Source organism: Pseudomonas sp. AFG_SD02_1510_Pfu_092 (assembly GCF_003331055.1).
Classification (GTDB): Bacteria; Pseudomonadota; Gammaproteobacteria; order Pseudomonadales; family Pseudomonadaceae; genus Aquipseudomonas.
The window spans coordinates 55,663-247,125 of sequence record NZ_PUQD01000001.1 but is presented as its reverse complement, the minus strand read 5'-3'; the positions used below and the strand labels follow the sequence as shown (position 1 = coordinate 247,125).

Genomic DNA, 191,463 nt, shown 5'->3' with positions numbered 1-191,463 from the left:
TGCCCGTGGATGGGGGGCCAATAATACGGCTATTCTAACCCCCTTAAATCTTTATTTTAAACAAACCTTAATATCGCTAAAAAACAAGGCGGGGAGCCCGGAGGGCCTCCCCGCTTTTCATCGAAACCGCACGCCTTCAAAGCACGCCAGCATGACGTAGCCGTTGCACCTCGTCGGCATCCAGCCCCAACACATCCTCCAGCACCGCCTCGGTGTGCTCACCCAGCAGCGGCGGCGCGCGACGGTACTCCACCGGTGTCTCCGACAACCGAATCGGGCTGGCCACCTGCGGCACGCTCCCGGCCAGCGGATGCGGAATGCTCACCGCCAATCCACGCGCCAACACCTGCGGGTCCTGGAACATCTGCGCCAAGTCATTGATAGGCCCGCACGGCACCCCAGCGGCTTCCAGCTGAGTCACCCACTCGGCCGTGGTCTTGAACACCGTCGCCTGGCGGATCAACGGGATCAGCTCGGCCCGGTTGGCCACCCGCAGCTTGTTGGTCACGAAGCGCGGATCGTCCGCCCACTGTGGCTGCCCGGCCACCTCAGCGAACTTGCGGAACTGGCTGTCGTTACCCACCGTAAGAATGAAATCGCCATCTGCCGTGGGAAAATCCTGATAAGGCACGATATTGGGATGCGCATTACCCAGGCGGCGAGGTGGGTTGCCCGTGGTGAGGTAATTCATCGCCTGGTTTGCCAGGCAAGCCACCTGAACATCGAGCAACGCCATGTCGACATGCTGGCCGACCCCGGTCTGATCCCGATGAGCAAGGGCAGCCAGAATCGCTACCGTGGAATACAGGCCGGTAAGGATGTCGGTCAACGCCACCCCCACCTTGACCGGGCCCGCACCTTCTTCACCCTCCGGGCGACCGGTCAGGCTCATCAGCCCGCCCAACCCTTGGATCATGAAGTCATAACCCGCGCGCTTGGCATAAGGCCCGGTCTGGCCGAAGCCGGTGATGGAGCAATAGATAAGCCGTGGGTTCAGCGCTTTCAGGCTCTGGTAGTCGAGGCCATAGGCAGCCAGCCCGCCCACCTTGAAGTTCTCGATGACGATATCGGACCTCGCCGCCAGCTCTCGCACCAGGCGCTGGCCTTCGGCCTGCGTGAAGTCGATGGTCACCGAGCGCTTGTTGCGGTTGGCGGACAGGTAATAGGCTGCCTCGCTGGTGTTTTCGCCCTCGGCATCCCTGAGGAACGGCGGCCCCCACGAGCGGGTGTCGTCACCACTGCCAGGGCGCTCGACCTTGATCACGTCAGCACCAAGGTCAGCGAGGATCTGGCCCGACCATGGGCCGGCCAGCACGCGCGAAAGGTCCAGCACCCGCAGATGTGATAACGCGCCCATGGGCTGGCTCCTTATTAATAGAAGGCCTGGATACCGGTCTGCGCACGCCCCAGGATCAGGGCATGCACATCGTGAGTACCTTCATAGGTATTGACCACCTCCAGGTTGACCAGATGACGGGCCACGCCGAACTCGTCGGAGATACCATTGCCGCCCAGCATGTCACGCGCCATGCGGGCAATGTCCAACGCCTTGCCGCAGGAGTTGCGCTTCATGATCGAAGTGATCTCCACCGCAGCCGTGCCCTCGTCCTTCATCCGCCCCAGGCGCAGGCAGCCCTGCAGCGCCAGGGTGATCTCGGTCTGCATATCGGCCAGCTTCTTCTGGATCAACTGGTTGGCCGCCAGCGGGCGACCGAACTGCTGACGGTCCAGGGTGTACTGGCGCGCGGTATGCCAGCAGGCTTCGGCGGCACCCAGCGCCCCCCAGGAAATGCCATAGCGAGCCGAATTCAGGCAGGTGAACGGGCCTTTGAGGCCGCGCACATCGGGGAAAATGTTTTCTTCCGGCACGAACACGTTGTCCATGACGATTTCACCGGTGATCGACGCGCGCAGGCCGACCTTGCCATGAATCGCCGGTGCGCTGAGGCCTTCCCAGCCCTTTTCCAGAACGAAGCCGCGGATATCACCGGCATCATCCTTGGCCCATACCACGAATACATCGGCGATCGGGCTGTTGGTGATCCACATCTTGCTGCCGGTCAGACGGTAGCCGCCGTCGACCTTGCGGGCACGGGTAATCATCGAGCCCGGGTCGGAGCCATGGTTAGGCTCGGTCAGGCCGAAGCACCCGATCCACTCGCCACTGGCCAGCTTGGGCAGGTACTTCTGCTTTTGAGCTTCGGTACCGAATTCATTGATAGGCACCATCACCAGCGACGACTGCACGCTCATCATCGAGCGATAACCCGAGTCGATACGCTCCACCTCGCGAGCAATCAGCCCGTAGCACACGTAGTTCAGGCCACTGCCGCCGTATTGCTCGGGGATGGTGGCGCCCAGCAACCCGACCTCACCCATTTCGCGGAAGATCGCAGGGTCGGTCTGCTCATGACGGAAGGCCTCGAGCACCCGCGGAGCCAGCTTGTCCTGGGCGAACTGATAAGCGCTGTCACGCACCATGCGCTCTTCTTCAGTGAGCTGCTGATCGAGCAGCAGCGGGTCGATCCAGTTGAAGCTTGCTTTACCGGCCATGAGCGAATCCTCGAAATAAGGGGCTGTTTCTAGTGCCTTTGAGCCTAGGCCTGATCGGCCGTCGGGACAAACGAGTATTGCGCACCACTAAGTGATAATTTCTCACTCCGTAAACCACTAAAACGCCATATAGATAGCCTTACGAGTGAGGTTGACGTACATGCGCCGCAAGATTCCCAGTACTGCCGCCCTGGTCTGCTTCGAGGCGGCGGCGCGCCACGAAAGCTTTACCAAGGCCGCCCAGGAACTCGCCCTGACCCAAGGTGCCGTCTGTCGGCAGATCGCTGGCCTGGAGGCCTTCCTTAATGTGGAACTGTTCCGCCGCTCGCGCCGTGGCGTGAAGCTGACCGAAGCCGGCCTGTCCTACAGCCGCCAGGTGGCCGCGCAACTGGACGCGGTAGAGCGCGATACCTTGTCGGTGATGCGCCAGCAGGGCGCCAACGTGATCGAGCTGGCGGTAGTGCCCACCTTTGGCACCCAGTGGCTGCTGCCACGGCTCAAGGACTTCCAGCAGCGACACCCGGAAGTCACGGTCAACCTCACCAACCGCACACGGCCATTCCTGTTTGCCGACACGGCCTTCGACGCAGCCATCTACTTCGGCGATGCCGACTGGTCGGGTACCCAGTCGCACCGGCTGATGGGGGAGAACCCGGTACCTGTGTGCAGCCCGACGCTGCTCGGCGGGCAGAGCCTGCTCGACGCACAGCGCATTGCACAGCTGCCATTGCTGCAACAAAGCACGCGCCCCTATGCCTGGCGGCAGTGGTTTGGCAGCGGCGGCATGGCTGTCGAGCGCGACATGACAGGCCCGCGCTATGAACTATTCTCGATGCTCGCCCAAGCGGCCATGCATGAAATGGGCATCGCGCTGATTCCGCCGTTCCTGATCCAGCGGGAGTTGGAGGAGGGTAGGTTGGTGGTCGCTAACAGGCATGCCCTGAGCAGTGACAAGGCCTACTATCTGATGATTCCGGAGCGCAAGGTCGAATCGGCTTCACTGCGCGCCTTCCGTGACTGGCTGGTGAGCCAGGCCCAGGCATACACCTCGAGAGTCTGATCAAGCGAAGAAACTGACTTCGTAGTCAATTATTTTAAACACCTACAGATATATGTATTTGTCGCATCTATGCAAACTGTTATGCAAAGATAAAATCCGCCTCCACCCTGCTTACGGCGCGGCTTTGCGGGCTATTTTGCGACATTCACAAAACCATGGACGAACTGAGCGAAAAAAATTTGTTTTTTTCTTCTGATCTGCGAATACCCTGTGTTTGACAGGTCGCAGCCTGCCCGTTGCGACATACGGTCACAGGGTGACTTGTAGTTTTGACTTCGTTTCGCTCCAGAACGGGTTGAAGGCCCCTGGCTTCGTCTGCAAAATGCTTCGCCCGCTCGGGATTCGGCGGGTCGGCGCTCCACAGCCGCCCCAGCACACCATCCGAAGTGTGCTGGCTTTTACAAAGACAAAAGGTCACCGCAGGAGAAATAGTCGTGCACATTGGTGTTCCTCTCGAGACGCAGACCGGTGAGACAAGGGTCGCTGCGACCCCGGAAACGATCAAGAAACTGATTGGCCAGGGCCATCAGGTCACCGTCCAACGGGGGGCAGGGCTGAACGCCAGCATTCCGGACAGTGCCTACGAGGCCGTGGGCGCTTCCCTGGGAAGCGCAGCCGATGCCTATGGCGCCCAATTGGTGCTCAAAGTGGTCGCCCCCAACGACCAGGAACTGGCCCTGATCAACAGTGGCAGCCTCCTGGTCGGCATGCTCAACCCCTTCAACAGCGAGCTGATCGGCAAGATGGCCGAGCGCGGCATTACCGCGTTCGCCCTCGAAGCCGCGCCGCGCACCTCGCGGGCTCAAAGCCTGGATGTGCTGTCGTCGCAAGCCAACATCGCCGGTTACAAGGCGGTGTTGCTGGCTGCCCATCACTACCCACGCTTCATGCCCATGCTGATGACCGCTGCCGGTACGGTGAAAGCCGCACGCGTGCTGATTCTGGGCGCAGGGGTTGCCGGCCTGCAGGCCATTGCCACGGCCAAACGCCTGGGCGCAGTGATCGAGGCGTCCGACGTACGCCCGGCCGTGAAGGAGCAGATCGAGTCGCTGGGCGCCAAGTTCATCGATGTGCCCTACGAAACCGATGAAGAACGCGAATGCGCCGAAGGCGTGGGCGGTTACGCCCGGCCGATGCCGGCCAGCTGGATGCAACGCCAGGCCCAGGCCGTGCACGAGCGCGCCAAACAGGCGGATATCGTCATCACCACTGCGCTGATCCCAGGGCGCAAGGCACCGACTTTGCTCAGCGCCGAAACCGTCGCGCAGATGAAGCCCGGCTCGGTGGTCATCGACCTTGCGGCAGCCCAGGGCGGCAACTGCCCGCTGACCGTCGCCGACCAGGTGGTGCAGGAGAACGGGGTGATCATCGTCGGCCCGACCAACCTGCCGGCCCAGGTAGGCGCCGATGCCTCGGCACTGTACGCACGCAACCTGCTGGACTTCATGAAGCTGCTGTTCGACAAGGACGGCGCGCTGGTCATCAACCTCGAAGACGACATCGTCGCGGCCTGCCTGATGTGCCGTGATGGCCAGGTCGTCCGCAAGAACGGCTAAGGAGCACGACAATGGAAGACATGCTGATTTCCCATGGCATCTACAACCTGATCATCTTCGTGCTGGCCATCTATGTGGGCTACCACGTGGTGTGGAACGTCACCCCGGCGCTGCACACGCCACTGATGGCTGTAACCAACGCCATCTCCGCCATCGTCATCGTCGGCGCCATGCTGGCTGCGGCCCTGACCGTGACCCCGGCCGGCAAGGTGATGGGCACCCTGGCGGTGGCGCTGGCCGCGGTCAACGTGTTCGGTGGCTTCCTGGTCACCCGCCGCATGCTTGAGATGTTCAAGAAGAAAACCAAGAACGAGGCGCAGAAGTAAGCATGAGCATGAATCTGGTAACGCTCCTCTACCTCGTCGCCTCGGTGTGCTTCATCCAGGCGCTCAAGGGCCTGTCGCACCCGACCACTTCGCGGCGCGGCAACCTGTTCGGCATGATCGGCATGGGGCTCGCGATCCTCACCACGGTCGGCCTCATCTACAAGCTCGGAGCTGAGCTGGCTACCGCCGGCATCGGCTATGTGATTGTCGGCCTGCTGGTCGGTGGCAGCGCCGGCTCGATCATGGCCAAGCGCGTCGAGATGACCAAGATGCCGGAGCTGGTCGCCTTCATGCACAGCATGATCGGCCTGGCTGCGGTGTTCATCGCCATTGCCGCAGTCCTCGAACCGCAATCGATGGGCATCGTGGCCGCCATGAGCGACCCGATCCCCACCGGCAACCGCCTGGAGCTGTTCCTCGGTGCGGCCATCGGTGCCATCACCTTCTCCGGTTCGGTGATCGCCTTCGGCAAGCTGTCGGGCAAGTACAAGTTCCGCCTGTTCCAGGGCGCACCGGTACAGTTCGCCGGTCAGCACAAGCTGAACCTAATCCTCGGCCTGACCACCATCGCCCTGGGCCTGCTGTTCACCTTCACTGGCCACTACAGTGCCTTCACCCTGATGCTGGTCCTGGCCTTCATCATGGGCGTGCTGATCATTATTCCGATCGGCGGCGCCGACATGCCGGTGGTGGTGTCGATGCTCAACAGCTACTCGGGCTGGGCTGCGGCCGGTATCGGTTTCTCGCTGAACAACTCGATGCTGATCATTGCGGGCTCGCTGGTCGGCTCGTCCGGCGCCATTCTCTCGTACATCATGTGCAAGGCGATGAACCGTTCGTTCTTCAACGTCATCCTCGGTGGCTTCGGTGGCGATACGGATGCCGGCGCGGCGCAAGGCTCGAAAGAGCAGCGCCCGGTTAAATCCGGCTCGGCCGACGACGCGACCTTCCTGCTCAGCAACGCTGATAGCGTCATCATCGTCCCGGGCTATGGCCTGGCGGTGGCTCGCGCCCAGCACGCGTTGAAGGAACTGACCGAGAAGCTGACCCACAACGGCGTGACCGTGAAGTACGCGATCCACCCGGTGGCGGGGCGCATGCCCGGGCACATGAACGTGCTGCTGGCCGAGGCCGAGGTGCCTTACGACCAGGTGTTCGAGATGGAGGACATCAACGCCGAGTTCGGCCAGGCCGATGTGGTACTGGTACTGGGTGCCAACGATGTGGTCAACCCGGCCGCGAAGAACGACCCCAAGTCGCCAATCGCCGGCATGCCGATTCTCGAAGCGTTCAAGGCCAAGACCATCATCGTCAACAAGCGCTCCATGGCCAGCGGCTATGCCGGCCTGGACAACGAACTGTTCTACCTGGACAAGACCATGATGGTGTTCGGCGACGCCAAGAAGGTCATCGAAGACATGGTCAAAGCAGTGGAATGACGGCCGTCGCTATAAACAAGCAGATATAAAGGAAGCCCCGGTCAGAATCTGCCGGGGCTTTTCTTTTATTGATCCGGATCAACGGCTCTATTCCAAGGCTTCTCATACGACCATGGTCGCGGGACGGCAACGGGTGAAGTCTCTAGACTGCGCTGCAGTAGTTTCAGTAGCCCGAGATAACAATCCATGTACCGTGATCGTATCCGCTTGTCCTCCCTGCACAGCAAGGTAATGAGTGCGGCTGATGCCGCTGGTCTGATCGAGGACGGCATGACCGTTGGCATGAGCGGTTTCACCCGCGCCGGCGAAGCCAAGGCCGTACCACATGCACTGGCCGAACGTGCCAAGCAATCGCCGCTGAAAATCAGCCTGATGACCGGTGCCAGCCTGGGCAACGACCTGGACAAGCAACTGACCGAGGCCGGTGTGCTGGCGCGCCGCATGCCGTTCCAGGTCGACAGTACCCTGCGCAAGGCCATCAACGACGGCCAGGTGATGTTCATCGACCAGCACCTGTCGGAAACCGTCGAGCAACTGCGCAACCAGCAGCTGAAGCTGCCGGACATCGCGGTCATCGAAGCCGTGGCCATCACCGAGCAAGGCCACATCGTGCCAACCACCTCGGTGGGCAACTCGGCCAGCTTCGCGATCTTCGCCAAGCAGGTGATTGTCGAGATCAACCTCTCGCACAACACCAACCTCGAAGGCCTGCACGACATCTATATCCCGACCTACCGCCCGACCCGCACGCCAATCCCGCTGGTCAAGGTCGACGACCGTATCGGCAGTACCGCCATCCCGATCGACCCAGCCAAGATCGTCGGCATCGTCATCAGCGACCAGCCAGACTCGCCGTCCACCGTGCTGCCGCCAGATGACGAAACCCAGGGCATCGCCGACCACCTGATCAACTTCCTCAAGAAAGAAGTCGAAGCTGGCCGCATGACCAACAGGCTCGGCCCGCTGCAGGCCGGTATCGGCAGCATCGCCAATGCGGTGATGTGCGGCCTGATCGAGTCGCCGTTCGAAGACCTGACCATGTATTCCGAAGTCCTGCAGGACTCCACCTTCGACTTGATCGACGCCGGCAAGCTGAGCTTTGCTTCGGGCAGCTCGATCACCTTGTCGACCCGTCGCAACGCCGACGTGTTCGGCAACCTGGAGCGTTACAAGGACAAGCTGGTGCTGCGCCCGCAGGAAATTTCCAACCACCCGGAAGTAGTGCGTCGCCTGGGCATCATCGGTATCAATACCGCGCTGGAGTTCGACATCTACGGCAACGTCAACTCCACCCATGTCTGCGGCACCCGGATGATGAACGGCATCGGCGGCTCAGGTGACTTTGCCCGCAACGCTCACCTGGCGGTGTTCGTCACCAAGTCGATCGCCAAAGGTGGCGCGATTTCCAGCGTGGTGCCGATGGTCAGCCATGTCGACCACACCGAGCACGATGTGGACATCCTGGTCACCGAGCAAGGCCTGGCCGACCTGCGTGGCCTGGCGCCGCGCGAGCGGGCGCGGGCGATCATCGACAACTGCGTGCACCCGGACTACCGCGCGGCGCTGAACGACTACTTCGATCGCGCCTGCCAGCGTGGCGGCCACACCCCGCACATCCTGCGTGAAGCCCTGAGCTGGCACGAGAACCTGGAAGAAACCGGTCGCATGCTGGCTGGCTGATCCAGCGGCGACACGGAACGGCGGCCCTGCTTCCGCCGTTCCGGCCTCTTCGCGGCGTCCCGCTCCCCCTACGTAGACCTTGAGAACTGCACAAAACCTGTGGGAGCGGGCAAGCCCGCGAAAGGGCCCTAACAGTCAAACCCTGCTATCCCGATACCTCGCAGTTTACGGCGAAAAAATTGTACTACTGTACCGGTTATTTCACATCCTCACGCTTGGCCAAACCTTGCACCAAAGCCAAATTGCACCAAATAGGTGCGGACCGGTACAGTTTCGCCTATTTCGAGTGCAACAGTAGGGTTACACAGTTAACTGAGCCATCGTCTTTCCACTGAACTGTATCTACTGTTATGGACGACAGAGGAGGATCATTGGCATCAGTTAAATCACTACCTAATCCCGCCATAAGCGGAAGGATGAAGCATCATGGAACGTACCCTCAGTTCCGGTCTGGTTTTCGAAAGCAACGCCCAGCAGTCCAACACTTCGCTGCCGCTGCGCGCCCTGTCTACCCTGCTGCTGTGGCAGCGCCGCATGGCCAGCCGCCGTCAACTGGCTCGCCTGGATGCCCGCCTGCTGGCCGACGCCGGTATCAGCGAGTCGCAGCGTTACGAAGAGCTGAGCAAGCCATTCTGGCGCTAAGCTCCGGCTTGCCGGCTTCGGCCGGCACCGCGAATTTCCGAAACCCGTCGCAGGTAACTGCGACGGGTTTTTTGTTTGGATGCCGCATGGCAGAGGGGTTGGCCGAGCAACAGGTACAGTTTTAACATTATCTAAAAGCTACCATAACAGTTGCGCGGCGCACTGTTCATTAACATCCAGAAACACCGGCGCGTGATACGCTTGGCTTAACAGTCTGGTAGAACCGCTGTTGAAAAGTACCGCGACGAGCTGTGCGAGCGTCCGATAAAGCAGAACCACCCGACCCTAGTCCAAGAGTCCACCATCATGTCTCGTAAATACCTGATCGGCGCCGCCTTGATGCTGAGCCTGGCCGGCACCGCAAACGCCACCAGCTTCGTTGTCACCACTGACGCGGTCGTTGGCGCGGTGGCCGCGTCCACTGATGCCACCTCTGACATTTCCTCTTCGTTCCGTGATGACAAGATCGTCCAGGCCGCCCGTGACGACGCCGCCAGCTTCGTTGGTAGCCAGGGCGATATCCGCGGCGCCAAGCTGGAAAGCGCTTTGCGGCACATCCGCGCGCAGATGCCAGCCCTGCAAGCCAGCGATGCGCAACTGGCCCAGGCCATCCTGGCGATCTGACCGCCGCTGAACCGTTCAGCTGTGCTGGTCACCACCAGCACAGCGGTGCCGACGTTTGCCGTCCATGTTTCCAGCTGTCGTAGAGCCCATGCGTTATCTGTTGCCGTTACTGTTTGCCGTTGTTGGCATGGCCAGCGCCCATGCCATGGATACCACCACCCAAGGCCTGGTCATCACCGGCTATGTCACCAGCCAGGTCACCAGCGCACCGTTCGACCGCAAACTGGTCCGCCAGGCCCGCGACGACGCCGCTGCCTTCGTCGCCAGCGACGGGCAGATCCGCGGTGCGCGGCTGGAAGCAGCGCTGGAATCATTACGCCACACTTGCGCACGGCATAGCGTCGGCGACCTGGAACTGGCGCAGGCAATTCTCGTCCAATAACTACACCCGACTCCCTGTATTTTTCGGAGATGCTCCATGCGTAAACCGCTGATTGCCGCTACCCTCGGCATGCTGCTACTGGCCGACCTGGCCCAGGCACAGACCCTGGTGGCCACCAGCAACATCATCGTGCGGGCCTTTGGCCGTTCGATCGATTTCACCTCTGACACCACCACTTCGATCCGTGATTCCAAAGTGGTCCGCGAAGCCCACGATGACGCCGCCAGTTTCGTCGCCAGTAACGGTGACATCCGCGGCGCCCAGCTCGAGGCAGCGTTCACCACCCTGCGCGAGCGCGTACCGCAAGCGCGCGACGCCAGCGATCAGGTACTGGCCGAAGCCATCCTCGCACTGTGAACCGCGTGCGCGCCTGGCTGCTCGGCTGCGCCCTGACGCTGCTCGGCACGCCTGCCTTGGCCGACCTGCAGCTCGAACTGCAGGCATCCGGCCTTGACGGGCAACAGGCCCAAGCTACCCAGGCCTTGCTTGACGAGGCCCTGGGCAAGCTGCCCCCCCGCTTCAAGCAACAGCTGAACCGCCGCGTACGGGTCAGCTGGAGCGACAGCATGCCGGCCGACGCCTATGGCCAGGCATCGCTGGTGTCCACCCTCGAGCTCAACCGCCGGCTGCTGCCCAGCCTCACCGATGGCAGCGCCGCTACCGAGCGCACCCAGCGCCCGCATGGCACGGTACGTGAAGAACTGCTTGCCACCGTGCTGCACGAGCTTACCCATATTTACGACCGCGCCCGGCTTTGGCCGAGCGCCGAAAACGCATTGATTGCCCGCTGCAAGCGCCAGCAAGGCACGTTGGGCAAGGTGGGGCTCCCGGAGGCATGCCGTGGCCAGGCCGAGCGTCGCTTCACCCTCAGCGACGACCCGCGCCTGCTCGACCTGGCCGGCTGGCCACAGTACGTGGGCCGGCGCGGCGAGCGCGAGCAGCACAACCGCCAGTTCGTGCGCAGCCCCGACAGCTATGAACTCAGCAGCCCGAAGGAGTACATCGCGGTCAACATGGAGTATTTCCTCCTGGACCCAAGCTACGGTTGCCGCCGCCCGGCGCTGAACCAGTATCTGCGTGAGCACTTCGGCTGGGCGCCGCAGCAGGACAGATGCGCCAACGGCCTGCCATTCATCAATGCTGGCAGCGACTTCGCCCGCCAGCCGCTCGGCGAAATCGACCCCGAGCGGGTCTATGAAGTGGATTACCTGTTGGCCGAAGCCAACCAGAACCTGGTCAGCCGCTGGGGCCACAGCATGCTGCGCCTGGTGATCTGCAAGCCGGGCCGCCCACGCGGGCCGGATTGCCGGCTGGACCTAGACCAGAGCCTGGTGCTGTCCTACCGCGCCTTCGTCAACGACGTTCAGCTTTCCAGCTGGGACGGCCTGGTCGGTGCTTACCCGTCGAGGCTGTTCGTACTGCCACTGGGCCAGGTAATCGACGAATACACCAAGACCGAGCTGCGCAGCCTGGCCTCGGTGCCCTTGCGGCTCAGCCGCGAGGAAATCGAGAACCTGGTGCGCCAGGCCGTGGAAATGCACTGGAGTTACGATGGCAATTACTGGTTCCTGTCCAACAACTGCGCAGTGGAATCGTTGAAACTGCTGCGCAGCGGTACCGCCAACCCGCACCTGAACGACCTCGACAGCATCATGCCCAATGGGCTGCTGGCAGTGCTCAAGGGCAGGGGGCTGGCTGATACCAGCGTGCTCGACGACCCAAAGGAGGCGCTGCGCCTCGGTTATCGCTTCGACTCCTACCGCGACCGCTACCAGGCCATGTTCGAAGTGTTAAGGAAACAGCTGCCGATCAAGCAGGACAAGGTCGAAGACTGGCTGGCGCTGGACGCCGAGCAGCGGCGCGGCTGGTTCGCCCAGGCCGACCTGCGCACCAGCGCTGCCTTGCTGCTGCTGGAGCAGGCCAGCTTGCGCCGGCAACTGTTGCTGGCCCAGGATGAAGTCAAGCAGCGCTACCTGAACGCCGCCGCCCTGAACGATGGCAGCGTCAGCAAGGCCGATGCCACGCTCAGGCAGATGCTCGCCAACAGCGGTTTCCTCAGCCGCCCGGCCGAGTTGCTCGATGCCAAGGGCTACGGGCTGCCGCAGCCGCAGGAGCGCAAGCACCTGGAGCAGGTGAGCAGTGAGCGCCAGGCGCAACTGTTGCGCTTGAGCACCAGCCTGGACAAAGAGGTGAGGGCGCTGCTGGAACCCTCGCGGGCCAGGGAAATCGCTGCCGTCGAGGCCAATGTGAAGCAGATCGGCGAGCATTTGCGTGCGCTGCACAAGGCTGCCGGTGGTCTGCAGTTGTGATGCTGGCTGCACCGGCCCTATCGCCAGCAAGCCAGCTCCCACAGGTATCCCCCCACCTTCAAGCCTGTGGTGATCCTGTGGGAGCTGGCTTGCCGGCGATAGGGCCAGCAGCGCCAACAGTCCCCTACAGGCTTTCCCCATCCTCTTCTGGCAAATCCTCATCCAGATGCAACCAGGGCAACCGGCTGCCTACCCAGATATGCCGGTCGGCCCGCACCTGCTCCGGGTGGTCCAGCGTCGCCACTGTCACATCCACTGTGTCGGGGCTGTGCGTGGTCACCAGCGCCACATGCGCCCCACAATGCCCGCAGAAGTACCGGCTGCAACTGCTCGGCGCCACATAGCAGCGCGGCTCGCCCGCCAGCCAGCGAAACCCAGCGCGCGGCAGGGTGAGCCAGGTCACCACCAGCCCGCCGCTGACCCGCCGGCAGATCGAACAATGGCAGTGCGCAACGTCGCCAAGGTCGCCCACCAGTTGATAACGCAAGGCGCCGCAATGGCAGCCGCCTTCGGTCACATCCTGCATCACCTACCTCTCGTCGCCTTTGCTTCGGCGAAAGCTGGCTGAAAGCTTGCCCTCATAGGATAGCCCCCACTACCGGCACAAGACCGGTCAGCCAGGGCACCCGGTTACCACCGCGCCCGGCCCAATCAACAACAACAATGGTGATTCTGATGTATTCCTGTGCCCGCCTTTTCGTAACCCCACTCCGCATGCTCCCCGCGCAGCGCCAAACGCGCTGATCCGCCCGAATCGACTTTCCTTTCGCCGCGCCACGCCTGGAGTATTGCCATGCTGACCTTCCTCGGCTTTGCCATGGTCATCACCTTCATGTACCTGATCATGACCAAGCGCCTGTCGGCCTTGATCGCGCTGATCCTGGTACCGATCCTGTTCGCCCTGTTCGGCGGTTTTTCCGCCAAGATCGGCCCGATGATGCTCGAGGGCATCAGCAAGCTCGCGCCTACCGGCGTGATGCTGATGTTCGCCATCCTCTACTTCGCCCTGATGATCGACTCCGGCCTGTTCGACCCGGCCGTGCGCAAGATCCTCAAGCTGGTCAAGGGCGACCCGCTGAAAGTCTCCGTCGGCACCGCAGTACTGGCCCTGGTGGTTTCGCTCGACGGTGACGGCGCCACCACCTACATGATCTGCTGCGCGGCCATGCTGCCGATGTACAGCCGCCTGGGCATGAGCCCGCGGATCATGGCCGGCCTGATCATCCTCGCCGGCGGGGTGATGAACATGACCCCTTGGGGCGGCCCGACCGCCCGCGCCGCCAGCGCCCTGCATGTGGACCCGTCGGACATCTTCGTGCCGATGATCCCGGCCATGCTGTTCGGCGTGCTGGCGATCCTGGCCATCGCCTATCTGTACGGCAAGCGCGAGCGTGCCCGCCTGGGCGAGCTGCACCTGCCGACCGACGACATCGACCACAGCGAAATCACTGTTTCGCAGTACCCGGACGCCCGCCGGCCAAAGCTGCTGTACTTCAACGGCGCCCTGACCGCTGCCTTGATGGCCGCGCTGATTGCCGGGGTTCTGCCGCTGCCGGTGCTGTTCATGATCGCCTTCAGCATCGCCATGATCGTCAACTACCCATGCCTGCAACAGCAGAAGGACCGCATCGCCGCCCACGCCGGCAGCGTGCTGGCGGTAACGGGGCTGATCTTCGCCGCCGGCATCTTCACCGGCATCCTGTCGGGCACCGGCATGGTCGACGCCATGTCCAAGAGCCTGCTGGCGGTCATCCCCGAGGCGCTGGGCCCGTACCTGGCGGTGATCACCGCGATCGTGAGCATGCCGTTCACCTTCTTCATGTCCAACGACGCCTTCTACTACGGGGTCCTGCCGGTGCTGGCCGAGGCTGCCAGCCACTACGGCATCAGCCCGGTGGAAATGGCCCGGGCGTCGATCGTCGGGCAGCCGATACACCTGCTCAGCCCCTTGGTACCCTCCACCTACCTGCTGGTGGCCCTGGCCGGCATCGAGTTCGGCGATCATCAGCGCTTCACCTTGAAGTGGGCAGTGCTGGTGTGCCTGTGCATAATGCTCGCCGCACTGCTGATGGGCATTTTCCCGCTGTTCAGTAGTCTTTAATTTACGCGTGTTAACAACGCGACGCGCCCAACCCAGGGCGCGTCGCCTTTACCGTTCGAAGGAAAACACATGGAATGGCTGACCAGCCCGGAAATCTGGGTTGCCTTTTTTACCCTCACTGCGCTTGAGATCGTTCTCGGTATCGACAACATCATCATGATCTCGATTCTGGTCAGCCGCATGCCCAAGCACATGCAGCCGCGCACCCGGATCTTCGGCCTAGCCCTGGCCATGGTCACCCGTATCATGCTGTTGCTGTCGATCACATGGGTCATGCGCCTGACCGCCGACCTGTTCGTGGTGCTCGGCCAGGGCATCTCCGGGCGTGACCTGATCCTGTTCTTCGGTGGCCTGTTCCTGTTGTGGAAAAGCTCGCAGGAGATCTACCACGGCCTGGAAGGCGAGGACGAAAACGCCGATGAGCCGAAAGGTGCCGGGGGCAAGTTCTTCTACACCATCATCCAGATCGCCATCATCGACATCGTGTTCTCGCTGGATTCGGTGATCACCGCGGTGGGCATGGTTTCCCACGTGCCGGTGATGATCGCCGCCATCGTCGTGGCCGTGCTGGTGATGATGCTGTGCGCCGGCGCCATCAGCAATTTCATCGACAAGCACCCGTCGCTGAAGATGCTTGCGCTGTCGTTCCTGATCGTGGTCGGTACCGTGCTGATCGCCGAATCCTTCGATGTGCATGTGCCGAAGGGCTACGTCTACTTCGCCATGGCGTTCTCGCTGGCGGTGGAAGCCATCAACATCCGCATGCGCACGGCGCTGGCCCGCAAGGAAGGCAAAGAGCATGAGCCGGTGAAACTGCGCAAGGATATTCCGGGTCAATAAGATCAGGAAGTGCAGGACACCAAGGGCCCTTCGCAGGGCCCTTTTTCATTTTTGAATGACTGGAATGCAGCTTTTACTGTGCCTGCCTCTTCGCGGGTAAACCCGCTTCCCGCAGCTCCTGAGGCTGTAGTGATCCTGTGGGAGCGGGTTTACCCGCGAAAAGGCCAGCACAGAAATCATTCATTTCCGATGTGTTTCAAATAAATGGCAGCCATGCGAAGCTGGCGACAGCTGCGCAAAACAACTAAAGCTTTGAGTGAGCACTGAAAATTCTTCGAACGCTCACGCTTCGTCTCTTGGTCCGCTGGGGCCACTGCAACAGGGGGCCGTCACCATGCTGACCCTGCTCAACCTGCTCTCGGCCGTTACGCTTCTGGTCTGGGGCACCCACATCGTACGTACCGGCATCCTCCGCGTATTCGGCTCGAGCCTGCGGCGTATCATCGGCCAGAACATGAACAAGCGGCCGTTGGCGTTCGTCGCCGGCATTCTGGTCACGGCCATGGTGCAAAGCAGCAACGCCACCGCCATGCTGGTCACTTCGTTCGTCGGCCAGGGCCTGATGGCCATGACCCCGGCACTGGCGATCATGCTCGGCGCCGATGTGGGTACGGCGCTGATGGCCCGGGTACTGACCCTGGACCTGTCCTGGCTATCGCCGCTGCTGATCTTCCTCGGTGTGATCTTCTTCCTTTCGCGCAAACAGACGCGGGCCGGTCAGCTGGGCAGGGTAGGCATCGGGCTTGGCCTGATCATCCTGGCACTTGAGCTGATCGTGCAGGCAGCTACGCCGATCACCCACGCCCAAGGCGTGAAAGTGCTGTTTGCTTCGCTGACCGGCGACATCCTGCTCGACGCCCTGGTCGGTGCGTTGTTCGCCATGATTTCCTATTCCAGCCTGGCCGCCGTACTGCTCACCGCGACACTGGCCGGGGCCGAAGTGATCAGCCTGCCGGTGGCCATCGGCCTGGTGGTTGGCGCCAATATCGGCAGCGGGCTGCTGGCTTTCATCAGCACCAGCATGCAGAACGCCGCCGGGCGTCGGGTGGCCCTGGGCAGCCTGCTGTACAAGCTGATCGGCCTGTTGCTGATCATCCCGGTATTGCACCCGCTGGTGGGCTGGATGGACTCGCTGAGCTTCAGCGCCCAGGAACTGGTCATCGGCTTCCACCTGCTTTACAACACGCTGCGTTGCCTGATCATGCTGCCCACGGTCAAACCGATGGGCCGGCTATGCAACACGCTGTTGCCCGAACGGGAAAACGGCAACGGCCAGATACGCCCACGCCACCTCGACACCTCGGCGCTGGAAACCCCCAGCCTGGCGCTGGCCAACGCATCGCGCGAGACCTTGCGCCTGGGCGATATCGTCGACAGTTTGCTCGAAGCCATGCTCGCAGCCCTGCGCGGCACCCAGGCCGCCCTGCCGCAGCAGGTGCGCGCCTTGGGCGAGGACGCCGAAGCCCTGTATAGCGCGATCAAGCTGTACCTGGCGCAGATGACGCGCGAAGACCTCAGCGAACAGGACAACCGCCGCTGGGCAGAAATCATCGAACTGGCGATCAACCTGAAGCTGGCCTGCGACCTGATCGAGCGCATGCTGCGCAAGGTCCAGCAGCAAAAGACCAGCCAGCGCCGGGAGTTTTCCCAGGTGGGCCTGGACGAGCTGACCGGCCTGCAGGAGCAGCTGCTGGCCAACCTGCGCCTTGGCCTGTCGGTGTTTCTCAGTGCCGACCCGCAAAGCGCGCGCTTGCTACTGCGGGAAAAACGCCGCTTCCGCGCCCAGGAACGGCGCCTTGCCCACGCCCATGTCAGCCGCCTGCAGCGCAAGGTGGTGCAAAGTATCGAGACCAGTTCGCTACACTTGGAGCTGATCGCCGACATGAAACGGTTGAACTCTTTGTTCTGTAGCAGTGCCTATGTGGTACTGGGCGGCTCGGACACCGGCGGGCTGATGCTCGACAGCGTGCCGGACGAAGCCCGTCTGCCGTGATTTAGCCTATCTGAGGACCCAAGCTCGCCCATGCGTTGCCTGATGTTCGTTTGCCTGCTGATCTGCAGCCTGCCCTCATTCGCCCTCGACCGCTCGCGGGTTGAAGGTTACCTGTTGCCCAATGGTCTGCAGGTCATCCTGAAAAACGGCTATGAGCGTGACCATGTGGCCATTCGCCTGGTGGTCGGCGTCGGCCTGGATGACTTCGATTGCGAGCAGAAAGAACTGCCGCACCTGCTTGAACACCTGCTGTTCAGCGGTATCGACGAAACCGGCGAGGGCGGCCTCGAGGAGCGCCTGCAATCGCTGGGCGGCGAGTGGAATGCCTACACCAGCAGTGCCGACACCACCTTCGTCATCGAAGCGCCGGCGCGCAACCAGCGCAAGATCCTCGACCTGTTGCTGGCAGTGATCCGCGATACCCCCATCGATGCCAAAGCCCTGGCCACCGCCAAGCGCATCATCGAGCGCGAGGATGGCGGCCACTATGGCCACCTGCAGCGCTGGCTGGACCGCCAGGACATCGGCCACCCCGCCAGCGACCAGCTGGCCACCGAACTGGGCCTGAAGTGCCCCGAGCGCTCCAACCTCGACGACATGACGCTGGAGCAGGTGCAAACCTTGCGTGACAAATGGTACGCGGCCAACAACATGACCCTGATCGCGGTCGGCGGGCTCGACCGCCTGTTGCCGGCCTATCTGGAGCGCACCTTCGGTGAATTGCCCGCCACGGAACCGGAAGAACGGCGCAACCTGGCCAGTATCAGCCAGCCTGCCGAGCAGCGTCGCGACCTGACCCGCGGCTGGCTGGGCGATAGTGTCAAACTGCACTGGCTGTTCGTCGAGCCCGTGCTCGACAACGACCACCAGGCCACCCTCGACCTGCTTTCACACTATCTGGACTGGGCGCTGTACGACCAGCTGCGCCTGCGCAACGGGCTGTCCTACGGGCCTTCGGTGCAACGCGAAAGCTTTGGCGACACCGGCCTGCTCAGCCTCAACGCCGACCTCGAGCGCGAAGACATCGATCAGGCGGTCGAGGTGATGCAAGCGCTGTTCGACCACCTGCGCAAGGAAGGCCTCGACCCGGACACCTTCGAACGTATCAAGTACGCCAGCGTTGCCAAGGAAAGCTGGAGCACCCAGGGCAACAGCGCCTTGGCCGACTACTATTGGGGTGCACTCAACGATTACAGCGACGGGCGTTTTGCCAACCCGGTGCGCAAGCTGCGCCAGGTCAGCCTGGCCCAGGCCAACGGGGCGCTCAAGCAGTTGCTCAAGGAACAGGGTTACCTGCGCATCGAGAAGCCATTGCTTGGCTATGATGAGCTCTACGGGCTGGCGGCCTTGCTGTTGGGGCTGATCCTGGCGGCAGGGCTGTTGCGCTGGCGTCGGCATGGGCCGAAAAAACCGGGCAGTGCTACACGCTAGCGGTAGATCGGCGGTATCCTTTTGCCAGTACCGGCCCTTTCGCGGGCAGGCCCGCTCCCACAGGATTAGCGCAATGTCTGAAAATTGCCCTCCATCCTATTACTCCCTGTTGTAGCCCCCATGCCCCACATCCCGCATATCGTTCAGCGCATCATCGAACTGCTAAAACGCTACCCCGGCATCATCGCGCTCGGCGGTTTCCTCTCCGGCATCGGCAGCTTCATCCTGGTCGATCGCCAGGCTGGCCTGGCCAGTTGGGTTGCCGTGCTCATGCTGGTCAGCTGGATCTGGCTGATGCTGGAAAACACCCTCACCGGCCTGTTTGCGCGCACCTTCAACCGTGAAATCCCGCAACCGCTGTTGCGCTACGCGACGCAGATGATCCACCAGGAATCGCTGTTCTTCGTGTTGCCGTTCTTCTTCATCACCACCACCTGGAACAGCGGCCAACTGGTGTTCACCGGCCTGCTCGCTGCCGCCGGCCTGATTTCGATCATCGATCCGCTGTATTACCGATGGCTGGCGCCGCGACGCTGGCTGTTCCTGGCCTTGCATACCCTGACCCTGTTCGCCGCACTGCTGACCGCACTGCCGATCATCCTGCACCTGACCACCGCGCAAAGCTTCAAACTGGCGCTGATCATCGCCATGGCCCTGTCATTCCCCAGCCTGGCCAGCAGCTTCCCGATCAACAACTGGCGCCGCGCCGTCGCTCTGGTGCTGGTCACCCTGTCGGTCGGCGGCGGCGGTTGGCTGGTGCGCTCATGGGTGCCGCCGGCGACCTTGTGGATGACCGACGTCGCCGTCAGCACTGAAGTGCAGAATCGCCAGCCAGGTGCTTCGCTGAAGGAAATCGCAGCCAGCCGTATCAGCAGCAGTGGCCTCTACGCCTACACCGCAATCAATGCCCCACGCGGCCTGAACGAGCGGATCTACCATGTGTGGCAGAAGGACGGCCAGGAGGTCGACCGCATTGCCCTGGATATCCATGGCGGGCGCAAGGAAGGCTACCGGGCCTGGACCCACAAGCAGAACTTCCCGCCGAATCCGGTGGGCAAGTGGCAGGTGCGCGTGCTGACCGAGGATGGGCAGATGATCGGCGTGCTGCGCTTCGAGGTGGTCGACGATACAGCGAAGTGAAAGGGCAGGGCAGCAAGGCGGCCGCCGCCCTTACAGACAGCACATAATGACCAAACAGCCCATGCCCGCTGCGCTATGATCAGCGCCTAAGCCTTAGCGCCGAGTCAGTAGCATGGAGCCGATGACCACCCCCAGTGCCACCCTGGACACCAGTAGCCAACCGGCTTGCCTGCGCATCACCGGTGACTGGACCCTGGCGCACTACGCCAGCCTCAAGCGTGAAAGCGAGCGCCTGCGCGCGCAGTACGCCAGCGACACCGTCGCTGATCTCAGCCAGCTGGGCCGCCTGGACACTGCCGGCGCCTCGCTGCTGGCAGAACTGCTCGGCTCCGAACGCCTGTCGCACTGCACCCAGGATCTGCCCGAAGCCAGCCGCGCACTGCTGAAGAACGTGTATTGCTCGGTGCAGGACTATTGCATCCCGGTCAAGGAACCCGAGCGCAACGTGCTGCTGTTGCTGCTGGAGCGCATCGGCTGCGCTGTCGGCACGTTGTGGCAAGACAGCCTGCAGTTGCTCGGCTTTGTCGGCGTAATCCTCGAAACCCTGCTGCGACGCGCCCTGCAACCGCACCGCTGGCGTTTTACCCCGGTCGTGGCGCACATCGAACAGACCGGCCTGGACGCGGCGCCCATCGTCGCCTTGCTGACCTTCCTGGTGGGCGCGGTGGTGGCTTTTCTCGGCGCCACGGTGCTGGCTGATTTCGGCGCGACCATCTTTACCGTCGACCTGGTGGCCTTCTCGTTCCTGCGCGAATTCGCCGTGCTGCTGACGGCCATTCTCATGGCAGGTCGCACTGCCAGCGCGTTCACCGCGCAAATCGGCTCGATGAAGGCCAACGAGGAAATCGACGCCATCCGCACCCTTGGCCTGAACCCCATGGAACTGCTGGTGCTGCCACGCGTCCTGGCGCTGCTGATTTCGCTGCCCTTGCTGACCTTCATCGCGATGATCTGTGGCATCGTCGGCGGCGCGGTGGTGTGTGCGCTGTCGCTGGGCATCTCGCCCGCCATGTTCCTGTCGCTGCTGCAAAGCGACATCGGCGTGCAGCACTTTCTGGTCGGCCTGGCCAAGGCACCGTTCTTCGCCTTCCTGATCGCTGCCATCGGCTGCCTGGAAGGCTTCAAGGTCAGCGGCAGCGCCGAATCGGTGGGCGCCCACACCACCTCGGCGGTGGTGCAATCGATATTCGTGGTCATCGTGCTGGACGCGGTGGCCGCCCTGTTCTTCATGGAGATGGGCTGGTGAGTGGCCAGGAACGCGTCATCGAGGCTCGCGGCATCTGCAACCGCTTCGGCCGCCAGAGCGTGCACGAAAACCTCGACCTCGACTTATACCGCGGCGAGATCCTCGCCGTGGTCGGTGGCTCGGGCAGCGGCAAGTCGGTGCTGTTGCGCAGCATCATCGGCCTGCGCCGGCCCAACGAAGGGCAGATCAAGGTGTTCGGCCAGGACCTGGCCGGCCTGCGCGAAGAGCAGCGCTCGCTGGTCGAGCGACGCTTCGGCGTACTGTTCCAGAAGGGCGCGCTGTTCTCTTCGCTGACCGTCACCGAAAATGTGGCGTTGCCGCTGATCGAGCACGCCGGCCTATCCCGTGCCGACGCCGAGCACCTGGCGGGGGTGAAGCTGGCCTTGGCCGGGCTGCCGATCTCCGCCGCCGACAAGTATCCGGCCTCGCTGTCCGGGGGCATGATCAAGCGCGCGGCGCTGGCCCGGGCCCTGGCGCTGGACCCGGACATCCTGTTCCTCGATGAACCCACCGCCGGCCTGGACCCGATCGGCGCTGCCGCCTTCGACCAGTTGATCCTGACCCTGCGTGACGCCCTGGGCCTGTCGGTGTTCCTCATCACCCACGATCTCGACACCCTGTACACCATCACCGACCGCATCGCCGTGCTGTCGCAGAAGAAAGTCCTGGTGGCCGGCCCGCTGGCGGAGGTCGAACAGACCAACGACGCCTGGATTCAAGAATATTTTCACGGCCCACGTGGGCGCGCCGCCGAACAGGCGGCCACCCGTATCGGCCAGGAGCGCTGAGCAATGGAAACCCGAGCCCATCACGTTCTTATCGGCCTGGTCACCGTCCTGGTGGTGGCCGGCGCCATGCTGTTCGGCCTGTGGCTGACCAAGTCCAGCGTCGACGATGCCTTCAAGGACTACGAAGTGATCTTCAACGAAGCCGTTTCCGGCCTGTCGCGCGGCAGCCCGGTGCAGTACAACGGCATCAAGGTGGGCGATGTGTCCACCCTGCGCCTGGACCCGAAAGACCCACGCCGAGTGCTGGCACGGGTACGCCTGAGTGCCGACACCCCGGTCAAGGAGGATACCCAGGCCAAGCTGACCCTGGCCGGGGTAACCGGCAACTCGTTCATCCAGCTCAGCGGCGGTACCCCGCAAAGCCCCGAACTGAAAGGCAAGGATGGCAAGCTGCCGGTGATCATCGCCTCACCGTCGCCAATCTCGCGCCTGCTCAATGACAGCAGCGACCTGGTGACCAACATCAACCTGCTGCTGCACAACGCCAACCAGATGTTCTCCGATGACAACATCGGCCACCTCAGCAACACCCTGGCCAACCTCGACAAGACCACGGGCGCCTTCGCCGGCCAGCACGGCAGCATCGCCCAGGCCATCGAGCAGCTGGTGCAGGTGGGCAAGCAGGCCAGCGCCACCCTGGCCGAAACCCAGGCGCTGATGCGCAATGCCAACGGCCTGCTGGGCAGCGAGGGCAAGCAGGCGATCGGCAGCGCCGAACAGGCCATGCAGTCGCTGGCCGAGAGCACTGCCACCATCAACCGCCTGCTCGAAGACAACCATGAAGCCATCGGCGATGGCGCCCAGGGCCTGAACCAGCTGACCCCGGCCATTCGCGAGCTGCGCGAAACCCTCAATGCGCTCAAAGGCATTTCCCGGCAACTGGAGGCCGACCCCAGCGGCTACCTGCTCGGCCGCGACAACAACAAGGAGTTCCAGCCATGAAACCGTCGCTGCGCCTGTTGGCCCTGGTGGCCGCGCTGAGCCTGGCCAGTGCCTGCTCGATCCTGCCGCAGAGCGAACCCGTCGACCTCTACCGCCTGCCGGTGAGCCAACAAAGCCGCACGGTGCCGGCGCTGGACTGGTCGTTGCGCCTGAACAAGCCGCTGGCCAGCGAAGTGCTGGCAGGGCCACGGATTGCCGTCATCCCCCAAGGTAATGTGGTCAGCAGCTACAAGGGCGCGCGCTGGAGCGATGCCGTACCGGTGCTGGTCCGCAACCGCTTGCTCGATGGTTTCCAGCGTGACGGCCAGGTTCAGCGCCTGAGCGCCGATGACAGCAACCTGCAGGCCGACTACGAGCTGGCAGGCGAGCTGCAGGCTTTCCAGACGGAGTACCGCGCAGACGGGACGGCGGAAGTGGTGATTCGCTATGACGCGCGCCTGGTCCAGGGGCGCACGCAACGCATCCTTGCCAGCAAACGCTTCGAGGCCCGCCAGCCGCTGGCTGACAAACAGGTGTCGGCGGTAGTCGCCGGGTTTGGTCAGGCTTGCGATCAGCTGACGGGGCAGGTGGTGGCCTGGACGATTGCCCAGGCTGGCAGAGCTACCCCCCTTGAACGCCTGCCCGCCGCAGTAGGAGCGCGTCAGGCGAAGAACCAGTAGCAGACGAAAATCGCCGCGACCACACCGGAGAACTCAGCCAGCAGGGCACACCCCACCGCATGACGCACACGCTGGATGCCCACCGCGCCAAAGTACACCGCCAGCACGTAGAACGTGGTTTCGGTACTGCCCTGAATCGTCGCCGCCACCAGCGCCGGGAAGCTGTCCACCCCTTGGCTCTGCATGGTCTCGATCAGCATCGCCCGCGCCGCACTGCCGGAGAACGGCTTGACCAGTGCCGTGGGCAGCCCCTCGACGAAGCGGGTGTCCAGGCCCAGCCAGGTCACCGCATGGCGGATACCATCCAGCGCCAGCTCCAAGGCGCCTGAAGCCCGCAGTACACCGACCGCCACCAGCATCGCCACCAGGTAAGGCAACAGGCCCTTGGCCACATCGAAGCCTTCCTTGGCACCGTCGACAAAGGCTTCATACACCTTCACCCGCTTCAGGGCGCCGATTACCAGGAACAGGATGATCACACCAAACAACGTGAGGTTGCCCAGGATCGACGACAGGCTGGCCAGCGCGGCCGCCGACAAGGTCCCGAGAAACGCCATGAAGCCACCCAGCAGCAAGGCACCCGGGATCAGGTAAGCGAGCACCACAGGGTCCCACAGGCGCAAGCGCTGCATCACCGCCACCGACAGCAGGCCGACCAGGGTCGAGACGCTGGTGGCCAGCAAAATCGGCAAAAACACCATGGTCGGGTCCGGCGCACCTTGCTGTGCCCGGTACATGAAGATGGTCACCGGCAGCAGGGTCAGCGACGAAGCGTTGAGCACCAGAAACAGGATCTGCGCATTGCTTGCCGTGGTGCTGCTGGGGTTCAGTTCCTGCAGCGCACGCATGGCTTTCAGGCCGATCGGCGTGGCGGCGTTGTCCAGGCCCAGGCCGTTGGCGGCGAAGTTCATGGTGATCAGGCCCAGGGCAGGGTGGCCTGGCGGTACTTCCGGCATCAGGCGGGCGAACAGCGGGCCGAGCATTCTGGCCAGCCATTCGACGATGCCAGCCTGCTCGGCGATCTTGAGAAAGCCCAGCCACAGGGTCAGCGTGCCGAACAGCAGCACCATCACCTCGACCGACAGCTTGGCCATGGCGAAGATGCTCTCGACCATCGCCGCGAAGATGGCAGCATTGCCGCCCACCAGCCATTGGGCCAGGGCAGACACCGCCGCCACCAGGAAAAAGCCGAGCCAAAGGCCGTTGAGCATCCGTGTATTCCCCCTGAAAAATGCCCGAATGATAGCGTATCGGGGCGTAAGGCTGGAGACTGCAGACCTGACACAGGCCCCTGTGGGAGCGGGTTCACCCGCGAACACCGGCAAAGCCGGTGCCATACACCGTGTTGCCTGATTCGCGGTGAACCCGCTCCCACAATGGCCACTGCTCGGCCCCCAGGATCTCACAGGCAACAAAAAGCCCCGACAGGTCGGGGCTCTTTGTCATGCAGCGGTCAGGTTCAGCGCTTGGCGGCTTCGCCGACCACTGCGGCTTCCTGCTTGTCGGCCATCAGCGAGGCGTAGTACTTCTCGCCCTTGGCGGCATCGTACATGCCTTCCCAACGCGCGATGACCAGCGCTGCCAGGGCGTTGCCCACCACGTTCAAGGCGGTACGGGCCATGTCCATGATGCGATCGACACCGGCGATGAAGGCCAGGCCTTCCAGCGGGATGCCCACGCTACCCAAGGTAGCCAGCAGGACCACGAAGGAAACGCCCGGTACGCCAGCGATACCTTTGGAGGTGACCATCAGGGTCAGTACCAGCAGCAGCTGCTGGCTCCACGACAGGTCGATACCATACAGCTGGGCAATGAAAATGGCCGCGATGCTCTGGTACAGGGTCGAACCATCAAGGTTGAACGAGTAGCCGGTCGGCACCACGAACGAGCAGATCGACTTCGGCGCGCCGTACTTTTCCATCTTCTCGATTACCCGTGGCAGCACGGTTTCCGAGCTGGAGGTGGAGTAGGCGAGGATCAGTTCATCTTTCATGATGCGCATGATCTTGATCACCGAGAAGCCGAACAGGCGGGCAACCAGGCCCAGCACCATGAAGGCGAAGAAGGCGATGGCGAAGTACACCAGCAGCACCAGCTTGGCCAGCGGCAGCAGCGAGCTGAAACCGAAGTTGGCGACGGTCACGGCGATCAGGGCGAACACGCCGATAGGGGCGTAGTTCATGATCATGTGGGTGACCTTGAACATGGTCTCGGAAACTGCCTGGAAGGTACGCACCAGAGGGTCGCGCAGCTCTGCCTGCAGGCTCGACAGGCCCAGACCGAACATGACCGAGAAGAAGATGATCGGCAGCATTTCGCCACGCATCAGCGCTGCGAAGATGTTCGACGGGATCAGGTTCAGCAGGGTTTCGATGAACGCATGCTCATGCTGCACCTCGGCCGCAGTGGCCTGGTACTTCGAGATATCGACGGTACCCAGGGTGCTCATGTCGATGCCGGCGCCCGGGTGGAACAGGTTGGCCAACACCAGGCCGACGACAATGGCGATGGTGGTCACCACTTCGAAGTAAATGATGGTCTTCAGGCCGATGCTGCCCAGTTTCTTCGCGTCGCCAACCCCGGCGATACCCACGATCAGCGACGAAATCACGATCGGGACGACGATCATCTTGATCAGGCGAATGAAGATGTCACCAGCGGGCTGGAGGACGTTGCTGATCCACCATGCCTTTTCTGCACTGAAATGATTCAGTAGCGCGCCGATTGCAACACCCAGCACCAGACCAATGACGATCTGCCAGGCGAGGCTCAGTTTTGCCTTCTTCATGTCTTTACCCTTTGTTCTAGTGGTCATGGGCACCCAACGGAAACGCGCATAACAGAGCCGTTGGCTAGGTCACGGGCAGTAGATGCTTCCGTCCGGCGACTTCATGTAAGGACACCGCAGGCGAGCGACAGGGCGCTCGGGCCAGCGAAAAGGCGGCAACTATTGCGATGGGAAAGGGGGAAATCTAATGCCGGAAGCGCATGACCCATACCGTTTGCGCATACTGTTTTTGACCAGCACGGGAGGTTCGCAAGTGCTTGATTTACAACGTTCGGAATCCCGAACAAGACCAAAGCGCCATATTTAGGCAGATTTGACTGAGAGAAAAGCGGAGGGACGATGGCGTGTTCGACAAACCGAATGGCTGGAATGCCGCTTGAACCGGCGCCAGGCTGATCGAAAAAAAATGGATGTACGGTCGAGACAAAATGTGTCTCGAGGAACAAAACGCGCAGGAAGGGGTGTTTCCTACATGGCTCCTCGGAAGTCAGGTCTGGCCAAGTGCCCCTGTGGCACCGCCGACCTGATACTTCCGATTTTGCCTTTCCTGACCCGGCCCATTGCTGGAGGCACTCCCTGTACCCCTAGGCCACTCCGATCCTGCAACAATCAGAACGGCCCGGCCCCTTGGTCATGCGCTGCCCCTCCTCGGGGCTGCGCATCATAGAAGGCTGAAATGATAAGGACGTTCAGCTTCTATTACGTGACAGTGCATGACCTTTTCATGCGTACCGGCTGCAACGGCTCAGTACCAGTTCGGGTCACGCTTGAGCTGCTCTTGCAGCATCGCCTTCATGCCGTCGTCCGGTTTGCCCAGCCAGCGGTACTGCGCATGGCGAGTGGGCGACTTGTCCTTCGGCAAACCTTCGGGTACCTCCACGAGCATCCCGTAGGCGTCGTCCTTGTCCCAGCTGAACGCCACGATCAGGCGCTTGTAGGTGCAGTTGTCCTGGCTTTCGCACAACGGGCCGACCAGGTACTGGTCGCCGTCTTCGGTCACGGCAGACATCTGCTGCTGGGCACTGCCGGTCAAATTGACCACCCAATCGGGCAGGCGTTCCTCGCCTTTGATCGCGTCCTGCCAGGTTTCCCGGTATTCAGGGTCCGAGCCGAGCAACTGGTCGACCCGGACCTGGCCGTCATTGGCCGCCATCGCCGCCGCGCTGCCACCCATCAACAGGGCGGCAGCCAGGGCTGTCCAATGCTTCCTGCCCATCTTCAACCTCGTCCACGACCAAAGAAGAAGGAGGCTACGAACAGCACCAGGAAGACAATGAACAGAATCTTCGCGATACCGGTGGCAGCGCCCGCGATACCACCGAAGCCCAGTACGGCGGCGACAATGGCGATGATGAGGAAAGTGATAGCCCAGCTCAGCATGGTGGTTCTCCTTTCTTTTTCGGAATCGGTACGGCCGGCGGGTCAGAACACCCAGCGGTCCTGGGGTACGACAGTTTCCAGCGTGGCCGGCGAGGCAGTGGCCTGGCCGGCTGGCCGTGGAACAGTGGCCTTGACCAAGGTGTTGGCACGGGTTGCCTGAATCTGCGTCAACAGGGCGGTCTGCGCCGCCACTTGCTCGGCTAGGCGCGCGGTCTGCCAGCTGTAGTAGAAGAGGCCAGCGGCCAAGGTCAGCAGCAGCGCCATGCCAAGAAACAGCATCTGGCGCAGGGGCAGTGCGGCGTTCTGCGAGCGTTTGACGGTTTGGCGGTTCATGCCGGCTCCTCCTGCTGTAATTCTTGTTCAACCTGAACAGGTAATTGCAGCCTGCATGCCAGCCTTCAACTACAGAATAAATCCTTATAATTCAGACAGTTACGGATATACCGCATAGGCGACAAGGCAGCATCCTGCACGATAGGGCTACACGGCTCGTGCGAATTGCACGATCAGCCCTCGACCTTGGTCGCCACCTTGAGCAGATCGGCATCCACCCCGCGCACGCCGACGATCTGCCGGGCGATTTCCACGGCAATGGTCTTCTGCTCGCTGCTGACCACTTCGCCCGACAGCCGCACCAGGCCCTCTTCGCTGGCCACTTCAAGGTTCAGGCCATCGAGGTTGCGGCTGAAGCGGTAGCTGTTCTGAATCTTGTCAATGATCCAGCTGTCGCTCGGCTGCGGGCCGCTCGCGGCACCCACCGGGGCTTTGCGGGCCTCGGCCATGGCCGCAGAATCGAGGCTGACCAGGTTGTTGACCAGATACACACCTTCGGTAGTACGCGCCACCACGCCGGCCTGCTCCTTGGCTTCGGCACTGTCGACCTTGCCGCGCAGGGTCACCACGCCTTCGCTGCTCTGTACCTCTATCGGCGCCTTTTCGGTGGTGCGGCTCCATAGCAGCCGCGCGCGGATCACCGCCGCCAAGGTGGCATCTTCCAGGCGCCGGGCGTAGGCACGCAGCTCCAGCGGGCGCTCCACCAGCTGGGCATTGACCCGCAGCTGGTTGTTCACCTGTTCAATGCCACGAGTAGCCAGGGCGACGTCCTCGGCCAGCCGGCGCTCGACCTCGTTCTCTACTTCACCGGAAAGCCGCGCCTGCTTGCCGTCCACCTCGACCTCGATGCGGAACGGGTCGAGCATGCGGTTCAGCGACAGGGCAGTTTGCAAGGCCCCTTCCAGGCGGGCGTCCTGCAGCGGGTCTGCGAATACCGGGCTGAAAACCGGCAGTAAAGTGGCCGCCAACACGGCGGTGCGGAGGGAAAAGGACATGGCAGAGCCTCCTTTTGTAGGCAAAAGCTGAAAATCCTCGCAACCAATGTGCCACCGCCGACCTCTAAGGAAATCATCGGAAAATCGCCGCCTTCAGCTGATGGTTGGCTATTGGCTAGCATGCAAAGGACAGGTTCCTTCACAATTGACCATGCAACTTGCCCGATTTTTCCCACACTAAATGAAGATCTTTCTTTAAGGAGCGCAGGACATGGAATCAGCCCAGGACAACCAAGGCCGCATTCTGCTGGTGGATGACGAGTCTGCGATCCTGCGCACCTTCCGCTACTGCCTGGAGGACGAAGGCTACAGCGTGGCCACGGCCAACAGCGCTGCCCAGGCCGAAACCCTGTTGCAACGCCAGGTATTCGACCTGTGCTTCCTCGATCTGCGTCTTGGCGAAGACAACGGCCTCGATGTGCTGGCGCAGATGCGTATCCAGGCCCCCTGGATGCGGGTGGTGATCGTCACCGCGCACTCGGCGATCGACACGGCGGTGGACGCGATCCAGGCCGGTGCCGCCGATTACCTGGTCAAACCGTGCAGCCCTGACCAGCTGCGCCTGGCCACCGCCAAACAGCTGGAGGTGCGCCAGCTGTCTGCACGCCTGGAAGCCCTGGAAGGCGAGGTGCGCAAACCCAAGGATGGCCTCGACTCGCACAGCCCGGCCATGATGGCGGTACTGGAAACCGCCCGCCAGGTCGCCACCACCGATGCCAACATCCTCATCCTGGGCGAGTCGGGGACGGGTAAAGGCGAGCTGGCCCGGGCCATCCACGGCTGGAGCAAGCGCGCGCGCAAGGCCTGCGTGACCATCAACTGCCCGTCGCTGAACGCCGAGCTGATGGAAAGCGAGTTGTTCGGCCACACCCGCGGCGCCTTCACCGGCGCCAGCGAAAGCACCCTGGGGCGGGTCAGCCAGGCTGATGGCGGCACCCTGTTCCTCGACGAGATCGGCGATTTCCCACTGACATTGCAGCCGAAATTGCTGCGTTTCATTCAGGACAAGGAATACGAGCGCGTCGGCGACCCGGTCACCCGCCGCGCCGATGTGCGCATCCTCGCCGCCACCAACCTCAACCTCGAAGAGATGGTGCGCGAAAGCCGCTTCCGCGAAGACCTGCTGTACCGCCTGAATGTCATCACCCTGCACCTGCCGCCCCTGCGCGAGCGCAGCGAAGACATCCTGACCCTGGCCGACCGCTTCCTCGCCCGCTTCGTCAAGGAATACTCCCGCCCGGCCCGTGGCTTCAGTGACGAAGCCCGCGCGGCGCTGCTCAACTACCGCTGGCCCGGCAACATTCGCGAACTGCGCAACGTGGTCGAACGGGCCAGCATCATCTGCCCGCAGGAACGGGTGGAAATCAGCCACTTGGGCATGGGCGAGCAGCCCACCGGCAACGCCCCGCGCATTGGTGCCGCACTGAGCCTGGATGAACTGGAACGTGCGCACATCGGCGCAGTACTGGCCGCCAGCGACACCCTGGACCAGGCCGCCAAGACCTTGGGCATCGATGCTTCCACCCTGTACCGCAAACGCAAGCAGTACAACCTATGAAGTGGCCGCCCATGAAGCTGCGCACGCGGCTTTTCCTCAGCATCTCGGCGCTGGTCACCGTGGCCCTGCTCGGGTTGCTGCTCGGCCTGGTCAGCGTGCTGCAGATGGCCACAGTGCAGCAGCGGCTGGTTCGCGACACCACGCATACCCTGGAGGTAGGGCTCAAGCTGCGCCAGAACCTGGGTGAACAGTTGACCCTGATCCTCGATGAAGAGACCGCTCCAGAGAGCCTGCGGTTGCTGCAGGAGAACTTCCAGAGCCTGCTCAATCAGGGGCTGGAGCTGGGCGGCGAGCGCACGGGCTTCAGCAAGGCCAGCAGCAACTACCAGGCATTCCTCCAGGCCTACCGGGACAGCCCGCTGCCCGCACGCAGCATGGGCGTGGATCAACCACTGGGCGCCGCCTTCAACCAGGTCCGCACCGACCTGATCGATTCGCACAAACAGGCCCTCGAGCACATCACCCGCAGCGAGGAACACACCCGCGACCACGCCCTGCTGGTCAGCGGCGCACTGGGCCTGATGGGCCTGATCGTGCTGGTATTGGGCTTCGTTACCGCGCACAACATCGCCCGCCGCTTCGGCCAGCCGATCGAAGCCTTGGCCAAGGCAGCCGACCAGCTCGGCGAGGGCAATTTCGACGTCACCTTGCCGGTCACCCAGGCCACCGAGCTGAACCTGCTCACCCGCCGCTTCGGCCTGATGGCAGATGCCTTGCGCAAGCACCAGGCCACCAACGTCGATGAGCTGCTGGCCGGCCAACAACGCTTGCAGGCGGTACTGGACAGCATTGACGATGGCCTGCTGATCATCGACCGCCAGGGCTGCCTGGAGCACCTCAACCCGGTGGCGCAGCGCCAGCTGGGCTGGACCGACAGCCGCGTGGGCAGCAGCCTGGCCGAAGCCCTGCAGCGCCCGGAGCTGGAGCAGCAACTGCGCCAGGTGCTGCGCGGCGGCAGCCTCGACCGCCCGCCGGACGACCTGAACATCGACGTCGATGACGAAACACGCCTGCTCGCCTACAGCCTGACCCCGGTCAGCCACCCGCAAGGGCCGATCCTGGGTGCGGTGATGGTGCTGCACGACGTAACCGAGCAGCGGGCTTTCGAACGGGTGCGCAGCGAGTTCGTGCTGCGCGCCTCCCATGAGCTGCGCACACCGGTGACCGGCATGCACATGGCCTTCGGCCTGTTGCGCGAGCGGCTCAAGTTCCCGCCCGAAGCACGCGAGCACGATCTGCTGGAAACCATCGGCGAAGAAATGCAGCGCCTGACCCAGCTGATCAATGACCTGCTCAACTTTTCCCGTTATCAGAGCGGGATGCAGAAGCTCGACCTGGCGCCGTGCGCCATCGACGAACTGCTGGAACGTGCACAGGCACGCTTTGCCGAGCCGGCGGCGCGCAAGCAGATCGAGTTGGTCAAGGCGCTGGAGCCACCGCTACCGCGCATCCACGCCGACGCTGCACAGCTCGACCGGGTGCTGGACAACCTGCTGCACAACGCCATCCGCCATACCGCCAGCGGCGGGCGTATCCGCCTGCATGCGCGACGGCATGCCGAGCGGGTGATCATCAGTGTCGAGGATAACGGCGAGGGCATTGCCTATGGGCAGCAGGGGCGCATCTTCGAACCCTTCGTGCAGGTAGGGCGCAAGAAAGGCGGCGCGGGGCTGGGGCTGGCCTTGTGCAAAGAGATCGTGCAGCTGCACGGCGGGCGCATGGGCGTGTTTTCCCGGCCCGGCCAAGGCACCCAGTTCTACATGGCGCTGCCAGTCTGAGCATCGCCGCTACCGGCTCACTCATTGCTCGACCCGACGCGGCAACCGCCCGCGGGTCACCAGTTCGGCAAAATGGCGGGCATTCAGCGGCCGGGCAAACAGCCAACCCTGCCCATAGTTGACGCCCTCGCTGTTCAGCAGCACGGCCTGGTCTTCACACTCGATGCCTTCGGCAATCACCCGCAGGTGCAGGTCATGGGCCATGCGGATGATATGCGGCGCCACACCACTGCTGGCAGCGTCATGCCCCAGGGCGTCGATGAACGCCTTGTCGATCTTCAGGCAGTCCACCGGCAGGGTCTGCAGATAGGCCAGGCTGCAATAGCCTGTACCAAAGTCATCGATCAGCACCTGATGGCCCACCGCGCGCAGCGCCTGCAGGTTATCGCGGGCCACCACCACGTCGATCAGGCCACGCTCGGTCACCTCGAAGGCAATCTGCCTGGCCGCCACCCGGTGCAGGGCCAGCAGGCGTGCCGCCACCCGGCCAATGCGCGGCACCATCACATCGCAGGCTGCCAGGTTCACGGAGATGTACAAGTTGGGGTGCGAGCGCAGCAGTTGCCCCAACTGTTCCAGCACACGCTGCAGGACAAAGTCGGTGATCTGGCGAATCTGCCCGGTGTTTTCCGCCAGCGGGATGAACAGGTCCGGGCTGGTCAGGCTGCCGTCCGGGCGACGCCAGCGCACCAGGGCCTCGGCGCCCACACAGCGCCGGCTGTCGAGTTCGAAGATCGGCTGGTAAAGCACCTGCAGCTCGCCACGGCGCAAGGCATGCTGCAATTCCGAGCTCATCGACCGCCGTTGCAGAATCAGCTGCAGCACCAGCCAGCCGATGCAGCAGGCTGCCAGCACACTGCCGGGGAACAGCAGCCAGAGCATGCCGTTCATCCTCAGCGGCAAGCTTGCCCGCGGGGCAATCAGCACCAGTTGGTAGTCCGGCGACTTGGTCGGCATGCGGTAGATCAGCCGGTCGCTGAGTTCGAGCAACGACTTGTGGCTGGTCTGCCAGGCCGAGGGCGGAGGCCATACCTGCGGCGGGCCCAGTACCGGTATGGCCCGTGCGCCGTTGTCCAGCACCACCACCAGGCTGCCGCCGGGGGGCAGGTCGACCACATCGGTCAGGTGCCCACGGGAGGTGGAAACCACGAACTTGCCGCGCCCCAGCATCAGCGCGGCCAGGTTCTCGTTCGGCTCGGTCGTGGTGTTCAGCCAGTAGCTGTAGGTCGGCCCCTGGATGTCGGGTGCCCGCAAGGGTTCGAACGCCCGCTCATCACCGCGGTTCGAGCAGGCGACATCGCCATCGACGTAGGCAGCTTCATAAATGAAGCGTGAACTGAGGCCGACCTGCTGCAACGCGGCCAGCATCGCCGGGCTGCAGCCGCGCAAGGGCTGCGCCTGCAGCAGATCGACCCCCTCGCGCAACTGGCCGAACACCTGCTCGAGACGCTCCAGAAAGCGCTCACCCTGGGCGTTCATCTGGGCGCTCTCGCTTTGCTTCATCTGTTGCAGGGCGATACCGATACTGGCAGAGAGCAACAGTGCGGCGCTGGCCAGCGCTGCCAAAGTGGCCAGCATCCAGGGACGGTAAAAAATTTGGCGCAGCAAGGCGATGAGCGCTGACATCGACGGCATCCAGTTGATAACTAAGGTATAGCAACTGAATCGAGAATCACCCTCGCCGTTGGGCGCTTCGCCGGAACTTGCGCAGGCTGTTTGCCGACGCGGCTCAACGCATGCGGTTGAGCACCTGCAGCATCGCCGCCGTCTGCGCATCCGGCATGCCATCGAAGCGCTGCGGACGGAAGCGCATCTGGAACGCGGCGATGGTGTGGCGGGTGGCGACATCCAGTACCCCGGTCTGCTCGATGGCATAGCCGAACCGCGCCAGTTCCTGCTGATACCAACCGATGCTCGGCGGGTTGACGCTGAAATAGGCCTGCTGGCGGGCCACGGCATTAGCCTCCGGCCAGATACCCAACCCGGCGTCGGCCAAGCGCTTCCATGGGAACAACGGCCCCGGGTCGAGCTTGCGCAGCGGCGCAATATCGCTGTGCCCGATGATGTGCCGTGGTTCGATGTTGTTACGTTTGACGATGTCCTTGAGCAGCGCGATCAGCGCTTGCACCTGCGCTTCGCTGTAAGGGTGCCAGACCCGGCCGTTCGGCGTGTCGGTGAAGCCCGGGTTGACGATTTCGATACCAATCGACGAAGAGTTCAGCCACGTTCGCCCCTGCCACTGACTGTCGCCGGCATGCCAGGCGCGACGGTTTTCATCCACCAGCTGGTACACCGTGGCCGGGCCATCCCCGATCAGGTAATGGCTGCTGACTTCGCCATGGGTCAGCAGCGCCAGGGAGCGCTCCAGCGAAGCATTGGTGTAGTGCAGGACAACGAACTGGATGCGGTTGTCCTGATTGACCGAAGGGTGGCTACGATCGATGCGCAGGCCTGTCGAGCACCCGGCGGCAGACAACAGCAGCAAGCAGATCAGGGTTTTTCTAAGCGTGGAAAGCACGTCAGTGGCCTCAGCATATGAGCGCTACAGTATAACGTGCTCCCCACGGGCCGTGCTTGCCGCGAGTCAGCGGTTGCCCGCTACGCCTGCTCGACGCGGTTGCGCCCCAACTCCTTGGCCCGGTACAGCGCCGCGTCGGCGCGCTTGAGCACCTGGTCGCCGCGTTCGCCGGGGCGAAATGCACCCAGTCCGATGGAAGTGGTGATCACTACCCGTTCGCCTTTGAAGTGGAAGGGGCACGCCTCTACCGTGGCCCGCAGCAGTTCGGCCATCTGGCTGGCGGCTGCCGGTGAAGTCTGCGGCAGCAGCAGGACAAACTCCTCGCCGCCGAAACGGGCAATGAAGTCATGGCCGCGCAGGCGCTTGCGCAATTGATCGGCGACGATTTTCAGCACCTTGTCGCCGGCCAGATGCCCGTAGCTGTCGTTGATGCGCTTGAAATGGTCCAGGTCGAGGATCGCCATCGCCAGATGGCCGCCGCTTTCCTGCCACTCGATCAGTTCGCGCTCGACTCGCTCGCTCCAGGCTGCACGGTTGGGCAGCCCGGTAAGCGGGTCGAGCAAAGCCTTTTGCCGCTGCTCCTCGAGGTGCTCGCGGTAGCCAAGCGCCTCCTGCTCCATGCTGGCCACGCGCTCCGACAGGCCCAGCAGGCGCCCCGCCAGCTCCTGCTCACGCCGATCGCGTTCGTGCTTGTGTTCGTCCATGGTCACCAGCAGGCCTTCCAGGCGGTTATCCAGGATGTGCTTGAGGCTGTCGACATCGGCGGCCCCTTGCATACTGTTCTGCAGCCCATCGACATGCTCACGCAGCTGGGTATCCAGGTCCCGGGCGGCGGAGCTGTTGTCGGCGTGGCCGGCACTGGCCTCGTGCAGATGGCTCTGGAAGCTTTCCAGCCGCTCGTTGAGTTGCTGCAGGTAGGTTTCGAATTCGTGCTGGCCGCTGTCGGTGATCGCCAGCATGAGCACCGCCAGGTCATCCAGCACCGGGATCAGCTCATACCAGTTCAAGCCGCGGGCAACCCGCTCACGCATTTCCAGTGCCTGGGCCTTGTGCCGTTCGGGCAGGCTGAGGTCATCGAGCAGGCCGATCAGGGTTTGCTCGATGTGCGCCGCCACCTGGCTGTAGGGGGGCTCCACTGCGTCGGGCAGGGCATACGGGCCTTCTTCGCCGAAGCTGTCCTCCAGCGGCTGTAGCGGTTCCACGACAACGCTTGGCTCGCTGGCCGCTGCTTGCGGTACGGGCACATCGTCCGCCTGCGGCAGCGGGGCTGGCAGAACTTCGGCGGTCTCGATCAGCGCCGGGCCAGCCACCTCAAGCTCGGGTTCAGGGGCCAGGGGCGTCTCGGCCACAGGATCGGCAGGGCTTGCCAGCGGCTGCAACGCGTCCACATCGTCGGGCTGCGCGGCCTCGACACCGCCCGGTCCCGGCCGTGGGTGGGGCTGGGGCTGGGCAACTGGCAGCGCCACCGACGCAGGCGTCGGCTCGTCGTGCATGTCGTCATCGCGGCTGCCGAACAGACGCTGCAGGAACCCGGGCCGGGTATCTTCCCCGGGCTTGCTCAGGGCGGATAACGCACGGTCTTGCAGGCCGCTCAACTCACCCAGCAATGGCGGCAAGTCACGCGACTGGGCAATGCCGCCATCCAGCTTCTTCGCCAGTTTTTTCAACGGCCGCGACACATCGCTTGGCAGCGGCAGGCCTTGCAGCTGGGTGACCAGCGCAGTCAGTGCATCGCTGACCTGGTTCATGCGCGTTTCCCGGCGCTGTTCGGAATCCAGCACCGCTTTCTCAAGGCGCGGGATCAGCCCGGCCAGGCCCGCGTCCATGTTGTCGCTGCGGATGACCTCGCGCATTTCCTTCATGCACTGGTCCACCACCTTGTCACTGCCTTCGGCAGCCAGCGAGCTACGGACCAGGCCGCGGCGCAGCAGGTCGAGACGGGCATTCCAGCGGCGCTCGAGCTTTTCCTGCTGCTCGATGCTTTTCAGGTATTTTTCTTTCCAGCGCTCAGCGTCTTCAGTCATGCCCGGGTCCGCAAACGGTGATGGCAATTAGCTCAGGACCGGCAGCGTATCCACAGTCAATGCATCAGGCAATCGAATCTCGACAGCAACGGGAAGGTGATCGGAAATTGGCTGCGCCAGCACCTCGACACGCTCCAGTGTCAGGCTCGAACTCAGCAGGATGTGATCCAGGCAACGCTTGGGGCGCCAGCTGGGGAAGGTGGCCTCGACTTGCGGGGCAACCAGGCCCAGGTCGCGCAGCGGCGAATGCTCCAGCAGGTCGGTGGCATGGGTATTCATGTCGCCCATCAGCACCTGGTGGCGGTAGCCGCCAATCAATTCGCGGATATAGCCCAGCTGCAGGGCGCGGGTCTTGGCCCCCAGGGCCAGGTGCATCATGACCACGATCAGCGCGTCTGCGCCCTCGCCAAAACGCACCAGGATCGCACCACGCCCGGCTGGGCCAGGCAACGGGTGATCCTCGAGCAATTGCGGCTTCAGCCGGCTGAGCACGCCGTTGCTGTGCTGGGCAAAGCGCCCGAGGTTGCGGTTGAGCTGCTGGTACCAGTAGGGGAAGGCGCCCAGGTGCGCCAGGTGCTCGACCTGGTTGACGTAGCCCGAGCGCAGGCTGCCGCCATCGACCTCCTGCAAGGCCACCAGGTCGAAGTCGCCGAGCAACTGGCCGATCTTCTGCAAGTTGCCGGCGCGCCCGTTGTGCGGCAGCAGGTGCTGCCAGCTACGGGTCAGGTAATGCCGGTAGCGCTCAGTGCTGATGCCTACCTGAATGTTGAAACTGAGCAGCCGCAGGCGACCATCCTCAGGCAGGCCTGGGGCCTGCAAGTGATGCTCGTTGACCTGCGGCTGGTGCAGGCCAATGCCACGCGCGGGTCCGGAGCGGCGCATGGATTACACCGCCTACTTGGCGGCGCGCTCCTTGGCGATCAGCTGGTCGGCAACGTTCAGCACGCCTTCCGGCCCGCCAGCAGTACCCAGGTCGAAGCGGTACTTGCCGTTGACCACCATGCTCGGTACGCCGGTGATTTCATACTTCTTCGCCAGCTCCTTGGCCTGGTTGACCTGGCCCTTGATGGCGAACGAGTCGAAGGTGGCGAGGAACTTGTCCTTGTCGACGCCCTGAGTGGCGAGGAAATCGGCCATGTCGTTCTTGTCGGTCAGGCGCTTGCGCTGGTTCTGGATGGCATCGAATACCGCAGCATGCACCTTCTGCTCGACGCCCATGGCTTCGAGGGTGAGGAACATCTGGCCGTGCGCATCCCACGCGCCGCCGAACATGGCCGGTACGCGCTTGAAGTTGACGTCCTTCGGCAGTTTTTCGACCCATGGGTTGATGGTTGGCTCGAAGTGGTAGCAGTGGGGGCAGCCGTACCAGAACAGCTCGACCACCTCGATCTTGCCGGGCACGGAAACCGGAACAGGGTTGCTCAGCTCGAGGTATTCCTTGCCGACGACCGGCTCGGCGGCCTGGACGGCGGTCATACCAAATACGCTGGCGGCGACCAGCGCAGCGCTGAGAATCAGTTTACGCATGCTTTACTCCTGAGCATTCATGGGTCGCCACGACGCGACCTGGATTGAGACAGGCCGGGAAGGGCTCGAGTTCTGTAGTGTAACGGCAGCGAACAGAAAAAAGGGCGGTCCGGCCGCCCTTTCATCATTGGCTTGCAACATTAACCGAAAGTTAATGCCCCACCTGGAAGGGTCTCAGTGCAGACCCTGGATGTAGCTGGCCAACGCCTCGATGTCGTGGTTGCTCAGCTTGCCGGCGATGGTACGCATGGTCATGGCATCGCCATCGTTGGTGCGGTTGCCCTCGCGGAAATCGGTGAGCTGCTTGGTCACGTACTGCGCATGCTGGCCGCCCAGATGCGGGAAGCCGGCCAGGGCGATGCCCGCGCCGTTAGGCGAGTGGCAGCCGGTGCAGGCCGGCATGCCTTTTTCCAGGTCGCCGCCGTTGAACAGCGCACGGCCACGTTCGACCAGCTTCGGATCGGCGGCACCCACGCTGCCTTTCTGACTGGCGAAATAGGCGGCGATGTCGGCCAGGTCCTGGTCGCTGAACGCAGTCAGCATGCCGGTCATCTCCAGCACGGTGCGCTTGCCCGATTTGATATCGTGCAGCTGTTTTTCGAGGTAGCGCTGGCCTTGGCCGGCCAGTTTCGGGAAGTTCGGTGCCAGGCTGTTGCCGTCGGGGTTGTGGCAAGCACCACAGACGGCCGTCTTGGCCTGGCCAGCAGCGGCATCGCCTTTGACGGGTTGTGCAGCAGTGGCCGCACCAGCGACACCCAGGGTCAACAGCAGACTCACGACTAGTTTGTTCATCAGCTAATCCAACACGGCTAAGGGTGAAATGTTATGTATCGGGACTGCCACTCATCCAAAGGATGACCAAACGGTAGTCCTCGGCACTGCAGTCCATGCACAATCCACGCGGCGGCATAGCCTTGAAACCCTGGGTCACGTGCTTCACCAGTACCTCCATGCCTTGCGCCAGCCTGGGCTCCCACGCTGCCCGGTCACCCTGTCTGGGTGCCTGTGGCAACTGCCCGGTGTGACAGGCCGCACACGTGCGGTTGTACAACACCTCGGGATCCTGTGTAGCCTGTGCGCTGAAAAACGGCAGGAACATACCGACAGCAAGCAGCCATTTCGCCATGCGGAACGACCTTCAGGGTTGGGGGCCGCGCTGCGTTCTGTTGCGCGAGCTATTGTTCGACACCCCATGCCCGTTCTCCTTCGCCGGGAGAATGAGCACACAAAAACTGGGGCATTATATACTTCCGCCATCCAAACGGAAACGACACCGCTTGCCAGGCTCGAGCCTAAAGAGTCAGGCAACACCCACATCGGATATCCCATGCAAGTCAAGAACCCCATCCTCGGCCTCTGCCAGAAAGCCAAATTCGCCCTCAGCGCTGCCAAGGTCGAACAATGCCCGGACGACCAGGGTTACGAGGTGGCTTTTGCCGGCCGCTCCAACGCCGGCAAGTCCAGCGCCCTCAACACCCTGACTCATGCCAGCCTGGCGCGCACCTCGAAGACCCCCGGGCGCACCCAGCTGTTGAATTTCTTCAGTCTGGACGATGAACGGCGTTTGGTCGACCTGCCGGGCTACGGTTATGCAAAAGTGCCGATTCCGCTCAAGCAGCACTGGCAAAAACACCTGGAAGCCTACTTGGGCAGCCGTGAGTGCCTGCGTGGCGTGATCCTGATGATGGATGTGCGCCACCCGATGACCGACTTCGACAAGATGATGCTCGACTGGGCCAAGGCCAGCAGCATGCCGATGCACATCCTGCTGACCAAGGCCGACAAGCTGACCCATGGCGCGGGCAAGAACACCCTGCTCAAGGTGCAGTCGGAAATCCGCAAGGGCTGGGGCGATGGCGTGACCATCCAGCTGTTCTCGGCGCCCAAGCGGCTGGGCGTGGAAGACGCCTACCGGGTGCTGGCGGACTGGATGGAGCTGGAAGACCGCCCGGTGGCCTGAAGGCAAGAGAGCACCCTGTGGGAGCGGGCGTGCCCGCGAAGCATCCTGCGCCGAGCATGGCCTGGGCGTCGCCCAGGTTCGCGGGCGCGCTCGCTCCAACAGGGTTTCTCATCAGGCTCAGGTCAAATTCCGGGCAAAAAAAACCCCGGACTTCGTATGGGGAGGGGGAAGTTCGGGGTCCAAGTCCGGACCGCTAGGGCGGGGTCCAGATATCTGCCAACACTTAACACAACATAGGAGCATCGAAAGGCTTCACCAGCCATTCAGGTACTCTGAGTTCCGCTTCACCGGTTTAGTTCCGAGGCCCTGAAAACTATTTGCGATAGTTTCATGAACGCTCAGTACCGACGGCGCTGAGCGCCGCCGCGATCCGCGTCCCTACGTCACCGATCCTACACAGCTTTGCCTGCCCGATCAGTGAGCTTCATCCCAATTCGCACCAATTCCTGCCTCGACCAGCAGCGGCACATCCAGCTGCGCGGCCTGGCTCATGTGCTGGCGAATTTCATCTTTCACCTGCTCCACCAGGTCCTCGCGCACTTCCAGCACCAGTTCATCGTGTACCTGCAGGATCACCCGCGCATCCAGCCCGCTCCCGCCGAGCCAGTTGTCCACATTGACCATGGCCCGCTTGATGATGTCGGCCGCGGTGCCCTGCATGGGGGCGTTGATCGCCGTACGCTCGGCGCCTTTGCGCAGGGCCGGGTTCTTGGCGTTGATGTCCGGCAGGTACAGGCGGCGACCGAACAGGGTTTCGACGAAGCCTTGCTCCGCCGCCTGGGCGCGGGTGCGCTCCATGTAGGCGAGCACGCCCGGGTAACGCGCGAAGTAGCGGTCGATGTAGTCCTGCGACTGCTTGCGGTCGACACCGATCTGCTTGGCCAGGCCAAAGGCGCTCATGCCGTAGATCAGCCCGAAGTTGATGGCCTTGGCTTTGCGCCGCTGGTCGTTGCTGACATCTTCCAGGGCCACGCCGAACACCTCGGCCGCCGTGGCGCGGTGCACATCCAGGTCGTTGCGGAAGGCATGCAGCAAGCCCTCGTCCTTGGCCAGATGGGCCATGATGCGCAACTCGATCTGCGAGTAGTCCGCCGCCAGCAGCTTGTAGCCGGGGCTGGCAATGAAGGCCTGGCGGATGCGCCGCCCTTCGGCGGTACGGATCGGAATGTTCTGCAGGTTCGGGTCGCTCGACGACAGCCGGCCGGTGGCCGCCACCGCCTGCTGGTACGAGGTGTGGATACGCCCGGTACGCGGGTTGATCTGCCCCGGCAGCTTGTCGGTGTAGGTGCTCTTGAGCTTGCTCAGGCTGCGGTACTGCATCAGTACCTCGGGCAGCGGGTAGCCTTGCTCGGCCAGTTCGTCGAGCACCGCCTCGGCGGTGGAAGGCTGGCCCTTGGTGGTCTTGCTCAGCACCGGCATGCCCAGCTTGTCATAGAGGATCGCCCCCAGCTGCTTGGGCGAGCCCAGGTTGAATGCTTCGCCTGCCAGCTCATAGGCGCGCTGCTCCAGCTCGGCCATCTTCAACCCAAGCTCGCCACTCTGCACCTGCAGCAGCGCGGCATCGACCAGCGCGCCCTGGCGCTCGATCCGGGCCAGCACCGGCACCAACGGCATCTCGATGCCCATCAGCACCGGCTGCACGCTTGGCGTCTGGGCCAGACGCGCCTGCAGCGCCTGGTGCAGGCGCAGGGTGATGTCGGCATCTTCGGCGGCGTAGGGGCCGGCCTTGTCCAGGTGGATCTGGTTGAAGGTGAGCTGCTTGGCACCCTTGCCGGCGATGTCCTCGAAGGCGATGGTGGTGTGGTCGAGGTACTTCTGCGCCAGGCTGTCCATGTCGTGCCGGGTGGCAGTGGAGTTCAGCACGTACGATTCGAGCATGGTGTCGTAGGCCACGCCACGCATGTCGATGGCGGGCGAGCTGTTGGCGAGGATGTTGATGTCGTACTTGGCGTTCTGCCCGACCTTGGCCTTGGCCGGGTCTTCCAGCAGCGGCTTCAGCGCCAGCAGTACGGCCTCGCGGTCCAGCTGGGCCGGTGCGCCTTCGTAGTCGTGAGCCAGCGGCACATAGGCGGCTTCATGCGGCTCGACCGCGAACGACAGGCCGACCAGCTGCGCCTGTTGGGCATCCAGGCTGGTGGTTTCGGTGTCGAAGGCGAACAGCGGGGCCTGGCGCAGCTTCTCCAGCCAGTAATCGAAACGGGCCTGGTCGAGGATGGTTTCGTAGGTGGGTTCGACCTTGGCTGCCGGCTCCGCAATCGGCGCGATGTCGTCACCGGCCTTGGCCGCGTCACGCTGCACCTCGGCGACCCAGCTCTTGAACTCCATCTCGGTGTACAGCGCCAGCAACGCTTCGCGGTCAGGCTCGCCGCAGACCAGGGCATCGACTTCGATATCCAGCGGCACATCGACCTTGATGGTGGCCAGCTCGTAGGACAGGAATGCCGCGTCGCGGTGCTCTTGCAGCTTGGCCGGCAGGGTCTTGGCGCCGCGAATGGCCAGGGCCGGGACCTTGTCCAGGTTGGCATACAGGTCGGCGAGGCCGCCGCCGATGCCGGTCAGCAGGCCCACCGCCGTTTTTTCGCCCACGCCCGGCACGCCAGGGATGTTGTCGACCTTGTCGCCCATCAGCGCCAGGAAGTCGATGATATGTTCCGGGCCGACGCCGAATTTCTCGTGCACGCCAGCCACATCCAGCACGCTACCGGTCATGGTGTTGACCAAGGTAATGTGCCCGTCGACCAGTTGCGCCATGTCCTTGTCACCGGTCGAGATGATTACCGGGCGGCCCAGCGCGGCACTGCTGCGTGCCAGGGTACCGATCACATCGTCCGCTTCGACCCCCTCCACGCACAGCAGCGGGTAGCCCAACGCCTTGACGCTGGCATGCAGCGGCTCGATCTGCACCCTCAGGTCGTCCGGCATGCTCGGGCGGTTGGCCTTGTATTCAGCGAACATGGCATCGCGGAAGGTGCCGCCCTTGGCGTCGAACACCACCGCGAACAGGCTGTCGGGGTATTGCTTGCGCAGGCTCTTGAGCATGTTCAGCACACCCTTCACCGCACCGGTCGGCATGCCCTTGGAGGTGGTCAGCGGCGGCAGCGCGTGGAAGGCGCGGTACAGGTAGGAGGAACCGTCCACCAGGACGAGGGGCGCTTGGCTCATGAGCAGAATCAACCTTTTCGACGGGTCCGGCGCTAGAATAGCCAGAATCAATGACGACAAAGGGACAAGGTTATCATGCGTACACTCAATCGCCTGTTACTGCTCGGTCTGTTGGCAACCATGCCTGTCGTCACCCTGGCGGCGGACGACGCCCCCTCGGCCGATCCCGAGGTGACCATTCGCACGGAAGGCGACAAGACCATCCAGGAGTACCGCCAGAACGGCTTCCTGTATGCAATCAAGATCACGCCGAAAAACGGCAAGCCTTATTTCCTGGTACGCGCCGATGGCTCTGATGGCAATTTCATTCGATCCGACCAGCCGGACATGCTGATTCCGTCCTGGAAGATCTTCGAGTGGTAATCTGACGCGCACCGTTCACATCAACCCGGCACTTCCCGGCGGAAGTGCCCGTATGGGCAATCTTTCATCATGTCAGTCTTCACCCCCGTGACCCGGCCTGAGCTGGAAACCTTTCTGGCGCCGTACGAGCTGGGTCGTCTGCTCGATTTCCAGGGCATCGCCGCCGGCACCGAGAACAGCAATTTCTTCGTCAGCCTCGAACAGGGGGAGTTCGTCCTGACGCTGATCGAGCGCGGGCCCAGCGAGGACATGCCGTTCTTCATCGAACTGCTCGACACCCTGCACGCCGCCGACATGCCGGTGCCCTATGCGGTCCGCGACCGCGACGGCAACGGCCTGCGCGAACTGTGCGGCAAGCCGGCCCTGCTGCAGCCAAGGCTGTCAGGCAAGCACATCAAGGCACCCAACGCTCAGCACTGCGCCCAGGTAGGCGAGTTGCTGGCGCACATTCACCTGGCCACCCGCGAGCACATCATCGAGCGCCGCACCGACCGTGGCCTGGACTGGATGCTGGCCTCGGGCGCCGAACTGCTGCCGCGCCTGAGCGCCGAACAAGCCGCGCTGCTGCAGCCGGCACTGGCTGAAATCAGCGCGCACAAGGCGCAGATCCTAGCGCTGCCACGCGCCAACCTGCATGCCGACCTGTTCCGCGACAACGTGATGTTCGAAGGCACCCACCTGACCGGCGTGATCGACTTCTACAACGCCTGTTCCGGGCCGATGCTGTATGACATCGCCATCACCGTGAACGACTGGTGCCTGGACGAGCACGGCGCGATCGACGTGCCGCGCGCCCAGGCGCTGCTGGCCGCCTATGCGGCATTGCGGCCCTTCACGGCGGCCGAGGCCGAGCTGTGGCCGGAGATGCTGCGGGTCGGCTGCGTCCGCTTCTGGCTGTCGCGCCTGATCGCTGCGGAATCGTTTGCCGGTATGGATGTGATGATCCATGACCCGAGCGAGTTCGAAGTGCGTCTGGCGCAGCGTCAGCAGGTGGCTTTGCACCTGCCTTTCGCCCTGTAGACCGCGTCTGCTTCTTCGCGGGTAAACCCGCTCCCACAGGTATGGTGACAGGCTCGAAATTTGTGCTGTCCTTGTGGGAGCGGGTTCACCCGCGAAGAGGCCGGCACAGGCTTACAGCTGTTCCAGGCACCCCGCCAGGTCGCCACCCAGTTTCTCCAGCAAGCGTTCATAGCCCTTGCCATCCACCGCGTCGGTACCGCCCAGCGCATCCAGCTCGGCCAGGCGCACCGGCAGCCCGGCCGTCAGGGTCTCGGCCAGGCGCGGTCGCAGTGGCGGTTCGCTGAACACGCAGGTCTTGCCCACTTCCTGCAGGCGCTTGCGCATCGCCGCCACATGCTGCGCCCCCGGCTGCACCTCGGCTGCGACACTGAACACCCCAGTGTGCTTGAGGCCATACTCGGCCTCGAAATAGTCGAACGCTTCGTGGAACACGAAATACGGCTTGCCGGCAATGCCGGCCACCCGCGCCTTGATCCGCCCGTCCAGTGCATCCAGGCGGCCCTCGAAAGCTTTCAGGTTGCTTTGGTAGCGGGCCGCATTGGCCGGGTCGACCTGAGCCAGGTCAGCGGCCATTTTGCCTGCAATTACCCGCGCGTTGACCGACGATAACCACAGATGCGCATCGAGGCTGCCTGGCCGGTGGTCATGATCATGGTCATCGTGGTCCGCTTCCTCGTGGGAATGGCTGTCCTCGCCGAAGTGGCGCAGCTTCATGCCCGGCAGCGACTGCACCGACACCGTAGCCTTGCTGCGGCTACCCAGCACCCGGGGCAGGAAGCCCTCCATGTCCGGGCCGATCCAGTACAGCAGGTCGGCATCAGCCACCCGCCGTACGTCGGACGGGCGCAGCGCGTAGTGGTGCGGCGAAGCCCCCGGCGGCAGCAATACCTCCGGGCTGCCGACACCGTCCTGCACGGCGGCGGCAATCTGCTGCAAGGGTTTGATACTGGTCAGCACCCGTACATCGGCCTGAGCGGAACATGCGATGAAAGCGACAAAAAGGGCTAGGAATCGGGACACGGTGAATACTCGGGTCGTGAGAAACAGGTAACATAATAACGTCTCCATCCAGAACCGTCGCTGCCCATGTCCATCACGCCGCTGGCTAACCGTCCTCACGATCACTCCCATTGCGTACACAGCGCACTGGCCGAAGCCGACGCCTTGTGCACCCGCCAGGGCCTGCGCCTGACTGCGCTGCGCCGCCGTGTGCTGGAGCTGGTCTGGCAAAGCCACAAGCCGTTGGGTGCCTACGACATCCTCGCCGTGCTCAGCGAGCAGGACGGCCGCCGCGCCGCGCCGCCCACGGTGTATCGCGCGCTGGATTTCCTGCTGGAAAACGGCCTGGTGCACCGCATCGCCTCGCTCAATGCTTTCATCGGCTGCAGCCACCCGGAGCATGTGCATCAGGGCCAGTTCCTGATCTGCCGCGCCTGCCACGTGGCGGTCGAGCTGGAGCAGGACAGCATCAGCGAAGCCATCATCAGCAGCGCCAGAAACGTCGGTTTCACGGTCGAAACGCAGACCGTGGAAGTGGTCGGGCTGTGCGGCAACTGCCGGGGCGCAGCATGAGCGATGCACTGATCCGCCTGGAGCAGGTCGGTGTCAGCTTTGGCGGCGAGGCGGTGCTGGACAGCATCGACCTGTCGGTAGCACCCGGCCAGATCGTCACCCTGATCGGCCCGAACGGGGCAGGCAAGACCACTTTGGTGCGCGCCGTGCTCGGCCTGCTCAAGCCGCACCGCGGCAAGGTCTGGCGCAAACCGAAACTGCGTATTGGTTACATGCCGCAAAAAATTCAGGTCGATGCCACGCTGCCGCTGTCGGTGCTGCGCTTCTTGCGCCTGGTGCCGGGCGTAGACCGCGCGGCAGCCCTGTCAGCGCTGCAGGAAGTGGGCGCCGAGCAGGTCATCGACAGCCCGATCCAGACCATTTCCGGCGGTGAAATGCAGCGCGTGCTGCTGGCCCGCGCCCTGCTGCGCGAACCCCAGTTGCTGGTGCTCGACGAGCCGGTGCAGGGCGTCGATGTGGTCGGCCAGAGCGAGCTGTACAACCTCATTACCCGCCTGCGCGACCGCCACGGCTGCGGCGTGCTGATGGTTTCCCACGACCTGCACCTGGTCATGAGCGCCACCGACCAGGTGGTGTGCCTGAACCGCCATGTATGCTGCTCCGGCCATCCCGAGCAAGTCAGCGGCGACCCGGCGTTCGTCGAGCTGTTCGGCCAGGCCGCCGCACCCAGCCTGGCTGTCTACCATCACCATCACGACCACAGCCACGACCTGCACGGCTCGGTGGTAACCCCTGGCCCCCATGTTCACGGAGCGCACTGCAAGCATGGCTGATTTTCTTCTCTACGCCCTGCTTGCCGGTTTGTCCCTGGCGCTGGTGGCCGGCCCGCTGGGCTCCTTCGTGGTGTGGCGGCGCATGGCCTATTTTGGCGACACCCTGTCTCACGCCGCCCTGCTCGGCGTGGCCCTGGGCTTTGCTCTGGACGTCAGCCCGACGCTGGCGGTAACCGTGGGCTGCCTGCTGCTGGCGCTGCTGCTGGTGACCCTGCAGCAACGCCAGGCGCTGGCCTCGGACACACTGCTGGGCATCCTCGCGCCCAGTACCTTGTCCCTGGGCCTGGTGGTGCTGAGCTTCATGCACGATGTGCGCATCGACCTGATGGCCTACCTGTTCGGTGACCTGCTGGCCATCAGCACCACCGATCTCGCGTGGATCCTCGGCGGCAGCGCGCTGGTCCTGCTATTGCTCGCTGCGCTGTGGCGGCCGTTGCTGGCAGTGACCGTGCACGAAGAGCTGGCGATGGTCGAAGGCCTGCCGGTGGCGGGCTTGCGCCTGGCGCTGATGCTGCTGATCGCGGTGGTGATTGCCGTGGCCATGAAGATCGTGGGAGTCCTGCTGATCACCTCGCTGTTGATCATTCCTGCTGCTGCGGCGCAGCGTCACGCCCGCTCGCCCGAGCAGATGGCCGTGGGCGCCAGCCTGCTCGGCGTGACCGCGGTTTGCGGCGGCCTGGCCCTGTCCTGGTTCAAGGACACCCCGGCCGGCCCGTCGATCGTGGTATGCGCGGCGGTGCTATTCTTGCTGAGCCTGGCCCTGCCGAAACGCTGAAAAACCGGGCGTGCGAAGGCGCGCCCTGCAACCTTTTCGCACGTAAAGGGTCTGTAAGACTTGTTTTCGAGCGTGCGCACCTGGGTGTAGACTTGCTCGCTTTTTGCGCAAATAGAGAGTCGCAGGAATGAAGCCGTTCGCCTCCCGTTGTCTGCTTGTTGCCGTGTTTTCCCTGTTCCTGGCTGGCTGTTCCAGCGCGCCGGTCGAACAGGCGGCCGCACCTGCCCAAGCCGATGCCTGGCAGCAGTTGCAACAGAACATCGCCAGCAACGAGCTGGCCACCGCCGAAGACCAGCTGGCGACCCTGCAGGCGCAGGCGCCCGATGACGCACGCCTGGAGCAATTCCAGCGCCAGCTCGCCGAAGCCTACCTGCAGCGCAGCCAGATCTACCTGCAAAAGGGTGATGTGAACGCGGCGGCCACCGCCCTGGCCCGTGCCCGCGCGCTGATGCCGCAGGCCCCGGCGGTTACCGGTGGCGATGCCGTGACCCAGGCGCGCAAGGCCGAACTGGAAAAGGCCGAAGCAGCCTTGAAAGCCGCCGAAGCCAAGCCGAAGGCGCGCATCATCGACCCGGCCGCGCCGAGCACTGTGGTGGCCTTGAAAACCACTGACAGCCGCGCCATGCGCCGCCAGCTGGATGACATTGCCGCCGATGTGGTGAGTTACCAGTGTGAAGTGGTGTTCCAGGTGCCGCGCACCGAGGATGCACCCTGGCTGAAGAGCCTGCTGGAAAAGCGCGTGCGCAAGATCGACAGCGGGTTTGAGCTGAAGCAGAAGCATGAAATTCAGCGTTCGCTTCCGGCGCAGGTGGTATTAGTACCGCACCAGCAGTAAAAAGCTTCGAGGCTAAACCCTGCGCAGTACCTCTGGGAGCGGGCGCGCCCGCTCCCACAATGGCCGCGTTATCGCTGCCCTCTGTGGGAGCGGGTTTACCCGCGAAGCGGCCCTGTCAGGCGGGAACAGATTCCGCAGCAGCCTCCCGCTCCCAAACCCGATGCCCCTCGACCGCTTTGACAAAGGCATCTACCGCCTGTTGGTCATCACCCAGCAGCAATCCTTTGTCTTCCTTCAGCCCCAGCGTGCCCAATAGTTCCTGAGTCAACACCAGCGCCTTGAGGTGCTTGTAGCCCTCCAGCAAGAAGTGCTTGGCCAAGCCGCTGGCCGCAAGCGCATCGGTCGCAGCCTTGCCAGCCGGCACGACGATCCCGTCGAACATGATCGAAGGCATACCCTCCATCGAAGCTGCCACCGGCAACTGCGTGCCATCCGCCGCTTTCACCGGCGCCGAGGTCGGCCCCAGCAGCAGCGGCCGGGCACTGTGCGCCTCGAGTGCCTTGACCAGCTTGTCTACGCTCGCCGCTTCCACGCCGTCCGCCACCAGCACAGCGATCTTGCGCCCCTTGATGCCTACCACGCCTGGGTGATTCATCTGGCTCAGGGCGGGCGATTGCTGCAACTGGCTGCCTTTGACCTGCACGGTGCCCGCCGTAGGCGCAGGCAAGCCCAGGTTGGTAGCCACCGCAGCGGCCAGCTTGAGGTCGATGTTGGCGAGAATCTCGTTCACTTCCCGCACCCGAATCGCCTCCCGTTCCACCTTGCCCAGCTCGAAGCTGTAAGCCTTGATGATGTGCTGTTGCTCGGTCGGGCTCATGCTCTGGAAGAACAGCCGCGCCTGCGAGAAGTGGTCACCGAACGACTCGCTGCGCTGGCGAATCTTGTGCGCGTCGATGCGCTCCTGGTAACTCTCGAAACCGCCGTCCTGCGCGGCAGGCGGGGTTTCTTTCGGCCAGCCGCCATCGATCGAGTTGGGCTCGTAGGAAGCGCGGCCTTTATGCACCAGGTGCTGGTGCAGGGCGTCGCGCTGGTTGTTATGGTTCGGCGCCACCGGCCGGTTGATCGGGATCTGGTGGAAGTTCGGCCCACCCAGGCGACTTAGCTGGGTATCGGTATACGAGAACAGCCGGCCCTGCAGCAGCGGGTCGTTGCTGAAGTCGATACCCGGCACGATATGGCCTGGGCAGAACGCCACCTGTTCCACTTCGGCAAAGAAGTTGTCCGGGTTGCGGTTGAGCACCATCTTGCCCAGCGGCGTGACCGGCACCAGTTCTTCCGGGATGATCTTGGTCGGGTCCAGCAGGTCGAAGTCGAACTTGTGCTCGTCGGCTTCCGGCACGATCTGCACGCCCAGTTCCCATTCCGGGTAATCACCCGTCTCGATGGCTTCCCACAAGTCGCGACGCTGGAAGTCGGTGTCCTTGCCGGCCAGCTTCTGCGCTTCGTCCCACAGCAGGGAATGCACGCCCTGGCGCGGCTTCCAGTGGAACTTGACGAAACTGGCCACACCCTGGGCGTTGATCAGGCGGAAGGTGTGCACGCCGAAGCCTTCCATCATGCGCAGGCTGCGCGGGATGGCGCGGTCCGACATCGCCCACATGACCATGTGCGCCGACTCCGGTACCAGCGAGACGAAATCCCAGAAGGTGTCATGGGCCGAAGCGCCAGTCGGAATCTCGTTGTGCGGCTCGGGCTTCACGGCATGAACGAAATCGGGAAACTTGATCGCATCCTGGATGAAGAACACCGGCATGTTGTTGCCGACCAGGTCGAAGTTGCCTTCATCGGTATAGAACTTGACCGCGAAGCCGCGAACGTCGCGCACGGTATCCGCCGAACCCCGGGGGCCCTGAACAGTAGAAAAGCGCACGAACACCGGGGTGATCTTCTCCGGGTCCTGCAGGAAGCCGGCCTTGGTCAGCTCGGCGTGGTTGCCGTAGCTCTGGAAGTAGCCATGCGCGCCCGTGCCCCGGGCATGCACGATGCGCTCGGGAATACGCTCGTGGTCGAAGTGGGTGATCTTCTCGCGCATGATGAAGTCTTCGAGCAGCGAGGGGCCCCGATCGCCCGCCTTCAAGGTGTTCTGATTATCGGCGATGCGTACGCCCTGGTTGGTGCGCAATGCCTGGCCGGTGGCATCGCTGCGTACGCTTTCCAGGCTTTGAATCTTGGCGTTGGTATTCGCCCGATCAGGCGTGTCGGTACCGGCGAGCTGGCTCTGCTTTGGCGAATCCGGCTTCTTGCTGGGCATCGGGGCTCTCCTCATCAGTCTTCAGGCTGCCCTTGGGGGCATGTTCAAGTAGTGACCGGAGGCGGCTTCGTTGCGTTCAATTCACTTTACCGGTTGTCGCGATATGCCCGATGGATTGGTGCAATACGAAATAAATGCTAAGAACAGCTAAGGGAAAAGGCTAAAATACGCGACCCCAGCTAACCGCTGACCCAAATTCCATGCGCCCCACAAGGTTCGCTACGTGATCGAGTTCCAACAGGTACATAAAACCTACCGCGTTGCCGGTAGGGAAATCCCCGCACTGAATCCGACCAGCCTGACCATCGAAGATGGCCAGGTGTTCGGCCTGATCGGCCATTCCGGCGCCGGCAAGAGCACCATGCTGCGCCTGATCAACCGCCTCGAAGAGCCTTCCGGCGGCACGATCATCGTCGATGGTGAAGACGTCACCGCGTTCAACGCCAGCCAGCTGCGCGGCTTCCGCCAGCAGGTCGGGATGATTTTCCAGCATTTCAACCTGCTGGCCTCCAAGACCGTCGCCGACAACGTCGCCCTGCCGCTGACCCTGGCCGGCGAGCTGTCGCGCAGCGAAATCGACAAGCGCGTCACCGAGCTGCTGGCCCGCGTGGGCCTGTCCGACCATGCCCGCAAGTACCCGGCGCAATTGTCCGGCGGCCAGAAGCAGCGCGTCGGCATTGCCCGCGCCCTGTCCACCAACCCGAAAATCCTGCTGTGCGACGAGGCCACCAGCGCGCTCGACCCGCAGACCACGGCCTCGGTCCTGCAATTGCTGGCCGAGATCAACCGTGAGCTGAAGCTGACCATCGTGCTGATCACCCACGAAATGGACGTGATCCGCCGGGTCTGCGACCGCGTGGCGGTGATGGACGCGGGCCGGATCGTCGAGCAGGGCTCGGTGGCCGAGGTGTTCCTGCACCCGCAGCACCCCACCACCAAGCGCTTCGTCCAGGAAGACGAGCAGGTCGACGAAGGCGAGCAGCGCGACGACTTCGCCCACGTGCCAGGGCGCATTGTGCGCCTGACCTTCCAGGGCGACGCTACCTATGCGCCGCTGCTGGGCACCGTGGCCCGCGAAACCGGTGTGGACTACAGCATCCTCGCCGGGCGTATCGACCGCATCAAGGATGTTCCGTATGGCCAGCTCACCCTCGCCCTGATCGGCGGTGACATGGAAGCGGCGTTCACCCGCTTCAAGGCAGCTGACGTACATATGGAGGTACTGCGTTGATGGACGCCCTGAATTTCTTCGCCAACGTCGACTGGGCCGAAATCTGGCTGGCCAGCGTCGATACCATGATCATGCTGTTCGGCTCGTTGTTCTTCACCGTGCTGCTGGGCCTGCCGCTGGGCGTGCTGCTATTCCTTTGCGGGCCGAAGCAGATGTTCGAGCAGAAAGGCGTGTACGCGCTGCTGTCGCTGGTGGTCAACATCCTGCGCTCGCTGCCGTTCATCATCCTGCTGATCGTGATGATCCCGTTCACCGTGCTTATCACCGGCACCTCGCTGGGCGTCGCCGGGGCCATTCCGCCATTGGTGGTGGGTGCCACGCCGTTCTTCGCGCGCCTGGTGGAAACCGCCCTGCGTGAAGTGGACCGCGGCATCATCGAAGCCACCCAGTCGATGGGCGCAACCACGCGCCAGATCATCACCAGCGCATTGCTGCCGGAAGCCCGCCCAGGCATCTTCGCGGCCATCACCGTCACCGCCATCACCCTGGTCTCGTACACTGCAATGGCCGGTGTGGTCGGCGCCGGCGGCCTTGGCGACCTGGCCATCCGCTTCGGCTACCAGCGTTTCCAGACCGATGTGATGGTGGTCACCGTGGTGCTGTTGCTGGTACTGGTTCAAGTCCTGCAGAGCGTGGGCGACAAACTGGTCGTGCATTTTTCCCGTAAGTAACCCCAATGGGGTCGGCCTGGCCGACCCGTTCGGGGGCCGTCGCGGCCCTCACAAGGAGTGATCAATGAAGAAGCTGCTTGCTGTTGTCGCCGCTGTCGCGGCCTTCTCGGCCCACGCCGAATCCTTGACTGTCGCTGCCACCCCGGTGCCACACGCCGAGATCCTCAACTTCGTCAAACCTGCACTGGCGAAACAGGGCGTGGAGCTGAAGGTCAAGGAATTCACCGACTACATCCAGCCGAACGTACAGGTGGCGGAAAAGCGCCTGGACGCCAACTTCTTCCAGCACCAGCCTTACCTGGATGAGTTCAACAAGGCCAAGGGCACCCAGCTGGTGAGCGTCACCGGCGTGCACATCGAGCCATTGGGCGTGTACTCGACCAAGATCAAGAAGCTGGACGAGCTGTCCTCCGGCGCCACCGTGGTCATCCCCAACGACGCCACCAACGGCGGCCGCGCCTTGCTGCTGCTGGACAAGGCCGGTGTGATCAAGCTGAAGGACAACAAGAACATCCTGTCCACCGTGAAGGATGTTGCCGAGAACCCGAAAAGCCTGAAATTCCGTGAGCTGGAAGCGGCCACCATCCCGCGCGTGCTGACCCAGGTCGATGCGGCCCTGATCAACACCAACTACGCGCTGGAAGCCAAGCTGAACCCGGAAAAAGACGCCCTGGCCATCGAAGGCAGCGACTCGCCGTACGTGAACATTCTGGTTGCCCGCCCGGACAACAAGGATGCGGATGCGATGAAGAAACTGGCCGCAGCACTGCACTCGCCTGAGGTGAAGCAGTTCATCAACGAGAAGTACAAAGGCGCTGTGGTTCCGGCGTTTTAAGTAAACCTATCGCGCTGGATTCTTCGCGGGTAAACCCGCTCCCACAGATACATCGCTAGCCTCAGGCCTTGTGATATCTCTGTGGGAGCGGGTTTACCCGCGAAGCTTTTGCGGCCTATTCAGTCCCGCTTCACCAGCCCCGGCAATTGCGCCACCAGCTTCTGGTTATTGAACGGCGCCCGAATGAACCCCCGCTGACGCCCATCCGGCCCCACAACCGCCAGGTTGCCGCTGTGATCCACGGTATACCCCGGCTTGCTGATATCGGCCGGAATGAACGGAATGCTCAAGGCATTGGCCAGCTTCTGGGTATCTTCGATCGACCCCGCCACGCCGACGAAATCCTTGTCGAAATAACCCAGGTACTGCTTCAGCTGGTTCGGCGTATCGCGGTTCGGGTCCACGCTCACCAGCACCACCTGCAGGCGGTCGAGGGCTTCCCTGGGCAGCTCACTCTTCACCTGGCGCAGCTGGGCCAGGGTGGTCGGGCAGATGTCCGGGCAATAGGTGTAGCCAAAGAACAGCAGCGACCATTTGCCCTTCAGGTCATCCATTTGCACCGGCTGGCCGTCCTGGTTGGTCATGGTCACATCGGCCACGGTACGGCTCTGCGGCAACAGGATGATGCCGGCATCGATCAGCTCGGTGGGGTTGGGCTGGTCGCGGCCACTGAGCACCTTGTTGACGGTCAGGCCCAGGATCAAGGCGACCAGGGCAACGAGGATGAAGACGGTTTTCTGGGTTCGGGTCATAAGCTCGGCAGCAGGTAGTGGTCGAGGAGCAACGCGATGAACAGCGCGAACAGGTAGCCGATAGAGTACTTGAAGGTACCGATCGCCGCGTGCGGCCGGCTGCCACGGTACAACACCCAGGCCCATTGCAGGAAGCGCAGGCCCAGCACGACGGCACAAGCCAGGTACAGCAGGCCACTCATGTGGATGACATAGGGCAGCAGGGTGATCGCCAGCAATATCAGCGTGTAGAGCAGGATGTGCAGCTTGGTGTAGCGCTCGCCGTGGGTGACCGGCAGCATCGGGATGTCGGCCTTGGCATATTCGGCTTTGCGGTGAATGGCCAAGGCCCAGAAGTGCGGCGGGGTCCAGGCGAAGATGATCAGCACCAGCAACAAGGGTTCGGCGCTGATGTGCCCGGTGACCGCTACCCAGCCAAGCAGCGGCGGGGCAGCCCCGGCCAGGCCGCCGATGACAATGTTCTGCGGCGTGGCACGCTTGAGAAAGCCGGTATAGATCACGGCGTAACCGATCAGCGAGGCGAGGGTCAGCCAGGCGGTGAGGGCGTTGGTGAATAGCAGCAGCACCGCCATGCCCGACAGCGCCAGGCCGAGGGCGAACAGCAAGGCCGGCAGCGGTTCGACACGGCCCTGAGCGAGTGGGCGCTTGTGGGTGCGAGCCATCAGCGCATCGATACGACGATCGACCACGTGGTTGACCACCGCCGCCCCGCCGGCACACAGGCCGATGCCCAGGTTGCCGAACACCAGCACCTGCCACGCCACCCCCGCGCGCGAGGCCAGCAACATGCCCACCAGCGAGGTGATCAACATCAGCACCACCACTTTGGGCTTGGTCAGTTCCAGGTAGTCGCGCCAGCCGGCACGCTGTCCCTGTGCTTTCAGAAGCGTCGCCACAGTGCATTCCTCGGGTGTGGGGCGACGCCCGCGCCGGCCATCGGCGTCAGGCGCCAGCCTTGGCTGATATGAATTTGGTCAGCCACCCGAATGCGGTAGTTCAGGAAAACCATGGTCAGCAACAACAGAGCACCGCCGGCATTGTGTGCCACCGCCACGGCCAACGGCAGATGCAACAGCACGTTGGCCAGCCCCAGGCTTACTTGCACAGCCAGCGCCAACAGTACCAGCCGCGCCAGGCCATCGAGGCGGTTGCGGTGCAGCTTCCAGCTGAGCAGCAACAGCACCAGTGTCACCGCCAGCGCGCCCAGCCGATGGCTGATATGAATGGCCGTGCGCGCATCGCTGTCGAGCTGGCCGCCCAGGTAGTTCGGGCCGACGTGCTGGGTCAGATGAAAACCGTTGCTGAAGTCCGCTGCCGGCCACCACTCGCCGTGGCAGGTTGGCAGGTCGATGCAGGCCACGGCGGCGTAATTGGCGCTGACCCAACCACCCAGGGCGATCTGGCCGACCACCACCAGCAGGGCCAGCGCGGCGATCCGGCGCAGGCTCAGCGGCAATTTCGGCAAGGGCGCAAAGGCGCGGGACAGACGCAGGGACAACAGGAACAGCAGGCTCACCGTGGTGAAGCCGCCCAGCAGGTGCGCAGTGACCACCTGCGGCCAGAGTTGAAGCGTGACGGTCCACATGCCGAACGCGGCCTGGGCCAGTACCACGCCCAGCAGCAGCACCGGCAGGCGATACGGTTGGCCATCGCGGGCATGCCGGCGCACGGCCTGCAGGGCGAGCAGGGCAATCACCACGGCCAGGCTCCCGGCGAAATAGCGGTGGACCATCTCGGCCCAGCCTTTGGCGGCTTCTACCGGGTGTTCGGGGAAATGCAGCTCGGCATGGGCCAGCTGTGCTTCGCTCTTGGGCACGCTGATGAAGCCGTAACAGCCAGGCCAGTCGGGGCAACCCAGGCCGGCGTGGGTCAGGCGGGTATAGGCACCGAGCAGGACGACCAGCAATGCCAACAGGGTGGCGAACACAGCAAGGCGGAATCCGGGTCTGGCCATGGCAGGCTCCTAGCCGATGTTGGACAGCTTGAGCAGGTGGCGCAGGTCGTCCAGCACATGCTTGCCGTTGACCTTGGCGTCGTAGCGCAGCACCAGGTTGCCGTGCGGGTCGACGATCCATAGCTGCGGGCCGGCCTCGCCAACCTTTTCCAGGTAGCGTTGCGTATCCAGCGGGTACCGCTGCAGCTGCGGATATTCACGGCCGAGCAGCACCTGGTAGTCGGCACTCAGCGGTTGCGCGGCCGCCAGCGCGTGGCTGGCACGGCTGGCATCGCGCCCCAGGCCAACCTGAATCTGCCGGGCCAGGTACACCAGCCGCTGGCAATCCTCGGCACAGGCCTGGGGTGCGCTGACCAACAGCTGCCAGCGCTGATCCTGGCCGGCCACGCCAAGGTCGGCCCGGCTCTCGCCGTTGCCGATCATCATGCCGTGGTAGCTGCGGCCTTCCGGCACCCAGAACTTGAGCTTGTACATGCTGGTGGCGAGGATCATCGGCCCAAGCACTACCAGCAGGATCAAGAGCAGCTGCAAACGCCCGCGAACCCTGGGTTTGCTGTGTTCAGGCACTTCCAGTGGAGTGGCGGTGGCCATGGCGTTTCTCCTTGTTTTGGTGCCAACCGAAATAGAGGTAGAGCAGTACCAAAGCGCTGGCCAGGGCAAACCACTGCACGGCGTACCCCAGGTGTTTTTCCGGGCCCATGGCGACGATTGGCCAGTCCAGGCGATAGGCTGCCGGGCCGGGTTCCAGGCGCAGCTCCTGGGCGAAGCCTTCGCGCTCGAGCCGTTGCCAGAGGCGTACGGTATCCACGGCAGTGAGCAGCTGCGGCCATTCGCCGCCGGCAGGGTCGGGATGCAGCTGGAATGTGTTGCCGGGCGCGACATAGACCGAAGCGTCCAGCGCCAACGCCTGGGCCGGGGTGTCGAAATGCACCGGCACACGGCGATCCGGCCAAGGCAGCCAGCCACGGTTGACCAGCAGCCACAGGCCGCTGGCCTGGTCATGGAAGGGTTGCAGCAGCTCGACACCGGCCCGGCCATCGCGCATGCGGTTGTCCAGCAGCAGGCTGTGCGCGGCATCGAAGCGGCCATAGAGGTGCACGCGGCGGAAGGCATTGTCTTCGTGGGCCAGAAGCTGGACCGTGGCCAGTGGCGCCTCGGCCCGTCGTTCGGCATAGGTCGCCAGCAACACGCGCTTCTCTGCGGCGCGGCCGAGTTGCCAGCAGCCAAGCGCGATCAACCCCGGCAGCAGCGCAAGCACCACCAGGGTAGGTATCCAGCCCGGGCGAAACGCCTTCATCGCCGCCTCGCCAGGCCGATCGCTATACTTATCCACATCACCGCATCCCCCCGGAGTAGCGCCATGCTCAAGGCCGCGATTGTCCTGATGCTGTTGGCCACGATTGCCAGCCTGTTCAGTGGCCTGGTGTTTCTGGTCAAGGACGATGAAAACTCGACCCGTTTGCTGAAAGCGCTGACCGTGCGGGTGACCCTCGCGGCGCTGACCATCGGCCTGGTCGCCTGGGGCTTCATCAGTGGTCAGCTCGTATCTCACGCCCCTTTCTGAAGTTTTCACCTGACCCTGTGGGAGCGGGCATGCCCGCGAATGCGATGTTGAATGTACCGACGCATTCGCGGGCGCGCCCGCTCCCACAGGGTTCTCTATTCACAGCACATAGACAAAGATGAACAACCCCACCCACACCACATCGACGAAGTGCCAGTACCAGCTGGCCGCCTCGAAGCCGAAGTGTTTCTCCGGGTTGAAATGCCCGCGCAGAATGCGCACGAACATCACGATCAGGATGATCGTGCCCAAGGTCACGTGCGCACCGTGGAAGCCGGTGAGCATGAAGAACGTCGCGCCATAGATCCCCGATCCCAGCGTCAGCCCCAGCTTGGTGTAGGCCTCGTGATACTCGAACGCCTGCAGCGCGATAAAGCTGATGCCAAGGGCAATGGTCACGGCCATCCACAGCTTCAGCGGACCACGGTGATCACGGCGCAGGGCATGGTGGGCGAGGGTAATGGTCACGCTGGAACTGACCAGCAAGATGGTGTTGATCAGCGGCAGGTGCCACGGGTCGATCACTTCCTTGGGCGGCGGGAACAGTTTCGGGTCGGGAGTGTGCAGCAAAGGCCAGGTGAACTCGAAGGTCGGCCACAGCATGTGCGCCACCCCTTTGGCCCCTTCACCGCCCAGCCACGGCCCGGCCAGCACACGCACGTAGAACAGCGCACCGAAGAACGCCAGGAAGAACATCACCTCGGAGAAGATGAACCAGCTCATGCCCCAGCGGAACGAGCGATCCAGCTGCGCGCTGTACAGCCCCGCGCGGCTCTCGCGCACCACCGCACCGAACCAGCCGAACAGCATGTAGGCCAGGAACAACGCACCAACGAAGAAAATCAGCGGCCCGTGCGACTCCGGGTGGCCGGCCTTCAGGTCGTTGAACCACGTGCCCAGGCCGAACACCGTGATGAACATGCCGATGGTGGCGATGATCGGCCACTTGCTCTGCGCCGGGACGTAGTAGTGCTCATGACTTGCCATTGCTGTTCTCCTTCCCTCAACGGGCGCCCTGGACGCCCTGGGCCGCGACATGTGCGACCGGCGGGTGGCGAGCGGTGATGTCGAACAAGGTGTAAGCCAGTGTCAGGTGCTTCACGCTGGCCGGCAGGTCGCGGTCGACGATGAAGCGCACCGGCATCTCGATGCGTTCGCCGGGCTGCAGCACCTGCTGGGTAAAGCAGAAGCACTCGGTCTTGTGGAAATACGCCGCCGCCTCGGCCGGGGTAATGCTGGGGATGGCTTGCGCGCTCATCGGCCGGTCGGTCGGGTTGTGGGCAATGAAGATCATCTGGTTGACTGCCCCCGGGTTGACCTCCAGCTGGTCGGCGGTGGAGTAGAAGTCCCAGACCATGTCGCTGGCGTTGGTCGACATGAACTGCACCCGCACCGACCGCGTCGGGTCGCTGACCTGGCTGCCTGCGTACTGCCCGCCAGTCTTGCCATTGATACCGAAGGCCTTGCACATCACGTCGTAGATCGGCACCAGGGCGAAGCCGAAGGCGAACATCACCACCGTCAGCATCAGCAGGCGCAGCACCAGGCGTTTCAGCGACAGGCCGTTCATGGCAGGGTCCCTATTTCACTTCCGGTGGGGTCTGGAAGGTGTGGTAGGGCGCCGGCGAAGGGATCGACCATTCCAGGCCCTCGGCGCCATCCCAGGGCTTGGCCGGTGCCGGCGCGCCGCCGCGGATACACTTGATGACGATGAACAGGAAGAAGATCTGCGTGGCACCGAACATGAACGCGCCGATCGACGAGACCATGTTGAAGTCGGCGAATTGCAGGTTGTAGTCGGGAATCCGCCGCGGCATGCCAGCCAGCCCCACGAAGTGCATGGGGAAGAAGGCCATGTTCATGCCGACGAACGACAGCCAGAAGTGCAGCTTGCCGAGGGTTTCGTCGTACATGTGGCCGGTCCATTTCGGTAACCAGTAGTAGGCCGAAGCGAAGATGCCGAAGATGGCCCCCGGCACCAGCACATAGTGGAAGTGCGCGACCACGAAATAGGTGTCGTGGTACTGGAAGTCGGCCGGCGCAATGGCCAGCATCAACCCGCTGAAGCCGCCGATGGTGAACAGGATGACGAAGGCGATGGCGAACAGCATCGGTGTCTCGAAGGTGAGCGAGCCTTCCCACATGGTGCTGACCCAGTTGAACACCTTCACCCCGGTGGGCACGGCGATCAGCATGGTGGCGTACATGAAGAACAGCTCGCCGACCACCGGGATGCCGACCACGAACATGTGGTGGGCCCAGACGATGAAGGACAGGAAGGCGATGGCACCGGTGGCGTAGACCATGGAGGTGTAGCCGAACAGCGGCTTGCGCGAGAACGCCGGGATGATCGAACTGACCGCACCGAAAGCCGGCAGGATCATGATGTACACCTCGGGGTGGCCGAAGAACCAGAACACGTGCTGGAACAGCACCGGGTCACCGCCACCGGCGGCACTGAAGAAGCTGGTGCCGAAATGGATGTCCATCAGCATCATGGTCACCACGCCGGCCAGCACCGGCATTACCGCGATCAGCAGAAACGCGGTGATCAGCCAGGTCCAGACGAACAGGGGCATTTTCATCAGGGTCATGCCCGGGGCACGCAGGTTGAGGATGGTGGCGATCACGTTGATCGCACCCATGATCGAGCTGACACCCATCAGGTGGATGGCGAAGATGAAGAAGGTGACGCTGGCCGGGGCGTAGGTGGTGGACAGCGGGGCGTAGAAGGTCCAGCCGAAATTCGGCCCGCCACCCGGGCTGAACAAGGTCGAGACCAGCAGCAGGAAGGCCGCCGGTAGCAGCCAGAAGCTGAAGTTGTTCATCCGCGGCAGGGCCATGTCGGGGGCGCCGATCATCAGCGGGATCATCCAGTTGGCCAGGCCGACGAAGGCCGGCATCACCGCGCCGAACACCATGATCAGGCCGTGCATGGTGGTCATCTGGTTGAAGAACGCCGGCTCGACGATCTGCAGCCCGGGCTGGAACAGCTCGGCACGGATGACCATGGCGAACGAGCCGCCGAGCAGGAACATGATGAAGCTGAACCACAGGTACATCGTGCCGATGTCCTTGTGGTTGGTGGTCAGCACCCAGCGCATCAAGCCCTTGGCCGGCCCGTGTGCATGCTCATGGCCGTGGGCGTGGTCGTCGATCACTGCACTCATGTCCTGTCTCCTGCAATCTGCTGATTGCCGCGAGTAACCCGGTTCATTGCGCTTCTGCCTGCTTCAGCGCCAGCACGTCCTTCGGCGTGACCATGTCACCCTTGTTGTTGCCCCAGGCGTTGCGCTCGTAGGTCACCACGGCGGCGATATCCACTTCCGAAAGTTGCTTGCCGAACGCGGCCATGGCTGTGCCGGGCTTGCCGTGGAAGACGATGCCCAGGTGGGCTTCCTTGGGCCCGGTGGCAATCTTCGAGCCCTTGAGCGCCGGGAACATCGGTGGCAGCCCTTGGCCCTCGGCCTGGTGACAGGCGACGCAGGTGGTGTGGTAGACCTTGTCGCCACGCGCCACCAGCTCTTCCAGGGTCCATTCCTTGCTGGTCAGCTCCTTGAGCTTGGCCGCTTCCGCCTTGCGTTCGCCGAGCCAGGTGTCGTAATCGGCCTTCGACTTGACCTCGACCACCACCGGCATGAAGCCGTGGTCCTTGCCGCACAATTCGGTGCACTGGCCGCGGTAGATGCCGGGCTTGTCGATACGGGTCCAGGCTTCGTTGACGAAGCCGGGGATGGCGTCACGCTTGACCGCGAACGCCGGCACCCACCAGGAGTGGATGACGTCGGCGGCGGTGACCAGGAAGCGCACCTTGGCGCCAACCGGCAGCACCAGCGGCTGATCGACTTCGAGCAGGTAGTGCTCGTCCTTGGGTGCCTTGTTGTGGATCTGGTCGGCGGGGGTGGCCAGGTTGCTGAAGAACTCCACATCCTGGCCCAGGTATTTGTAATGCCATTTCCACTGGTAACCGGTCACCTGGATGTCGATGTCCGACTCGCTGGCATCGTAGATGTCGATCAGGGTCTTGGTGGCCGGGATGGCCATCGCCACCAGAATCAGGAAGGGCACCACCGTCCAGAGGATTTCCACCCAGGTATGTTCGTGGAAATGCGCAGCCTGTTGGCCGGTGGAGCGGCGGTGGATCACCATCGACCAGAACATCGCAGCAAACACGACGACGCCGATGATCACGCAGATCCAGAAGATGGTCATGTGCAGGTCGAAGACGGCGTTGGAGACTTCCGTCGCCCCCGGGTGCATGTTCACGGTCCAGGCGGCGTTGGCCTGACCAAAAACCGACCACAACAGGAGGCCCATCCAGACATGTGGATGTCGCATCATTGCGGGTTCCCCTTCTCGTTCTTGTAGTCCCGGAGGCGTGGCCTGCGGCAAGAGGGAACGGCGGTCAAGACTGCCTGGCTTCGACGACCGAGCCCCTGCTAAAAGCAGTCGGGCCTCATCAGCGAATCACGTTCACCGGGAGTATAGCCAGCGACCAACGGCACGCAACGAAGGCCGTGAAATGAACTGAATGAATTGGCTGAAAGCGTTGAAACCCGCGTGTTTGACAGGGAATGGCATAATAATGTCATTTCGATATGCCCGAGCCTGCACACGTTTGCGCGACTTATAACAAATACGTCTTAGGTATTCTGTATACCGAGCTAATTTAGTGTCTTCCGTTTGAAACGTAATGTCCCTGGAGTTGTCATGAACATCGCTGCTGTACGCGAGCAGGTAAGCCAAGCCCATCAACACGAAGGCCAGACCGGCCAATTGAAAGCGCGTCTCGAGCTGCAACTGCCCCATCTGCACCCCTCGATCCAACTGCCTGAGCAGGACGCCCAGGGTACTTTGGTGCGTTTCGTCAGCGCCTACATCGACCAGGTTCCGGAATTGCTCGAGGCCGCTCACGAAGCCGCCCGCGAGGCCGGGATCGAATCCCAGATCAAACCGGTACTGAAAATCGCCGAGGCCTACTTCCTGCAGCCGCCCAGCGTGATGCAAGGGCATGTCGGCCTGGACTGTCTGCTGGATGAAGCCTACCTGGCGCACCGCCTGGTGGAAGAGGTGAACGACCTGTACATCCGCCACTTCCAGCAGCCGCTGATCCCGGTCGACACCACCGTTGCCAACCTGATTGCCCACCAGTTGATTGGCGAGAGCTTTGCCAACCAGCTGGACGAAGTGGTGCATCACTCGGTGGACGAGATGCTCAATGATGAGAGCTTTGCGGTGGAATCGGTGGAAGCCTACCGCGAAAAGCTGAGCAGCCCGGAAACCGGCGCGGCCTGGAAGCGCTGGCCGTGCCTGTCGCGGCAGCTGGGGGTCGAGCTGGGGCAGCCGGCCTGACCCATTTGTTGTTCCGGCCTCTTCGCGGGTAAACCCGCTCCCACAGGTACTGCACAGGGTTCAAAGCCTGCGCAGTACCTGTGGGAGCGGGTTTACCCGCGAAGAGGCCAGTTCAGGCGATACAGGCTTTCAGCTTCAGACTCCGACCCCCGCCGTAGTCCGCAACCGCCCCTCGATCCGCCGTTTCAACCGCCGCTGCTCGATCAACAACCGCGACCCATTGGCCGAATTGCTGCGGCTCCAGTCTTCAAGCAACTCAAGGCAGGAGTGGTCGATATAGCTGAGGTTGCCGAGCGGCACATGCAGGGTGGTCCCCGCCGGCACGGTGCCGAGCACCTGGGTCAGCGCCGGCACCTTGAGGAAGGTGGCCGCGCCGCTCAGCCGCAGTTCCATGTGCCCAGCCTGCTCCAGGCTGACCAGGTTGATCTTCAACCGCGCCGCCTTGAACGCCAGCTTCAGCAAGGTCAGGGCAAAGCCCAGCAGCACGCCGGTCAGCAGGTCGGTAAAGATGATCGCCAAGGCCGTCGCGGCGTAGGTGAACATCGGCATCCGGCCATAGCGGCCCAGGCCGCGAAATGCCTTGAAGTCCACCAGCTTGATCCCGGTGAACACCAGCACACCCGCCAGGCTGGCCACCGGGATCTGCTGCAGCACGCTGCTCAGCGCCACCACGAACGCCAGCAGCCACAAGCCATGGAAGATCGCCGAAGCCCGGGTCTGCGCGCCGGCCTGGACGTTGGCCGAGCTACGCACGATCACCCCGGTCATCGGCAACGCGCCCAGTATCCCGCACAGCATGTTGCCGATGCCCTGGGCCGACAGCTCGCGGTCGAAATCCGAGCGCTGGCCGCTGTGCATGCGGTCAACCGCTGCCGCTGACAACAAGGTTTCGGCACTGGCGATGAAAGCCAGGGCAAACGCGGCGACCAGCAGGGCAGGGTCGGCCAGTTGCATCAGGTCAGCCGGGCGAATCCAGTCGATCGCCTCGGACAGGTCCGCCGGCACCTGCACGCGGTTTACCGGCAAGGCCAGCCACATGCTCACAGCCGTCATCGTCGCCACCCCCAGCAGGGCGCCCGGGACGAAACGCAAGCGCTGCGGGCGCAGGCGCTCCCAAAGCCACATGATGGCAATGGTGCCCAGGCCCAGCGCACCCGCCTGCCAACCCGAACCCGTGCTTTCCTGCGGCAGGGCCGCCATCACCGTGCCGGGGAATTCCAGCAGGTTCTGCAGGCCGGACGGCTGCGGCGCGGTGTCGAACATCACGTGCACCTGGGACAACACGATCAAAACACCTATCCCCGCCAGCATGCCGTACACCACTGCCGGCGCGGTAACCCGGAACCAGCAGCCCAGGCGCATGCGCCCGGCCAACAACTGCAGCAGGCCGGCCAACAGCAGGATCGGCCCGAGCATGGCCATGCCATGCTGGCGCACCAGTTCGAACACCAGTACCGCCAGGCCGGCGGCCGGGCCGCTGACCTGCAACGGCGAACCGGCGAGGAAACCCACGACGACGCCGCCGATAATGCCGGTAATCAGGCCTTTGGCCGGCGGCATGCCCGAGGCGATCGCAATGCCCATGCACAACGGCAGGGCCACCAGAAAGACCACTACCGACGCCAGCAACTCGCGCGGCAGGGCCGCTTTCAACTGTGTAATGTTCACCGTGTTTCTCCTTTCTTAGTCACACAGCCATTCCTCTGGCCATGGGCACGTTTGACCCCGACGAGCGCGCAGGCGCGGGCCGCCAGCGGGCGCGCCGGCAGGCAGTCAGGGAATTCAGGGCAGCCGAAGGCCGCGCCACACCCCTACAGGGTGCAGCCGGCTATCAAGGTTTCAGCGGGTGGACGGGTCGCTTAGTAGCGGCCTCTCGGAGTGGCGCAGGGAACGGGTTCGCCAGCGGCCAGGGGCAGGAAGCTGTCGCTGGCGGCGTCGTAGGCTTCGATCTTGCTGGTCTCGATGTCGTAGACCCAGCCATGAATGAACAGCTCACCGGCTGCCAGGCGCGAAGCCACCGAAGGGTGGGTGCGCAAGTGATGCAGCTGGGCGATGACGTTTTCCTTGGTCAGCACCTGCATCGTTTCGTGCTCGCTACCGCACGAGCAGTTGTTCTCGACCACCGTGCGGGCCACTTCGGCGTGGCGCAACCAGGCGGAAACGGTCGGCATCTTGGTCAGCGATTGCGGGTTGAGCACCGCACGCATGGCGCCGCAGTCGGAGTGGCCGCAGACGATGATGTGATGCACTTTCAACGCCAGCACGGCGTACTCGATGGCGCTGGAAACGCCGCCGTTCATCTGGCCATACGGCGGTACCACGTTACCGACGTTACGGGTGACGAACAGGTCGCCCGGCGAGCTCTGGGTGATCAGCTCGGGGACGATGCGCGAGTCGGCGCAGGTAATGAACATGGCACGCGGGGTTTGCGCGGTGGCGAGCTTCTTGAACAGCTGTTGCTGCTCGGGGAAAACGTCATGGTGAAAACGCAGGAAGCCGTCGACGATGTGCTTCAGGGCGGCATCGGCGCTCTCCGCGGGGACCTGCGGTACGACCTTGGATGGGTCCTTGACGGGCATGATTCATCCTCTTGACGGTGTGTTGGTAAATCCATTTTACCGGTGAAAGATTCTGGCTATGCAGGGTTTTAGATGACGCGCACGGGCCATAGATCACAGTCTTCGTGGACTGGTTGCCTACGCTAGCGGGGAAAACTTAACTGAAACTTAATTCGAAGGCTCTAGAACGCATGTTCCAGATGGGGAAGGCGGGAACTGGATAATAGCAAAAAAACATCAATTGCCAATATGTATTAGCGTGATTATTGGCTGTCATTAGTTGTGTTGTTAGCAGAGCATAGCCCCGTGGGAGCGGGCATGCCCGCTCCCACAAGAGCCGCGTCACCATTACGCGATCAGAACAACGCCATCTGCCCACCCGGTGGGCAGAATGCCGAGCAATCCAGCGCCTGCGCTTCCCTTCCTTCGAAGTCCAGCCGCTTCATGGCCTTGGCAAACCGCTGCGCCAGCAACTCGGCAAACACCCCTTCACCGCGCATGCGCGCGCCGAAGCGGCTGTCATACAGTTCACCACCGCGGCTCTGGCGGATCAGGCTCAACACATGCGCGGCCCGCTGCGGGTAATGGTCGTGCAGCCATTGCTCGAACAACGGCGCCACTTCCAGCGGCAGGCGCAGCATCATGTAGGCCGCGCTTTGCGCACCCGCCTCCCTGGCCGCCTGCAGCAGGTGCTCCAGTTCACTGTCGTTGATCATCGGAATCATCGGCGCACACAACACCCCGACCGGCACCCCTGCCTCGCGCAGCACGCGGATCGCCCGCAAGCGCGCCTTGGGCGACGCCGCACGCGGCTCCAGCACCCGTTTCAGGTCATCGTCCAGCGTGGTCAGGCTGATCATCACCCGCGCCAGGCGCTGGCGCGCCATTTCGGCCAGCAGGTCGAGGTCGCGCAACACCAGCGAGCCCTTGGTGACGATGGTCACCGGGTGGCGAAAGCGCAGCAGCACTTCAAGCAGGCGCCGGGTCAGCAGTTGCTCACGCTCGATCGGCTGGTAAGGGTCGGTATTGGCGCCGAGATTGATCGGCGCGCAGACGTAGCCGGGTTTGCTCAGTTGCTCAGCCAGCACTTCGGCGGCGTTGGTCTTGGCGATCAGTTTGGTCTCGAAGTCCAGGCCTGGGGAAAGGTCCCAGTAGGCGTGGGATGGCCGGGCGTAGCAGTAGATGCAGCCATGCTCGCAGCCACGGTAGGGGTTGATCGAACGGTCGAAGGGCAGGTCGGGCGAGGTGTTGCGGCTGATCACCGACTTGGCCGTCTCGGCCCGCACCTCGGTGCCCTGGGTTTGCGGCACTTCCTGGTACCAGCCGTCATCCTCGGCCAGCGAATGGTTGGCGGCGAAGCGATTGTGCGGATTGTGCGCCGTGCCACGGCCCTTTTGCGGTGCTGGAGGAATCATGAGCCACCCGTATACTGTATTCATATACAGTATCGCGCGTTCGATGATCTTTCCAGCACCTCCGGTCAGCGTGCCTTCACTTCAAGCCATGCCAGTGCAGGTAGGGCGCCTGGCTCGGCTGCCGGCCAAGGAACGCTTCCATGCCTTGGTGCAACGGGCGCGATGCCCCTGGGGCAAACAACGTTTCTTGCAACGCCCGGCCAGTGCCCCGGTTCAACAAGCCTTCAGCCGCGAAGCGGGTGAACAGGTCGAAGGCGTATACATCCGACCACAGGTAGGCGTAATAGCCGGCATCGTATCCGTTCACCAGGTGGTCGAAGGCATGCGCCGGGTGCTCGAAATCGGCCAGCGGCCAGTAGCCACAGCGCTCACGGGCATCACTCAGGCGCTGCTCCAGGGACCGGCCATCGTCCGGCGAGCCATGCAGGTCGAGGTCGAACAACGCCAGGCTCAGATCGCGCGCGGCTTCCTCTACGCTTTGCTGGCGCAAGCGGCGCAGGCACTCATCGGCCCGTGCCCGGGTCAGCTGGCTGCCATCGCGCTGCTGCGCCGAAATCGCCACCAGGTAATCTGCGTCCCAGACCCAACGTTCGAACAGCTTACCGACCAATTCCACGCCATCGGTGCCCAGCTCGGTAACGTTGGACGCCACATGGTTGGTGGTGCGCACCAGCAAATGGTGCAGGGCATGGCCAAACTCATGAAACAGTTTGCGCAGTGCCAGGTGGTCCAGTAACGGCTGGTCACCTGGCAGCACTGGCGGCACATCGCTGTAAATCACCACCGAAGCAGCCTGGTAGATCCCTTCGGCATCGACCCGGCGGTTGCGCATGTAGGTGGTGAACACCGACTCAGGCTGTTTGCCGTCATGCTGGACCGCGTCCAGGTACAGAAAACCAATGAAGGCATTGTCCTGCCACACTTCGAAAGGCTGCACGCTCGCGTGCCAGACAGGCAGCGGCCTGGCCCGCAACTCCAGCCCCAGCAGCTGTTCCGCCAACTGCTGCAACGCGATGACCACAGCATTCAGCGGGAAGTACTCGCGCAACGCTTCGGTGGAAATCCCGGTGCTCGTTGCCGCCTGCAGATAGGCGATATCCCAGGGTTGCACCTTGCCCAGGCCGGCGGCACTGGCCTGCCGCTCGACCTGGGCGCGCCACTGCAGCATGGCAGGGCGCAGCTGGTCAGCCAGGTCGTGAAGAAAACTGCGCACCTGGGCAACCGAGCCTGCACTCTTGGTATGCAGGCTCTGCTCCAGATGGCTGGCAAAGCCGAGCAGTCGGGCTTTTTCTTCAAGCCATTTCGCCAACTGCTGCAAGTGCACGCGATTGTCCTGGGTTGGGTCGTCACTGACACCGCGGGCGTGATAGGCGCGATACACGCGCTCACGTAGCGGCCGGCTCGCGGCATGTTTGAGCACATCTTCGGTGGCAACGCTTTCACAGGCGATCAGCCACCCCGAGGCGCCTGCTTCCTGAGCTCGTGCCGCCCATTCGTCGCGCACCCGCTGAGGAATGCCGCTCAGCTCGGCTTCGTCGGTGACGCTCAGCCCTGGCCGGCTGACGTTGTGGCGGAAGGCATCGCGGGCCTTGCCGATCTGCGCCTGCAGCTCTGCCAGGCGCAGCTTGCCGGCGGCGTCGAGCAACGCCCCGTTGGCGTTGAACTTGTCCAGGTGCCAACGCAGGGTGGCGCGCTTCTGGGCATCCAGTTGCTTGCCGATCGCGCTGTTGGCCAGCCGCTCGTAAAGGGCCTGCAAGGCGGAGTTGGCGAACTTGCGGTCGAAGCGTTCCGTGGCCTTGCCGAAGAAATCGATGATGGCATTGGCCCAGCTATCATCCCGGCCAAGCAATGGCGAAGCAGCGTACAACACCGCCAGCAGCTGGGCATCCAGCCCGTCCACTGCCAGCACCATGTCATCCCAGGTCGGCATGGCCTGCTGGTCGCGGATGATGCGCAGGATGCCTTGTTCATGCGCCAACAGCGCGTGATCGAAGGCAGCTTGCATGTTTTGAAGGGTGATCGATGGGTAATCGACGGGGGTATGGCTATTTTGCAGAAGCGGGTTGTCCATGGCGCAACACCTTGCTCTTGGGAAAGAGCGGGCGAGCTTGCATGGCCCACTGGCAGAGCGTGGCCTGACTATCTACCACCCGGGCACCGCGCCCGGGTAGCACAACGGCTTTACTCAGCCGGTTTCTTCAGCTTCGGGTTAGGAAAGAACTGCACGGTCTGCACCTGGGCCGGCGCGGCCTTCGCTGCCGGCTGGTTGACCCGGGTACCGAGTTCCTTGGGCACCGACAAGCCTTGCTCGTTGAGGGTATCGGTAAACCCGCAGGCCACGCACTCGCGGTGCGGTACACCGTCTTCGTTCCACATCATCAGCTTGTCGGTTTCGCTGCATGCCGGGCATACCGCCCCGGCAATGAAGCGTTTCTTGGTCTTGTTCACGGCTCCCTCACTCATGCCGCAGCGGCCTCGCTCAGGCCACTGTGGCGCAGCAACGCATCGATGGAAGGTTCACGGCCACGGAAGTCGACGAACAGCTCCATCGGCTCGCGCGAACCACCCCGGGCCAGGATCGCTTCACGGAAGGCGCGCCCGGTCTCGGCATTGAGCACGCCTTCTTCCTCGAAGCGCGAGAAGGCGTCGGCCGACAGCACTTCGGCCCATTTGTAGCTGTAGTAGCCCGCGGCGTAACCGCCCGCAAAGATGTGCGCGAAGCTGTTGGGGAAGCGGTTGTACGCCGGTGGACGCATGACCGAAACCTCGTCACGCACGCTTTCGAGTACCTGCAGCACGCTGCGCCCGTCGCCATGGCTGGCGTGCAGCTCGAAGTCGAACAGCGAGAACTCCAGCTGACGCACCATCATCATGCCCGATTGGAAGTTCTTCGCCGCCAGCATCTTGTCCAGCAGGTCCTGGGGCAGGGCCGCACCGGTTTCGTAATGGCCGGATATCAGGGCCAGGCCTTCCGGCTCCCAGCACCAGTTTTCCATGAACTGGCTGGGCAGTTCGACCGCGTCCCAGGCCACGCCGTTGATGCCGGAAACCCCGGCATGCTCGATACGGGTCAGCATGTGGTGCAGGCCGTGACCGAACTCGTGGAACAGCGTGGTCACCTCATCATGGGTCAGCAGCGCCGGCTTGCCGGGCGCGGCCGGGGTGAAATTGCACACCAGGTTGGCCACCGGGCTCTGCAGCTGGCCGGCGGCGGTGCGGCGACGGTCGCGTGCGCCATCCATCCAGGCGCCGCCACGCTTGTTGGCGCGGGCATACAGGTCGAAGAAAAAGCGCCCGATGTGCTGGCCGTTTTCCTTGATTTCGAACAGGCGTACATCCGGATGCCAGCTGTCGAAGCCCTTGAGTTCGGCGATTTCGATGCCGTACAGGCGCTGCACGATGGTGAACAGGCCGCCGAGCACCTTGTCGATCGGGAAATAGGCGCGCAAGGCTTCCTGCGACACGCTGTAGCGCTGCTCGCGCAGCTTCTCGCCGAAGTAGCCGGCGTCCCAGCTGGCCAGCTCGGGGCAGCCCTGCTCGGCGGCATAAGCCTTGAGCTGCTGCAGGTCCTGGGCGGCGAACGGCCTGGAACGCTTGGCCAGATCACGCAGGAAGCTCAGCACCTGGTCGCTGGACTCGGCCATCTTGGTGGCCAGGCTCAGCTCGGCGTAGTTCTTGTAACCCAGCAGCTCGGCCAGTTCCTGGCGCAAGCCGAGGATTTCCTGCATCACCGGGCCGTTGTCGAACTGGCCGGCATTCGGGCCCTGGTCCGAGGCACGGGTGCAGTAGGCTGCGTACAGCTCCTCGCGCAGGGCGCGGTCGCTGGCATAGGTCATGACCGCGTAGTAGCTGGGGAACTCGAGGGTGATCAGCCAGCCGTCGAGGCCCTTGGCCTGGGCAGCGGCGGCCATCTGCGTCTTGGCCGAATCGGTCAGGCCGGCCAGCGCGGCTTCGTCGGTAACGTGCTTGGTCCAGGCCTGGGTGGCGTCGAGCAGCTGGTTGGAGAAGCGGCTGCCCAGTTCGCTGAGCTTGCTTTGCACTTCGGCGTAGCGTTGCTGTTTATCTGCCGGCAGGTCGATACCCGACAGGCGGAAGTCACGCAGGGCGTGCTCGAGGATAGTCTTTTGCGCCACATCGAAGCCGGCGGCCTCCGGGCTGTCGATCAGCGCCTGGTAGGCTTCGAACAGCGCACGGTTCTGGCCCAGTTCGGTAGAGTAGGCGCTCAGCGCCGGCAGGCATGACTCGTAGGCCTCGCGCAGCTCCGGGCTGTTGCACACCGCATTGAGGTGGCTGACCGGGCTCCAGGCTGCGCCCAGGCGATCGTTCAGTTCGTCCATGGCCAGCACCAGGCTGGCCCAGGTCGGGTTCTTGCCGTGCTTTTCAAGGATCTCGGCAATGGCTTTACGGTTGTCGGCCAGGATCGCTTCGATCGCCGGCAACACGTGTTCAGCACGGATTTGCGAGAAGGGCGGCAGATCGTAGGGCTGCAGAAGCGGGTTGTTCGCACTCACGGTTTGGATACCTTGGCAGAAGAAACACTGCCCCATCTTAATTACAATCGACGCCGACCGCAGCAGGCAGCCTGCCTATCGGCACAGATGAGAGACGCTATCATGGCCATTCGAAGCTTCCAGCAACACACTCCGAAAGTTGGCCCCAGGGCGTTCGTCGACCGTTCGGCGGTGGTCCTGGGAGATGTGGAAATTGGCGAAGACAGCTCGGTCTGGCCGTTGACCGTGGTACGCGGCGACATGCACCGCATCCGCATCGGCGCACGCACCAGCGTGCAGGATGGCAGCGTGCTGCACATCACCCATGCAGGTCCGTTCAACCCGGACGGCTTCCCGCTGATCATCGGCGACGAGGTAACCATCGGCCACAAGGTGATGCTGCATGGCTGCACCCTGGGCAACCGCATCCTGGTCGGCATGGGCAGCACCATCATGGACGGCGCGATCGTCGAGGATGAAGTGATCATTGGCGCCGGCAGCCTGGTACCGCCGGGCAAGCGCCTGGTCAGTGGCTACCTGTACATGGGCAGCCCGGTGAAACAGGCCCGGTTGCTCAACGACCAGGAACGCGCGTTCTTTTCCTACAGCGCCGGCAACTATGTGAAGCTCAAGGACCAGCATCTGGCCGAAGGCTACGATCAACCTGAATGACCGTATTCGCGGGTAAAACCGCTCCCACAGGTACGGCGCCAGCTCCAGGCCCGGTGATATCCCCTTGGGAGCGGGCGAGCCCGCGAAGAAGACCACGCAACACTCATGTGGAACCCCGTACATGCACCAGCAAAACATCCTGTTCGACCTCGACGGCACCCTGACCGACCCCCGCCTGGGCATTACCCGCTCGATCCAGTACGCCCTGGGCAAGCTGGGCATCGACGAACCGGACCTGGCCCGCCTCGAGCACTTCATCGGCCCGCCGCTGCTGCAGGCCTTCATGCAGTTCTACAGCTTCGATGAAGCCAAGGCCTGGGAAGCGGTGAACTTCTACCGGGAGCGCTTCCGCGTCACCGGCCTGTACGAAAACCTGCTGTTCGATGGTGTGCCGGAGCTGCTCGCTGCCCTGAACGGGCAAGGTCGCACGCTGTACATTGCCACTTCCAAGCCTTGGGAGTTCGCCCGCGAGATTGCCCGGCACTTTGCCTTCGACCACCATTTCAAGGTGATCTACGGCAGCGAACTGGACGGCACGCGCACCAACAAGGTCGAGCTTATTCGCCACCTGCTGGGAGAAGAAGGGCTGGACCCGGCGCAGACGCTGATGATCGGTGACCGCAAGCATGACCTGATCGGGGCGCGCAGCAACGGGGTGCAGGCAGTGGCGGTAGGGTATGGCTTTGGGAGCCAGGAAGAATTGCTGGCGGAAGAGCCGGCCTACCACTTTGCTACCTTGGCCGAGCTGCATCAGGCATTTCTCAAGGCTTGATGGCCATTGGGGCTGCTTTGCAGCCCATCGCCGGCAAGCCAGCTCCCACAGGTACCGCACATGACTTGAAATCGGGGCGGTCGGGGTGGGAGTTGGCTTGCCGACGATGGGCCGCAAAGCGGCCCCAAAATCTCACTGGCTGTCCATCAACCGCTGCAACGCCGCCTTCCTTTCTTCGATCGGCAACCGCCCCAGCTGCTCGACCCGCTCATAAAACCGCGCCCAGTCCCCAGCAACCTCCCGGAACAATGCCGCAAATGCCGGTACCCACTGGTCATACAGCCCGAACGGCAACAACTTGGCATTGTTCATCGGCCCGTACATCCAGGCGTCGTATCGCTTGTCGCCCTGCCACTGGCCATCGCGCAGTTGCCGGTATTCCCGTCTCAAACGCTCGAACTCCGCCTGCTTGGCCATCCGCTTGTGCGCATCGTCCAGCGGCCCGGCATAAATCGCCTGCAACCGCTCACGGCTGGTCAGCACCAGCCGGATGAACTGGTCACGCTGCGGCCCCTGGCCCCCACCGGCCGCAGCAAGCCCGCGCGCCACGCGCCATTGCCGTGTACCTTCCTGCTCGACGAAGGAGGCAAACGATTCGTTGAACTCGGTGTCATCCTGCACATAGCAGCGCTGATGGGCCAGCTCATGGAAGATCAACGTGGCCAGGCGCTCATCGCCCCAGCCAACCATCGACGACAGGATCGGGTCGTCGAACCAGCCCAGCGTCGAATAGGCCTCCACGCCACCCACGTACACATCCATACCCTGCTGACGCATCACCGCCGCCGCACCACGCGCTGCGCCTTGCCGGTAATAGCCGCGATAGGCCACGCACCCGGCAATCGGGAAGCAGTGGGTCACCGGCTGCAACGACAGCTCGGGGGTGGCGAATACATTCCAGACCACGTAGGGCCGGCCGAGGTTGGCGTATACCCGATAGCTGCGGTTGTCCGGCAGCTTCAGCTGTTGGCTGGCAAATACCCGGGCCTGCTCGGCATGTTGCAGGCGCGCGCGCAGTTGCGCGGACGTGGCCGGGTCAGCCATTACCTGCGCCACCGGCTGGCGCGCACGCAGCAGCTGCCACTGGCCCTCGGCCAGCTGCCCGTAATAGGCCGCGCTGCTACAACCGTTCAGCAGGAGCACCGCCAGCAGGGGAACCAACCGAGTGAAAACGCGGTCGAGTGGCCCAGGGCCTGAGCGCTGAAAAAGAATAAGTCGAAGCATCCGGGACTGTCTGACTCGCTCAAAGGCCGATTCACTCCAAGACTATCTCGCCAAGGGGACGTTTCGCCATGCGTGCACTGTTGGTCACCAGCTCACTGTTGCTGATATCCGCCTGTTCGACCTTGCCGGACCCAGACCCGAACCAGGCCTGGATCGACCTCACGCCCTATGACAACACCTCGCTGCACGCCATGCAGGTAGACGAACGCGACTGGGCCGACAGCCGCTATTTCGAAGTACAGCCCGGCAGCCACGAGTTGACGGTGCGTTATCAGTTCCCGGTTACCCCCAGCAACATCGGCCCGGTCGATGAGCCGCTGTGGCGTGATTGCCAGGTCAAGCTGACCTTCAAGGATTTCAGCGCCGGGCAGCGCTACCAGTTGCAGGCCGGCAGCATTGGTTTCCGCCCCTGGATCAAACTCTATGACTACCAGCAGAAACTCGTTGGCCAAGGCCTGCCAGCAGGCTGCCAACGCACCTGAACGGCACAAACGGCGCTATGCTTGTAGCGTGTAGATTGCAAGCGGGAGTCTTGCCATGCGCCAACCCATGATGCTGATCGCCCTCAGTACACTGGGGGCCTGCGCCAGCCCCTTGCCGCCGGTCGACCCCAAGCAGGCCTGGGTCGATCTGTACACCATGACCCCGGGCCGGGTGATCATGGCCGACCGCCTCGACGGCAAGCGCCTGGATGATGGCCGCTACTTCCAGGTGACCCCTGGCAAGCACGAACTGGTCGTGCGTTTCGATTATGAAATCTATTCGGGCGGCATGGCCATCAACCCCAGGGACCGAACCTGCTACCTGACCGTACGCTTCGACGACTTCAAGGCCGGTGAACGCTATCGCCTGGAAGCACGGGCCCCGGTGATGGAGCCGCAGGTGCTGCTGTACGACAGCAGCCGCAAGGTAGTGGTCAACGAGCCTAGCGAAGTGTTCTGCATTCCATGAGCCGGGGCCGCAAAGCGGCCCCGGGCGCTACCGATCATTTTTCTGGTAAATGATCTTCCTGGTCCCACCATCGCAGGTCCCGACCACCATGTTGGGGTCCTTGACCTCGCTGTTGGGCACGATCTCCAGGGTGTAGGAGGTAACCCCCTGAGCCTGGATCTTGGCCTCGATCTCGGTCTTGAGCTCCTCGCACGGCTTGACTGCCGCCAGCGCAGAGGTGGCGACCAGGGAAGCCAGCACGGCGATTGCTACGCGAATCATGAAACGGCTCCTGAAGGGGCAGCATGCTGCCGACGCTGTTCAGACTACAGCAAACTACCCTCGTTGCACGGCTTCAACCTACCAGCGCGGCATCCAGGCTGATCTTCGCGTTCAGCACCTTGGACACCGGGCACCCGGCCTTGGCCTTGTTGGCGATCTCCAGGAACTGCGCCTCGCTTGCCCCGGGTACCTTGGCCCTGAGCACCAGGTGCACGGCGGTAATGGCAAAGCCGTCAGGCTGTTTGTCGAGGGTGACTTCGGCAGCCGTGTCGATCCGGTCCGGGGTGAGCCCCGCCTCGCCCAGCATCATCGACAGCGCCATCGAGAAGCAGCCGGCGTGCGCTGCGCCAATCAGCTCTTCCGGGTTGGTTCCGGGCGAACCCTCGAAACGGGTATTGAAGCCGTAGGGGTTCTGCTTGAGCGCGCCGCTTTCCGTGGAAAGCAGGCCTTTGCCGTCCTTCAGCCCGCCTTGCCAGATCGCCGATGCTGTCTTTTTCATGATGCCTCCTGGTCACTGAGTTGCTTACCTACGGTTCAGAGGCCCACTTCGTACAGCAAGTTCAGCGCAATCCGACCGCGAGCATTGAATCCAACGAATGCGCCCATACAGAGTCATAAAGGCCTCTGGCCAACCACTTTTGCGGAGGCTCCATGACCCAGCTGCGTGATCTGAAAATTTCCACCCTCGACCTGGTGCCGGTGCGCGCCGACGCCGGCCCTGCGCAGTCGCTGCGCAACTCGCTGGACCTGGCGCAGCATGTCGAGCGCTTTGGTTACAACCGCTTCTGGGTGGCCGAGCACCACAACATGGACGGCATCGCCAGTTCGGCAACCTCGGTGCTGATCGGCTACCTGGCCGGTGGTACCTCGAGCATTCGCGTGGGCTCTGGCGGGGTCATGCTGCCCAACCATGCGCCGCTGGTGATCGCCGAACAGTTCGGCACCCTCGCCAGCCTGTACCCGGGGCGCATCGACCTGGGCCTGGGCCGCGCCCCGGGTTCCGACCAGATGACCGCCTATGCCTTGCGCCGTGACCGTGCCGGCGGCCCGGACGATTTCCCGGATGACGTCGAGGAATTGTCACGCTATCTCGGCCCGCGTACCGATGATCAAAAAGTGATCGCCGTGCCTGGCCACGACACCGAGGTGCCGATGTGGCTGCTCGGTTCCAGCCTGTTCAGTGCCCAGCTGGCCGGGATGCGCGGCATGCCCTACGCCTTCGCCTCGCACTTCGCGCCGCGCCTGATGCACGAGGCGATCCGCGTGTATCGCAACCACTTCAAGCCCTCGACCACGCTGGACAAACCGTATGTGATGCTCGGCATCCCGATGGTGGTGGCGGATAGCGATGAACAGGCCGAGTACCTGGCCACATCGGTGTACCAGCGCATCCTCGCGCTGATTCGCGGGCAGAGCCTGATGCAAAAGCCGCCGGTGGAAAGCATGGATGGGCTGTGGCTGCCCCATGAGCGGGACGCGGTAGGCAGCTTCCTCGGCCTGGCGATGATCGGCAGCCCGCAGAAGGTGCGGGCCAAGGTGGAAGTGCTGCTGGAGCAGACCGGGGCAGATGAGCTGATGTTCACCTGTGATTTGTATGAGCATGCGGACCGGATTCGGTCCTATGAACTGCTGGCGCAGGCGCTCAAGACCGCGTGACCTTCTTCGCGGGCTTGCCCGCTCCCACAGGTACTCCACAGGTTTCAGCGTCTGTGCAGTCCCTGTGGGAGCGGGCGAGCCCGCGAAGACGCCAACACATCAACCGCGACGGTAGACAATCTCCTTGGTCCCACCTTCGCAGCTGCCAATCACCTTCCCGGCCGGGTCGCCCTTGTCGACGATCTCCAGTTTGTAGCCGGTGACCCCCTTGGCCTCCAGCTTGGCCGCAATCTCCGCCTTCAGTTCCTCGCACGGCTTGCCTGCTGCCAGCGCACCACCGGCCAGGGTCATCAGGCCCAGCGCCAGAATCAGTCTGTTCATCACTCGCTTTCCTTGTGCAGATGAAATCGGAAAGGGCGCCCGCCAAGGCGCCCCATCCCTGGATACCCCATCATGCCGGGCTCATCCAGCTCGGCAGTGTTTCAGCTGTTGGCGATGCGGAAGCCAACCTTCAGCGTGACCTGGAAGTGCGCCGCCTTGTTGTCGCGGATATGGCCCCGGGTGTCGATCACCTCGAACCACTCCAGGTGCTTGATGCTTTTGCCCGCTTCGGCCAGGGCGTTGTTGATGGCCTCCTCGATGCTGGTGGTCGACGACCCCACCAGTTCGATCTTCTTGTAGGTGTGATGATCGGTCATGAGCGCTCTCCTTGGATAACGGTGAGATTCAGCCTAGCAGCGCAGGCAGGGTTTACCTGCGAACCGTCACCGTTGGTAAAAGTTCGATCGCACTTTCGCTTCGCTTGGCAGTCGCAACCTCTACAGTCCACAACGCGAAGGAGAGTCAACATGCACCGCAATTCGCTGCGTAAAACGTCCCTGGAAAGTATGGAAGCCGAAATCGAGAGCCTTCTGAAGAGCCTGGAGAACCTCAAACATGACGCGTCGGAAGAATCTCAGAAGTCGGTGAAGGCCATCCGCAGCAACGCCGAGAGCGCCCTTCGGCATTCCCGCAGCCTGCTGAGCGATGCCTACGAGGAAGTGAAGCAGCGGACCCGCCAGACCGGCATCGCCACCCGTGATTACGCCCAGGAACACCCGTACACCACGGCGGGTGTTGCCATCGGCGCACTGGGCCTGCTGGCGGCCTACCTGCTGTGCAAGCGCAACTAAGCGCTCTGGCGCGCCAGTTCCGCACGTAACCACTGCGCCAACTGCTCGGCGCGCCCGTCCGCGGCGCGCCGGGGCACCCACAGTGCCAGCGCTGCAGCGGTAGGCGAAAAGCCCCACGGCGCTATCAGGCGGCCCGCCCGCAGGTCATCGGCGACCAGCGGCTGCGGCGCGATCGCCACGCCCAACCCGGCCACGGCAGCCTCCAGCAAATAGTACAAATGCTCGAAGGCCTGCCCGTAATGCAAGGCCGCTACGTCCAACCCCTGCTCCAGGGCCCAGCTCGGCCACGCCTGCGGGCGCGAAGTGGTGTGCAGCAAGGCCTCGCCCAGCAAGGCCTTGGCCGGTGCGCCCTGCAAGCGCTCACAACCGGCGAAATGCGGGCTGAGGACCGGCCCGATGCGTTCCTCGGCCAGCACATGCACCTGCATGTCCGCCGGCCACGGTGGCTCGGCATACACCAGCAAGGCATCCAGCCCCGGGCGGCGAGGGTCGAGGTCGCCTTCACCGGCCGACAGGTGCAGGCGCAGCTCAGGCAAATCGGCCTGCAGCCGCCCCAATCGCGGGATGAACCAGCGCGCCAGCAGGCTGCCCGAGCAGCCCAGCACGAACGGCGCCTCGCTGACATCACGGCTGAGCTCGGCACAGACACTGCGCAGGCGGTCGAAGGCTTCGCCACTGGCATCGCGCAGGCGCACGCCGGCATCTGTGAGTTTGATGCCACGCCCGTCCTTGACGAACAGCGCCACGCCCAAGTGCGCTTCAAGCACTTTGATCTGCCGGCTGACGGCGCCATGGGTAACGTGCAGCGCTTCAGCCGCCTGGCTGACGCTGTTGAGCCGGGCGGTAGCCTCGAAGGCTCGCAGGGCGTTGAGGGGAGGGAGGTCGTGGGCCATGGTAGCTGTGAGTTTTTCTGACAAGTTTGCGCAATCTTATCGGTTTTCAGCCGGGCTTGCCGTGGTTACAGTAAAGCCCATCACTCATTCATCACGCCCTGGAGCGCCCCATGACCCAGTCCCAATACCGCCCCGGCCCCGACGCCAACGGCCTGTTCGGCTCGTTCGGCGGCCGCTACGTGGCCGAAACCCTCATGCCACTGGTGCTGGACCTGGCCCGTGAGTACGAAGCGGCCAAGGCCGACCCGAAATTCCTCGAAGAACTGGCCTACTTCCAGCGCGACTACATCGGCCGCCCCAACCCGCTGTACTTCGCCGAGCGCCTGACCGAGCACTGCGGTGGCGCGAAGATCTTCTTCAAGCGTGAAGAGCTCAACCACACCGGCGCGCACAAGGTAAACAACTGCATCGGCCAGGTATTGCTGGCCAAGCGCATGGGCAAGAAGCGCCTGATCGCCGAAACCGGCGCCGGCATGCACGGCGTGGCCACCGCCACCGTGGCCGCACGCTTCGGGTTGCCTTGCGTGATCTACATGGGCGCCACCGACATCGAGCGCCAGCAGGCCAACGTGTTCCGCATGAAACTGCTGGGCGCCGAGATCGTCCCGGTGACTGCCGGCACCGGCACCCTGAAAGACGCCATGAACGAGGCCCTGCGCGACTGGGTCACCAACGTCGAAGACACCTTCTACCTGATCGGCACCGTGGCCGGCCCACACCCGTATCCGGCCATGGTTCGCGACTTCCAGTCGATCATCGGCAAGGAAACCCGCGCCCAGCTGCACGAGAAGGAAGGCCGCCTGCCAGACAGCCTGGTTGCCTGCGTCGGTGGCGGCTCCAACGCTATGGGCCTGTTCCATGAATTCCTCGAAGAACCCAGCGTACAGATCATCGGCGTCGAAGCCGGCGGCCACGGCGTGCACACCGACAAGCACGCCGCCAGCCTGAACGGTGGCGTCCCCGGCGTGCTGCACGGCAACCGCACCTACCTGCTGCAGGACGAAGACGGCCAGATCACCGACGCCCATTCGATTTCCGCCGGCCTGGACTACCCGGGTATCGGCCCGGAGCATGCCTACCTGCATGAAGTGAAGCGCGTGGAGTACGTCAGCATTACCGACGACGAAGCGCTGGACGCGTTCCACGCCACCTGCCGCCTGGAAGGCATCATCCCGGCCCTGGAAAGCTCCCACGCCCTGGCCGAGGCGATCAAGCGCGCACCGAAGCTGCCCAAGGACCACCTGATGGTCGTGTGCCTGTCGGGCCGCGGTGACAAAGACATGCAAACCGTCATGAACCACATGGCCGCCCAGGAGAAACAGGCATGAGCCGTCTTGAACAACGCTTCGCCGAGCTGAAGGCCGAGGGCCGCTCGGCACTGGTCACCTTCGTCACCGCAGGCGACCCCGGCTATGACGCCTCGCTGCAGATCCTCAAGGGCCTGCCGGCAGCCGGTGCCGACGTGATCGAACTGGGCATGCCGTTCACCGACCCGATGGCCGACGGCGTAGCCATCCAGCTGGCAACCCTGCGTGCCCTCGAAGCTGGCCAGACGCTGGCCAAGACCTTGCAGATGGTTCGCGAATTCCGTGTGGATAACCAGGCCACGCCGATCGTGCTGATGGGCTACTACAACCCGATCCACCGCTTTGGCGTGGAAGCGTTCGTGGCTGAAGCCAAAGAGGCGGGCGTCGATGGCCTGATCATCGTCGACTTGCCGCCGGAGCACGACGCCGAACTGGCCACCCCGGCCCAGGCTGCAGGCATCGACTTCATCCGCCTGACCACCCCGACCACCGACGACGCGCGCCTGCCGCGGGTGCTGGAGCGTAGCTCCGGGTTCGTCTACTACGTGTCGGTGGCCGGCGTGACCGGTGCCGGCTCGGCGACCACCGAGCATGTCACCGAGGCCATTGCCCGCCTGCGTCGGCATACCGATCTGCCGATCAGCGTGGGTTTCGGCATTCGCACGCCAGAGCAGGCGGCCGCCATTGCCCGCCTGGCAGACGGCGTGGTGGTGGGCTCGGCGCTGGTCGACAAGATCGCCCAGGCCAAGGGTGCCGAGCAGGCGGTGAACGACGTCCTGAGCCTGTGCTCGGCACTGGCTGAAGGGGTGCGCGGCGCTCGGCGCTGAACCGCGTCGCCTGCTTCGCGGGTAAACCCGCTCCCACAGGTTTTTCACAGCTTTCAGTATCTGTGTGGTCCCTGTGGGAGCGGGTTCACCCGCGAAGAGGCCGGCACAGGCTACACAACTCTAGCCCCCAAAAATCGAAAGATCCAAAGGCCTCACAGCCCCCATCCAGATCGCATGATCGCGGTGGTCGGCCAGTTCATCCCCGGTCAGCGGGTGCATGAACACCACCAGCCCCTTGCGATACAGCGCCAACCAGGGCAACACCACCCCCACCACCTCTGGCCCGAACGCCAACTGGCAGCTCCAGTCCGGGTGTGGCCCCACCGGCTTCTGGTGCATGCGCCCCATGCTCACCGGAAACAACCGCGCCGCCTCTTCGCACAGTTCACGCGCCTGCTCGATGGTCGCTGCGTCGTAGTAAACGTGGGCGTGATAGCCCTTGATCCTCTGCACGATAACTCCTGATTGCGGTCCAACCATCACCACCTGCAAAGGGAGTGATGCAGTGAAAAACGCCGAAACCCCAGTGTTCAAACTGGTCCTGTTCGGGCCTGAAAGCAGCTTGGGCAGTGCCCTGATGGTCGAGCTGCTGGCGCGCCAGCATGAGGTTACCGCCGTGGTCGATGACCTCAACCGCCATGCGCCACGCCCGGGTCTGCATTTCAAGATAGGCGGGCTGGGCGATGCCGACCAGGCGGAGCAGGGCGCAGCAGGCGGCTCGGCAGTGATTGCGCTGCTGTCGACACTGGCGCCGGGCGACCTGCCGCGGCAGGCGAGCATGAGCGAGGCGCTGCTGGCAGGGCTCAAGCGCACGACTATACGCCGGCTGTTGCTGGTGGGCGATTTCGACGTGCTGGATGAACCGGGCAAGTACAGCGCAGTGCAGCGGGCATGTGTGGATCAGGTGGTCGATGGGCTGCAACGCAGTGAGTTGCACTGGACGCTGATCAATGCGCCCGCAGAACTGGCTGGCTTGGGGATGGAGCATTTTCGCAGTACCGAGGGCACCCTGGAGCCGGGGTTGGCCGAGCCGTTGCGGCGCTTGGCCAGGGTCGCGGCGGGGATGGTGGACATGCTGGAGCTGGACTTGCACCGGGGCGAGCATCTGAACTTCGTGGTCTAGATTGCCAGGGCTGTGCAGCCCATCGCCGGCAAGCCAGCTCCCACACGGACAGCGCCATGTTCCAGGCTTGTACAGCACCTGTGGGAGCTGGCTTGCCGACGATGGGCCGCAAAGCGGCCCCGGGTATGTCACAGGCTACGCTCCTGCTCCAGCCAATCCACAAACCGCTCGATCAACGCCCCACGCCGCTTGCGCGGCGGCAACACCGCGTAATAGCCCCGCGCCGACCGCAAACTCCCCGCCAATGGCCGGCACAGCAAGCCTTGCTCCACCAGCCCATCCACCAGGTGCCCCCAGCCAATCGCCACGCCCTGCCCGGCAATCGCCGCCTGAATCAACAACGTGTAGTTATCGAACCGCAACTGCCCAGCCGGCGGCGGGCTGGCGACGCCAAACCCGCGAAAGACCCCAGCCCAATCAAACCAGCGGCTGGCCTGCTCGCCCTTCAGATGGAGCAGGGGCAATCGTTGCAAACCCTCGGCTGACAAGGGTTTGCCATGAACCAGCCGAGGGCTGCACACCGGGAACACTTCCTCATCGAACAACCAGCGGCTCTCGCCCTGGTGAAAGCGCCCGTCACCAAACAACACCGCCACATCGATGTCCGGGCGCAACATGCCCTGGCTGCGTTCACCGGTCACCAGGCTCACATCCACCTGTGGATAAGCCTCGTGAAAGCGCTGTAGCCGGGGCATCAGCCAGAACGCCGCAAAGGCGAAGTCAGTTGCCACCTGCAACACCTCGCGCTGGCCACGCCCGCTGGCTTGGGCAACGCCGTCTTCCATGGCCTGCAGGCCTTGATGCACTTGTTCGAACAGCAGCTGGCCAGCCTCGGTCAGCTCGATGCCCCGGTAGATGCGGTCGAACAAGCGTGTGCCCAACTGTGCCTCCAGCCGTTTGACCTGCTGGCTGACCGCCGGCTGGGTAGTGCCCAGTTCCAGCGCTGCGGCGGTAAAGCCACGCAGGCGCGCAGCAGCCTCGAACACGCGCAAGGTATCCAGCGACAGCTCGGTGAGGTGCTCGAACATAAGCTTGGCTAATCCCAGTCATTGCCCGCCGTGGGCTTTACCCATGTTAGCCGCAGTCGCATCTTGGTAGGCAAGCGGTTCGCATAACCCTCGACGATGGAAGCCACCATGACGCGTCCGAATATCCTGTTCATCATGGCCGACCAGATGGCCGCACCGTTGCTGCCGATCTACGCCCCTTCGCCCATCCAGATGCCGCACCTGAGCCGCCTTGCCGAGCAGGCCGTGGTGTTCGATTCGGCCTACTGCAACAGCCCGCTGTGCGCGCCGTCGCGCTTCACCCTGGTCAGTGGCCAGTTGCCCAGCCACATCGGTGCCTACGACAACGCTGCCGATTTCCCCGCTGATGTGCCCACTTACGCCCATTACCTGCGTCGCCTGGGCTACCGCACAGCGCTGTCGGGCAAGATGCACTTTTGTGGCCCCGACCAGCTGCACGGCTACGAAGAGCGACTGACCAGCGATATCTACCCGGCTGACTACGGTTGGGCGGTGAACTGGGACGAACCGGATGTGCGCCCCAGCTGGTACCACAACATGTCCTCGGTGCTGCAGGCCGGCCCCTGTGTGCGTACCAACCAGCTGGATTTCGACGAGGAAGTGCTGTTCAAGGCGCGTCAGTACCTTTACGACCATGTGCGGGAAAACGACGGCCGACCGTTCTGCCTGACCGTGTCGATGACCCACCCGCACGACCCGTACACCATTCCCAAACGCTACTGGGACCGTTACGAGGGTGTGGATATCCCCATGCCCCGCGCCGAGTTCGCTCAGGAGCAACTCGACCTACACTCGCAGCGCCTGCTCAAGGTTTACGACCTGTGGAACAAGCCGCTGCCGGTGGACAAGATCCGCGACGCCCGCCGTGCCTACTTCGGCGCCTGCAGCTACATCGACGACAACATCGGCCAGCTGCTGCAGACGCTGGACGAATGCAACCTGGCCGAAAACACCCTGATCGTGTTCTCTGGCGACCACGGCGACATGCTTGGCGAACGCGGCCTCTGGTACAAGATGCACTGGTTCGAGATGTCGGCCCGGGTACCGCTGCTGGTGCACGCCCCACAGCGCTTCGCGCCCGCTCGGGTCACCGCCTCGGTGTCCACCTGCGACCTGCTGCCGACCCTGGTCGAACTGGCCGGCGGCGCTGTGGATAACCAGCTGCACCTGGACGGCCGCTCGCTGCTCGGCCACCTGCAAGGGCAGGGCGGCCACGACGAAGTGATTGGCGAGTACATGGCCGAAGGTACTGTCGGCCCGCTGATGATGATCCGCCGTGGGCCTTACAAGTTCGTGTACAGCGAAGACGACCCATGCCTACTCTATGACCTGAGCCGCGACCCGCACGAGCGGGAGAACCTCACCGGCAGCCCGGACCACCAGGCGCTGCTGCAGGCATTTGTCGATGAAGCACGCCAGCGCTGGGACATCCCCACGCTGCGCCAGCAAGTGCTGGCCAGCCAGCGCCGCCGCCGCCTGGTGGCCGAAGCACTGGCCATCGGCAAGCTGAAAAGCTGGGACCACCAACCCATGGTGGACGCCAGCCAACAGTACATGCGCAACCATATCGATCTCGACGACCTCGAGCGCAAGGCACGTTATCCACAGCCCGCACCCTTGGAAAGAGTATAGAGAGGCCGCCATGCAGAAGTTCTCCGCCGCTGTGTTCGCCCTGGCCATGAGCCTGGGCGCAGGCACCGCCGACGCCGCCGACAGCGATGCACAATGTACCACCGTGAAAATGGCCGACCCCGGCTGGAGCGATATCGCCTCGACCAATGCCGTGGCCAGGTTGCTGCTGGAAAGCCTCGGTTATCAGGTAAAGATCGACAGCCTGGCTGTACCGATCATCTACGGCGGCCTCAAGGATGGCCGGGTCGATGCCTTCCTCGGCAACTGGATGCCGGCGCAGCAGGGTTTCCATGACAAGTTCATCGCCAACGGCGATGTACAGCAACTGTCGCGCAACCTGGAGGGAACCGAATTCACCCTGGCAGTGCCCGATTATGTGTGGAATGCCGGGGTGAAGGATTTCGCCGACCTGCAGAAACACGCCGGCGAATTCGACAAGAAGCTGTACGGGATTGGCTCCGGCGCCCCGGCCAACCTGTCGCTGAAGGAGATCATCGACAACAATGAATTCAACCTCGGCCAGTGGAAGCTGGTGGAGTCCAGCGAGCAGGCGATGCTGGCGCAGGTCGACCGGGCGGTGAAAAAACGGCAGTTCATCACCTTCCTGGGCTGGACCCCGCACCCGATGAACGTGAAGCTGAAGATGCATTACCTGAGTGGCGGGGAAAAGTGGTTTGGCAGCAAGGGCGAGGTGTATACCCTGGCTCGCAAAGGTTATCCACAAGCCTGCCCCAACGCCGCCAAGCTGCTGGCTAACCTGAAGTTCACGCTGGACATGGAAAACGCCATCATGGCCGAGGTTGTGGACAAGAAAGTCAGCTTCGATGCTGCGGCCAAGGGCTGGGTGAAGGCCCATCCCGAAGTGCTGGACGGGTGGTTGACCGGGGTGACGAGCAAAGCTGATGGCAATGCGCTGGAGGCTGTCAAAGCCAGGCTGTAGTCTCCGGCACGACGCGCGCTCTGTGGAGCGGGTTCACCCGCGAATGCTGCATCGAATGTACCGCCGCATTCGCGGGTAAACCCGCTCCCACAGAGGACAGTGAACCTTCGGAACTGTAGAAATCTCATGCATCGCATCATCCACCTGCTGCCCTTTATCTCCTGGCTGCCCCACCAATCGGGCCGCAGCCTGCGCCAGGACCTGCTGGTGGGCCTGAGCGGTGCCATCCTCGCCCTGCCACAATCCATAGCCTATGCCCTGATCGCCGGTCTCCCCGCCGAGTACGGGCTGTATGCCGCCATCGTGCCGGTGCTGATCGCTTGCCTGTGGGGCTCGTCCTGGCACCTGATCTGCGGCCCGACCGCCGCCATTTCCATCGTTCTCTACGCCAGCATCAGCCCGCTGGCCGTGGCCGGCAGCGCCGACTACGTCACCCTGGTGCTGTTGCTGACCTTTCTCGGCGGCCTGTTCCAATTGCTGCTCGGGCTTTTGCGCTTCGGCGCACTGGTCAATTTCGTCTCCCACTCCGTGGTGCTCGGCTTCACCCTGGGCGCCGCCATCGTCATTGCCCTGGGCCAACTGCCCAACCTGCTGGGCATGGACCTGCCCAGCCAGCCCACGGCACTGAAAACCGTGCAGGACCTGGCCAGCCATGCCGGCGAGGTTGACCTGCCTTCCTTGCTCCTGGGCTTGGCCACCGTGATGGTCGGCGTGGCCTTCAAGCTCTGGCGCCCACGTTGGCCGAGCCTGTTGATAAGTCTGATCCTGGTCAGCCTGCTGGCTTGGCTGCTGCCCGGCTTCTTTGGCCATGTACCGCGCGTGCCGGCGTTCACCGGCCAGTTGCCGCCCTTCAGCCCGCTGCCTTTGCTGGATGTGGAGTTGATCCTGCGCCTGCTGCCCAGCGCCGTGGCAGTGGGCATGCTCGGGTTGGTCACAAGCCTGTCGATTGCCCGCTCGTTGTCAGCACGTTCGGAGCAGTTGATTAACGCTGATCAGGAAATTCGCGCGCAGGGCCTGTCGAACATCTTCGGTGCGTTGTTCTCCGGTTACCTGTCTTCCGGCTCGTTCACCCGCTCCGGGTTGAGTTACGACGCCGGCGCCCGCTCGCCCATGGCCGGTGTGTTCTCGGCGTTGTGGGTGGCGTTGTTCGCGGTTGCCGGCGCCGGGCTGATCGCCCACCTGCCGATCCCGGCGATGGCTGGCAGCATTCTGCTGATCTGCTGGGGATTGGTGGACCACCGGGGGATTCGCGCGCTATTCCGGGTCAGCCGCTCGGAGTTCCTGGTCATGGCGCTGACGGCTGCCGCGACCTTGTTGCTGGAATTGCAGACAGCCATCTACGCGGGGGTGCTGGCGTCGCTGTTCTTCTACCTGAAGCGCACGTCACGGCCACGGGTGCAGCAAAGCCGCGAAGGGGAGGCGGATGTGCTGCGGGTGGGCGGGTCGATCTTCTTCGGTGCGGCGCATTACCTGCAGGTGCGCCTGCAGCGCTGCCAGGGGCCGCATGTGGTGATCGATGCGCGGCAGGTGAACTTCATCGACTACTCGGGTGTGGATATGTTGCACCGTGAAGCGCGGCGGTTGCGGCGGGCGGGGGGGAGCCTGACCTTGCACCGGGCCAGGCCGCAGGTGATCGAGGAATTGCAGAAGCTGGAAGGGGTGGAGTTGTGCCCGATCCGGTTTGAGGAATGAGGTCGGGTTGAGATTCTGGGGCTGCTGCGCAGCCCATCGCGACACAAGGCCGCTCCCACAGGGAGTATGGTGTACACCGAACCCATGTGGGAGCGGCCTTGTGTCGCGATGGGCCGCGAAGCGGCCCCGCAATCTCAGCCCCGTGCCAGCTGCCGGCGCAACTCAGCCAAAACCGGCGCGGTATCCGGCCGAACCCCACGCCAGATGAAGAACGCCTCAGCCGCCTGCTCGGCCAGCATCCCCAACCCGTCCAGCACCTTGGCCGCCCCCAGTTTCTCGGCCCACTGGCAAAACGGCGTCGGCTCCTTGCCATACATCATGTCGTAGCAAACCGTACGCCCGGCCTCGACCAGGCTGTCGGCGATCGGCGGCAATTCCCCGGCCAGGCTCGCCGAAGTGGCGTTGATGATCACATCCACCGGCTCCTGCAACCAGGCAAACCCGCTGGCCACCACCGGCCCCAGCTCATCGAACTCACGCGCCAGCTGCTCGGCCTTTTCCACGGTACGGTTGGCAATTACCAGCGACTGCGGGTGGTGCGCCAGGATCGGCTCCAGTACGCCACGCACTGCACCGCCAGCACCGAGGATGAGAATGCGCTTGCCCGCCAGCGCTACCCCGGCATTCACCGTCAGGTCGCGCACCAGGCCCGCGCCATCGGTGTTGTCGCCCTGCAAAGTGCCGTCGGCCAGTTTGCTCAGCGTGTTCACCGCGCCAGCGCGGCGGGCACGCGGGGTCAGGCTGTCGCACAGGCGGTAGGCCTCTTCCTTGAACGGCACAGTGACGTTGCCGCCACTGCCTTGCTTGAAGAACCCGCGCGCGCAGTCGCTGAATTCGTCCAGCGGCGCCAGCAGCGTGGCGTACTCCAGGTCCTGACCGGTCTGCTCGGCGAACAGGCGGTGGATCAACGGCGATTTGCTGTGGCCGATGGGGTTACCAAAAACAACGTACTGGTCCATGACGGCTCCTTGGTTATCCACAGAGTTATTGGGCGAGCCAGTCGCGGTCCTGCAGGAAGTACTCGGTCAGGCGCGCCTCTTCGCTGCCAGCCGCGGCCTTCCAGTCGTAACCCCAGCGCACCTGCGGCGGCAGCGACATGAGGATAGACTCGGTGCGGCCGCCAGACTGCAGGCCGAACAGGGTGCCACGGTCGTAGACCAGGTTGAATTCCACGTAGCGGCCGCGACGGTACTCCTGAAACTCGCGCTGCTGCGGGGTGTAGGGCGTGTCCTTGCGGCGTTGGACGATCGGCAGGTAAGCGTTGACGTAGGCATCACCGATGGCGCGGATGAAGGCGAAGCAGGTGTCGAAGCCCCACTCGTTCAGGTCATCGAAGAACAGGCCGCCGATGCCGCGTGGCTCGCCACGGTGCTTGAGGTGGAAATAGCGGTCGCACCAGGCCTTGTAGCGCGGGTACACATCGGCGCCGAACGGCGCGCAGGCCTGCTCGGCCACGCGGTGCCAGTGGATGCAGTCTTCTTCGTTGCCATAGTACGGGGTCAGGTCGAAGCCGCCCCCGAACCACCACACCGCTTCTTCACCTTCCTTTTCGGCGATGAAGAAACGCACATTGGCGTGGGAAGTCGGCACATGCGGGTTGTGCGGGTGAATCACCAGCGACACGCCCAGCGCCTCGAAGCCACGGCCCGCCAGTTCCGGGCGGTGGGCGCTGGCCGACGGTGGCAGGCCGGCGCCGAATACGTGGGAGAAGTTGACCCCGCCTTTCTCGATCACCTTGCCATCGCCGATCACCCGCGTGCGGCCCCCGCCACCGGCTTCGCGCACCCAAGCGTCCTCGACGAAGCGGGCGCCGCCGTCTTCGCTTTCGAGGGCAGAGCAGATGCGGTCTTGCAGGTCGAGCAGGTAGGCTTTCACGGCCTCGGTGCGGCTAGTCATCGGGTCACCAGGAACGGGCAGGGAAGAATTCGCCGCGTAGCATACCACCGCCAGCCCACGCGCCGCAGTTGACGGCGATCAAGCAAAGGCGTCCGATAGAAGGCCTTTCCCGATCCCGACAACAGGAGTGCGAGATGGCCAAGCGTATCCAGTTCAGCCAGCATGGCGGCCCGGAAGTGTTGCAACTGGTGGAGTTCGAACCCGCTCCGCCAGGGCCGCAGCAGGTGCGTGTGCGTAACCACGCAATCGGCCTGAACTTCATCGATACCTACTTCCGCAGCGGGCTGTATGCGCCGCCTTCCCTGCCTTCGGGCCTGGGTACCGAGGCGGCGGGGGTGGTCGAGGCGGTAGGCGAAGGCGTGACGCGGCTGAAGGTTGGAGACCGCGTTGCCCATGCCGGCGGCCCGCTGGGGGCGTACAGCGAGGTGCATACGCTGCCGGAGGCCAACCTGGTCAAGCTGCCCGACAACATCAGCTTCGAGCAGGCAGCGGCGGTGATGCTCAAGGGTTTGACCGTGCAGTACCTGCTGAAGCAGACCTACCAGGTCAAGCCAGGCGATGTGATCCTGTTCCACGCGGCGGCCGGTGGCGTGGGTTCGCTGGCATGCCAGTGGGCCAAGGCCCTCGGCGCCAGGCTGATCGGCACCGTGAGTTCTGCCGAGAAGGCCGAGCGGGCCAAGGCGCTGGGGGCCTGGGCGACCATCGACTACAGCCGCGAAGATGTGGCCAAGCGGGTGCTGGAACTGACCGACGGCAAGAAATGCCCGGTGGTGTATGACGGCGTCGGCGCCGACACCTGGCTGACCTCGCTCGACTGCCTGCAACCGCGTGGGTTGATGGTGAGCTTTGGCAATGCCTCGGGTGCGGTGAGCGGGGTGAACCTGGGGATTCTGGCGCAGAAGGGCTCGCTGTATGTGACCCGGCCGACCTTGGCCAGCTATGCCAACAATGCCGAGAACACCCAGGCCATGGCCGATGACCTGTTTGCCATGATTGGCAGCGGCAAATTGGTTGTGGATATCCAGCAGCGGTATCCGCTGAGTGAGGCGGCCAAGGCGCAGGCGGAGCTGTCGGCGCGGCGGACTGTGGGTTCCACAATTCTGCTTCCTTGACTTCCTCGCACAGGTACTGCACCGATCTTGAGTGCAGTGCCATCCCTGTGGGAGCGGGCATGCCCGCGAAGCAAGCACCGCGGTGCATGGCACCGGCACCGCCGGTGTTCGCGGGCGCGCCCGCTCCCACAGGTACTGCATCAACCTTGAGTACGGTGCTAGCCCTCTGGGAGCAGGCTTACCGGCGATGGCGCCACTACAAGCACTGAAGACTCAAAAGGTCGTGCCCACAGTATCCTTTGACCACCGTACTTAAGCTGTTCAAGAGAATCGCGAAGCCGCTTCGCATTCCGTTCACTGGCAAGCAAGTGCTCGGTCTGGTCAAGGTTAGAATTCGGATAATCTTGGATCGTCATCTTTGGATTATTTCCTCGGTGGTGACGACTCGATGCCATCGAGAATCGCCTCTACCAATCCCTCAGCCAGTTCAATGGAATGCAAGCTCGACCAATACATGCCACGGCCCTCTTCGCGCAGGTATTCGAGGGCTTTGGAGCCCGTCTCATACGCACCGCGCAGGTACAGGGCTACATGGACCAAGGCGTCTTCGGCGGAAATGTTCGGGTTTACGGTGAACAGCGGTTCGTGGCCGGCATCGCAGCGACCGAAGGGGCGGGTGGAGGTGCAGGGCAGGGGTGGATCGGGGACAATTTTCTTCATCATTGGAAAATGCTCCTAACGCCGCCAACCATCACTACCACGTGAATGGGTGGCGACTGTACGCGAGGTGGTAGACCCGGGCATTTTCCAATCCAGGCAGGCTCGAAAGCCTCCCACGCACAGCCGCCATAGACTGCCATGGAAAAAATGCATCCGGGCTACCACACCCGATCGCCAAGTTATTCGGCGATGGATAAAGCCTAGGGGCACTGGTTCCCACTGAGAAGGTGATGACAAGGGACGTGGCTCGTAGGATATTTCCCAAGCCGCAGGCTGGACAGCCCTTCGAGAGAAAATCAGAAAAATCTGCGTGGGCTTGGCGCTGACCTGTGGGAGCGGGCATGCCCGCGAACACGGGCGAAGCCCGTGCCAGGCGCCGCGTTGGATTCTTCGCGGGCTCGCCCGCTCCCACAGCGGATCGGGGCCGGCCTGTGGATATGTGTCAGCCCGGGCGAACGACTTCGCCAGTGGCCAGGTTGCGAATCACACTTGGGTTCTTCCTTCCGCCCAAGGCCCCGCCCAACACCAGGTCCAGCTGGCCATGGAAGTACTGCTCCACGCGCAACCGGGTCTTCGCCGCCGGGCGCCCACCGGGGTTGCACGAGGTGGAAATCAACGGCCCGACCAGCGCGCACAGCTCACGCACCACCGGGTGGTCACTGACCCGCAGCGCCACGGTGTCATGCTGCCCGGTCACCCACTCGGGCAACAGGTCCTGGTGCGGCACCAGCCAGGTGTTTGGCCCCGGCCAGGTGCTGCCCATGCGGTCGATCCAGTCTTCGGGGAAATCCTCGAACAAGAAGTCGAACTGGCGGATGTTGTCAGCGACCAGAATCAGCCCTTTATCCACAGGCCGCGACTTCAGCGCCAACAGGCGATACACCGCGTCCTCGTTCCACGGGTCACAGCCCAGGCCCCAGACCGCTTCCGTCGGGTAGGCGATCACCGCGCCCGCCCGGATCTCACGTGCGGCTTGTTGCACACGAAAACTGCTCACCATTTCTGTCACTCCGCCTAGATACCTTGCTTGTGCGCAGTGTACTTAGCCCGCGCGGGCAAACCAACGCCCGGCTTCATTGCTGACCCGGCCTTGCAGCTCCAGCTCGGTAAGCTGCGCCAGCACCTCGGCCAGCGGCTGCTCGCTACAGTGGGCCAGGCTTTCGCTGGTTTGCGGCGCGGCATGCAGCAGGGCAAGCAGGGGATGGTCGAATTTATCCACAACCGCAGGCGGCAGGTTCTGCCAGCCCTGCAGGCTTTCCAGGATCTGCTCCACGCTCTCCACCAACAGCGCGCCGTCACGGATCAACTGGTGGCAACCCTTGGCCCCCGGGTGATGAATGGAGCCCGGTATCGCATACACCTCGCGACCTTGCTCGGCCGCCAGGCGCGCAGTGATCAGCGAACCACTGGCCAGGCTGGCCTCGACCACCAGCACACCCAGCGACAGGCCACTGATGATGCGATTGCGCCGGGGGAAGTTGCCCGGCAGCGGGCCGGCATCCAGCGGGTACTCGGAAACCAGCGCGCCGCCCTGCTCGAACATGGCCTGCGCAAGCGCCTTGTGCCGCTGTGGATAAAGTTTTTGCAAGCCCGTACCGAGCACACCGATCGTGCCCCCGCCAGCCTGCAAAGCGGCCCGATGAGCGGCACCGTCAATGCCCACGGCCAAGCCACTGGTGATGGTAAAACCGGCCTGCGCCAGGTAGCGGGAAAATGCCGCAGCGGTATCCAGTGCCGGCGGTGAAGCACGCCTGCTACCCACGATGGCCAGCTGCGGGCGCTCGAGCAACGCCGGGTCACCGGCGACGAAAAGCAGCGGTGGAGCATCATCGATTTCCGCCAACAATGGCGGGTAGCCGGGGCCGTCGAACATCAGTAAATGCTGGCCCGGGCGCTCTAGCCAGGCCATTGCGGCCAAGGCCCCGTCACGTACTTCGGCACTGCGCCGGGCATCGATACTGGCCTGGGGTATGCCCAATGCGCGCCAGGCGCCGGCCGGTGCGCACAGCGCAGAAGAGGCACTGCCGAATGCTTCCAGCAAGGCGCGAAAGCGGCGCAGCCCTGTGTCGGGCAGGCGGTGCAGGCGCAATCGCGCCTCCAGTTCGGCAGGCGAAACAGACGACGAATGGTAAGCGGGCATGAGGATCATCCTTGATCGAAACGGGGCCATCGGCGTGGCACAAGCTGTGGATAACTGTGTTGATAACGCTTTGACAACCTGTCCATCGAATGGGCTATAAGCTGGCCCTGAAAACCCTAGACCAGCTTTCACAGGTGCTGAAACCGACGTTTCCCTTTATTATGTGTGCTCAGTTTTCAACCGAACGCACAGTGACTGCCTGACCTTATGGCCATCTTGAACATTCTCGAATTCCCGGACCCGCGCCTGCGCACCATCGCCAAGCCGGTGACGGTGTTCGACGACGCCCTGCGTCAGCTGATCGACGACATGTTTGAAACCATGTACGAAGCCCCTGGCATCGGCCTGGCCGCCACCCAGGTCAACGTGCACCTGCAAGTCGTGGTCATGGACCTCAGCGAAGACCGTAGCGAACCACGGGTGTTCATCAACCCGACGGTCGAAGAGCTGACCCACGACATGGGCCAATACCAGGAAGGCTGCCTGTCGGTACCGGGCTTCTACGAAAACGTCGACCGCCCGCTGCGTGTCCGGGTCAAGGCCCAGGACCGCGACGGCAAGCCGTACGAGCTGGAATGCGAAGGCCTGCTGGCAGTGTGCGTGCAGCACGAATTCGATCACCTCAACGGCAAGCTGTTCGTCGACTACCTGTCGCAGCTCAAGCGCGACCGGATCAAGAAGAAGCTGGAAAAGCAGCACCGCCAGCAAGCCTGACCCCCACCTTGCAGAAGGCTTGCTCCGGCAAGCCTTTTTTCTTTTTGAAGCGAGAACTCCATGCGCATCGTCTTTGCAGGCACTCCAGAGTTTGCCGCCGAACACCTCAAGGCCCTGCTCGACAGCCCCTACCAGGTCGTGGCCGTCTATACCCAGCCCGACCGCCCTGCCGGTCGCGGCCAGAAGCTCATGCCGAGCCCGGTCAAGCAGCTGGCCGTGGCCCATGACATCCCGGTGTTCCAGCCGCCGACCCTGCGCAATGCCGATGCGCAAGCCGAACTGGCGGCGCTGAAGCCGGACCTGATGGTGGTGGTCGCCTATGGCCTGATCCTGCCGCAGGCGGTACTGGATATTCCGCGCCTGGGTTGCATCAACAGCCACGCCTCCCTGCTGCCACGCTGGCGCGGTGCGGCACCGATCCAGCGCGCCGTGGAAGCCGGCGATGCCGCGAGCGGTGTGACCGTGATGCGCATGGAAGCAGGCCTGGACACCGGCCCGATGCTGCTCAAGGTGGTCACCCCGATCAGCGCCGACGACACCGGCGGCAGCCTGCACGACCGCTTGGCCAAGATGGGGCCGCCGGCAGTAGTGCAAGCCATCGCCGGCCTCGCCGACGGTTCGTTGCAGGGTGAAGTCCAGGACGATGCCCTGGCCACTTATGCACACAAGCTGAACAGGGACGAAGCGCGCATCGACTGGAGCCGACCGGCCGTCGAGCTGGAGCGCCTGATTCGTGCCTTCAACCCATGGCCGGTGTGCCACAGCACCCTGGATGGCGAGAGCGTGAAGGTGCTGGCCGCCAACTTGTCCACAGGCAAGGGCGCCCCCGGCGAGATCCTCTCCGCCAGCAAGGACGGCTTGGTAGTCGCCTGCGGTGACCAGGCGCTGAGCCTGACCCGCCTGCAACTGCCTGGCGGCAAGGCACTGAACTTCAGTGACCTGTTCAACAGCCGCCGCGAGAAGTTCGCCGCCGCCAAGGTGCTGGGCCAATGAACCCACGCCTCGCCGCCGCCCGTGCCCTTGCTGCTGTGCTCAGCGGCAAGGCCTCGCTGAACAGTTCACTGCCAGCCCAGCTGGACAAGGTCGAGGAGCGCGACCGTGGCCTGACCCAGGACCTGGCGTTCGGCACCGCACGCTGGCAGCCACGCCTCGACCTGCTGGCCGCACAGTTGCTGCAGAAGCCGTTCAAGGCCGCCGATGCCGATGTGCAGGCGCTGCTGCTGGTCGGCCTGTACCAGCTGTTCTACACCCGTATTCCGGCCCACGCCGCCATCGGCGAGACCGTCGGCTGTGCCGACAAACTGAAGAAGCCGTGGGCCAAAGGCTTGCTCAACGCCGTGCTGCGCCGCGCCCAGCGCGAAGGCGAGGCACTGCTGGCTGGCATGGAACGCGACCCGGTGGTCCGCACCGCCCACCCGCGCTGGCTGCAGAAAGCCCTGAAGGCCTTCTGGCCGGAACAGTGGGAAGCCATCTGTGCCGCCAACAATGCCCATCCGCCGATGATCCTGCGGGTCAACCGCCGTCACCACAGCCGCGACGCCTACCTGGCGCTGCTGGCCGAGGCGGGCGTCAGCGCCAGCGCCTGCCCGTTTAGCCGTGACGGCATCATTCTGGCCGAAGCCTGCGATGTACGCGGCCTGCCAGGCTTCGCCGAAGGTTGGGTCAGCGTGCAGGACGAAGCCGCGCAGCTGTCCGCCGACCTGCTGGAACTGGCCCCCGGCCAACGCGTGCTCGATGCCTGCTGCGCACCCGGCGGCAAGACCTGCCACCTGCTGGAAGCCGAAGCAGGTCTGGCCCACGTGGTGGCCATCGACCTCGAAGCCAAGCGCCTGACCCGGGTGCGCGAAAACCTCGACCGCCTGCAACTGGACGCCGAGCTGATCGCCTGCGACGCCCGCGAAACTGCCAGCTGGTGGGATGGCAAACCGTTCCAGCGTATCCTCCTCGATGCGCCGTGCTCGGCCACTGGCGTGATCCGCCGACACCCGGACATCAAGCTGACCCGCCAGGCCGACGACATCCCGGCCTTGGCCGCGCTGCAGGGCGAGCTGCTGGACGCCCTGTGGCCGACCCTGGAAGTGGGCGGCATGCTGCTGTACGCCACTTGCTCCAGCCTGCCAACCGAGAACACCGAAGTGATCGAAGCCTTCCTCGCCCGCACCCCGGGCGCCCGTGAGCTGGATCTGGCCACCGAAGCCGGCCTGCGCCAGCCCCACGGCCGCCAGCTGCTGGCTCAGGAGGGCGGCCACGACGGCTTCTACTATGCCAAGCTGATCAAGATTGCCGCCTCGCGCGGATAAGAACGAAGGTAGGGAGTAGCGGATGAAGATCATCATCCTCGGCGCAGGGCAGGTAGGCGGTACGCTGGCGGAACACCTGGCTAGCGAAGCCAACGACATCACCGTGGTCGACACCGATGGCGACCGCCTGCGCGACCTCGGCGACCGCCTGGACATCCGCACCGTGCAAGGCCGTGGCTCGCTGCCGACGGTGCTGCGCCAGGCCGGTGCCGACGACGCCGACATGCTGGTGGCGGTGACCAACAGCGACGAAACCAACATGGTCGCCTGCCAGGTGGCCTATTCGCTGTTCCACACCCCGACCAAGATCGCCCGGGTGCGCGAGGCGGCCTACCTGACCCGCGAAGAGCTGTTCGACAACGATCATATTCCGGTCGATGTGCTGATCAGCCCTGAGCAGGTAGTGACCAACTACATCAAGCGCCTGATCGAACACCCTGGCTCGCTGCAGGTGATCGACTTCGCCGACGGCAAGGCCCAGCTGGTGGCGGTGAAGGCGTACTACGGCGGCCCGCTGGTTGGCCAGCAACTGCGCCAGATCCGCGCGCACATGCCCAACGTCGACACCCGCGTGGCCGCCATCTTTCGCCGCGACCGGCCCATTACCCCACGCGGCGACACGGTGATCGAAGCCGACGACGAAGTGTTCTTCATTGCCGCGAAGAAGGACATCCGCGCCGTGATGGGCGAGTTGCGCCGCATCGACGAGACCAACAAGCGTGTGGTCATCGCCGGTGGCGGGCAGATTGGCGAACGCCTGGCCGAGGCCATCGAAAGCCGTTACCAGGTGAAGATCATCGAGATGAGCCCGGCCCGTTGCCGATACCTCTCCGACACCCTGGAAAGCACCGTGGTATTGCAGGGCAGCGCCTCCGACAAGGACCTGATGCTCGAAGAGAACATCGCCGACGCCGACATTTTCCTGGCCCTGACCAACGACGACGAGGCCAACATCATGTCGTCGCTGCTGGCCAAGCGCCTGGGGGCGCGCAAGGTGATGACCATCATCAACAACCCGGCCTATGTCGACCTGGTGCAGGGCGGTGAAATTGATATCGCCATCAGCCCGCAGCTGGCTACCATCGGCACCCTGCTGGCGCACGTACGCCGTGGCGACATCGTCAGCGTGCATTCACTGCGCCGCGGCGCGGCCGAGGCCATCGAGGCGGTGGCGCACGGCGACGCGAAGTCGAGCAAGGTGGTGGGCAAGGCCATCGAAGACATTGCCTTGCCGCCGGGCACCACCATCGGCGCGATCATTCGTGACGAAGAGGTGATGATTGCCCACGACGACACCATGATCGCGTCGGGCGACCACGTGATCCTGTTCGTTGTGGATAAAAAGCATATTCGCGATGTGGAGAAGCTGTTCCACGTCGGCTTGAGTTTCTTCTAGGAGAACAGGGTATGCGCGAATCGTTGGAGAAGATGCTGGCCAAGGGTGTGGATAACCCGTTGCTGAGGTTCGGGCTGGGCAAGGCTTGGCTGGATGAGGGCAATGGCGCTGAAGCCGCGCTGCACCTGGCGCGCTGCGTGGAGCAGGACCCGAAGTATTCGGCGGCATGGAAGCTGCTGGGCAAGGCGTATCAGTTGCAGGGTGACCTGGCGGCGGCGCGCAAAGCCTGGGAGGACGGGATCGTCGCGGCACAGGCGCATGGGGACAAGCAGGCCGAGAAAGAGATGGCCGTGTTCCTGAAGAAGCTCAACAAGACATTAGGTTAACGCGGTCCCTGTGGGAGCGGGTTCACCCGCGAATGCGATGTTGAATTCACCGACGCATTCGCGGGTAAACCCGCTCCCACAGGGGGATAGTGAAAATCTCAGTACCAGCGCGCTTCGCCAGCGGGGCGCTTCTTGAAGCGCTTCATGCTCCACATGTACTGGCTCGGGTACTCGCGCACATAGCGCTCGACCACCTTGCTCATCGCCGCCGCCGACACGGCCACATCGGTGCTGTACATTTCTTCCGGCGCGGCCTCGAGGAACACCTTGAAGCCCGAGCCATCCGGCAACCGCAGGGCATGGAGGAACACCCCGACCGCCTTGCCCCCCGCCAGCATGTTCGGCACGAACTTGCTGGTCAGCGCCTGGGTGCCAAGGAACGGCACGAACACGCCTGCCGACTCCGCCGGCTCCGGGTCGGCAGGGATACCCACCTGGCCACCACGGCGCACTTCCTTGATCACGCTGAGAATGCCTTCCTTGGTCGAAGGCGCCACGCGGTTACCCATCTGCACCCGCTGCTCGCGCAGCAAGTCATCCACAGCCTTGAGCTTCGGCGGGCGGTAGAAAATGATCGGTTTGCACTGGTTGCAGTAAAAGTGGTTCAGCACTTCCCAGTTGCCCAGGTGGCTGGTAATGCCGACCACGCCCTTGCCCGAGGCCAGGGCCTGTTCCAGCACTTCCAGCCCATGCACTTCCTTGACCAGCTCCAGCGAGCGCTGCGGCGGCCAGATCCAGGCACAGGCGCTTTCGACGAACGACTTGCCGATATCCCGCAAGGCCTGTCCCACCAGCTGCTCGCGGGCAACCGGGTCCATCTCGGGGAAGCACTTGGCCAGGTTGATCCGGACCACATCGCGCGAACCGTTGGGGATCTTCCACATCAGCCAGCCGATACCGGCGCCGACGCGCTGCACAGCGCCCCAGGGCAGCTTGGCAAACAGACGCAGCACCCCGACCATCAGGGCGCCCTTGAACTTTTCCACAGGCGAATTCCTTATTTCAGCAAGGCGCGCATTGTAACCCCTTCAGCGCGCCAAGGCGGCGTAGCGATCGCAGTCGGTGGTGTGGTCCATGACCATGCCGGTGGCCTGCATGAAGGCGTAGCAAATGGTCGGGCCGACGAAGGTGAAGCCGGCCTTTTGCAGGGCCTTGCTCATGGCCCTGGCTTCATCGGTAACCGCCGGCACCTCGCTGCGAGCGCTGAAGTGGTTGATCTTCGGCGCGCCACCGACGAACGACCAGAGCCAGTCGGCCGGGTTATCCACAGCCAGCCAGGCTTGCGCATTGCGCCGTGCAGCCTTGAGCTTGAGGCGGTTGCGGATGATGCCGGCATCCTGCATCAGCTCCTCGATGCGTTCGTCGCTGATGACCGCCAGTTGCTGCGGATCGAAGCCGTGCATCACCTGGCGATAACGCTCGCGTTTGCGCAAAACGGTGATCCACGAAAGCCCCGCCTGGAACCCTTCGAGCAAAAGCATCTCGAACAGCAACGCCGGGTCACGCTGCGGCGTTCCCCATTCCTGGTCGTGGTAGGCCTGGTACAACGGATCGTCGGTACACCAAAAGCAGCGTGGCATAAGGCTCCAATGAGTAGAGGGCGAGGCGAATCAGGTTATACTCCCGCTCTTTACATCCGCATCCCCAGATACAGGTGAATTTCGTGAGCCAGCCTACGCCAGCCGTGCGTACCTTCCAAGACCTGATCCTCGCCCTGCAAAACTACTGGGCAGCTCAAGGTTGTGTGGTGCTTCAGCCCTACGATATGGAAGTAGGCGCCGGCACTTTCCACACCGCTACGTTCCTGCGCGCAGTGGGCCCAGAAACCTGGAACGCCGCCTATGTGCAGCCTAGCCGTCGCCCTGCCGACGGGCGGTATGGCGAAAACCCCAACCGCCTGCAGCACTACTACCAGTTCCAGGTCGTGCTCAAGCCAAACCCGGCCAACTTCCAGGAGCTGTACCTCGGCTCGCTGAAAGCCATCGGCCTGGACCCGCTGGTCCACGACATTCGCTTCGTCGAAGACAACTGGGAATCGCCAACCCTCGGCGCCTGGGGCCTGGGCTGGGAAATCTGGCTGAACGGCATGGAAGTCACCCAGTTCACCTACTTCCAGCAGGTAGGCGGCATCGAGTGCTACCCGGTCACCGGTGAAATCACCTATGGCCTGGAGCGCCTGGCCATGTACATCCAGGGCGTCGACTCGGTGTACGACCTGGTTTGGGCCGACGGCCCGTTCGGCAAGGTCACCTACGGTGACGTGTTCCACCAGAACGAGGTGGAGCAGTCGACCTACAACTTCGAACACGCCAACGTCGACAAGCTGTTCGAACTGTTCGATTTCTACGAAAGCGAAGCCAACCGCCTGATCAAGCTGGAGCTGCCGCTGCCGACCTATGAAATGGTCCTGAAGGCCTCGCACACCTTCAACCTGCTGGACGCCCGCCGCGCCATCTCGGTAACCGAGCGCCAGCGCTACATCCTGCGCGTACGTACCCTGGCCCGGGACGTGGCGCAAAGCTATCTGCAAGCCCGCGCACGCCTGGGCTTCCCGATGGCCACCCCTGAACTGCGTGACGAAGTGTTGGCGAAGCTGGAGGCTGCACAATGAGTGCTCAAGATTTCCTGGTAGAACTGGGCACCGAAGAGCTGCCACCCAAGGCCCTGGCAAGCCTCGGCGACGCTTTCCTGGCCGGTATCGAGAAAGGCCTGCAGGCCGCTGGCCTGAACTACACCGGCAAGCAGGTGTACGCTGCGCCGCGTCGCCTGGCCGTGCTGATCCGCCAGCTGGATGTGCAGCAGCCTGACCGCAGCATCAACATCGATGGCCCGCCCATGCAGGCGGCCTTCAAAGACGGCGAGCCGACCCAGGCTGCCCTGGGCTTTGCCAAGAAGTGCGGCGTAGAGCTGGCCGAAATCGACCAGAGCGGCGCCAAGCTGCGCTTCTCCCAGCACATCCCGGGCAAGGCCACTGCCGGCCTGCTGCCGACCATCGTCGAGGACTCGCTCAACGACCTGCCGATTCCCAAACGCATGCGCTGGGCGGCCAGCCGTGAAGAGTTCGTGCGCCCGACCCAATGGCTGGTGATGCTGCTGGGCGACCAGGTGGTCGATTGCACCATCCTGTCGCAGAAAGCTGGCCGTGAATCCCGCGGCCACCGCTTCCACCACCCGGAAAACGTGCTCATCAGCACCCCGGCCAACTACGTCGAAGACCTGCGCAAAGCCTACGTGCTGGCCGACTTCGCCGAGCGCCGCGAGCTAATCAGCAAGCGTACCGCCGAACTGGCCATGCAGCAGGAAGGCACTGCCATCGTGCCGCCGGCGCTGCTGGACGAGGTGACCGCCCTGGTCGAATGGCCGGTGCCGCTGGTGTGCTCGTTCGAGGAACGTTTCCTTGAAGTGCCGCAGGAAGCCCTGATCACCACCATGCAGGACAACCAGAAGTACTTCTGCCTGCTGGACAGCGAAGGCAAACTGCTGCCGCGCTTCATCACCGTGGCCAACGTCGAAAGCCGCGACCCGAAGCAGATCGTGCAAGGCAACGAGAAGGTCGTGCGCCCACGCCTGACCGACGCCGAGTTCTTCTTCAAGCAGGACAAGAAGCAGCCGCTGGAAACCTTCAACGAGCGCCTCAGGAACGTGGTCTTCCAGGCTCAGCTGGGCACCGTGTACGACAAGGCCGAGCGCGTATCCAGGCTGGCCGCCTTCATCGCCCCGCTGATTGGCGGCGACGCCCAGCGCGCCGGCCGTGCCGGCCTGCTGTCGAAGTGCGACCTGGCCACCGAAATGGTTGGCGAATTCCCTGAGATGCAGGGTGTTGCCGGTTACTACTACGCGCTCAACGACGGCGAGCCGGAAGACGTTGCCCTGGCCCTGAACGAGCAGTACATGCCGCGCGGTGCTGGCGCCGAGCTGCCACAGACCCTCACCGGTGCTGCAGTGGCCATCGCCGACAAGCTCGACACTCTGGTCGGCATCTTTGGCATCGGCATGCTGCCCACCGGCAGCAAGGACCCGTACGCCCTGCGCCGCGCCGCCCTGGGCGTGCTGCGCATCCTGATCGAGAAGCAGCTGGACCTGGACCTGACCGGCGCGGTCGAGTTCGCGGTCAAGCAGTTCGGCACCAAGGTCAAGGCCGCCGGCCTGGCCGAACAGGTGCTGGAGTTCATCTTCGACCGCCTGCGTGCGCGTTACGAAGACGAAGGCGTCGATGTGGCCGTTTACCTGTCGGTACGTGCCCTGCAGCCGGGTTCCGCCCTGGACTTCGACCAGCGCGTGCAGGCCGTGCAGGCGTTCCGCAAGTTGCCGGAAGCCGAGGCGCTGGCCGCGGTGAACAAGCGTGTGTCGAACCTGCTGAGCAAGGCCGAAGGTGCAATCGCCGACCATGTCGAGCCGAAGTACTTCGACAACGCCAACGAGTTCTCCCTGTACTCGGCCATCCAGCAGGCCGACCAGGCCGTGCAACCGATGGCAGCTGCACGCCAGTACAGCGAATCGCTGGCGCGCCTGGCGGCCCTGCGTGACCCGGTCGACGCCTTCTTCGAGGCGGTAATGGTCAACGCCGAGGACGCCAAGGTACGTGCCAACCGTTATGCCCTGCTCAGCCGCCTGCGTGGCCTGTTCCTGGGCGTGGCTGACATTTCGCTGCTGGGGTAAACCTTGAAACTGCTGATTCTCGACCGTGACGGGGTGATCAACTACGACTCCGACGCCTACATCAAGACGCTGGAAGAGTGGGTTCCGATCCCTGGCTCGGTTGCAGCGATCGCGCAGTTGAGCAAGGCGGGCTGGACGGTGGCGGTAGCCACCAACCAGTCCGGTATTGCCCGTGGCTATTACCCGTTGGCAACCCTGGATGCCATGCACGCGCGCTTGCGCGCGCTGGTGGCCGAACAGGGCGGCGAGGTGGGCCACATCGTGTATTGCCCGCACGGGCCGGACGAAGGCTGCGATTGCCGCAAGCCCAAGCCCGGCATGCTGCGGGCGATCGCCGAGCATTACCAGATAAGCCTTGAAGGCGTCTGGTTCGTCGGCGACAGCAGAGGTGACCTGGAGGCCGCGTTGGCCGTCGGTGCACAACCGGTACTGGTGAAAACCGGCAAGGGCGAGCGGACCCTGGAAAAAGGCGTCCCGGAAACTACACTGATTTTCGACGATCTGGCTGCTATCGCCAGAGAACTAATTTAAACAATGCGCCTTCGGGCGCATTTTTCTCAGGCGGGCATGCCCCGCAATGGTACAAGCCACTATGTCGATCCTGCAGGCGATCAGAATCTTTCTTTTTTACCTGCTGCTGGGCACCAGTTCGCTGCTGTGGTGCTCGCTGAGCTTCTTTGTCGCGCCATTCCTGTCGTTCCCCAAGCGCTACAAGTTCATCAACGTGTACTGGTGCCGCTGCGCGCTGTTCCTGGTGCGCACCGTTCTGGGTATCGACTACAAGATCACGGGCGCCGAAAACGTGCCTGCCGAGCCTTGCGTGATCCTGGCCAACCACCAAAGCACCTGGGAAACCTTTTTCCTTTCCCAGTACTTCTCGCCGCTGAGCCAGGTGCTCAAGCGTGAGCTGCTGTACGTGCCGTTCTTCGGTTGGGCCATGGCCATGCTGCGGCCGATCGCGATCAACCGCGACAACCCCAAGGAAGCCCTGCGCCAGGTGGCCAGCAAGGGTGACGAGCTGCTCAAGCAGAAGACCTGGGTGCTGATCTTCCCTGAAGGTACCCGTGTGCCGTTCGGCACCATCGGTAAATTCTCCCGTGGCGGCACCGCACTGGCGGTGAATGCCGGGCTGCCGGTACTGCCGATCGCGCACAACGCCGGCAAGTTCTGGCCGAAGACGGGCTGGGGCAAGCGCGCTGGCACCATCGAGGTAGTGATTGGCGAGCCGATGTACGCCAACGGTACCGGGCCACGGGCCATCGCCGAACTCAACGACCGCGCCGCGGCGTGGAACGAAGCCACCCAGCGGGCCATGGGTTCGCTGCCACCGGTAGAGGAAAAACCACAGGGGCAGCTGGCCTGACCATCTGTGGATAACTTGTGTGCAATTTCTGGATGAAATGCGCTGAATCCACTCTAAGTATTTGAATTAGCTGTTTATTTCTGTGTATGACATTTTTCTGAAAGTCGTGCATAAGTTTTTCGGGGCATAAGAAAACCGGCTTTTACAGCCGGTTTTTTTATGGGTCGACCTGTGTGCATCAGTGGTCGTGTCAGACCTTGTCGATATCCACATCCTTGGTTTCTTTAAGGCAGAAAATCCCCACCACCAGGCTGACCCCGGTCACCAGCACCGGGTACCAAAGCCCGTAGAAAATATCCCCGGTATACACCACCAGCGCGAACGATACCGTCGGCAGGAAGCCACCAAACCAGCCGTTACCAATGTGATAGGGCAGCGACATCGAGGTGTAGCGGATGCGGGTCGGGAACAGCTCGACCATCACCGCCGCAAGTGGGCCGTAAGTCATCGTCGCGATCAGGATCATGGCCACGATCAGCACCACCACCATCACCTGGTTGACCTGTGCCGGGTCGGCCTTGGCCGGGTAGCCGGCCTGTTCCACCGCGGCACGCATGGCCGCTTCGTCGAAGCCGTTGATGGTTTTGTCGCCAATGTTCACCACTACATCGCTGCCGGCGACATCCACCGAGCTGTACGGCAAGCCTTGCTTGACCAGGAAAGTCTTGACCTTGTCACACGGGCTGTCGAAACGCGCCTTGCCCACCGGGTCGAACTGGAAGGTGCAGCCTTGCGGGTCGGCGGTGACCACGATCGGCGCCTGGCGGCTGGCCGCGTCGATCTGGGGGTTGGCGTAATGGCTCAGGGCCTTGAACAGCGGGAAGTACAGCACGGTGGCCAATAACAGGCCGAGCATCAGAATCGGCTTGCGGCCGATACGGTCCGACAACCAGCCGAAGAACACGAAGAACGGCGCACCGATGACCACGCTGATGATCAGCAGGGTGTTGGCCTGGGCCGCATCCATCTTCAGCATCTGGGTCATGAAGAACAGCACGTAGAACTGCGCCGTGTAAAAGGTTACGGCCTGCCCGGCGTTGATGCTGAACAGGGCGGTGAGCACCACCTTCAGGTTCGGCCAGGAGGTGAACGACTCACGGATCGGGGATTTGCTGACCTTGCCCTGGGCCTTCATTTTCACGAAGGCCGGCGACTCGTGCATGCTCATGCGGATCCACGTGGAAATCGCCAGCAGCACGATCGACAGCAGGAACGGCAGGCGCCAGCCCCAGGTCTCGAACTGGTCGCCACTGACATAGCGGCTGCCCAGCACCACCAGCAGCGACAGCAGCAAGCCCAAGGTCGCGGTGGACTGGATGAAACCGGTGTGGAAGCCGCGTTTGCCGGGCGGTGCGTGCTCGGCCACATACGTAGCCGCGCCGCCATATTCACCTCCCAGCGCCAGCCCCTGCAGCATGCGCAGGATCACCAGAATGATCGGTGCCGCGATGCCAATGCTGGCGTAGGTGGGCAACAAGCCGACGGCAAAGGTCGACAGGCCCATCAGTACGATGGTGACCAGGAACGTGTACTTGCGCCCGATCATGTCGCCCAGGCGGCCGAACACCAGCGCGCCGAACGGCCGCACCAGGAAGCCGGCGGCAAACGCCATGAGGGCGAAGATGAAGGCGGTGGTGTCGTTCACACCAGCGAAGAACTGCTTGCTGATGACCGCTGCCAACGCGCCATAGAGAAAAAAGTCATACCACTCGAAAACCGTCCCGAGGGATGACGCGAAAATGATCTTGCGTTCTTCACGGCGGCTAGGGCTGCTGGCCGCCGCAGCCTGCTCTTGGATGTAATCCGACATCGTTGCTGTCCTCGGCCCGCAGGCCACAGTGATTATTGTTGTTGTTCCACTGTCGGCAGCTTCTGACCGCTAGCTGCCGCTACTGCACGCACCCGGGTCAGGGGGTCGGTAACGCGTCTTCGTTCAGGTAGGTCTGGGTAGCCGCTCCTTTGAGGATCAGTTGCGCCGCCTTCTCGGCGATCATCAGGGTGGGTGAACAGGTATTGCCGGAGGTGATCTGCGGCATGATCGAGGCATCCGCCACGCGAAGGCCGGGTATGCCATGCACCCTCAGCTGGTTATCCACAACGTCCAGGCTGCCATTGCCCATACGGCAGGTGCCGACCGGGTGGAAGATGGTGGTGCCGATCCTGCCGGCGGCTGCGCACAACTCTTCCTCGGTTTGCAGGGCCGGGCCCGGCAGGTATTCCTTTGGCTCGAACGCGGCGAGGGCAGGGGCCTGGACGATGCGCCGGGTTAGGCGAATGGCATCGGCGGCGACGCGCAGGTCCTGGGGGTCGCTGAGGTAGTTGGGGTCGATCAAGGGCGCGCTGTGCATGTCGCTGCTGCGAATATCGATACGCCCACGGCTGGCCGGGCGCAGGTTGCACACCGAGGCGGTAAAGGCCGGGAACTGATGCAGTGGCTCGCCGAAGCGTTCCAGTGACAACGGCTGCACGTGGTACTGCAGGTTGGCGCTGGCCTGATCCGGGCTTGAACGCACGAACGCGCCCAGCTGGCTAGGCGCCATGGCCAGCGGGCCGCTGCGGTCATAGAGGTAACGCAGGCCCATGCCCATCTTGCCCCACAGGCTGTTGGCCATCTGGTTCAGGGTGCGGGTGTTGCGGATTTGGTAGATCAGGCGCAGTTGCAGGTGGTCCTGCAGGTTGCCGCCAACGCCGGGCATGTCGTGACGCACGCCAATTCCCAGGCTTTGCAGCAGCTGGCGCGGGCCAATGCCGGAGCGCTGCAAGATACCAGGCGAACCCACTGCACCCGCACACAGAATGATTTCGCGGCGCGCTGCAAACTCGTGCCAGGCACCTTGCCAGAACGCCTTCACCGCTCGGGCACGGGTGTTATTGAGCAGCACCTGGTCAACCTGCACGCCGGTCAACACGGTGAGGTTGGGGCGGCCCTTGATAGGGCGCAGGAAGGCTTTGGAGGCGTTCCAGCGCACTCCGCTGCGCTGGTTGACCTGAAAGTATCCACAGCCCAGATTGTCGCCGGTGTTGAAGTCGTCGACCTTGCCGATGCCGCTCTGCTCGGCGGCATCGCGAAAGGCATCGAGGATGGGCCAACTGTAGCGCTGGCGCTCGACCCGCCATTCGCCTTCACCCCCGTGGTGCTCGCTGGCGCCGGCAAAGTGGCTTTCACTGGCTTTGAACAGCGGCAGCACGTCCTTCCAGGCCCAACCGTGGTTGCCTTGCTCGGCCCAATGGTCATAGTCGGCGGCCTGGCCGCGCATGTAGATCATGCCGTTGATCGAGGAACAGCCACCCAGCACCTTGCCACGTGGATAACCCAGCGCGCGCCCGCCCAGACCAGGCTGCGCCTCGGTCTTGAAGCACCAGTCGGTACGCGGGTTGCCGATGCAGTAGAGGTAACCGACGGGGATGTGAATCCAGGGGTAGTTGTCGCGGCCGCCTGCTTCCAGCAGCAGCACGCGGCTGGCAGGGTCGGCGGACAAACGATTGGCCAGCAGGCAACCGGCGGGACCGGCCCCTACGACCACGTAATCAAAGACAGAATCGGCTGATGGCATGTGCAACCTCGGGCCTGATTTTTATTCTTGTCCCGAACCATCTTAGTGAGTAATTTCGTGGGCGAAACACGAAATTTCGCGCAGCCGTTGTGCGTTTTAGCACAGCGGTAAGTCTGTACCGGCCTCTTCGCGGGTGAACCCGCTCCCACAGGTTCGGCGCTGCTTCTGAAGCCTGCGCGATCCCTGTGGGAGCGGGTTTACCCGCGAAGAGGCCGGACGAACAGCCACAAGGATCAGCATGTTCGACTGGAACGATCTGCGGTTTTTCCTCGAGTTGCAGCGCAGCGGACGCCTGCTTACCGCCGCCAAGCGCCTCAACACCACCCACAGCACCGTGGCCCGGCACATCGAGAGCATTGAGCAAAGCCTGGGCACCGCGCTGTTCGTGCAGCATGCCCAGGGCTACGAGCTGACGCCCTCGGGCCAGGCCTTGCTCAAGCACGCCGAAGCCATGGAGAACGTCGCCCTGCTGGCGCAGGAAGAAATCACCCAGGCCATCACCCCGCTGGGCAAGATTCGCCTGGGGGTGACCGAAGGCATCGGCATCATGTTCTTCACCCCGCGCATGAATGCGCTGTTCGAGCGCTACCCCGGGCTGGAAGTGGAACTGGTAGCAGTGCCGCGCTTCGTCAGCATTCTCAACCGCGAGGCAGAGATCAGCATCCACCTGGAACGGCCCAACGCCGACCTGTTGATTACCCGCAAGCTGACCGACTATCGCTTGGCGCTGTACGCCAGCCAGGCCTACCTGGACCGCGCGCCGCCGCTGCGTAATCGCGAGGACCTGGCCCGGCACAGCTGGATTGGCTACGTAGACGACTTGCTGTTCAGCCAGGAGCTGCTGTTCCTCAACAGCTTCTGCCGGGCGCCGAACGTGGTGTTCCGCAGTACCAGCGTGATCGCCCAGCAAGCCGCCGCCCGCGCCGGGTTGGGCATCGCCGTACTGCCCAACTACATGGCCCGTCACGACCCGGCGCTGGTACGTGTGCTGCCTGGCGAAACCATCCAGCGCAGTTACTGGATCTGCACCCGCCGCGAACTGCACAAGTCGGTGCGCCTGCGGGTGGTGTGGGACTACCTGCTGGCGCTGTGCGCAGCGGAACAGGACGAGCTGCTAGCCCAGTAACGCCTTGCCAGCCAGCAGCAGGGCAGCAGCCCAACCGGCCACGGCGAACATCTGTTGCAAACGCGGCCCGGCCAGCCTGGCTGCCAACGGCCGCACCAGCAGTAGGCCGAGCACCGCGCCGACGGCGAACGGCGCGCCGACCTGCCAGTGCATGATGCCCGCCAGGCTGGCGCTGACCACGCTGCCGGTAGACACCAGGGCGATCACCGCCAGCGAAGTGGAGACGATGCTGGCCATGCGCAGGTTGGTATAGCGGTTCAGCGCCGGGATGATGACGAAGCCACCACCCACGCCGAGCAAGCCGGACAACAGCCCGGACACCACCCCGGTGAACGCCAGGGCACGTGCGCAGGGCAGGGTCCAGCGCAAGCGGCCCTGCAACGGGTTCAGCACACAGGGTTCGATGTAACGATGAGCGTCATTGGCTTCGCCGCGCAGCTCCTTGGCTGCCTTGCGCCAGATGCGCAGGCAGGCGTACACCAGCACCCCGGCGAACACCAGCTGCAACGGCGCGTTCGGCAAGCGGTGCGCCAGCATCAGCCCGAACGGCGCGGCTGCCACACCGATCAGTGCGATGAACAGCGCGGCCCGGTAGCGCACCAGGCCCTGACGCAAACCGAGCACCGCACCCACCGCCGCTGCCATGCCTACGGCCAGCAAGCCGACCGGTGCCGCCTCGACCATTGACAGCCCCAGGCCGAACACCAGCAAAGGCACGGCGAGGATGCCACCGCCTGCGCCAGTCAGCGCCAGCACGGCACCGATGATCGCACCCAGGCCCGCACCCGATAATTGATGTTCAATCACTGCCCGACCTCGGCTACCAGCTGCGGGCCAGCCAGCCACTCGCGGCCCTTGAGCATGCCCTGCCAGTACAAGGGTGGCAGCGCCTGCGCCTTGAGCAACCAGGCCAGGCGTGTCGGTTTGCGGCCATCCAGCAGCCAGTTGGGGAAGCTCGGTGCCAGCTTGCCGCCATAGGTGAACTCGGCCAACACGATCTTGCCACGCTCGACGGTGAGCGGGCACGAACCGTAGCCGTCGTAGCGGGCCAGGGTCGGCAACCTGCCCAGCGCCACCAACACATTGTTGGCCACCACCGGTGCCTGCTTACGGGCGGCCGCGGCGGTCTTGGCATTGCTGGTGTTGGTCACATCACCCAGGGCATGGACATTACTGAACTGTCGATGACGCAGGGTGTGCGGGTCGACATCAACCCAGCCAGCGTTGTCAGCCAACGGGCTTTCACGGATGAAATCCGGTGCTACCTGCGGCGGCACCACATGCAGCATGTCGAACGCCTCGATGCGCGTTTCACTGCTGCCATCGGCCAGGGTACGTACGAAGGTGGCGCGCTTGTTCGGGCCATCCACGGCTACCAGGCGGTGCGAGAAATGCAAGTCCACGGCATATTTGTCGATGTACTTCATCAGCGCGGGCACATAGTCCGCCACACCGAACAACACCGCGCCGGCGTTGAAGAAACTGGCCTTCACCGCCCCCAGCTGACCGTGCCGCAGCCAATGGTCGCAGGACAGGTACAGTGCTTTCTGCGGCGCTCCCGCGCACTTGATCGGCATGGGCGGCTGGCTGAACACGGCACGGCCTTGCTTGAGCTTTTGCACCAGCTCCCAGGTATAAGGCGCCAGGTCGTAGCGGTAATTGGACGTTACGCCGTTGCGGCCGAGGGTCTCGCTGAGGCCCTCGATGGCCGCCCAATCCAGCTTGAGACCCGGGCAAACCACCAGCTGTTCATAGCGGACACTGCCGCCGCCTTCGAGCAGCACTTGCTGGCCGAGCGGGTCGAACCCCTGCACCCGTGCCTTGACCCAGCGCACACCGCGCGGAATGGTCGAAGCCATGGTGCGGGCAGTGCTCGGCGCCTTGAACACCCCGGCGCCGACCATGGTCCAGCCGGGCTGGTAGTAATGCACCTCGGCTGGGTCGATGAGCGTCACCTGCAGCGACGGGTCACGCCGGATCAGGCTTGAGGCAGTGGCGATACCGGCAGCACCGGCACCGACGATGACCACCTGGTGGTGGTCGCTATTGGCAGGGGACAACAAGGCAGGCATGGCGGTGAATCCTGGATTTCTGGTTATGGGGCAGGGCGGTCACAGCGTGTTCAGCGGTATCTTCAGGTAGCTCACGCCGTTTTCTTCAGGGGCGGGAAACTGGCCGCTGCGCATGTTCACCTGCACCGAAGGCAGGATCAGCACGGGCATGTCGAGGGTCTTGTCGCGGGCTTCACGCATGCTGACGAAGCTGTCCTCGTCGACGCCCTGGTGGATGTGGATATTGCTGGCGCGCTGCTCGGCCACGGTGGTGACGTACTGCATGTCGCGGCCACCTGGCAGGTAGTCGTGGCACATGAACAGCCGGGTCTGGTCGGGGAACGCCAGCAGGCGACGGATCGAGCGGTACAGGGTGCGGGCATCGGCCCCCGGGAAATCGCAGCGGGCGGTGCCGTAGTCGGGCATGAACAGGGTGTCGCCGACGAACACGGCGATCTCGCCGGCGTCCTCGATCATGAAGCTCACGCATGCCGGCGTGTGCCCCGGGGTGTGCAGCGCGCGGGCATGCAGGTTGCCAATGCGGAACCCTTCCTCGTCTTCGAACAGCACATCGAACTGGCTGCCATCGCGGGCAAAGCCGGGCTCGGCATTGAACAAGGCACCGAAGGTTTTCTGCACCTGGGTGATGTGCGCGCCGATGGCGGTATGGCCGCCGAGCTTTTCCTTCAGATAGGCCGCAGCGGAAAGGTGGTCGGCATGCACGTGGGTTTCCAGCACCCATTGCACGCTGGCTTCAAGCTCGATCACGCGTTGAATCAGGCGGTCTGCCGAAGTGGTGCAGGTGCGCCCGGACTTTGGGTCGTAATCCAGCACGCTGTCGATCAACGCGCACTGGCGGGTTTCACGGTCCATGACCAGGTAGCTGATGGTCGAGGTCGCCGGGTCGTAAAAGGCGTCCACCTGCAGGTTGTTGCCGATGATCATCATGTTCTCCAATTTTTCCGCCAAGCCTTGTACAGGCGAAGGCAGTGCCAGGAGGTCTATCAAGATGTATGCCAGGCATTTTCCGGCACGCGGGCTAATGAAACCGGCCCGTGGCTGGCAGCCGCCGCCAACGCTGGCAGCGCCGATGGCAGTCGACTGTCAGCCAATGGCAGTGAATGGCAGTCCTTGTTACCCTGCGCGGGTAACCCAATCGGTGCCGTCATGCCTGAACCTCATGCTCTCATCCTAGCCCTGGTTTCCTATCTTGAGCACGATGCCCTGCCAACCATCGTGCTGGACACCGACTACAACATCCTCGCCGCCAACGCTGCCTATCGCCGCCAGTTCGGCCATCGGGATCAGGCGCCGCTGGGCGAAAAATGCCACAAGGTCTCGCACCACTACGCCGTGCCTTGCGACCAGGCCGGCGAGCATTGCCCGATGCGCAAGGCCTGGCACAGCAAAGTGCCGGAGCGGGTGCTGCACATTCATCACACGCCACGCGGCCCTGAGCATGTGGACGTCGAACTGCGGCCGATCCTGGATGAACAAGGCAAGGTGGTGGCCTTTGTCGAACGCTTGACCAGCATCACGCTCGCTTCGGCACAGCCGCAGGAACAGGGCCTGGTCGGCCGGGCGCCTGCGTTCAAGGCTGCATTGGCCAGCCTGCAGCGCGCAGCACCGGCGCAGATCCCCGTGTTGCTGCAGGGGGAGTCGGGTACCGGCAAGGAGCTGTTCGCCCGCGCGCTGCACATGGGCAGCCCGAGGGCAAATGGGCCGTTGGTGGTGGTCGATTGCACCGGCCTGACCGAGTCGTTGTTCGAGAGCGAGTTGTTCGGCTACGAGAAGGGCGCGTTCACCGGCGCCAACCAGCGCAAGATCGGCCTCGCCGAAGCGGCCCATGGCGGCACGCTGTTCCTTGATGAAATTGGCGAAGTACCGTTGGCGATGCAGGTGAAGCTGCTGCGCCTGATCGAATCCGGCAGCTTCCGCCCGGTGGGTAGCCTGCGCACGGTGCATGCGGATTTCCGCCTGGTTTCGGCAACCCACAAGCCACTCAGGCAAATGGTGGCCGATGGCAGTTTCCGAGAAGACCTGTACTACCGCATCAGCGGCTTCCCCATCCGTCTGCCGGCACTGCGCGAGCGGGTTGAAGATCTGCCTTTGCTCGCACAGAGCCTGCTGCAGCGCATGGCCGGCTCGCCGACACCCAGGCTGAGCGACGATGCCTTGCAGCGGCTTGAGCTGCATCCATTCCCTGGCAACATTCGTGAACTGCGCAACATTCTGGAAAGGGCGCGGTTGTTTGCCGATGACGGGTTGATCCGGCCGGAGCATCTACCTGAGGACATTGCGCCGACGGGGGCGCACAGTGTAGGTGGTCGGCGTAATCACTTGGGTGAACTGGCGCAGGCGCTGCAGCAGTTCAAGGGCTCACGCAGTGAACTGGCTCAGCACCTTGGGCTTAGTGAGAGGACGTTGTATCGAAGGTTGAAGGAGCTTGGCCTGAACTGATGCGTTGTTTGTGCTGGCCCTATTGCCGGCATCCAGCCAGTCCTGCAGCCACAAGAAAGCCCGCATAAGCGGGCTTTCTTGTGGCTGGCAAATCTACACCTGATCAGAAGTCCAGGTTCGATACCGACAGCGCGTTGCTTTCGATGAAGTCGCGACGCGGCTCGACTGCATCACCCATCAGGGTGTTGAAGATCTGGTCGGCAGCGATAGCATCCTCGATGGTGACCTTGAGCATGCGGCGAACGGTCGGGTCCATGGTGGTTTCCCACAGCTGATCCGGGTTCATCTCACCCAGCCCTTTGTATCGCTGGATGGTGTGGCGCTTGGTGGTCTCGTTCATCAGCCAGTCCAGGCCTTCCTTGAACTCGACGATCGCCTTGCGGCGCTCACCGCGCTGAACATAGGCGCCTTCACCCAACAGACTCGACAGCTTGGCACCAATGTTGACCACGGTCCGGTAGTCGTTGCTGCCGAAGAAGTCGCGGTTGAAGGTAACGTAGCTGGCCAAGCCGTGCGAGGTGATTTCTACCTCCGGCAGCCAGACATTGCGTTCCTTGTCCTCGCGCAGGCTGGCTTTGTAAACCAGGCCCGATTTCTGGCTGTTGTTCAGACGCGCCTGGAACTGAGCCAGCCAGGCCTGCATCACGGCATGGTCACCCAACTGCTCCAGCGTCACCTCCGGCAAGTAGATGAAGTGCTCGGTCAGCTCTTCCGGGTACAAGCGCGACAGACGCTTGAGCGTCTTCATGACGCTACGGAACTCATTCACCAGTGCTTCCAGCTGCACACCAGAAACCGCTGGTGCCGACTCGTCCAGGTGGAGGCTGGCATCTTCCAGGGCCGATTGGGTCATGTACTCTTCCATGGCCTCGTCGTCCTTGATGTACTGCTCCTGCTTGCCTTTCTTCACCTTGTACAACGGCGGCTGGGCAATATAGATGTAGCCGCGCTCGACCAGCTCCGGCAGCTGACGGAAGAAGAAGGTCAGCAGCAGGGTACGGATGTGCGAACCGTCAACGTCAGCATCGGTCATGATGATGATGTTGTGATAACGCAGCTTGTCGATGTTGTACTCTTCGCGGCCGATACCGCAGCCCAGTGCAGTGATCAACGTGCCCACTTCCTGGGACGAAATCATCTTGTCGAAGCGTGCTTTCTCGACGTTGAGGATTTTACCCTTCAGCGGCAGGATCGCCTGGGTACGGCGGTTGCGACCTTGCTTGGCCGAGCCACCTGCGGAGTCACCCTCCACCAGGTACAGTTCGGAAAGAGCAGGGTCCTTCTCCTGGCAGTCCGCCAGCTTGCCGGGCAGGCCGGCGATATCCAGCGCACCTTTACGACGAGTCATCTCACGGGCTTTACGCGCTGCTTCCCGGGCACGGGCAGCATCGATCATCTTGCCGACGACAGCCTTGGCCTCGTTCGGGTTTTCCAGCAGGAAGTCGGCGAAGTATTTGTTCATCTCCTGCTCCACGGCGGTTTTAACCTCCGAGGAGACCAGCTTGTCCTTGGTCTGCGAGCTGAACTTCGGGTCCGGTACCTTCACCGAGATGATGGCGGTCAGGCCTTCACGGGCGTCGTCGCCAGTGGTCGCCACCTTGTTCTTCTTGGCCAGGCCTTCCTGCTCGATGTAACTGTTCAGGCTGCGGGTCAGCGAGGAGCGGAAGCCCACCAGGTGGGTACCGCCATCGCGCTGCGGAATGTTGTTGGTGAAGCACAGCAGGTTTTCGTTGAAGCTGTCGTTCCACTGCAGCGCGACTTCAACACCCACTCCATCGTCACGCTGGACGTTGAAGTGGAACACCTGAGAGTTGACCGGGGTCTTGTTGGTGTTCAGGTACTCGACGAACGCGCGCAGGCCGCCTTCGTACTTGAAGAACTCTTCCTTACCGCTGCGCTCATCCTTCAGCAGAATGCCAACGCCCGAGTTGAGGAACGACAACTCGCGGATACGCTTGGCCAGGATGTCCCAGCTGAAGTGAATGTTCTTGAAGGTTTCAGCCGAAGGCTTGAAGTGGATGTGGGTACCGGTGGTTTCGCTGTCACCAACAACCGCCATCGGCGCTTGTGGAACACCGTGGACGTAGGTCTGTTCCCAGATCTTGCCGCTACGGCGAACGGTGAGTACCAGCTTTTCGGAGAGGGCGTTAACGACAGAAACACCTACGCCGTGCAGACCGCCGGATACCTTGTAGGAGTTGTCATCGAACTTACCGCCGGCGTGCAGCACGGTCATGATGACCTCGGCGGCGGAAACGCCTTCTTCCTTATGCACATCGACCGGAATGCCGCGGCCGTTGTCACGCACGCTGATGGATTCGTCCGGGTGGATGATGACGGTGATGTCATCGCAATGACCGGCGAGGGCTTCGTCGATCGAGTTGTCGACCACCTCGAAGACCATGTGGTGCAGGCCGCTACCATCATCGGTGTCGCCAATGTACATGCCGGGACGCTTGCGTACGGCATCCAAACCTTTCAGCACCTTGATGCTGGAGGAGTCGTACGTTTGATTTTCGCTCATGCCTTCACTCCCGATGGTCGTGGGTCTGGGTGATACGGCCTTGTTCCACGTGGAACAAAGCAACTGGCGTTTCCGTCTGCCAGCCTTCCCTCAGTAATTCGTGATCTACACAGGTGATAAACACCTGGCAGCGTAATTCTTCCAGCAAGCGGCATAGTGCGCGGCGATGCTGATCGTCCAGTTCGGACGGCAGGTCATCCACGAGATAAATACAGTGACCGCGACGCGCCTGACTAACGAGATGGCCTTGGGCTATGCGCAATGCGCACACCACCAGCTTTTGCTGACCACGCGACAGGATGTCTGCTGCGTTGTTGGCAGCCAGACGAAGACGCAGATCAGCGCGCTGCGGACCGGCCTGAGTGTGGCCCATCTGCTGATCGCGAAGGAGAGAGGAAGCGAGTACTTCTTGCAGTTCCCGGTCCTTGTCCCAGCCTCGGTAGTAGCTCAGGGTCAACCCGTCCAGCTCGACCAGTTCGCTCAGGGTTCGCTCGAAGACGGGCTTCAAGGCCTTGATGTAGTTGCGACGGTATTCATCTATCTCCGCGCTGGCCAGGCACAATTCCCGGTCCCAGGCGGCTTGCGAAGCTGGGTCAAGTGTACCATGCCGCAACCATGAGTTCCGCTGCCGCAGTGCCTTCTGCAGCCGTTGCCAAGCTGGGAGAAAACGAGGTTCCACGTGGAACACTCCCCAGTCGAGGAACTGCCGGCGTATTTTCGGGGCACCTTCCAACAGCCGAAAACTGTCTGGATTGATGAGCTGAAGCGGCAGTAACTCTGCCAGCTGCGCCGCACTGCGCGCATTCTGCCCGTCGATGCGAATGGTGAATTCTCCCTGCCGCTCTCGTGAAACACCCAGGTTGCTGGTGCCACCCTCGGCCAGTTGCACTTCGCCAAACACCGTACAGGCCGGCTGTTCGTACTGGATGACCGGGTTCAGGCGGGTGCTACGGAACGAGCGCGCAAGCCCAAGCAGGTGCACCGCTTCAAGCACGCTGGTCTTGCCACTGCCGTTGGCGCCGTAAAGGATGTTGATGCGGGGGGAGGGTAAGAGTGTCACCGGGTGCAAGTTGCGCACCGCGGTGACCATGATACGTCGAAGGGACATTTCGCCTGCTACGGGTTACAGGCGCATCGGCATGACAACGTAAGAAGAATCGTCGTTGCCAGCTTCCTGCAGCAGGGCACTGCTGTTGGAATCGGACAGGATCAGACGAACTTGCTCGGTAGTCATCACGCCCAACACGTCCAGCAGGTAGCTGACGTTGAAGCCGATCTCCAGCGAGCTACCGTCGTAGTCCACGCTGATTTCTTCTTCCGCTTCTTCCTGCTCAGGGTTGTTGGCCTGGATCTTCAGTTGGCCGGCAGCCAGTTGCAGGCGGATACCACGGTACTTTTCGTTGGAAAGGATCGCAGTACGGCTGAAGGCTTCGCGCAGCGCCTGACGGTCGCCGACCACCAGCTTGTCGCCGCCCTTGGGCAGAACACGCTCGTAGTCCGGGAACTTGCCGTCCACCAGCTTGGAGGTGAAGGTGAATTCACCGGTGGTGGCACGGATGTGGTGCTGGCCCAGGACGATGCTGACCATGCCTTCCGGGTCGGTCAGCAGCCGTGCCAGTTCGAGAATACCTTTACGTGGCACGATGACCTGGTGCCGATCATCCTGCTCGATTGGCGCGCTCATGGAGCACAGCGCCAGGCGGTGGCCGTCGGTGGAAACCGCACGCAGGGTATTGCGGGAAACCTCCAGCAGCATGCCATTGAGGTAATAACGCACATCCTGCTGGGCCATGGCGAAGCTGGTGCGCTCGATCAGGCGGCGCAGCTTGCTCTGTTCCAGGTTGCAGGTCAGCGAGCCCGGGCCTTCTTCCACAGTCGGGAAGTCATTGGCTGGCAGGGTCGACAGGGTAAAGCGGCTGCGGCCGGCCTTGACCAACAGTTTCTGCTCGTCGACCTTGATATCGATCAGGGCGTCGTTCGGCAGGCTTTTGCAAATGTCCATCAGCTTGCGCGCCGGGACAGTGATTTCGCCAGGCTCGGCCGGCTCTTCCAGTTGCACGCGGCCTACCAGTTCGACTTCCAGGTCGGTACCGGTCAACGACAGTTGCTGGCCTTGCACGACCAGCAATACGTTCGACAGGACCGGCAAGGTCTGACGGCGCTCGACGACACCGGCGACCAGTTGCAGGGGTTTCAACAGGGCTTCGCGTTGAATGGTGAAATGCATGGTCTAGTCCCTTGCCTTCAATTAGCTGCGCAGACGGCCATCAGGTCGTCAGCGTCCGCAGCAGGTTCTTGTAGTCCTCGCGGATGTCCGCGTCGGATTCCTTCAGTTCGTTGATCTTGCGGCAGGCGTGCAACACGGTCGTGTGGTCGCGACCACCAAACATGTCGCCGATCTCCGGCAGGCTGTGGTTGGTCAGTTCCTTGGACAAGGCCATGGCCACCTGGCGTGGCCGCGCCACAGAGCGCGAACGCCGCTTGGACAACAGATCGGAGATCTTGATCTTGTAGTATTCGGCGACGGTGCGCTGAATGTTATCCACACTGACCAGCTTGTCTTGCAGCGCCAGCAGGTCCTTGAGCGATTCACGGATCAGCTCGATGGTGATGTCGCGGCCCATGAAGTGCGAGTGAGCGATCACCCGTTTCAATGCGCCTTCCAGTTCACGGACGTTGGAGCGGATGCGCTGGGCAATGAAGAAGGCTGCATCGTGTGGCAGCTCGACCTTGGCCTGGTCGGCCTTCTTCATCAGGATCGCCACGCGGGTTTCCAGCTCCGGCGGCTCCACGGCCACCGTCAGGCCCCAACCGAAGCGCGACTTCAGGCGCTCTTCCAGGCCTTCGATCTCCTTGGGGTAGCGGTCCGAGGTAAGAATTACCTGTTGGCCGCCTTCCAGCAAGGCGTTGAAGGTGTGGAAAAACTCTTCCTGCGAGCGTTCTTTACGGGCGAAGAACTGGATGTCGTCGATCAGCAGCGCATCCACGGAGCGGTAGAAGCGCTTGAATTCGTTGATGGCGTTGAGCTGCAGGGCCTTGACCATGTCCGCGACGAAACGCTCCGAATGCAGGTACACGACCTTGGCGTTCGGGTTCTTCTTCAACAGATGGTTACCCACAGCGTGCATGAGGTGGGTCTTACCCAGGCCCACACCACCATAAAGGAAGAGCGGGTTGTAACCATGCTTGGGGTTGTCGGCCACCTGCCAGGCCGCCGCGCGGGCCAGCTGGTTCGACTTGCCCTCGACGAAGGTGTCGAAGGTGAAGGTGCGGTTCAGGTAGCTGGTGTGCTTGAGCGCACCTTCAACCTGCACGGTGCGCTGTTCGGTCCGTGCGCTGCTGGCAGCCGGTGAAACCGGCTCGGCCATGGCATCGAAGCTGTCACGCGAGGACGGCTCGGCCAGTTCATCGACCAGCACAGGTTCGGCCGCCGTCACGGCAACCGGTTCGACTGCGGCCGGCGCTGCCTTCTGTGTCTGGCTTTGCGCCTGGGTGTGCGCCAGCGAAGCGGCCACAGCGGCGCTCACCGGCGCGTTGGGCGCAGCACGTGGCGCCGAGCTGCGGCGGCTGCCGATCAACAAGGAAAGGGCAGGTGCAATGCCACTACCGTTCTCGCCCAACAGCTCGAGCAAACGCCCCAGGTACTTTTCATTGACCCAATCGAGAACGAAACGGTTAGGCGCATAGACGCGCAACTCGTCGCCTTCGGCTTCGACCTGTAGCGGACGGATCCAGGTGTTGAATTGCTGGGCAGGCAGTTCATCGCGCAGAAGCTCCACGCACTGCTGCCAAAGTTCCACTGACACGGATATCCCCTGAGTTTGAAAGCCGGATGAGGCAAAAACAAACCGCCATTGTACCGGTCGAGCGTCCAGTTATCCACATGTGGACACGTTAGGAGTCATGACAAAACAGCCATTTATCGACCAAAACGGCTTTATCGTACTGTGCATAAGGTCTGTGGATAACTAGCCATGAGGGCTATGCACAACCCTGACCTCAAGCCTGTTGATAACTCACCTGTGGATAATCGCCCTTTTCATCCACAGCTTCTGCGCATGAAGAAAACAGCCGCAGCACCGGTTCGAAACAGGGTTATGAATTCCTGAACACCGCGGTTTTTCTGGCCTTTAGCGTGTTATCCACAGAAGGTTATCCACTTAAGATTTATAGATTCTTCAGAAAAGCTTTTTATATGTCTCTTCTTTTTTTTCATGTTGTCCCCAATTCGTGTGTCCGATCAAGCACCCTCCGGGGATGGGTAAGCAGGCACCGTCCATCACATGCTCTATAGGGAAAGACTGGTTGGAAATTGACCTACGGGCTTGCTTTCTCTAGAATCGCCGGTCTCTTAAAAAGGGGGCCATCCCGGCCCGTCGTCGACAAACCAGGTAACACGCCATGAAACGTACTTTCCAACCAAGCACCATCAAGCGCGCGCGCACCCACGGCTTCCGTGCCCGTATGGCTACCAAGAACGGCCGCGCTGTTCTGTCGCGTCGTCGTGCCAAAGGCCGTAAGCGTCTGGCCATTTGATTTTTCGGCACAGGTGGTGAGTCAGGACTTCAGTCGGGAAAAGCGACTGCTTACACCCCGACATTTCAAAGCGGTCTTCGACTCCCCAACCGGCAAGGTTCCAGGGAAAAACCTGCTGATCCTTGCTCGCGAGAACGGCCTCGATCACCCACGCCTCGGCCTGGTGATTGGCAAGAAGAGCGTCAAGCTCGCCGTTCAACGCAATCGCCTCAAGCGCTTGATGCGCGATTCCTTTCGTCTTAACCAGCAATTGCTTGCCGGGCTGGACATCGTGATCGTCGCGCGCAAGGGATTGGGTGAGGTAGAAAACCCGGAATTGCACCAACACTTTGGCAAGCTCTGGAAACGCCTGGCGCGCAGCCGGCCCGCTCCAGCAGTGACCGCCAATTCCGCAGGGGTAGACAGCCAAGATGCGTAAACTGGCACTCGTTCCGATCCAGTTTTACCGTTATGCCATTAGTCCTCTGATGGCCAGTCACTGTCGTTTTTTCCCCAGTTGCTCCTGTTACGCCTATGAAGCCATCGAAAACCACGGCCTCTGGCGTGGTGGGTGGCTAGCCGTTCGTCGCCTGGGACGTTGTCATCCGTGGAACGACGGCGGTTTCGATCCCGTTCCTCCCGCTCCTTCCTCCCGAACTTCTTCGATAGCCGAGTAATCATGGATATTAAACGCACGATCCTGATCGTCGCCCTGGCAATCGTGTCCTACGTCATGGTCCTCAAGTGGAACCAGGACTACGGCCAGGCTGCCCTGCCGACTCAGAATACTGCTGCCAGCACTGTTGCCCCGGGCCTGCCGGACGGCGTACCGGCCGGTAACGCCGGCGCCAGCGCCGATGTGCCGAGCGCCAACGCCGAAACCAGCGCAGCCGAATTGGCGCCGGTCGCGGTCAGCAAGGACCTGATCCGGGTCAAGACCGATGTCCTGGACCTGGCTATCGATCCGGTCGGTGGTGACATCGTCCAGTTGAACCTGCCGCAATACCCACGTCGCCAGGACCACCCGGACATTCCGTTCCAGCTGTTCGACAACGGTGGCGAACGTGTCTACCTGGCACAAAGCGGCCTGACCGGGGTCAACGGTCCCGACGCCCGTCCTGCAGGCCGTCCGCTGTACGCTGCCGACAAGAAGGGTTACCAGCTGGCCGATGGCCAGGACCAACTGGTGGTAGACCTGAAGTTCAGCGACAACGGCGTCAACTACATCAAGCGCTTCAGCTTCAAGCGTGGTGAGTACGACCTGACCGTCAGCTACCTGATCGACAACCAGAGCGGCCAGGCCTGGAGCGGCAACATGTTTGCCCAGCTCAAGCGCGACGCCAGCTCCGATCCATCGTCGAGCACTGCCACCGGCACCGCTACCTATCTGGGTGCAGCCCTGTGGACAGCTTCCGAGCCCTACAAAAAGGTCTCGATGAAGGACATCGACAAAGGCAGTTTGAAAGAAAATGTGTCCGGCGGTTGGGTTGCCTGGCTGCAGCACTACTTCGTGACTGCCTGGATTCCGGCCAAGTCGGACAACAACGTTGTCCAGACCCGCAAGGACAGCCAGGGCAACTACATCATCGGCTACACCGGCCCGGCGATCAGCGTGCCTGCTGGCGGCAAGGTCGAAACCAGCGCCATGCTGTATGCCGGCCCGAAGATCCAGTCCAAGCTCAAAGAGTTGTCCCCAGGCCTGGAACTGACCGTCGACTACGGCTTCCTGTGGTTCATCGCACAGCCGATCTTCTGGCTGCTGCAACATATCCACAGCCTGCTGGGTAACTGGGGCTGGTCGATCATCGTGCTGACCATGCTGATCAAAGGCCTGTTCTTCCCGCTGTCGGCTGCCAGCTACCGTTCGATGGCGCGTATGCGTGCCGTTGCGCCTAAGCTTGCCGCGCTGAAGGAACGCTTCGGTGATGATCGCCAGAAGATGTCCCAGGCGATGATGGAGCTGTACAAGAAAGAGAAGATCAACCCATTGGGCGGCTGCCTGCCGATCCTGGTGCAGATGCCGGTGTTCCTGGCCCTATACTGGGTACTGCTGGAAAGCGTGGAAATGCGCCAGGCCCCATGGATGCTGTGGATCACCGACCTGTCGATCAAGGATCCGTTCTTCATCCTGCCGATCATCATGGGCGCCACCATGTTCATCCAGCAGCGTCTGAACCCGACCCCGCCAGATCCGATGCAGGCCAAGGTGATGAAAATGATGCCGATCATCTTCACCTTCTTCTTCCTGTGGTTCCCGGCTGGTCTGGTGCTGTACTGGGTTGTGAACAACTGCCTGTCGATCGCACAGCAGTGGTACATCACCCGCAGCATCGAAGCAGCCAGCAAAAAAGCTGCTGCTTGACGGGCTACTGCGCTAGCCTGTGAATAAAAACGCCCCCTATGGGGCGTTTTTGCTATCCGTCGTTTTTGTCGTAGAGGCTTTCGAGCATGAACACTGTGCGTGAAACCATCGCCGCCATCGCCACCGCCCAGGGCCGCGGCGGTGTGGGTATTGTCCGGTTGTCCGGCCCACTGGCTGCCAAGGCCGGCCAGCTGATCACCGGCCGTATGCTTACCCCGCGCCACGCCCATTACGGCCCGTTCCGCGACGAGGACGGGCTGGTGCTGGACGAAGGGATCGCGCTGTTCTTCCCTGGGCCGAATTCGTTCACTGGCGAAGATGTGCTCGAGCTGCAGGGCCACGGTGGCCCGGTGGTGCTGGATATGCTGCTGCAGCGCTGTGTACAAGTGGGTTGTCGCTTGGCCCGGCCCGGTGAATTCAGCGAGCGCGCATTCCTCAATGACAAGCTCGACCTGGCCCAGGCCGAAGCCATCGCCGACCTGATCGAGGCCAGCTCCAGCCAGGCGGCGCGCAATGCCTTGCGTTCGCTGCAAGGGGAATTCTCGAAGCGCGTGCAGTTTCTGACCGAGGCGCTGATTGCGCTGCGCATCTACGTCGAAGCAGCAATCGACTTCCCGGAGGAGGAGATCGACTTCCTCGCCGACGGCCATGTGCTGTCGATGCTCGATGTGGTGCGCGACGAGCTGGCCAAGGTCCAGCGTGAAGCCGGGCAGGGTGCCTTGCTGCGCGACGGCATGACCGTGGTCATCGCCGGTCGGCCGAACGCCGGCAAGTCGAGCCTGTTGAATCAGCTGGCCGGGCGCGAAGCGGCCATCGTCACCGATATCGCCGGCACCACGCGGGACATTTTGCGCGAACATATCCACATCGATGGCATGCCGCTGCACGTGGTCGACACCGCCGGCCTGCGTGATACCGATGACCATGTGGAAAAGATTGGCGTGGAACGCGCCCTGAAGGCCATTGGCGAGGCCGACCGGGTGCTGCTGGTGGTGGATTCTACTGCGCCCGAGGCCAGCGACCCGTTCGCCCTGTGGCCAGAGTTTCTCGACCAGCGGCCAGACCCGGCCAAGGTCACGCTGATTCGCAACAAGGCCGACCTCAGTGGTGAGCGGGTCGCGCTGGAGCAGTGCGATGATGGTCACGTCACGATCACCCTCAGTGCCAAAGGCGACGACACAGGGCTGCAGTTGCTGCGAGATCACCTGAAGGCCTGCATGGGTTATGAACAGACGGCCGAGAGTGGTTTCAGCGCCCGCCGGCGTCATCTGGATGCGCTGCGTCAGGCTAGCGAGCACCTGGAACACGGCCGTGCGCAACTGACACTGGCCGGCGCGGGTGAGCTGTTGGCGGAAGACCTGCGCCAGGCGCAGCAGGCGCTTGGGGAAATTACCGGGGCATTCAGCTCGGACGACCTGCTGGGGCGGATTTTCTCAAGCTTCTGCATCGGCAAATAATCCACAGCCAGATAAGGCCACGGGCCGCTCCTTCGGGAGCGGCTTTTTTTTGCCCAAAAAACGGCTGCTTCCAGAGAAATTGTGCTGCCCTCAACGGCTGAGCCAGACCGTTTAGCAGCGGCTTCACCCGCGAAGAGGCCGGTGCAGGGTCGATATTTTTCATTCACAGTCATCCATTTTTCTTCAGGAGCCCTGTGGAAAACCCGCCTTCAGCTCCGTTGATAAGCAGGCTTTTTTTCTGAGGACAAACCCGCCTGTGGGTAAACAGGCAATTAATCCACAGGCTAAATCGTGTTATCCATAGCCCTCATGGTACTCAAGCCACAGGGTTTAATTTCTCTGTATGCTTCATGGATAAAGGCTTGTAGAACCTTATCCACAGATAAGCTTGTGCATAAGAATAAACATAAAAACAAAGCTTTTTTAAATTTTTCCTCTTTGATTTCTGTTGTCTGCCATTCATCCACAGACTGGTCAAAATTTGCTCAGACGGTTTCTTTAAAGGGGGTTAAGTCCCTATACTTGTCGGCTTACCTTCTCTATTCGCAAAACAGGCACGAGGTGCGTGGTGGATTTCCCTTCCCGTTTTGAAGTGATCGTCATCGGCGGCGGCCATGCCGGTACCGAGGCTGCGCTTGCGTCTGCACGCATGGGTGTGAAAACCCTGCTGCTGACCCATAACGTGGAAACCCTCGGTCACATGAGCTGCAACCCCGCCATCGGCGGTATTGGCAAAAGCCATCTGGTCAAAGAGATCGATGCGCTCGGCGGCGCCATGGCGCTGGCCACCGACAAGAGCGGCATCCAGTTCCGCGTACTGAACAACCGCAAGGGCCCGGCCGTACGCGCCACCCGTGCCCAGGCCGACCGCGCCATCTACAAGGCAGTGGTACGTGAAATCCTGGAAAACCAGCCGAACCTGTGGATATTCCAGCAGTCCTGCGACGACCTGATCGTCGAGCAAGACCAGGTCAAAGGCGTGGTGACCCAGATGGGCCTGCGTTTCTTTGCCGAATCGGTGGTGCTGACTACCGGTACCTTTCTTGGCGGGCTTATCCACATCGGTCTGCAAAACCATTCCGGTGGTCGCGCCGGTGATCCGCCTTCGATTGCCCTGGCCCACCGCATGCGTGAACTGCCGCTGCGCGTCGGCCGCCTGAAGACCGGCACCCCGCCGCGCATCGACGGCCGTTCGGTAGACTTTTCGGTGATGACCGAACAACCAGGCGATACGCCGATCCCGGTAATGTCGTTCATGGGCAATGCCCAGATGCACCCGCGCCAGGTGAGCTGCTGGATTACCCACACCAATGCGCGTACCCACGAGATCATCGCCTCGAACCTCGACCGTTCGCCGATGTACTCAGGTGTGATCGAAGGTGTCGGTCCACGCTACTGCCCGTCGATAGAAGACAAGATCCACCGCTTCGCCGACAAGGAAAGCCACCAGGTGTTCATCGAGCCGGAAGGCCTGACCACCCATGAGTTGTACCCCAACGGTATTTCCACTTCGCTGCCGTTCGATGTGCAGCTGGAACTGGTGCGTTCGATCCGCGGCATGGAAAACGCCCACATCGTGCGCCCCGGCTATGCCATCGAGTACGACTACTTCGACCCGCGTGACCTGAAGTACAGCCTCGAAACCAAGGTCATCGGTGGTTTGTTCTTCGCCGGCCAGATCAATGGCACCACGGGCTACGAAGAAGCCGGTGCCCAGGGCCTGCTCGCCGGGACCAACGCCGCACTGCGGGCGCAGGGCCGAGACAGCTGGTGCCCGCGGCGCGACGAGGCGTACATCGGCGTACTGGTCGACGACCTGATCACCCTGGGTACCCAGGAGCCGTACCGCATGTTCACCTCGCGTGCCGAGTACCGCCTGATCCTGCGCGAAGACAACGCCGACCTTCGCCTGACCGAGAAGGGCCGCGAACTCGGCCTGATCGACGACCAGCGCTGGGCCGCCTTCTGCGCCAAGCGCGACGGCATCGAGCGTGAGGAACAGCGCCTGAAGTCGACTTGGGTACGCCCGAACACCGAGCAAGGCCAGGCCGTTGTGGATAAGTTCGGTACGCCGCTCAGCCATGAGTACAGCCTGCTCAACCTGCTGGCGCGTCCGGAAATCGACTACGCCGGGCTGATCGAGGCCACTGGCGGCGAGGCAATCGATCCACAGGTCGCCGAGCAGGTCGAGATCCGTACCAAGTACGCCGGTTACATCGACCGCCAGCAGGATGAAATCGCCCGTCTGCGCGCCAGCGAAGACACCCGCCTGCCTGTGGATATCGATTACGCGACGATTTCCGGCCTGTCCAAGGAAATTCAGGGCAAGCTGGGCCAGACCCGCCCGGAGACCCTGGGCCAGGCTTCGCGCATCCCGGGCGTGACCCCGGCGGCGATTTCCCTGTTGCTGATTCACTTGAAAAAACGCGGCGCTGGCCGCGAATTGGAGCAAAGCGCTTGAGTTCCCTGGTCACCCCGCAACACGCTGAAGAGTTGTCCACAGGTGCGCGCCAGCTCGGTGTCGAGCTGAGCACCGAGCATCACGAGAAACTGCTCGGTTACCTGGCCCTGTTGATCAAATGGAACAAAGCCTACAACCTGACTGCCGTGCGCGACCCCAACGAAATGGTGTCGCGCCATCTGCTCGACAGCCTCAGCGTCATGCCGTTTATCCACAGTGCCCGTGATAACTGGCTGGATGTCGGCAGCGGCGGTGGCATGCCTGGCGTCCCGTTGGCTATCCTGCATCCGCACAAGCGCGTGACGGTGCTGGACGCCAATGGCAAGAAGACCCGCTTCCTGACCCAGGTGAAAATGGAACTCAAGCTGGACAACCTCACGGTTATCCACAGCCGGGTCGAAGCTTTCCAGCCGGCACAACCGTTCGACGGAATCATCTCCCGCGCCTTCAGCAGCATGGAGAACTTCACCAACTGGACCCGCCATCTGGGCGACACCGGGACGCAATGGCTTGCAATGAAGGGGCTGCATCCTGCCGATGAACTGGTAGCATTGCCCGCAGACTTCACAGTGGAAAGCGAGCAGGCCCTGACCGTTCCGGGTTGCCAGGGCCAGCGCCATCTGCTGATACTGCGCCGCAAGGCATGACTGGGAACACACGCAACAATGGCTAAGGTATTCGCGATCGCGAACCAGAAAGGTGGTGTGGGCAAGACCACCACCTGTATCAATCTCGCCGCCTCGCTGGCTGCGACCAAGCGTCGTGTGCTGCTGATCGACCTCGATCCGCAGGGCAACGCCACCATGGGCAGCGGTGTCGACAAGCACGAGCTCGAGCACTCGGTGTACGACCTGTTGATCGGGGAATGCGACCTGGCCCAGGCCATGCATTACTCCGAACACGGTGGTTTCCAGTTGCTGCCGGCCAACCGTGACCTGACCGCTGCCGAAGTGGTACTGCTGGAAATGCAGGTCAAAGAAAGCCGCCTGCGCAATGCCTTGGCGCCGATCCGTGACAACTACGATTTCATCCTCATCGACTGCCCACCTTCGCTGTCGATGCTTACGCTCAATGCTTTGGTCGCCTCCGATGGCGTGATCATCCCGATGCAGTGCGAATACTACGCACTGGAAGGTCTCAGCGACCTTGTGGATAACATCAAGCGGATTGCCGCGCGGCTGAACCCGGAGCTGAAGATCGAAGGCCTGTTGCGGACCATGTACGACCCGCGCCTGAGCCTGAACAACGATGTTTCGGCGCAGTTGAAGGAGCACTTCGGCCCGCAGCTGTACGACACGGTCATTCCGCGCAACATTCGCCTGGCCGAGGCGCCAAGCTTCGGCATGCCGGCGCTGGCTTACGACAAGCAATCGCGCGGTGCGCTGGCTTATCTGGCCCTGGCCGGTGAGCTGGTACGCCGCCAACGCCGTCAATCACGCACTGCACAAACAACTTAAGGAATCCGTATGGCCGTCAAGAAACGGGGTCTCGGACGTGGGTTGGATGCACTGCTCAGTGGTCCTTCCGTCAGCGCGCTCGAAGAGCAGGCTGTGAAGATCGACCAGAAAGAATTGCAACACCTGCCGGTCGAACTGATCCAGCGTGGCAAGTACCAGCCGCGCCGGGACATGGACCCGCAGGCGCTGGAAGAGCTCGCGCACTCGATTCGCAACCATGGCGTGATGCAACCGATCGTGGTGCGCCCGATCGATGGCAACCGCTACGAGATCATCGCCGGTGAACGCCGCTGGCGCGCCACCCAGCAGGCGGGCCTGGACAAGATCCCGGCCATGGTCCGCGTAGTGCCCGATGAAGCCGCCATTGCCATGGCGCTGATCGAGAACATCCAGCGCGAAGACCTCAACCCGCTGGAAGAGGCCCTGGCCTTGCAGCGCCTGCAGCAGGAATTCGAACTCACCCAGCAACAGGTGGCCGATGCCGTGGGCAAGTCGCGGGTGACCGTGGCCAACCTGCTGCGCCTGATCACCCTGCCCGATGCGATCAAGACCATGCTCGCTCATGGCGATCTGGAGATGGGCCATGCCCGCGCATTGCTCGGCCTGGAAGAACACCGTCAGGAGGAGGGGGCGCGTCATGTTGTCGCACGTGGCCTCACCGTGCGCCAAACCGAGGCACTGGTACGCCAGTGGCTCAGCGACAAACCTGATCCGGTCGAACCGGGCAAACCTGATCCGGATATCGCACGCCTTGAACAGCGGCTCGCAGAGCGCCTGGGCTCGGCTGTGCAGATCCGTCATGGCAACAAGGGCAAGGGCCAGCTGGTTATTCGCTACAACTCGCTTGACGAGTTGCAAGGTGTGCTTGCCCACATCCGCTGAAACAATTCCCGTTGTAGCGTGCAGTCGGAAATCACTACGAAGAGTTGAATAGGGGTTAATCCACCCCTATACTCTGCGCGCATTTTGTCGGCACAAATTATGCCAAGTCATTGCTGACTTGTTGGTCGACTTCCGAGGAGCAGTTGTGATGGAAATCCGCACGCCAAACCGCCTGCCTTTCCATCGCTGGGCGGTTTTCCCGGTACTGCTGGCTCAATTTGTCGTACTGCTGCTGGCAACCTTGGTGTTGTGGCAGTGGAAAGGGGGAGTCGTTGGATATTCTGGCCTTTGCGGAGGCTTGATTGCCTGGCTACCCAATGTGTACTTCGCCTGGAAGGCTTTTCGCTTCAGCGGAGCCCGGGCGGCACAAGCCATCGTCAAGTCGTTTTACGCTGGCGAGGCAGGCAAGATGATTTTGACGGCAGTGCTTTTTGCACTGACCTTCGCAGGAGTGAAGCCACTGGCGCCGTTAGCAGTATTCGGCGTCTTCGTGCTGACCCTTTTGGTCAGCTGGTTCGCGCCCCTGCTGATGAATAAAAGACTTTCGAGACCTTAGGGCGTTTGAGGCAACCATGGCAGCAGAAACCGCTTCGGGCTATATCCAGCACCACTTGCAGAACCTGACCTACGGTCAACTACCAGACGGCAGCTGGGGCTTCGCCCATTCGGCTGCAGAAGCCAAGGCAATGGGCTTCTGGGCGTTCCACCTGGACACCCTGGGTTGGTCCGTCGCACTGGGTCTGATCTTCCTGTTCATCTTCCGCATGGCGGCCAGCAAGGCGACTTCCGGCCAACCCGGCGGTCTGCAGAACTTCGTTGAAGTGCTGGTGGACTTCGTCAACGGCAGCGTGAAGGACTCCTTCCACGGCCGTAGCCCGGTAATCGCCCCGCTGGCGCTGACCATTTTCGTCTGGGTGTTCCTGATGAACGCCATCGACCTGGTACCGGTCGACTGGATTCCTCAGCTGGCCATCCTGATCTCCGGTGACCCGCACATTCCGTTCCGCGCCGTGTCGACCACCGACCCGAACGCGACGCTGGCCATGGCCTTCTGCGTGTTCGCCCTGATCATTTTCTACAGCATCAAGGTCAAGGGCCTGGGCGGCTTCCTCGGTGAGCTGACCCTGCACCCGTTCGGCAGCAAGAACATCTTCGTGCAGATCCTGCTGATTCCAGTCAACTTCCTGCTGGAATTCGTCACCCTGATCGCCAAGCCGATCTCGCTGGCACTGCGTCTGTTCGGCAACATGTACGCCGGCGAGCTGGTGTTCATCCTGATCGCCGTGATGTTCGGTGCCGGCATCCTCTGGCTCAGCGGCCTGGGTGTGGTGCTGCAGTGGGCGTGGGCTGTGTTCCACATCCTGATCATCACCCTGCAAGCCTTCATCTTCATGATGCTTACCATCGTCTACCTGTCGATGGCTCACGAAGATAACCATTAAGACCGCCTGGCGTGTCTGATAGCCTTCCCCGCTCGTTTGGGGGGAGGGCTTAAAAAGTCCGCAAGGGCATGCTGTACCAAACGATTTGTTTTACCGCTTCAAACTAAAAACCTAACCAATACGACGTAAAAGTCGGGAGGAAAGATGGAAACTGTAGTTGGTCTGACCGCTATCGCTGTTGCTCTGCTGATCGGCCTGGGTGCTCTGGGTACCGCCATTGGTTTCGGCCTGCTGGGCGGCAAATTCCTAGAAGGCGCTGCTCGCCAGCCAGAAATGGTTCCAATGCTGCAGGTTAAAATGTTCATCGTTGCAGGTCTGCTCGACGCCGTAACCATGATCGGTGTTGGTATCGCTCTGTTCTTCACCTTCGCGAATCCGTTCGTTGGTCAAATCGCCGGCTAATCACTCGTTAACCACGAGTTGATAGCTGTGATGAACCAAAGACCGAGCGAGGTGTTGGCGTGAATATTAATGCAACCCTGATTGGCCAATCCGTTGCCTTCCTGATTTTTGTACTCTTCTGCATGAAGTACGTATGGCCTCCGGTCATCGCTGCCCTGCAAGAGCGTCAAAAGAAGATTGCCGACGGCTTGGACGCTGCCAACCGCGCAGCTCGCGACCTGGAGCTGGCCCAAGAAAAAGTGGGTCAGCAACTGCGTGAAGCTAAAGCACAGGCAGCCGAAATCATTGAGCAAAGCAAGAAGCGCGCTGCTCAGCTTGTCGAGGAAGCCCGTGATCAGGCCCGCGTCGAAGCTGACCGTGTGAAAGCTCAGGCTCTGGCCGAGATCGAACAGGAACTGAACAGCGCTAAAGACGCCCTGCGTGCCCAAGTGGGTGCCCTGGCTGTTGGCGGTGCTGAAAAGATCCTTGGCGCCACAATCGATCAAAACGCGCATGCGGAGCTGGTTAACAAACTGGCCGCTGAAATTTAAGCGAGGGCGATCATGGCAGAACTGACCACGTTGGCCCGACCTTACGCTAAGGCTGCCTTCGAGCATGCCCAGGCCCATCAGCAACTGGCCAATTGGTCAGCCATGCTCGGCCTGGCTGCTGCGGTGTCGCAAGACGACACCATGCAGCGCCTGCTCAAGGCCCCGCGACTGACGAGCGCAGAAAAGGCCGCCACGTTCATTGACGTGTGCGGTGACAAGTTCAATGCACAGGCACAGAATTTCATTCATGTTGCCGCGGAAAACGACCGTCTCCTGCTTCTGCCGGAGATTGCCAATCTGTTCGAGCTGTACAAGGCCGAGCAAGAAAAATCCGTGGACGTGGAAGTCACCAGTGCCTTCGCGTTGAACCAAGAACAGCAAGACAAACTCGCCAAGGTTCTCAGTGCACGGTTAGGCCAGGAAGTGCGCCTGCACGCGTCGGAGGATGCCAGCCTGATTGGCGGCGTCGTCATCCGCGCTGGTGACCTGGTAATCGATGGCTCTGTTCGCGGCAAGATCGCGAAACTGGCCGAAGCCTTGAAATCTTGAGTTTGAAGGGGCAGCAGAGCAATGCAGCAACTCAATCCTTCCGAAATTAGTGAAATCATCAAGGGCCGCATCGACAACCTCGATGTGAGCTCCCAAGCCCGTAACGAAGGTACCGTTGTTTCGGTATCCGACGGTATCGTGCGGATCCACGGTCTGGCCGACGTCATGTACGGCGAAATGATCGAGTTCCCTGGCAGCGTCTACGGCATGGCCCTGAACCTGGAGCAAGACTCCGTAGGTGCAGTGATCCTGGGTGCCTATGACACCCTCGCCGAAGGCATGAGCGCCAAGTGCACCGGCCGCATCCTGGAAGTTCCGGTTGGTAAGGAACTGCTGGGTCGCGTCGTTGACGCACTGGGTAACCCGATCGATGGCAAAGGTCCTCTGGGCAACACCCAGACCGACGCGGTCGAGAAAGTGGCCCCAGGCGTGATCTGGCGTAAGTCGGTAGACCAGCCTGTACAGACTGGCTACAAGTCCGTCGACGCCATGATCCCTGTCGGCCGTGGCCAGCGTGAGCTGATCATCGGTGACCGTCAGATCGGCAAGACCGCCATGGCCATCGACGCCATCATCAACCAGAAAGACTCCGGTATTTTCTGTGTTTATGTTGCAGTCGGCCAGAAGCGTTCGACCGTTGCCAACATCGTTCGCAAGCTGGAAGAAGCCGGCGCCCTGGCCAACACCATCGTGGTCGTTGCCAGTGCTTCGGAATCCGCCGCACTGCAGTTCCTGGCACCATACGCCGGCTGCACCATGGGCGAGTTCTTCCGTGACCGCGGTGAAGACGCCCTGATCGTTTACGATGACCTGTCCAAGCAGGCCGTTGCCTACCGTCAGATCTCCCTGCTGCTGCGCCGTCCACCAGGACGTGAAGCGTACCCAGGTGACGTGTTCTATCTCCACTCCCGTCTGCTGGAGCGCGCATCGCGCGTTTCCGAAGAGTACGTCGAGAAGTTCACCAACGGCGCAGTCACTGGCAAGACCGGTTCCCTGACCGCCCTGCCGATCATCGAAACCCAGGCTGGCGACGTTTCCGCGTTCGTTCCGACCAACGTGATTTCCATCACCGACGGTCAGATCTTCCTGGAATCGGCCATGTTCAACTCGGGCATCCGCCCTGCAGTGAACGCCGGTGTTTCGGTATCCCGCGTAGGTGGTGCCGCTCAGACCAAGATCATCAAGAAGCTGTCCGGTGGTATTCGTACCGCTCTGGCTCAGTACCGTGAACTGGCTGCATTCGCCCAGTTCGCTTCCGATCTGGACGAAGCGACCCGCAAGCAGCTGGAGCATGGTCAGCGCGTAACCGAGCTGATGAAGCAGAAGCAGTACGCGCCAATGTCCATCGCGGACATGGCCCTGTCGCTGTACGCCGCTGAGCGTGGTTTCCTGACTGACGTAGAAGTCTCCAAGGTCGGCAGCTTCGAGCAAGCACTGATCGCCTTCTTCAACCGTGATCACGCCGAACTGATGGCGAAGATCAACGTGAAGGGTGACTTCAACGACGAAATCGACGCTGGCCTGAAAGCCGGTATCGAGAAGTTCAAGGCCACCCAGACCTGGTAAGCCGCAGCGGGGGCCGCGGCCCCCGCTTGCTAACCTGATAGGTGATACATGGCAGGCGCAAAAGAGATTCGCAGTAAGATTGCGAGCATCAAAAGCACGCAAAAAATTACCAGCGCCATGGAGAAAGTGGCGGTCAGCAAGATGCGCAAGGCACAAATGCGCATGGCTGCTAGCCGTCCTTACGCGGAGCGTATCCGCCAGGTAATCGGTCATCTGGCCAACGCCAACCCGGAATACCGCCATCCGTTCATGATCGAGCGCCCTGTAAAGCGCGCCGGTTATATCGTGGTGAGCAGTGACCGTGGTCTGTGCGGTGGCTTGAACACCAACCTGTTCAAGGCCCTGGTCAAGGACATGAACGAAAACCGCGAACAGGGCGTGGAAATCGACCTGTGCGTGATCGGCAGCAAGGGTGCGACTTTCTTCCGCATCTTTGGCGGCAACGTCGTAGCCGCGATCAGCCACCTGGGCGAAGAGCCATCGATCAATGACCTGATCGGCTCCGTCAAAGTGATGCTGGACGCCTACCTGGACGGCCGTATCGATCGCCTCTCGGTGGTTTCGAACAAGTTCATCAACACCATGACCCAAAAACCGACGGTAGAGCAATTGGTACCGTTGGTGGCAACCCCGGATCAGGAACTCAAGCATCACTGGGATTACCTGTACGAACCCGACGCAAAAGAGCTGCTGGACGGCTTGATGGTGCGTTACGTGGAGTCGCAGGTTTACCAGGCGGTGGTCGAGAACAACGCTGCTGAACAAGCGGCCCGGATGATCGCCATGAAAAACGCCACAGACAACGCCGGTGATTTGATCAAAGAGCTGCAATTGATCTACAACAAGGCGCGTCAGGCTGCGATCACCCAGGAGATCTCGGAAATCGTCGGCGGCGCTGCCGCGGTTTAACGGTTCAAAAATTCAGAGGATCCAGCTATGAGTAGCGGACGTATCGTTCAAATCATCGGCGCCGTCATCGACGTGGAATTCCCACGTGACGTCGTGCCGAGTGTTTACAACGCGCTGAAAGTACAAGGCGCGGAAACCACCCTGGAAGTTCAGCAGCAGCTGGGCGACGGCGTGGTTCGTACCATTGCGATGGGCTCGACCGAAGGCCTGAAGCGCGGTCTGGATGTCGTCGACACCGGCGCTGCCATTTCCGTTCCTGTTGGTAAGGCCACTCTGGGCCGTATCATGGACGTACTGGGCAACCCGATCGACGAAGCCGGCCCGATCGGCGAAGAAGAGCGTCGCGGTATCCACCAGCCAGCGCCTTCGTTCGCTGACCAGGCAGGCGGCAACGACCTGCTGGAAACCGGCATCAAGGTTATCGACCTGGTTTGCCCGTTCGCCAAGGGTGGTAAGGTTGGTCTGTTCGGTGGTGCCGGTGTCGGCAAGACCGTGAACATGATGGAACTGATCCGTAACATCGCCATGGAACACAGCGGTTACTCCGTGTTCGCTGGTGTGGGCGAGCGTACTCGTGAGGGTAACGACTTCTACCACGAGATGAAGGACTCCAACGTTCTCGACAAGGTAGCGCTGGTCTACGGTCAGATGAACGAGCCACCAGGAAACCGTCTGCGCGTAGCGCTGACCGGCCTGACCATGGCTGAGAAATTCCGTGACGAAGGTAACGACGTTCTGCTGTTCGTCGACAACATCTATCGTTACACCCTGGCCGGTACCGAAGTATCTGCTCTGCTGGGCCGTATGCCTTCGGCAGTAGGTTACCAGCCGACCCTGGCTGAAGAGATGGGCGTTCTGCAAGAGCGCATCACCTCCACCAAGGAAGGTTCGATCACCTCCGTTCAGGCCGTATACGTACCTGCGGACGACTTGACCGACCCGTCGCCAGCGACCACCTTCGCCCACTTGGACGCCACCGTCGTTCTGTCCCGTGACATCGCTTCCCTGGGTATCTACCCGGCGGTTGACCCACTGGACTCGACTTCGCGCCAGCTGGACCCGAACGTGATCGGCAACGAGCACTACGACACCGCGCGTGGCGTTCAGTATGTTCTGCAGCGCTACAAAGAGCTGAAGGACATCATCGCCATCCTGGGTATGGACGAACTGTCCGAAGCCGACAAGCAACTGGTAGCCCGCGCTCGTAAGATCCAGCGCTTCCTGTCGCAGCCGTTCTTCGTGGCCGAAGTGTTCACCGGTTCGCCAGGCAAGTACGTTTCCCTGAAAGACACCATCGCTGGCTTCAGCGGCATCCTCAAAGGTGACTACGACCATCTGCCAGAACAAGCGTTCTACATGGTCGGCAGCATCGACGAAGCGATCGAGAAAGCCAAGAAACTGTAATCCCGGCGCCCCGAAAGGGGCGCTAATCAGGTTGAGGCAAGCAGATGGCTATGACAGTCCATTGCGATATCGTCAGCGCGGAAGGAGAGATCTTCTCCGGCCTGGTCGAGATGGTAGTAGCGCACGGCAACCTGGGCGATCTCGGTATCGCTCCAGGCCACGCGCCGCTGATCACCAATCTCAAGCCAGGTCCGATCACGCTGACCAAGCAGGGTGGCACTCAAGAGGTGTTCTACATCTCCGGTGGCTTCCTCGAAGTGCAGCCAAACATGGTGAAGGTTCTTGCCGACACCGTGCAACGTGCTGCCGACCTGGACGAAGCTCAGGCTCAGGAAGCCCTCAAGGCTGCCGAGAACGCGCTGAACACTAAAGGCTCGGACTTCGACTACGGCGCTGCTGCCGCACGTCTGGCCGAGGCTGCAGCTCAGCTGCGTACTGTCCAGCAATTGCGCAAAGGCAGGTAATCCGGCTTAGGCCAGGTACTTCCGTTGCGATTGAGTTAAAGGGTAGCCTCGGCTACCCTTTTTCTTTTTGTGAATTTCTATTTTGGTCACGTAGCTGACCGCCCAGGATTGGTAGCCAGTAATGTCACTCGATATCGTAATTCTTGCCGCCGGCCAAGGTACCCGCATGCGCTCGGCGCTGCCCAAGGTGCTGCATCCGGTCGCCGGCAACTCCATGCTTGGCCACGTTATCCACAGCGCGCGCCAGCTGCAGCCGCAAGGTATTCACGTGGTCATTGGCCATGGCGCCGAGCTGGTTCGCGAGCGCCTGGCCGCTGAAGACCTGAACTTCGTCATGCAGGACAAGCAGCTGGGTACTGGTCATGCGGTGGCTCAGGCACTGCCGGCCCTGACCGCCGATACGGTGCTGGTGCTGTACGGCGATGTGCCGTTGATCGAAGTGGAGACCCTGCAGCGTCTGTTGGCCAAGGCCAATGACCAGCAGCTGGGCCTGCTCACGGTGACCCTCGACGACCCGACTGGCTATGGCCGCATCGTGCGTGACGAGCAGGGCAAGGTGACCGCCATCGTTGAGCACAAGGACGCCAGCGATGCGCAGAAAGCGATCAAGGAAGGCAACACCGGTATTCTGGCCCTGCCAGCTGCGCGCCTGGCCGACTGGATGGGCCGCCTGTCGAACAACAATGCCCAAGGCGAGTATTACCTGACCGATGTGATCGCCATGGCGGTGGCCGATGGCCTAGTGGTGGCTACCGAGCAGCCGCACGACCCGATGGAAGTGCAAGGTGCCAACGACCGTCGCCAGCTGTCCGAGCTGGAGCGCCACTACCAGTTGCGCGAAGGCCGTCGCCTGATGGCCCAGGGTGTGACCCTGCGCGACCCGGCGCGCTTCGATGTTCGCGGTGAAGTGACCGTGGGCCGTGACGTGCTGATCGATATCAACGTGATTCTCGAAGGCAAGGTGGTCATTGAGGACGATGTGCAGATCGGCCCCAACTGCGTGATCAAGAACAGCACCTTGCGCAAAGGTGTAGTGGTCAAGGCCAACAGCCACCTTGAAGGCGCCGTTATGGGCGAGGGCAGCGATGCCGGCCCGTTCGCCCGCCTGCGCTCGGGCAGCGTGCTGGAGGCCAAGGCCCATGTGGGTAACTTTGTCGAACTGAAAAACGCCCACCTGGGCGAAGGCGCCAAGGCCGGTCACCTGACTTACTTGGGCGATGCCGAAATCGGTGCACGTACCAACATCGGCGCCGGCACCATCACCTGCAACTACGATGGCGCCAACAAGTTCAAGACCGTGATGGGCGAAGATGTGTTCATCGGCTCGAACAACTCCTTGGTAGCGCCTGTGGAAATCAAGGCGGGTGCGACCACCGCAGCCGGTTCGACCGTCACCCAGACCGTAGAGCCAGGCGACCTGGCAGTGGCCCGGGCACGCCAGCGCAACATCTCGGGCTGGAAGCGACCGGAAAAGATCAAGAAAAGCTGAGTTATACACAGCTGTTTCGATCGAAAGCCGACTTATGTGAATAAGTCGGCTTGTTTATTGGCTGAACACATACCCGCACTAATGAAGGCGCGATCCCCTGTGGGAGCGGGCAAGCCCGCGAACACCTGCGCAGCCGGTGCCATTCACCGCGTTGGATTTTTCGCGGGCGCGCCCGCTCCCACAAGGTCCAGGTTATCCCATAGATTTATCCACAGCTTGACGAATCGCTCATCTTAGGTTTTGATTGCCACCTATATCTTTCGAATCGAAACTTAAGCGCTCATGTCGAAACGAAACACTCCACAGCGGCGGCACAACATTCTGGCTTTGCTCAGCGAGCAGGGCGAGGTGAGTGTGGACGCGCTGGCCAAGCGTTTCGCAACCTCGGAAGTCACCATCCGCAAAGACCTCGCCGCGCTGGAAAGCAATGGCCTGTTGCTTCGCCGCTACGGTGGCGCGGTGCCGGTGCCGCAAGAGCTGCTCACTGAGCCCGCCCAGCCGGTGTCGTCCTACAAGAAGGCCATCGCCCGCGCCGCAGTCGCGCGTATCCGCGAACATGCGCGCATCATCATCGACAGCGGCAGCACCACGGCGGCCATGATCCCCGAACTGGGGCGCCAGCCTGGCCTGGTCGTGATGACCAATTCGATGAATGTGGCCCGCGCCATCTGTGACCTCGAACACGAACCGGTGCTACTGATGACCGGTGGCACCTGGGACCCGCATTCCGAGTCGTTCCAGGGCCAGGTGGCCGAACAGGTGTTGCGCTCCTACGATTTCGATCAGCTGTTCATTGGCGCCGACGGCATCGACCTCGGCCGCGGCACCACTACCTTCAACGAGCTCCTCGGGCTGAGCCGGGTCATGGCCGAAGTCGCCCGGGAAGTGATCGTGATGGTCGAATCGGACAAGGTGGGGCGCAAGATCCCTAACCTCGAGCTGCCTTGGGGCAGCGTGCACACCCTTATTACTGACGAACGCTTGCCCGCAGCGGCACGCGAACAAATTCAAGCCCGCGGCATCAACCTGATCTGCGCCGCGATCAGCCAGGAGCAATAAACATGTGTGGAATCGTTGGTGCCGTCGCCGAGCGCAACATCACAGCCATCCTGATCGAAGGCCTCAAGCGTCTTGAGTACCGTGGCTACGACAGCGCGGGTCTGGCCGTCCTCACCCAGAATGGCGAGCTACAGCGCCGCCGCCGTATCGGCAAGGTGAGCGAACTGGAAGCCGCAGTTGCCGCCGAGCCACTGGCCGGCCAGTTGGGCATCGCCCACACCCGTTGGGCCACCCACGGCGCACCGACCGAAGGCAACGCCCACCCGCACTTCTCGGGCAATGAAGTGGCCGTGGTGCACAACGGTATCATCGAGAACCACGAAGAACTGCGCGAAGAGCTCAAGGGCCTTGGCTACGTCTTCACTTCGCAGACCGACACCGAAGTCATCGTGCACCTGATCCACCACACCCTGAAGAGCATCCCGGACCTGGCCGATGCGCTGAAGGCGGCAGTGAAGCGCCTGCACGGTGCCTATGGCCTGGCGCTGATCAGCACCAGCCAGCCGGATCGCCTGGTTGCTGCACGCAGCGGCAGCCCGCTGGTCATCGGCCTGGGCCTGGGCGAGAATTTCCTGGCGTCCGACCAGCTGGCGCTGCGCCAGGTCACCGACCGCTTCATGTACCTGGAAGAAGGCGACATCGCCGAAATCCGCCGTGATCAGGTCGCCATCTGGGACCAGCACGGCAACAAGGTTCAGCGTGAAACCGTGCAGTACCACGAAGGCGCCGAAGCCGCTGACAAGGGTACCTACCGCCACTTCATGCTCAAGGAAATCCACGAGCAGCCAAGCGTAGTGCAGCGCACGCTGGAAGGCCGCCTGGGCAAGGACAACGTGCTGGTCCAGGCCTTCGGCCCGCAGGCTGCCGAACTGTTCGCCAAGGTGCGCAACGTGCAGATCGTTGCCTGTGGTACCAGCTACCACGCGGGTATGGTCGCGCGTTACTGGCTGGAAAGCCTGGCCGGCATCCCGTGCCAGGTGGAGGTGGCCAGCGAGTTCCGTTACCGCAAGGTGGTGGTGCAGCCGGACACCCTGTTCGTTTCCATCTCGCAGTCTGGCGAAACCGCCGACACCCTGGCAGCGCTGCGCAACGCCAAGGAACTGGGCTTCCTCGGCAGCCTGGCGATCTGCAACGTCGGTATCAGTTCGCTGGTGCGTGAGTCGGACCTGACCCTGCTGACCCTGGCCGGCCCGGAAATCGGCGTGGCTTCGACCAAAGCCTTCACCACCCAGTTGGTTTCGCTGATGCTGCTGACCCTGGCCCTGGGCCAGGTGCGCGGAACCCTGGAAGCCGGTGTCGAAGCCGAGTTGGTCGAAGAGCTGCGCCGCCTGCCGACGCGCCTGGGCGAAGCCCTGGCCATGGACGCCACCGTCGAGAAAATCGCCGAGTTGTTCGCCGACAAGCACCACACCCTGTTCCTCGGCCGTGGCGCGCAGTACCCGGTGGCGATGGAAGGTGCGCTCAAGCTCAAGGAAATCTCCTACATCCACGCCGAAGCCTACCCGGCAGGCGAGCTGAAGCACGGCCCGCTGGCGTTGGTGGACAATGACATGCCGGTGGTCACTGTGGCGCCGAACAACGAACTGTTGGAGAAGCTCAAGTCCAACCTGCAGGAAGTGCGCGCCCGTGGTGGCGAGCTGGTGGTGTTCGCCGACGAGCAGGCCGGCATGAGCAATGGCGAAGGTACCCATGTGGTCAAGGTGCCGCACATCGCCGACGCCCTGGCGCCGATCCTGTACACCATTCCGCTGCAGCTGCTGTCGTACTACGTGGCCGTGCTCAAGGGGACGGATGTGGACCAGCCGCGTAACCTGGCCAAGTCGGTGACAGTCGAGTAAGCGAGCAGGTGAGAAAGGCTTCGTGTTTTTGAATAATAAAGGTTGTCACAAAACAATAAAGGTTGTCACAACGTAATAAAGGTTGTCACAAGGCAGGCTCTGACCGCACATCGGGCCGGAGCCAGGCCTTGGAGATTCGGGTGACAATCCTCTACCCAACGCTGTGACTGTTGTCCTGGCTTAGCCCGCTCTCTGGGGTGTCCCCTGTGCACGACACCTGTCCTCGTCCCGGTCGAGCGGGTCGCCCAATTTTGAGCGACTCGAACAATGGCATCCATGCCCATAGCTCCGGTCAAGGCTGCACATCGCAAGCTGATGACCCAGGCAAAAATAGATAAGAAAATTCAATCGGGTCGTGGGTGTGGAGTCAGAGATTCCTATAAGCCATGGATCAAAGTGTGGGAGATCAAATCAAAGGGTGTCTCTCATATGATCGCGGGAGTTAAAATTCACCGCACACACCACCTGCTGTCCAATGCAGAGCGAGATTACTTAACTGTACTTGAGCACGATGCCTCGATCATCGATATCCGAGAGCAGTATCCTCTGCTGACACAGGCTGAGACCCAAGCAATTGCCTCAAGTATTAACTGTCGCCACCCTGTATATCCTGGCACGCAAATACCTGTCGTTATGACGACGGACTTTCTCGTTACCTTCTTAGATTCCTCTGGCGAAACAAGGCTAGCTGCTCGATCAGTGAAATACCGAAAAGAGTTTGAGCAAGCTGATCTTCAGGCGCGTAATCGAATAGCAGAAAAGCTAGCCATCGAAGAAAAATACTGGGCAATGAGGGGGGTGGACTGGAAGCTGGTCCTGCATGAAAACCTCTCAAAGATAAAATTAGCGAACCTCAAGATTCTCAGGACATACGCCAGTATTCATCCCTCGTTACCGACGGAGAAGAACATCGGCAATTTGCTTGGATACATTGAGGAGGCAAAGACGGATCAAATACCGTTAAAAATTCTTTTGGATAAAGCGTCTCGTGACCTTTACATTGAATATATGGGGGTAAAGCGCCTCTTCCATCACCTGCTATGGAACGGTCGTTTAGAGTCAGATCTTACCTCGAAAATAATAAGCATGTCGCAGCCGTTGCACGTATGGCCGAATCAAAGGTCAGCGGCTTTGTCTCTGCCAAACGAGGTTTCCCATCATGCTTGATCTTAAAATCAACAGCATTGTCACTCCTGGCGAAGAACCTAGCCTACTAAAAAAAGCGGTTCGGATTTTAGGCATAGATGATGCTTCTGTAATTGTGATTGAGCTGAGTACGAATCCCAGCAAGCCGTGGCAGATCGAGCGGTCCGTTTTGATTGACGATATTGACGCAGGGCGCGCAATCTTAAGTCGAGAAATGGTGCCCTTACATCTGCTCAGAAGTGATGATGAAATTAGTGAAAATGAAAAATCGAGCCGAAATCGTAACTGGAGCCTTATAAGAGGGTTAGTAGAAGATCGCTCCGCCTTGGAAATTCTTGGACCGGGTTTTGGAAAGCTGGTTGCTAGGCATGCCCTAGAGGCAGGAGTAGAGCGTAAACAGATATACCGGCTTCTATACCGCTACTGGAGCATGGGGCAGACACCTAACGCGTTTCTATGGAACACTAGTGCTTGCGGTGGTCGGGGAAAGAAAAAGGATCGATCCTCAGGCATTATCCCCGGTAGGCCGCGTAAGTATCGTGGTGTCGTTGTCAATGATGGTGGTGCTATCACGCTCGAACCGCGCCATCTCTCTCATATCCGTTTGGCTTACGGGCGGGTTGCTAGCGGCAAATGCGGCACCCTGAAAGATGCACATAAGTGGATGTTAAACAAATTTTATAGAGAGACTCTGCCAGACGGCTCGAAAGGGAATATTGTACGCGGCAGTTACCCGACTACTACCCAGCTCAGATATCACGGTAAGCTTTTTTTCGATGATCTTTATAAACTTAAGGTGCGTGGCGGTTCTGTTCGATACAACAAAGATCATCGTGCTATCGTTGGCGCAGCTTCCCAAGGCCTGATGGGTGCGACCCATCGATATGAGATAGATTCCACCATCGCTGATGTATATTTAGTGCATCGCGTTAACAGGCTATGGCTCATAGGACGCCCCATACTTTATGTGGTCGTCGATACCTTTACTAGAATGATTGTAGGGATTCACGTGGGCCTTGAGGGTCCCAGTTGGAATGGGGCTCGACACGCGATATACAATGCTTGCACCCCAAAGGTCGATTTTTGCAAGCGATACAATGTTGAAATAGATGAGGCTGACTGGCCGTGCTCGCACTTGCCAGTCGAAATTGTTGCTGACCGGGCCGAACTTCTAAGTGAGGCTGGGGCAACGCTGTCGCAAAGCTTGGGACTAGCGGTGCAAATTTTGCCCCCCTTTAGGCCTGATTGGAAAGGGATCATCGAAAGCCGCTTCCGTCTGATCAATGAACACCTGGACTTGAAATTTGTTCCAGGCGGAGTAGATGCTCGTAAAATGGAGCGTGGTGATAGGGACTACCAACTCGATGCGATTTTGGATATCGACGAGTTCACAGAAATGGTTATTGTAGGGGTCTTGGCGCACAATAAGAGCCTACGCATACCACACCTATTAAGTCGCGAGATGATTGCCGACGGTATAGAAGCGACGCCTATAGCAGTTTGGAATTGGTCTAAAGCTAATAGTCCTATCAATTCTAAAGTGGTTTCTCCGGCTGAGTTGAAAATTGCTTTACTGCCCTCTCAAGAGTGTCGTATCAGTCGAGGCGGTATTGTTTTCCAAGGCGTCCAATATACATGTCAAACAGCCTTGCGTGAGGAGTGGTTGGAGCGCTCACACAATCTGCGGACGAAGTATGTTCGAGTATTCTACGATCCTAACTCTATTGAAAATTGTTGGATCAAGTCCGAAGCAGGTTTTGAGGCTTTAACTATTGTACCGCAGCAACGGCAGAAATATGGTGGACTCCGTATGGAGGAGGTTCTTGATATGGTCCATGTCTTGAACCAAGTATCGCCGGATGCCCGTTATGACAGTGACAATACTGCGGCGCTGGTAAGGGGGCGGCAAGAGGAAATCCTTGACCGGGCCAAAGCCAAACGTGCCGCACAGGGTGACCCGAAATCGAATGCAGATTTCAAGCGGGACAAACGTGCCAAGCGTGCGACCGAAGCTCAGACCGAGCGCGATTCCCATACCGCTGATCTGAATCAGCTACGCGTTGTGGATCACACGCCCCTTGCGGGAGAAAATTCTAGGCCAGTCACCGGCAGGCCCAGTTCCACAAGAAGCGCGGCGTTTCTGAAACTGGTAGTCAGCGAGGGTAGCGAGACAGAGACATGAACGATTTGACCTTCTCCCCCGCAGAATATATTCCTACAGGCATGCCTCAATATGATGGCAACCCGCTGATTGAATGCTTGCCTAGAATTCTCTCGGATGTTGATGTGGTGAGGCGTGTTGGGAACCTTCCGCCGAAGCCCGACGAGGCCGAACGAGCGTTGCCACCGAAGCTTCGCGGCCATGGGATCAACCGGCTCAAAGATGTTGTGGTTCCATTCGAAATCCACTTGCGCCTCGAAGACCTATTCAGCCAGCTGATCCGCTACGGCTATTCGGGCCGCAATCCGCTGTTGGCCTCATCTGTTAGGCATCGATTGCCTTCCTCAGCAGATGCCAAGCGCCATGGATTCATGTCCACCGCTGAGACGATGACCCTGATTGGCTTGAGTGGTATGGGCAAGACCACAGCGCTTAATTCCATAGCAAGGCTTTATCCGCAGGTGATCAGTCACAGCAGATATAAAGACGCGATTCTCATCGAAACCCAGGTTGTGTGGCTAAAGATTGAGTGCCCTCACGATGGCTCGTTGCGCGGTTTTTGCGCAGCATTCTTCTCTGCACTGGACGCTGCGTTAGGTGTCGAAAAATACTCTCGCAGGGGCGGTGCCGCCAACAGCATCAGCGTAATGCTCCAGCACATCAGTCAGCTGTGCAAAACCTTTTTTATCGGTGCTTTGATAATTGATGAAATGCAGCATCTTTGCTCGTCGCGAGGGGGGCAGGATCGGGAAAAGTTACTGAATTTCTTCGTAACTTTATCCAATGATGCGGGCGTTCCGCTTGTCTATGTAGGGACCAACGCAATGCTTCCGCTTTTTTCTGGTGTGTTGCGTAATGCCCGAAGAGCGGCGGGGATGGGACCAATCGCCTTTGACCGTTTCAGCGAAGACGATCCGTTTTGGCATCACTTGGTGTCCCAACTCTGGGCCTATGACTGGACGGAATCTTGCGCTCCCCTGACGAGTGACCTCCTGTCCAAGATCTATGATCTCACCCAGGGCAATACAGATTTCCTAGCGAAACTGCTTATGCTTGCGCAGCGTCATGTTATTTGGGAAGGAATCGACGCCATTACGCCAGCCGTGCTTCAGCAGGTGTATGACAATCAAATGAGGCTTTTGCACAAGCCCATCGAGGCCCTTCGAAGCGGTGATCCTCTTCAGATTGCTGATTTCGAGGACATGATGCCTACAAAAGACCAAATCGCTCAGATGATGAGCTACGACTTGGCTCGCCGGGCGGACCGGGCTCATCTTTCGCTACTTACACAGACCGCAATAGCACCTTCACCTCTAGCAAAGGAAAAATCGGTGCCGAAGGCTCCGAGTCGTACGGTCGTACCGGTTGCTGACGGCGCGTTAACTAACGTGCATTTTTCGAAGGACGAAGACCTTCAGGCTCAGCTCGAACAGCGCGGCTGGGTGGATAGGGATTCTTCCTGGTAATTTGACGCAGGGGAGCTCAGGGCAGTGGCTAACCTTCTGTTCTTCCCCCAGCCGTTTCCGGATGAGTCGCTCTATAGCCTGGCCGTGCGCTATCACAAGCTAGCAGCGAATCAGGGATACCGAGCGACCAGCCAAGAGCTGTTCGGTAGCTACTCGCGTACCTGCGGTTCCATCCTGCCGTGCTGCTTAGAGGCTCTGTCTGAACGTCTCAGAGGCGCCTTCTCTGTAGGAGAGCTGATCGAGCGCTTCACGCTTTTACCGCTTTATCTGCCTTTTTTGGACGACGAGAAGGGCCGCGATGCTGCCGTTCTAATGGGAGGTAATCGAGGTACAGGCCTCAAGATGGCCTTGGGCATTACAGCATCGCGTTTCCTCCAACACGCCTCGTTTAGGTATTGCGAGAGCTGCGTCAGAGAGGACATTCTGGAGTGCGGCTCAGCTTATTGGCATCGTATTCACCAAGCATCGGGCACTTGCATTTGTCCACGCCACAGCGAAGTACTACAGGCGATTAGATTCCCCGGATGGTCAGATTGGCGTTGTATGTTGCTTCCGGGGGAATCTGCTGGAACGCCGGTTATGGACTGTGGTGACCACAGCGGGGCCGTTGCCATTGCCCACATGCAGCTGTGGGGGCTAGACCATCCCAATGAGATGAAAACGATTCTGGCTGGAAATTTGCTCAGGAACCGTTTGGACGAGATGGGTTTTATCAGGTCTGGACGAATTAGAGAGCAGATGCTGAGAGATTTTTTAACCAGGCGACTTCGGTGCAGTCCTAGCGCCGCCGAATTCGAAGAAATGGTTCGATCCGCTGAGTGGGTCTTTCAGATATTGCGGCGACAAGGTCGAACCGTGCAGCCTTTCAAGTTCTATTTTCTCTGCTGGCTCCTTGATCTAGAGCTGGAGCACCTGAAGACCTACCGTCTAGAGGACGTTAATCGCGCTGGTATTGTGGTCCGGCCTGATGAACCGAATAACCTCATCCCTGACGATGACCTTCACGCCCGGCGAATAGCGTTTGCGAAGAGTACGAATCTCAAATGTCATGACAAGCCGGGCTATCAGTGGTTGTACCGCCACGACAGGGAATGGTTGGCCCGTTATGTTGCTGGGAACCCCTACCACAGAGACCGAAGAATTTTGATCGATTGGCAATCCAGGGACTCGGCCCTTGCGTTGGAGCTCGCTAAAGCGAAGACGATGATTCTTTCTGTAGACGGAAAGCCTCAGCAGGTCACCCGCGCTGCTCTATGTAGGCGTGTCCTAAACGCTCATGCTTTCCTCAAGATGCCGGACCACTTTCCGATGAGCACTAGGTTGATGGCGGGTTTACTTGAGTCTACTCATGACCATCAGCTACGTAAAATCCGGTGGGCAATTCGAGAATACTCGCTGACTGAAAACTGTGCGATGAGTGTTTTATACCGTTATGCAGGAATAAGAATATCTCGCGTATCCGAAGATGAAGTCTTTACGCAGATACGTGACGATATGGATTAGTTTTCATGGCTTCGTGCAAAAGTTTATTGAATATGACTGTTTTCTTCTCCCGCAGCACGTCTTGCTCATCCTTATTATTTAGCAAGTTGAAATAATTTTCAGCGGTGTGGCATCCAAGAAACACATAGATAGGATATTTGTCGCTGGTAGAGATACTGACATGGGTGAGTCTCGAAGTTATGCCCATTTCTTCGTTGATCAGTTTGGAAATATTCAGCTGGGTTTTTTCGAATGCGCTAGTTCGATTTATCATGAGGCTTGCATATGCGACAAAGTCTGCCATTCCATCCTTGATCATAGGGCCGCTATAGTCCAAAAGGTCTGCGACAAATTTGGCATACATATGACGGTTTGATCCGAATTCTCGCTTTTGACGTTTTGACCATGTGTTAAGCTTGCTGCACTTGGCTAGGTGATTAATCTCGTGCTTTTTCATTGGTATTGAGCAGGTCGGACATGTCTCGATTAGAGCGCAGGCATGAGTACTGCACACCTGTACGGAACCCAATACGTGCCTGCGATGAATATAGGGGCTTCCGCAATTATCCAAGTCTTCGCGAACACAATCTGGACAAACCTTTTCCCAAGTTTTCGGTGTGACGATTGCGGTCGCTCGATGACGCCCGAGGGCAGCTATCATAGGATACAAAGTGTGATCGCTTAAGGCTAGGTCCGAAATCTTGTGCTCGTCTAGCAGCTTTGGGTAATAGAATTCTTGATGCGGCCGCCACTCTGTTTGCAACTTCCCCAAAGTCTTATTAATTCCGAACCCAATACGAGGTTTCGCTTTTATATAGAAATCTTCAGTTTTCAACGATTTAATGCCTAGGAGCTCATTGCCGCGCTTAAGCGCAGATGCGATATATTCTCCAGGTAATGGTGTGAAAATTTTCATGCAATGATGTTCTGGAAGACGAGTGGTATGGCATTTTAGTTAGAAGACACCGGTACTGCATACACATTAGTGATCGTTTTGGGCTAAGGTGTGAAGGTTAAAGGGCGTCGGGCGTGCTTGGGAATCAAATTCGATCTAGTCTGACAGCCAACGCACAAGAGGAGGTCGATGCAATGAATCCTACAAGCACGCCCCCACCTGTTGAATCGCAGGCTTTTGCACCAACGTTCCACTTGGTTCATACCGACCTTGATGAGTTGAGCCAGCTGGAGCTCCTGCGTCTTGTCCAAACAGGATTTTTTTTCAGCGACGTGAAATGCATGGTCGAGTCCTCAAGCCTATTCAAGGCTCGTAACCTCGTCAGGCGAATCACAGGAATATCGACCAGAAGCGTTCACCGTCTGAGCCATTCCGTTCAGGCCCATCGCCTGGATGCCCAGCAGAGCGCGGTGGCGTTTCAATATGCGAAAGGACTGGAGCTTGCGTCGAAGGTATTTGGCTCTCAGATGCTCGCGGAGCAGTGGCTTTGTCGGCCGTGCGGCCGTTTGATGGGGTTTGTACCCTTCGAGATGCTCGACACGTCGCTCGGATTCAGCGTGGTAGCGGACTATCTTGAGCGTCTTCGCCTGGGTGTCTATCAGTAGTGTGCCTGAGGGGAATTGGTATGCCGTGTAGACGCAACGCTACCTCCATCTGCAAGCCGGACTTACAACCTTGTAATCCCCGTATCACTCAATTGACAGCGACAAAATCCTAATCTTCAGTCACGTCTATTGGAGTGATTGAAATGAAAGTCATCAAAAGCATCGCGGCCATCCTGGCCATAGTGGCCTCCTCAACCGCGCTCGCCGAAGGAGGATCCGACCGTCTATACGGGAAGATGATTCAGGCCAATGAGCAAGCTATGCGAGCTTATGCGGCCGTCAATGATATGAAGCCACCGGAGGTGATCCATTATCGCTACGGGATGCGGCTCGACGTGGCGAGAGTAATCAGCATGACATCGACCAAGGCGAGCTGTGACGTGATGCCAGCACAGATGAACTACGAGGATTCCAATGGAGACCTGAAAATCCTTGAGTACCGGACCGCTGGTATCGGTTGCCGGGGCCAGAACTGAGCACTGATCGAGCGGGCAGGACTTACGCTGATAAAAAGCCGGGTTGAAGCGTCAATTCCGGCGATTGATCGCCTGGTTACCGGCTTTCATGACTGGTGGAGTACGATGAGAATTGGTAGCTCAGGCAGGACAGCCCAATGACTCAATCAGCGCGCACCACGGTCAAGTGCCTTGATCCCGGCGACGGCTCCGGCGATGTGATTGTGGAACTACCCGACGACATTCTGAGCGAGCTCGGGGTCACGACGGGCGACAGACTCTCCATCGAGCTTATCAACGGCGATATCGTACTCAAGCCAGTCCGCGAGCGCCGTGAATCTGATTAGCTACGCTTTGCAGGCCCTCTGTGTCGTCGTGTTGAGCTGATGAAACTTTCTAGCGGGGATTTATGGGACGGCAGTCAGCCTACTGCCGTCCTTCTGGTCGGTGGGTTATTTGGCTGGATAGTTGGCGACTACTTGGTCCTCGCCGCTTTTGGTCAAACCAATAACCTGGTAGGCATGGCTTACACCATCAACCTCCATGCCTGGGGATCCAGCTGGCATTCCTGGCACGGCGATCCCTACCAGATCGTTCCGCTCCTTGAGTTCTCGAATCTGCTCAGCTGGCACGTGACCTTCAACAAACTTTCCGTCAATCACGGCTGTGTGGCAGGAGGCTAACCGTGGCGCTACGCCCAGCTTCTGTTTCACTGCGCTCATGTCCGTCTCAACATGGTCGGTCACTTTGAAACCATTGGCTTCCAGGTGCGCGATCCACTTCTTGCAGCAACCGCAGTTCGCATCTCGGTGAACGTCGATGGACAATGACTCTGCGGCGTAGGCCGCCGAGGCCACCAGCAGCCCAGCGATTGCGGCTAGCCGAACGAGTATCCGGTTAGTTGGCATGAGTGTGCTCCTTACCGTCTTTGTGAACATGCGTCTTTGTCGACGATTTCGGGTGGGCGTCCGAATGGGCTTCGGCCGCATTGTGGTCACCGTGATGATCTGCCGCTTGGGCGGCGCCTGCGGGTGCAGCTCCATGGTCGTGAGCTGTCTGAGCATGGTCGTCATCTGCCGCTTCGTCGTGATCGCCACGCTCGGCATGACCGCTCCCGCCGTGCTGGCCCTCATGATTATGCATATCGCTTTCACCGCCGCCGTGCTGATGGCCGCCGCTCGTGGCCACCAACGCCTTGTACTGCTCAGAATTCATTTGGGGCAGTTGGTCAAGGAACGCGACTATTCCCCAGATGTACTCATCACCCATGCTCTTGCCCCAGGCGGGCATGCCGGTGGCTTTGATGCCGTGCTTGATCGTCCAGAATGCGGCAGCCGGATCGTCTCCGACACCCACCTTGGTGAGGTCAGGTGGCGACGGGTATAGCGCTTGGCTGAGTTCTGTCTTTCCAACGCCAGGGGCGAGGTGGCACCCAATGCACATGGCGTTGTAGTTGCCTGCGCCTGCCTTGATCAACGCAGCGTTCTTCAGGTCAGGCACTTCAATGTCTCGCGCTCGAACCTCAATCGACCGGTCGCGAGCCATGGCGAGAAACGAATGGACAGCCGGGAAGTGAGGATCATCGGCGCCGACATTCACCAAGCCGAAATACGCGGTGCCCAATACCGCAGCACTTCCGACAGCACCGGCCACAAGCAGCGTTGTAATTGTTCTTTTCATGTTGGAATTCTCAGAACCACATCCTGATACCGGCAACGAAGCGTGCCTCATCAACATCTCCACCCTCGTCTCGGATGAAGTCAGCGGTGTTGCCGTAGGAGCGGCTCCAGGTAACGCCTATGTACGGGGCAAACTGGCGGACGATTTCATACCGTAGACGCAGCCCGACTTCGGTATTGGCCAGACCCGATCCAACACCGCGCTCAGGATCGTTCTTGCCATAGAAGTTCGCCTCAGCCGTGGGCTGCAAAATCAAGCGATTGGTCAGCAGGATGTCGTATTCGCCTTCAAGACGCGCAGCAGTCTGGCCGTTTTCGCCGATGAACGCCGTAGCTTCGGCCTCGAAGTCATACAAGGCCATGCCCTGAATACCAAAGGCTGCCCAGGTCTGCGGTGATTCCGGTTTGAAATCCTGACGGACCCCGGCGACCACGTCCCACCAAGGACTGACCGAGCGCCCGTATAGCAGTTGCAGCTCAGCATCTTCGGTTACCCCGTTGGTGCGCTCGCCTTCCGACCGAACCCAGAGTCGATTGATGTCGCTACCTACCCAGCCAGATGCATCCCAAGCCAGGGTGCTGCCCTCATCGGCGTCCTGGTATTCGAGCTGGTCCAACAGAAAGAAGCTGTTGATTCCGCTGTCGTGCACCTGGTGGCCACCCAAAGGCGGAAAGGCTGCCTCGCGGTCGGCATCAGTGAGCACTGGAATCGGCGTGCGGCTCGTTGTGGTCGGAGAAGTCGCTGAACCAGGATTCATCTGGGAATGGTCCATGCCCTTCATCGAACCGTGATCCATGCCCTTCATGTTTCCATGGCCCATTTTGCTGTGGTCCATCTTGCTATGGTCCACCGGGCTGGATTTGCTCTGGCTTTGAGCATGCCCCATCTGGCTGTGATCAACAGGGGCAGGCTGTTTCTGCTGTTTGCTCATCCCCATCTTGCTGTGATCCATCGCCGGCATCGATTCGGACGGAGCAGCATCCATTTGCATGGAACCGTGCCCCATTTTCGAATGATCCATGCCCGAGTGATCCATTTCTTCAGCGGCGAAGCTGGGCGTTACGCCCAGCATGCCGATTGAAACAGTCAGGGCCAGCAGCGAAGGCCGCCCAAGGCTATTGACCATCTTTCCCTGCCTTAGCTTTGTCGCTGCCATGCGATTCCATCATTTTGTCGTGGTCCATGCCTTCCATCGAGCCATGGTCCATCCCCTTCATCGAGCCATGGTCCATCCCCTTCATCGAGCCGTGGTCCATACCTTCCATGGACCCATGGTCCATGCCTTCATGGTTCATGCCCTGGCCCTGCTTGTCCTGCGAACCTTTGGCTTTACCGGCCTCGGTGGATTTCTGGGAATGCTGATCGTGGTTGTCGCTAGACCACGACGACGGGGCATAAACAGCCAACATGCCGACCATCGCAGCAGAGAGGAAAAAGGCGCTTCGTTTCATTGGTTTGCTCATCTCAAATCTCCAGTTCATTCGTCCACACGGACTTCTCGGAACATGCCCATTTCCATGTGGAACAGTAGGTGACAGTGATAGGCCCAACGTCCCAAGGCATCTGCGGTGACGCGATAGCTTCGTTTTGAGCCAGGTGGCATGTCGATGGTGTGCTTGCGAACCATGAAGTTGCCGTTCTCGTCCTCCAGATCACTCCACATACCGTGGAGATGGATGGGGTGAGTCATCATGGTGTCGTTGACCAAGGTGATGCGAAGACGCTCGCCATATTTCAACCGCAGCGGTTCAGCGTCGGAGAATTTGATACCGTCGAACGACCATGCGAACTTCTCCATTTGGCCGGTAAGGTGCAGTTCGATTGTGCGTCCAGGCTCTCGACCATCGGGATCGATGAAGGTGCTCCGCAAATCGGCGTAGGTCAGCACTCGGCGCCCGTTGTTGCGCAGGCCAATTCCCGGATCGTTCAGCTTCGGGGTCGGCGACATGGTCTGCATATCGACCAACGGGTTGTTGGTCTCGGAAGTCGGATGGCTCTGCATTGCACCGCTCATGCCGGCCATGCCCTCATGACCCATCCCAGCCATCTTGCTGTGATCCATGCCGGCCATGTTGCCGTGGTCCATTCCAGCCATCTTGCTGTGGTCCATGCCGGCCGTGCTGCCATGGTCCATTCCAGCCATCTTGCTGTGGTCCATGCCGGCCATGTTGCCATGGTCCATTCCAGCCATCTTGCTGTGGTCCATGCCGGCCATGTTGCCGTGATCCATTCCAGCCATCTTGCTGTGGTCCATGCCGGCCATGCTGCCATGGTCCATCCCAGCCATCTTGCTGTGATCCATGCCGGCCATGTTCCCTTGGTCCATGCCAGCCATGCCGCCGTGATCCATTCCGCCCATGCTGCCGTGGTCCATGCCCATATCGCTCATGGCGATGATCGGGCGTGGATCTACCTCCGGTACGGGCGCTTGCAAGTCTTCACGAACTGCCAGGGTGCCTCGGGAGTACCCGGTACGGTCCATGGATTGCGCGAAGATCGTATAGGCCTGCTCGTTTTCAGGTTCGACGATGACATCGTAGGTTTCGGCAACGGCGATCCGGAACTCATCGACCGATACGGGTTTGACGTACTGGCCGTCAGCAGCCACAACCGTCATCTTGAGCCCAGGAATCCGGACATCGAAATAGGTCATGGCCGAGCCGTTGATAAAGCGCAGGCGGATCTTCTCGCCGGGCTTGAAGAGTCCCGTCCAGTTGCCGTTCGGAGCCTGGCCGTTCATGAGGTAGGTGTAGGTATACCCGCTCACGTCAGCGAGGTCGGTGGGGCTCATCTTCATTTCAGCCCACATCTTCCGATCCGCTACAGCGGCCGACCAGCCTTTCTCGCTCACATCGTCAACGAAGTCGCTTACAGTGCGCTTGTGGAAGTTGTAGTAGTCAGATTGCTTCTTGAGTTTGGAGAGCACCCGCGCCGGGTCTTCATCCGTCCAATCGCTGAGCATGACGACGTAATCACGGTCGTACACAAACGGCTCCGGATCCTTGGCATCGATCACCAACGCCCCATAGACCCCGGACTGTTCCTGGAGGCCTGAGTGGCTGTGATACCAGTAAGTGCCGTTCTGGTGGACCTTGAACTTGTATTCGTACATGCCATCGGGAGCGATGCCGTGGAAGCTCAAGCCCGGCACACCGTCCATGTTGGCGGGCAGGATGATGCCGTGCCAGTGAATGGAGGTGTCCTGTTTCAGCCGGTTGCGTACGCGCAGCGTCACGGTGTCGCCTTCGCGCCATCGCAGGATCGGCCCTGGCACGGAGCCGTTGATGGCCATGGCCGTACGAGCTGCACCCGTGATGTTGACGGGCAGTTCGCCGATATACAGATCGAAGTCCGTGCCGCTGAGCACGTTCGGTTGGCCAGGGCTGGTCACGGCCCAGACCGGCGCGCGCCACATGCCGAGCCCACCCAGAAGTCCGGTAGCGGCCAGGCCTTTGACGAAAGATCGTCTCGTGGTTTTGCTTTGCATGCCGTTGCGTCCAGTCAGGTAGATCGCTGATATCCAGGCTGCTAGATGGTGCAGCCCTTGGGTTCATTGGAGCTCTCACCAGTCTCGTAGACTTTCGCCACTACGCGAGGCTGATGAGAGGCCGTACTCTGAAACAGCCATAGTTCAGATTCCGGGATGATTACTTTTCTGTAAGCTAGGATCAGCAGCTTTCGTGGCCCGCGTGCTTGCTGGACTGGGCGGCGAATGGCGCCTGCTCTTTCTTCCCCTGCGCAACCTGGGAGGCCTGCATGGAGCTTTGGAGAGCCGCTTCCATCCGTGCAAAGGTCCGGTCCGCGCCGCCCTCTGCCAGGGCAATGCCTGCCATGCCGAAGGTAACGACCATCACAATTGCTTTGACCATGTTCATCTGGAGATCCTCAGTGGGTTCTGCGCCTCATGGCGTCAGGTACAGGGTCAAGTTAGCCTCGCGGTGCTGTCAGAAAACTGATCTCGACATTACTTTTCCGTCAGCTTCTGGTTGGGCTTCTTTTTTCCCGCAAACTGGAAATGCACCCCGCGTGGATGAGAGCAGATGAAATTACTCGTGGCCGAAGATGAGCCGAAAACCGGTGTCTACCTCCAGCAAGGTCTAACAGAAGCTGGCTTCACCGTTGACCGGGTGATGACAGGCACTGACGCCCTGCAACAGGCACAGAGCGAAGCGTATGACTTGCTGATCCTCGACGTGATGATGCCGGGGCTCGATGGCTGGGATGTCCTGCGCAAGATCCGTGCGGCGGGTCAGGATGTGCCGGTCCTTTTCTTGACGGCCCGAGACGGCGTAGACGACCGCGTGAAAGGTTTGGAACTGGGCGCTGATGATTACCTGGTGAAGCCCTTTGCGTTCTCGGAGCTGCTGGCTCGAGTTCGTACGTTGCTGCGCAGAGGCAACGGTGGTTCTGCTCAAACCACTATGAAGATGGCAGACCTTGAGGTGGACCTGCTCAAGCGTCGAGCTACGCGAAACGGCAAGCGGATCGACCTTACTGCCAAGGAGTTTTCCCTGTTGGAGCTGCTCATGCGCCGACGCGGCGAGGTGCTTCCCAAATCGCTGATCGCTTCTCAGGTGTGGGACATGAATTTCGACAGTGACACCAACGTGATCGAGGTCGCGATTCGCCGACTGCGGGCCAAGATTGATGACGACTTCGCGCCAAAGCTAATCCATACCGCCCGAGGCATGGGCTACATGATGGATGTGCCCGAGTGATGCGCCCGCAATCATCGCTCGTCAAGCGGCTGACCCTGATGTTCATGTTCGCGGTGACTGCTGTCCTGGTGGTTGCCGGCGTCGCTTTCTACGGGCTCAGCCAGCACCATTTCCGGATGCTGGATGAGCAGGCGCTTTCTGAAAAGCTGGAGTCAACGCGTCATATCCTTTCCATCTCAGCAGCGCGAGGCGGGCTCGACGATCAGGAGCAGCAGCTGCGGGCATTGCTCGGCGCACATCAGGATCTGTCGGCGAAAATCACCAAGGCTGACGGAACGGTCCTGTTTTCAGACCCCAAAGCCTCCCAGATTCCTCAGCGGTTCGAGCAGGCGCATCGGGGTGCGGTCTGGGAGTGGCAGGATAAAGCGCAGAACTTCCGCGGCATTACCGCCCAGCTGACCATTGCAGGCGAGCCGGAACCGGTGACGGCCGTGCTGATGCTCGATGTCACCACTCACGCCCATTTCTTTGTCACCCTGCAATGGTGGTTCGGAATTGGTCTGGTGATCAGCGCGATTGTGAGCGCAGGCTTGGGCTGGGTCGTGGCCAAAAGCGGGCTTCGGCCTGTTGGGCAAATCACCAAAGTGGCCACCGGGATGTCGGCAAGATCACTTCGCGAACGCATTCCGCTGGAGCCCGTACCGCTAGAGCTTCAGGAGCTCATCCTGTCTTTCAACGGGATGCTGGGACGGTTGGAGGATGCATTCGTTCGGTTGTCCAACTTCTCTGCCGATATCGCTCACGAATTGAGAACGCCAGTCAGCAACCTTCTGACCCATACCGAAGTGGTGCTCACCAAGAAGCGTGACCTGGATGCCTATGAAGAAAACCTCTATTCGAACCTGGAAGACCTCAAGCGCATGTCGCGCATGATCGACGACATGCTGTTCCTGGCCAAGGCGGATAACGGTCTGATCGTGCCCGAGCAGATCGATGTGGAGCTCTCCGAACTCGTATCAAAGCTGTTCGAGTACTACCAATTCCTGGCTGAGGATCAAGGCATCCAACTGACCCTACACGGGCAGGGTAAGGTTCGTGGCGATCGCCTGATGATTGACCGAGCGCTTTCCAACCTTCTATCCAACGCGTTGCGCTACACCCCGGAAGGCAACGAGATATCAGTGCAGATCGAGCAGACGCCTGAAAGCGTGACGCTTTCCGTGCGTAACAGCGGGGTAACCATCGATCCCCAGCACATTGGCAAGATCTTCGACCGATTCTATCGAGCCGATCCAGCCAGACGCGAAGGCGGCCCAAGCAATGCAGGCCTGGGGCTGTCGATAACCCGCTCTATCATCGAGGCTCATAGCGGACGAATCTGGTGTACATCAGCGGAGGGTGTCACAACATTCTTCATCAGTCTCCCAGCCTCCAAGCGGTTGGTTAGTGCAGCCCCAACCCCTTAATGCTGAACTCATCCCGGTAACCTATACTCGCCCATCATGAATCGGCTCATTCGACTACTCACCCTCCTGATGCTAATCGTGGCGCTTCCGCTTAACGGGATGGCGGGCATCGATTCGGCGACTGAACCTTGCCCAATGCAGGCGATGGGCATGGAAATGATGGCGGGCATGGACCATGACTGCTGCCAGGACCAAGACCTGGGTAAGACTGGCGACCATGCCAAATCCTGCAAGGTCGGCCAGGAGTGCAGGACTGCCAGTACCGTACAGATTAGCTTCCTGACGCCTGGGCTGACTTTCGCCAAGCCACGACCTGCCGATACCTACGCTGTAGGCATAGCGACAGGTTCTCCCCCCGATCCGTGGCGTCCTCCCCGCGTCTGATTCCCTCTTAATTTCACACCGTCGTTCCGCCTAGCAGCGGGGCGATGGCACGCGCCTGGGCGCTGATCTTTCGAGGAATCATTTTCATGACTCCCCAACGTTTTCAGGGACGGATAACCACGGCCGTCCTGTTCATACTGCTGCCGGCTGTCTCGGCACAGGCTGCAACGCTGTCGCTGGATGAGGCGCTGCAACTGGCTGAACGTAACGCTCCCTCTCTACAGGCCCGCCAGGAGCAGGCATCAGCTGCGCGCAGCGCAGTCATTCCAGCGGGCGAACTACCCGATCCGCGCCTGAATCTCGGGGTACAAAACCTGCCGATTGAAGGCACCGATCGCTGGAGCATGAACAGAGACTTCATGACCATGCAGGTGGTTGGCCTGTCCCAAGAAGTACCGAACCGGGACAAACGCAAAGCTCGCATAGAGACAGCGCAGGCCACGGTCGAGCGAGCCGATGCCGAGGCGATCTTCGAACGCTTGAAGGTTAGGGCGGCAACCGCACAGGCTTGGGTTACTGCGTACACCGTGCAGCGAAAGCTTGAACAGTTCGACGCCTTCTACAAAGAAAACCAGCTGCTGGCTTCCACGGTGCGGGCCCGCCTGGCCGGAGGCGCAGGCTCCAGCGCCGATACGCTGGCTCCCAAGCAAGAAGCCGCGCAGTTGGACGAGCAGAAAGACGTTCTATTGAGTCAGTCAGCTCAGGCGCGAGCCGCGCTGAAGCGCTGGATTGGGCAGGACGCCGAAGTAGGCGCGCCGACCTTCCCTGTCTGGCCTGTAGACGCAGCTGAATACTTGCACTCCGTCCATGCCCATCCGGAGCTCAATACCTACAACGCCATGACACGCGAGGCTCAAGCCCAGGTACACCAGGCTCAGGCGGAAAAGAAATCGGATTGGTCCTGGGGAGTGGATTATCAGCGCCGTGGTCCGGACTTCAGCAACATGGTCAGCCTGCAAGTCAGCTTCCAATTGCCATTGTTTACCAGCTCACGGCAAGACCCGATGATTGCGGCACGACGCGCACAAGTTCGCCAATTGGAAGATGAGCAGGACGCTGCCCTGCGCGAGCATCAAGCCCAGCTTGAAACAGACCTTGTCGAGTACCAACGCTTGCAACGGGCAGTGCGGCGCAGTCGCGAAACACTTTTGCCCCTGGCCGAGGACCGGGTACGCCTCGCTCTGGCGGATTACCGCGCCGGTAAGTCGCCGTTGAGTGAAGTGCTGTCGGCACGCCGGCAGCGTGTGGAGGCACTACTACAGGATGTGGACCTGCAAGGACAGTTGGCGGCAACAGCAGCGCGTCTGCATTTCGTTTATGGAGAGGTGCGGGCATGAGGAATAGGTCGATTGGTTTCGTCGTGGCTGCTGCCCTTGCTATTGGAATAGGCGCTGGCTTCTGGCTAGGTGGGAGAGGTGCGTATTCGCCATCGCAGCCCTTAGGTCAGGAAAAAAAAGCGCTGTACTGGTACGACCCGATGTATCCCCAGCAGCACTTCCCGGCGCCCGGAAAATCGCCGTTCATGGACATGCCGCTCGTGCCCAAGTATTCGGATGACACGGCTGGCGAGGAGCAGCCTGCGGTTCAGGTCTCGGCTGGGCTCCAGCAAAACCTTGGGATTCGATTGGCAACGGTGACGGCTGGCCGGCTAGAACGGACCCTAAGTGTGAGCGGCGTTCTGACGTTCGACGAACGCGACTTCAGCGTGTTGCAGGCCCGTACTGGCGGTTACGTCGAACGCGTCTATGGTCGAGCGACGGGGGACATCGTTGCCAAAGGGGCTCCTCTAGCCGATGTGCTGACCCCGGAGTGGGCTGGTTTGCAGGAGGAATACCTGGCGTTGCGGCATTCTGGCGACGCTCAGCTGACGGCGGCGGCACGACAGCGGCTCGTGCTCGCCGGCATGCCGGCCGACCTGATCAACCGGGTCGCGAGCACTGGGAAGGTGCAGCTCTCGGTCACACTCTCCGCACCCACTGCCGGTGTAATCCAGGTTCTCGATCTGCGACCCGGCATGACGCTGACGCCGGGCGCTACCTTAGCAAGGATCAATGGAGTGGCCAACGTCTGGCTGGAAGCGGCTGTGCCGGAAGCCCAGGCTCAAGGCCTTCGCGAAGGCCAGCCTGTGCAGGCGCAATTGCCAGCGTTCCCAGGCGATCCCATACCGGGCAAGTTGACTGCGCTATTGGCCGATGCCGATTTGCAGAGCCGCACGTTGCGCCTGCGTATCGAGTTGCCCAACCGAGATGGGCGGCTTCGTCCTGGGATGACCGCTCAAGTGGCTCTCCATCCCGGCGAGTCTGCCAAGCAAAGCCTCTTGGTGCCTGCCGAGGCGGTCATCCGCACCGGCAAGCGAGACCTGGTGATGCTGGCTGAAGACGGTGGTCGCTTCCGGCCGGTGGAAGTCGTGTTGGGCCAGGAGAGCAAAGGCCAAGTTGCGGTGTTGCAGGGTCTTCAGGCAGGACAGCGCATCGTCGCGTCCGGGCAATTCCTGTTGGACTCCGACGCTAATTTGAAAGGCATCGAGGCGGCGACGGTGCAGGATAGTCAGCCTAATGCGGGGCCAGCCCTGCATGAAGCGGATGGCCGTGTCGTGCAGATAGACGGCACACAGCTCACCGTTGCCCACGGTCCTTTCATCACCCTGGGCATGCCAGGGATGACCATGACCTTCCCTGTGGCTGAGCAGTCTCTCCTTGATGGCCTCAAGATCGGTGCGCAGATTCGCTTTGGCATACGCGAACGCGACGAGGGCATGGTCGTTGAGCAGATCAAAGTGTTGGAGGGCCAACCATGATTGCCAAACTGATCCGCTGGTCGGTAGGCAACCGTGTGCTGGTGCTCCTCGCCACGCTGTTTCTGGTGGCATGGGGCTTCGTCTCGGTGCGTAGCCTACCAATCGACGCCTTGCCCGACCTGTCGGACGTGCAGGTGATCATCCGCACGTCCTACCCAGGCCAGGCTCCCCAGATCGTTGAGAATCAGGTGACCTATCCGCTGACCACTACCATGCTCTCGGTTCCGGGGGCCAAAACGGTTCGCGGCTTCTCCGCCTTCGGTGACAGCTTCGTCTATGTGCTGTTCGAGGACGGCACCGATCTGTATTGGGCGCGCTCTCGGGTTCTTGAGTACCTGAGCCAGGCGCAATCGCGATTACCTGCCGCAGCCAAGCCGGTACTGGGCCCGGACGCCACCGGGGTGGGCTGGATTTATCAATATGCGCTGGTCGATCGTAACGGCGGCCATGACCTGTCGCAACTGCGCAGCCTGCAGGACTGGTTCCTGCGCTATGAGCTCAAGACGCTGCCGGATGTCGCTGAAGTGGCCACCATCGGCGGTATGGTCAAGCAGTATCAGGTCGTGCTCGATCCGCTGCGCATGGCCAGCCTCGGTATCACCCAGGCTGAGGTGGTGGAGGCTATAGGCAAGGCCAACCAGGAGACCGGTGGCGGTGTACTGGAGCAAGGCGAAGCGGAATTCATGGTACGTGCGGCCGGCTACCTGCGATCGCTGGATGATTTCAGAGCGATACCCCTGCGACTGGCTACCAAGGGCGTGCCGGTGACATTAGGCGACGTCGCTACGGTGCAGATAGGTCCGGAAGCCCGCAGAGGCATAGGCGAACTGGACGGCCTCGGCGAAGCCGTAGGAGGTGTGGTGATCCTGCGCAGCGGGAAGAATGCTCGTGAGGCCATCGCGGACGTCAAGGCTAAGCTCGAAACCCTGAAGAAAGCCCTGCCAGCCGGGGTGGAACTTGTCACCGTCTACGACCGCAGCCAGTTGATCGACCGTGCCGTGGAGAACCTCAGTCACAAGCTGATCGAGGAGTTCTTGGTAGTGGCGTTGGTATGCGCAGCCTTTCTCTGGCACCTGCGCTCGTCATTGGTGGCTATCGTTTCGCTGCCCGTGGGAATCCTGATAGCGCTGATCGTCATGCGTCATCAGGGCATCAACGCCAACATCATGTCCCTTGGCGGAATCGCTATTGCCATCGGTGCAATGGTGGACGCTGCCGTGGTCATGATCGAGAACGCCCACAAACGTGTTGAGGCCTGGCATATCCGGCATCCTGGTCAACCTTTGCGGGGAGAAGCGCATTGGAGGGTAATGACGGAGGCGGCCGTCGAGGTAGGGCCGGCACTGTTCTTCAGCCTCATGATCATCACGCTTTCGTTCATCCCGGTGTTCACGCTGCAAGCCCAGGAAGGACGCCTCTTTGCACCCTTGGCCTTTACCAAGACCTACGCAATGGCTGCGGCAGCTGCGCTATCGGTGACCCTGATACCGGTGCTGATGGGGTACTGGATCAGAGGGCCACTGCCTGCGGAACAGCGCAACCCGCTCAACCGGGGCCTCATCCGGCTATACCGTCCGGCATTGGAGGTCGTCCTGCGCCGGCCTCTGGTTACCCTCGCTGCAGCATTGGTGATCCTGCTCAGCAGTCTGTGGCCCTTGAATCATCTTGGGGGCGAGTTCCTTCCTCCGCTCGATGAAGGTGATCTGCTCTACATGCCTTCAGCCTTGCCTGGACTCTCGGCGCAGAAAGCTTCAGAGCTGTTGCAGCGAACGGATCGTCTGATTCGAACTGTTCCCGAAGTGGCCAGTGTCTTTGGTAAAGCCGGCCGCGCCGAGTCAGCTACCGACCCGGCACCGCTGGAGATGTTCGAGACCACCGTTCGGCTCAAGCCCAAGAGTGAGTGGCGTCCAGGAATGACCACGGACAAGCTTATCGAGGAGCTTGATCGCACTGTGCGTGTGCCTGGGCTGACCAACATCTGGATCCCGCCCATCCGCAACCGCATCGATATGCTGGCCACCGGCATCAAGAGCCCAATCGGCGTCAAGGTGGCCGGCAGCGACCTAGGCCAGATAGACCGGGCCACTCTCGCTGTGGAGCGGGCCGCGAAAAAGGTGCCTGGAGTGACTTCGGCGCTGGCAGAGCGTTTGACTGGTGGCCGCTACATTGATCTGGATATCGACCGCCATGCCGCTGCCCGTTACGGTCTGAACATCACCGACGTACAGGCCATCGTGGCCGGCGCCATTGGTGGCGAAACCATCGGGGAAACAGTTGAAGGCTTGGCCCGCTATCCCATTAGCGTGCGCTATCCACGCGAATGGCGTGATTCGGTGGAGGCGTTGCGTCAGCTGCCGATCTACACCTCGCAGGGCGGCCAGCTGACGCTCGGCAGCGTGGCCCGCATACGTATTGCTGATGGCCCGCCCATGCTGAAGAGCGAGAATGCTCGCCCCTCGGGCTGGGTGTACATCGACGTGCGCGGCCGGGACCTTTCGTCTGTTGTTGCAGACTTACGTCAGGCGATCGACAGCGAGGTAAAGCTCGATTCAGGCATGAGCTTGAGCTACTCCGGCCAGTTCGAATACCTGGAGCGGGCGAACGCCCGTCTGGCCTGGGTGGTGCCAGCGACGCTGGCCATCATCTTCGTGCTGCTCTACCTGACCTTCGGCCGCCTCGGTGAAGCACTGCTCATCATGGGCACTTTACCTTTTGCCCTGACCGGGGGCGTCTGGCTGCTCTACCTGCTGGGCTACAACCTTTCAGTGGCCACAGGCGTTGGCTTCATTGCCCTGGCCGGCGTAGCGGCGGAGTTCGGAGTGATCATGCTCATCTACCTGAATAACGCTTGGGCTGAGCGTCAGGCCAACGGCGAAACTACACGAGCAGCGCTGCTCGACGCGATCCGTGAGGGCGCGGTGCAACGCATCAGGCCCAAGGCAATGACTGTGGCAGTCATCGTTGCAGGCCTGCTGCCCATCCTCTGGAGCAGCGGTACCGGCAGCGAGGTCATGAGCCGCATCGCGGTGCCCATGGTGGGCGGCATGCTCACCGCCCCCTTGCTTTCACTTTTTGTAATCCCTGCGGCGTACTGGCTGATCCGTCGCCGCGAACTTGCTGTAACTACCCCCAACCTCTCAGGAGAAATCCAATGAAAAAGCTAATTGTCATCGCAGGCCTGGTCACAGCTTTCGCCGCCAGTGTGCATGCCCAGGACATGGATGGTATGGACATGAAGAAAATGCCAGCCTCCGCCGAGGGTGGCCAAGGCAGCCAGGCGGCGCCCACTGCGCATGCGGAAGGGACAATTAAGGCGCTGGATCCTCAAAGCGGGAAAATCACCTTGGCGCACGGCCCGGTAGCAGAGCTCAAATGGCCGGCGATGACCATGGGCTTCCAAGCTGAGCCTGCACAGCTGAAGGGCTTGAACGTAGGAGACAAGGTGAAATTTGGGTTCCGTATGGAGGGAAGTGTCGCGAAAATCGTGAGCATCCAGAAGCAGTGATTGAAAAGCCTTGAATGATCGGGCACGCCTTCATACCGAGATGATTCGGACAAGCTTACAGAAATGTAATCAATCTTCAGGCCCCCGTCAGGTCGAACGCTACATACCGTCATGAGACGGTGCACTGGCATCTCATCGACCCGATACCGGAGATATGATCATGAACAGTAGCTTTGATGAATGCATCTCGGAATGCATGCGCTGCGCGCTGGCCTGTGAAGTCTGCGCGTCAGCCTGCCTGCGAGAGCAGGACGTAAAAATGATGGCTGACTGCATCAAGCTGGACAGGGATTGCGCAGATATGTGCAAGCTGGCGGCTACCTTGATGACACGAGAAAGCATGCTCGCCAAGGAATTTTGTGCGTTGTGCGCAAGGATTTGCCGCGCCTGCGGGGAGGCGTGCGGTAAGCATAAGGCAGACCACTGTCAGCATTGCGCACAGACCTGTTTGGCCTGCGCTGCATCCTGCGAAGCAATGGCTGCGTAAGCGTTTTCGCCCAGTCAGCTTTCCATGCGCCTGACAAAGGATATGGATACGTCGTTAACCGTCTGGCTAGGGAGACGGGTAGACCGCTGATGTTGAGCATGCGCTCTGGCGGAGCCTAGCTTGGGCAGCCATTCACCAAGGCGCTGCCTTACGGATCTGATGACAAAAAAGCCCGCCTCGGCGGCGGGCTATCAGATGTCTCCCAGGGGAGGCTGTAGGCCAACAAGTCTCGGAGCAAGCATTTGTAGGATACGCCTCTTGGCTCACGCCCACCAGCCAGCTTCGGCCGGAGCGAATGGTTCTACGTCGAGGGCATTGGAAACGGCTTATGTAGGCCCCGTCAATTGGCAGGGCAATCCGCAAAGACAAAGCAGGCCGATTATCCCCTGGCGGTATACCCCCAGGCAGAGTCAAAGGCAAAGCTAGGGGGGAAATCTAGCGGGTACCCCGATTTGAGGGCAGAATCACCAGCTTCACCTACGTTGCACTGGGTTGAGGGGCAGTTTGAAACTGCTATCTAGCGCGACAGCGACCATCGCCGCCATGAGCAAGAGCACAGGTGCGCCTTGAGTACTCAGCACAAAGGCCGTAGCAAACGGCCCCGTGGCCTGCGCCAAGACCATTGGGCGAGCTAATGCTCCCATGCGTGCGCGATACCCTTGCCAAACAGCACCAGAGGCAAGATGACTCTGGCAATAGTGAGAATCCCGATGCCGGCGCCCTACAGCGCTGCTGCAGGGAATGCCAGCCAAGGCACGCCAGGAATGAATAAGCAGATGCCGATGAAGCTCACCAACACGCCGGCACGGCCGACCAGGTTGGGTGAAGATGCCGAGCAAGCGAGAACTCCAATACTCTTGCCACCACCTGGGCCGGCCCAAGGACCATCCCCACCGCCAACACCGTGACCGTTGGAAGGCCAAGTTCCTTGAGCGAGGTGAGAAGATGCACAGAGAGGGTGGCCATGACGAAGGCAATGACCGTGAGTAGCCCTGCAACGAACCAGAAAAGCCGGCGGGCGCCATCATCGTTGAGCGGCGACTGAGCCTGCTTGGTGCTGTAGTCGGGAGGTTAACCTCATCGCCGGCGCACAGTATCAGAGGTAAGCCATGGCGCTGTTAAAAACAATGTCCGCTGAGCGTGCGTCAGCTCTGGCATACGCTTGGCCTTCCGTTACCTGTTGATAATCTATGCTATACCTTATGTCCAGCACACCTCATACGTTTAGTGAGGAAACGCGCGCTAAGGGTCAAAAACAGTATGGCTCGACTTACATGCATGATCCCTGGCTCTGTTTTCATGACTAAGTAGCGGGCGATCAACGCTTCTCAAGCACATAGCCCACACCGCGAAGCGTATGGATCAGCTTCGTCTCGAAAGGGTCATCGATCTTGGCTCTAAGTCTTCGAATCGACACTTCTACAACGTTTGTATCGCAGTCGAAGTTCATATCCCAGACCTGTGAGATGATCTGTGTGCGGCTGAGCACCACGCCGGTATTGCGCATTAGGTAGTGCAGAAGTGCAAACTCTTTCGTCGTCAGATCAATACGCTGGCCGTCCCTGAAGGCCCTGTGACGGCTCTGGTCTAGCTCCAGGTCAGCGACACGAATGATCTCCACAGATGCAGGGTGTTCAGACCTGCGCATTAAGGCGCGAACCCGGGCTAGCAGTTCTGGGAACTCAAATGGTTTGATCAGGTAGTCATCTGCACCGTTCTCCAAACCCCGGACCTTATCTGCCAAACGACTTCTCGCCGTGAGCATCATGATGCGGGAGGGGCAATTTTTACGCCTCAAAAGCTCAAGTACCTGCCACCCATCCATTTCTGGCAGATTGATATCAAGAATAATCAACTCGTATTCGTGTTGCTTGGCTAGGAATAGCCCATCTGACCCGGTATGCACGCAATCGACGACATAACCGCATTCTGTAAGGCCTTGACGCACATATTCCGCAGTTTTTACTTCGTCCTCAATTACCAGAATTCGCATGGGATTTTGTCTCGATATCACTGAGCAATTAACCGCGCACGCGCGCCGGCATTATTGAAAGGAATGGTAAATCAAAATGAGCTGGGTGGGGCCTAAATGACGGATTTGTAATTTCCAGGTAATATGATTGATAGTCTGGAGGTATATCTTTTCGCGGTTTGGGTTCGACAGGTGCGGGCCCTCTCTCCAATAGGTAATTTGACCTTATGAAGTATGTGGTTGTTTTCTTCTTTGTGTTGAGTTTGTTCCGTTCAGATGACGGCGAAGTTACTCATGTCGAGGAAACTGGTCATTGGTGCAGCCATGAGTTTCACCGGCATGCAATGCGTACACTCGAACGGTTGATTGAATTTTAGGTAAAAAAAAGGCGCCCAAAGGGCGCCAAATATCCACCTTTTACCAAAGGAGCACTTAAGCCACTCAAGGTGAATTCGTAATGCACATTTTTCTGAAGAGACCAGTTTACGAATAAACTGATCCCCTTAGAGAATCACAGGATCGAAAGCGGGTACTCAATGATCACACGAGTTTCATCCAGATCCGATTCGAATGCAGTGGCACGCGTGGTGGCCTGGCGCAACCGGAAGGACAGGTCTTTTGCTGGACCAGTTTGCACGACATATTTAACCTCTACGTCACGCTCCCAACGTTTCTGATTGGTGAGCGGATCACCGTTGGCGTCGGTGCGCATGTAGAACTGGTTGGCGTTCGAGTAGTCTGCGCCCGAGCCTCTAGCGTAGCGGGTCATGAACGTCAGACCAGGAATGCCGTAGCTGGTGAAGTTCAGGTCGTAGCGCAGCATCCAGGAACGCTCTTTCGGCGAGTTGAAGTCGCTGTACTGGATAGAGTTGTCGACGAAAATCGAGTCTGACTGACGCAGGTAGTCGAAATCATCGTCGCCGTTGTTGCGTTGGTGCGACAGGGCCAGGGTGTGAGCGCCGTAACGGACCCCGACCTTGGCACTCCAGATATCGTTGTCAAACTCGCCTAGGCGCTGCTTCCCTTCATCCACGGCTTTGTAATAGTTGAAGCCGCCAATCAGCGCAAGGTCGTCATTCAGTGGATAGGCGAAGCTGGTGCCAGCGTAGTACTGGTTCCAGACTTCTTTCAACTGACTGGCGTATACGCTCACGGTCCAGTTATCGTTGATCGCGTAATCACCGCCACCGTAGCCTACCCAAGGCGAGTTAACCGGGCCACCGTAGAAAGTTGCGAAGTTATCATTCAGATTGCTGGAGACCGGCTGGCTCATCGCATGCAGTCGGCCACCCTGCAGGGTGAGGCCCTGGATGCTGGTGTTCTCAACGGTCACACCGCGGAAGCTTTCAGGCAACAGGCGCGAGTCGCCTGATGCAACAACTGGCGTCGACGGGAAAACATCACCCACTTTCACGACCGTATCAAACAAGCGAACTTTAGCCGCCCCGCCAACCTTGGTGTATTCGTCGCGAGCTTCGCCTTTGTTATCAACAGGCATGACGTCGAATGAACTACGACCGCCGTTGCGCCCGTCACCAGTATCGAGCTTAAGCCCTATCATGGCAAAGGCATCAACACCAACGCCGACCGTCCCTTGGGTAAAACCAGAGTTGAATTTGGTGATGATCCCGTGCGCCCAGGCCTCGGAGTAGCCATTGGTGTTGCCCTTGCCGCTGTTGTAAGTGGGAGCTGAGCTGTCGCGGTTATCACGATTGAAATAGAAGTTGCGGTTGAGCACTGTAAGGCTGCTACCTTCGATGAAACCTTCGGGCTTATCTTCAGCTTGAGCAGTAACTGCATAGCTTCCAGACAGCGCCGAAACTGCCGCCAAATACAGTGGTACTTTGATTTTCATCCGATGCTCCTTTGATTTACGGCAGTTTTTATTATGTTTCCGGCGCGGGTGTCGTTATAAGTTCTGAGCCGGCGGCGCGCCTCGCGTAGCGCCGAGCTCATATTTGCAGGCGGAAGATAACGGGATGGTGATAGGAAAATTACAATTTCGTCATCTGGTCGTTATTTTGGTCATTGACGCCGCATGCTAGCCATCTCTCGCGTTCGCAATGAAATTCGGTGGTTCGACTGTGTCATCAGCGTTTTCGGGCATTACAAGCTTTTCTTACGAAATTGTAATTTTCTAGCCACCCCTCTGATAGCTACCGCTCTTTAGAGTGCCATCACCTAATCCAGTGGGGCTTGGCAGCTATTTCGGCGTTCTGGCCAAGCTAACGAAGTTTGTGCACGAGGACCAAGAAAGTGCTCCGGTATAACCGCAATGTCTTATCCAAGACCTACGTCTCACCGTGGAAAATTGCCGCTCTCTGTGCGGTGATTTCCGGGTTGCTGGCACCCACCGCATTTGCCCAAAGCATCAGCTTGCCCCAAGCGCTGTCGACGGCAATGGATGCCAACCCAGACCTCGCGGCGGCACGTCAGGAAATCGGCATCGCGGACGGTGCGCGCAAGCAAGCCGGGCTGATTCCAAACCCCGAAATCTCGTATGAGATGGAGGACACACGGCGTAACACCAGCACAACGACCGTTACGCTAAGTCAGACCTTGGAGCTCGGTGGTAAGCGGGGAGCCCGCGTAGATGTCGCCACATACGGCCAGAGTGTTGCACAACTGGAACTGGACCGACGCGTGAATGGTCTGCGTGCAGACGTCGTGCAGGCGTTTTACGCTGCATTACGAGCCCAAACCGGACTCGACCTCGCTAAACAATCCCTTGAACTTACTGAGCGCGGCCTTCGCATTGTCGATGGTCGAGTTCGCGCAGGTAAATCTTCACCTGTGGAGGCTACCCGCGCCCAGGTTCAACTGGCTGAAGCCCGGTTGCAGGTCCGTCGCGCCGAAACGGAAAAAGCGAATGCTTACCAGCAACTCGCCCAAGTCACGGGGAGTTCTGTGACCATATTCGATCGCCTTGAATCACCAACCTTGTCTCCTGGCTTGCCGCCGCGCACTGAAGAGTTGCTGGCAAAGCTCGATCAGACTCCGGAAATGCGGCAGGCAGTGGTGGAGATTGATAAGAGCGATGCCTCGCTTGGCGCAGAAAAAGCTCAGCGTATTCCAAACCTCACGGTAAGCGTGGGTAGCCAGTACGACCGCTCGGTGCGCGAGCGAGTCAATGTCGTTGGTCTGTCCATGCCTTTGCCGCTGTTTGATCGTAACCAAGGCAACATTCTTTCCGCTTCTCGACGTGCCGATCAGGCCCGCGACCTGCGTAACGCTGTCGAGTTGAGATTGCGCGCCCAAACCCAAACCGCGCTGAACCAGTGGTCCACCGCCATGCAAGAAGTTGAGTCCTACGACAAGACCATTCTGCCCTCAGCCCAGCAGGCCGTGGATACCGCAACCCGCGGATTCGAGATGGGGAAATTCGGCTTTATCGAAGTACTGGACGCCCAGCGCACCTTGATCCTTGCTCGTGGCCAGTATCTCGACTCGCTGGCAGCGGCGACCAATGCGCGTGCGCAAGTAGAAAGGGTTTATGGCGAAGTAGGCTCGACCGCCGGCGCACGCTGAACGGGGCATACATTTTTCTCGGCACTCGGCGTTTAAACCTGCCGGTGCCTACGATCAGCAGGAGTAGCAATGGAAAACAAACGCAAGATCGCCCTCGCGGTAGCCGCTGTGGCAATCCTTGGATTTGGCAGCCTCGCCTGGAACAGCAGTTCCGATCAACAAGCGGCGACTAACGCAGAACATGGTGCTGACGATGGTCATGGCCATGACAAGAAGGCCGGATCAGCTAACAAAGAGAACAGTGAAGCGGAGCATAGTGAAGATGGGCACGGTGAAGAAGGTCATGGCGAGGAGGGCCACAGTGAAGAGGGCGGTGAGGAAGAAGGTAAGCTAACCCTTAGTGCTGAACAGATCAAAGCAGCTGGCGTGACTCTGGAATCGGCAGCGCCTCGTGATTTGGGAACCGTCGTGAGCTTCCCGGGTGAGATTCGTTTTGACGAGGACCGCACTGCGCACGTTGTTCCTCGCGTTCCAGGCGTTGTCGAAACAGTCCAGGCGAATTTGGGTGAGTCCGTCAAGAAGGGTCAAGTCCTTGCGGTGATTGCCAGCCAGCAGATCTCTGACCTGCGCAGCGAGCAACAAGCCGCTCAGCGTCGTGTCGAACTTGCGCGCGTGACTTTTAGCCGAGAGAAGCAGCTCTGGCAGGACAAGATTTCTGCGGAGCAGGACTACCTCCAGGCTCGCCAGGCGCTGCAGGAAGCCGAAATCTCTCTGGCCAACGCCAAGCAAAAAGTCAGCGCGATCGGTGCCTCGGTCAATTCGGTAGGCGGTAACCGTTACGAACTCAGGGCTCCCTTTGACGCCGTAGTGGTGGAGAAACACTTGACCGTCGGGGAAGTCGTCAGCGAGGCGACTAACGCCTTTATTCTGTCCGACCTTAACCAAGTTTGGGCCACTTTCGCTGTACCGCCTACCGATTTGGCCAAGGTCACTACCGGCCGCGCCGTGAAGGTTTCCTCACCTGACATGAACGTGGAGGTCGAGGGCAAGGTGGGTTATGTCGGCAGCCTGTTGGGCGAGCAAAACCGAGCAGCGACCGTCCGCGTTACGTTGACCAATCCCAACGGGGCCTGGCGTCCTGGTCTTTTCGTGAACATCGCAGTCACGTCCCAGACTGATCGCGTGGCGGTGGCTGTCCCGGAACACGCCGTGCAGACCGTTGAGGACAAACCATCGGTCTTCGTACGCACCGCCGAGGGCTTCGACACCCGCCCAGTAAAGCTGGGCCGCCGTGACAGTGGGTACGTGGAAATCACGGACGGCATCGAAGCGGGCGCTCAAGTGGCTACCAATGGCAGCTTCACACTCAAGTCTGAGCTCGGCAAAGCCTCTGCCGAGCACAGTCACTGATGCGAACTGACAGGATGATTTCTTATGTTTGAACGTATCATCAGATTTGCCATTGAACAGCGGATCGTTGTAATGATCGCTGTCCTGATCATTGCCGGTATCGGCATCTACAGCTACCAAAAGCTGCCGATCGATGCCGTTCCTGACATTACCAACGTCCAGGTGCAGATCAACACTGCAGCGCCTGGCTATTCCCCATTGGAAACCGAGCAACGGATCACGTTTCCAGTTGAAACGGCCATGGCTGGTCTTCCAGGTCTTCAGCAGACCCGTTCGCTGTCTCGCTCGGGCCTGTCTCAGGTGACCGTGATTTTCAAGGACGGCACCGACATCTTCTTTGCCCGCCAGCTGATCAATGAGCGGCTACAGGTTGCAAAGGAACAGCTGCCAGAGGGCGTAGATGCCGTCATGGGCCCGGTCTCAACCGGCCTCGGCGAAATTTTCCTGTGGACCGTTGAAGCCGAAGAGGGCGCGGTCAAAGAAGACGGTACGCCCTACACGCCCACCGACCTGCGGGTAATCCAGGACTGGATCATCAAGCCTCAGCTGCGCAACGTACCTGGCGTGGCAGAGATCAATACCATCGGTGGCTTTGCCAAGCAGTTCCTGGTTGCGCCGGATCCGAAGCGCCTGGCTACCTACAAGTTGACCCTGAATGATCTGGTAGCCGCGTTGGAAAGCAACAACGCCAACGTAGGCGCCGGTTACATCGAGCGTAATGGTGAGCAGTTGCTCATTCGTGCACCGGGCCAAGTCGGCAACATCGAAGACATCGCCAACATCGTAATCACCAGTGTGGATGGTGCACCGATTCGCATCAGCAACGTCGCCGACGTCAGCATCGGTAAGGAGCTTCGTACTGGTGCTGCCACTGAGAATGGCCGCGAGGTCGTGCTCGGTACAGTATTCATGCTGATCGGTGAGAACAGCCGCACTGTGTCCCAAGCTGTCGCAGCGAAGCTTGCGGACATCAACCGTACTCTGCCAAAGGGCGTGGTTGCGGTCACCGTTTACGATCGTACCAACTTGGTTGAAAAAGCCATTGCGACGGTGAAGAAGAACTTGGTTGAAGGTGCGATCCTGGTTATCGCCATTCTGTTCCTGTTCCTCGGCAACATCCGTGCAGCGTTGATCACCGCGATGGTGATCCCGCTGTCCATGCTGTTCACCTTCACAGGGATGTTCAATAACAAGGTCAGTGCCAACCTAATGAGTTTGGGCGCACTCGACTTCGGCATCATCGTCGACGGGGCCGTGGTCATCGTGGAGAACGCGATCCGTCGATTAGCACATGCGCAGCACAAACATGGCCGTATGCTCACCAAAACCGAACGCTTCCATGAGGTCTTTGCTGCTGCCCGCGAAGCGCGTCGGCCACTGATCTTCGGGCAACTGATCATTATGGTGGTGTACCTGCCTATCTTCGCCCTCACCGGCGTGGAGGGCAAAATGTTCCACCCCATGGCATTCACCGTTGTGATGGCGCTATTGGGTGCAATGATCCTCTCCGTTACCTTCGTGCCGGCAGCGATCGCCATGTTCGTCACTGGCAAGGTCAAGGAGGAAGAGGGCGTTGTTATGCGCACTGCGCGGCTGCGTTATGAGCCTGTGCTGCAGTGGGTGCTTGGGCATCGGAATATCGCTTTCTCCGCAGCAGTAGCACTGGTCGTTCTCAGCGGTGTACTTGCCAGTCGCATGGGGAGCGAGTTCATCCCAAGTCTCAGTGAGGGGGACTTCGCTCTTCAAGCCTTGCGCGTACCTGGTACTAGCCTCAGCCAGTCGGTGGACATGCAGGAGCGTTTGGAAAAAGCAGTCATCGAGCAGGTACCGGAAGTTGAGCGTATGTTCGGCCGAACCGGTACGGCTGAAATCGCCTCTGACCCAATGCCACCGAATATCTCCGATGCTTACGTCATGCTCAAACCAAAGGACCAATGGGCCGATCCCGACAAGTCGCGGGAGGAGCTCATTGCCGAGGTTCAAAAGGCGGCAGCCAGTGTCCCGGGCAGTAACTATGAACTCTCCCAGCCTATCCAGCTTCGTTTCAACGAACTGATCTCCGGGGTGCGCAGCGATGTTGCGGTGAAGGTTTATGGTGACGACATGGATGTGCTCAACAGCACGGCCAATAAGATCGCCGCAGCGCTCAAAGCGGTACCAGGCTCCTCGGAGGTCAAGGTTGAGCAGACCACAGGTCTGCCAGTGCTGACCATTAACATCGACCGGGAAAAAGCAGCACGCTACGGCCTGAACATTGCGGACGTGCAGAATTCGATCGCGATTGCTGTGGGTGGTCGTACAGCGGGAACGTTGTACGAGGGTGATCGCCGATTCGACATGGTGGTGCGCCTGCCTGAGGCTGTACGCACCGACGTCGCGGGTATGTCTAGTTTGCTGATTCCTGTGCCTGCCAATGCGGCTCAGGGCGCTAATCAGATCGGTTTCATTCCACTTTCGCAGGTCGCTAAGCTGGACTTGCAGTTGGGCCCGAACCAGATCAGCCGCGAGAACGGTAAGCGCTTGGTTATTGTAAGCGCCAACGTCCGGGGCCGTGACCTTGGGTCGTTCGTTGATGAGGCGGCATCTACCTTGTCAACGAAGGTGGAAATTCCAGCAGGCTACTGGACCAGTTGGGGCGGCCAGTTCGAGCAGCTGCAGTCGGCAGCCAAGCGCCTGCAGATTGTGGTTCCGGTAGCCTTACTGCTGGTAATGACCTTGCTGTTCTTGATGTTCAACAACCTGAAGGACGGCATGCTGGTCTTCACCGGTATTCCATTCGCTCTCACTGGCGGGGTCGTGGCCCTTTGGCTGCGTGATATCCCGCTCTCGATCTCGGCAGGGGTAGGCTTCATCGCACTCTCCGGCGTCGCGGTACTGAACGGCCTGGTGATGATTGCCTTCATTCGCGGATTGCGAGAAGAGGGACGAACGCTCAGGCAGGCAGTCGATGAAGGCGCACTCACCCGACTGCGACCAGTGTTGATGACAGCCTTGGTGGCGTCCCTGGGCTTCATCCCAATGGCCTTGGCCACCGGTACCGGTGCGGAGGTTCAACGGCCTCTGGCTACAGTGGTAATTGGTGGGATCCTTTCCTCCACCGCGCTGACTTTGCTGGTCCTGCCGGCCCTGTATCATTGGGCACATCGCAAGGATGAAGACGGCGACGAGGCAGAAGCCGTAAGCTGATCCCCCCAGATACAAAAACCCACAACACGCGTTGTGGGTTTTTTGTTTTATATGAAATAGATGCACTTACCTTTCAAAATTGTAAGTTTCTCGTCATGCCGGTGATGCCTCTGCGTTGCTAAAGTTACGCCCGAGATGATTTGAATTTGAGAGGTTCCTATGAAAAAGCTAATTGTTGCTGCTGCACTTGTTATGTTCTCGATGGCTTCGCAGGCTTATACTTACTCTGAAAGCAAGCAGCTGCAATACATCAAGGAGCATCAGACTGCTGTAGCGAACTATGCCGAGAGAAATGGCAAACCGATGCCGGAGATCCAGGACTACAATTACGGCATGAAGATCGATGTTGCGAAATTCGTGCGTCAGTCCCAAGACCCGCGTACCTGCCAAGTTTACCCGCGATTGATGACCTTCGAGGACTCTCAGGGTACGCTTAAGACGGTTCGCTACTCCATGTACTCGCAATGCATCAACAACAAGTAGTAATTGCTGTGAGTAGAATACTTAGAGAATTCATAAATGCCAGGCAGTGCCTGGCATTTTTTATTGAGCTCGATGAACGTCATTTAGGCTAGATGCCTTAATGACTGCCCCTGGGTTAGCTGTGAAATAAATCTCAACTACACAACAGTAATGTCTTTCAACTGCATAGAGCAGTTTATAGTCTTGCCCCCCAGAAGGGACGAGTTATGAAAAGTTCGCTTGAACGCCCAGATGACCAAGCAGAGCATGAAGGGCTGAGCCATGAGCACGACGGCATCTTTGGCATGAACACCGAGCTGGTTTTCGCGCTGATCTGTGGTGCCCTGCTCGGAGCCGGAGCGCTCGCAGGAAAACTAGGGCTGATCGACTGGCTGCCGCTGGTTCTGTACCTGTCTCGGCGTTGCTCCTGTCCGGTCGGATCAATGAGGTTGGCCGAAGGATCACCAGGGCGCCGCCGCGAGCGTTGATACTGCCAATCATCGGCGTCGACATCATCTATGCCGGGGTGTTGATGCAGAGGCCTCAGAACCAGCGAGATGTCGTTCAGGCCTGGTTGAATGTGCTCAATCGGCCCCTCTGATCTACCCTGGTCGCCGCTCGAATTCCTCGGAGTTCTACAGCAGCGGGAAGTCCGAAAACATCCAGTACCCAGCAAAGTGGCCTCGTGACAGCTCATTCTACCTGTCCCGGCGCTTACTCGACAGCAATGCTGAGCTGCCTGCCAACCTGGGCTGTGTCGAGATCACCGAAGCGAACGCCAGTCAGCTGTTGCTGTGCCGTTGGAAAGACGCCAAGCAAGGTACCGAAGGTCTGGTCGGAGACAGTAATGCGGAAACGCCTCGTACAAACGAAGGTAAAATTCCAGACACAAAAAAAACCAGGTTTTACCCTGGCTTTTTTGTCGATTGCTTTCGTCATTTAAAGTCCTATTTAACCGCCGTTTAGTTATCGGCTTGTTCCTTACCATCCTTGCTTTCTTTCTTTTGCTCTTGAGCGACTTGTTGTTTGTTCTGGTCCGAAGAATCGTCGCTCCATAAGCGAGCCTGTTCATTTCGGAAGTTTTCCTGGAACTGTTTCGCTCGTTCGTAACCACCTTCAGCGTAAGCGGTACCCACGAGACCAAGCAGCAGGCTGCCAATAGCGATAGATTTGACAAATTTCATTGTGTGCCTCGGTTCTTACTAGGCCTGCCTGACTGACGGCCTTTGTTGGTTTGTAGTTTAGGAACGCGAAGCTAACGACAAGGTGAGTCAATAATTACAATTCCGTAATTTAGGCGGCTGGCCGGATGCGCCCAATCTGCAAATCTGGAAGGATCATGTCTATCTCGCTTGTGTCGAGGCTGACTTCAAACTGTTCCGTAAATTACATTTTTGATATCTAACAAAATAAAACCGTGCGCCGTCACCGGCCGCTCTAGGAGATAGCCATGAATGACATAGAGCCTTGGTCAGTTGCCATCGGTGACTTCCGCCGAAGCACTGAAAAACTCACTGTTCAGCTCGATGAGCTGGCCTCCCAGACCAGGGCCTGCAACGCTGTTCTGGAAAAGTCGAACGAGCTGGTGGAGGAGGTTGACCTTGTCAGTCGGCAGATTCAGGAGGAGGTACGAAAGGCTGAGAAAGCCTGGTCCAATGCCGAAGAGGTCGTCATCCGCGCTGCGGCAGAGGCATATTCCGCTGCCGCTCGTGGAGTCGAGACCGCCATCCAACCGCTGATTTCGGAGCTTACTGCCGCGACAAAATTAGCGGATGCCTCGATCCTGGAGCTAAAGCGGGCACCGGTGCTGGCCAAACGTTATGTCATGGTGGTGGCGACAGCATTCTTCATCCTGGCACTGATCTGTGTGTACTCGACCATGCAGTTCATTGAGGCCGCCGGCAGTGTGAGCGCTCAGGAAAAAGTGAATGCCCAATACTTCTCCCACCTGTGGAGAAACGCCAACCCAGAAGAGCAAAAGATCATAAAGTCGGTAATTCTGCGGTCACCTATGGACCCTGTGGTGCTTAGGCACTGAGGCATTGCATAGACAAAAGGCCCGTCGATTGACGGGCCTTTTCAAGTGGGCGCGCTTCAAGCAGCGGTCTTTGCCGACTGCTTTAGCTGGGCTTCGGGAAAGTGAAGGTGGAACCAGGTGAAATTTTCCTCGGTCACTTCCACGCTCGCCGAGCCTTGATGCAGGCTCATGATCGACTGCACGATGGCAAGGCCAAGACCGGTCCCCCCTTCGCTTCGTGCTCGGCTCTTATCTACGCGGTAGAACCGTTCAAACAAATGCGCATGGTGTTCCTTGGCGATCCCGCGGCCCGGGTTGCCGACGCTCAAGGTCGTGCCGCTACCACCGCGTTGCACTTTCACGTAGACCGTGCGACCGCGAGGGCAGTAGCGAATCGCATTTGACACCAGGTTCGAGACGGCTCGTTGAATCATCAGGCGGTTACCGCGCACCACGTCATCACTGCCAGAGATCTGCAGCTGGATCTCGCCATCCTCTGCCGAAATGCTGAAGAGATCACACACCCGCTGAACTTCATCGACCAGGGACACAGGTTCGAACTCCACCATGGATGCCGGATGACTGACCTGAGCGAGGAACAGCATGTCGGAAACCATGCGGCTCATGCGGTCCAGCTCTTCTGTGCACGACTCCAGCACTTCCCTGTACTCGGGAAGGGATCGCTCTCTGGTCAGTGCAACTTGGGCTTTACCCATCAGGTTGGATAGCGGCGCTCGCAGTTCGTGAGCAAGATCGTCAGAAAACTGCGAGAGCTGCTGAACCCCGTCATCCAGGCGAGCCAGCATGATGTTGATACCGTCGGCGAGCTCTTTGAGTTCTGCTGGCATTCCATTAGTCGGCAGACGATGGTCAAGACTCTCGGTGGAGATCTTCGAGGCGACTTTCAGGAACTTGGTCAGAGGCAGCAGACCTCTGCGTACGGTCCACCAGCCGATTGCGAGGATCAGCGCGATGATGAGCGGGGAAATCATCAGGGCCCAGGTGAGCAATGCATCAAGCAGCGCTTCATTGGACGACTGGTCCATAGTCATGTACACGCTGACTTCGGTTCCGTCGCCCAAATTCATGGTGCGAGAAGCTGTCAGCAAGGGGCGGTCCTGGGTGTCGCGCCACTCATGTTCCTTCGGCTGTGCGGATGGTTGAAACTTGTGCACCTCCACGTTGACCTGCTTCGAGCCAATCGAGAGCAGGGGCGTTTCACTCTGCGCCGACTCGAAAATGCTGACGTACAGGTTGTTGTGGCCCATCACCAGATCCACAAGCTGATGTGCGTCTGCGTTGACTCCTGAGATGTCGGAAATCATGGACAGGTTGTGAGCCATGCCCGCCATCTTCACTTCCAGGTCACTGCGGGCATTTCGCTCTAGCGCCTGACCCACCATCAGATACCCGAAGGTGGCGAACAGAAGCAGCAACGCTGCGCTCATCAACCCCACCTTTAATCCCAGCTTTGCAGCCAGGCTGAATGGCCTCATGCGCGTTCCTCAAAAACGTACCCTACGCCACGAAGCGTGTGAATGAGCTTGGTTTCAAACGGGTCATCGATCTTTGAGCGAAGGCGCCGGATAGCGACATCGATGACGTTGGTATCGCAGTCAAAATTCATGTCCCAGACCAACGAAATGATCTGAGAACGAGTCAGCGCTTCGCCCGTCCTGCTCATAAGCAGGTGCAGGAGCGTAAATTCCTTTGTGGTGAGATCGATGCGTGTGCCAGCGCGGAAAACCCGATGGCGCACTGAGTCGAGTTCCAAGTCGGCAATTTTCAGCGAACTCTTCTCGACTAATTCATCACCACGCCGCTGCAGCGAACGGATTCGAGCGAGCAGCTCCGGGAATTCGAAGGGTTTGACAAGGTAATCGTCGGCTCCGCCATCCAAGCCTTTGAGCTTGTCGTTGATGCGACCACGAGCGGTCAGCATGATGATGCGGACCCGGCTGGTTTTCCTGATGGTTTCCAAAAGGTCCCAACCGTCGATGCCAGGAAGGTTTACGTCCAGCAGAACCAACGAATAGACGTTAGTATTGAACAAGTGCAGGGCGTCAACACCATTGTGCACGATATCTACGACATACCCGCTTTCGGATAGGCCCTGCTGAAGATATTCGGCAGTTTTAATTTCGTCTTCCACAACTAGAACGCGCATAACTTATCTCAAGGTGTGAGGAAGGAATTGGCCTAATCCGCCAAGACTGTGGTTGCAGGCAGTTTGAAGGTTCGGCTGAGTGCATGACATCTGGTAGTCGCTACCTCTGTCCATACGCCGGGGTCACCTGAGGACGCTTGAATCTTAACGCGAAGACGCTGGCCGCGGCGAAATCCTACAAATTTGTAATGTAGCCGCAAGATTGCTGACAGTCATGACGGCTTTCCCTACTGAGCTTAGCGGATTCTGTGGCTTGCAGCGGTTATCAGTCCTCAGGACTGACAGGAGGATTCGGCCGAGAGGGGTGGCGTTTCTGCCAAGCTGCTCAGCATTTATGGCGTTCAATCCTACAAGCTCAAGCTCCGAGTGGTAGCAAGCCACCGATCGTTCGCCCCTTTGATAACGGGCTTAAACCGGCCAGCATGCATGGCTTTTCATCTTAATTGGGCAAGAATAATTACTTTACAATCTATTACATGTCCAAATTGTAATTTCACAATCATCTTGTCGTTAGCCGCTTTTGCTAGTTTAAGAACAGCACACAGGCAGCGCTGCTTTGGGCCAGTCTCATCTGAAGCAGCATGGCGGGAGTAACGATACCCTGCTCACGCCAATGCATTCACCTTGGAACCATACGCTCCTTTGGTAAGGTGAATTTTAGCGCCCCGCCATGGGCGCTTTTTTATTAATGGACTTCTCATGAAAACAACTATATCGGCTATTGCCGCGTTCATGCTTTTCTCTGCACTGTCGACAAATGCCCAAAGTAGCGTTCAGATCAACGACGATCTTGAGCAGTCTGCCAGGAAGGCTACAGAACGCTATGCACAGAGCGTGAAGAAACCCATGCCCGAGCTTGAAGATTACGCATACGGTATGGATTTGGACGTTGGCAAGTTGGTGTACGTCTCGCCTAGCGTGCGGTACTGCGGGAATGTGAGAAGCATGATGACTTACGAGGATTCCAAGGGCGAACTGCACATGGTTCGCTACCTCGTGAAAGGTGAGTGCATCAACAGCCGGTAAGCGGTGACCGAGTGCTTTCCTCTACACCCGACTCAAAGCAACTCGATGCCCAATCGCCTTAGAAGTAGGGCAAATCCTCCGAAGCTCGCCATGGTGATGAGGATGCTGGAGATAAGTGTTGGCCAGAATCCCAACTTGGGCAGCAGTGCCGGAAACGCGATAAACATCGGCAGCGTTGGAATCACATACCAGAACGTGTACCAGGCATGATTGGAAATCTTCTCCATGCTCTGGTTCTCCAAGTAGAGCCAGATGAGCGTCAAGACGGTGACCAATGGCAGGGCGGCAACCAAGCCGCCCAGCTTGTCACTGCGCTTTGCCAGCTCAGACACGATAATCACTATCGCGGCAGTGACCAGGTACTTCGTAATGATCCAAGCCATCGCTGAACCTACTTGAGCTAGTGGAGTGGATCTCCTGGGATCATTCGCCAGGCACTCACGACGTGCTTGGGGGAACCGCAGAATTCGGAAAAAATCGTACGCTAAGCTAACGGTGTTCTCGTGACAGCTCTTTGACTAGGCTTTCTAAGGGGTCGTCTCAGAAAACGGAAAATAAAGCACGCTAAGGCATAGCCGAACCTGCCAAGCTTGCTCCACCCTGTAGTGACGCGATCAGCGGGCAGGAAACGTTCCCCCTTCGCGCATGGCAGGCGCACACCAACTCAGACAGCACGGCCTCCATGCGCGCCAGGTCAGCCATTTTCTCGCGCACGTCCTTGAGCTTGTGCTCGGCCAGACTGCTGGCTTCCTCGCAATGGGTGCCATCCTCCAGCCGCAGCAGCTCGGCGATCTCATCCAGGCTGAAGCCCAGCCGCTGGGCTGATTTCACGAAGCGCACCCGCGTTACATCCGCCTCGCCATAGCGGCGGATGCTGCCATAGGGCTTGTCAGGCTCCAGCAACAAGCCCTTGCGCTGATAGAAACGGATGGTCTCCACATTGACCCCGGCCGCCTTGGCGAAAACGCCAATGGTCAGGTTCTCCAAATTGTTTTCCATATCGCTTGACTCCGTACATGAGTACGGAAGTAAGGTTACGCTATCCAATTTCAATTCGAAAGGACAAGCGCATGTCTGAACCAAAAACCGGGCGCGGCGCGCTCTTCACTGGAGGGCTTGCCGCCATCCTCGCCTCGGCTTGCTGCCTCGGGCCGTTGGTTCTGATCGCCTTGGGGTTCAGCGGCGCTTGGATCGGCAACTTGGCGGTGTTGGAACCCTATCGCCCCATCTTTATCGGCGTGGCGCTGGTGGCGTTGTTCTTCGCCTGGCGGCGCATCTACCGGCAGGCAGCGGCCTGCAAACCGGGTGAGGTCTGCGCGATTCCCCAAGTGCGAGCTACTTACAAGCTCATTTTCTGGATCGTGGCCGCGCTGGTTCTGGTCGCGCTCGGATTTCCCTACGTCATGCCATTTTTCTACTGATCGGAGTTCACCATGAAGAAACTGTTTGCCTCCCTCGCCCTCGCCGCCGTTGTTGCCCCCGTCTGGGCCGCCACCCAGACCGTCACGCTGTCCGTACCGGGCATGACCTGCTCCGCCTGCCCGATCACTGTCAAGAAGGCGATTTCCAAGGTCGAAGGCGTCAGCAAAGTTGACGTGACTTTCGAGACACGCCAAGCGGTCGTCACCTTCGACGATGCCAAGACCAGCGTGCAGAAGCTGACCAAGGCAACCGCAGACGCGGGCTATCCGTCCAGCGTCAAGCAGTGAGTCACTGAAAACGGCACCGCAGCACAACGGACGTCATTGTCTGGCGCCACAAACGATAAAGGATCTGTTGCATGACCCATCTAAAAATCACCGGCATGACTTGCGACTCGTGCGCGGCGCACGTCAAGGAAGCGCTGGAAAAAGTGCCAGGCGTGCAGTCGGCGCTGGTGTCCTATCCGAAGGGCACAGCGCAACTCGCCATCGTGCCGGGCACATCGCCGGACGCGCTGACTGCCGCCGTGGCCGGACTGGGCTACAAGGCAACGCTAGCCGATGCGCCACTGGCGGACAACCGCGTCGGACTGCTCGACAAGGTGCGGGGATGGATGGCCGCCGCCGAAAAGCACAGTGGCAACGAGCCCCCGGTGCAGGTAGCGGTCATTGGCAGCGGTGGAGCCGCGATGGCGGCGGCGCTGAAGGCCGTCGAGCAAGGCGCGCAGGTCACGCTGATCGAGCGCGGCACCATCGGCGGCACCTGCGTCAATGTCGGCTGTGTGCCGTCCAAGATCATGATCCGCGCCGCCCACATCGCCCATCTGCGCCGGGAAAGCCCGTTCGATGGCGGTATTGCGGCAACTGTGCCTACGATTGACCGCAGTAAGCTGCTGGCCCAGCAGCAGGCCCGCGTCGACGAACTGCGGCACGCCAAGTACGAAGGCATCCTGGGCGGTAATCCGGCCATCACCGTTGTGCACGGTGAGGCGCGCTTCAAGGACGACCAGAGCCTTACCGTCCGTTTGAACGAGGGTGGCGAGCGCGTCGTGATGTTCGACCGCTGCCTGGTCGCCACGGGTGCCAGCCCGGCGGTCCCGCCGATTCCGGGGTTGAAAGAGTCACCCTACTGGACTTCCACCGAGGCCCTGGCGAGCGACACCATTCCCGAACGCCTTGCCGTAATCGGCTCGTCGGTGGTGGCGCTGGAGCTGGCGCAAGCCTTTGCCCGGCTGGGCAGCAAGGTCACGGTCCTGGCGCGCAATACCTTGTTCTTCCGTGAAGACCCGGCCATCGGCGAGGCGGTGACAGCCGCTTTCCGTGCCGAGGGCATCGAGGTGCTGGAGCACACGCAAGCCAGCCAGGTCGCCCATATGGACGGTGAATTCGTGCTGACCACCACGCACGGTGAATTGCGCGCCGACAAACTGCTGGTTGCCACCGGTCGGACACCGAACACGCGCAGCCTCGCGCTGGACGCAGCGGGGGTCACTGTCAATGCGCAAGGTGCCATCGTCATCGACCAAGGCATGCGCACGAGCAACCCGAACATCTACGCGGCCGGCGACTGCACCGACCAGCCGCAGTTCGTCTATGTGGCGGCAGCGGCCGGCACCCGTGCCGCGATCAACATGACCGGCGGCGATGCGGCGCTCGACCTGACCGCAATGCCGGCCGTGGTGTTCACCGATCCGCAAGTGGCGACCGTGGGCTACAGCGAGGCGGAAGCCCACCACGACGGGATCGAGACCGACAGCCGCACCTTGACCTTGGACAACGTGCCGCGTGCGCTCGCCAACTTCGACACACGCGGCTTCATCAAGTTGGTTATCGAGGAAGGCAGCCATCGGCTGATCGGCGTACAGGCGGTCGCGCCGGAAGCGGGTGAACTGATCCAGACGGCGGCTCTGGCCATTCGCAACCGCATGACGGTGCAGGAACTGGCCGACCAGTTGTTCCCCTACCTGACGATGGTCGAGGGGTTGAAGCTCGCGGCGCAGACCTTCAACAAGGATGTGAAGCAGCTTTCCTGCTGCGCCGGGTGAGAAAAAGGAGGTGTTCAATGAACGCCTACACGGTGTCCCGGCTGGCTCTTGATGCCGGGGTGAGCGTGCATATCGTGCGCGACTACCTGCTGCGCGGATTGCTGCGCCCGGTGGCGTGCACACCAGGCGGCTACGGCTTGTTCGATGACGCCGCCTTGCAACGGCTGTGCTTCGTGCGGGCGGCCTTCGAGGCGGGCATCGGCCTCGACGCGCTGGCGCGGCTGTGCCGGGCGCTGGATGCGGCGGACGGCGACGAAGCGGCCGCGCAGCTTGCCCTGCTGCGTCAGTTCGTCGAGCGTCGGCGCGAAGCGTTGGCCGATCTGGAAGTGCAGTTGGCCACCCTGCCGACCGAGCCGGCACAGCACGCGGAGAGTCTGCCATGAACAACCCCGAGCGCTTGCCGTCCGAGACGCACAAACCGATCACCGGCTACCTGTGGGGCGGACTGGCTGTGCTGACTTGCCCCTGCCACCTGCCCATCCTCGCTGTCGTGCTGGCCGGCACAACCGCCGGTGCTTTCCTCGGCGAGCATTGGGTCATCGCGGCGCTCGGTTTGACCGGCCTGTTCCTTCTGTCCCTGTCGCGGGCGTTGCGGGCATTCAGGGAAAGAGAATGAGCGCTTTCCGGCCGGATGGATGGACGACGCCGGAACTGGCCCAAGCGGTCGAGCGCGGGCAGCTTGAACTGCACTACCAGCCCGTCGTCGATCTGCGCAGTGGTGGGATTGTCGGCGCGGAAGCCCTGTTGCGCTGGCGTCATCCGACGCTTGGACTATTGCCACCGGGCCAGTTCCTGCCCGTGGTCGAATCGTCCGGCCTGATGCCTGAAATCGGCGCTTGGGTGCTGGGCGAAGCCTGCCGCCAGATGCGTGACTGGCGAATGCTGGCATGGCGACCGTTCCGGCTGGCCGTCAATGCTTCGGCGAGCCAAGTGGGACCGGACTTCGACGGGTGGGTAAAGGGCGTGCTGGCTGATGCCGAGTTGCCCGCCGAGTATCTCGAAATCGAGCTGACCGAATCGGTCGCGTTTGGTGATCCGGCGATCTTCCCCGCCCTGGACGCCTTGCGGCAGATCGGTGTGCGCTTCGCCGCCGATGACTTCGGGACGGGGTATTCCTGTCTGCAACATCTGAAGTGCTGCCCAATCAGCACGCTCAAGATCGACCAATCGTTTGTCGCCGGGCTCGCCAACGACCGCCGCGACCAAACCATCGTGCACACCGTGATTCAGCTTGCGCACGGGCTGGGCATGGATGTGGTGGCTGAAGGCGTGGAAACATCGGCGAGTCTTGATCTATTGCGACAAGCGGACTGCGACACAGGACAAGGCTTCCTGTTCGCGAAGCCAATGCCGGCGGCGGCATTCGCCGTCTTCGTCAGTCAATGGAGGGGTGCCACCATGAATGCAAGTGACTCGACCACCACCAGTTGCTGCGTGTGCTGCAAGGAAATCCCGCTCGATGCCGCCTTCACCCCGGAAGGCGCGGAATACGTCGAGCACTTCTGCGGGTTGGAGTGTTATCAACGCTTCGAAGCGCGTGCCAAGACAGGGAACGAAACCGATGCCGATCCGAACGCCTGCGACTCGCTACCGTCAGATTGAGGCATACCCTAACTGGATGTCAGGCAGGGCCGCGCCGCTTAGTCAGAATAGAGTCATCTTTCGCATTTTTGACACATGCCTGCGAAGGTCATAGATTTCAGCCTGACAGAAACGGGGTTTGAGGCACAACGGAACAGAAGGAGCACTTAAGCCGCCTTCAACCAAGGAGACATCGTGCAGGGGCACCGCATCGGCTACGTCCGGGTCAGCAGCTTCGACCAGAACCCGGAACGCCAGCTGGAACAGACACAGGTGAGCAAGGTGTTCACCGACAAGGCATCGGGCAAGGACACCCAGCGCCCCCAGCTCGAAGCGCTGCTGAGCTTCGTCCGCGAAGGCGATACAGTGGTGGTGCACAGCATGGACCGGCTGGCCCGCAACCTCGATGACCTGCGTCGCTTGGTACAGAAGCTGACTCAACGCGGCGTGCGCATCGAGTTCCTGAAGGAGGGCCTGGTGTTCACTGGCGAGGACTCGCCGATGGCCAACCTGATGCTGTCGGTGATGGGGGCCTTCGCTGAGTTCGAGCGCGCCCTGATCCGCGAGCGGCAGCGTGAGGGCATCACCTTGGCCAAGCAGCGTGGCGCGTACCGGGGCCGCAAGAAAGCCCTGTCCGATGAGCAGGCTGCTACCCTGCGGCAGCGAGCGACGGCCGGCGAGCCCAAGGCGCAGCTTGCCCGCGAGTTCAACATCAGCCGGGAAACCCTCTACCAGTACCTCCGCACGGACGACTGACACATGCCGCGTCGCTTGATCCTCTCGGCCACGGAGCGGGGCACCCTGCTCGCGTTGCCAGAAAGCCAGGATGACCTGATCCGCTACTACACCTTCAACGACTCCGACCTGTCGCTGATCCGTCAGCGGCGCGGCGACGCCAACCGCCTCGGCTTCGCCGTGCAACTCTGCCTGCTGCGCTACCCCGGCTATGCGTTGGGCACTGACAGCGAGCTGCCCGAACCGGTCATCCTGTGGGTGGCCAAGCAAGTCCAGACCGATCCGGCGAGTTGGACGAAGTACGGCGAGCGCGATGTGACCCGTCGCGAGCACGCCCAGGAACTGCGCACCTACCTTCAACTGGCCCCGTTCGGCCTGTCCGACTTCCGCGCCCTGGTGCGCGAGCTGACCGAACTGGCCCAGCAGACCGACAAGGGCTTGCTGCTGGCCGGCCAGGCGCTGGAGAGCCTGCGGCAGAAGCGACGCATCCTGCCGGCGTTGAGCGTGATCGACCGGGCTTGCTCGGAGGCCATTGCACGGGCCAATCGGCGGGTCTACCGCGCCCTGGTTGAACCGCTCACGGACTCGCATCGGGCCAAGCTGGACGAGCTGTTGAAGCTCAAGGCCGGCAGCAGCATCACCTGGTTGACCTGGCTGCGCCAGGCACCGCTGAAACCCAACTCTCGGCACATGCTTGAGCACATCGAGCGGCTGAAGACATTTCAGCTGGTGGACTTGCCCGAAGTCCTGGGCCGGCACATCCACCAGAACCGCCTGCTCAAGCTGGCCCGCGAGGGTGGGCAGATGACGCCCAAAGACCTCGGCAAGTTCGAGCCGCAGCGGCGCTATGCGACCCTGGCCGCCGTGGTGCTGGAGAGCACTGCAACCGTGATTGATGAGCTGGTGGATCTGCACGACCGCATCCTAGTCAAGCTGTTCAGCGGCGCGAAGCACAAGCATCAGCAGCAGTTCCAGAAGCAGGGCAAGGCGATCAACGACAAGGTGCGCCTGTACTCCAAGATCGGCCAGGCGCTGCTGGAGGCCAAGGAAGCCGGCAGCGACCCCTATGCCGCCATCGAGGCGGTGATCCCCTGGGACGAGTTCACCGAGAGCGTCAGCGAAGCCGAGCTGCTGGCCCGGCCGGAGGGCTTCGACCACCTGCACCTGGTCGGCGAGAACTTCGCCACCCTGCGCCGCTACACGCCGGCTCTGCTGGAGGTATTGGAGCTGCGCGCCGCCCCGGCCGCGCAGGGCGTGCTGGCAGCCGTGCAGACGCTGCGCGAGATGAACGCCGACAACCTGCGCAAGGTGCCGGCCGATGCTCCCACCGCCTTCATCAAGCCGCGCTGGAAGCCACTGGTGATCACCCCGGAAGGCCTCGACCGGCGCTTCTACGAAATCTGCGCCCTGTCCGAGCTGAAGAACGCCCTGCGCTCCGGCGACATCTGGGTCAAGGGCTCGCGGCAGTTCCGCGACTTCGACGACTACCTGTTGCCGGCCGAGAAGTTCGCCGCGCTCAAGCGGGAACAGGCCCTGCCGCTGGCGATCAACCCGAACAGCGACCAGTATCTGGAAGAGCGCTTGCAGCTGCTGGACGAGCAGTTGGCCACTGTCGCCCGCCTGGCCAAGGACAACGAGCTGCCCGATGCCATCCTCACCGAGTCCGGGTTGAAGATCACCCCGCTGGATGCGGCGGTGCCGGATCGGGCGCAGGCGCTGATCGACCAGACCAGTCAGTTACTGCCGCGCATCAAGATCACCGAACTGCTGATGGACGTGGACGACTGGACGGGCTTCAGCCGCCACTTCACCCACCTGAAGGACGGGGCCGAGGCCAAAGACCGGACGTTGCTGCTGTCCGCGATCCTCGGTGATGCGATCAACCTCGGGCTGACCAAGATGGCCGAGTCGAGCCCCGGTCTGACCTACGCCAAGCTGTCCTGGCTGCAAGCCTGGCACATCCGCGACGAGACCTATTCGGCGGCCCTGGCCGAGCTGGTCAACCACCAGTACCAGCATGCCTTCGCCGCCCACTGGGGCGACGGCACCACCTCATCCTCCGATGGCCAGCGTTTCCGGGCTGGCGGCCGGGGCGAGAGCACCGGACACGTCAACCCGAAGTACGGCAGTGAGCCGGGACGGCTGTTCTACACCCATATCTCCGACCAGTACGCGCCGTTCAGCACCCGCGTGGTGAATGTCGGCGTGCGCGATTCCACCTATGTGCTCGACGGCCTGCTGTACCACGAGTCCGACCTGCGGATCGAGGAGCACTACACCGACACGGCCGGCTTCACCGATCACGTCTTCGCCCTGATGCACCTGCTGGGCTTCCGTTTCGCGCCGCGCATCCGCGACCTCGGCGAAACCAAGCTGTACGTGCCGCAGGGCGTGCAGACCTACCCGACGCTGCGGCCGCTGATCGGCGGCACCCTGAACATCAAGCACGTCCGCGCCCATTGGGACGACATCCTGCGCCTGGCCAGCTCGATCAAACAGGGCACCGTCACTGCCTCGCTGATGCTGCGCAAGCTCGGCAGCTATCCGCGCCAGAACGGCCTGGCCGTGGCCCTGCGCGAGCTGGGCCGGATCGAACGCACGCTGTTCATCCTAGACTGGCTGCAAAGTGTTGAGCTGCGCCGCCGCGTGCATGCCGGCCTGAACAAAGGTGAGGCGCGCAACTCGCTGGCCAGGGCGGTGTTCTTCAACCGCCTTGGGGAAATCAGGGATCGGAGCTTCGAGCAGCAGCGCTACCGGGCCAGCGGCCTCAACCTGGTGACGGCGGCTATCGTGCTGTGGAACACGGTGTACCTGGAGCGCGCCACCCAGGGGTTGGTCGAGGCCGGCAAGCCGGTGGACGGCGAGCTGCTGCAATTCCTGTCGCCGCTGGGCTGGGAGCACATCAACCTCACCGGCGATTACGTCTGGCGGCAGAGCCGCAGACTGGAAGACGGGAAGTTTCGGCCCCTACGGATGCCCGGAAAACCTTAGCGTACGATTTTTTCCGAATTCTGCGAGCCCCCCTGCTTCTGCTGTCGCCTATCCATCCTTACCTTTCCTCGACAACACCCCCCCGACGTTGGCGGCGGTGTGTTGATCAGGTGTCTACCGGCCGATCAATGCGACGGCGACGGAACGTTCTCGTGGAAAGCTGCGCGCTCGATCTGAATGGTGCAGTGATGGATTTCGAACGCGTCGCTGACTGCATCCACGACGGCCGCTAGCACAGCATCTCCATCTGCTGCGTCTCGGACGACCACGTGCGACGTCATCACGTTGCTTCCGCTGCTGACGGCCCAAACGTGCAAGTCATGGACATCCGTGACGCCGTCGACCTTGAGGATCGTGGCCTCGATTGCCGCCACGTTGAGCCCCCGGGGTACACCTTCCATAAGAATCCCCAGGCTCTCTCGAAGCAATTGCCAAGTCCGCGGCAATACCCAAAGGCCGATCGCTACGGCGACAACCGTGTCGACCCAGGTCCAGCCGGTAAAGCGGATAATGAGGGCTGCGATGATCACGCCCAACGATCCGAGCATGTCGCTCCAGACTTCGAGGTAGGCGCCTTTGACGTTGAGGCTCTCGTTGCTGGCAGATGCCAGCAGTCGCATTGAAATCAGGTTGATGATCAGGCCGACAATTGCGATCCACATCATCGCCCCGGTGGCGATCTCCGCCGGCATGAAGAAGCGCTGGTAGGCCTCGTACAAGATGTACATCGCCACCAGGAAGAGCAGCACGGCGTTGAACGTGGAGGCTAGGATCTCCAACCGCGCATAGCCAAAGGTTCTTTTCTGATCCGCCGGCCGCTTTGCGATCTGAAGCGCAATCAACGAAATTGCCAAAGCGGCGGTGTCGGTGAACATGTGAGACGCATCCGACAGCAACGCCAGGCTGCCGGTAATCCATGCGCCGATCACTTCAGCGATCATGAAGCTACCGGTCAGGACCAATGCCATGACTAGTTTCTTCTGATGCCCCTCACGAAGCGCGGCACTGCCATGATCATGATTCGATCCCACGTATTTCTCCTTGCACAGGGTAGTGGTCGCGTTGGATTTCCAGTGTGGCCATGCGCTAATGGGTGGCTTGGCCGCACTGGCTGCAGAATTTTGCTCCTGCTGTCAGGGATGAGCCGCAGGCCGTGCAACCACTCGATAGTGGTGTTCCGCAGTTTAGACAAAAGCGTGCGGACGGGGCGTTTGCGGTCCGGCAGTGCCTGCAAGTCTGCAGATCTTTGATTGGGGCTTGAGCTATTACGCGACCATCCTCAATCACCCGGTCATTACTGTCGCAGGATTGCTGCTGCTCGAAGCGACCATGCCGGTCATGTCGATCACTCCCGTGCCCACTACCGTGATGCTTGCCACCGCCGTGGTTGCCACGGCCGTGGTGGCCGCCCAATAAATTTTTGAGAAAACTCATGGTATTCGTCCCTCATCGATAGGTGACATCAGCACGAGCAAAAGGTGAAAGAAGTGTTCTGCTCGTTAGAATGACTTTTAAGTTAAAGTAAAAGTTCAAAATTAGCGTACGACAAAACGAAGCTGGTTTGTTTATGAAATTTAATTTAATTCGCCAGATGGCATTGACTACTCAAAGAGTCGGACCTGTCCGATTTTTTATCATAGCCTGAGCATTTACAATCGAAAAAGTCATTATCGCGATTCTGTCAGCATTGTAATCGCGAAGTCATCATGACGTTATCGTGTGGCGGAAATAATGCGCCTAGCGAGAGCTAATTTCTCATTTAATCCTATGCCTCACACATCCTAAGCGTCCTCAGGCTAAGGGGATCAAGGTCTCTGGCGCTCTGTACGGCCTGATTCGCTCAGTGTCTGTCGATGGCTTGCCGTTTAGCTCCCGACTATTCATAACCAGCGCCATGGATGAGCAGCTCCCTAGAGTTTGATAATGACACCTTCTAAATCCATTGTTCACATCCTGTTAAGTAAATGGATCCATGCTATTCGCAAAGTTAGACAGGAAGGCATCAGCACCAATTTACTCATCGCGCTAGTAACTTTTTGGTTGTTGTTGTTCGTGAACGCTGAGCTTTGGCGTGTGCTCTGGCGCCTGGCATTCAACACTGATGAAGTTAACTGGTTGCTCGCCGCCAGCCTGCCAGTCGTAGTGTTCGTTTGGGTGTTCACCGTACTTAGCTTGCTGTCATGGTCAAGACTCGCAAAACCTCTGCTGTGCCTGGTGCTGATCAGCGCGTCGTTCGCCAGCTACTTCATGAGTGCTTACGGCATCGTCATTGATTACACGATGTTCACCAACGTCGTGGAGACCGACGTCGGTGAGGTGTCCGAGCTACTGAACTGGAAACTTGGCCTCTGGGTGGCAATGGTAGGGGTATTGCCCGTCTACCTGATCTGTCTGGTGCCCCTGCGACGCAAGCCCTGGACCAAAGCGTTGGGT

The 191,463-nt window shown here is 61.1% G+C and carries 182 protein-coding genes and 2 pseudogenes (1 of these 184 only partly in view); 110 read left to right on the top strand and 74 right to left on the bottom strand.

The features are described 5' to 3' along the window. Positions 1 to 136: 136 nt before the first annotated feature. Together C6A77_RS01225 and C6A77_RS01220 are read right to left on the bottom strand one after the other, a co-directional pair. A complete protein-coding gene (locus C6A77_RS01225; protein ID WP_114167679.1) occupies positions 137 to 1,357 on the bottom strand; it encodes a CaiB/BaiF CoA-transferase family protein in 1,221 nt (406 codons plus the stop codon). Between the two features lie 14 nt (positions 1,358 to 1,371). Continuing rightward, positions 1,372 to 2,553: an acyl-CoA dehydrogenase gene (locus C6A77_RS01220; protein ID WP_016712875.1), complete on the bottom strand. Its 1,182-nt coding sequence runs from the start codon at positions 2,551 to 2,553 to the stop codon at positions 1,372 to 1,374. 160 nt (positions 2,554 to 2,713) lie between these two features. On the opposite strand from C6A77_RS01220, the gene C6A77_RS01215 reads away from it, so the two are divergent. The 10 genes from C6A77_RS01215 to C6A77_RS01170 all read left to right on the top strand — a co-directional run bounded on the left by C6A77_RS01215 (position 2,714) and on the right by C6A77_RS01170 (position 12,571). After that, entirely contained in the window at positions 2,714 to 3,613 is a 900-nt protein-coding gene (locus C6A77_RS01215) for a LysR family transcriptional regulator (RefSeq protein ID WP_114167678.1), read from the top strand. 434 nt (positions 3,614 to 4,047) lie between these two features. Then, a complete protein-coding gene (locus tag C6A77_RS01210) occupies positions 4,048 to 5,169 on the top strand; it encodes a Re/Si-specific NAD(P)(+) transhydrogenase subunit alpha (protein WP_015268506.1) in 1,122 nt (373 codons plus the stop codon). A gap of 11 nt (positions 5,170 to 5,180) precedes the next feature. Next, a complete protein-coding gene (locus C6A77_RS01205; protein ID WP_008097413.1) occupies positions 5,181 to 5,495 on the top strand; it encodes an NAD(P) transhydrogenase subunit alpha in 315 nt (104 codons plus the stop codon). A 2-nt stretch (positions 5,496 to 5,497) separates the two neighbouring features. After that, complete coding sequence (locus C6A77_RS01200) at positions 5,498 to 6,934, top strand: NAD(P)(+) transhydrogenase (Re/Si-specific) subunit beta (protein WP_114167677.1); 1,437 nt, start codon at positions 5,498 to 5,500, stop codon at positions 6,932 to 6,934. Between the two features lie 186 nt (positions 6,935 to 7,120). Then, the gene (locus C6A77_RS01195) at positions 7,121 to 8,614 is read left to right on the top strand and encodes an acetyl-CoA hydrolase/transferase family protein (RefSeq protein ID WP_114167676.1); all 1,494 of its coding nucleotides are present in this window, start codon (positions 7,121 to 7,123) and stop codon (positions 8,612 to 8,614) included. Positions 8,615 to 9,040: 426 nt separating this feature from the next. Beyond that, positions 9,041 to 9,256, top strand: a complete 216-nt coding sequence (locus C6A77_RS01190) for a DUF1127 domain-containing protein (protein WP_112251752.1) — start codon at positions 9,041 to 9,043, stop codon at positions 9,254 to 9,256. A gap of 306 nt (positions 9,257 to 9,562) precedes the next feature. Beyond that, a complete protein-coding gene (locus C6A77_RS01185) occupies positions 9,563 to 9,880 on the top strand; it encodes a DUF2388 domain-containing protein (protein ID WP_114167675.1) in 318 nt (105 codons plus the stop codon). 88 nt (positions 9,881 to 9,968) lie between these two features. Continuing rightward, positions 9,969 to 10,262 carry a DUF2388 domain-containing protein gene (locus tag C6A77_RS01180; RefSeq protein WP_114167674.1) on the top strand — a complete coding sequence of 98 codons (294 nt, stop codon included), beginning with the start codon at positions 9,969 to 9,971 and terminating at the stop codon, positions 10,260 to 10,262. A 36-nt stretch (positions 10,263 to 10,298) separates the two neighbouring features. Then, positions 10,299 to 10,619: a DUF2388 domain-containing protein gene (locus C6A77_RS01175; protein ID WP_114167673.1), complete on the top strand. Its 321-nt coding sequence runs from the start codon at positions 10,299 to 10,301 to the stop codon at positions 10,617 to 10,619. Continuing rightward, positions 10,616 to 12,571 carry a DUF4105 domain-containing protein gene (locus C6A77_RS01170; RefSeq protein ID WP_114167672.1) on the top strand — a complete coding sequence of 652 codons (1,956 nt, stop codon included), beginning with the start codon at positions 10,616 to 10,618 and terminating at the stop codon, positions 12,569 to 12,571. Before C6A77_RS01175 ends, C6A77_RS01170 begins: the two co-directional genes overlap by 4 nt. Before the next feature lie 124 nt (positions 12,572 to 12,695). Here the strand turns inward: C6A77_RS01170 and C6A77_RS01165 are convergent, their stop codons facing one another. Continuing rightward, positions 12,696 to 13,097, bottom strand: coding sequence for a GFA family protein (locus C6A77_RS01165; RefSeq protein WP_114167671.1), 402 nt, complete (start codon positions 13,095 to 13,097; stop codon positions 12,696 to 12,698). Positions 13,098 to 13,364: 267 nt separating this feature from the next. Here C6A77_RS01165 and C6A77_RS01160 point away from each other — a divergent pair, with 267 nt between their 5' ends. From C6A77_RS01160 to C6A77_RS01120, 9 genes are all read left to right on the top strand, one after another. Beyond that, positions 13,365 to 14,672 carry a CitMHS family transporter gene (locus C6A77_RS01160; RefSeq protein WP_114167670.1) on the top strand — a complete coding sequence of 436 codons (1,308 nt, stop codon included), beginning with the start codon at positions 13,365 to 13,367 and terminating at the stop codon, positions 14,670 to 14,672. 69 nt (positions 14,673 to 14,741) lie between these two features. After that, the gene (locus C6A77_RS01155; protein ID WP_114167669.1) at positions 14,742 to 15,512 is read left to right on the top strand and encodes a TerC family protein; all 771 of its coding nucleotides are present in this window, start codon (positions 14,742 to 14,744) and stop codon (positions 15,510 to 15,512) included. 334 nt (positions 15,513 to 15,846) lie between these two features. Next, positions 15,847 to 17,505, top strand: coding sequence for a Na/Pi cotransporter family protein (locus C6A77_RS01150; protein WP_114167668.1), 1,659 nt, complete (start codon positions 15,847 to 15,849; stop codon positions 17,503 to 17,505). Positions 17,506 to 17,535: 30 nt separating this feature from the next. After that, positions 17,536 to 18,936 (top strand): pitrilysin family protein, encoded by a 1,401-nt coding sequence (locus tag C6A77_RS01145; RefSeq protein WP_114167667.1) that lies wholly within the window; start codon positions 17,536 to 17,538, stop codon positions 18,934 to 18,936. Between the two features lie 120 nt (positions 18,937 to 19,056). Further along, entirely contained in the window at positions 19,057 to 20,076 is a 1,020-nt protein-coding gene (locus C6A77_RS01140; RefSeq protein ID WP_114167666.1) for a DUF5924 family protein, read from the top strand. 112 nt (positions 20,077 to 20,188) lie between these two features. Further along, positions 20,189 to 21,322, top strand: a complete 1,134-nt coding sequence (locus tag C6A77_RS01135; RefSeq protein ID WP_114167665.1) for an MlaE family lipid ABC transporter permease subunit — start codon at positions 20,189 to 20,191, stop codon at positions 21,320 to 21,322. Then, positions 21,319 to 22,110 (top strand): ATP-binding cassette domain-containing protein, encoded by a 792-nt coding sequence (locus tag C6A77_RS01130; RefSeq protein WP_114167664.1) that lies wholly within the window; start codon positions 21,319 to 21,321, stop codon positions 22,108 to 22,110. The genes C6A77_RS01135 and C6A77_RS01130 overlap by 4 nt, the downstream gene beginning before the upstream one ends. A 3-nt stretch (positions 22,111 to 22,113) precedes the next feature. Further along, a complete protein-coding gene (locus tag C6A77_RS01125; RefSeq protein WP_114167663.1) occupies positions 22,114 to 23,052 on the top strand; it encodes an MlaD family protein in 939 nt (312 codons plus the stop codon). Then, entirely contained in the window at positions 23,049 to 23,711 is a 663-nt protein-coding gene (locus C6A77_RS01120) for an ABC-type transport auxiliary lipoprotein family protein (protein ID WP_114167662.1), read from the top strand. The genes C6A77_RS01125 and C6A77_RS01120 overlap by 4 nt, the downstream gene beginning before the upstream one ends. On the opposite strand, the gene C6A77_RS01115 is transcribed toward C6A77_RS01120, so the two are convergent. From C6A77_RS01115 to C6A77_RS01085, 6 genes are all read right to left on the bottom strand, one after another. Next, positions 23,693 to 24,922 carry a spore maturation protein gene (locus C6A77_RS01115; RefSeq protein WP_114167661.1) on the bottom strand — a complete coding sequence of 410 codons (1,230 nt, stop codon included), beginning with the start codon at positions 24,920 to 24,922 and terminating at the stop codon, positions 23,693 to 23,695. The genes C6A77_RS01120 and C6A77_RS01115 overlap by 19 nt on opposite strands. Before the next feature lie 248 nt (positions 24,923 to 25,170). Further along, positions 25,171 to 26,499 carry a glutamate/aspartate:proton symporter GltP gene (gene gltP / locus C6A77_RS01105; RefSeq protein ID WP_114167660.1) on the bottom strand — a complete coding sequence of 443 codons (1,329 nt, stop codon included), beginning with the start codon at positions 26,497 to 26,499 and terminating at the stop codon, positions 25,171 to 25,173. Between the two features lie 745 nt (positions 26,500 to 27,244). Then, positions 27,245 to 27,715, bottom strand: a complete 471-nt coding sequence (locus C6A77_RS01100) for an inhibitor of vertebrate lysozyme family protein (RefSeq protein ID WP_114167659.1) — start codon at positions 27,713 to 27,715, stop codon at positions 27,245 to 27,247. 2 nt (positions 27,716 to 27,717) lie between these two features. Next, positions 27,718 to 27,879 (bottom strand): DUF1328 domain-containing protein, encoded by a 162-nt coding sequence (locus C6A77_RS01095; protein WP_003252966.1) that lies wholly within the window; start codon positions 27,877 to 27,879, stop codon positions 27,718 to 27,720. Positions 27,880 to 27,921: 42 nt separating this feature from the next. Next, complete coding sequence (locus tag C6A77_RS01090) at positions 27,922 to 28,212, bottom strand: hypothetical protein (protein ID WP_114167658.1); 291 nt, start codon at positions 28,210 to 28,212, stop codon at positions 27,922 to 27,924. A 173-nt stretch (positions 28,213 to 28,385) separates the two neighbouring features. Further along, entirely contained in the window at positions 28,386 to 29,207 is an 822-nt protein-coding gene (locus C6A77_RS01085; RefSeq protein WP_114167657.1) for a BON domain-containing protein, read from the bottom strand. Positions 29,208 to 29,418: 211 nt separating this feature from the next. Between C6A77_RS01085 and algB the strand changes: the two genes are divergently transcribed. Beyond that, entirely contained in the window at positions 29,419 to 30,765 is a 1,347-nt protein-coding gene (gene algB / locus C6A77_RS01080; RefSeq protein ID WP_114167656.1) for a sigma-54-dependent response regulator transcription factor AlgB, read from the top strand. Next, complete coding sequence (locus C6A77_RS01075; RefSeq protein ID WP_114167655.1) at positions 30,762 to 32,543, top strand: KinB sensor domain-containing domain; 1,782 nt, start codon at positions 30,762 to 30,764, stop codon at positions 32,541 to 32,543. Before algB ends, C6A77_RS01075 begins: the two co-directional genes overlap by 4 nt. A gap of 21 nt (positions 32,544 to 32,564) precedes the next feature. Here the strand turns inward: C6A77_RS01075 and C6A77_RS01070 are convergent, their stop codons facing one another. From C6A77_RS01070 to C6A77_RS01040, 7 genes are all read right to left on the bottom strand, one after another. Further along, positions 32,565 to 34,169 carry an EAL domain-containing protein gene (locus C6A77_RS01070; RefSeq protein ID WP_114167654.1) on the bottom strand — a complete coding sequence of 535 codons (1,605 nt, stop codon included), beginning with the start codon at positions 34,167 to 34,169 and terminating at the stop codon, positions 32,565 to 32,567. Positions 34,170 to 34,272: 103 nt separating this feature from the next. Beyond that, the gene (locus C6A77_RS01065) at positions 34,273 to 35,061 is read right to left on the bottom strand and encodes an N-acetylmuramoyl-L-alanine amidase (RefSeq protein ID WP_114167653.1); all 789 of its coding nucleotides are present in this window, start codon (positions 35,059 to 35,061) and stop codon (positions 34,273 to 34,275) included. A gap of 80 nt (positions 35,062 to 35,141) precedes the next feature. After that, positions 35,142 to 37,085 (bottom strand): GGDEF domain-containing protein, encoded by a 1,944-nt coding sequence (locus C6A77_RS01060; RefSeq protein ID WP_114167652.1) that lies wholly within the window; start codon positions 37,083 to 37,085, stop codon positions 35,142 to 35,144. 27 nt (positions 37,086 to 37,112) lie between these two features. Beyond that, positions 37,113 to 37,967, bottom strand: coding sequence for an endonuclease/exonuclease/phosphatase family protein (locus C6A77_RS01055; protein ID WP_114167651.1), 855 nt, complete (start codon positions 37,965 to 37,967; stop codon positions 37,113 to 37,115). Positions 37,968 to 37,979: 12 nt separating this feature from the next. Next, positions 37,980 to 38,612, bottom strand: a complete 633-nt coding sequence (dsbA, locus tag C6A77_RS01050) for a thiol:disulfide interchange protein DsbA (protein WP_114167650.1) — start codon at positions 38,610 to 38,612, stop codon at positions 37,980 to 37,982. 174 nt (positions 38,613 to 38,786) lie between these two features. After that, positions 38,787 to 39,404 (bottom strand): c-type cytochrome, encoded by a 618-nt coding sequence (locus C6A77_RS01045; protein WP_114167649.1) that lies wholly within the window; start codon positions 39,402 to 39,404, stop codon positions 38,787 to 38,789. A 31-nt stretch (positions 39,405 to 39,435) separates the two neighbouring features. Further along, entirely contained in the window at positions 39,436 to 39,738 is a 303-nt protein-coding gene (locus C6A77_RS01040) for a c-type cytochrome (protein WP_114167648.1), read from the bottom strand. 201 nt (positions 39,739 to 39,939) lie between these two features. Between C6A77_RS01040 and yihA the strand changes: the two genes are divergently transcribed. Next, on the top strand, positions 39,940 to 40,572 hold the full coding sequence (gene yihA, locus C6A77_RS01035; RefSeq protein ID WP_114167647.1) for a ribosome biogenesis GTP-binding protein YihA/YsxC: 633 nt from the start codon (positions 39,940 to 39,942) through the stop codon (positions 40,570 to 40,572). A gap of 414 nt (positions 40,573 to 40,986) precedes the next feature. On the opposite strand, the gene polA is transcribed toward yihA, so the two are convergent. Further along, the gene (gene polA / locus C6A77_RS01025) at positions 40,987 to 43,734 is read right to left on the bottom strand and encodes a DNA polymerase I (RefSeq protein WP_114167646.1); all 2,748 of its coding nucleotides are present in this window, start codon (positions 43,732 to 43,734) and stop codon (positions 40,987 to 40,989) included. A 75-nt stretch (positions 43,735 to 43,809) separates the two neighbouring features. Between polA and C6A77_RS01020 the strand changes: the two genes are divergently transcribed. Then, positions 43,810 to 44,097 (top strand): DUF2782 domain-containing protein, encoded by a 288-nt coding sequence (locus C6A77_RS01020; RefSeq protein ID WP_013970316.1) that lies wholly within the window; start codon positions 43,810 to 43,812, stop codon positions 44,095 to 44,097. A gap of 69 nt (positions 44,098 to 44,166) precedes the next feature. After that, positions 44,167 to 45,117: a homoserine kinase gene (locus C6A77_RS01015; protein ID WP_114167645.1), complete on the top strand. Its 951-nt coding sequence runs from the start codon at positions 44,167 to 44,169 to the stop codon at positions 45,115 to 45,117. Positions 45,118 to 45,228: 111 nt separating this feature from the next. Here the strand turns inward: C6A77_RS01015 and C6A77_RS01010 are convergent, their stop codons facing one another. After that, positions 45,229 to 46,185: a zinc ABC transporter substrate-binding protein gene (locus C6A77_RS01010; RefSeq protein WP_114167644.1), complete on the bottom strand. Its 957-nt coding sequence runs from the start codon at positions 46,183 to 46,185 to the stop codon at positions 45,229 to 45,231. An 18-nt stretch (positions 46,186 to 46,203) separates the two neighbouring features. Here C6A77_RS01010 and zur point away from each other — a divergent pair, with 18 nt between their 5' ends. The 4 genes from zur to C6A77_RS00990 all read left to right on the top strand — a co-directional run bounded on the left by zur (position 46,204) and on the right by C6A77_RS00990 (position 49,072). Continuing rightward, positions 46,204 to 46,689, top strand: coding sequence for a zinc uptake transcriptional repressor Zur (zur, locus tag C6A77_RS01005; RefSeq protein WP_114167643.1), 486 nt, complete (start codon positions 46,204 to 46,206; stop codon positions 46,687 to 46,689). Continuing rightward, positions 46,686 to 47,462: a zinc ABC transporter ATP-binding protein ZnuC gene (gene znuC, locus C6A77_RS01000; protein WP_114167681.1), complete on the top strand. Its 777-nt coding sequence runs from the start codon at positions 46,686 to 46,688 to the stop codon at positions 47,460 to 47,462. The genes zur and znuC overlap by 4 nt, the downstream gene beginning before the upstream one ends. Further along, positions 47,455 to 48,237: a zinc ABC transporter permease subunit ZnuB gene (znuB, locus tag C6A77_RS00995; RefSeq protein WP_114167642.1), complete on the top strand. Its 783-nt coding sequence runs from the start codon at positions 47,455 to 47,457 to the stop codon at positions 48,235 to 48,237. Before znuC ends, znuB begins: the two co-directional genes overlap by 8 nt. 127 nt (positions 48,238 to 48,364) lie before the next feature. Further along, entirely contained in the window at positions 48,365 to 49,072 is a 708-nt protein-coding gene (locus C6A77_RS00990; RefSeq protein WP_114167641.1) for a PA5502 family lipoprotein, read from the top strand. Between the two features lie 115 nt (positions 49,073 to 49,187). Here C6A77_RS00990 and katE read toward each other — a convergent pair whose 3' ends face one another. Next, a complete protein-coding gene (gene katE / locus C6A77_RS00985; protein WP_114167640.1) occupies positions 49,188 to 51,323 on the bottom strand; it encodes a catalase HPII in 2,136 nt (711 codons plus the stop codon). A gap of 223 nt (positions 51,324 to 51,546) precedes the next feature. On the opposite strand from katE, the gene C6A77_RS00980 reads away from it, so the two are divergent. From C6A77_RS00980 to C6A77_RS00970, 3 genes are all read left to right on the top strand, one after another. Next, entirely contained in the window at positions 51,547 to 52,554 is a 1,008-nt protein-coding gene (locus C6A77_RS00980) for a methionine ABC transporter ATP-binding protein (protein ID WP_114167639.1), read from the top strand. Beyond that, positions 52,554 to 53,225, top strand: a complete 672-nt coding sequence (locus tag C6A77_RS00975; protein ID WP_114167638.1) for a methionine ABC transporter permease — start codon at positions 52,554 to 52,556, stop codon at positions 53,223 to 53,225. The genes C6A77_RS00980 and C6A77_RS00975 overlap by 1 nt, the downstream gene beginning before the upstream one ends. A 64-nt stretch (positions 53,226 to 53,289) precedes the next feature. Beyond that, the gene (locus C6A77_RS00970) at positions 53,290 to 54,060 is read left to right on the top strand and encodes a MetQ/NlpA family ABC transporter substrate-binding protein (RefSeq protein ID WP_114167637.1); all 771 of its coding nucleotides are present in this window, start codon (positions 53,290 to 53,292) and stop codon (positions 54,058 to 54,060) included. A 119-nt stretch (positions 54,061 to 54,179) separates the two neighbouring features. On the opposite strand, the gene C6A77_RS00965 is transcribed toward C6A77_RS00970, so the two are convergent. From C6A77_RS00965 to C6A77_RS00945, 5 genes are read right to left on the bottom strand one after another with little or no spacing between them, the layout of a single operon-like run. Further along, the gene (locus C6A77_RS00965) at positions 54,180 to 54,812 is read right to left on the bottom strand and encodes an SCO family protein (protein ID WP_114167636.1); all 633 of its coding nucleotides are present in this window, start codon (positions 54,810 to 54,812) and stop codon (positions 54,180 to 54,182) included. Continuing rightward, on the bottom strand, positions 54,809 to 55,708 hold the full coding sequence (gene cyoE, locus C6A77_RS00960; RefSeq protein WP_114167635.1) for a heme o synthase: 900 nt from the start codon (positions 55,706 to 55,708) through the stop codon (positions 54,809 to 54,811). Before cyoE ends, C6A77_RS00965 begins: the two co-directional genes overlap by 4 nt. Continuing rightward, the gene (locus tag C6A77_RS00955; protein WP_114167634.1) at positions 55,693 to 56,766 is read right to left on the bottom strand and encodes a COX15/CtaA family protein; all 1,074 of its coding nucleotides are present in this window, start codon (positions 56,764 to 56,766) and stop codon (positions 55,693 to 55,695) included. Before C6A77_RS00955 ends, cyoE begins: the two co-directional genes overlap by 16 nt. A 9-nt stretch (positions 56,767 to 56,775) precedes the next feature. Further along, the gene (locus C6A77_RS00950) at positions 56,776 to 57,357 is read right to left on the bottom strand and encodes a hypothetical protein (RefSeq protein WP_114167633.1); all 582 of its coding nucleotides are present in this window, start codon (positions 57,355 to 57,357) and stop codon (positions 56,776 to 56,778) included. Then, positions 57,326 to 58,063, bottom strand: coding sequence for an SURF1 family protein (locus C6A77_RS00945; RefSeq protein ID WP_114167632.1), 738 nt, complete (start codon positions 58,061 to 58,063; stop codon positions 57,326 to 57,328). The genes C6A77_RS00950 and C6A77_RS00945 overlap by 32 nt, the downstream gene beginning before the upstream one ends. Positions 58,064 to 58,126: 63 nt before the next feature. Between C6A77_RS00945 and C6A77_RS00940 the strand changes: the two genes are divergently transcribed. Next, complete coding sequence (locus tag C6A77_RS00940; protein WP_003258925.1) at positions 58,127 to 58,330, top strand: twin transmembrane helix small protein; 204 nt, start codon at positions 58,127 to 58,129, stop codon at positions 58,328 to 58,330. A 99-nt stretch (positions 58,331 to 58,429) separates the two neighbouring features. Here C6A77_RS00940 and C6A77_RS00935 read toward each other — a convergent pair whose 3' ends face one another. Genes C6A77_RS00935 through coxB form a run of 4 tightly spaced genes read right to left on the bottom strand, consistent with a single transcriptional unit; the run spans position 58,430 to position 62,671 of the window. Then, positions 58,430 to 59,317: a cytochrome c oxidase subunit 3 gene (locus C6A77_RS00935; RefSeq protein WP_114167631.1), complete on the bottom strand. Its 888-nt coding sequence runs from the start codon at positions 59,315 to 59,317 to the stop codon at positions 58,430 to 58,432. Positions 59,318 to 59,333: 16 nt separating this feature from the next. Further along, positions 59,334 to 59,900, bottom strand: a complete 567-nt coding sequence (locus C6A77_RS00930; protein WP_087501036.1) for a cytochrome c oxidase assembly protein — start codon at positions 59,898 to 59,900, stop codon at positions 59,334 to 59,336. A gap of 10 nt (positions 59,901 to 59,910) precedes the next feature. After that, entirely contained in the window at positions 59,911 to 61,500 is a 1,590-nt protein-coding gene (ctaD, locus tag C6A77_RS00925) for a cytochrome c oxidase subunit I (protein WP_114167630.1), read from the bottom strand. Between the two features lie 43 nt (positions 61,501 to 61,543). Further along, positions 61,544 to 62,671: a cytochrome c oxidase subunit II gene (gene coxB / locus C6A77_RS00920; protein ID WP_114167629.1), complete on the bottom strand. Its 1,128-nt coding sequence runs from the start codon at positions 62,669 to 62,671 to the stop codon at positions 61,544 to 61,546. A gap of 369 nt (positions 62,672 to 63,040) precedes the next feature. Between coxB and C6A77_RS00915 the strand changes: the two genes are divergently transcribed. Further along, complete coding sequence (locus tag C6A77_RS00915) at positions 63,041 to 63,682, top strand: hypothetical protein (protein WP_114167628.1); 642 nt, start codon at positions 63,041 to 63,043, stop codon at positions 63,680 to 63,682. Positions 63,683 to 63,817: 135 nt separating this feature from the next. Here C6A77_RS00915 and C6A77_RS00905 read toward each other — a convergent pair whose 3' ends face one another. The 6 genes from C6A77_RS00905 to prlC all read right to left on the bottom strand — a co-directional run bounded on the left by C6A77_RS00905 (position 63,818) and on the right by prlC (position 72,202). After that, complete coding sequence (locus tag C6A77_RS00905; RefSeq protein ID WP_114167627.1) at positions 63,818 to 65,350, bottom strand: SulP family inorganic anion transporter; 1,533 nt, start codon at positions 65,348 to 65,350, stop codon at positions 63,818 to 63,820. Between the two features lie 191 nt (positions 65,351 to 65,541). After that, positions 65,542 to 66,261, bottom strand: a complete 720-nt coding sequence (locus tag C6A77_RS00900) for a carbonic anhydrase (RefSeq protein ID WP_114167626.1) — start codon at positions 66,259 to 66,261, stop codon at positions 65,542 to 65,544. Positions 66,262 to 66,596: 335 nt separating this feature from the next. Next, positions 66,597 to 67,655: a PA0069 family radical SAM protein gene (locus tag C6A77_RS00895; RefSeq protein WP_114167625.1), complete on the bottom strand. Its 1,059-nt coding sequence runs from the start codon at positions 67,653 to 67,655 to the stop codon at positions 66,597 to 66,599. Between the two features lie 76 nt (positions 67,656 to 67,731). Further along, the gene (locus tag C6A77_RS00890) at positions 67,732 to 69,726 is read right to left on the bottom strand and encodes a M3 family metallopeptidase (protein ID WP_114167624.1); all 1,995 of its coding nucleotides are present in this window, start codon (positions 69,724 to 69,726) and stop codon (positions 67,732 to 67,734) included. Positions 69,727 to 69,836: 110 nt separating this feature from the next. Further along, positions 69,837 to 70,118, bottom strand: coding sequence for a YheV family putative zinc ribbon protein (locus tag C6A77_RS00885; RefSeq protein ID WP_114167623.1), 282 nt, complete (start codon positions 70,116 to 70,118; stop codon positions 69,837 to 69,839). Continuing rightward, positions 70,115 to 72,202: an oligopeptidase A gene (gene prlC, locus C6A77_RS00880; protein WP_114167622.1), complete on the bottom strand. Its 2,088-nt coding sequence runs from the start codon at positions 72,200 to 72,202 to the stop codon at positions 70,115 to 70,117. Before prlC ends, C6A77_RS00885 begins: the two co-directional genes overlap by 4 nt. 66 nt (positions 72,203 to 72,268) lie before the next feature. On the opposite strand from prlC, the gene C6A77_RS00875 reads away from it, so the two are divergent. Together C6A77_RS00875 and C6A77_RS00870 are read left to right on the top strand one after the other, a co-directional pair. Next, the gene (locus tag C6A77_RS00875) at positions 72,269 to 72,817 is read left to right on the top strand and encodes a gamma carbonic anhydrase family protein (RefSeq protein WP_114167621.1); all 549 of its coding nucleotides are present in this window, start codon (positions 72,269 to 72,271) and stop codon (positions 72,815 to 72,817) included. A gap of 121 nt (positions 72,818 to 72,938) precedes the next feature. Continuing rightward, entirely contained in the window at positions 72,939 to 73,589 is a 651-nt protein-coding gene (locus tag C6A77_RS00870; protein WP_114167620.1) for an HAD family hydrolase, read from the top strand. A gap of 132 nt (positions 73,590 to 73,721) precedes the next feature. On the opposite strand, the gene C6A77_RS00865 is transcribed toward C6A77_RS00870, so the two are convergent. After that, on the bottom strand, positions 73,722 to 74,813 hold the full coding sequence (locus C6A77_RS00865; RefSeq protein ID WP_114167619.1) for an aminopeptidase: 1,092 nt from the start codon (positions 74,811 to 74,813) through the stop codon (positions 73,722 to 73,724). A 68-nt stretch (positions 74,814 to 74,881) separates the two neighbouring features. Here C6A77_RS00865 and C6A77_RS00860 point away from each other — a divergent pair, with 68 nt between their 5' ends. After that, positions 74,882 to 75,295 (top strand): hypothetical protein, encoded by a 414-nt coding sequence (locus tag C6A77_RS00860; protein WP_114167618.1) that lies wholly within the window; start codon positions 74,882 to 74,884, stop codon positions 75,293 to 75,295. Positions 75,296 to 75,350: 55 nt separating this feature from the next. Beyond that, positions 75,351 to 75,764, top strand: a complete 414-nt coding sequence (locus C6A77_RS00855; protein WP_114167617.1) for a hypothetical protein — start codon at positions 75,351 to 75,353, stop codon at positions 75,762 to 75,764. A gap of 27 nt (positions 75,765 to 75,791) precedes the next feature. Here the strand turns inward: C6A77_RS00855 and C6A77_RS00850 are convergent, their stop codons facing one another. Both C6A77_RS00850 and C6A77_RS00845 read right to left on the bottom strand, forming a co-directional pair. Further along, complete coding sequence (locus C6A77_RS00850; RefSeq protein WP_114167616.1) at positions 75,792 to 76,025, bottom strand: DUF1161 domain-containing protein; 234 nt, start codon at positions 76,023 to 76,025, stop codon at positions 75,792 to 75,794. A 73-nt stretch (positions 76,026 to 76,098) separates the two neighbouring features. Next, positions 76,099 to 76,524 carry an OsmC family protein gene (locus C6A77_RS00845; RefSeq protein ID WP_114167615.1) on the bottom strand — a complete coding sequence of 142 codons (426 nt, stop codon included), beginning with the start codon at positions 76,522 to 76,524 and terminating at the stop codon, positions 76,099 to 76,101. 152 nt (positions 76,525 to 76,676) lie between these two features. On the opposite strand from C6A77_RS00845, the gene C6A77_RS00840 reads away from it, so the two are divergent. Next, the gene (locus C6A77_RS00840; protein ID WP_114167614.1) at positions 76,677 to 77,681 is read left to right on the top strand and encodes an LLM class flavin-dependent oxidoreductase; all 1,005 of its coding nucleotides are present in this window, start codon (positions 76,677 to 76,679) and stop codon (positions 77,679 to 77,681) included. Between the two features lie 99 nt (positions 77,682 to 77,780). Here C6A77_RS00840 and C6A77_RS00835 read toward each other — a convergent pair whose 3' ends face one another. After that, the gene (locus C6A77_RS00835; protein WP_114167613.1) at positions 77,781 to 78,002 is read right to left on the bottom strand and encodes a DUF1161 domain-containing protein; all 222 of its coding nucleotides are present in this window, start codon (positions 78,000 to 78,002) and stop codon (positions 77,781 to 77,783) included. Positions 78,003 to 78,103: 101 nt separating this feature from the next. Further along, a complete protein-coding gene (locus C6A77_RS00830) occupies positions 78,104 to 78,319 on the bottom strand; it encodes a dodecin (protein WP_013970282.1) in 216 nt (71 codons plus the stop codon). 150 nt (positions 78,320 to 78,469) lie between these two features. Here C6A77_RS00830 and C6A77_RS00825 point away from each other — a divergent pair, with 150 nt between their 5' ends. Next, positions 78,470 to 78,793 (top strand): DUF883 family protein, encoded by a 324-nt coding sequence (locus C6A77_RS00825; protein ID WP_114167612.1) that lies wholly within the window; start codon positions 78,470 to 78,472, stop codon positions 78,791 to 78,793. Here C6A77_RS00825 and C6A77_RS00820 read toward each other — a convergent pair. After that, on the bottom strand, positions 78,790 to 79,686 hold the full coding sequence (locus C6A77_RS00820; RefSeq protein ID WP_114167611.1) for a LysR family transcriptional regulator: 897 nt from the start codon (positions 79,684 to 79,686) through the stop codon (positions 78,790 to 78,792). The two genes, C6A77_RS00825 and C6A77_RS00820, sit on opposite strands and share 4 nt — an antisense overlap. Positions 79,687 to 79,796: 110 nt before the next feature. Here C6A77_RS00820 and trpB point away from each other — a divergent pair, with 110 nt between their 5' ends. Together trpB and trpA are read left to right on the top strand one after the other, a co-directional pair. After that, positions 79,797 to 81,014, top strand: a complete 1,218-nt coding sequence (gene trpB / locus C6A77_RS00815) for a tryptophan synthase subunit beta (RefSeq protein ID WP_114167610.1) — start codon at positions 79,797 to 79,799, stop codon at positions 81,012 to 81,014. Next, positions 81,011 to 81,820 carry a tryptophan synthase subunit alpha gene (gene trpA, locus C6A77_RS00810; RefSeq protein WP_114167609.1) on the top strand — a complete coding sequence of 270 codons (810 nt, stop codon included), beginning with the start codon at positions 81,011 to 81,013 and terminating at the stop codon, positions 81,818 to 81,820. The genes trpB and trpA overlap by 4 nt, the downstream gene beginning before the upstream one ends. 120 nt (positions 81,821 to 81,940) lie before the next feature. On the opposite strand, the gene C6A77_RS00805 is transcribed toward trpA, so the two are convergent. After that, complete coding sequence (locus C6A77_RS00805; RefSeq protein WP_114167608.1) at positions 81,941 to 82,273, bottom strand: DOPA 4,5-dioxygenase family protein; 333 nt, start codon at positions 82,271 to 82,273, stop codon at positions 81,941 to 81,943. Between the two features lie 52 nt (positions 82,274 to 82,325). Here C6A77_RS00805 and C6A77_RS00800 point away from each other — a divergent pair, with 52 nt between their 5' ends. Continuing rightward, a complete protein-coding gene (locus C6A77_RS00800; RefSeq protein ID WP_114167607.1) occupies positions 82,326 to 82,943 on the top strand; it encodes an NAD(P)H-binding protein in 618 nt (205 codons plus the stop codon). A 128-nt stretch (positions 82,944 to 83,071) separates the two neighbouring features. Here the strand turns inward: C6A77_RS00800 and C6A77_RS00795 are convergent, their stop codons facing one another. Then, positions 83,072 to 83,971 carry a LysR family transcriptional regulator gene (locus C6A77_RS00795; protein ID WP_114167606.1) on the bottom strand — a complete coding sequence of 300 codons (900 nt, stop codon included), beginning with the start codon at positions 83,969 to 83,971 and terminating at the stop codon, positions 83,072 to 83,074. A gap of 108 nt (positions 83,972 to 84,079) precedes the next feature. On the opposite strand from C6A77_RS00795, the gene betC reads away from it, so the two are divergent. From betC to C6A77_RS00780, 3 genes are all read left to right on the top strand, one after another. Then, complete coding sequence (betC, locus tag C6A77_RS00790) at positions 84,080 to 85,603, top strand: choline-sulfatase (protein ID WP_114167605.1); 1,524 nt, start codon at positions 84,080 to 84,082, stop codon at positions 85,601 to 85,603. Positions 85,604 to 85,613: 10 nt separating this feature from the next. Continuing rightward, on the top strand, positions 85,614 to 86,543 hold the full coding sequence (choX, locus tag C6A77_RS00785) for a choline ABC transporter substrate-binding protein (RefSeq protein ID WP_114167604.1): 930 nt from the start codon (positions 85,614 to 85,616) through the stop codon (positions 86,541 to 86,543). A gap of 126 nt (positions 86,544 to 86,669) precedes the next feature. Continuing rightward, entirely contained in the window at positions 86,670 to 88,235 is a 1,566-nt protein-coding gene (locus C6A77_RS00780) for a SulP family inorganic anion transporter (protein WP_114167603.1), read from the top strand. Positions 88,236 to 88,369: 134 nt separating this feature from the next. Here the strand turns inward: C6A77_RS00780 and aroE are convergent, their stop codons facing one another. Further along, positions 88,370 to 89,194 (bottom strand): shikimate dehydrogenase, encoded by an 825-nt coding sequence (gene aroE, locus C6A77_RS00775; protein WP_114167602.1) that lies wholly within the window; start codon positions 89,192 to 89,194, stop codon positions 88,370 to 88,372. A gap of 25 nt (positions 89,195 to 89,219) precedes the next feature. Further along, positions 89,220 to 90,131: an oxygen-dependent coproporphyrinogen oxidase gene (gene hemF, locus C6A77_RS00770; protein ID WP_114167601.1), complete on the bottom strand. Its 912-nt coding sequence runs from the start codon at positions 90,129 to 90,131 to the stop codon at positions 89,220 to 89,222. A 134-nt stretch (positions 90,132 to 90,265) separates the two neighbouring features. Here hemF and C6A77_RS00765 point away from each other — a divergent pair, with 134 nt between their 5' ends. Beyond that, positions 90,266 to 91,243 (top strand): NADPH:quinone reductase, encoded by a 978-nt coding sequence (locus tag C6A77_RS00765; protein WP_114167600.1) that lies wholly within the window; start codon positions 90,266 to 90,268, stop codon positions 91,241 to 91,243. A 363-nt stretch (positions 91,244 to 91,606) separates the two neighbouring features. On the opposite strand, the gene C6A77_RS00760 is transcribed toward C6A77_RS00765, so the two are convergent. The 3 genes from C6A77_RS00760 to dprA all read right to left on the bottom strand — a co-directional run bounded on the left by C6A77_RS00760 (position 91,607) and on the right by dprA (position 94,043). Next, complete coding sequence (locus C6A77_RS00760; RefSeq protein WP_114167599.1) at positions 91,607 to 91,906, bottom strand: hypothetical protein; 300 nt, start codon at positions 91,904 to 91,906, stop codon at positions 91,607 to 91,609. A 439-nt stretch (positions 91,907 to 92,345) separates the two neighbouring features. After that, a complete protein-coding gene (locus tag C6A77_RS00750) occupies positions 92,346 to 92,903 on the bottom strand; it encodes an L-threonylcarbamoyladenylate synthase (RefSeq protein ID WP_015268440.1) in 558 nt (185 codons plus the stop codon). A 42-nt stretch (positions 92,904 to 92,945) separates the two neighbouring features. Continuing rightward, complete coding sequence (dprA, locus tag C6A77_RS00745) at positions 92,946 to 94,043, bottom strand: DNA-processing protein DprA (protein WP_114167598.1); 1,098 nt, start codon at positions 94,041 to 94,043, stop codon at positions 92,946 to 92,948. 207 nt (positions 94,044 to 94,250) lie between these two features. Here dprA and def point away from each other — a divergent pair, with 207 nt between their 5' ends. Genes def through C6A77_RS00720 form a run of 5 tightly spaced genes read left to right on the top strand, consistent with a single transcriptional unit; the run spans position 94,251 to position 98,779 of the window. Beyond that, entirely contained in the window at positions 94,251 to 94,757 is a 507-nt protein-coding gene (gene def, locus C6A77_RS00740) for a peptide deformylase (RefSeq protein WP_016712797.1), read from the top strand. 60 nt (positions 94,758 to 94,817) lie between these two features. Beyond that, positions 94,818 to 95,750, top strand: a complete 933-nt coding sequence (gene fmt, locus C6A77_RS00735; RefSeq protein WP_114167597.1) for a methionyl-tRNA formyltransferase — start codon at positions 94,818 to 94,820, stop codon at positions 95,748 to 95,750. Continuing rightward, positions 95,747 to 97,057, top strand: a complete 1,311-nt coding sequence (rsmB, locus tag C6A77_RS00730; RefSeq protein WP_114167596.1) for a 16S rRNA (cytosine(967)-C(5))-methyltransferase RsmB — start codon at positions 95,747 to 95,749, stop codon at positions 97,055 to 97,057. Before fmt ends, rsmB begins: the two co-directional genes overlap by 4 nt. Before the next feature lie 22 nt (positions 97,058 to 97,079). Continuing rightward, the gene (trkA, locus tag C6A77_RS00725; protein WP_114167595.1) at positions 97,080 to 98,453 is read left to right on the top strand and encodes a Trk system potassium transporter TrkA; all 1,374 of its coding nucleotides are present in this window, start codon (positions 97,080 to 97,082) and stop codon (positions 98,451 to 98,453) included. 11 nt (positions 98,454 to 98,464) lie between these two features. Beyond that, complete coding sequence (locus tag C6A77_RS00720) at positions 98,465 to 98,779, top strand: tetratricopeptide repeat protein (protein ID WP_114167594.1); 315 nt, start codon at positions 98,465 to 98,467, stop codon at positions 98,777 to 98,779. A 98-nt stretch (positions 98,780 to 98,877) separates the two neighbouring features. On the opposite strand, the gene C6A77_RS00715 is transcribed toward C6A77_RS00720, so the two are convergent. Together C6A77_RS00715 and C6A77_RS00710 are read right to left on the bottom strand one after the other, a co-directional pair. Then, positions 98,878 to 99,765: a lysophospholipid acyltransferase gene (locus tag C6A77_RS00715; RefSeq protein WP_114167593.1), complete on the bottom strand. Its 888-nt coding sequence runs from the start codon at positions 99,763 to 99,765 to the stop codon at positions 98,878 to 98,880. A gap of 42 nt (positions 99,766 to 99,807) precedes the next feature. Continuing rightward, a complete protein-coding gene (locus tag C6A77_RS00710; RefSeq protein ID WP_114167592.1) occupies positions 99,808 to 100,359 on the bottom strand; it encodes a DNA-3-methyladenine glycosylase I in 552 nt (183 codons plus the stop codon). Positions 100,360 to 100,442: 83 nt separating this feature from the next. Between C6A77_RS00710 and glyQ the strand changes: the two genes are divergently transcribed. Genes glyQ through C6A77_RS00690 form a run of 4 tightly spaced genes read left to right on the top strand, consistent with a single transcriptional unit; the run spans position 100,443 to position 104,801 of the window. Then, complete coding sequence (glyQ, locus tag C6A77_RS00705; protein WP_003253126.1) at positions 100,443 to 101,390, top strand: glycine--tRNA ligase subunit alpha; 948 nt, start codon at positions 100,443 to 100,445, stop codon at positions 101,388 to 101,390. Further along, a complete protein-coding gene (gene glyS / locus C6A77_RS00700; protein ID WP_114167591.1) occupies positions 101,387 to 103,438 on the top strand; it encodes a glycine--tRNA ligase subunit beta in 2,052 nt (683 codons plus the stop codon). Before glyQ ends, glyS begins: the two co-directional genes overlap by 4 nt. A 3-nt stretch (positions 103,439 to 103,441) precedes the next feature. Then, positions 103,442 to 103,969 (top strand): D-glycero-beta-D-manno-heptose 1,7-bisphosphate 7-phosphatase, encoded by a 528-nt coding sequence (gene gmhB / locus C6A77_RS00695; RefSeq protein WP_114167590.1) that lies wholly within the window; start codon positions 103,442 to 103,444, stop codon positions 103,967 to 103,969. A 46-nt stretch (positions 103,970 to 104,015) separates the two neighbouring features. Continuing rightward, the gene (locus C6A77_RS00690; RefSeq protein WP_114167589.1) at positions 104,016 to 104,801 is read left to right on the top strand and encodes a lysophospholipid acyltransferase family protein; all 786 of its coding nucleotides are present in this window, start codon (positions 104,016 to 104,018) and stop codon (positions 104,799 to 104,801) included. 190 nt (positions 104,802 to 104,991) lie between these two features. Here the strand turns inward: C6A77_RS00690 and C6A77_RS00685 are convergent, their stop codons facing one another. After that, positions 104,992 to 106,611 (bottom strand): MFS transporter, encoded by a 1,620-nt coding sequence (locus C6A77_RS00685; RefSeq protein WP_114167588.1) that lies wholly within the window; start codon positions 106,609 to 106,611, stop codon positions 104,992 to 104,994. A 97-nt stretch (positions 106,612 to 106,708) separates the two neighbouring features. Next, positions 106,709 to 108,355: a GMC family oxidoreductase N-terminal domain-containing protein gene (locus C6A77_RS00680; protein WP_114167587.1), complete on the bottom strand. Its 1,647-nt coding sequence runs from the start codon at positions 108,353 to 108,355 to the stop codon at positions 106,709 to 106,711. A gap of 238 nt (positions 108,356 to 108,593) precedes the next feature. Between C6A77_RS00680 and C6A77_RS00670 the strand changes: the two genes are divergently transcribed. Further along, a complete protein-coding gene (locus C6A77_RS00670) occupies positions 108,594 to 109,481 on the top strand; it encodes a LysR family transcriptional regulator (RefSeq protein WP_114167586.1) in 888 nt (295 codons plus the stop codon). Here C6A77_RS00670 and C6A77_RS00665 read toward each other — a convergent pair. From C6A77_RS00665 to C6A77_RS00655, 3 genes are read right to left on the bottom strand one after another with little or no spacing between them, the layout of a single operon-like run. Further along, positions 109,470 to 110,288 carry a sulfite exporter TauE/SafE family protein gene (locus C6A77_RS00665; protein WP_114167585.1) on the bottom strand — a complete coding sequence of 273 codons (819 nt, stop codon included), beginning with the start codon at positions 110,286 to 110,288 and terminating at the stop codon, positions 109,470 to 109,472. The genes C6A77_RS00670 and C6A77_RS00665 overlap by 12 nt on opposite strands. After that, positions 110,285 to 111,553 (bottom strand): FAD/NAD(P)-binding oxidoreductase, encoded by a 1,269-nt coding sequence (locus C6A77_RS00660; protein WP_114167584.1) that lies wholly within the window; start codon positions 111,551 to 111,553, stop codon positions 110,285 to 110,287. Before C6A77_RS00660 ends, C6A77_RS00665 begins: the two co-directional genes overlap by 4 nt. A gap of 39 nt (positions 111,554 to 111,592) precedes the next feature. Then, entirely contained in the window at positions 111,593 to 112,477 is an 885-nt protein-coding gene (locus C6A77_RS00655) for an MBL fold metallo-hydrolase (RefSeq protein WP_114167583.1), read from the bottom strand. 222 nt (positions 112,478 to 112,699) lie between these two features. On the opposite strand from C6A77_RS00655, the gene C6A77_RS00650 reads away from it, so the two are divergent. Further along, positions 112,700 to 113,992, top strand: coding sequence for a sigma 54-interacting transcriptional regulator (locus C6A77_RS00650; protein ID WP_114167582.1), 1,293 nt, complete (start codon positions 112,700 to 112,702; stop codon positions 113,990 to 113,992). Positions 113,993 to 114,095: 103 nt separating this feature from the next. On the opposite strand, the gene gyrB is transcribed toward C6A77_RS00650, so the two are convergent. The 4 genes from gyrB to dnaA are packed head-to-tail and all read right to left on the bottom strand — an operon-like array spanning position 114,096 to position 120,322. After that, entirely contained in the window at positions 114,096 to 116,516 is a 2,421-nt protein-coding gene (gene gyrB, locus C6A77_RS00645) for a DNA topoisomerase (ATP-hydrolyzing) subunit B (protein WP_114167581.1), read from the bottom strand. Positions 116,517 to 116,520: 4 nt separating this feature from the next. Continuing rightward, positions 116,521 to 117,624 carry a DNA replication/repair protein RecF gene (gene recF, locus C6A77_RS00640; RefSeq protein WP_114167580.1) on the bottom strand — a complete coding sequence of 368 codons (1,104 nt, stop codon included), beginning with the start codon at positions 117,622 to 117,624 and terminating at the stop codon, positions 116,521 to 116,523. Between the two features lie 15 nt (positions 117,625 to 117,639). Beyond that, complete coding sequence (dnaN, locus tag C6A77_RS00635) at positions 117,640 to 118,743, bottom strand: DNA polymerase III subunit beta (RefSeq protein WP_114167579.1); 1,104 nt, start codon at positions 118,741 to 118,743, stop codon at positions 117,640 to 117,642. A gap of 40 nt (positions 118,744 to 118,783) precedes the next feature. Then, positions 118,784 to 120,322, bottom strand: coding sequence for a chromosomal replication initiator protein DnaA (dnaA, locus tag C6A77_RS00630; protein ID WP_114167578.1), 1,539 nt, complete (start codon positions 120,320 to 120,322; stop codon positions 118,784 to 118,786). A 595-nt stretch (positions 120,323 to 120,917) separates the two neighbouring features. Here dnaA and rpmH point away from each other — a divergent pair. The 25 genes from rpmH to C6A77_RS00500 all read left to right on the top strand — a co-directional run bounded on the left by rpmH (position 120,918) and on the right by C6A77_RS00500 (position 147,578). Beyond that, complete coding sequence (rpmH, locus tag C6A77_RS00625) at positions 120,918 to 121,052, top strand: 50S ribosomal protein L34 (RefSeq protein ID WP_003253163.1); 135 nt, start codon at positions 120,918 to 120,920, stop codon at positions 121,050 to 121,052. Between the two features lie 13 nt (positions 121,053 to 121,065). Beyond that, complete coding sequence (gene rnpA, locus C6A77_RS00620) at positions 121,066 to 121,470, top strand: ribonuclease P protein component (protein ID WP_114167577.1); 405 nt, start codon at positions 121,066 to 121,068, stop codon at positions 121,468 to 121,470. Then, positions 121,463 to 121,708 (top strand): membrane protein insertion efficiency factor YidD, encoded by a 246-nt coding sequence (gene yidD, locus C6A77_RS00615; RefSeq protein ID WP_075046823.1) that lies wholly within the window; start codon positions 121,463 to 121,465, stop codon positions 121,706 to 121,708. The genes rnpA and yidD overlap by 8 nt, the downstream gene beginning before the upstream one ends. A gap of 2 nt (positions 121,709 to 121,710) precedes the next feature. After that, positions 121,711 to 123,393, top strand: a complete 1,683-nt coding sequence (gene yidC / locus C6A77_RS00610; protein WP_114167576.1) for a membrane protein insertase YidC — start codon at positions 121,711 to 121,713, stop codon at positions 123,391 to 123,393. A gap of 86 nt (positions 123,394 to 123,479) precedes the next feature. Further along, the gene (gene mnmE, locus C6A77_RS00605) at positions 123,480 to 124,850 is read left to right on the top strand and encodes a tRNA uridine-5-carboxymethylaminomethyl(34) synthesis GTPase MnmE (protein WP_114167575.1); all 1,371 of its coding nucleotides are present in this window, start codon (positions 123,480 to 123,482) and stop codon (positions 124,848 to 124,850) included. A gap of 568 nt (positions 124,851 to 125,418) precedes the next feature. Continuing rightward, positions 125,419 to 127,311 (top strand): tRNA uridine-5-carboxymethylaminomethyl(34) synthesis enzyme MnmG, encoded by a 1,893-nt coding sequence (gene mnmG, locus C6A77_RS00600; protein ID WP_114167574.1) that lies wholly within the window; start codon positions 125,419 to 125,421, stop codon positions 127,309 to 127,311. Further along, positions 127,308 to 127,958, top strand: coding sequence for a 16S rRNA (guanine(527)-N(7))-methyltransferase RsmG (gene rsmG / locus C6A77_RS00595; protein ID WP_114167573.1), 651 nt, complete (start codon positions 127,308 to 127,310; stop codon positions 127,956 to 127,958). Before mnmG ends, rsmG begins: the two co-directional genes overlap by 4 nt. Before the next feature lie 18 nt (positions 127,959 to 127,976). Then, the gene (locus C6A77_RS00590; protein WP_112251656.1) at positions 127,977 to 128,768 is read left to right on the top strand and encodes a ParA family protein; all 792 of its coding nucleotides are present in this window, start codon (positions 127,977 to 127,979) and stop codon (positions 128,766 to 128,768) included. 9 nt (positions 128,769 to 128,777) lie between these two features. Next, entirely contained in the window at positions 128,778 to 129,650 is an 873-nt protein-coding gene (locus tag C6A77_RS00585; protein WP_114167572.1) for a ParB/RepB/Spo0J family partition protein, read from the top strand. 148 nt (positions 129,651 to 129,798) lie between these two features. Then, positions 129,799 to 130,206, top strand: coding sequence for a F0F1 ATP synthase subunit I (locus C6A77_RS00580; protein ID WP_114167571.1), 408 nt, complete (start codon positions 129,799 to 129,801; stop codon positions 130,204 to 130,206). A gap of 16 nt (positions 130,207 to 130,222) precedes the next feature. Next, positions 130,223 to 131,092, top strand: a complete 870-nt coding sequence (gene atpB / locus C6A77_RS00575; RefSeq protein ID WP_114167570.1) for a F0F1 ATP synthase subunit A — start codon at positions 130,223 to 130,225, stop codon at positions 131,090 to 131,092. A gap of 144 nt (positions 131,093 to 131,236) precedes the next feature. Beyond that, a complete protein-coding gene (gene atpE / locus C6A77_RS00570) occupies positions 131,237 to 131,494 on the top strand; it encodes a F0F1 ATP synthase subunit C (protein WP_003097235.1) in 258 nt (85 codons plus the stop codon). Positions 131,495 to 131,553: 59 nt separating this feature from the next. Then, a complete protein-coding gene (locus C6A77_RS00565) occupies positions 131,554 to 132,024 on the top strand; it encodes a F0F1 ATP synthase subunit B (RefSeq protein WP_114167569.1) in 471 nt (156 codons plus the stop codon). A gap of 12 nt (positions 132,025 to 132,036) precedes the next feature. Further along, positions 132,037 to 132,573 (top strand): F0F1 ATP synthase subunit delta, encoded by a 537-nt coding sequence (locus C6A77_RS00560; protein WP_114167568.1) that lies wholly within the window; start codon positions 132,037 to 132,039, stop codon positions 132,571 to 132,573. A gap of 21 nt (positions 132,574 to 132,594) precedes the next feature. Then, on the top strand, positions 132,595 to 134,139 hold the full coding sequence (gene atpA / locus C6A77_RS00555) for a F0F1 ATP synthase subunit alpha (RefSeq protein WP_114167567.1): 1,545 nt from the start codon (positions 132,595 to 132,597) through the stop codon (positions 134,137 to 134,139). A gap of 48 nt (positions 134,140 to 134,187) precedes the next feature. Next, entirely contained in the window at positions 134,188 to 135,048 is an 861-nt protein-coding gene (gene atpG, locus C6A77_RS00550) for a F0F1 ATP synthase subunit gamma (protein WP_028690020.1), read from the top strand. A 27-nt stretch (positions 135,049 to 135,075) separates the two neighbouring features. Beyond that, positions 135,076 to 136,452: a F0F1 ATP synthase subunit beta gene (atpD, locus tag C6A77_RS00545; protein ID WP_016394322.1), complete on the top strand. Its 1,377-nt coding sequence runs from the start codon at positions 135,076 to 135,078 to the stop codon at positions 136,450 to 136,452. 44 nt (positions 136,453 to 136,496) lie between these two features. Then, complete coding sequence (locus tag C6A77_RS00540; protein WP_114167566.1) at positions 136,497 to 136,916, top strand: F0F1 ATP synthase subunit epsilon; 420 nt, start codon at positions 136,497 to 136,499, stop codon at positions 136,914 to 136,916. A gap of 121 nt (positions 136,917 to 137,037) precedes the next feature. Then, the gene (gene glmU / locus C6A77_RS00535) at positions 137,038 to 138,405 is read left to right on the top strand and encodes a bifunctional UDP-N-acetylglucosamine diphosphorylase/glucosamine-1-phosphate N-acetyltransferase GlmU (protein WP_114167565.1); all 1,368 of its coding nucleotides are present in this window, start codon (positions 137,038 to 137,040) and stop codon (positions 138,403 to 138,405) included. A gap of 282 nt (positions 138,406 to 138,687) precedes the next feature. Then, complete coding sequence (locus C6A77_RS00525; RefSeq protein WP_114167563.1) at positions 138,688 to 139,464, top strand: DeoR family transcriptional regulator; 777 nt, start codon at positions 138,688 to 138,690, stop codon at positions 139,462 to 139,464. A 2-nt stretch (positions 139,465 to 139,466) separates the two neighbouring features. Then, positions 139,467 to 141,302 (top strand): glutamine--fructose-6-phosphate transaminase (isomerizing), encoded by a 1,836-nt coding sequence (gene glmS / locus C6A77_RS00520; protein WP_114167562.1) that lies wholly within the window; start codon positions 139,467 to 139,469, stop codon positions 141,300 to 141,302. A 267-nt stretch (positions 141,303 to 141,569) separates the two neighbouring features. Then, a complete protein-coding gene (locus C6A77_RS00515) occupies positions 141,570 to 142,469 on the top strand; it encodes a TnsA endonuclease N-terminal domain-containing protein (RefSeq protein ID WP_049798467.1) in 900 nt (299 codons plus the stop codon). After that, positions 142,462 to 144,630 carry a Mu transposase C-terminal domain-containing protein gene (locus C6A77_RS00510; protein ID WP_013974899.1) on the top strand — a complete coding sequence of 723 codons (2,169 nt, stop codon included), beginning with the start codon at positions 142,462 to 142,464 and terminating at the stop codon, positions 144,628 to 144,630. The genes C6A77_RS00515 and C6A77_RS00510 overlap by 8 nt, the downstream gene beginning before the upstream one ends. Then, positions 144,627 to 146,075 carry an ATP-binding protein gene (locus C6A77_RS00505; protein ID WP_013974898.1) on the top strand — a complete coding sequence of 483 codons (1,449 nt, stop codon included), beginning with the start codon at positions 144,627 to 144,629 and terminating at the stop codon, positions 146,073 to 146,075. Before C6A77_RS00510 ends, C6A77_RS00505 begins: the two co-directional genes overlap by 4 nt. 24 nt (positions 146,076 to 146,099) lie before the next feature. Continuing rightward, on the top strand, positions 146,100 to 147,578 hold the full coding sequence (locus tag C6A77_RS00500; protein WP_114167561.1) for a TniQ family protein: 1,479 nt from the start codon (positions 146,100 to 146,102) through the stop codon (positions 147,576 to 147,578). Here the strand turns inward: C6A77_RS00500 and C6A77_RS00495 are convergent. Further along, positions 147,550 to 148,473 (bottom strand): TniQ family protein, encoded by a 924-nt coding sequence (locus tag C6A77_RS00495; protein WP_114167560.1) that lies wholly within the window; start codon positions 148,471 to 148,473, stop codon positions 147,550 to 147,552. The genes C6A77_RS00500 and C6A77_RS00495 overlap by 29 nt on opposite strands. A gap of 173 nt (positions 148,474 to 148,646) precedes the next feature. On the opposite strand from C6A77_RS00495, the gene C6A77_RS00490 reads away from it, so the two are divergent. The 3 genes from C6A77_RS00490 to C6A77_RS00480 all read left to right on the top strand — a co-directional run bounded on the left by C6A77_RS00490 (position 148,647) and on the right by C6A77_RS00480 (position 149,919). After that, positions 148,647 to 149,117, top strand: coding sequence for an antitoxin Xre/MbcA/ParS toxin-binding domain-containing protein (locus C6A77_RS00490; protein ID WP_044047197.1), 471 nt, complete (start codon positions 148,647 to 148,649; stop codon positions 149,115 to 149,117). Between the two features lie 143 nt (positions 149,118 to 149,260). Further along, positions 149,261 to 149,593: a DUF2790 domain-containing protein gene (locus C6A77_RS00485; RefSeq protein ID WP_044047196.1), complete on the top strand. Its 333-nt coding sequence runs from the start codon at positions 149,261 to 149,263 to the stop codon at positions 149,591 to 149,593. 137 nt (positions 149,594 to 149,730) lie between these two features. After that, a complete protein-coding gene (locus tag C6A77_RS00480; RefSeq protein WP_044047195.1) occupies positions 149,731 to 149,919 on the top strand; it encodes an AbrB/MazE/SpoVT family DNA-binding domain-containing protein in 189 nt (62 codons plus the stop codon). Positions 149,920 to 150,024: 105 nt separating this feature from the next. On the opposite strand, the gene C6A77_RS00475 is transcribed toward C6A77_RS00480, so the two are convergent. The 6 genes from C6A77_RS00475 to C6A77_RS00450 form a co-directional block, all read right to left on the bottom strand. Further along, positions 150,025 to 150,480: a DUF411 domain-containing protein gene (locus C6A77_RS00475; RefSeq protein WP_044047194.1), complete on the bottom strand. Its 456-nt coding sequence runs from the start codon at positions 150,478 to 150,480 to the stop codon at positions 150,025 to 150,027. Then, a complete protein-coding gene (locus C6A77_RS00470) occupies positions 150,470 to 151,252 on the bottom strand; it encodes a cytochrome c (protein ID WP_013974894.1) in 783 nt (260 codons plus the stop codon). Before C6A77_RS00470 ends, C6A77_RS00475 begins: the two co-directional genes overlap by 11 nt. A 10-nt stretch (positions 151,253 to 151,262) precedes the next feature. Beyond that, positions 151,263 to 152,378 carry a copper resistance protein B gene (locus tag C6A77_RS00465; RefSeq protein WP_044047193.1) on the bottom strand — a complete coding sequence of 372 codons (1,116 nt, stop codon included), beginning with the start codon at positions 152,376 to 152,378 and terminating at the stop codon, positions 151,263 to 151,265. Next, positions 152,368 to 152,715, bottom strand: coding sequence for a hypothetical protein (locus tag C6A77_RS00460; RefSeq protein ID WP_013974892.1), 348 nt, complete (start codon positions 152,713 to 152,715; stop codon positions 152,368 to 152,370). Before C6A77_RS00460 ends, C6A77_RS00465 begins: the two co-directional genes overlap by 11 nt. Before the next feature lie 14 nt (positions 152,716 to 152,729). Beyond that, the gene (locus C6A77_RS00455; protein WP_044047191.1) at positions 152,730 to 154,739 is read right to left on the bottom strand and encodes a copper resistance system multicopper oxidase; all 2,010 of its coding nucleotides are present in this window, start codon (positions 154,737 to 154,739) and stop codon (positions 152,730 to 152,732) included. 181 nt (positions 154,740 to 154,920) lie between these two features. Continuing rightward, the gene (locus C6A77_RS00450; protein ID WP_013974890.1) at positions 154,921 to 155,127 is read right to left on the bottom strand and encodes a co-regulatory protein PtrA N-terminal domain-containing protein; all 207 of its coding nucleotides are present in this window, start codon (positions 155,125 to 155,127) and stop codon (positions 154,921 to 154,923) included. Between the two features lie 165 nt (positions 155,128 to 155,292). On the opposite strand from C6A77_RS00450, the gene C6A77_RS00445 reads away from it, so the two are divergent. The 7 genes from C6A77_RS00445 (at position 155,293) to C6A77_RS00410 (ending at position 164,549) form a co-directional block, all read left to right on the top strand. Next, on the top strand, positions 155,293 to 155,970 hold the full coding sequence (locus C6A77_RS00445; protein ID WP_044047190.1) for a heavy metal response regulator transcription factor: 678 nt from the start codon (positions 155,293 to 155,295) through the stop codon (positions 155,968 to 155,970). Further along, entirely contained in the window at positions 155,970 to 157,376 is a 1,407-nt protein-coding gene (locus tag C6A77_RS00440; protein WP_047595906.1) for a heavy metal sensor histidine kinase, read from the top strand. The genes C6A77_RS00445 and C6A77_RS00440 overlap by 1 nt, the downstream gene beginning before the upstream one ends. A gap of 470 nt (positions 157,377 to 157,846) precedes the next feature. Further along, a complete protein-coding gene (locus C6A77_RS00430) occupies positions 157,847 to 159,097 on the top strand; it encodes a TolC family protein (RefSeq protein ID WP_049798466.1) in 1,251 nt (416 codons plus the stop codon). Beyond that, positions 159,094 to 160,557: an efflux RND transporter periplasmic adaptor subunit gene (locus C6A77_RS00425; RefSeq protein WP_044047188.1), complete on the top strand. Its 1,464-nt coding sequence runs from the start codon at positions 159,094 to 159,096 to the stop codon at positions 160,555 to 160,557. The genes C6A77_RS00430 and C6A77_RS00425 overlap by 4 nt, the downstream gene beginning before the upstream one ends. Beyond that, entirely contained in the window at positions 160,554 to 163,712 is a 3,159-nt protein-coding gene (locus C6A77_RS00420; protein ID WP_013974884.1) for an efflux RND transporter permease subunit, read from the top strand. Before C6A77_RS00425 ends, C6A77_RS00420 begins: the two co-directional genes overlap by 4 nt. Beyond that, positions 163,709 to 164,062: a copper-binding protein gene (locus C6A77_RS00415; protein WP_047595905.1), complete on the top strand. Its 354-nt coding sequence runs from the start codon at positions 163,709 to 163,711 to the stop codon at positions 164,060 to 164,062. Before C6A77_RS00420 ends, C6A77_RS00415 begins: the two co-directional genes overlap by 4 nt. A gap of 160 nt (positions 164,063 to 164,222) precedes the next feature. Beyond that, positions 164,223 to 164,549 carry a four-helix bundle copper-binding protein gene (locus tag C6A77_RS00410; protein ID WP_085982928.1) on the top strand — a complete coding sequence of 109 codons (327 nt, stop codon included), beginning with the start codon at positions 164,223 to 164,225 and terminating at the stop codon, positions 164,547 to 164,549. Between the two features lie 1,318 nt (positions 164,550 to 165,867). Here the strand turns inward: C6A77_RS00410 and C6A77_RS00400 are convergent. Both C6A77_RS00400 and C6A77_RS00395 read right to left on the bottom strand, forming a co-directional pair. Continuing rightward, on the bottom strand, positions 165,868 to 166,542 hold the full coding sequence (locus C6A77_RS00400) for a heavy metal response regulator transcription factor (RefSeq protein ID WP_013974882.1): 675 nt from the start codon (positions 166,540 to 166,542) through the stop codon (positions 165,868 to 165,870). 490 nt (positions 166,543 to 167,032) lie between these two features. After that, complete coding sequence (locus C6A77_RS00395; protein ID WP_013974881.1) at positions 167,033 to 168,376, bottom strand: OprD family porin; 1,344 nt, start codon at positions 168,374 to 168,376, stop codon at positions 167,033 to 167,035. Positions 168,377 to 168,777: 401 nt separating this feature from the next. Between C6A77_RS00395 and C6A77_RS00390 the strand changes: the two genes are divergently transcribed. The 6 genes and pseudogenes from C6A77_RS00390 to C6A77_RS26145 form a co-directional block, all read left to right on the top strand. After that, positions 168,778 to 170,049 carry a TolC family protein gene (locus C6A77_RS00390; protein WP_080563836.1) on the top strand — a complete coding sequence of 424 codons (1,272 nt, stop codon included), beginning with the start codon at positions 168,778 to 168,780 and terminating at the stop codon, positions 170,047 to 170,049. Positions 170,050 to 170,118: 69 nt separating this feature from the next. Continuing rightward, positions 170,119 to 171,399, top strand: a complete 1,281-nt coding sequence (locus C6A77_RS00385; protein ID WP_013974879.1) for an efflux RND transporter periplasmic adaptor subunit — start codon at positions 170,119 to 170,121, stop codon at positions 171,397 to 171,399. A gap of 24 nt (positions 171,400 to 171,423) precedes the next feature. Further along, positions 171,424 to 174,585, top strand: a complete 3,162-nt coding sequence (locus C6A77_RS00380; RefSeq protein ID WP_013974878.1) for a CusA/CzcA family heavy metal efflux RND transporter — start codon at positions 171,424 to 171,426, stop codon at positions 174,583 to 174,585. 159 nt (positions 174,586 to 174,744) lie between these two features. After that, entirely contained in the window at positions 174,745 to 175,068 is a 324-nt protein-coding gene (locus tag C6A77_RS00375) for a DUF2790 domain-containing protein (RefSeq protein ID WP_013974877.1), read from the top strand. A 206-nt stretch (positions 175,069 to 175,274) separates the two neighbouring features. Further along, positions 175,275 to 175,463, top strand: a pseudogene (locus C6A77_RS00370) (hypothetical protein); the annotation flags it as partial. Then, positions 175,451 to 175,923: pseudogene (locus C6A77_RS26145) on the top strand (phospholipid carrier-dependent glycosyltransferase); the annotation flags it as partial. The pseudogenes C6A77_RS00370 and C6A77_RS26145, both read left to right, overlap by 13 nt. Before the next feature lie 86 nt (positions 175,924 to 176,009). Here the strand turns inward: C6A77_RS26145 and C6A77_RS00360 are convergent. Continuing rightward, positions 176,010 to 176,231, bottom strand: a complete 222-nt coding sequence (locus tag C6A77_RS00360; RefSeq protein WP_013974874.1) for a hypothetical protein — start codon at positions 176,229 to 176,231, stop codon at positions 176,010 to 176,012. A 266-nt stretch (positions 176,232 to 176,497) separates the two neighbouring features. Here C6A77_RS00360 and C6A77_RS00355 point away from each other — a divergent pair, with 266 nt between their 5' ends. Then, positions 176,498 to 177,085, top strand: a complete 588-nt coding sequence (locus tag C6A77_RS00355) for a hypothetical protein (RefSeq protein WP_013974873.1) — start codon at positions 176,498 to 176,500, stop codon at positions 177,083 to 177,085. A gap of 56 nt (positions 177,086 to 177,141) precedes the next feature. On the opposite strand, the gene C6A77_RS00350 is transcribed toward C6A77_RS00355, so the two are convergent. Then, the gene (locus C6A77_RS00350; protein ID WP_013974872.1) at positions 177,142 to 178,560 is read right to left on the bottom strand and encodes a heavy metal sensor histidine kinase; all 1,419 of its coding nucleotides are present in this window, start codon (positions 178,558 to 178,560) and stop codon (positions 177,142 to 177,144) included. Continuing rightward, entirely contained in the window at positions 178,557 to 179,231 is a 675-nt protein-coding gene (locus C6A77_RS00345; protein WP_044047186.1) for a heavy metal response regulator transcription factor, read from the bottom strand. The genes C6A77_RS00350 and C6A77_RS00345 overlap by 4 nt, the downstream gene beginning before the upstream one ends. A 699-nt stretch (positions 179,232 to 179,930) precedes the next feature. Here C6A77_RS00345 and C6A77_RS00340 point away from each other — a divergent pair. Beyond that, positions 179,931 to 180,257, top strand: a complete 327-nt coding sequence (locus C6A77_RS00340) for a DUF2790 domain-containing protein (protein WP_013974870.1) — start codon at positions 179,931 to 179,933, stop codon at positions 180,255 to 180,257. A gap of 32 nt (positions 180,258 to 180,289) precedes the next feature. On the opposite strand, the gene C6A77_RS00335 is transcribed toward C6A77_RS00340, so the two are convergent. After that, on the bottom strand, positions 180,290 to 180,640 hold the full coding sequence (locus tag C6A77_RS00335) for a DUF3147 family protein (protein ID WP_044047185.1): 351 nt from the start codon (positions 180,638 to 180,640) through the stop codon (positions 180,290 to 180,292). 181 nt (positions 180,641 to 180,821) lie between these two features. Further along, the gene (locus C6A77_RS00330) at positions 180,822 to 181,256 is read right to left on the bottom strand and encodes a mercury resistance transcriptional regulator MerR (protein ID WP_003131969.1); all 435 of its coding nucleotides are present in this window, start codon (positions 181,254 to 181,256) and stop codon (positions 180,822 to 180,824) included. A 71-nt stretch (positions 181,257 to 181,327) separates the two neighbouring features. Between C6A77_RS00330 and merT the strand changes: the two genes are divergently transcribed. The 8 genes from merT to C6A77_RS00290 all read left to right on the top strand — a co-directional run bounded on the left by merT (position 181,328) and on the right by C6A77_RS00290 (position 189,030). Beyond that, entirely contained in the window at positions 181,328 to 181,678 is a 351-nt protein-coding gene (gene merT / locus C6A77_RS00325; RefSeq protein WP_003131974.1) for a mercuric ion transporter MerT, read from the top strand. Positions 181,679 to 181,690: 12 nt separating this feature from the next. Continuing rightward, entirely contained in the window at positions 181,691 to 181,966 is a 276-nt protein-coding gene (gene merP, locus C6A77_RS00320) for a mercury resistance system periplasmic binding protein MerP (RefSeq protein ID WP_003131987.1), read from the top strand. 71 nt (positions 181,967 to 182,037) lie between these two features. Next, complete coding sequence (gene merA, locus C6A77_RS00315) at positions 182,038 to 183,723, top strand: mercury(II) reductase (protein WP_003156770.1); 1,686 nt, start codon at positions 182,038 to 182,040, stop codon at positions 183,721 to 183,723. A 17-nt stretch (positions 183,724 to 183,740) separates the two neighbouring features. Next, complete coding sequence (gene merD / locus C6A77_RS00310; RefSeq protein WP_000995360.1) at positions 183,741 to 184,106, top strand: mercury resistance co-regulator MerD; 366 nt, start codon at positions 183,741 to 183,743, stop codon at positions 184,104 to 184,106. Further along, positions 184,103 to 184,339 (top strand): broad-spectrum mercury transporter MerE, encoded by a 237-nt coding sequence (gene merE / locus C6A77_RS00305; RefSeq protein ID WP_003132004.1) that lies wholly within the window; start codon positions 184,103 to 184,105, stop codon positions 184,337 to 184,339. The genes merD and merE overlap by 4 nt, the downstream gene beginning before the upstream one ends. Beyond that, positions 184,336 to 185,325 carry a DUF3330 domain-containing protein gene (locus C6A77_RS00300; protein WP_012314201.1) on the top strand — a complete coding sequence of 330 codons (990 nt, stop codon included), beginning with the start codon at positions 184,336 to 184,338 and terminating at the stop codon, positions 185,323 to 185,325. The genes merE and C6A77_RS00300 overlap by 4 nt, the downstream gene beginning before the upstream one ends. A 174-nt stretch (positions 185,326 to 185,499) precedes the next feature. Further along, on the top strand, positions 185,500 to 186,060 hold the full coding sequence (locus C6A77_RS00295) for a recombinase family protein (RefSeq protein ID WP_010921730.1): 561 nt from the start codon (positions 185,500 to 185,502) through the stop codon (positions 186,058 to 186,060). Between the two features lie 3 nt (positions 186,061 to 186,063). Continuing rightward, positions 186,064 to 189,030, top strand: coding sequence for a Tn3-like element TnAs1 family transposase (locus C6A77_RS00290; protein WP_010921731.1), 2,967 nt, complete (start codon positions 186,064 to 186,066; stop codon positions 189,028 to 189,030). A 125-nt stretch (positions 189,031 to 189,155) separates the two neighbouring features. Here C6A77_RS00290 and C6A77_RS00285 read toward each other — a convergent pair whose 3' ends face one another. Continuing rightward, positions 189,156 to 190,061, bottom strand: a complete 906-nt coding sequence (locus C6A77_RS00285) for a cation diffusion facilitator family transporter (protein ID WP_047595902.1) — start codon at positions 190,059 to 190,061, stop codon at positions 189,156 to 189,158. Between the two features lie 55 nt (positions 190,062 to 190,116). Further along, on the bottom strand, positions 190,117 to 190,317 hold the full coding sequence (locus tag C6A77_RS25840; protein WP_224459391.1) for a zinc ribbon domain-containing protein: 201 nt from the start codon (positions 190,315 to 190,317) through the stop codon (positions 190,117 to 190,119). On the opposite strand from C6A77_RS25840, the gene C6A77_RS25835 reads away from it, so the two are divergent. Beyond that, on the top strand, positions 190,288 to 190,446 hold the full coding sequence (locus C6A77_RS25835; RefSeq protein ID WP_224459398.1) for a hypothetical protein: 159 nt from the start codon (positions 190,288 to 190,290) through the stop codon (positions 190,444 to 190,446). The genes C6A77_RS25840 and C6A77_RS25835 overlap by 30 nt on opposite strands. A 507-nt stretch (positions 190,447 to 190,953) precedes the next feature. Continuing rightward, positions 190,954 to 191,463, top strand: the 5' portion of a protein-coding gene (locus C6A77_RS00275; RefSeq protein WP_044047182.1) for a phosphoethanolamine--lipid A transferase. 1,188 nt of this gene lie beyond the right edge of the window; 510 of the gene's 1,698 nt are visible here — the first part of the coding sequence; the start codon lies at positions 190,954 to 190,956; its stop codon lies off the right edge, out of view.

Coding starts and splice junctions, on each gene's coding strand:
- C6A77_RS00860 (WP_114167618.1), top strand. CDS start 74,882: ATGCGTGCACTGTTGGTCACCAGCTCACTGTTGCTGATATCCGCCTGT.
- C6A77_RS00955 (WP_114167634.1), bottom strand. CDS start 56,766: ATGGCCAGACCCGGATTCCGCCTTGCTGTGTTCGCCACCCTGTTGGCA.
- prlC (WP_114167622.1), bottom strand. CDS start 72,202: ATGGGGCAGTGTTTCTTCTGCCAAGGTATCCAAACCGTGAGTGCGAAC.
- C6A77_RS00850 (WP_114167616.1), bottom strand. CDS start 76,025: ATGATTCGCGTAGCAATCGCCGTGCTGGCTTCCCTGGTCGCCACCTCT.
- C6A77_RS01195 (WP_114167676.1), top strand. CDS start 7,121: ATGTACCGTGATCGTATCCGCTTGTCCTCCCTGCACAGCAAGGTAATG.
- C6A77_RS00750 (WP_015268440.1), bottom strand. CDS start 92,903: ATGGTGAGCAGTTTTCGTGTGCAACAAGCCGCACGTGAGATCCGGGCG.
- polA (WP_114167646.1), bottom strand. CDS start 43,734: ATGAGCCAAGCGCCCCTCGTCCTGGTGGACGGTTCCTCCTACCTGTAC.
- C6A77_RS01160 (WP_114167670.1), top strand. CDS start 13,365: ATGCTGACCTTCCTCGGCTTTGCCATGGTCATCACCTTCATGTACCTG.
- C6A77_RS00560 (WP_114167568.1), top strand. CDS start 132,037: ATGGCAGAACTGACCACGTTGGCCCGACCTTACGCTAAGGCTGCCTTC.
- C6A77_RS00380 (WP_013974878.1), top strand. CDS start 171,424: ATGTTTGAACGTATCATCAGATTTGCCATTGAACAGCGGATCGTTGTA.
- rsmB (WP_114167596.1), top strand. CDS start 95,747: ATGAACCCACGCCTCGCCGCCGCCCGTGCCCTTGCTGCTGTGCTCAGC.
- yidD (WP_075046823.1), top strand. CDS start 121,463: ATGCGTAAACTGGCACTCGTTCCGATCCAGTTTTACCGTTATGCCATT.
- C6A77_RS01155 (WP_114167669.1), top strand. CDS start 14,742: ATGGAATGGCTGACCAGCCCGGAAATCTGGGTTGCCTTTTTTACCCTC.
- dsbA (WP_114167650.1), bottom strand. CDS start 38,612: ATGCGTAAACTGATTCTCAGCGCTGCGCTGGTCGCCGCCAGCGTATTT.
- aroE (WP_114167602.1), bottom strand. CDS start 89,194: ATGGACCAGTACGTTGTTTTTGGTAACCCCATCGGCCACAGCAAATCG.
- C6A77_RS01125 (WP_114167663.1), top strand. CDS start 22,114: ATGGAAACCCGAGCCCATCACGTTCTTATCGGCCTGGTCACCGTCCTG.
- C6A77_RS00375 (WP_013974877.1), top strand. CDS start 174,745: ATGAAAAAGCTAATTGTTGCTGCTGCACTTGTTATGTTCTCGATGGCT.
- C6A77_RS00720 (WP_114167594.1), top strand. CDS start 98,465: ATGCGCGAATCGTTGGAGAAGATGCTGGCCAAGGGTGTGGATAACCCG.
- C6A77_RS00345 (WP_044047186.1), bottom strand. CDS start 179,231: ATGCGCGTTCTAGTTGTGGAAGACGAAATTAAAACTGCCGAATATCTT.
- merT (WP_003131974.1), top strand. CDS start 181,328: ATGTCTGAACCAAAAACCGGGCGCGGCGCGCTCTTCACTGGAGGGCTT.
- C6A77_RS00940 (WP_003258925.1), top strand. CDS start 58,127: ATGCTCAAGGCCGCGATTGTCCTGATGCTGTTGGCCACGATTGCCAGC.
- C6A77_RS00590 (WP_112251656.1), top strand. CDS start 127,977: ATGGCTAAGGTATTCGCGATCGCGAACCAGAAAGGTGGTGTGGGCAAG.
- C6A77_RS00780 (WP_114167603.1), top strand. CDS start 86,670: ATGCATCGCATCATCCACCTGCTGCCCTTTATCTCCTGGCTGCCCCAC.
- C6A77_RS01020 (WP_013970316.1), top strand. CDS start 43,810: ATGCGTACACTCAATCGCCTGTTACTGCTCGGTCTGTTGGCAACCATG.
- C6A77_RS00990 (WP_114167641.1), top strand. CDS start 48,365: ATGAAGCCGTTCGCCTCCCGTTGTCTGCTTGTTGCCGTGTTTTCCCTG.
- fmt (WP_114167597.1), top strand. CDS start 94,818: ATGCGCATCGTCTTTGCAGGCACTCCAGAGTTTGCCGCCGAACACCTC.
- C6A77_RS00765 (WP_114167600.1), top strand. CDS start 90,266: ATGGCCAAGCGTATCCAGTTCAGCCAGCATGGCGGCCCGGAAGTGTTG.
- C6A77_RS01140 (WP_114167666.1), top strand. CDS start 19,057: ATGCCCCACATCCCGCATATCGTTCAGCGCATCATCGAACTGCTAAAA.
- C6A77_RS00685 (WP_114167588.1), bottom strand. CDS start 106,611: ATGTCGGATTACATCCAAGAGCAGGCTGCGGCGGCCAGCAGCCCTAGC.
- C6A77_RS01045 (WP_114167649.1), bottom strand. CDS start 39,404: ATGAACAAACTAGTCGTGAGTCTGCTGTTGACCCTGGGTGTCGCTGGT.
- C6A77_RS00330 (WP_003131969.1), bottom strand. CDS start 181,256: ATGGAAAACAATTTGGAGAACCTGACCATTGGCGTTTTCGCCAAGGCG.
- C6A77_RS00660 (WP_114167584.1), bottom strand. CDS start 111,553: ATGCCTGCCTTGTTGTCCCCTGCCAATAGCGACCACCACCAGGTGGTC.
- zur (WP_114167643.1), top strand. CDS start 46,204: ATGTCCATCACGCCGCTGGCTAACCGTCCTCACGATCACTCCCATTGC.
- C6A77_RS00340 (WP_013974870.1), top strand. CDS start 179,931: ATGAAAACAACTATATCGGCTATTGCCGCGTTCATGCTTTTCTCTGCA.
- C6A77_RS00425 (WP_044047188.1), top strand. CDS start 159,094: ATGAGGAATAGGTCGATTGGTTTCGTCGTGGCTGCTGCCCTTGCTATT.
- C6A77_RS00830 (WP_013970282.1), bottom strand. CDS start 78,319: ATGACCGATCATCACACCTACAAGAAGATCGAACTGGTGGGGTCGTCG.
- C6A77_RS01090 (WP_114167658.1), bottom strand. CDS start 28,212: ATGAACCGCCAAACCGTCAAACGCTCGCAGAACGCCGCACTGCCCCTG.
- merP (WP_003131987.1), top strand. CDS start 181,691: ATGAAGAAACTGTTTGCCTCCCTCGCCCTCGCCGCCGTTGTTGCCCCC.
- C6A77_RS01165 (WP_114167671.1), bottom strand. CDS start 13,097: ATGCAGGATGTGACCGAAGGCGGCTGCCATTGCGGCGCCTTGCGTTAT.
- C6A77_RS01015 (WP_114167645.1), top strand. CDS start 44,167: ATGTCAGTCTTCACCCCCGTGACCCGGCCTGAGCTGGAAACCTTTCTG.
- C6A77_RS00875 (WP_114167621.1), top strand. CDS start 72,269: ATGGCCATTCGAAGCTTCCAGCAACACACTCCGAAAGTTGGCCCCAGG.
- C6A77_RS00450 (WP_013974890.1), bottom strand. CDS start 155,127: ATGAACATGGTCAAAGCAATTGTGATGGTCGTTACCTTCGGCATGGCA.
- C6A77_RS00485 (WP_044047196.1), top strand. CDS start 149,261: ATGAAAGTCATCAAAAGCATCGCGGCCATCCTGGCCATAGTGGCCTCC.
- C6A77_RS00470 (WP_013974894.1), bottom strand. CDS start 151,252: ATGAAAAGAACAATTACAACGCTGCTTGTGGCCGGTGCTGTCGGAAGT.
- C6A77_RS01060 (WP_114167652.1), bottom strand. CDS start 37,085: ATGACTGAAGACGCTGAGCGCTGGAAAGAAAAATACCTGAAAAGCATC.
- gyrB (WP_114167581.1), bottom strand. CDS start 116,516: ATGAGCGAAAATCAAACGTACGACTCCTCCAGCATCAAGGTGCTGAAA.
- C6A77_RS00350 (WP_013974872.1), bottom strand. CDS start 178,560: ATGAGGCCATTCAGCCTGGCTGCAAAGCTGGGATTAAAGGTGGGGTTG.
- C6A77_RS00825 (WP_114167612.1), top strand. CDS start 78,470: ATGCACCGCAATTCGCTGCGTAAAACGTCCCTGGAAAGTATGGAAGCC.
- coxB (WP_114167629.1), bottom strand. CDS start 62,671: ATGATGCGACATCCACATGTCTGGATGGGCCTCCTGTTGTGGTCGGTT.
- znuB (WP_114167642.1), top strand. CDS start 47,455: ATGGCTGATTTTCTTCTCTACGCCCTGCTTGCCGGTTTGTCCCTGGCG.
- algB (WP_114167656.1), top strand. CDS start 29,419: ATGGAATCAGCCCAGGACAACCAAGGCCGCATTCTGCTGGTGGATGAC.
- C6A77_RS00415 (WP_047595905.1), top strand. CDS start 163,709: ATGAAAAAGCTAATTGTCATCGCAGGCCTGGTCACAGCTTTCGCCGCC.
- C6A77_RS00690 (WP_114167589.1), top strand. CDS start 104,016: ATGGTACAAGCCACTATGTCGATCCTGCAGGCGATCAGAATCTTTCTT.
- C6A77_RS01215 (WP_114167678.1), top strand. CDS start 2,714: ATGCGCCGCAAGATTCCCAGTACTGCCGCCCTGGTCTGCTTCGAGGCG.
- C6A77_RS00855 (WP_114167617.1), top strand. CDS start 75,351: ATGCGCCAACCCATGATGCTGATCGCCCTCAGTACACTGGGGGCCTGC.
- C6A77_RS01085 (WP_114167657.1), bottom strand. CDS start 29,207: ATGTCCTTTTCCCTCCGCACCGCCGTGTTGGCGGCCACTTTACTGCCG.
- C6A77_RS00465 (WP_044047193.1), bottom strand. CDS start 152,378: ATGGTCAATAGCCTTGGGCGGCCTTCGCTGCTGGCCCTGACTGTTTCA.
- yihA (WP_114167647.1), top strand. CDS start 39,940: ATGCAAGTCAAGAACCCCATCCTCGGCCTCTGCCAGAAAGCCAAATTC.
- glmS (WP_114167562.1), top strand. CDS start 139,467: ATGTGTGGAATCGTTGGTGCCGTCGCCGAGCGCAACATCACAGCCATC.
- C6A77_RS00795 (WP_114167606.1), bottom strand. CDS start 83,971: ATGTTCGAGCACCTCACCGAGCTGTCGCTGGATACCTTGCGCGTGTTC.
- C6A77_RS01100 (WP_114167659.1), bottom strand. CDS start 27,715: ATGGGCAGGAAGCATTGGACAGCCCTGGCTGCCGCCCTGTTGATGGGT.
- C6A77_RS00975 (WP_114167638.1), top strand. CDS start 52,554: ATGGACGCCCTGAATTTCTTCGCCAACGTCGACTGGGCCGAAATCTGG.
- C6A77_RS01205 (WP_008097413.1), top strand. CDS start 5,181: ATGGAAGACATGCTGATTTCCCATGGCATCTACAACCTGATCATCTTC.
- choX (WP_114167604.1), top strand. CDS start 85,614: ATGCAGAAGTTCTCCGCCGCTGTGTTCGCCCTGGCCATGAGCCTGGGC.
- merD (WP_000995360.1), top strand. CDS start 183,741: ATGAACGCCTACACGGTGTCCCGGCTGGCTCTTGATGCCGGGGTGAGC.
- C6A77_RS01200 (WP_114167677.1), top strand. CDS start 5,498: ATGAGCATGAATCTGGTAACGCTCCTCTACCTCGTCGCCTCGGTGTGC.
- C6A77_RS00490 (WP_044047197.1), top strand. CDS start 148,647: ATGAATCCTACAAGCACGCCCCCACCTGTTGAATCGCAGGCTTTTGCA.
- C6A77_RS00580 (WP_114167571.1), top strand. CDS start 129,799: ATGGAAATCCGCACGCCAAACCGCCTGCCTTTCCATCGCTGGGCGGTT.
- C6A77_RS00885 (WP_114167623.1), bottom strand. CDS start 70,118: ATGAGTGAGGGAGCCGTGAACAAGACCAAGAAACGCTTCATTGCCGGG.
- C6A77_RS01120 (WP_114167662.1), top strand. CDS start 23,049: ATGAAACCGTCGCTGCGCCTGTTGGCCCTGGTGGCCGCGCTGAGCCTG.
- C6A77_RS01070 (WP_114167654.1), bottom strand. CDS start 34,169: ATGTCAGCGCTCATCGCCTTGCTGCGCCAAATTTTTTACCGTCCCTGG.
- C6A77_RS01220 (WP_016712875.1), bottom strand. CDS start 2,553: ATGGCCGGTAAAGCAAGCTTCAACTGGATCGACCCGCTGCTGCTCGAT.
- C6A77_RS00655 (WP_114167583.1), bottom strand. CDS start 112,477: ATGATCATCGGCAACAACCTGCAGGTGGACGCCTTTTACGACCCGGCG.
- trkA (WP_114167595.1), top strand. CDS start 97,080: ATGAAGATCATCATCCTCGGCGCAGGGCAGGTAGGCGGTACGCTGGCG.
- C6A77_RS00525 (WP_114167563.1), top strand. CDS start 138,688: ATGTCGAAACGAAACACTCCACAGCGGCGGCACAACATTCTGGCTTTG.
- C6A77_RS00710 (WP_114167592.1), bottom strand. CDS start 100,359: ATGCCACGCTGCTTTTGGTGTACCGACGATCCGTTGTACCAGGCCTAC.
- C6A77_RS00475 (WP_044047194.1), bottom strand. CDS start 150,480: ATGCCAACTAACCGGATACTCGTTCGGCTAGCCGCAATCGCTGGGCTG.
- C6A77_RS00395 (WP_013974881.1), bottom strand. CDS start 168,376: ATGAAAATCAAAGTACCACTGTATTTGGCGGCAGTTTCGGCGCTGTCT.
- betC (WP_114167605.1), top strand. CDS start 84,080: ATGACGCGTCCGAATATCCTGTTCATCATGGCCGACCAGATGGCCGCA.
- C6A77_RS00840 (WP_114167614.1), top strand. CDS start 76,677: ATGACCCAGCTGCGTGATCTGAAAATTTCCACCCTCGACCTGGTGCCG.
- C6A77_RS00460 (WP_013974892.1), bottom strand. CDS start 152,715: ATGAGCAAACCAATGAAACGAAGCGCCTTTTTCCTCTCTGCTGCGATG.
- C6A77_RS01190 (WP_112251752.1), top strand. CDS start 9,041: ATGGAACGTACCCTCAGTTCCGGTCTGGTTTTCGAAAGCAACGCCCAG.
- C6A77_RS00835 (WP_114167613.1), bottom strand. CDS start 78,002: ATGAACAGACTGATTCTGGCGCTGGGCCTGATGACCCTGGCCGGTGGT.
- C6A77_RS00870 (WP_114167620.1), top strand. CDS start 72,939: ATGCACCAGCAAAACATCCTGTTCGACCTCGACGGCACCCTGACCGAC.
- atpA (WP_114167567.1), top strand. CDS start 132,595: ATGCAGCAACTCAATCCTTCCGAAATTAGTGAAATCATCAAGGGCCGC.
- C6A77_RS00300 (WP_012314201.1), top strand. CDS start 184,336: ATGAGCGCTTTCCGGCCGGATGGATGGACGACGCCGGAACTGGCCCAA.
- C6A77_RS00585 (WP_114167572.1), top strand. CDS start 128,778: ATGGCCGTCAAGAAACGGGGTCTCGGACGTGGGTTGGATGCACTGCTC.
- C6A77_RS00455 (WP_044047191.1), bottom strand. CDS start 154,739: ATGCAAAGCAAAACCACGAGACGATCTTTCGTCAAAGGCCTGGCCGCT.
- C6A77_RS00915 (WP_114167628.1), top strand. CDS start 63,041: ATGAACATCGCTGCTGTACGCGAGCAGGTAAGCCAAGCCCATCAACAC.
- C6A77_RS00680 (WP_114167587.1), bottom strand. CDS start 108,355: ATGCCATCAGCCGATTCTGTCTTTGATTACGTGGTCGTAGGGGCCGGT.
- dnaN (WP_114167579.1), bottom strand. CDS start 118,743: ATGCATTTCACCATTCAACGCGAAGCCCTGTTGAAACCCCTGCAACTG.
- C6A77_RS01055 (WP_114167651.1), bottom strand. CDS start 37,967: ATGCGCCGCTCCGGACCCGCGCGTGGCATTGGCCTGCACCAGCCGCAG.
- recF (WP_114167580.1), bottom strand. CDS start 117,624: ATGTCCCTTCGACGTATCATGGTCACCGCGGTGCGCAACTTGCACCCG.
- yidC (WP_114167576.1), top strand. CDS start 121,711: ATGGATATTAAACGCACGATCCTGATCGTCGCCCTGGCAATCGTGTCC.
- C6A77_RS00865 (WP_114167619.1), bottom strand. CDS start 74,813: ATGCTTCGACTTATTCTTTTTCAGCGCTCAGGCCCTGGGCCACTCGAC.
- C6A77_RS00335 (WP_044047185.1), bottom strand. CDS start 180,640: ATGGCTTGGATCATTACGAAGTACCTGGTCACTGCCGCGATAGTGATT.
- C6A77_RS00760 (WP_114167599.1), bottom strand. CDS start 91,906: ATGATGAAGAAAATTGTCCCCGATCCACCCCTGCCCTGCACCTCCACC.
- C6A77_RS01010 (WP_114167644.1), bottom strand. CDS start 46,185: ATGGAGACGTTATTATGTTACCTGTTTCTCACGACCCGAGTATTCACC.
- dprA (WP_114167598.1), bottom strand. CDS start 94,043: ATGCCCGCTTACCATTCGTCGTCTGTTTCGCCTGCCGAACTGGAGGCG.
- C6A77_RS00845 (WP_114167615.1), bottom strand. CDS start 76,524: ATGAAAAAGACAGCATCGGCGATCTGGCAAGGCGGGCTGAAGGACGGC.
- C6A77_RS00495 (WP_114167560.1), bottom strand. CDS start 148,473: ATGAAAATTTTCACACCATTACCTGGAGAATATATCGCATCTGCGCTT.
- C6A77_RS00945 (WP_114167632.1), bottom strand. CDS start 58,063: ATGAAGGCGTTTCGCCCGGGCTGGATACCTACCCTGGTGGTGCTTGCG.
- C6A77_RS00400 (WP_013974882.1), bottom strand. CDS start 166,542: ATGCGAATTCTGGTAATTGAGGACGAAGTAAAAACTGCGGAATATGTG.
- C6A77_RS00965 (WP_114167636.1), bottom strand. CDS start 54,812: ATGACCCGAACCCAGAAAACCGTCTTCATCCTCGTTGCCCTGGTCGCC.
- C6A77_RS00895 (WP_114167625.1), bottom strand. CDS start 67,655: ATGATTCCTCCAGCACCGCAAAAGGGCCGTGGCACGGCGCACAATCCG.
- C6A77_RS00420 (WP_013974884.1), top strand. CDS start 160,554: ATGATTGCCAAACTGATCCGCTGGTCGGTAGGCAACCGTGTGCTGGTG.
- rpmH (WP_003253163.1), top strand. CDS start 120,918: ATGAAACGTACTTTCCAACCAAGCACCATCAAGCGCGCGCGCACCCAC.
- katE (WP_114167640.1), bottom strand. CDS start 51,323: ATGCCCAGCAAGAAGCCGGATTCGCCAAAGCAGAGCCAGCTCGCCGGT.
- C6A77_RS00900 (WP_114167626.1), bottom strand. CDS start 66,261: ATGCCCGTCAAGGACCCATCCAAGGTCGTACCGCAGGTCCCCGCGGAG.
- C6A77_RS01180 (WP_114167674.1), top strand. CDS start 9,969: ATGCGTTATCTGTTGCCGTTACTGTTTGCCGTTGTTGGCATGGCCAGC.
- C6A77_RS00970 (WP_114167637.1), top strand. CDS start 53,290: ATGAAGAAGCTGCTTGCTGTTGTCGCCGCTGTCGCGGCCTTCTCGGCC.
- C6A77_RS01040 (WP_114167648.1), bottom strand. CDS start 39,738: ATGGCGAAATGGCTGCTTGCTGTCGGTATGTTCCTGCCGTTTTTCAGC.
- C6A77_RS00540 (WP_114167566.1), top strand. CDS start 136,497: ATGGCTATGACAGTCCATTGCGATATCGTCAGCGCGGAAGGAGAGATC.
- atpB (WP_114167570.1), top strand. CDS start 130,223: ATGGCAGCAGAAACCGCTTCGGGCTATATCCAGCACCACTTGCAGAAC.
- C6A77_RS00505 (WP_013974898.1), top strand. CDS start 144,627: ATGAACGATTTGACCTTCTCCCCCGCAGAATATATTCCTACAGGCATG.
- merA (WP_003156770.1), top strand. CDS start 182,038: ATGACCCATCTAAAAATCACCGGCATGACTTGCGACTCGTGCGCGGCG.
- C6A77_RS01145 (WP_114167667.1), top strand. CDS start 17,536: ATGCGTTGCCTGATGTTCGTTTGCCTGCTGATCTGCAGCCTGCCCTCA.
- C6A77_RS01115 (WP_114167661.1), bottom strand. CDS start 24,922: ATGCTCAACGGCCTTTGGCTCGGCTTTTTCCTGGTGGCGGCGGTGTCT.
- C6A77_RS00410 (WP_085982928.1), top strand. CDS start 164,223: ATGAACAGTAGCTTTGATGAATGCATCTCGGAATGCATGCGCTGCGCG.
- atpG (WP_028690020.1), top strand. CDS start 134,188: ATGGCAGGCGCAAAAGAGATTCGCAGTAAGATTGCGAGCATCAAAAGC.
- C6A77_RS00820 (WP_114167611.1), bottom strand. CDS start 79,686: ATGGCCCACGACCTCCCTCCCCTCAACGCCCTGCGAGCCTTCGAGGCT.
- C6A77_RS00515 (WP_049798467.1), top strand. CDS start 141,570: ATGGCATCCATGCCCATAGCTCCGGTCAAGGCTGCACATCGCAAGCTG.
- atpE (WP_003097235.1), top strand. CDS start 131,237: ATGGAAACTGTAGTTGGTCTGACCGCTATCGCTGTTGCTCTGCTGATC.
- C6A77_RS00430 (WP_049798466.1), top strand. CDS start 157,847: ATGACTCCCCAACGTTTTCAGGGACGGATAACCACGGCCGTCCTGTTC.
- C6A77_RS01185 (WP_114167675.1), top strand. CDS start 9,563: ATGTCTCGTAAATACCTGATCGGCGCCGCCTTGATGCTGAGCCTGGCC.
- C6A77_RS00650 (WP_114167582.1), top strand. CDS start 112,700: ATGCCTGAACCTCATGCTCTCATCCTAGCCCTGGTTTCCTATCTTGAG.
- atpD (WP_016394322.1), top strand. CDS start 135,076: ATGAGTAGCGGACGTATCGTTCAAATCATCGGCGCCGTCATCGACGTG.
- trpB (WP_114167610.1), top strand. CDS start 79,797: ATGACCCAGTCCCAATACCGCCCCGGCCCCGACGCCAACGGCCTGTTC.
- C6A77_RS00935 (WP_114167631.1), bottom strand. CDS start 59,317: ATGGCAAGTCATGAGCACTACTACGTCCCGGCGCAGAGCAAGTGGCCG.
- C6A77_RS00355 (WP_013974873.1), top strand. CDS start 176,498: ATGAATGACATAGAGCCTTGGTCAGTTGCCATCGGTGACTTCCGCCGA.
- C6A77_RS00930 (WP_087501036.1), bottom strand. CDS start 59,900: ATGAACGGCCTGTCGCTGAAACGCCTGGTGCTGCGCCTGCTGATGCTG.
- C6A77_RS00510 (WP_013974899.1), top strand. CDS start 142,462: ATGCTTGATCTTAAAATCAACAGCATTGTCACTCCTGGCGAAGAACCT.
- C6A77_RS00950 (WP_114167633.1), bottom strand. CDS start 57,357: ATGGCCACCGCCACTCCACTGGAAGTGCCTGAACACAGCAAACCCAGG.
- C6A77_RS01225 (WP_114167679.1), bottom strand. CDS start 1,357: ATGGGCGCGTTATCACATCTGCGGGTGCTGGACCTTTCGCGCGTGCTG.
- C6A77_RS01135 (WP_114167665.1), top strand. CDS start 20,189: ATGGAGCCGATGACCACCCCCAGTGCCACCCTGGACACCAGTAGCCAA.
- C6A77_RS00890 (WP_114167624.1), bottom strand. CDS start 69,726: ATGGACAACCCGCTTCTGCAAAATAGCCATACCCCCGTCGATTACCCA.
- mnmE (WP_114167575.1), top strand. CDS start 123,480: ATGAACACTGTGCGTGAAACCATCGCCGCCATCGCCACCGCCCAGGGC.
- C6A77_RS01075 (WP_114167655.1), top strand. CDS start 30,762: ATGAAGTGGCCGCCCATGAAGCTGCGCACGCGGCTTTTCCTCAGCATC.
- trpA (WP_114167609.1), top strand. CDS start 81,011: ATGAGCCGTCTTGAACAACGCTTCGCCGAGCTGAAGGCCGAGGGCCGC.
- C6A77_RS01150 (WP_114167668.1), top strand. CDS start 15,847: ATGCTGACCCTGCTCAACCTGCTCTCGGCCGTTACGCTTCTGGTCTGG.
- znuC (WP_114167681.1), top strand. CDS start 46,686: ATGAGCGATGCACTGATCCGCCTGGAGCAGGTCGGTGTCAGCTTTGGC.
- C6A77_RS00290 (WP_010921731.1), top strand. CDS start 186,064: ATGCCGCGTCGCTTGATCCTCTCGGCCACGGAGCGGGGCACCCTGCTC.
- glmU (WP_114167565.1), top strand. CDS start 137,038: ATGTCACTCGATATCGTAATTCTTGCCGCCGGCCAAGGTACCCGCATG.
- C6A77_RS00480 (WP_044047195.1), top strand. CDS start 149,731: ATGACTCAATCAGCGCGCACCACGGTCAAGTGCCTTGATCCCGGCGAC.
- gltP (WP_114167660.1), bottom strand. CDS start 26,499: ATGAAGAAGGCAAAACTGAGCCTCGCCTGGCAGATCGTCATTGGTCTG.
- C6A77_RS00385 (WP_013974879.1), top strand. CDS start 170,119: ATGGAAAACAAACGCAAGATCGCCCTCGCGGTAGCCGCTGTGGCAATC.
- C6A77_RS00445 (WP_044047190.1), top strand. CDS start 155,293: ATGAAATTACTCGTGGCCGAAGATGAGCCGAAAACCGGTGTCTACCTC.
- def (WP_016712797.1), top strand. CDS start 94,251: ATGGCCATCTTGAACATTCTCGAATTCCCGGACCCGCGCCTGCGCACC.
- ctaD (WP_114167630.1), bottom strand. CDS start 61,500: ATGAGTGCAGTGATCGACGACCACGCCCACGGCCATGAGCATGCACAC.
- C6A77_RS01095 (WP_003252966.1), bottom strand. CDS start 27,879: ATGCTGAGCTGGGCTATCACTTTCCTCATCATCGCCATTGTCGCCGCC.
- C6A77_RS00670 (WP_114167586.1), top strand. CDS start 108,594: ATGTTCGACTGGAACGATCTGCGGTTTTTCCTCGAGTTGCAGCGCAGC.
- C6A77_RS00360 (WP_013974874.1), bottom strand. CDS start 176,231: ATGAAATTTGTCAAATCTATCGCTATTGGCAGCCTGCTGCTTGGTCTC.
- glyS (WP_114167591.1), top strand. CDS start 101,387: ATGAGTGCTCAAGATTTCCTGGTAGAACTGGGCACCGAAGAGCTGCCA.
- C6A77_RS01175 (WP_114167673.1), top strand. CDS start 10,299: ATGCGTAAACCGCTGATTGCCGCTACCCTCGGCATGCTGCTACTGGCC.
- C6A77_RS00440 (WP_047595906.1), top strand. CDS start 155,970: ATGCGCCCGCAATCATCGCTCGTCAAGCGGCTGACCCTGATGTTCATG.
- merE (WP_003132004.1), top strand. CDS start 184,103: ATGAACAACCCCGAGCGCTTGCCGTCCGAGACGCACAAACCGATCACC.
- hemF (WP_114167601.1), bottom strand. CDS start 90,131: ATGACTAGCCGCACCGAGGCCGTGAAAGCCTACCTGCTCGACCTGCAA.